A 230,686-nucleotide genomic window follows, 5' to 3' on the forward strand; every position below is an offset into this window, starting at 1 on the left:
GGGCGTGTGCTTGCGCTACTGCCCTTCTCGCACGGAAGCTGAAGATGCCTTGCAGCTCACCTTCGTGAAGATCTTCACCCGCCTTGATCAGTTTCGCGGACAAGGCCCCTTTGAGGCTTGGGCACGACGCATTGCCGTCACTACTTCCCTCAACCTCTGGCACCAACACCAGCTGCGTGGCACGCAGGTAGAAAGCGAAGAAGCGGCCGACCTGCAGCAGCCTGGCGGCACTCCCTTCGATCAGCTTTCGGCTGACGATCTGGTGCAGCTCATTAACACCTTGCCGCCCGGCTACCGGGCGGTGCTAAACCTTTACGCCATTGAGGGCTACACCCACGCAGAAATTGGCGAGCTGCTGGGCATTTCGGAAGGCACTAGTAAGTCGCAGCTATCGCGGGCCCGCCGCCTGCTAGAGGAGCGGCTGCAACTCCAGGCTACTATCTCTCCCTACCATGACTGAGAACGAATCGGAAAAACTCTACAAAGACCTCCGGCGCAAGCTCGCCGACTATGGCAGTGCCCCACCTGACGCCGTGTGGGCAGGCATCCGGCAGCAAGTACCCGCCCGCAGGGAATTTCGCTGGAAACGCAGTGCCCTGCTGCTACTCTTGCTGTGCCTGCCGGTCCTAATGCTAACTGTAGGCCCCCGCCTTTGGAGCCACCGCACTGGCCTAGGCCACCTCTCCACCACGCAAACTATTACTTCTCAGGCTGCTCCAGCTGCGAAACTTCGGCAAGCCGTCAACCAACCAGCGACAGCTTCTCAGTCCGACGACGATGCAGCAGTAGCTGCTGACGCAAGCGCTAAACCAACTGGCCTAGCAGCAGGGCAAGCTCCTACTAACCATGCCCAACCGGCTTCGTCTCCTAGCTCCGTAGTAGCTACTGCCCATACTCGTACTCGGCGTGTTCGAGCGGACGTTGTAGGCCACTTCGATGACGCTGAAACCCAGCGCCGGATCAGCCGCGGCTCCGAAACGGTAGTTGCCACGGCCAAAGCGCGCCGCAAACGTCGCGGAGCACTGGCGTTGCTGGCTCCAACCCTACAGTCAGGGCGAAACTCGGTAGAGCTCCGGCGGCGAGCCAGGACTTCCCGAGAAGCACTAGATGCTGCCTCGGCGCAGGACGAGCAATTGGGTTCCCGCCACAGCACTCACACTGCCAAACGGAGCCGTTCTAGATTTAATCGTTCAACAGGGTCCGCAACGGGCCTTGAGGTGGCTGGCGACGCTGACACAGGCCTAGCCCGACGCTTTAGCAATGAGCGAATTCCCTTGTTAGCTGTGCGCCCTACGCTGGAGGAAGCCGAGGAACCAGAAGTGCGCCGGGTTAAACGGGTGCGCCCTCATCGCTCCCGCAAAGCTCAACTGCTGAAGAACTGGAGCATACAGATAGTAGCCGGCCCCAGCCTCACTTACCGCACCCTCGGCGACAGTGCTCGGCAACTAGAGCGCCTGGAACGGCCTAGCATTGGGTATAGCGGGCAGGTTACGGCTTCATACGCCCTCACCAAGCAGCTCACTATTTCAACTGGCCTAGGTTACGCCGAATTTGCTAACAACCTGCACTATCAGTTGCAGAAAACCAGCGCTGAAACCAGCCGCATTATAGACTTCCGCGACGTGTACCGCTTTGTAAGCATTCCGTTACTGGCCCAGTATACATTCGGCGGTAACCACCGCTGGCGTTTCGGTGCCTTAGGAGGTGCCAACGTTGGGCTGCTCACTGGCACACGCACCACCGAAGGCAGCGCTTGCAACTGCAGCCAAACTACAGTACCGGCAACCGGCACTTACCACAACACTAGCCTAGTGCTCACGGCGGGTGGCTCACTGAACTACCAATTCGCTCCGGGCCAGTGGCTCACGCTGCGTCCTCAGGGGCAATACTTCCTGAATTCCCTCACCGATCCGGCTTCTGGTCGGGCGGCTCGGCACCCGTGGAGCGTGGGCGTCCAGGGCGGTATATCCTTCGATCTTGAACCCAAGAAATAAGCTTTCTATCCTTACACTTCTTCGTCTTATGTATTCGCTTAAGCAATTAATACGCTACACAGCCCTGCTAGCCCTGCCCCTGCTCGGCAGCTGCGAAAAAGGCCTCGACACCATCATCTGTGAGGAGAGCACGCCTACTCCTCCTACCCCCCCTACTCCTCCCACTCCTCCTATCACCCAGCCTGCAGCTCCCGATTCCCTAGCTGCCCTGAGTCGCCGTTTGGGGGCACCCTTCCAGCAATTCACCTACGACCCAAGCCGACAAAACCAATTTACCGGACGGAAGGGCACAGTTATCACTATTCCCGCCAATGCCTTTGTTTACTTAAATGGGGCTCCCGTTACGCAGCCTCTGCAGCTGGTAATGCGAGAGGTATTTACCAAGGCTGATATGGTCTTAACTCTCACACCTACCTCTTCGAACAATTGGCTACTAGAATCGGCTGGCGAAATTTATCTGCGCACGCAAGATACCCTCCTGCGTATGGCACCCCAGACCCAGATTCGTTTCCAGACTCAAAATCCACCTAATCTGGCCCGCCCTGATTCTATGCGCCTGTTCACAGGTACGGCTGGTGGCGGTTGTTTCAACTGGCAGCTGGACTTTAGCCCGCAAGCGAGACTAACTCCAAATGCTTCCGGTTATACCGGGACGATTACCGATATCTTATTCAATGCCGGAATAGGTTGGTTTAACTGCGACCGATTTGTTCCCTACACCAGCGCTCAGCCGGTAGTTGTTGATGTACTAGGAAGCAATATCGACCCTAAATCAAATACCATGGCTTTTGTGGTCTTTAGATCACTGAATGGTTCATTGAGGGCATGTACATTCTCAGCTCCTAATACATTCACCAGTAGCAATGCGCCGGTTGGTAGCCCTATTTCGGTAGTAGCGATACGTTACGTAGATGGCAAAATCTACTATGGTCGTCAGGATGGCACCGTTGCTGCGGGCATTCGTTTCAGCCCCATCATGCGCGAAGTTTCATCTGCTGAACTGGTGGCTGATTTGAATACGCTTTAAGCCAACATAGCTCCTATTAACAAGCCCGTGCTCAACCAAAACAACCTATAGCACGGGCTTGTTATTGCTCCGGCCGCTCCACCCGTACCCCGCCAATAATGACTTCTCGCACCGGGTTTTCGCCAAGCCAGTAAGGGATTTCCTCATACATAGGCACATCAAGCAGGAGGATGTCGGCGCGCTTGCCGGGCTCCAGGCTGCCGCACTCCTGCTCCTGCCCAATAGCCCAGGCGGCGTTAAGCGTGACGGCCGCCAACGCCTCTAGCGGCGTGAGGCCCATTTTAAGGCAGGCCACGGACAGCGCCAGCCACAGATTTTTGCTGGGGCAAGAACCGGGGTTGAAATCGGTGCTGATAGCGACGGGCAGGCCCGCGTCAATGAACTGCCGACCCGGCGCATACCTCTCCTGGCGCAGAAACAGCGGCACCAAGGGCAGTAGCACGGCCACCGTTTGTCCCTGAGTACATTGGGCAATGCGGGCGGCGGCTTCGGGCGTGAGATAGTCGCAGTGGTCGATACTGGTGGCACCTAGTTCAGCAGCCATTTCGCAGCCACCAAGGTCGTGCAGCTGCTCGGCATGTATTTTCAGCCTAAAGCCCTGCTCCTTGGCTTTTTTGAGGTAAGCACGAGCTTCTTCTACTGAGAAAGCGCCTTCTTCGCAGAAAACATCCACAAACTCGGTTACCCCACGCAGGGCAGGCAGCACTTCCGTCGCCAGAAATTCGAGGTAGTCGGCGGCACGGCCCTTAAACTCCGGCGGAACGACGTGAGCCCCCAAGAATGTACGTACCACGCGTGCCTCCTGGCAATGTCCGGCGGTACCTGCTACCCGCACCAGGCGCAGCTCCGTTTCGCGGTCAAGGCCGTAGCCGCTCTTGGCCTCTACGGTGGTTATGCCGTAGTGACGGAAGCCCGCCAACTGGTGCATAGCGTTAACGAGTAGCTCTTCTTCTGAAGCGGCCCTGGTCGCACGCACGGTACTCAGAATGCCACCGCCGCTGGCCAGAATATCGAGGTAGGCCTCTCCCTGCAGCTTGCGCTGAAATTCGTGGGCGCGGTTGCCACCAAACACCAAGTGCGTGTGGCATTCCACTAGCCCAGGCATCACTACGCGGCCGTGCCCTTCTATAATGGCCGTACCAGCCGTTACCTGCTTCACATCCAGCTCCTGCATGGGGCCTACGGCCACAATCTGGCCTTCTTCGCAGGCTACGTAGCCATCGGTGATAATGCGCCAGTTGCTCATGGCTGCGCCAGCCAGCGGCCGGTCAGTGGGGCCACCTGCCAAGGTCAGCAGTTGCCCGCAGTGCCGCACGAGTAGTGTGTAGGCCATAGCGTTTGAAAAGTAGAAATGGGAGAACCAAGGGCAAGATGAGCATATACCAGAACTTGCCACTTGGCCTTTGCACAGCGGCACCTCCGGCTGCTATACATTAACCGCTTTTGTTCAAAGAGCTTACCAAGGCCGAGACACCAAGGCTTACGCCACCAAGGGGCCTAGGCCTGCTCCGGCCTCTGCGCCACCACCGAATACACCATGGGTAGTTTATCCGGTAAGGCTGCAATTTGAAAACGGCCCGGGGCAATTTCTACCGTATTTATGAAGCAGTTGTAGGGCGAATAATCGTACTCCTGGAAATCTCGCACCTGCAGGCCCTGCCGGAGTAAGCCACCTAGCACTTCCGCCAGGCTATGATTCCAGCTCACAGAAGTAGTAGTGATAGGCGCCGCGCGGTCGGCGTAGGTGCCGGTTTCCGTTTCTTCAATCGTTTCCCGGTTGAAGTAGCTGTATTGTACCTCAGTGAACTCTGAATTGAACATCCATACCACCGGATGAAACTCCACCAGCACCAGCCGGCCACCGGGCTTCAGATACCGCGCCACCAGAGTTGCCCACTGGTCTAAGTCGGGAAGCCAGCCTAGCACGCCATACGTGGTATATACCACATCAAACGGCTGCTCAGTAGGCAGGTGCTCGGGTAGACTGTAGATATCGCAGCACACGAACTGCACGGGTAGCTGCAGCTCCGTGGCCAGTTGCCGGGCTGCCCTGATGGCCTCATCCGATAAATCCACGCCGGTTACCTCGGCGCCTAAGCGGGCCAGGGACAAGGTATCTTGCCCGAAATGGCATTGCAGGTGCAGAACCCGCTGCCCCTTCACCTGGCCTAGCAGGCCTAGCTCAATGTCATTCAAGGAGGTGTGGCCCTCCCGAAATCCGGCTGTATCATAGAACTCCGACTGGAGGTGATGCTCCGTTTTCGCGTTCCAGAGCGCACGGTTTATGTCGAGGTAATCAGGCGGCGTATGCATAGCGAAATATACACTTCTGCTATGTTTTATGGCGGAGATACGAGCCAACTCGTACAGCTGACTTTGCGGCCCCTCAACTATGCACTCTCCTGACTCCGCCCCGCTTATTCTGACACTGGCCCTAGACGCCGATTCGCAGGCGCATTTCAACGACTTGCGGCAGCTCCACTTTCCCAAGGAGCGCAACTACCTGCAGGCCCACGTGACGTTATTCCACCACCTGCCAGCCATCGAAAGGCCCGCTATTGAAGCTGAGCTGCAGGCACTGACTAGCACGTTACCCCCACTGCCTTTGCGCGTGACGGGCCTGCGCTTCCTGGGTCGCGGAGTGGCCTACGACCTCGAAAATAGCGTGCTTCAGCAGTTGCACAAGCAGCTCCAGACCACCTGGACCCCGTGGCTAACACCCCAGGATCAGCAGCGCCTTAAACCCCATATCACGGTGCAAAACAAAGTAGATCCTGCCGTAGCCCGCGCCCTTCACGAGAAACTAACGGCGCAATTTGCGCCCTTTGAGGCCACCGGCCTTGGACTACTCTTATGGGCGTACCGCGGCGGGCCGTGGGAAAAGCTGCGCGAGTTTCAATTCATGAGTGAGGTGGCCTAGGCCTCTCTACTCCTGCTCATGCGCACGGAGAAGCTGCTTGATAAACAATTCATAGTCTGCTCCCATGGGCAAATCGCAATCAGTTTTCCATCGGCGGCGCTGGGTCAGGATTGGCTGCTGCCGCTTGAGATCAAACCCCTCTTTCTCGTAGGTTTCCTGATACACCCCCAGTCCTCGCTTTTGCCACAGAGGGAGGTCATTGAAGTTGATGCCGTGCCCAAAGAGCAAGTCATGCTTGGCACTGGTGCGTAGGCCTCTTACCTGCCCGGTTGCATCTGCCACAGTGTGCCCTTGTTTGCGAAGGTGCCAGTAGCAGTGGGCATTTAGGGCATTGCGGCCAGCATCCTCCTGGCGCCAGCGAAAATAATCTACTACATCTTGCTGGCGTGGCAGTTGCGAAATCCGGCAGTCGAATACGCCAATGGACCCCAGCAGCACGGAGAACTGTGCTGAGGCCTCCCCCGCCAGAATGGAGGTGTACTTGCGCAGTTTACGTCCGTAAGTTTTCTCCGCGGGGTGAAACAGCAGGGATATTTCGTCGCTTTGCGCGTAGCCGTATATCACCCGAAAGCCGCAGCCCATCAAGTGTATCACCGTCTGGGCCATCATGTCACGCATGCGCTCATCAAACGGGGCCTCAAATGCGTGCACTTCCTTGGTCAGGCGCGTGAACCCACGTCCATCCAGGCGAGCCACAAGGTACAGGCCCGGCAGGGCGCAATGGTCGTGGGCGGTTTCAAAGACGCGCATCCGGGCGTCGAGGTCATCAAATTTCATCCTGCCAGGGGCTGATTAGGAACTGCTGGTTGGCCGCTACCCGCACAAAGTATATTTCATCAAACCCCTCCGACCATTGCGGGCGCTCCAGGCGGTTACGGGTGGCCCGGATGCCTACTTCAGGCACTTGCCGGGCCGGTGGGCGCTCCAGGTTCCGCACCAGGGCCTCCGCCGCAACAGACTGGAAGAAATAGCCAATAACCCGAAAGCCTGCTGCCCGCGCCGGCTCAATGTATACTGTCCGCTCGGCAGCCGTGGGGTTAGTGTTGTCGATGACGCAGGGCATTTGGGTTTCCAGGCACAGCGCCAGCATCCGCCGCTCCCGGTTGCGGGTGCGCAACAGGTCTTTGCTGATGCGCACGTGCGTATGAAAGAACTGCTGCTGATAGAACGTGGACTTGCCCGTGGCCTGTATTCCGCAAAAGACAATGAGCTGCATACCGTGAGTCGGCTACTTCTTGCGGGCGGTGATGGTGTGCGTCAGAGATTTAAACTGGCCTAGTGCCGTTTCGTAGTCTTGGCGGGCCAGGCCTTGCATGGCCACGGCAGTGTTGCCGATGATGGTTACCTGCTGATAGAGCAGCACGCGCTGACCTTGCATCATGCCAAACCCCTCGGTTTCGTAAGTGAGCAGGTCGTTTACCTTGGCCGAGGACATTTTGCGCGGCGTGAACCCCGTGAAGCCAAAGCGGCTGAGGGTGCCCAGCAACTCATTGCTTACATCGGCGGCGGTCAGTGACGGGTTGTAGGGCAAGGGTGTGACGGTAAGCAGAGGCTCGGTGCCGTAATCGTCCTTCTTCTGCCCACCCAGGGCATACACGTAGAGGTTGGCCGTAGTTTTGGCGAAGGCGAACGGTGACTTCTTCTCATCAAAGACAAATACGGCCTTTGCGAAGGGGTCAGAAGCTAGGTTTTTCTGGTACGTGGCAGTCAGCAGCGCTTCCCGGATGGCGGTGCCAGTGGCGGTTTCGGCCGCGGGGTATACACCTACCAGCTGCACGGCAAATGTGGAGTCGCCGAACATGAGCTGGGCCGACTCTTGGGTGGGCGAGTTTTGCACCCGAGCCATCCGGGCAGGGTAGCCCTGCACCGTCATTTCCTGAAACTCCAGCACCTTCATGCCGCGGGCCTCAAACCGGGCTTTGCCAAAAGAAGCCGCATTCTTGAAGTAGTTGCTACCCGGCAAGTCGTACACTTGGATGGCCGCACTCCCCTTCCGAACCCCAGTAAGGCCGGGTGCTGGCCCGAAGCCATCTGGTGGCACCATCACCACGTGGGTACCCGGTATGAGCCGGGGTACGGCCGCCGCTGACTGGGCCTGCCCGGGTAGGGTGGAGAAGGTAGTACATCCGGCCAACAGCGCCGGATAAAGGAAACGCATAATCTTCATGGCAATCCAAAGAAAAAAGCCCGCTGCAAGCCAGTAAGGGAGCAGCGGGGCGCAAGGTAGGCAGGAAATGACGCGGGCACTATCTCAGGCGCTGCCTAGGCCAGCACAGGGTGGAGAGCCACAAAGTTGAGCAGTAGTTGCATGAGGGCGGGGTTAGCATTATGAGCGCGCGGCAGCGGAAACAGCGGCTTGTCGGGGCTCACATACCCCGTAATGTGCTCATACTCCACCGGATCAGCCACGGTAAAGCCCATGCTCCAGTCAGGAAACTGGCGGCGTGGCACCACAATATCAGCCAATGTTACGATCTGGTAGTGGCGCGGGTCGTGCGTAATAGCCTCGAACACCTCCCGCACTTCCTGTTCCGGCCCTTCCAGCACCTGCAGCACCCGCCCCGAAGCATACAGCAGAATGCCCGTAATAAGCAACCGATGATTTTTCAGGCGCGCTTGCTGAAGTAGCTCCGTCAGCTGTTCTTCCGTAGGGTTGTTGTGAAACCTACTGATATAAATGGTTTGATGAATTGTCATAGGTGGGAAGCATAGGGAGGCACATAATCAACCTCATCCGTTTCCTATCTGTTCCAAGATAGGGAAACCGGCCCCGCTGTATGTTTGCATCTGGCTCTGCTTTTCTACTATAACTCCTAACAGCATGCGCGCTTTACTGCTCATTGATATTCAGAACGATTTTTTGCCGGGTGGCTCACTTGCTGTACCTGGTGGTGAGGAGATTCTGCCCCTCGTGAATACCCTCCAGCCGCAGTACGAGCTGGTAGTAGCTACCCAGGATTGGCACCCCGCTCAGCACCAGAGCTTTGCCAGTCAGCACCAGGGCAGCCAGCCCTTCGAGCAGATTGATTTGCACGGCCTGCCCCAAACGCTGTGGCCCGACCACTGCGTGCAAGCTACCCCCGGCGCCGAGTTTAGCGCCGACTTGGATCAGCACCGCATCGAGGCCATTTTCCGCAAAGGCACCACTCCCGAAATAGACAGCTACAGTGGCTTTTTCGATAACGGCCACCGCAAGAGTACTGGCCTAGCCGACTACCTCCGTGGCCGGGGGGTGCGCGAGGTTCATCTGTGTGGCCTAGCAGCTGATTTCTGCGTAAACTTCTCGGCGCTGGATGCGCTGAAAGAAGGATTTGACGTGGTGTTTCTGGAGGATGCTACCCGCGCTATCTCGGCAGAAGGGTACGCGCAGGCCCGGCAAGAGCTGCAGCGGCGCGGGGCTCAGTTTGCCGGCCGCTAGGCCACTGCAGCCTAACCTTTGCGGGCTGTTTGGGGTACAGAAGGGTTCTTTTTGTCTTGCGCCGACGCTTTTTCCGACGCCATTCTCATGCTTGAATCCTTCTCTGACCTTCCTGAACAGCTTCGCTTGTGGCTGCAGCCCCTGGCGGTGATAGTCGGCAGCCTGGTAACCGGTCGTCTGCTCAAATACGCCATTTTCGCCCTGCTCGATGCGTACAACCGACGGGAGCCAATCCTGCTCACCCAATCGGTAGCACGGCACTTGAGCCATCCCAGCGCCTGGTTTTTTCCGGTGCTCGTGCTCTCCTTCATGCTGCCGCTTACCTACCTGGAAGCCCGCCCGCTGGAAGTTATGCGCCGGCTAGTAGAAACCTCTCTGCTCATCACCTTTGCGTGGGGGCTGGTGAAAACCGTGGACGTAATTCAGGACCTGGTAGAGGACCACTACCGCCTCGGCGAGGCTGACAACCTGCGAGTGCGCAAGCTGTTTACCCAACTTCAGTTTGTTAAAAAGCTGGTGGTTACGCTGATCATCTTCGTGGCTACCGCCCTCATTCTGATGAGCTTTGCTACGGTGCGGAAGATTGGCACGGGCCTGCTCACCTCGGCCGGTATCGCCAGCGTTATCGTAGGTTTTGCGGCGCAGCGTTCTATTAGCAACCTGCTGGCCGGCTTCCAAATTGCCTTCACTCAGCCTCTTCGCCTCGATGACGTGCTAGTGGTGGAAGGTGAATGGGGCCGGGTAGAGGAAATAACCTTCACGTATGTGGTGCTGCGCATCTGGGACGAGCGCCGCTTGGTGCTACCCCTGAACTACTTTATCGAGAAGCCCTTTCAGAACTGGACGCGTAGTACCGCTCAGTTATTAGGCACCGTATTTCTGTATACCGATTATACCGTACCAGTAGACGCCATTCGCAAAGAACTGGAGCGCTACGTGAATGGTCATACTCTCTGGGACCGGCGCGTGTGCGTGTTGCAAGTCACCGACTCGAAGGAGCGCACGCTGGAACTCCGGTGCTTGGTAAGTGCCGCCAACTCCAGCAATGCCTTCGATCTGCGCTGTGCCGTGCGCGAGCACATGGTCACGTTCATCCAACAGCACCACCCTGAGGCACTCCCCAAAACTCGTTCTCTGGTTGAGGCCAAAGATCAACCCTTCACCCTGGTTCCAGAAGATCAAACAAGCTGAACCGTATTAGCTGATCAATTGGACTTTTTACCGTATCTTAGCGGGTTCTGAGCAATAACCAATCGGCAATTTGGCCGTTGCTTATTGCGTACTTCTGCTCGCCGCTTCATGATCCAACTAGAATATTTTACCCCCGCTGATTTCGAACAACTCATCAGCTGGATTGACTCTCCGCACCTACTTATGAACTGGGCTGGCCCCATGTTTAACTTTCCGCTCAACCACGATAAAATGGAGTGGTACTTACAGGAAAGCAACGAGCTAGGCCAGTCAGATGTGTTCATTTTCAAGGCCATTGATACCAATACTGGTAACACAGTAGGCCACATATCCTTGGGCGGCATCAGCGAAAAAAACCGCTCAGCTCGCATAAGCCGGGTGTTTATCACTCCAGAAGCTCGTGGCAATGGCTTTGCCCGTCAGATGCTGACGGAGGTACTACGGTTTGGTTTTGAACAACTCAACCTGCACCGCATCACACTGGGGGTGTACGACTTTAACACGGCCGCCATTGCCGCTTACACCAGGGCTGGTATGCAGCGCGAGGGCGTTCTGCGCGATGTACTCAAATACGATGACGAATACTGGAGCCTAGTGGAGATGAGTATGCTTCAGCCGGAGTGGCAGGCCTTGCATCAAGTAGCCTAACCGCTTACTCAGCAGTTTGCACTTTTACAACACAACCAAACAGGCCTAGGTCAGGGGGAGATTCCCGGCCTAGGCCTGTTTGGTTGTAGTAGAAAATTAATCGGGAGAAGCTATGTCCAGTACTGGATTGGCGCGTTCGGGAAGCGCTTCTGCCATTCCTCGTAGAAGAACTGACGCAGTGTGCGCATGTCTTCAGGCTGGTACACAAACTTTACGCCCCCAAACTTATTGCGCTTAACGGCCCGGGTAGCCTCATCAAAGTCTAGCGACGTGTTGGGGTACCACTGCTGCAGTACGTCGCGAGAGCCCGGCGTGAAGCGGTGCGTGATAAACTCCACGGTCAGGTCGCAGTCGAAGTCCAGAGCAGCAGCCATCCGGTCAAACAGCTCAGTGTAGTGCTGGCGCCAGTTTGGGATCTGCATAATGGGGGCCAGAACCACGCCTACGGGGTAGCCTCCCCCACCCTGCTCCCGCGGTAAGGCCAACTGCCGAAGCGCCTGCAAACGGGCATCAATGGAGGCAGTACCACCTTCTAAGCGCCGGGCCACCGGCTCAGCATTCAGGCTAATACGGGCCCGCGTGTGCCCATTGTGGGGCAATGCCAGCAAGGAATTGACCTGGTTATACTTGCTCACAAAGCGCAGCTGTGCTCCTTCGCGCGTGCCGAAGTACCGGATGCACTCTGCCAGACTGCCGGTGAGGTGCTCAATGCCTAACACATCGGTGTAGCAGCTCACCTCAAAGCTAGTGCGGCGGCCGGGCTGCTCATAGGTGGCGGTGTTATCGAGCAGCTGGGGCAGGTTGGCAAATACACGCACCACCGGTGGCCCCTGCAGGCTACCGGCCAGGTAGCAATACTGGCAGTGGGCCGGGCAGCCCTCAGCTAGGTTCATTTGCCAGTCGGCGGAAGGAGGCGTGGGCTGCAGGCGCAAGGCACCCGCCGGTGCCTTCACCACGGCCATGGTGTTTTTAGCGTTACGGTATGTTTCGCGCGCATCCTCACCACGCAGTCCCGTGATGCGGTTGCTTTTCAACACCTCAATCGGCAGACCTTGGGCTGCTACGCGCTCATAAATCTGCTGGCCGAAGGGCTCATCTAAGGCATCGGGCGTGAAGAGTACCCGCTTGGGTAACCACAACCGCGCGCTGTGCGTGAGCGGCTCGGGTGTAGGCTGCGGTGCAGCGTTTAGAACGGGTAAATCGAAGAGCTCCAAGGTCTGGTTTGTCATAGCTAGTTATAACACCGACAAGCCCGTTATAGCTCCCGCAGAACAATAATAAGCTAGGCTTTTCGCCCTGTTTTCTAGCCCCACAACACGATGGAAATTTCCTTTACAACAACACTGGCCTAGCACCGCGAAAGGGTTATTTTCGCTGGTGCTAGGCCAGTGTTGCAGCCAAGAGCCGCTTACTTATTCATCAACTTAAAGCGAGCATTCAGCTGCTCCCGTGAGGCCAGCCGGGCCTCCTCAGAAGTACCATAGCCTACCTCCTCTTCGCCCTGGGCCAACCGCTCCAGCACGGAGTCGGCGAAGGCATCAACGGGCACGCCAAAGGTGTGCAGACCTGCCCCACCTAGGTCGGTATTGACGGCGGGTGGCACAATCTCCAGCACCTTAATGGGCGTGGTTGACAGCTGATGCCGCAACGAAAGCGTGAAAGAGTGCATGGCGGCCTTAGTGGCACTGTAAATGGGCGCAAAAGCCGCTGGCGCAAACGACAGACCCGAAGTGACGTTAATAATGGCTGGGTTCTGCTGCTGGCGCAAATGCGGAATCAGAAGCAACGCCAGGTGCATGGGCGCATCTACGTTGATGGTTAGCTCATTCTGGTAATCGGCCCAGTTCGTGGAGGTATCGGGGGCAGCCAACTGCCACCGGTTCTGAATGCCGGCGTTGTTAATGAGCACGTTCAGGTTGGGAAACTCTTGCTGCACCCAGCGCGCCAGGTCCTCCCGTTGCTCAGGGCGGGCTACATCACATACGCGGGTATGGAGGCCTGGCAGCTGGCGCTGCGCTTCTTCCAGGGCTTCGGCCCGGCGGCCGCACACAATTACTTGGCTGCCTGCTTTCATCAAGCGCTCTGTTAGGGCTAGGCCTATGCCGGTGGCGCCGCCGGTAATCAGAATGGTGTTGTTTCCAAGATTCATCGATTCAGGAACAAGTTTGAGGGCAGAAATTGTACTGTACTACCGGCCCGAACCTACTTTTGTTGCCGGTCAAAAACCCCGCTAACTCTGAGGGTTGCGCGGTTGAGCTTGATATTCTTTCTAAAACAAAAGCCACCTTTTCGGACTTTCCCCGTACTTCGTAAGTCCTATTTCTGATCTACGCATGAGTACTACTGATAGCTCCGCCACCCTTTCTGCCGATGTGGTATTGATTGGGGCTGGCATTATGAGCGCTACTCTGGGCATGATGCTCAAGGAGTTGCAACCTGATCTGACCATTGCCATTTTTGAGCGCCTCGACGTGGCTGCCGCCGAAAGCTCCGATGCCTGGAACAACGCCGGCACCGGCCACTCCGCTTTCTGCGAGCTGAATTACACGCCCGAGAAGCCCGATGGCCGCATTGATATTTCCAAAGCCATTGCCATTGCCGAGCAGTTCGAGCAATCGAAGCAGTTCTGGTCGTTTTTGGTGGAGAAATACCAAGTGACGGGCGTTACGCGCTTCATCAACCATATCCCCCACCTGAGCTTCGTGTGGGGCGACAAAAACGTGGAATTCTTGCGCAAGCGCCATGCCGCGCTTACGCAGTCGCCGCTGTTCCAGGGCATGGAGTTCACCCAAGCCCCCGCTCAGATGGAGCAATGGATGCCTCTGGTGATGGACGGCCGCGACCCCCAGCAGCCCGTAGCCGCCACCCGCATGAACCTGGGCACCGACGTAAACTTTGGCGCTCTTACCCGTGGCATGTTCACGCTTCTGCAGCAGAAGCCGGGCGTTTCGTTCTACTTCCACCACGATGTAGATAAGATCAAGCGCAAGGAAGATGGCCGCTGGGGCATTCGCGCTAAGGACTTGACTACGGGCAACAGCGTGAAGATTCGGGCACCTTTCGTGTTTATTGGCGCGGGTGGTGGCTCCTTGCCCTTGCTCATCAAATCTGGCATTCCGGAAGGCCAGGGTTTCGGCGGCTTCCCCGTAAGCGGGCAGTGGCTGAAGTGTGTGAACCCCGCCGTTATTGCCAAGCACCACGCTAAAGTATACGGCAAGGCCTCGGTAGGCTCCCCACCCATGTCGGTGCCGCACTTGGATACCCGCGTTATCAACGGAAAGCAGGAGCTGCTCTTCGGCCCATATGCAGGCTTCAGCACCAAGTTCCTGAAGCAGGGCTCTTACCTCGATTTGCCGCTGTCGGTGAAGCTGAGCAATATGCGCCCCATGATTATTGCCGGCCTCAAGAACATTCCGCTCACCAAGTACCTAATCAACCAGGTGCGGCAGTCGCCGGAAGACCGCATTGCCGCTCTGCGTGAATACCTGCCCGAGGCAAACCCGAAAGATTGGGAGCTGGAAATTGCGGGTCAGCGCGTGCAGGTCATCAAGAAAGACGCCAAGCAAGGGGGCGTGCTAGAGTTTGGTACCGAAGTAGTAGCAGCTTCCGATGGCTCTATTGCGGCCCTGTTGGGTGCTTCGCCAGGCGCTTCTACGGCCGTGAGCATCATGGTAGGCTTGGTGCAGCGCTGCTTCCCGCAGTACGCCAACACCCCAGAGTGGCAGAACAAAATGCGTGAGATGATTCCGTCGTTCGGCAAGTCGCTGAACGATAACCCACAGCTAGTTGAAGAGCTGCGAGCCCACACTAGCGAGGTCTTGGGCTTGAACGCAACGGCTGCCGCTTAGCCCTACTTAGTTGCACCCTACAAACCCTGCCTGATGCTGTATCAGGCAGGGTTTATTGTGTCTGGAGTAGCCTAAGTGGCCTACGCCTTCTCGGGCAAGAACACCTCTGCCAGCATACACCGAACGCTGCCACCACCAATGGTTTCGATAGTGGGGATGGGCAGCGGCAGCAACTCACAGTAGTGGCCTAGGATGCCTCGCTGAACTGGTCCAAGTGCATCAAAGGCACTCTGCGACATAGCCAGTAGCTCCTGCCCTTCAGCGGGCTGCAGCGTGAGCATATTTCCAGCAAACTTCGCCACCTGTTCCAGTGAGATAGGAAGTACTTCGTGCCCCGTCTCCTGTAGAGAGCTTACCACGGTATTCCGCTCTTGCTCATCCCGGAGGCTCTCCAAACATACCACCGCAAACTTTGCCCCCACGCACATCATCACATTTGTATGGTAGATAGCATGGCCCTTCTGATCTACTGCGTGAAATGTAATGGGCTGGTAGGCCAGTAAGGTGCATACTTCCGTGAACAATCGGGCGTCGGTGCGGGGCGATAGAGCAGCGTAGGCCACCCGATGCTGGTGGTCGAAGATTATACTGCCGGTTCCTTCTAGAAAATGACCTGTATGCTCTGCTTCTGAAAAATCCACCACTTCTCGCATGGCAAAGGACTGGCCTAGAGCTGCCAGAATATCAGGCCGGCGCTCTAGGCGGCGGTTGGGCGCACACATCGGATAGAGCAGCACACGGCCGTCGGCATGCATGGTGAGCCAGTTGTTTGGGAAAATGGAGTCCGGAGTATGTGGTTCGAGAGTATCCTCAAACACTACCACCCGCACCCCTTTCGCGCGCAACGTAGTCACTACATTATCAAACTCAGCCTGCACTTTTTCCTGCATGGCATTCTCACCTAGCCCTTGTACTACCTGCTGAAAGTAGTTTGAAGCCGCCGTTTCAGGGTTGAAGGAAAACCGCACGGGGCGAACCAAGAATACAGTGGAAGCTGCTTGCATAGGGGGTAGAGGATGGATATTTGATTTAGTAATGGTTGCTGCTGCAAAATTGAGAATCTCTTCGTGTACTGACATTCCACGCACTAGTGTTCACGTGCCGTGAAAAGTCGGTAGATTAGACAAATATTATCCCTTTAATCATATGGCATCTATGCAACTGCGCCTGTCGCTCTTAGCAAGCCTGGTACTACCGGCCACTTTATGCTACGCTCAGCAACCTCACATTGAACAGGTTGGGGCCGCAGCTCAGGCCAATTTGCAGGCATTGGTCAATGGCTCTCCTACTGTAGTCCCTAACGGCTCTCGCAACGAAATCCTTGGTTCGCCTTACGCTGATGACCGCTGGCTACCGGCTAAGCTCATTATGAGCAACAAAGTACCTCTGGCGCCCGTGCCTCTTAAGTATGATGTACTCAACAAACGTTTACTCATGCGGTTAGTAGACCGCCCCAAGGACTCTTTACAACTCGATGACCGCCTGTTGGAGCGGTTTATACTGCAGGAGCCAGCCACAGGTCTTACCCCAGCCCGCGAGCGAGTGTTTCGCCGCTTTACAGAGGCTCCTGTTCCAAGCCAGCGCACACAATTTGTAGAAGTCCTGCAGGAAGGGAAGTACACCTTGCTTAAACAGTACATTAAGGTTGTGCACAAGGCTCCCACTGGCGCTTACACTACCGGAAACCGTTTAGATGAAGTGGAAGACAAACCCACCTACTACGTACGGCGGCCTGATGCTACAGCCGTGCCCGTGAAGCTCAACCTCAAACAAATGCAGAGTTCTGTACCAGAGCTAGCTGCCGCTTTAAAAGATGCGCCTGGTGCTAAGAATGCTAAAACGGAAGCTGAATGGACAGCGGTTTTTCAGAGTTTAAATGCCCGATAGAGCTGGTAACGCTAGTCTCGTAAAACAACAAGGGGGTAAGCCAGCTGGCTTACCCCCTTGTTGTTTTACTAAAAGCTGAAACTAAGCGCGACGAACTTTAACGGCGCTCAGGCCCTTACGGCCTTCTTCTACTTCGAACTCAACTTTGTCGTTCTCACGGATTTCGTCGATCAGGCCCGTGGCGTGAACGAATACGTCTTGGCCAGTAGCGGCATCGTTAATGAAACCAAAGCCTTTGGTTTCATTGAAAAATTTTACGGTTCCTGTTGACATGATGCTTTAGGAAAGGATTAAAAGAATAGCAACTGGCAACGGAACTCTACTATTATTCAGCACGCGAATGGATGGTAGTGACAGAAGACAATTTGCCTTAAACAGCGTAAACGTACGGCTTTTATTTTACTTGGCTCCTGCCCGTGCAAGCATCAAGCACACTACAGCGGCCTTACTGCGGGGCGCATTCCGTACTTGGGCTACTACCTACAACGGCAAATACCCTACGGGATGGAGCGTAATGCATCTCTTCTCATCCATCCTCTAGAGGTCACTTTTTCCCAGTTAGTGAACGTCACATACACGGCGTCGCCGCGCACTTCTCCAAGCCATACTTTATCGCCTTGCACGCAATGGGCCTTGCGAGGTTGAATTAGGTCGGGTGAGTCGTAGAAGTATGAGCGCGCTACTTGCACTACCGCCCGCTGAGTGCCAGTAGCGGCCGGAAGAGCAGGTTTTTCTGGCTCCACGGGAGCAATAGGTTCCTCATAGCTGTAGTCGTCATTAGGGTCAGGTGGTGTGACGGCTGAGCGTGCGGGAGCTGTCGTGTTGCGCACGGGAGTGGTGGCAGCCAACTGGCCTAGCTCTTCGCGCTTCAACCATCCTGTAACAGTAGCTCCTTTCGGCGTCTTGAAGCGAGTCCGCACAAACCCGTTGCGCTCTTCCTCGCCAATGAGCACATCACCGCGCAATAGATACTTGCCGTTGGGCTTTACCGTTGGCTCCGGAGAATCAAAGAAATAGGCTGTACCCGCCACCACTTGGTAGCGGCTTCCCGCTGCTGCATTTGAAGCGGCTTCATCAGGAGCAGTGGCGCTTGCTGCTTTTGTCTCGGTGGTTGCTTCAGAAAGTGGTGGCTCTGCTTGCTGATGTGGCGCTTTATCATCGGAGCAAGCGGCCAGTATCGCCAGCCAACAAACAACAGCACCGAGCTTTAAGCAACTGTAGCGCGGCGAGTGGCCTAGCCCTGCTACTCCCTTGCACGAGCTGCTAGCCTGTGGCAGGTAGTTTATTCCGGACCAATTATGCTTTTTCATCGACGTATTTTTACCGGGCAGCTCACGCTGCCCTTTCGATGAATACGTAAACAAGCTTGCTCTGGTGGCTCTAGCTTAGCTTGATGAGCATGCCGCGCTCATATGACGTCTATGCCAAAACCGGCGCCTAGCTCTTGCGGACATGATGCCGTATCTAGAAGCACAGAAGTGGCCTAAAAATGTGTCACTCCAAGTAAGAAGAGAAATCTAGGAGAGGTGAATAGTCCACTTCCTAGTTATCTCCTCCTACTTGGAGTGACACCTGTTCTTCAATCAGCCTATTTAACCTACCTGCACTACAATCTTGCCGAAGTGCGATCCGCTACCCATATAGCTCAGGGCTTCTTTAGCTTGGTCAAAACCAAATGTTTTGCTAATGACCGGCTTAAGCTGGTTGCGGTCAAAGGCCTGCAGCATGTCAGTGAGCATTCGTGTGCTGCCCACGTAAATACCCTGGAGACGCTGGGTGTTGATGGGCACCATAGAGAGGTTGGGCGCTTCGTCATTCGGGCCACCTACGGCTCCTATCTGGAAGATGCTGCCGCCCGGCTTTAGGGCCTTGATAGAACGCGCCATTTGCCCGGCTACTTCCAGCACATAATCTACGCCCTCGTCCTGAGTCAACTCGCGGGCCTTTTCGTCCCAGTTGGGAGCTTCTTTATAGTTGATGAGCACATCAGCCCCCATGTCTCGGGCCTGAGCCAGTTTCTCGTCGGAGCTTGACGTGATGATAGCTCGGGCGCCCATGAGCTTGGCAATTTGCAGTCCGAAGATGGATACCCCACCTGTGCCCTGCAGCAGCACAGTATCGGTGGGCTTTAGCTGAGCCTGCACTACCAAGGAATGCCACGCAGTAACGCCCGCACACGGAAAGGCAGCGGCTTCTTCGAAAGAAAACGAGTCGGGCACCTTGGCTACGGCTTGTTCCGGGAAGGATACGTATTCGGCCAATACACCGTCGGTGCTGCCGCCTAGGGAGCGGGCAGTTTTTGCGGCCGTGAAGGCCCCGTCGTGCCAATCAGGGAAGAAGTTGGCCGCTACCCGGTCGCCGACCCTGAACCTGGTAACGCTGGCTCCTACCTCAGTTATTATCCCCGCAGCATCGCTGAAGGGAATAAAAGGCAGCTTCTCGCCAGGATAGCCAAACCAGCCGTTAGCCAAAGCCCAGTCGCGAAAGTTCAGGGATACGGCTTTCACCTGAATCTTTACTTCGTGGTCACGCACGGCGGGCTCATCGTATGTGCCCAGCTTGAAATTCTCCAGGCTTTTAGGCCCGTGGAGCTTGTATGCTTTCATGAGGATGCTAGTTAACGTCAGGCCTGTTGAACCGGCAACCACTGGCATTTGTTGGTTTGGGCTTTGCATAGCCAACAAATGGCTTCTATGCGCAACTCTTCCAGCCTGATTTTCAAGGCCTGCCTCTGCTGTCAAACCTTATCCCTAGGCCTGACAGTGCTATTGAAAGGTAATTGAGGGTATACAGGCTCAGGCAGCGCGGCGGCCTAGGCCAGTCTCGCGGAGCAGCAGGCTCGCCAGGATAGCCAGACTGGTGCAGCCAATCCAGAAAAAGCCCCCGGTACGGAAGTGAGCTATGGGGTCATCGGCATTGCCCAAGCTTTGGCCATACAGATGAGCAAATAAGGGGCCTAGCAGGGCTGTTACGCTGAAAGTGAGGAAGTTCATTGCCCCAGTAGCGCTGCCTTTCACATGGTCGGGGTTGGCCTCTTTGATAATGGAATAGGGAATCATGGCGGCCCCTGATGCCACACCAAACAGGAATAGGCTCGCATACATGGGCAGCAACGCGGGCACGTACAGCTCTTGCAACCCAACCAGCACCATGCAGACAGCCCCAGCCAAGAGCACGGGCTTACGACGGCCCAACAGATCAGCGAGCCAGCCGAGCAGCGGGCAACCCAACACCCAGCCCAGTGGCACCATCGAACACGCCCAAATGGCCGCCTCATAGCTCATGTGCTGATCCTGCTGCAAAGAGGCCACGCCCCAGTTCATGGCAAAAATGGTAGTGGGGGCAAACAGCAAACCGGCAATTAGGCCACAGAGGTAAGACTGGGGGTTGCTGAACACAATTTTGTAGGGCTGCAGCAAACCGCCCGCCGCGGCGGGCTGCCGGGCCTGCTCGGCGGCATCGTTGGGGGTGATGAAGAACAAGGCTAGGCCAGTAGCCAAATTTGCCAGGCCCATCAGCACCCAGAATGTGCGGACATCAAACCCCTGATGGATAAGTGGGCCTACTGCAAACTGGCCTACGGCGCCGCCCAACATGCCGAGGCACTGCGTAGCGCCAATGGCAGTAGCCAGGGACCGGGCCTGAAACCCACGAGATGCCAAATATACCGACCCGGTAAAGGCAAAGGCAGAGCCCGCCCCTTGTAAAAGACGGCCGCTATTGCCGGCCAGTGAGCCAGGCACTGCAAACAGCAAGCACCCGAGCGCCACCACGGCTACCCCCGCGGGCAGGGCATATTTGGCGCCGGTCCGGTCGAGGGCAATGCCTGCCACTAGCCCGGCCAAAGAATAGGTGTAGTAGTAGGTACCCAGAATAGAGCCTACCTCCACCGCCGTAACCCCAAACACCCCAGCCAGCTCGGGTAGCATTACTGCTGGCCCCGACCGCACGGCATACTCCAGAAAGTAGAAGATCAGTGAGAATACCCAGGCAATGACATAGGGCCGGGTCCGATTCGGATTACTTGAAATTTCCATACGCAACAAATGCCCTCCACTCGCCAGCAACTGACAGCAGCCCCAGAACGCACGGCGCCGGGGTAGATGCAACTTTCATGAAGCTGTATCAACCTCGACTCAGCGGCATTGTTATGTTCAGCTTTCTAACCTGCCCAGTTCTAGGCCACTAGAGTTACCCTTTAGGCTTGCCCAAACAAGCTGTTCTCGCGGGCTTCATCGGTAGGCGCATCCGGGGATGCGGCGGGCTTCACGGCATCGCGCGGAAAGGTAGTAGGTGCTTGGAGCTGGTTCTGCTCATCAAACCACGTGCAGGTAACCTGCTTCAGCGTAAGCTTGACAATGGTCATAACGGGCCCGCCCGATTTCAACTGTACCGTGTCACCCAAGTTGAGAAGCGCCATAAGGAGGGAATAGTAATAGTGGTTAGGCTGTCTATACGTGTACTTGTGCAATACTTTATATAAACTTGGCAGTTATTTTTCCCACAACTACGCAGTAGGCCACTAGCATATTCCTTATGAAAACACCCGCCATCCTCAGTGCCCTATTCAGCCTTTTCCTCACCAACGCGGCCTTCTCGCAAGCCCCTGCAGCGGCAGCGGCTACAGGCGCGGCTACCAAGCCGGCGCGGTCTGGCAACCCCGTGTTCCCCGGTTGGTACGCCGACCCAGAGGCTACTATTTTCGGTAAGCAGTACTGGATTTACCCCACGTACTCCGCGCCCTTCAATCAGCAGGTGTTCATGGATGCGTTTTCGTCCACGGATCTGATACACTGGACCAAGCACTCACGCATTATCGATACCACCAGTGTTAAGTGGGCAAGGCGCGCTATGTGGGCCCCTTCCATCGTTAAGAAAGACAGCCAGTACTTTTTGTTTTTCGGGGCGAATGATGTGCACGAGGGAGAGGTTGGAGGCATTGGGGTAGCCGTAGCTTCCCGCCCCGAAGGGCCTTTCCGCGACTATCTCAACAAGCCGCTTATCGGTACTATTCATAACGGCGCCCAGCCCATCGACCAGTTTGTGTTTCAGGACACTGACAAGCAGTACTACATGATTTACGGTGGTTGGTCGCACTGCAACATCGTGCGCCTGAAACCCGATTTTACGGGCCTGCTCCCCTACCCCGATGGCACTACCTATAAGGAAATTACGCCCCAGAATTATGTGGAAGGCCCATTCATGTTCCGGCGCGGCGGCAAGTACTACTTTATGTGGTCGGAAGGAGGTTGGGGCGGGCCAAACTATTCGGTGGCCTACGCTATTGCCGACTCGCCGCTAGGCCCCTTCCAGCGGGTGGGCAAGATTTTGCAGCAAGACCCCAGCGTGGCTACGGGGGCAGGTCACCACTCTGTCATTCAGGTGCCGGGTAAAGATGAGTGGTACATCGTGTATCACCGCCGGCCCTTGGGCGAAACTGACGCTAACCACCGCGTAACCTGCATTGACAAGCTGGAATTCGACAAACAAGGCCACATCCAGCCCGTGAAGATTACGGCCGAAGGTGTAGCCGCCCAAAAGCTGTAGTGGCCTACCTCATGTCTAGGTCTAGCAGGCAAGTTGCTTAGTCAAGTTACCTACTAGGCCTAGTAGCTAGTAGCAGTGTCGGGTAGCTTACCAGCTCTGTAGTAGCAAGCTACCCGGCACGTACCTTAAGGAGTACCAGCAAAGAGCGCTTATCGGCAAGACTCTACCAAGGTAATACACCAGCGGAAGAGGAAGCCGTGCCGGTAGGGCCATCAGCTGGTAGCAGGGCCAGCCGGATGGCCTCCGCCGCCCCCTGCGCGGGCGTGTCGGTGCCCGCAAAGCCATTCAGGTCGGTGGCCGTGTAGCCGGGCGCCGCCGAATTTACCTTGATGCCCGTGTTCCGCAGCTCATAGGCTAGCTGCACGGTGAGCATGTTCAGGGCAGCCTTCGAGGCCGAGTACCCAAGTAGGGCCCAGTCATTCTGCCCAACAATGGTGAGCGAGCCCAGCGGGCTTGACACGTTGACAATGCGCCCCGCCGCGGCCTGCTTCACCAGCGATAAAAACGCTTGAGTAACGGCCAGCGTGCCTACGAAATTGGTTTGGAGAACTTGCTCTACGCTACGCACGTCGGCGGTGGCTGGCGAGCCGTCGCCAGCCACGTTAATTCCCGCATTATTCACCAGAATGTCGAGGTAGCCTTCTTCACGCTGCAGGTGCGCCGCTGCCGCGGCGAGTGTTGCTGGGTTGTTCAGATCTACTTCCAGGAATAGCACGTCGCCCTCGGCGGCCAACTCGGCTACGGCTTGCTGGCCTTTGGCGGCCTCGCGGGCCCCTAAGTACACCCGGCAGCCCGCTTGCAATAGCCCCCGTACAATTTCGAAGCCGATACCTTTGTTGCCGCCCGTGACCAGCGCAATCTTCTTATTTGCCATGTTGCTTGTGGGTTAGGCCTCCTAGGATAAGGAGGCGAGTAAGTACCCCACAAAGGTCCGGGCGACAGCTAAGCAGTAAACTTCGCCAGTCAACCCATTTGTTTTAGATTTCAAACATGCTAGACTCCAAACACGGCCAAACGACGAAAGTCGCCCGGCGTTTGGCCGGCGTGGCGCTTAAAGAAGGTGCAGAAGTGGGCGACATCGGCAAAGCCCAGACTATCGGCAATTTCCGAAATACTCCAGGCGGTTTGCTTCAGCAAGAGCTTAGCTTCCTGCGCCAGACGGTGGCTGATGAGAGCGGTGGTGGTTTGGCCCGTCGTCTCCTTCAGCACGCGGTTGAGGTGGTTGACGTGCACGGCCAGTTGGTCGGCATAGTCGGTGGCGGTGCGCAGGCGCAGCGGCGGCTGCGGGCTGAGGCGCGGAAACTGCCGCCCCAGCAGCTCCGTGAATTGGGTGGCTACCCGCTCGGCGGCGCTGTGCGTAGCTAGCGGGGCGGGGACCGGCTGTAGCTTCTGCACCAGGTGAAGCAGCTCCCAGAGGTAGGTACGCAGCAGGTCGTGCTTATAGGTGTAGCCCGACCTGAGCTCGCGCGCCATCTTCTCGAAAATAGCTTCTACCGCCGCGCAGTCGGCCTCGGCTACTTCCCACACCGGGTAGGCTCCGGGCTGAAAGATCGGCAGCTCCGCCAGCACCACCCCGGTGCGGGCGGGCAGCAGAAAGGCATCGTCGAAGAGGCAGCTGTAGCCCGTAAAATCTTCGGTGAGCGGCAGCCACCGGTAGGGCACGCTCGGCGTCACCAGAAACAACGTATTATCGCCGGCGTGCGGGGTCTGGTCGGCGCACTCCACCTGGCTGCGCCCGCGGCAGAGCGTGATTTTGTAGTAAGCTCGCTGGCTAAACGTCATGGGGGGTGCCCCGCGCAGGTCCGCCAAGGAGAATACGTTAAAATGCCCCACGCCTTGCCCCATATCCGGTGGTGGTAATACGCCCACTGCGGACTCTGGACCCGGGGCAAGCGCATCGTAAAAAGCGGCAAGGGTATTCGGTTTCATATGGGCAAGTGTACGAATCAATTGAGCAACCAGAGGTGGTAGCAGGCAGAACAGCTAGATGCTATTAGTAATAATAGCCGGCCAACTTCTCGGTAGCTATGGGCTACAGCACCACTCGCAGCTATCTGAACAGTAGCGAAACCCACCCTTCGCAGCTATTCTCTTACACGTACGAGAGCCACCAGTACGTATGGTGCCGCTTGAAATTCCGGTACCAGCGGCAGGGCCAGTAGGCCACTAGCACCACTCCCGCCCACACGGCATAGGCACGCCACAGGCTAGGGGCATATTCTTTAGGCCAGGTGGGCGGCGCCGCAAACGACAAGTTAATAGCTTGCCCAAACGACAGCCGGGTCCAGATCCAGGCGCCGACACTTATCAGTAGTAGGTGCAGCACGAAGTAGAAGAACGGTACCTGCCCAAAAGTACGCAGCCAGCGCGTCAGGCGGTTATCTGCGGTGTCTAGCTGGCTCAGTAACAGCAGAGATACCCCCAGCGTGAGGCTCACGAATAGTAAGGAAGGCGGGTACTTGCTCACGTTTAGAAAAGACAGCACGGTATAGAACCCACCGCGGGGCTGTACGCTCCAGGGGGCCGGGTCGCCGTACCAGTTGGTAGCGCGTAAAGCCACAAACAGGCCTAGTAGGCCCACCCCCGCCAGGCGCAGCCACTGAGCCCGCTCGGGTAGTGGCCTAGCAAACCACGGACCTATCACGTAGCCTGCCAGCATCACGCCCAGCCAGGGCCCAACGGAGTACGCCACCAGTAAGGCCGGCACCGATGAGCCCAGCGGCACCAGGAAAGGGGTGTTGTGCAGCAGGGCCCAGCCAACGTTAGAGCCCGTTACGGGTTGGATAATGGGCAGCGCATCGTGGCCAGGCAGGATGAGCGCGGCTAGCCCTGCCAGCACCGGCCGGGGTAGCCAGAGCAAGCCCGCCAGCAGCACCATTCCGCAGCCTATTGCCCAAATAACTTCCAGCACCAGTATAGTATAGCTCCACTGCAGCAAGAAGGTAATAACCAGCACCTCCGTTACCACCAACCACAGCCCCCGCGTAACCAGAAACCGGCTAGTGACACCCCGGCTCCCCTTTTTTTGCTGCAGCAGCCAGATACTCACCCCCGAAAGAAACACGAAAGTAGGCGCGCAGAAGTGGGTAATCCAGCGAGTAAAGAAAAGCCAGCCGGTAGCCTGAGTAAGGTCTTCGGGCCGAAATGCAGTGGGGCTCCATAACTCGCGCACGTGGTCAAGGGCCATAATCACCATCACCAGTCCGCGCATCACATCCACGGCCTGCACTCGGGAACTGGTTGCGCGGCTTGGGGCAACAACGATGGTGGGCAACTCAGCGGCTGATTGCATAGGTGGGGCGTTAGGCGAGTACACAGGAGGGAGCAGCCACAGTGAAATTTATAGCACCGCTGCCGCTCCCTCAAGCTACACACTTACTGCAATTAACCGCTAGGCCAGTTGCTCATTTCTGCACCACTGGCCAGTTGAAGCCAATGCCATTTTCCTGCTCTGGAGTTAGGGCAGGCACCGGGTACGGCGTGCGCTTGCCATCGGCCGAAACCACCATCAGGTTCTTGTAGGGCACAAACACATACACCCGGTCGCCGGGCTGGGCCAGCTTCATCATATCTGATAGGTCAACCGACGACTGGCTCACGCGCTTGGTGGGCAGCAATGGCCGCCTACCCCGAATCAGAGTTAGCTCCGCGTCTTTGAACTGGTAGCTGACTTTCTCTGCACAGGCTGGGTTTGGGCTGACCTGCAGCGTTACCTGAGGCACCAGCGCGGCTCCAGTAGCAGGCACCTCCTGCTGGTTGCGGAACACTTTCATGACGGGCTTAGGGCAACTTGTTTGGGCAGTGGCAGCGCCGCCAGTGGCCGCAATTAGGGCCACTGCTAATACGGTTCTTTTGATTTGCATACTGAGTTAACTAATTGGTACACGAACATTATAAACACGTGCCAGGCCTAATCGCCAAGCACTCATTATCAACGCACTAGATACACTCCCATTGTACAATGGAGTAGATGTAGTTGATGCCAAGTTAGGCAGGCGTGCTAGGATGCCTTCAGGTGGATACCTGCTAAAATAGCAGCTCAGCTGCGCAGCTAACTAGCTACTCCTGCACCGGCACAGAGGCTGGTATAGTCTGCCGCAGCCAGTCGCTGCTAAACATGAAACGCACGGAGTAGCCGCCGCAGTCGATGTCGGTGCTGTAGCTGGTGACCCAGAGAAACTTCTGCGCTCGTATTGGCCCAAACGCTGCCCAGGGAACAAACAGTGGTGGGTGGCCTAGGAAGAAGATTTTCCAGGTAGTAAGCCACAAGCCCTGTGAGGTTGCCCCAGCCCGCACTGAGTTTTTATAATTGGCCAAGCCAATGCGCACGTGGGCCAGTAAAGTCCGCTCAACGGTGGCCGGTACTGTTTCTACGGCGTACTGCTTGGCCAGGCGGTGCCACCCCATCCGGGACACCATAAAGCTTATCAAGCTGAACAGACCCGCAAAAAAGGGAAGAAACAACAGGGGCAACCAGGGCACAAGGGGATGCATACTCCAGCATACGCGCTTAGCGAGTGGGAGTTGAACGTAAACAGTACTGGCCTAGCTCTGCTGATTCCTAAGTAATAGCCCTAGAGTAACCCTAAGCATTTTTTATACAACTGCTTCTGGTTGACACGCAACGCGCCGCTCAAGTATTTGAGAGCGGCGTGTCATCTGGGCAGTGTTTAAAACCAGAAGCTTCTTGGTTTGGCACTTCCTGCCTGCTGCCTCAGTGCGATTGGGACTGCTGAAACCAGCGCAGGTAACTCGGGGCCACCAGCCGCTGCCACTCCGGATGCCGCTTCAGGTAGGCCGTTACGAAGGGGCACAGCGGAATCAGTTGCCGCTGCCGCTGCTCAATTTCGGCTAGTACTTTTTCCACTAGGGCCGTACCTACCCCCTGCCCTTCCAGCTGCGCCGGCACCTCCGTATGAAACAGGGCCAACGCCTCTTCCCTCTCACCATATTCCATAAAGGCGGTAGAGTGGTTCACGGTCAGCTCGAAGCGGTGGCTGCCGCTATTGTTGATGAGCGGCAGGTCTTGGAGTTCAGGTTTCATGGCAGGTAGTGTACTAGGCGTATAAGCAGCTGTGGAAGCATTAGGCCTGGCTGGCCTAGGCAGTGACCCTCGGTAGGGTTTCTACCTAGGCCGGACCGGTGCCCTAAACATAGCACCTACCGCGCTAATACAGCTTTCTTGCGTGCTAGGCCACACTACTTGGTGACGGATGATCTTTGAGCAGCCCCATCTGAAACGGTGAGGGCAAGGGCTGCAGGCCGTCCGGGGTTAGCACAGTGCAACCGCCGCCGATGTGAAAGATAATCTCCGCGTCGCCATCGGGCGTCACCTCAAATTGCTGTGGCTGCTCGAAGGAGCCCGAGTTGATGTACCAAACATCCCGCACCATATCCCGCAGCTCTTCTGGCAGTTCAATTTCTTGGTGGTGCCTAGCTACAGCAGGGTGTTTGACGAGCCAACAAACCAACGCACCGCCACCTGCCGGATTGCCTGCGCATCAGGTGCACCGTCCGTCGCCCACGCCACAAACCCATCAGGGCGAATGAGCAGGGCATTCAAGCCCAGTGGCTGCTGGGGCTTAGCGGTCACGTATTTCAACCGAGGGCCGTATTCTTCGCTCAGCATTTGTAGGGCCACATTCCCATCGAAATCCAGCAAAATTCCCCTGCCGTCGCACAGCAGTTCACCCAGCGTTGAGCCGTCTTCAAATAGAAAGTTCGGTGCGCTGTGGCCTACCAAGAAGTGAGTACCGCCGAGGTCGTAGTGCGTAGTAAGGCCCCATACCCGCCCGGCAAAATACGTGGCTCCGTCGCGGATATTGAGCAGATCCTGGATGATGCCTCGCACCGCTTGGGCTTGCGGAGTTGGCTGCATGATGGCTACCTGGGCCCGGGACCAATCCAGCACCTGAGCACCAACAGGATGCCGTTCTGAGTAATAGCTATCCAGCAAGCCGACTGGTGCCTGCCCTTGAATGGTAGCAGCGAGCTTCCAGCCCAGGTTCATGGCATCGCCTAGGCCTAGGTTGAGGCCCTGCCCACCCAGCGGGGAGTGAATATGGGCGGCATCACCAGCCAGCAGTACCCGCCCGTGATGGTAGGCGGTAGCCTGCCGGGCCCGGTCCGTCCAGGCGGTAGCAATGTGCAGGGCCGTGATGGTAACGTCGGTACCGGAGATGCGGCGGAGCAGCTCCTGTAGGTACTCCCGCGTGATGGGCTGTTGGCTCTGGTGAAAGGCCCCGCCGTCGAAGTTCTGCATGATCAGGTAGGTGGGCTGCTGCAGCCAGTACATCCCCGCGGGCGTGAGGGTGCGGCCGGGCTGGAGCTTCTCCGGGTCAGCCAGCTCTACTGTAGCCGAGTAGCCCGTAAACTCTGGCTCCGTGCCATCGAAGGCAAAACCACCCAGCTTGCGCACGGCGCTGCGGGCACCATCGCAGCCCACCAGCCACTGGCCCTGCCACACCTGGTTGCCGGCCTGCACGGTTACTAGGTCAGGGGTTTGCTCAAAATTGACAATGGCTAGTCCGCGCCTGATGGTTACTCCCAGAGATTCTGCGCGGCGGGCCAGCACCATTTCCAGCTCCTGCAACTCCGCCATCAGCAGAGTTTCGGTAGAGCTGGGCAGGCGGTACGGCCACTGCGTGGCGTCGACCTTATCGAGCTGAAACTGTAGGCCGGCAAAGTGCCCGCCGGGTTTAACTTTGGCCTTCACTCCGGCGGGCGCGGCAGTTGGGGCAAAGGTGAAGTTTTTGGGTACCTCCAGCTCCTCGAGCAGCCCCCGACGATACAGGGCCTCAATGGATAGCGCATTAAGCCCCCGCAGCCCAAAGGGCATTTGCTTTAGGGGCGAGTGTGGGTCTTCCGCCTTTTCCAGAACCATGACGGAGCAACCCGCCAGGGCCAGCTCGCAGGCAAGGAATAGGCCTACCGGTCCGGCGCCGGCCACAATAACATCATACGCCGCCTGCTGTAGCGCGGCTGGGTTGCTTTCTAGGGTCTCGTTCATAGGGCATGAGTGAGACGCAAAAGTCTGGCGGGCTCCGGCGCTAGGCTTGTACAAACGCGACAAAAGCCTCCTGCACCCCTTGCTGCCGCTGCCGGGCGTTACGGGCGAAAGCCGCGGGCGTGGTACCGCTGTAGCGCTTAAACTCCCGGCTTAGGTGAGACTGGTCGGTGTAGCCCAGCTCGTAGGCCAGGGCGGCCAGGTTGGCTTCGGGGTGCCGCCACAAATGGTTGCGGGCTTGCTCAAAGCGCAGCAGCCCCGACACGTCTTTCACGCTGAAGCCGGCGGCCTGCTTGAACTTGCGCTCTAGGGTGCGCACCGTGGCGTGGGCTGCCGCCGCTACCTGGCTTACCGGCAGCGTACCACCTGCGGCCCGCATGGCTCCGCCCGCTTTGCTCAGGGTGCTATCCGGCGACATAGGCGGGCGGGTTTCCAGAAAGTATTGCTGCACCTGCGCCAGCGCCTCCTCTACCCTCCCCACCATAATCAGCTTCGCTAACTCTGGCTGCAGCTGGACAATGGGGTGCACGAAGGTGCGTACGCCGCCCCCACCAGCAGGCAGCCCCAGCAGGTCGAACACCGTCCAGGGGAAACACCGGACACCGATGACTTCCAACTGGCTTTCACCGTGTAACCGCACTGGCTGGTTGAGCAGCCCCATCAGAAACGGCGAGGGCAAGGGTTCCAAGCCGCCATCAGTAGTAATGCTACACGAGCTTCCAAAATGGAAAATGATTTCCGCCGAGCCATCGGGCACTATCTCAAACCCGGCCGGAAACTCCGCTAAGTTGATGCGGGTGTACCAAAAGCCTTGGATGGTATCCCGCAGCTTTGCCGGAGCTACAATTCCTTGGTGGTGCATGGTGAAAGATAGCTTATTGAGCTTTAGGCCTGTATGCTGGCACGCGTCACAGAAGCGCGCTAGCATCAGGCTAGCACGGGAAAAAGAACTCTACCTCCTGCAGTCGACCGTTCTTAAACAGCAGACTCAAGGATTCATCGCTCATCTCGCCCTGGTATTCAAAAGGCAGGCTTATGGTTTGTTCGTCGCGGCTAGTACCTTGTTCTTCGGCTTGCTTGACGGATACCGGGTAGTAGCGCCGCACGTCTTCCAGCGTGGTGTTCTGGTCGAGGGTGAGCTTGCCCAGCTTCCCGGCGAATTTTCCCGTCGTTACGTCGAAGCTATGCAGCAGGGCTTGGGTGCCGTTTACTTCGTACATGGTCTTGCCATAAAACCACCAGTCGCCTTCCGGGGCGTCGATGGGTAGGTCAAGCTGACTGCCACACTCCACGGCTCCTTTTTCTATCCGGTCGGGGCGGCCCATTTGGCGTTCCAGCGCCTGCGTTGTCAGCTCCCTATGCAACTGCCCATTCACGGTTACCATAGAGTCCTGTATCCGCTCGGGGTTGGGAGCCTCTAGGCCACTCGCCGGAGCTGGTTGGGGTACGGGCGGCTTCGGCGGCGCCGCAGCCTCTTGGGCAACCGGGGGAGTTGAGTTACTCTGGCAGGCAGCCAGAGTCAGCAGCAACGCCGAAAAGAGTATGATTGATTTCATATCCAAGTGTAAGTAAGTGCATTGCCGTGACTGCCATGCAGGCCGTTAGAGGGGCTTGCTGAGTGTTTTTGGGTAGCAACATGTGTTGGCTGGCGGGCACCAGTGGCTTGCTAGCGGTGGGCTGTCGTGTCAATTCTAACCGACTGGAGGGTGGTGTAGGCCTGTTCGGTGAGGTGGCGGCAGTCGGCCTGCTTGCATTCAAAGTGCAGCACCACTTCCCAGCTACGCGGCCCCACGTGCATTACAGTAGTGGCTCTTACCTGCTCGTATGGCTCCGCTATCAGCTCGGTACCGCCCACGAACGAGACTACTGAAAAGGTCCGGCCATGAATTACGTCTATCTTTTTAGACTTGACGACTAGCGCGGCAGAGCCCTTCGACTTGCTTACTTCGTCCCAGTAACGGATTCTTCTGTCAACCGCCTCCAGGCTTTCCTCGGCGCCGCTGCTTTGCTGGGCAGAGATGGTGAGCCGGTCCAGGGTGTCGCGGCAATAGGTGCCTTCCCGCTTAAAGAAGCCCGATTCCTGCAGCAAGCACCCACGGGAGCTGACAAAGCGGTACTTTGCCTTATCTCCCATCGGCGTATCCGACTCATCGGCCCACGTTAGCAGGGTATCGTATTTCGCCGGCACATACAAGCTGATGCTTCCACTTGAAGTCTGCCTGCTAGGCCTAGTGTTGAAAGCCACGCTACGCTCCACAAAGCCAGCGGGCACTGTCGCTACTTCCTGCTTCGGCGAGGAACAGGCGACTAGAAATAACAAGGAGAGTACTGCTGGTATCCGCATTAGAGGCTAAGGGTTAGAGCCGCTACAAACTACGCGTATTTGCCCGTCTCCCCCCAAACCTCCACACTGTGCGCGCCCTACTTCTTAGCTGCACTTGCACACCTTGAGGTAAGCACATAAGCCCTACCGAAAGGCTGTCGGTATTGCCTCTAAAAGGAACAACGCCACCCAAGTTTCCTTAGGTGGCATTGTTCCTTTTACCGCTGCTGCGATGTAACTACACCTTCTACTCACTACCAAGCCCGAGCTACAAGCTCCTTTAGTTGAGCGGGTAAAAAAGTCGTCCTGCTGAGCTTGTCGAACCGAAGGTCGCCGTAGGCAAGCATCTCTACTGCTTCGTTGCAGAGGCCTAGGCCAGTTGAGTAGCCAGAAGTAGAGATGCCTCGACTGCGCTCAGCAGGACGGTTGTAATCTGCAAGGAGGCTTCAAACCAATTTATAGCCTGCTAGCAGGCGGCTACTTCAGCTGGATGCCTTGGTCTGCCATGGCCTGCTCCTGCTTGGCGTGGTTAGCCAGGAATTCTTTGTGCTGGGCTTCCGTGCGCTCCGTGCCGAGGCTGGCCAGATGCTCGCGCAGCTTGTCGGCGGGCATATCGGCGCCATAGGAAGGGGTGCCGGGCTGCTGCCGCCACGACTCGTGCAGGGTGCCATCGTCTACGGCATCGAAGCCCAGCTCTTCTACCAGGGCCATTACTTTCTGCTTGGCAGCATCATCATCGGAGGCTACGGGCAGGGCAATGCGGCCGGGCGTACCGGCGGGCTGGCCCTTGTTCTCCAGGTGGTCGGCGTAGATGTTGTTGAACACTTTCACCACCGGGCGGCCCAGGTGCTGCTGCACCCACTCGCTCTCGGTGAGGCTGCCGGTTTCCAGCTCGGGCATCTTGCCGTCGCGCAGCATCGGGTAGTAATTGCTCGTGTCGATGACGGGCACCTCGGCCGGTACGCCCTCGAACAGGTCTTTGGGCAGGTCAGGGATGTTTTTCAGCGGAATGGTTACCACAATTAGGTCGGTGCCGCGCTGGGCGGCTTCCTCGGCTGTAACGGGCGTAGCGCCGGTTTTCTGGGCCACGTCCTGTAGCGTCTCGGGGCCGCGGGAGTTAGCAATGTAAACCGAGTGGCCTAGGCTGGTGAGCCGCACGGCCAGGGCGCTGCCGATGTTGCCGGCACCAATGATTCCGATGTTCATAGCTGTGTTGTTTAGTTCGTGCACCAATGATGTATCGGCGCAGGGTGGTAAACAGGGGAAGTGGGCGTTTTGCTTTTTTGTAGCAGGGTCTGAAAAACGAACGACGCCACCTGAGTTTCCTTAAGCGGCGTTGTTCATTCTTCAGACCCTACGCTAACTGGCAGTAGGGCTACTTTGAAGCATCAAGCCAGTAAGCATTGGCAACCACTATATCATGGTCAACAATAATAATAGGGGCAGGGTCAAAATGATTGTTTGCTTCCAGCCTTGTACCTTCCTCTACCAATACGACTCGCTTCTTTAGTAGCTTGGAGAGGCTTGTTAAGTACTCCATTAGTCCTAAGTGGTCATTGGCTTGCTCAAATTGCTTTGTGTCAATGTCTCCATCAATAGCGTCCTCGGCTAAGAAGAAGCAATTGACCTGAATATTACCTACGAAAACGCTTGCGAAAGGCCAGCCATCTGTCTCATTCTTGTCCCAGCATTGTAAGACTGCTGCAAAGTCTATTTTCTCGTGTTCCTGCTCATATGCATCACGGAAAATGACTCTGTAGGTAGCATTTACAAAGTTTGTCCACGTTTCCCAATCAGCGCGAGTAGTGTCTAAAACATAGGTATCTGGCAAGGACCCATTGGGGGAGTAGATATACTTCTTCACGTCCTTCCAGTCCAACTCGGCTACATTGATTTGCATATACTCGATTTCACTACTTACTCTGGCCCGGAATTTTCACCCTGCGCTCCTCGGCTACTTGCTGGGCCAGCTCGTAGCCGGCGTCGGCGTGGCGGAAGATACCCATGCCGGGGTCGGTGGTGAGCACGCGGCGCAGGCGCTCGGCTTTTTCGGGGGTGCCGGTGGCTACTATCACCATGCCGGCGTGGGTGCTGTTGCCGATGCCCACGCCACCGCCGTTGTGTAGGCTCACCCAGTCGGCGCCGGAGGCGCAGTTGGCCAGGGCGTTGAGCAGAGGCCAGTCGGCTACGGCGTCGGAGCCGTCCTGCATGCCTTCGGTTTCGCGGTTGGGCGAGGCCACGGAGCCGCAGTCGAGGTGGTCGCGGCCGATGACGATGGGGGCCGAGACTTCGCCGCGGGCCACCAGGTCGTTGATGACCAGGCCGAACTTCTCTCGCTCGCCGTAACCCAGCCAGCACACGCGGGCCGGTAGGCCAATGAAGGGTACTTTGGCCTGGGCCTTTTCAATCCAGCGGCGCAGTAGTTGGTTGTCGGGGAAGGTTTCGAGCAGGGCGCGGTCGATGCGCAGAATGTCCTGCGGGTCGCCGGAGAGGGCGGCCCAGCGGAATGGGCCTTTGCCCTCGCAGAACAGCGGCCGGATGTAGCCGGGCACGAAGCCGGGGTACAGGAACTGCCCGTGCTCGTCGCGCACCTGTAGGCCACCTTTCTCGGCCTGTCCGCGCAGATTGTTGCCGTAGTCGAGGGCCACGCTGCCGGCGGCCTGCATGTCCAGTATGGCCTGGCAGTGCTTCACGATGGAGGCCAGCGCCCGGCGCTTGAACTCCTCGGGGTTCTCCTTGCGCAGCTGCAGCACCTCCGCAATACCGCCCTCGGGAATGTAGTCCATCAGGTCGTGAGCCGAGGTTTGGTCCGTGACGATGTCAGCCATATAGCCCCGCTGCAGCAGTTCGGACAACACGGTGGCGGCGTTACCGGTCAGGCCGATGCTCCAGCCCTGGCGCACCTGCTTGTACTGCTCCATCAGCTCCAGGGCGTGGTCCAGGTCGCGGGCCTGCTCGTCGAGGTAGCCTTCCTGCACCTTCTGCTTCACGCGGGCATCAATGGGCTCTATCACTAGGCACACGCCATCGTTCATGGTTACGGCCAGGGGCTGGGCGCCGCTCATGCCGCCCAGGCCCGCCGTGATGGTTACGGTGCCAGCCAGTGTGCCCGAGAAGTGCTTATCGGCTACGGCGGCGAAGGTTTCGTAGGTGCCCTGCAAAATGCCCTGGGTAGCAATGTAAATCCAGGAGCCGGCTGTCATTTGCCCGTACATCATCAGGCCTAGGCGGTCCAGCTCATCGAAGTACTCCTGGGTGCTCCAGGCGGGCACTAGGTTGCTGTTGGCAATGAGCACCCGCGGGGCGTGGGCCCAGGTCCGAATCACGCCCACCGCTTTGCCCGACTGCACCAGCATGGTTTCGTCGGCTTCCAGGTTCTTGAGGGTGCTTACTATGGTCTGGTACTCCTTCCAGTTGCGGGCGGCCCGGCCAGCGCCCCCGTACACAATCAGCTCATCATACACCAGGCTCACGGCCGGGTCGAGGTTGTTCTCCAGCATGCGCAGGGCCGCCTCGGCCTCCCAGGTCTTGCAGCGCAGAGTGGTGCCGTGCTGGGCGCTCACCATTTCCGTGGGCTTGTACTCGTAGTACATGGGGCGAACCGCACTCGCGCGGTCACCTTTCAAGGCGGGAGTACCAGACGATTGCTGTTCCTGGGTATTAACGTCGTCGGATTGGCTAGTGGCTTCTAAGTTTAGCTCGGGAGTAGCGGTTGGGGCGGGCACGTGCGACATGGTGGGAAGGAGTCAGGGTGGAGTGGCAAGTTATTGATTTTGCACAGGGTCCAACGCCTGTTTTTCGGGTCTGCGTAGTCCTAGCGGGTCACTAGAATAAGCGCACTTGTAGCCCAACTGCTCATTGGCTGAGGCTAGGCAACGAGTAAAGCGCCCCCTCTACGAAAGCCTACTCCTTGCTCCTGCCCGTGCATCGCCCCAGCAAACAAATCACAGCTGTAGGCCACTCCATTGACGGCACCTGTTAGTGAGTTTGCTCACTGAAATAATACTTTTCAGCGCAAGACAGGCCTACATACCTCTACGTGAAGCTCAACTAATAAACACAGAATGAAGCACAACAACTTCGTTAATAAACTTCGTTTGCAAGCTGAACAACTATTAAAATACCAAGATTTTTTTACTCAAAATATGGTTACCTATTCCCAATTCAGAGTATAAAGCCATGATTCTGGGTCGACATGTTCCCGAATCGACTCTGATCCTCTCCATTCATTTAATCCACCAACACCATGAAAAAGACATTGTTTCTCGCCCTAGCGGCGGCTTCGTTTACTTTCGCCTCCTGCGGCGGCAATCAGCAAGAAAGCGGTGCCAGCGGCTCTGGCGGCGGTTCGGGCTCCGGCTCCGGTACTGAAAGCAGCTCTGGGTCTTCTGGCTCGGGCTCCGGCTCAATGGACGCTTCCGGTAGTGGCGGCGGCAGCATGAGCAGCGATACCAGCTCCATGGGCGTAGGCTCGGGTGGTGGCGGCACTACTAGCAATGGCGACCAAAGCGCAGGCGGCACTACGGGTGGTTCAACCGGCGGCTCCACGGCTGGTGGCTCTACTGCCGGTGGTAGCACAGCGGGCGGCTCTACTGCGGGCGGCAGCACCACCGGTGGTGGCTCTACGGCTGGCGGAAGCACGGCGGGTGGCTCAACTGGCGGTGGCAGCACTGCCGGCGGTGGTAGCACTACGGGCCGCTAAGCCAAGCTCGTTTCATAACTTCATACAAAAAGCCTCTTCAGTTACTGAAGAGGCTTTTTGTATGGGGCAAACTATGAGCGGCCCAGCTCACTAGCATACTGCTCATAGTTTGCCCTCACAACGATGCTCTGCGGGTATCTCACCTAGGCCTGTTCACCGGAATACACTGATGGCTTTAAGCTGAACCGTATAAAAAAACCAAGATTTTATTAATCAAATCCGGGTTACCCTTTCCCACTTCCAGTATGAAGTGAGATTCTCAGCCAACCATCGGCGAGTATTTCCTTTAAAATCCAACCATATCCAACCTACACCATGAAAAAAGTTCTGTTTTTAGCTCTGGCTGCGGCCTCCTTCTCTTTCGCCTCTTGCGGCGGCAACAACGCTGGCGAAGGCAGCGAAGCCGGCGCAGGCTCTGAGTCGTCATCGTCGTCTACTACTGAAACCACTATGAGCACCGACACCACGATGAGCGGTGATGGCGCTGCTAGCAGCGACATGGGTGCTGGCTCTACGGCTGGCGGCGGCGCTAGCACGGGCAGCACCGGCAGCACCGGCTCTACCACGGGTGGCTCTACTTCGGGCAGCACCACGTCGGGTGGCTCTACCGCTGGTGGCTCTACGGCTAGCACCACTACGGGCGGCACCACGGGCAGCACGGCTGGCGGTACTACCGCTGGTACTACGGCCGGTGGCTCTACTGCTGGCGGCTCGACCGCAGGCGGCAGCACGGCTGGTGGCACCACGGCTCAGTAAGCTCCTTTAGCTTTCTAACCCTGTACAAAAAGCCTCTCCTTCTGGAGGGGCTTTTTGCGTTTCTGCCCTACTCCTACTTTTGGCAAGCCAATAGTTTTCCTTGGTAGCATCAGCCCTAAACGGCAAATCTGCGTACTCCTTGCTACACTTAACCGACTGACGAGTATGAACCAAGTAGCCGCTGGCGTGACCCAGCTTCAGATCCAACGCTTTGTCAACGTGTACTTCGTGGAAACCGGCACGCCCGGCGAATGGGTGCTGGTGGATACTGGCCTACCCGGCTCTGAGAAAGACATTATTGCTACCGCCGACAAGCTATTCTACCCTGGCACCCACCCCGAGGCTATTATCCTGACCCACGGCCACATGGACCATTCCGGCTCGGCGCAGGCTCTGGCTGAGCACTGGAAGGTGCCCGTGTTGGCTCATCCGCTGGAAATGCCTTACCTGACGGCCCGCGCCGTGTATCCACCCGCCGACCCTACCGTGCAGGGTGGCGGCTCGCTGGCCTTCGTAGCGCGGTTCTTCCCGCCCCAATCGTTCCAGCTCTCCGACTTTGTGCAGCCCCTGCCGGGCAACGATACCGACCCGCCCTTCCTGCCCGACTGGCAATGGATTCATGTACCAGGCCACGCGCCCGGCCAGATTGCCCTGTTCCGCGAGAAAGACCGCACGCTCATTGGCGCCGATGCCTTCGCTACGGCCAACCATGAGTCGGTGCCCCAGCTGCTGCTGCAGGTGCCCAAAATTAGCGTGGCAGGCGCGCCATTTAACTACAACTGGCAGCAGGTGAAAGAATCGGTGCAGAAGCTGGCGGCTCTCCAGCCTCAGGCAGTTGGCTGCGGCCACGGACCGGTCATTCAGGGTGCCGAAGCAGCGGCTGGCCTACAGCGCCTAGCCGATGAGTTTCCCATGCCCACTTCGGGCCGCTACGTACAAGACCCCGCCTGCCTCGATGAGAATGGTGTGGTCTACCTGCCGCCCGCTCCCTCCGACCCCATCCGGACCAAGCTGGCTATTGCGGGCGTAAGCTTGGGTGCCTTGGTAGGCGCTGCCTTGCTGATCAAAAAGCAGCAGAAGAAGAAGCAAAACGAGTACCCCAAGAAGTATCCCGATCCAGAGCGCATTTACCGCACCGGCGAAAAGCCGTTTGTGCACGGCCGCGAAGTAGTAGTTCCCGGCAACTACGGCCGGTAACGTAACAAGGCCCGTGCTTGCGCACGGGCCTTATTGCTTTTATGCAGGTAGGTTTCTTGTGCTGATGAGCAGCTTTACCGCGGGTGTTTGGGGGCTTGCTTCTACTGGCCTAGGCCTGTTTGCGGGCCGCTAGCCCCGTGAGGTAGGCTGTGATAATGGTAGCCGCCAAGCGGGCGGTCTGGTTGTCGCGGTCGAAGATGGGATTGAACTCCACTACCTCAAACAGCTGCACCCGCTCGCTGCGCCCAGCCAGGAAAGCAGCCTCAGTAGCTTGACGCGGCGTGAAGCCGTCTGCACTCGGTGCCGACACGGCCGGCGCATACGCTTCGGCGCAACCATCCATATCAAAACTAACAAAGGCGGGGCCTTCTAAGCGGCGTAGAGCCCGGTTCATGTATTCGGGCATACCATCGGCCTGCACGTGGGCCAAGGGTACAATATGGGCGCCTTGCTGGTGCAGGAAGTCAATATCTTCCCAGGTGTTGAGGTTAGAATGCAGCCCGATTTCGGTGAACCGCTCCCCGGTTAGGAAGCCTTCGCGCAGCAGCTTACCGAAGGGGGTGCCGCTACTGATTATGTCTGGCTTGTCTTTCACATCGGCGTGAGCATCGAGGTTGATACCACTAACGGCCTGGCCAGTATGCGCATCAAACAGGCCGCGCACGGTGCTGTAGGTGCCATCGTGGGAGCCACCCAGCACTATTACTCTCGGGTACTGGCCTAGGAGCCGGGCTAGCTCCTGCCGAATGGTTTGGTGATTGTGCGGATGTTCAGGGTGGCCTAGCGAGAGGTTGCCGGCATCGGCAATGCGCAGGCCATCGAGGCGCACATTGTGCTCTAGGTTGTAGGTTTTGTGGTAGCGGCGCAACTCCCGCCGAATGGCATCGGGGGCACCGGCCGCGCCCGCCCGGCCGCCCTCCAGCACCGTTCCGAAGTCGAGGGGCAGGCCTACCAGACACACGTCTGCTTCTGGTAGCTCAGTCGCCGGCAGAATCAGTTCTCTTAGAAAAGTAGCCATTGCTGTGGTTGGGTTGCTAGGCCCGAAATGTAGCAGATTCTGGCACCAAGCTTACTGTTTGTAGTAGATAGCGTGTAGAGTACCCTGGCAGGTCACCCATTCTAGCCGCTTCAGGCTATAGCTCGTCATGCTGCACTTGCCGAAGCATCTCTACCACCAGCCAACTGGCCTACCAATGAAGCGGTGCAGGCTCTTTGACTTCGCTCAGCGTAACGCCCACTTTGCCATTGCGGGCGGCTGCATTCGGAGTGGCCTACTGCGGCAAGTTGTACCTTGCAGCATGATACTTCGCGTTTTTTTACTAGCCCTTACTCTAAGTATTGCAACGCCGGCAGCGTGGGCGCAACGGCCAACAAAGTCGGTACCTAAGCTGGCTACTTCCTTCTTTACCACCTACAGCTACCTCTCCTACTCCATCCTCGACAAAGGTACTAGCCCTGAGCCAATGGCTGCCCAGGGCGTGGGCGGCACCCTTACCCTCCGCCCCAATGGCACCTACCAGAAGCGCCTGACGCTGTCTGCCAACGGTGGCGTTATGAACTTCGATCAGGATGGCCGCTTCACCTTCACCGGCGACCGTATCTCCTTCTCCTACACCGATAAGAAAGGGCAGCCGCGCACTGATCAGGGCCGCTTTCAACTGCGCAATGGCCTCCTGACGCTCACTATTGATGGCTACCCTGCCGGCAACAAAAGCATTTACACTTTGCGGCAGCAGTAACCCTGCCGCGCGAATACCCGGGTGCTGTATCAGGTGCTAGGCTCGCCTGTTGCTAGGCTTCGTTTGGGGAGATGCAGGGGGGCTAGCTGGGGCCGGCCCGCGTGTGCCGGGGCTCCGGCAAAAGGAAGTGTTACTCATTTCCTTGAGTTGATTAGCCCGTATAGCTGTGACAAAAAGCTGGTCACTGGCACCTTGCTGGCGGGCACATAATTAGAGGCCATCGGCCAATTTATATGCTTTACCCTACCTTCACCCGCCCGTAATGGCCTAACTACCGCCCTCAGCCCCATTCCCTGCCGCCCATGTTATCCAACATTATCTTCTATTCCCTGGATAAAGCTATCCGCCAATACCGCCGGTTTGCTCAAGCTAACATAGATAAGGCCGGGGTTGACATCACTGTTGACCAGTGGCTGGTGCTGCGCGTGCTGGAAGAGCACGATGATTTAACCCAGACTGAGATTGCCGAACGGGTATTTAAGGATCAGGCCTCCGTGGCCCGTATTCTCGCCTTGCTACTTCGGCGGGGCCTACTCGACTCAGAGCCCCAACCCAACGATGGGCGGCGCAGCCGCTTGCGGGTATCGCAGGCTGGGGAAGCTGCCTTGGCGGCCGTGCACCCCGTTGTGCTTAATAACCGTGCTATTGCCCTAGATGGTCTCAGCGAAACCGACCTCGACCACTTGCGTCAGGCTCTGGAACGCATCTACCGCAATTGCTCATCGGGCCCAGCCGAGGATTTCCCTACTGAAACCGAGGCTTAACCCACCTCTGTCCTCTCTAGGCCACTACCTACAGTAGTAACTGGCCGCTAACCAGATGGACTGGCAACTGGAACGGCTGCTATACTCTGTGGTGCGGGCACTCTGGTTGCGGTTCACACGTGAAGGGGGGCTATCCTTCTTTGCGGGAGTGCGAAATATTGCTGCTGTAGTACTCTGGTGGCCTAGGCGTAACGTAACAATACAGTTTCTTTCTTGGGGAGCAGCGCACAATGGTGCAGCTCTGAAAGTACTTATGGCTTTGCTGCTTTCACAAAGATCATAGTGCCGAGGTAAGGCCCCTTCTCACCTACTGCCATCGAACTTTGTAACGTATACCCCTGGGCATACAGGTCGGCTATGACCTTTCGATACGTCACTAAGTAGTCCTCGTATTTCACTCTCATGACTTCTGGGGCACCCGTATCTCGCACAATGACGATTTGCGGCTTGCCAATCCCATTTTCATAGGTACGGACTAGTACTACACTAGGCTCTTCGGCCACGGCCAGCACGGGGGAGCTGCCCAATACCAGCAAGCACCCCACGATGCACAATATTTTTTTCATAGCGCTTAGTTACGGGCAGGGGCCTTCACGAAAATCAGGGTATGCAAGTTTGAATTCTCTCCTTGTATTCCTTCCAAGCCTTGCTGCAGTATGTATCCCTGCGCGTATAGCTTCGCGATAAGCTCTTGATAGCCAATGGCTGCTGCAGTCAGGTCTTTCTGCCTAATACCGCTGTCAAACTTGTAGAACTCAGGTTGGCCCGTGCCACGCACCACGGTGACCTCCACTGTAGCTCTGCTCTCATAGATGCGCACTACCACCACGCTGGGGTCTTCGGACACGGCCAATACGGGTGAGCTGCTCAGCACCAGCAGGCAGCCTAACATATAGAATAGCTTCTTCATAGGCTGTGAATATAGCTGCCCAACCTTACCAAGCTGCATTTTTCATAGTATGCCTTGGCCTAGCAGGCTTGGGATTCGGCCTAGGCCAGTAGATTGCGCCCCGCCGGGCTTTCTGCTAACTTGCAGCCCCTTTCGGCCCCACCCGCGCCGGACGAACATTCACAATTTCACAACTTCACAAATTCACCATAGATGGGACGCGCATTTGAATTCCGCAAAGGCCGCAAAATGAAGCGCTGGGACCGGATGTCCAAAGACTTTACCCGCATCGGCCGCGAAATCGTGATGGCCGTGAAGGAATCGGGCTCCAACCCCGATACTAACTCCCGCCTGCGCACTGCCATTCAGAACGCCAAGGGTGTAAACATGCCCAAAGACCGCGTGGAAGCGGCCATTAAGCGCGCCAGCTCCCGCGAGGAGAAAGACTACCAAGAAGTAGTATATGAGGGCTACGCCCCTCATGGTGTGGCCGTAGTTATCGAAACCGCCACCGACAACCCCACCCGCACTGTGGCCAACGTGCGCATGTACTTCAACCGTGGCAACGGCGCCCTGGGCACCGCTGGCTCCTCTGACTACACCTTCACCCGCAAAGGCGTGTTCAAGCTAGCCGCCGAAGGCCTCGACCTCGACGAGCTGGAGCTAGAACTAATTGACGCTGGCGCCGAAGACGTGTACGCCGACCAGGAGGAAGACGAGCACGGCAACGTGAAGGAGTACATTGTGGTGGAAACTGCCTTCACCGACTTCGGCCAGATGCAGAAAGCCCTGGAAGAAAAGCAGCTGAACGTAGTATCGGCCCAGCTCCAGCGCGTGCCCAACACCACCGTGCACCTCGAAGGCGACCAGCTGGAAGAAGTAATGAACCTAATCGAGAAGTTCGAGGACGACGACGACGTACAGGCCGTGTATCATACGCTCGGCTAGGCCTCGGCCACATAAAGCCTTAACGCAACGGGCCGCTCCACTATGGGGCGGCCCGTTTTGTTGCAGGACAAGCCGGGAGACCATTAGCTTTACCCTCCAGTATCTCTTGTATATCTACGGCTTCATACTTCTAGGCTCTCCATGAGAAAACTTCTTACGCTAGCGCTACTCCTGTACGCTTTTGTTGCCACCGCCCAGCAGGCTGAATTAGCGGCTTTGCTACAAAGGGAGAAGGTGACGGGCATCCAACTCGTGTATAGCCGCAAAGGCGAAACAACCCAGTACAGCCTAGGAACGCGACAAGCCGGCACTACACAAGCCGTAGATGCCAACACCATTTTCCAGGCCGCTTCTTTGGGCAAGGTGGTACTGGCCTACACTGCCCTACGCCTCCACGACCAGGGCCTTCTCGATCTGGACAAGCCGCTGCTGAACTACTACCCCTACCCTCGGCTGCAAAGCGAGCCGAGGGCCAACCAAATCACGGCCCGAATGGTGCTAGGCCACACCGCAGGCCTGCCCAACTGGACCGGTTATCCCCTAGCCGAAAGCTGGAAAACCTCTCCGCTGACGCTGAAATTCACTCCCGACAGTTGCTGGAGCTACTCAGGGGAAGGGTATGTGTTTCTGCAGAAAACTCTAGAGCATCTCACCAGCAAATCACTGGATCAACTGGCCCAGCAAGAGGTTTTTGGCCCCTTAAAGATGAAATATAGCAGCTTTACCTGGCAGGCACGCTTTGACCAAAATGCGGCTTTTGGCCACGATAAAGCCGGAAAACCCACTGATGTCAAGCGTTTCAAAGAGGCCAATAGTGGCTTTAGTCTGCTTACTACCGCTACCGACTACCACCGGTTTCTGCAGGCGCTCCTGACAGGCAAAGGCCTGCGCCCGGCCACCGCCAAGCTACTCACTACGCCCGCCAACGCGGCCACCCGCTGCACCACTCCCCTCACCCCCACCGATGCCAACATTGCCTGGGCCTGCGGCGTGGGCCTAGCCACCACCAGCCATGGCCCCGCCCTGTGGCACTGGGGCGACAACGGCGACTTCCGCGGTTTCTTCATGCTTTTCCCCGAAACCCAGGAGACGCTGCTGTTTCTCACCAACAGCGCCAACGGCCTCCGGCTTACGGATGATGTCCTAGGCCTGTTTGTGGGGAGCGGTCAGTACCAAGCGATGCACTGGCTGGAGGAGGAAAAATAGCTAGTATCACAACTGCCAGTACCGCCCCAACTGTGCCATGAGCAGTAGGCCTAGCCACGCAGCAATAGGCCATATATTGGAGATAAGCACATGGTTCTATTATACAGCAGGCTGCTCTAATATGGGCGGCCTGCGGTGTTATAGTCCTATTCCAAGCCTTTCAACAAGCATGCAACCTCTCGCCTTACGGGCTGCTCCTGATCATAGCATACAGCAAACCCTACTGTGCTCTCTATTCCCCGCCTCCTTGTTGCTACTATACCTATGAAAAATCTACTACTCCTTGCCGTTGGGTTACTAGCTACCCTAAGTAGCTGTAAGAAGGATGCCGATTTACATCAATCACCTGAGTTGGCATCGGGCTCACTGCCATTTGAAAGTGCTCGGTTAAAAATTACTGTAGCAGGCACTAGCCTCCCATCCAATACGCTCGATATCTTTTTCGTCAACGAAACGACTGGCCTAGCTACTACCTACGACGGCAAAATCTACCGTACCACTGATCAGGGAGCGAATTGGTCGGCGCAATACACCCCAGCACTAGCCGATCAGCCGCTGTATCAGCTTCTGTTTACGGATCAGCAGCTCGGATATGCTGTAGGAGGCAAGAGCAGTTGCGGCGGTACCGGGTGCGTGCCGCCCGGCGGCATAGTTCTGAAAACCGATGACGGTGGCTCTACCTGGCGGAAGGTATACACAGGCAGCCAAAACGAAATAGTCTCGATTGCGGCGAACAAGAACGGGAGCTTATTTATCGCGGCGAATGGTTTCCCGGCGGGGCTCTTCCGTAGTACCGATGCTGGCGCCAGCTGGCAACTGGTTACAACCGCTGGCAATTCCTTTTCTAAAATTGTATTTACTGATAACGCAGGCTTCTATACGGGAGGCGGTGCCCAGATTGTGAAGAGCACCGATGCTGGCGCAACGTGGCCCTCGAAAACTGTGGTCAGCTACAACTATGTCAATGACCTGGCCTTTTCCAATGAAAGGGGCTATTACGTACTGGGCTACAGTCAGGCGTTTACCACTAGTAACGCCGGAACATCTTGGCAGCAAGTGCAGAGCCCCCTCACGTCTATTTCCAAAGTCAGCGCCCTAACCCCTTCCTCTGCTTTGCTATGGGGTGGCGGACACTCTACCGGCGGCGAATACCCTATTCAATACGCGGCAGTTGGGCAAACCACCGATGGTGGTAAAACCTGGACCGGCACGGAGTTCCCAGGGACTACGCGTGTATCAACGGCGTATTTCTACACCCCTAAGCAAGGCTACGCTGTGGCCGGCAACACGCTGCTAAAAGTCACGGTGAAGTAAGAAGTGCTTAGCTTCTAGCCCACTTTCAGCCCTTAATGCCTGCTCGTACCACTCAAGGTTATCTTTGTGCGCCTATGCTGCGTATCTGAGACGCTACTTTTTGGCGTCAACCAACTGTTTTTGTCCCATGCCCATCTCTTATAGAACTCTCTTTCTCCTAGAAGCTGATGCTTTTTCCCTTGTAGAAATTAAGCTGCTGGATGTGCAGAGCGATGACCCCGCTGAGGTATACTTCTGGCTGCAGTTTGAGAAGGCGAATCACACGCTACATAAGCTAGACTTTTTGTCGATGAACAAAGACGGCGAAGAGCAGCAACGGGAGTTCCGGCAGGGCAAGCTACAGTTCAACCAAACCAGCGGCACCTATACTCCTGCTGAGGCGGCCGAGCCTGTAGCGCTTGAGCCCCAGGGCACTGCCCAACTGCCCGCCGAGCTGGATGACGCTATTCAGCGGTATTTTATCTCGGGTTAATTGCTAGAGGCTGACAGCAGTTCTTGTACATAGCTACTGGTCTCCACTTACTTCTGGCGTATCTTTGCGGCCCGCCGGCACCTTCTGGGCCGGCGGGCTGTTGTTTTCTTCGCTTAGCATACTCACCTCATGGCAACCCGTCTCAATAAATACATCAGTGAAAGTGGCGTCTGCTCCCGCCGGGAGGCCGACCGCCACATCGAGCAGGGCAACGTGTTCGTGAATGGCAAGCGCGCCGGCATCGGCGACCAGGTAACCAGCAAAGACCGCGTGGTGGTAAACGGCAACCTCATCGAGCCCCGCGCCGAGGAAGATGCCGTGTACATTGCCTACAACAAGCCCCCGGGCATTATCACTACCACCGATACTGGCATCAAGGACAATATCATCCGGGCCATTAAGCACTCGGTGCGCATCTTCCCCATCGGCCGCCTCGATAAGGACTCGCAGGGTCTGATTCTGCTGACCAGCAACGGCGACATCGTCAATAAAATCCTGCGGGCCGGCAACAACCACGAGAAGGAGTACATCGTGATGGTGGACAAACCCATCAACGAGCAGTTCATTGAGGCCATGGCCAACGGCGTGCCCCTGGGTGGTGTAATGACCAAGCCCTGCAAGGTGACCAAGGAAACGCCCTACATCTTCCGGATTATTCTGGTGCAGGGCCTCAACCGCCAGATCCGCCGGATGTGCGAATACTTTGGCTACGAGGTAGTGCAGCTAGAGCGCATTCGCGTGATGAACATCAACGTGAAGGGCCTAGGCGTGGGCGAATGGCGCGAGCTGAAGGAGAAGGAGCTGAAAGTCCTGTTCGAGATGATCAAGGACTCGGCCGGCACTGATGATGGCTCGGGTTCACGCCGCCGCAAGCGCCCTTCCACCGCCGAGTTCTGGGCCGAGCGCCCCACCCGCAAATCCTCCGCGCCGCTGGCGGGCGTGGCTCCTGGCCAGCCTAAACCCGCTGGTGCCTGGGTAGAGAAGCCCACCAGCAAGCGTGCTGTGGGCCGCGCCGCTAAGAAACCCGCTGCCCCCGCACCTTCCGAAACGCCCGAGTGGCCTACGGGACCCGGACGCCCACCCGGCCCCGCCACGGGCATCCGGCCCGATGGCCCTGGCTTTGGCAAGTCTAGCCGGCCGGCCGGGGCCCGCCCCGCTGCCGCTAGCACTCGCCCGCGCGGTGCAGCCGCTGGCAAAGGCCCCAAAGGACCAGCTGGTCCACCCAAGGGCAAAACCAGCACCCGCGGTACCCGCGGTGCAAGTCGGCCCGGCAAACGCTCCTAGATCACTACCCTGCTACGTAGCGGGCCGCTCCAACTGGAGCGGCCCGTTTTTTTGTGCTTAACGCCCTAGTATAAAGTCTAATTTTTGCACTAACCACGTTTTAAATATTCTTAATGTTTGGCACACCGCGAGAAGCAATAAATGCTTTTATAGTCTATTTACGCATATTTTCAATCCTGTTCAGCATTGCATTTTGTTCAACTAGTAGAGCATCAGTAGTAGAAGTAAAAAGTCTGACATTTACAGTTTCTGACTTTCGCTTGCCATCAAAACCCGGCATCCTTGCATCATCCAAACCGGGACACACTTTCCTAGGCCAGTAACATGTGGGGCTGGGGGCAACAGAGAGGTACTCTGCCGCCATAGTGCACTTCCCCGCGTTTGGAACACCTGATGCGGAAAACATCCAATGCCTTCGTTGCAGCTTCTTGGTTTGCTTTGCTGACCGGTATGGTGGCCTACATCGTAGGCCTGTGGAATGCCTCTATGCTTCTCAATGAGAAGGGGTACTACTTTGCCATATTGCTCTATGGCCTGTTTAGCGCGGTTTCGTTGCAAAAGAGCGTGCGCGACCAACTGGAAGGCGTACCCGTAACGGGCATTTATTACGGCTTGTGCTGGTTTGCCACGCTGTCGGCAGTGCTGCTGCTGGCGGTAGGCCTCTGGAATGCGAATCTGTTGCTGAGCGAGAAAGGCTTCTACGCCATGTCGTTTATGCTAGGCCTGTTTGGGGCCATTGCCGTGCAGAAAAACACGCGCGACAACCGTAGCACCGAGCCCAGCAATCCAGCAGTTACGCAGGACGTGCGGGTCTCCAGCATGGCTGATTAAGCCTGCTCAGCACCACCCACCACGACTCCTAATGCTATCTTGCCGCCACGGGTACACTAAAGGTCCTGTTTGCTGCTGATGAACTTAAGCGAGAAGGAGAAAATGCTGGCGGGTGAGCTGTATCAAGCCAACGACGCTCAGTTGGTAGCCGAACGCCTACGTGCCAAGGAGTTGTGCCACCGCTATAACCAGGAGCCGGTGCACCTGAATAAGCAGGTACTAGCCGAATTGCTGGGCTATGAAACGGATGCCCACTTAGAAGCCCCGTTGCGCTGCGACTACGGCTACAACATTCGCCTAGGCCGCAATGTGTACGCTAACTATAACTTCACCATCCTCGACTGCGCCCCCATCTCCATTGGCGACAACGTGTTCATTGCTCCCAACGTGCTGCTTACCACGGCCGGGCACCCCGTAGAGGTTGGCCCCCGCGTTGCCGGTTGGGAATTTGCCAAGCCCATTACGATTGGCGATAATGTGTGGCTGGGCGCGGGTGTGCTGGTAATGCCTGGCGTGAGCATTGGGGCGGGCACCACCATTGGGGCCGGCAGCGTAGTTACGCGCGATATTCCGGCGGGCGTGGTAGCCGTGGGTAACCCGTGCCGCGTGATTCGGCAGGTAGAGGCTTAGCGAAAACCCGCTTCTCATGTATCTTGCAGCCCGCGGCGGAGCTTTGGCTACCAGCGGACGGTTGTTTTCAGCCGCCACCCTAACCAAAAACCCAGAAACGACTTCCTCCCCACCCCATGATTCGCACCGACTGGACCCTCGACGAAGTAAAAGCTATCTATAACCTGCCCGTACTGGAGCTGGTGACCAAAGCGGCAGCCATTCATGCCGAAACCCAGGCTACCGGCGAAGTACAAGTGTGCACCCTGCTGAGCGTAAAAACCGGTGGTTGCCCTGAGGACTGCGCCTATTGCCCCCAAGCCGCCCGCTACCACACCGGCGTGCAAGCCCACAAGCTTCTCCCCGATGCCGAAGTACTGGCCTCAGCTCAGCGCGCCAAAGACTCGGGTAGCACCCGCTTCTGCATGGGCGCTGCCTGGCGCGAAATCCGCGACAACAAAGACTTCGACCGCGTGCTCGGCATGGTAGAGCAAGTGAACGGGCTAGGCCTTGAAGTGTGCTGCACCCTGGGCATGCTGAATGAGTACCAGGCTGAGCGCCTCAAGCAGGCCGGCCTCTACGCCTACAACCACAACCTCGACACCAGCGCCGAGCACTACTCCGAAATCATCACTACCCGCACCTACGACGACCGCCTGAACACGCTGGAGCACGTGCGCAAAGCCGGCATCTCGGTGTGCTCGGGTGGCATTATTGGCCTGGGCGAAACCGATGAGGACCGCATTGCCATGCTGCACACCCTGGCTACCCTGCCCGCCCACCCCGAGAGCGTGCCTGTAAACGCCCTGGTACCCGTAGAAGGCACCCCCCTGGCCGACCAGCCTCGCGTGAGCGTATGGGAGATGCTGCGCATGATTGGTACCGCCCGCATTCTCATGCCCCACACGATGGTACGCCTCTCGGCCGGCCGCCAAGAAATGCCCGTAACGGAGCAGGCCCTGTGCTTCCTGGCCGGCGCCAACTCCATCTTCTCCGGCGAGAAGCTCCTGACCACCCCGAACCCCGATTTCGACGCGGACAAGCAGATGTTTGCTCTACTCGGCCTCACCCCCCGCAAGTCGTTTAAAGACGTGCCGGAAGGTGCTATGGTGTTGGGTAAGGAAGCCGCAACAGTAGTAGCTTAGTGTATTGTTAAAACCAGTTCCCCTCCTCGGATGAAGAGGGGCTAGAGGTGGTTGAAAAACTAGAGGTAGAAACTAACACTAGTTGTCGCTCTAGGCCAGTCTACCACCCCTAGCCCTTCTCATGCGAGGAGGGGAACTGGTTTTAGCCTAGTTCCTTCTCTATGCCCTCTTCCTCCCTACTTCATCAGCGCTTGGCCCAACAGCTAGCCAAACGTGCTGCTGACGGTACCCGGCGCAAACTCACCCTTCCGGCGGTTGGCCTAGTCGATTTCAGCTCCAACGATTACCTGGGCTTAAGTCGGCACCCCGCCGTGCAAGAGGCCTTGCAACAAGCTACTGCCGAAGCGGCCGGCAGCACTGGCTCCCGCTTGCTCACCGGAAACTCAGCAGCGGCCGAAGCACTGGAAGCTCACCTGGCTTCTTTTCATCTCGCTGAGGCGGCCTTGCTGTTTAATTCGGGCTACGCCGCCAATCTGGGCTTCTTCAGCGCCGTGCCGCGCCGCGGCGACACCATTCTGTACGATGAGGCCTCGCACGCTTCCGTGAAAGATGGCATCCGTGGCTCCTTTGCCACCGCCTGGAGCTTCCGGCATAACGATGTGCTGGACTTGGAACGCAAACTGGACCGAGCTACGGGCGCCGTATTTGTGGCAGTAGAAAGCCTGTATTCCATGGACGGCGACATGGCTCCACTGCAGAAGCTAGCGGCAGTGTGCCAAGCTCGTGAGGCCTATTTGGTAGTGGATGAAGCCCATACCAACGGCCTCTATGGCCCCCAGGGAGAGGGCTTAGTTGTTAGTCTAGGCCTAGCAGAATCCGTTTTTGCCCGCATCCTGACGTTTGGCAAAGCCCTCGGCAGCCAGGGGGCCGCCATTGCCGGCTCCGCACTTTTGCGCGACTACCTGCTGAACTTCAGTCGGCCATTTATTTATACTACGGCCTTGCCCCCTCTCACCGTGACTGGCCTAGCAGCCGCCTATGCGTTGCTGCCTGACCTTACGGCAGAACGACAGCAGCTTTTCGCCCTCTCCGATTACTTGAAGGCTCGGCTCAATGCCGTACCTGGCCTACGGGTGCCGCCGGAAAGCCACGTTATTCATCCGGTGTTCTTCACCCAAAACTCCGGCCCCGGCCAGGTGCGCCAGGTAGCCGCCGCTGCCCAAGCCGCCGGCTTCGACGTGCGCGCCATCGTGTCGCCGACGGTGCCGGTGGGTACGGAGCGTCTGCGGCTGATAGTGCACAGCTACAATACCGAGGAGCAGATTGATGCATTGGAAAATATCTTGCGGCTAGCCACTGTAGTATCAAGCTGAGCATCTGTCGTGCTACTCTATCTCCGGCAATTACCTCATTGAGCCTATGACCTTATCAGCCTCAATTGCACAACACCTTCGGGCAGTTTTCTTTGGTGGCAACTGGACGTCAGTGAACCTGAAGGATAGTGTGGCGGACCTGGACTGGCAGCAGGCCACCACTCAATTGTATTCTTTGAATACAATTGCGGGCCTAGTCTACCACATTGGCTACTACGTTGATGCCATAGCGGGCGTGTTGCGCGGAGGTACTCTAGCGGCCAAAGACAAGTACAGCTTCGATGCACCAGCTATTACTTCACAGGCAGACTGGCATCATTTGCTGGAAAAGGTCTGGCATGACGCTGAACACTTAGCAGCTCTGGTAGAGCAACTACCGGATAGCCAGCTCCAACAACTCTTTGTGCAGCCGAAGTATGGCACATACCACCGGAATTTGCACGGCCTTATTGAACACACGCACTATCACTTGGGCCAGATCGTCCTGCTCAGAAAGCTCCTAAACCTTCCATCTGCCGACAACTCAAGGGCGACGATCTAACCTGCTGCACCCCGCCTGTTCTAGGCCCTGAATGAAATGTTTAAGTTAGCGTGAGTAGAAAGTTTGTCCGTTCATCGACGCTTAGACCTGTTTTACCAGCTAACCCTCTGCCCTAGTCTAACCGTTTTACAACGGCTCCTACTGCTTCTTTACCATTCCCCCTTTTGGAACGACTTTTCATTACCGGCATCGGCACCGACGTAGGCAAAACCTTCGTATCGGCCATTCTTACTGAAGCCTTACAAGCCGATTACTGGAAACCCGTGCAAGCTGGACTAGAGCCCAGCACTGATGCCGGCACCGTGCGCAGTTTAGTGCAGAACCCAATCAGCCACTTTTTTCCGGAACGCTACCGGCTGCTGATGCCGGCCTCTCCCCACGCGGCGGCAGCGGCAGAAGGTATTACCATTCAGCTCCAGGATTTTGCGCTTCCTGCTACGCAAAACCACTTGCTGGTAGAAGGTGCGGGTGGCCTACTGGTGCCACTGGCACCCGGCTTGTTGATAGCCGATTTGGTCAAGCACCTTGAGCTAGCGGTTGTGGTAGTATCACGCAACTACCTGGGCAGCATCAACCATACCTTGCTCACCCTCGAAGCCCTGCAAGCTCGGGGCATACGGGTGCGCGGCCTAGTATTTAATGGAGAGCCCAACCCAGCTACTGAGGAGTTTATCAGCCAGCATACCGGCGTGCCGCTCATGCCGCGGGTGCGGCAGGAAGCGGCCATAACGGCGGAAGTGGTAGGCCAGTACGCGCAGGAGTTTCGGGAGTGGTTCGGGCAAGCACCGCTGACGTAACTCGCAATATTTTAGCAGCGGTATTCTTACTATAACCAGAGATATTTGTGGAGAATTACTCCTCAATTATCTCTGGTTTCTTTATGAAATTACTATTTACACTATTATTAACGCTCTGCGCTACTATAGCTCTAGCTCAGCAAGAAAGCGCAATATGGTACCTGGGTAATGGCGTTAAGCTTGATTTCACAGCTTCGCCCCCAGCTGTTTCTGGCACTGGGGGATTAGGCAATAGCCCTCAGGCCACCTATGCTACCGCCCAAGGCAAGCTTGTACTTTATGCTAACACCCAAGGCATATTCAATGGCAGCGGACAATTACTGCGAGATGGCGCTTGGAATTCGTTTCCGGCTTATGCTTGGCATGATATAATAATTGTTCCCAAACCAGGTAGCTCAAGCATATATTACATTTTTTATGTAGGCTATCCGCCTAATGCTGCTCTTTCCCTGTGTCTGGCTACAGTAGATATGGCCGCCGACCAGGGCAAAGGTGCTGTACTGGAGAAAGACCGCATTTTACGCGCAGGGGGCGAAAATATTCTGGCTTCTTCTCAGTGTGCTGACGGATCGTACTGGGTGGTAGGCCAAGTAGATAATTACGAGGATGACCTCTTATCCTACCGAATTACAGCAGCGGGTATTTCTGAACCAGTTGTTTCTAAGCCTGTATCTAGTCGTGGAAGTTGGGCTTATAAATTTTCGCCACGAGGAGATAAAATGGCCTTTAGCTACGATGAATTCCATATTGGTAATAACGTCATACTTAAAACCTGTATAGTCGACTTTGATCAAACTACCGGGCGAATTTCAAACCCCATCCATTTAAATGAGGTGGACGTAGTAGATACGGAGTTCTCAGCCGATGGCAAGAAGCTATATATAGCCCATCCCAACTCCCTAATTCAGTATGACTTAAACAGTTATAACCTGTCGTCAATCCTAAACTCACGACAAGTAATACCTACCGCCTCAACTCGATTTTTAGCTTTGCAACTAGCTTTAAATGAGCAGATCTATGTATTGCAGCGTAATACAGATCCGCTTCCGATAAATTCACCCATAGGGCAACCAATTGGTAGTGCTATAATGGGTACTATACGGTTTCCGGAAAGAGCGGGGCTAGCCTGTGAATTTGAGCAAAACGCCCTTTTTTTAACGGCAAATCCTTTTCCTAAACTGCCTATTTTCCCTACTAATTTGCTGTACAGCCCTCCTGTGAGGCCTGATGCGGGACCCGACCAGCGCGTATGTGGTAGCCAAACAGTGCAACTTGGAGGTAAAAGCCAGCCTGCCTACACGTACACCTGGTCGCCCGCTACCTTCCTAGATAATCCGAATTCACCAAATCCCACGTTCCGCTATACCGGAAGCACCTTAACTGGCCCTACGGAATTTACCTATACGGTCGCGCTGAATGATGGCACCTGCACGCGCAAGGATAACGTAACTATTACAGTGGCACCCGGAATAGAGGCTCCAACCATCCGGGGTAGCCGTTCGGTTTGCCCGGGTGTGACAGCAGTAGACTACCAAGTGCCCCCCGTACCAAACGCAACGTACCGCTGGACGGTAGTAGGGGGCCAAGTGGTGAGCGGACAGGGGACTGCAGCTATCAAAATAAATTGGGGAGCTTCCCGGCCCGATGCCACGGTAACCCTGACAGCGCAAAACCAATTCGGTTGCAGCAGTACTGCTAGTACGTTTTCAGTGCGTATCAATCCAGTTCTGAAGACCGAAACGCCCAACGGGCCTCCTACTGTTTGTTTGAATCAGAAGGACGGAGTAGCCTACGAAGTAATTAACACCAATGGCTCCATCTACACGTGGGCAGCGCAGGGTGGCACAATCAAGCAGGGCCAAGGCACCAATCGAGTAATTGTAGATTGGAGTGGCCTAGGCCAGCACAGTATCTGGATTCGGGAGAAGAGCACTACCGTTGACACCGTGTGCTACGGCGCTTCTGACACGCTCCGCGTGAACGTGTTCCGTGACCCAACCACCATTAGCCTCACTGCCGTTAGTGTTGGTCCCTCCTCTGATAATGAGGCTACTGTAAGCTGGTCGCTGAGCCAGCCGCTAGCCAGTACCCAGCGCATAACAGTCTTGCGCCGCACTGCTGGCGCCAGCGCTTGGCAGGAAGTGGCGCAGGTGCCGGCCACCCCTGCCTCGTACACCGACAAAGGTGTTGCGGCCGATGACTACAATTACGAATACCAGCTCCGCACCCGTAACAACTGCGACGAACCGCTGGAGACTACCCTGCACCGCACCATTCGCTTGGCTGGCGTAGCGCGCCCCATTGATGACAAGCTTGACTTAGCCTGGAACGCCTACACAGGTTGGCCTGCTGCAGATACACGCTATGAACTCTGGCGCAAAGTAGACAAAGAAGAGGCCTACACTTTGCTTCGGCCGCTCGGGTCTGGCAACTTTTCGCTAACTGATCTGGATGCATTGGTGGGCTTCGAGCACCACTATAAAATCAAGGCGTCCTCCACCACTAGCGGGCTAGTGGTGTGGTCGAATGAGCTAGACCTAACGTTCGAGCACCCACTGGTTATCTCTAACATTTTCACGCCTAACGGCGACCATCACAATGACACATTTCGGATACCGAAGCTTGAGCTTTACCCTGAAAACGAGCTCACCGTCTTCAATCGATATGGCAAACAGGTGTTCCACCAGAAAAACTACACTGGCAACTGGTCCGGCTCCGATTTGACGAATGGCGTTTACTATTACCAGCTGTTTTTGAAGCGGTTGAACACCTACCACAAGGGGTGGGTGCAGATAGCTAAGTAAGCAGGAAGAGGCCTGGAGCAGCACGCGCGCACGGGTGCTAGGCCACCTGCCGCCGCTTCGTGCGTTACCTTTGCGGCCCTAGCCTGTTTACCACCCATGCCTACCTCTTCCCTCGCCCGACGGGACCACGCCGTACTGTGGCACCCCTACACCCAAATGCAAACCGCCCCGCTGCCCGTGCCCATTGTGCGCGGCGAAGGCAGCTGGCTCATCGCCGAAGATGGCACCCGCTACCTCGACGGCATTTCCTCGTGGTGGGTAAACCTGCACGGCCACGCCAACGCCCACATTGCGAAGCGCGTGAGCGAGCAGCTGCATACCCTGGAGCACGTACTGTTTGCCGGTTTCACCCACCCAGCCGCTATAGAGCTAGCCGAGCAGCTGCTGGAAATTCTACCTGCTAACCAGGCCCGCGTTTTCTACTCCGATAACGGCTCTACGGCCGTGGAAGTGGCCCTGAAAATGGTGCTGCAGTACTTCCACAACCTGAGCCAGCCGGAGCGCCGCACGTTCATCTGCTTCCGCAACTCCTACCACGGCGACACCTTCGGGGCCATGGCCGTGAGCAGCCGCGGAGCCTTCACCCAGCCGTTTTGGCCCCTGTTGTTTCAGGTAGAGTTCATTGACGTGCCCATACCCGGCCGCGAGGCGGAAGTGCTAGGCCAGCTAGACGTGCTCCTCACTCGCCCCGACGTGGCCGGCTTTATCTTCGAGCCCCTGATGCTGGGCACGGCGGGCATGGTCACCTATTCGCCCGAGGTGCTGGACGAGATGATCCGGCGCTGCCACCAACATGGCGTGCTCTGCATTGCTGATGAGGTAATGACTGGTTTTGGGCGCCTAGGCCACCTGTTTGCCTGCGACTACCTCACGGAACAGCCCGACATCATGTGCTTCTCCAAGGGCCTGACCGGCGGCACTATGGCTATGGGACTCACTACCTGCGCGGCCCCTATTTATGACGCGTTCCTGAGCAGTGAGCTGATGAAGGCCCTCTTCCACGGCCACTCCTACACCGCCAACCCCGTGGCTTGCGCCGCTGCCCTGGCCAGCTTGGAGCTTACCCGCGCCCCCGAGTGCACCGAACAGCGCGCCCGCATAGCAGCGGCCCACACCGCTTTCCGGCAGGAGATTGAAGGTCAGCCGGGCATCCGGGAGGTGCGCCACCTGGGCACGGTGCTGGCCGTAGAGTACGACCCTGGCGAGGATACCAGCTATTTCAGCCGCCTCCGCGACGGGTTTTACCAACTCTCTCTGGAGCACCATGTGGTACTGCGCCCCCTAGGCAACGTGGTATACCTGCTCCCGCCCTACTGCACCACCGATGAGGAGTTGGGCCTGCTCTATACCGTGCTGCGCGCCATGCGCGAGTTGGTGCTCAACTTCGCCCCTGCCTCTTCTCTGCCCGAATACCTGCATGACTAATTCAATTTCGCCCCAGGAGCTTATCGTCATCCGGGGGCGCGGGCGAGTGTCGGCGCTAGGCCAGTCACTGGCTGCTATTGGCACCGCTTCTCCCTTCACCACCCGCCAGCTAGGCCAGTACAGCCTGCCGGTTGCTGCCTTACCCGCCGTAGCCGAAGAAGCGCTGCAGGAGCTCCGCCGCAGCTCGCCGTCGTATCGTCAGCTCGACCGCACCGTGCTGCTAGGTTTGCTCGCCGCCCGGCAGGCTACTGCTGCCGCTGGCTGGACTTCTCCTGGCGAAACTTCACCAACTAACAATCAACTAGCTGTCAGCATGGGCAGTAGCCGGGGCGCTACGGGCCGGCTGGAGGAGTTTCACACTGAGTTCCTACGGGAAGGCTCGGTGCCAGTGGCTGCCTCGCCCCTTACCACTCTGGGCAATGTGGCTAGCTGGGTGGCCTACGATGCGGGCAGCACCGGCGGCGCGAACCTGAGCCACTCCAGCACCTGCAGCAGCGCCTTTCAAGCCCTGGGTAATGCCACGGCGTGGCTGCGGGCAGGCATGGCTACACGGTTTTTAGCCGGTGGCACCGAGGCTCCCCTCACTGATTTTACACTGGCCCAGATGCAGGCTATCGGCATCTACTCCCCCTTTGCCGCCGCAGACTTTCCCTGTCGGCCGGGGGCGGGTAAGCCGTCTACGTTCGTGTTGGGCGAGGGTGCCGCAGTGTTTGCCCTCGAGAAGGTATCGGCTGCCAGCCTAACCAAGCCGGATCATGAGCCAGTAGCAGTGCTGGAAGGCGTAGGATTTGGATTCGAAGCCATTGGCAGCAAAACTGGGCTTTCTGCTGATGGTCAGCATTTTCAGCTAGCCATGCGCAATGCTCTAGGCCAGTCGGGCCGTGAGCTGGTAGACATAGACGCGGTAGTGCTGCACAGCCCCGGCACCCCAGCCGGCGACGCGGCAGAGCGGGCGGCTTTACGGGTGGTGTTTGGGGATGAGTTGCCGCTACTGCTCTCCAACAAGTGGCTGATTGGTCACACGCTGGGAGCTTCCGCCGCGCTCAGCCTCGACTTTGCGCTGCATGTGTTGGAAACCCAGCACTGGCCTACGCCCCCGTTCCCCACCGACTTAGCCCCGGCGCAGAGTGCTAGGCCACTCCGCCGCATCTTGGTGAATGCTGCCGGGTTTGGCGGCAACGCGGCCAGCGCAATCGTTTCGTTGCAGTAGCGGCATTGCCATTTTGCACAGTTGTGGTGCAGTTATTTAGCAGATTATTGAAAGAAATACGATAAAACAGTGCGTATTTACATCGTTAACTGTTTTCACACCTGTGGTGTCCGCAACGGTTATCGCTTGTCTGCGTCTGTACACCGTTTCAACTTCCTTCGTTTCTGCATGCGTCGTTTTACTCCGCTCCTGTTCACGCTAGGCCTCTCGGCTTCGGCTTTCGCCCAAAACCAACCAAGCACTACCCCTGATCCTCTCATCACCAAAATGGTGCAGGATGTGTCGGAGAAGAACCTGCGCGCCGATATTGATAAGCTGGTGAGCTTCGGCACGCGCCACACCTTGTCCGATACCAAGAGCAAAAAGCGTGGCATTGGCGCCTCCCGCAACTGGGTGGAAGACGAGTTTAAAAAGTACAGCAAAGCCAGCGGGGGCCGCCTAAAAGTGGCGCAAGATACCTTCACCATTAAGCCCGACGGCCGCCGCATCAACCGGCCCGTGGTGATGGCCAACGTAATGGCCACCCTCCCCGGCACCGACCCCTCCGATAAGCGCGTGTTCATCGTGAGCGGCCACATCGACTCGCGGGTGTCCGACGTAATGAATGCCACCGCCGATGCCCCCGGCGCCAACGATGACGGCTCCGGCACGGTGGCCGTAATGGAGCTGGCCCGCGTGATGTCGCAGCAGCAGTACCCCGCCACCATCATCTTCGTGGCCGTGCAGGGCGAAGAGCAGGGTCTCTATGGCTCTACCCACCTAGCCAAGCGTGCCAAGGCGGAAGGCTGGAACCTAGTAGCCATGCTCAACAACGACATCATGGGCAACTCCTCGGGCCACGACCCCGAGATGAAGGACGACACCCACCTGCGCGTGTTCAGTGAGGGCGTACCGGCCACCGAAACCGCCGACGAAGCCCGCATACGTCGCACACTTTCCTCCGAAAACGACTCCCCTTCTCGCCAGTTGGCCCGCTACACCCGCTTGGCCTGCAAACAGTACGTGCCCAACCACGAGGTAGTGCTGGAATACCGCCCCGACCGCTTCCTGCGCGGCGGCGACCATACACCCTTCAACCAGCAGGGCTTTTCCGCAGTGCGCTTCTCCGAAATGAACGAGGACTTCCGCCACCAGCACCAGGATTTGCGCACCGAAAATGGCACCGAGTACGGCGACTATGCCAAGTTCATGGACTTTGCCTACCTGCGTAAAAACACCGGTGTAAACCTGGCTACCTTGGCCAGCCTAGCCCTGGCCCCCGCCGCCCCTGAGAATGTAGGCGTACTCACCGCCGAGCTCACGAACCGCACCCAGCTTAAGTGGGAGGCTCCTAAAGCCGGTGAGAAGCCTGCGGGCTACTACGTGCTCATGCGCGAAACCAGCGCCCCTGAGTGGCAGCAGAAGTTCTACGTGACCGATACCAAAGCCGACCTGCCTCATAGCAAGGACAACTTCATCTTCGGAGTGGTATCGGTAGATGCAGAAGGCCATGAGAGCCTACCCGTGATACCAAAGCCGGTACGCTAGCCAGTTATATTATCGAAGCCATCCTGAGCAACACGTTGATAATAAGACGAGTTATTTAGGATGGTTTTTTTTGCCCTATTTCATGATGGAATACCGTTCTACTATTGCCTCTGAACCTTATGAACTCGCTTACCCCTAACGCCATTATAAATTATACTGTACAGCAGCAGCTTTCTACCACTTGGGCCCACCAATGGTTTATAGGTCTATCAGTTGAAGAGCAGAAAAGCACTCTAGTGCTGTTGGATCTCTTTGTGCAGCAAAGCCATCCTACTCCCACTATGGTGCACATGGCCCTAGCAGCTCAACCATCCACACCATTTACCACTCCACTAGCCCTGCTAAAAGCACATCCTCTTAAGGTAGCCCTTACTAAAATACTTACTTTACCCACTCCTGAATACCCAAATGCTTTCAAAGCGCTGCTAGCTGTATTCAGTATTGCAGACACTTACCGTCGTACTTATTTGTGCCAAGGTCAATGCACGCATGATTGGCACAATCTTCCTCCTTTGCTGCCTCAGACGGTTCAGTAGAATACTATTAGCAGAAACTGTACTTTTTCGGTACTATTGGTGAGTTCCTACTCTCCTCCTGCTCGCGTCCTACATGAAGAAGTCTACTCTAGTATTAGCTTTTGCTTTATTCGCAAGCGCTCCGGCTGTCTTAGCCCAATCGGCTTATAAAGTACCCGTAGGCTACACGCTGCAGCGGCCAGAAGATTACGCTGACTATAACAAAGAGGTAGTAGCCACCGTCGACTGGTTGGAGAAAACACCTAGCAACAAGGAAACCGAGAAGCGTAGGGAGGCGACTCGCTTTCTGTTTCAGTGGGTTAGTGGTACGCCCGATGCCTCGGTGCAGCTACAGAAATACGTGGCCGACCTCACGGCCCAGGAGCCGGACTTACTGCTCCTGTTTATGGGTGGCTGGGCCCGGTATCAAATTCAACACCCCGAAGTAAAAGACCCAGTGATATTGAATACCGAAGGCATAAAAACAGTGCTTAAGGGCTACCAGACCGGCGGCACTAAACGCAACAAGCAGCTTGACTCTCTACTGGAGCTGAACGCCAAAGGCACTCTGGCCGACTGGGTTAAAAAGCAGCTGGCAAGCTAGACCATTCGCCACTGAATAGAAATTTTCTGATAGAGGCGCTGGAATTTTTAACATTATCTCCTTACTTGCGGCCGCAAAACCACAGACTGTGTCTGTGGCCACCTTACACTTTTCTTGCTGATGTCAGCTGCTACCTTTTCATCTTGTACCTCACTGCCGCGGGTTGTTGCTCGTGTGGCAGGAGTACGTATGATGATGGGGAAAAAGTGTAAGCAGGTAGCTGGCCTAAACGCCGGCCTGCTGATGGTCAAGAAATCGAAGAAACGCAACCCGATCTGACCGTCGCACCTGTTCGTCGTACCCGAATAAGAATGCAAGCGCCGGTCCTCCCAGGATCGGCGCTTTTTTTCGCCCCACACTACAACTGCCGCAACCTGCGGCTTCCATTTACGCCTCTTCATCTCCAGTTTTTCACCGTTTATGAAAGTTCTAAAGTTTGGCGGCACGTCCGTCGGGTCAGCGCAGCGGATGCGCGAGGTAGCCGAGCTGATTCACGCGCCCCATTTGCAGCGCCGTATTGTGGTACTGTCGGCCATGTCGGGCACTACTAACGCCCTAGTGGAAATAGCTGGTCTGCTGCACACTGGTAACGTGGCGGGCGCCACCGCCAACGTGGAGGCCTTACGTCAGCGCTACCACGCCGTAGCGGAGGAGCTGCTGCCCGATGCCGCCGTTGCCGCCGAAGCCATTGAGCACCTCGACCAGCGCTTCCAGGCTATTCTTGACCTGACGTCTGCGCCCTTCTCGGCGAATGGAGAGCGGGTGATTCTGGCTCAGGGCGAGCTACTGAGCACCCTGCTCGTGCATCGGTACGTTACGCGCATCCTGGGCCGTCCCGCTGTGCTACTGCCAGCTCTGGACTTTATGCGCCTCGATGCCGATGATGAGCCGGATGCTGCTTACATCCGGGAGCACTTAGCCGCTACCCTGGCCCCGTACGCCGCTGAGCAGTTGTTTATTACGCAGGGCTATATCTGCCGCAGTGCTCAGGGCCAAATTGATAACCTCAAGCGCGGTGGCTCCGACTACTCCGCTTCCCTGATTGGGGCCGCTGCCGATGCGGAGGAAATTCAGATCTGGACCGACATTGACGGCCTGCACAACAACGACCCCCGCGTGGTGCAGGGCACGTATCCCATCCGGGAGCTGTCGTTTGATGAAGCGGCGGAGCTGGCCTACTTCGGCGCGAAGATTCTGCACCCCAGCTCGGTGCTGCCCGCCCGTCAGCACGGCATTCCGGTGCGGCTGCTGAACACCATGCAGCCCGATGCGCCCGGCACGCTGATTTCGGCTAAAACTGGAGCCGAAGCCATCAAGGCCGTAGCCGCGAAGGATGGCATTACGGCCATCAACGTGAAGTCGAGCCGGATGCTGCTGGCCCACGGCTTCCTGCGCACCATCTTCGAGGTATTTGAGCGGTACCGCACCTCCATCGACATGATTACGACCTCGGAGGTAGCCGTGTCGCTGACTATTGACGATGCCTCACGCCTGCCCATGATCTTGGATGAGCTACAGCGCTTTGCCAATGTGGAGGTAGATGAGAACCAGACCATCATTTGTTTGGTTGGCAACCTGGAGCAGGATGCCCACGGCGCCGCTAATCAGGCGTTTGCAGCCCTCAAGGACATTGCCGTGCGCATGATCAGCTATGGCGGTTCGCCCAATAACATCAGCATTCTGGTCCACAACAACGACAAAACCCGCGCCCTGCAGGCGCTAAATGCCGGTCTTTTCCAGCGGTAATCTTTCATTCCGATGTCTTTTCAACTTCCGGCGGATTTCCGCTCCCAGCCGACGCCTTTTTACTACTACGACCTCGCCCTGCTAGACCAAACGCTGGCTGCACTGACGGCGGCAGCACGGCCGGGCAACTTCCAGGTGCATTATGCGCTTAAGGCCAACTCTAACCTGCCCATTTTGCAGCGCATTCAGCAGGCCGGGCTAGGCGCCGACTGCGTGAGCGGCGGCGAAGTGCAGCGCGCCTTGGAGGCCGGCTTTGCCCCCGACCACGTGGTATTTGCGGGGGTGGGTAAGTCTGATGCCGAAATCAACCGGGCACTGGCCGCCGATATCTTCTGCTTCAATGCCGAATCGGTGCCGGAGCTGCAGGTGCTGAACGAACTGGCGGGAGCCCAGGGACGGAAGGCGCGGGTGGCGCTGCGCATCAACCCTAACGTAGATGCCCACACCCACGCTTACATCACCACTGGCCTAGAAGCCAACAAGTTCGGCATCAGCCTGTCTGACCTGGCGGGCGTGGTGGAAGGGCTGGACAGCCTTCCGAACGTGGAGCTGATTGGCCTGCACGCGCACATTGGTTCTCAGATTACGGAGCTGCACGTGTTTGCCAACCTCAGCCGTAAGCTCAATGAGTTGCAAACCTGGCTCGAAGACCGCGGCCATCAACTGCCCCACCTCAACGTGGGCGGTGGCCTAGGCATCGACTACCAGCACCCCGACACCAACCCAATTCCGGACTTCGGGGCGTATTTCGGTATGTTTGAGCAGCACTTGGTGCGCCGCCCGGGCCAGCAGGTACACGTGGAGCTGGGCCGCGCCGTAGTGGCGCAAGCTGGCACACTCGTCAGCCGCGTGCTCTACGTGAAGGAAAGCCAGCAGACGCGCTTTGCCATTCTGGACGCGGGCATGACCGAGCTAATTCGGCCGGCTCTCTACGGCAGCCACCACCACATCGAAAATATCAGCAGCCAGCTCCCGGCCCTGGCCTACGACGTAGTTGGTCCCATCTGCGAGTCGTCGGACACATTCGCCAAAGCTGTGCAGCTCGCTGAGACCCGCCGCGGCGACCTAGTAGCTATTCGCTCCGCTGGGGCGTACGGCGAGGTTATGTCTTCTAGCTATAACCTCCGGGAAAAAGCCGAAGCGTTGTACCGCTAATGCGGTGACTGAGTGGTGTGGCCTAGGCCTATCATGGCGAGAATGTAGGAGGCAACCACTGACTGATCTTCTCTCTACTCAAAAGCCCTTACATCCTGCGTGGAAGTAAGGGCTTTTCGCATCCATAAAGTTTAGCGAATCGAAGCGGTAAAATGCTTGGCTCAATTCAGTGTGCAAGTAGCCCTAGGCCACTTCACTCCTTTATCGCATCACCGCTACCACATTACGGTCCACTTGCCGAGCTTTTCCTGCTGCTTGAAATAGCGCAACATCCACTGGCGCTCGGGCTTTATTTCGCCTTTAACGAGCATGACCGGCTGCTGCAGAAGCATACTGCCTAGCAAAGGCTCCTGCTTAGGGTCGTCGAGGTAGAGCAGATAGCGGTGCCACGTATCGTTGGGCTCAAACTGGGTTTCTCGGTTAAGGGCAGAGTTACCATCATTGAGCGAAACGGGCAACTGGCCTAGCTCGAATGCCAAAGACGGTAGCAGTTCATTATAAACCAGCACGCGCCGGTTCTCAAGGTGCTTGTCGCGGATAAACTGGGCCAGGGGGCGGCTACCATTAAAGGCTAACTCGTTTTGCTGCATAATGGGCTTAGCAGTGAGCAGCAGCGTAGCTGTAAACAACACAGTGGCCACCAGCAAGCGCGGCGCAATGCGCACCTGATTCCAGAGCGTGAGCAGCAGCACCATCACCACTACCCCTGCCGCCGGGTACGCGGCCGTATAGGGCCGCACTTCTATACCTAGTGGGAAGACCGCACTGAAAACGGGTAACATGCAGAGCAGGCCTAGCAATAAGCCATAGAAAGCCAAGATGCTGACGTACCAGCGGTGCAGGGCAGCCTCGGTACAACGGCCCAAGTAGTACACCGTAAGCAGCACCACCCCAGGGAAAACGGGCAACACGTAGAGCAGCAGCTTCGATTTAGAGAGCGAGAAGAACACCAGCGGCACTAGCACCCAGAAGATGAGCACATTGCGCCATTGCCGCGGCACCGAGTTCCAGGGCGTTTGGATGGCCCGCACGATGAGCGCCACCGCCCAAGGCAAACTGGTAGCCGGGGCCAGCACTAGGTAGAACCACCACGGCTTGGCCCGGTTGAACGTGGCCGCATTGGCAAAGCGCTCCACGGTGTGCTCATACAGGAAGTAGCGTATGAAGGCCGGATCTTCAGCAATCAGGTACAAATACCAGCTCAACCCCACCAATAAGAACAGCAAAAAGCCCAACCAGTGGTGCACCGTAAGTGGCCGTTTGGGTTGTCCCTGCTTCACGTAGAAGCCAAGCATCGCCATCAGGGGCAGCACAAACCCAACAGGACCTTTGGTAAGAAAGGCCAGGCCTAGGCCTATCCAGAAGAGGTATAGCCACCGCACGCCCCCATCGTGGTAGTAGCGCAAAATACCGTACGCGGCGGCCAGCTCTAAGGTAGCCAAGTAAGCGTCGGTGGTGACGTTGAGCGCCGAAATCAGCACCACGGGTAGGGTGCCGTAGATGATTGCCGCGGCCAGAGCCCGTGCCCGGTCCTGCTGAAACAGCAAGAGGCCTAGGCCATACATGAGCACCACCTGCAGCAGCACAGCCAGCACCGGCAGCAGACGTACGCCCAGCGTGTTCTCGCCAAACAGGCCTAGCCCAGCCGCCGTGAGCCAGTAGGTGAGCGGAGGCTTATGAAAATGCTGAATACCCAGCAGGCGCGGGTGCAGCCAGTCTTGCCCGGTGAGCATCTCGCGGCCAATTTCCGAGTAGCGGGCTTCACTACTCTCCAGCGGCCCCCACGCACCTAGCTGAAGCAAAAAGGCGGCTCCCAGCACCAGCAGAAATAGCCAGAGCCAGCGGCGGGAGGTCATCGGAAAGGGCATACTGAAAGTCGTTGGCAGGTAAATAGAAACGGCGGCGAAGTTAGCCAGAAAGCGCTAGGCCACTAGATAGCGAATACAGTTGCTGATCGAAGCGTTAGGCGTGCTGACGCCAACACGATGTAGAGACAAATAGTTGGAGCCTCCTCGTTGAACCGAAGGTCGGCGGAGCCAACAATAACGCTTGAATAACTGGCCTAGGGCCGACGTGTTGTAAACAACCTCAGTAACAATTGAAACGCGAAGGGTTGCATATCTACATCGAACAATGTCAGCAAACAGGATGCGTCTACTTCGCTCAGCATGACAGGCTGCTGTCTGGTACTTGTACTCAGATTCCCTGCGTTGCTCGGAATGACAGTTCTTTTTCTTCAGCATAACTAACCCGCCGTATAGCAGTTACACAACTACACCAATCTCATCCGTTGCCATGAAGATTCTGCTTACTGGGGCCAACGGCTACATTGGCCAGCGCCTATTGCCTTTGCTGGTAGAAGTTGGTCACGAGGTGGTGTGCTTAGTGCGCGACCCGCGCCGCTTTGAGCTACCAGAGCGCCTACTTGCTCGAATTACCATTGCGAAAGGCGATTTGCTCCAACCCGAGAGCCTACAGGGCTTGCCCTTAGACATTGAGGTGGCCTACTACCTGGTGCACTCCATGAGCGGGCACGACAAAAACTTCTTTGAGTCAGAGCAGCGTTCGGCCCAGAACTTCACCGACTATATCAACCGCACCACGGCCCGCCAGGTTATCTACCTCTCGGGTATTGCCAACGATGCTTCCCTGAGCACCCACCTCCGCTCCCGTCGCTCCGTGGAGCGGGTGCTGGATGAGGCCGAGCACGCAGCGCTTACGGTGTTGCGGGCTAGTATCATCATCGGGTCAGGGTCGGCATCGTTTGAGATTATCCGGGATTTGGTGGAGAAACTGCCGGTGATGGTGACGCCCCGCTGGCTAAACTCCCGCTGCCAGCCCATTGGCATCCGCGACGTGATGTTCTACCTCACCAGCGTGCTCGACAACCCTGCCTGCCTTGGCCGCTCCTTCGACATCGGCGGGCTCGACGTGCTCACGTACCGCGAAATGCTGCTGCAACTAGCCAAGGCGCGCGGCTATCGGCGCTACATCGTTACGGTGCCGGTGCTCACGCCGCGGCTGTCCTCTTGGTGGTTGTACCTGGTTACGAGCACCACATTTTCGCTGGCGCAAAGCCTCGTAGAAAGCTTGCGGAATGATACCGTAGTGGAGCCTAAGCGCAGTATTGAAGAGGTACTGCCGCACGAGTGCATGGGCTACCAGGATGCCGTGAAGCTAGCTTTTCAGCGCATTGACCAGAATGAAGTAGTCAGTAGCTGGAGCGACGCCCTAAGTAGCGGCGTGATGCCTCGCAACTACATGGACCACATTCAGATTCCGCAGCATGGCCTGCTCCAAGACCGCCAGACCCTCCGCTTCACCCGCGACCCGAAGGAAGTGCTCCAAAACGTCTGGAGCATTGGCGGCGACCGGGGTTGGTACAAGGTTGACTGGCTATGGCGGGTGCGCGGCTTCCTCGATAAGCTGGTGGGCGGCGTAGGCCTGCGCCGGGGCCGCCGCTCCCCCACCAAACTACGCGCCGGCGACCCACTTGACTTCTGGCGCGTGCTGGTAGCCGACAAGGCCGCCCGCCGCTTGCTCCTCTACGCCGAAATGAAACTCCCCGGCGAAGCCTGGCTGCAGTTCCGTATTCTCGACAATGAAGACGGCTCCCACACCTTAGAACAGCTCGCCGCTTTCCGCCCCGAGGGCTTGGCGGGCCGCATGTACTGGTACTCATTAGTGCCCTTTCACTTCGTCATCTTCAAGGGCATGATTGAGAACATTGTGCAGTATGAGGCTGAGCAAGCTGAGACGGGAGGGCTGCATCAACTCGAAACTCAGCCGCACACTCGGCCAGCATCTTCGTAAGGCAATCCTGTATTAGCAGGCACCAGCCAACCGAAAGTCCTTTATCACAGATATTAATAGACTACTAAACAAACACTTGCCATAAATAATCACTCATAACAAAGTCTAATATTGAAGAGTATTAGTTGGCGCTGCTCCATAGACCACTCCTATCTTCAGGTCGTTATTCATCTCCTTCCACTCCTTATCATAGGGCTTCTTAGCCCTAGCTTATCCTTCCTATTTTTACCAGACTTATATGGCCGCCTTTCGTTACCTCCAGAGGTGCGGGAGCGGCCATTTTTACTGCAGTTCTGGTGCGTTTACTTATTTGCAGAGACTGAAGACTTTACTTATAAATTATTAAGCCTGCGGTTTTATGCGCTCAGAATACGACTATGCGGACTACAGTCAAAAGAAGCAAACGTCCAAATGGTTGTGGCTTCTGGTAGTAGTGGTAGGTCTGTATTTTATGTACTGGGCGGTGAAGTCCTGTTACGAGGAATCGGTAATTTGTCGGGGCCAAGGCTGCTTGATTGTGTGGATTGAAACAGCCTTTGTTTTTGGACTGGCCTACTTGCTGCTGATGCCCACTTACGCTTGGATAGCCGCTGGTCGACCGGGCTGGGTGGGGATATTGGCAGCGGGCGGGGTTGCGCTCAGCTTTGGCCTGCTGTATTTCCATACCAGCCATTTTGAGGAGGGCACTTCGACGTGGAGCAACCTCAGTTTCTGGCATCAGCGAGAATCAGCCGCTATTCCTTCTCACTTACTGCTCAGCATTGGCATTACTGGTCTGCTGCTCTTTTTTCGCGCCGCCTTTTATTGGTTTCGCCGCCGGTAAATAAAAACAGCGCGAACCTTTTGGCTCGCGCTGTCTTATAAGTGTTGCTTTGGCTTTACTGGCCTACGGATTCTCCGGCAGCAGCGTGGCGTCTTCGAAGTTGCCGAGGATAGGCTTGGTGCCTTCTGTTACGGCTTCCACTAGCAACGCACCGCCCACGAAAGCACCTTTCCAGGACTCGCCTAGGCCACCAAACACTTCTTCCCGGTCGCCGCGGGAGCGCAGCTTGTTGAGGCCTACTTTGAAGGCACGCACTTCCTTGGCCGTGCGGGCGGCCCATTTCTGGTCATCAGAAGCTACTGCTGCTACTAGGGCACCGTTGGAGATGTTCATCTCCCCTACCAGTTCCTCCACTCGGTCAACGAGCACGATGGAGTCGATGGGGCCGAAAGGCTCTTTGAAGTACAGCTCGCTCTGGCGGGGCAGGTTTACCAGGGCACGGGGGGCGCGGTAGGCACTCATGTCCTGGCCGGGCAAGAACAGGCTCTCGTCCAGCTTGCCCTCGAAAATGGGCGTGGCACCGGTTTTCAGCGCGTTGTCGTAGAGGCGGTCCAGGTCCTCGGCTTGGTTCTTATTGATAACGGGACCAAAGGCCAGGTCGGGCAGCTTATCATCGGCATTATCGACAAGCGTGGGGTTGCCCACTTTCAGGCCTTTGATGGTGTTCCAGTAGGTTTCTACAAACTGCGGGAACAGGCGGCGCTCCACGACAAAGCGCACGTAGGCGGTGCAGCGCTGCTTGCCGTAGTCGTAGCCTTTCTTGAGTTGCTCGGCGAGGCCGTCCCAGTCGGAGTAGTTCCAGATGCCGTAGGTGTTCACGCCTTCCATTTCCAGCATGTAGCGCTTGTGCTCCTGGCTCAGAGCGTCGGCAATGTTGCGGCCGTTGTAGCGCCCGCCCACAAACGAAAGGCAGTCGACGGCTTCATGCTTCACCAGCACGTCGCTGAGCTCTCCGCCCGAGCCACTGACCAGAGTCACGGGCAGACCGCAGCGGCGGGCAATGGCGAAGGCCAGGCTCAGGGAAATGAAGCCTCCATCGGTAGGCGTTTTGGCGATAACCGAGTTGCCGGCCAGCGCCTGCACCAGCACGGCGTGCAGCAGCACCGACATGGGGTAGTTCCAGGAGGCAATGTTGCTCACCAGGCCCAGGGGCTTGCGCGAGTCCAGCATGCCTTCAATGTTGTCCATGTACCACTGCACGCCATCAATGGCGCGGTCGATGTCGGTGAAACCCAACTTGTAGGTCTTGCCAATTTCCCAGATCAGCAGCTTACCAATCAGGTCTACCTGGTCGCGGAGTTGGTTGAGGCAGTCCTGCACGCGGCGCTTGCGCTCATCGAGGTCGGTAGCAGCCCAGGCAGCGGCTTCCTGCTTGGCTGAAAGTACGGCGCGCAGAGCGGTAGCATGATCGAGCATGGGCAGGGAGCCAAGCTCCGAGCCATCAACGGGGGAGGTAAATTGCCGAGGCTTGCCGGGCTCCTGCCAGCGCCCCTCGAGCAGATTCAGAAACTGCCCATCAGCAGTAAACACTTCCGGGGTAACGGACTTCATCTGGTTCAGCAACCCGCCGAACTCTACTTGGGGCGATATGATCTTTGGCATGACGAGGAGAGGAGCAGCCGCGAAAGAGCTGATTGGTTTAGCGTGCTCCCTAAAGCAGATTAGAAAGGATTTGTTTGCGAAACAGGACTGGCCTAGCGCGTGGCGCTACTTTCCGGAACTTCGAGTTCTGGGGCAGCTTGCGCTTTATCGGCGCAGGCTAACAACCTGTTAACCAGCTCCGGCGAGCCAATATACAAGGGAGCGCGCTGATGATATTCAATTGGCACTATATCCAGTATTTTTTCTTGGCCGGCCATGGCCTCACCCCCGGCTTGCTCAATTAAGAAAGCCAGTGGATAGCCCTCATACAGCAGCCGGAGCTTGCCGTTTGGCGTTTTACGCGTGGGCGGATACAAGTAGATGCCCCCCGTAAACAGATTGCGGTGATAGTCGGCCACCAGCGAACCTACGTAGCGCCCGCTCATAGTTTGCTCCTTACACTGCATCAGGAAGTCGCGCACGTACTGGGGGTAATCGAACCAGTAGCCCTCGTTGCAGGAAAACACGTTACCCGTAGCCGGAATAGTAATGCTAGGGTGCGAGAGGAAGAATTCACCCAAGGAGTTTTCGTAGGTGAAGCCTACTACGCCGTGCCCGGTAGTGTACACAAGCATGGTGCTGGAACCGTACAAAATGTAGCCCGCCGCCACCTGCTGGCGGCCGCCCTGCAGAAAGTCTTCGCGGGTGGCCTCCTGCCCTACCGGCGTTACGCGGCGGTAGATGCTGAAGATGGTCCCGATGCTGATGTTTACGTCGATGTTAGAGGAGCCATCCAGGGGGTCGATAGCCACCACATACTTGCCCTGGCAGTTACCGGTGTGGATCATGTCGTCCTCTTCCTCCGACAGCACCGCGCAGGCTTCACCGCCATTGGTAAGGGCCCGAATGAAGCGGATATTGGCTTCAACATCGAGCTTCTGTTGGGTTTCGCCCTGCACGTTCTGCTGGCCCATGGCCCCGATAATGCTGGTCAGGCCCGCCCGGTTTACTTCCCGGTTTACAATTTTGCCAGCCAGCGCAATGTCGCGTAGCAGCTGCGAGAGCTCCCCCGTAGCATAAGCAAACTCGGCCTGATTGCGCATGATGTAGCGCTCCAGCGTAGTGCCAACGGGTTGGGCCAACGCATTCTCGCGGTTGATACTCATAACTAATTGGAAGAAATGAAAGGAAATAGCCGAGGTGCGACGGCGTTCCGGATGATTGATGGCCCCTAACCTCCACGCACATCCGTTAGCCGCCGCATTTTTGCTCGGTCTTGAGTAACTATTACAGATTGGAGTGGCCTAGGCGCAATGTATCTGCTAAAGAACGCCTTGGCGATTTGACAACTGTCCTGCTCCGTCAGGTTTTCAGCCTTAGGACCTGAAGCAAGGCTGGCTTTTTACTTCATTAAAGGCACTATCAGTCCAGCCTCACTCTACCAAATGGCACAGGAGGTGTTGTATCGGCCTATTGCTATCGCTAGGCCACTAGTAGGTTACTGGAAATTAGCTCTTGGCCTCGGGCTGTTTCTGCGACTGCCACAACACCACTTGCCAACCCTTCTTGGGGTCTTTCACCTGCACCACCACGTACTTAAGGTGAGCCAGATTAGCGGAGCCATCAGGCTTATTGGGCAGCGTAATGGTGATAGTGCCATTCACCACGGCAGCTTTACCATCGTTGTAGGCGCGCACGTTCAGGGCTTCCACGTCAATCTTTTCGTACTGGCTTTTGCCGTCGCGGATTGATTGAATGTACTCCTGCTTGTTGTTCTGGTGGCCGTTGGAGTGGGTATACACCAGGTCATCGGCAAACACTTTCTCCAGGAAGGCATAATCCTTCTTCACCTGGGCCTCAAAGCGCTGACGCTCTAACGCTTCTACTTCACCTACGGCAATTACGTCTTTCTTCGTTTTGGTTTGGGCGAAGATATAGGCGGGCATGGCTAGCAGAGCCAGCAGCAACAGCAGGGCTGATTTTTTCATAACAGGAAGAGGGAAAGGAGTTAGCGCGTAGGAGCTGCCGAGGGTTCGTCGAGGTTGATTTGCTTCATGGTGGGCGCTAGGAAGTGTATGAGCACCCAGGCCAACAGGTAAGCCCCGCCGCAAATCCAGAACATGATGAAGTACGCCTTGTCGAGCTGACCGATGCTCTCGTAGTACACAAACATGCGCTTCTGCACCAGGGCCGAGAGCAGAATACCGCCCATGCCGCCCGCCATACCGCCAATGCCAGTTACGGAGGCCACGGCCCGCTTCGGGAACATGTCGGAAACCGTAGTGAAGATGTTGGCGCTCCAGGCCTGGTGAGCAGCGGCGGCAATACCAATTACCAGTACCGCCAGCCACATATTTATCTGGCCTAGCTGCTGGGCAAACACAATCGGGAACACGCACAAAGCAATCAGCAGCATGGAGGTTTTGCGGGCTTTGAAGGCCGGCATGCCACGCTTGATGAAGTTCAGCGGAATCCAGCCGCCCCCAATGCTGCCCACGCTGGAAAGCATATACACCATGGCCACGGGCAGGGCAATATCGGTGCCTTTGAGACCGTACTGCTTGGTCAGGAAGTCGGGCAACCAGAATAGGTAGAACCACCACACCGGGTCGGTTAGGAACTTGCCTAGCACGAAGCCCCAGGTCTGGCGGAAAGTCAGAAGCTTAAACCAGGAAACTTTGGGTTGGGTCTCAATAGAGGCCGCAGCCAGATCATCTACGTCGCTGTGGATGTACTCAAATTCGGCTTTGGTGAGCTTAGCGTGCCGGGCGGGCACCTCGTAGAGCATAAACCACAGCACCAGCCACACAAACCCCAGAGCTCCCGTGATAATGAAAGCCCATTTCCAGCCCCAGGTTTCGGCAATCCACGGCACAGTAAGTGGGGCAATGATAGCACCCACGTTGGAGCCCGAGTTGAAGATACCTGTAGCCAGCGCCCGCTCTTTCTGCGGAAACCACTCGGCGGTGGTTTTGATGGCCGCCGGGAAGTTGCCGGCTTCCGTCACGCCCAAAAATCCCCGCGCAATGCTGAAGCCCAATGTGCTGCTCACCAGAGCGTGCCCAATGGCAGCCAGGCTCCACAGGAACGTGGACAGGGCATAGCCCATTTTGGTGCCCAGCTTGTCGATGATGCGTCCCACACCCAGCATACCCAGCGAGTAGGCCAGTTTAAACGCAATTTCAATGTTGGCGTAGTCGCCGGCGTTCCAGTGAAACTCGGTTTCCAGGTACGGCTTCAGCAGGGAGATAACCGCCCGGTCGAGGTAGTTAACGGTGGTGGCGAAGAATACCAGGGAACAGATCGTCCAGCGGTATTTACCGATGGAGGTGGAAGTCGCCGTCGCAGCGGGTGGGGTTTGTATCATAGAGGTCGGGCTGAAATCGGTGGGAGATACGCTAGGTGCGGAAGGACTGGCCTAGGAAGCCAAGGCACCAACCCAAATCGTGAGGCTATTTCTTTAAGGTACCAACAAACTCCAGCAGATGCGAAATCTGTTGGCTGAAGGCCTGGGTATCATCGACGTTTTTGAAAAGTTGGGAGCCCATACCTACCACATTCACGCCCGCCGCGAACCACTCGCGCAAGCTGTCTTCGGTAGGCTCCACGCCGCCCGTCACCATCAGCGGTACCGTGGGCATGGGGCCGCGCAGGCTCTTGATGAAACCAGGGCCTACCACGTTGCCGGGGAAAATCTTGACGATGGCGGCGCCTAGCTTGGTGGCTTGATACACCTCCCCCACCGTCATGGTGCCGGGCAGCCAGGGCGTGCCGTGGGTCCGGCACACCTCGGCCACTTCAGCAGTCAGGCAGGGCTGCACTACAAAGTCGGCACCGGCCTGAATAAAGCGCTCCGCATCCTCGGCAGTGTAAATGGTACCGATACCCAGCAGCATCCCGGGGCAATTTTCCTGCACGAAGGGCATCAGAGCCGAGAATACCTCAAACGCATTGGCACCGCGGTTCGTGAATTCAAATACGCGTAGGCCACCCTCGTAGCACGCCTGCAGAATGCGCTGGGCGTAGGCCACATCGGCGTGAAAAAACACCGGTACGATGGGCGTATCCAGTACGATCTGTTGAATATCAGCGGCGGAGTAACGAGGCATGAGTCAGGATTATCGGTTGCTAGGCCAGTAGAGAGTGGCCTAGGACGAAGTTCAAATTGAGTTACCGCAATAGGCGGCCTGAAGTATTGCCGGCCATAATGTGCTCCACCTCGGCGGCTGTCACTAGGTTGATGTCGCCGTGAATGGTGTGTTTCAGAGCCGAAGCGGCGGTGGCAAACGTCAGCGCCTCGGCTACGGTGGCGTACTTTTGGCTGCCGTAGATGAAGCCGGAAATAAAGGAGTCGCCGCCGCCGATGCGGTCCACTACGGGGTTGATGTCGAAGTCTTCCGTCTCGTGGAAGGTACCATCGATGTAGGCAATACCGCGAATACGCTCGTGGGAAGCACTCTGGGTGTTGCGGCGTGTAGCAATAATGCGCTTGATCTGGGGGAAACGCTGAATCAGCTGCTCGCTCATGGAAACGAAGCTGTTCTCGGCACCGGCCTCAGCCTTAATGCCAAACAAGTCTTCGGCGTCACCTTCGGTGCACACAACCATGTCGCAGCCTGCCACTAGCGGAGGCATCACGTCCTGGGCGCGCTGCCCATACTGCCACAAATTGCGGCGGTAGTTTACGTCGGCCGAAACCGTGATGCCTAGGCGGCGGGCCGCTTGAATGGCATCGGCGGTAGCTTGGGCAGCCGTGGCGGAAATGGCTGGCGTGATACCGGTCCAGTGCAGGCAGCTGGCGTCTTTCAGGATTTCATCCCAGTTAAACCATTCTGGCTGCAGGTTGGCGAAGGCCGAGTTGTAACGATCATACACAATGCGGCTGGCCCGCAACGAGGCCCCTACTTCCAGGAAATACAGGCCTAGCCGCTCACCTTTGAATACGCAGTGGCTCATATCCACTCCCAACCGCTGGAACGATTGGGCGGCGGCCTGACCTAGCTCGTTGTCGGGGAAGCAGCCGGCGTGTGCGGCCGGCATTCCCAAACGCACCAGCGAAGCCGCCACGTTAGCATCACCGCCGCCGTAGGTTATTTCCAGCGAGCTGGCCTGCGTGAGGCGGTAATTCAACGGCGGCGAGAGCCGCATCATAATCTCACCAAAGGTGACAACTTTCTTCATCTTAGGGGCTTGAAGACGCTATTAAAGCTCAATAAGGAACGTCATGTCGAGCTTGTCGAGACATCTCGCTCGTTACTAATCAGTTTACTCTGACAAAGTCAGCATGCGAGATGTCTCAACAAGCTCGACATGACGGACTTGGTAATGCTAGGCCACTTCTGCGGTTTCCGACACGCCGGCTTTCACGAAGCCGAAGTATTCCTTGGCATTGCCGTAGCAGATGTTCTGGATGATCTGGCCCAGGCCTTCGATGTCTTCGGGCAGCTCGCCGTTTTCCACATCGTTGCCGAACAGGTTGCAGAGCACGCGGCGGAAGTACTCGTGGCGTGGGTACGAGAGGAAGCTACGCGAGTCGGTGAGCATGCCCACGAAACGGCTCAGCAGGCCCATGTTGGAAAGGGCGTTGATTTGCTTCTCCATGCCGTCCTTCTGATCGAGGAACCACCAGCCGGAACCAAACTGCACCTTACCGGCCACTGAGCCGTCGTTGAAGTTGCCAATCATGGTGGCAATCAGCTCGTTGTCGGCGGGGTTCAGGTTGTAGATGATAGTCTTGGCAAGCTTATCCTGACCATCGAGGCGGTCCATGAACTTCGAGAGGGCGCGGCCCTGGGGGAAGTCACCAATGGAATCCCAGCCGGTATCGGGGCCCAGCTCGCGCAGCATGCGGGAGTTGTTGTTGCGCAGAGCGCCTAGGTGGAACTGCTGAGTCCAGCCTTTCTCCCAGTCCATCTCGGCCAGCAGTACCAGCATGGCCGACTTAAACTTCAGCACTTCTTCCTGGCTCAGATCCTCCCCGCCCCTGATTTTGGTGAAGATATCCTGCACCTCAGAGGCCGTATAATCGGCAGCGTAGATCTGCTCCAGACCGTGGTCAGAGAGGCGGCAGCCCAGAGCCGCGAAGTAGTCGTGGCGCAGGCGCAAGGCGGTTTCCAGGTCGCGGAAGGTGTTGATTTCCACGGCTGCCGACTGGCCTAGCTTATCGAGGTACTCGTTGTAAGCCACGGCGCTGTCAACGGCCATGGCTTTATCGGGCCGGAAGGTGGGCAGCACCTGCACCTCAAAGCCGCTGGCGGCCAAGGCGCGGTGGTGCTCCAGCGAGTCGGCGGGGTCGTCGGTGGTGCAGAGCGTTTCCACGTTCATCATGCGCAGCAGGTTGCGCACCGAGTACTCGGCGGTACGCAGCTTCTCGTTGCACTGGTCGTAGATGCGGCGGGCGCTATCTTTGTTCAGCAGCTCCGTGATGCCGAAGTAGCGCTTCAGCTCCAGGTGCGTCCAGTGGTACAGGGGGTTGCGCACCGTTTGGGGCACGGTTTCGGCCCATTTCTCAAACTTCTCCCAGTCAGACGCATCACCCGTAATGTAGCGCTCGGGCACACCGTTGGCTCGCATGGCGCGCCACTTGTAATGGTCACCGTAGAGCCAGATTTGGGTGATATTATCGAACTGCTTGTCCTCCGCAATTTGGTCGGGCAGCAGGTGGTTGTGGTAGTCGATGATGGGCATCTGCTTGGCATACTCGTGGTAAAGCGTGCTGGCCGTGGCCGTTTGCAGCAGAAAGTCGTCGTTGAGAAATGGCTTCATAACCAACAAAAATTAGGGGCGGAACCCGCCAGATTCGCGGGTGGGTAGAGGGTAAAGGTATCAGCTTCCAACTGGCCTAGGGTGGGTTTAGGCGGCTTTTTTAACGGAAACGATTACGGTAGGTGGGTACTTACTGGCCTAGCGATGGTAGTGTGCCGAACGGGTGTAGAGACGCGTATTCGCGTCTCTACACCAGAACAACTGGCCTAGGATGTCTCTCAGTAAACAACTTCAGCAACGGGGAGACGCAAATACGCGTCTCTACACAGTTCATTTACAGCGACACCCCACGTTTCCACGGGATAAAGTCGGTTTGGCCGTGGCGCACGGCGGCAACTTCTTCGCCGCTGGCTACCCGAATGATATAATCCAGAATCCGCTCACCAGCCTGCTCAATGGTTTCTTCCCCATCAATTACAGTTCCGGTGTTCACGTCGATGATATCGGGCATGCGCTTGGCCAGGGCCGTGTTGCTCGAAATCTTCACCACGGGCGCAATGGGGTTGCCAGTGGGTGTGCCTAGGCCAGTAGTAAAGAGAACCACCGTGGCGCCAGAGCCAACTTCTGCCGTCGTAGACTCCACGTCGTTGCCGGGGGTGCACAGCAAGTTCAGGCCGGGCTGCGTCACGGGCTCTGGATAATCAAGCACGGCTACTACTGGCGACGAGCCACCCTTACGCGCTGCTCCCGCCGATTTCATAGCGTCGGTAATTAAGCCGTCGCGGATATTACCTGGTGAAGGGTTCATGTCGAAGCCCGAACCTACGGCTACGGCGGAGTCGCCGTAGGCTTTCATTAGGGAGCTGAAACGCTCGGCCGTGGCAGTGTTTACGCTCCGGTCAACGAGTTCCTGCTCTACGCCGCACAGCTCGGGGAATTCGGCCAGTATTACGGAGCCTCCAAGGGCTACCATTAAGTCGGAAACGTGGCCTACGGCGGGGTTAGCCGAGATGCCCGAGAACCCATCGGAGCCGCCGCACTCTAGGCCTATGCACAGCTTGCTCAAGGGGGCGGGCTGGCGCTGGAGCTGGTTGGCTTGCATCAGGCCTGCGAAGGTCTGGCGCAGGGCCGTGCTCACCAGCGTTTCCTCAGTGCCCAGCTTTTGCTGCTCCAGAATAAACAAGGGCTTATTGAAGTTGGGGCTGCGCTTGTTGATTTCGTCCTGCAGCATGCTCACCTGGGCATTTTGGCAGCCCAGGCTCAGCACTGTAGCACCCGCCACGTTAGGGTGCGTGATGTAGCCAGCTAGTAGGCCACACAGCGTTTGAGCATCCTGACGGATGCCGCCGCATCCGCCCTCGTGGCTTAGGAACCGAATACCATCCACGTTCGGGAAGGGCTTTACCTTTTGCTGGTTGATTTCGGCTGAGTGTAAGTCAGTGGCCAGAATTTCTTCCACGGATTTACCGGCCTGCATCAACTCCAACAGCGCCTGCGTTTGAGGCTGGTACGACTTACGGCGGGCGTAGCCCAGGTCATTTACCAAGGCTTCTTCCAGCACCTGAATGTTGCGGTTCTCGCAGAATACCAGCGGGATAACCAGCCAGTAGTTGGAGGTACCCACGCTGCCATCGGCTCGGTGGTAGCCCATAAAGGTGCGGTCTTGCCACTTGCTCACGTCGGGAGCTTGCCACTCAGCACGGCGCTGGTGGTGCTCGTCGTAGCTGTCGGTGGCATGTTTCATGTTGGCCGTGGTCAGGAGGCCACCCACGCCAATTGCTTCGCGCGCCTTGCCTACCAGCACGCCGTACATGTGCACGGGGTCGCCGGGAGCCAGAAACTCCAGGGCTAGTTTATGCTTGGCCGGAATGCGTTCCGTAGTCGTAACGGTAACACCATCCCAGGTTACCGGAGTGCCAATAGGCAGGTCGGTGAGAGCGACCAGCACGTTATCCTGCGGATGTATTTTGGCTACCAGATGTTTCATTTCTTCAGAGTATTTTCAGTCTGTAGCAGACCGTGTTCAGGACGCAGATGTGTTGTGGGTGATAGGCCTAGCGCGTGCTTCAGTTGATTGGCTAGGCCTATTTGCCTACTCCGCCGTAGCCTTTTGCCCAACAGTTTTGTTGAGCGTTTCGGCTACGGTGGCGTGTGCTCCTTGCGTCAACAATTTTTCGAGGTAACGAGTTACCGCTGCCGCGAAACCAGGCAGTGCCGACAGGTCGTGGCCCCACAACGCTTGGTTGTGCAGCACAGTGCGCGTTAGCTCGGCAGGCTGCAAGCGGTTCCACAGGTCAGCGAAGTAATCGGCCTTCTCATCCTGGATGGGGTAGGCCTGTCCGTTGGCTTCACCATACCATACTTGCTCCTCCTGGTGGGTGCCGCGCATAAAGAGTAAGTACGCTGCAAACCCGAGGGCCATATAGTGCGGCACGGCCCCAAGCTGCTTGTAGTAGTGCAGCAAGGTAGGCACGTTGCGCATGTGCATCTTGGCCGTGTAGTTCATGGTGATGGCTAACCACCGGTGCTCAATAGCGGGGTTACGGAAGCGGTCCAGCACCTGCATCCCGAAGCGCTGCCCGGCCTTTTCATCCACGGCGTACGGAATACCCGGCAGCAGGTCAGCCAGCATGAGGTTATGAATGAACCCCGCCACGCAGTCGTCTTCCATAGCCTCGCGCACAGTGCCAAAACCCGCCAAGAAGGCTAGGCCACAACTGAGCGTGTGGGTGCCGTTCAACAGGCGCAGCTTCATCTCCCGAAACAGGTTAATGCTGGGCTGCACAATTACGCCGGCATCTACCTGCTCAAACGACAGAATCTGCTTTACCCGCTCGTCGCCCTCAATGGCCCACAGCGTGTATACTTCCGACATGGTCAGCAGCTCATCCTCGTAGCCCAGTTCTTCCGCCATTTCGGCTTGTACGCTGGCGGCTGGGCGGCCCGGCACAATGCGGTCAACCAGTGAGTTGCACACCTTATTAGCTGTTTCCAGCCAGTCGATAAACTCAGCATCGAGGTTGTTGCGGTGGGCTTGCTCCAGCAAAATAGCTTCGAGCTTGGTGCCATTGTCCGGAATCAGCTCGGCTGGCACAATCACCAGGCCCTTTTCCTTGTCGCCGCCAAACGCTTGGAAGCGGGCATGCAGGAAAGCTAGCAACTTGCCGGGGAAGGAGGTCGGCGGGCTCTGGGTCACGTCGTCGGCTACCAGCTGAATACCTACTTCGGTGGTGTTGGAAATGACCACCTGCAGATCGGGGTTGGCAGCGCAGGCCAGAATTTCGGCCCACTGGCTTTTGGCCGACAGCACCCGGCTGATAGCCGAGCACACCACGTTTTCCTCAATCTCGCGGCCATCTTCAATGCCCCGGATACCGAGCGTGTAAAGCCCATCCTGGCGAGTGAAGGCGTCGATGTCGCCGCCATCCGTGCTTTTCACCACCACAATACGGCCATTGAAAACGCCTTGGCGGTTGGCCTTGTCGATGAGGTAATCGGGCAGGCCGCGCAGCAGCACGCCCGTACCAAATTGCAGGACTTTCTCGGGCAGCTCAAACAGCTCCGGAGTTGGCAATGCGGCGGCCGAAGTGGCCTGCAGTACGAATTCTTTTGATAAGTGTGGCATAGCCAAAATCCTAGAGTTTGCTTCCCTCTTGTTTCGTTGCGTTGGCGGCCCATTTCTGCTGCCACTTGGGGTATTCCCGCTGCAGTAGTTTCTCGGGCCAAGTGCCGGCGTACAGGTAGCCCGCGCGGCGCTCATTTTCTATTTCGCTTAGTGCATAGTGCACTTTGCTGTCGCGCCCCACGTAAATGGGGCGGTTAGTTTCCAGCTCGTAGAACCGTGCCCACAACGTGGCACCCGGCTCCGCTACTATTACCCGGTCGCGGCCAGTGGGCTGGTTGGGGTCTTTGATTTCCTTCATGGCCTGATTCGGTAGTTTCACCTTTTCAAACCAGGCTATTGCACTGGTAATAGCCTTTCTCACCTCTGGCGAAGGGTTCTCAATGCCCATCAAAAACTCTACGATGGCTGCCGACTCATCTCCGCTTAGCGAAGCCAGCTCGAAGGCGCGAGCTTTGGCCGGCTGCAGCGTTTTTTCATCGTACTGTGCGCACCAGGCGGTCAGCTGGCCTTTCTGCACATATTGCGTTTTGAGGATGCAGGAAATTCCTCGCTCCACCGCCTCTTTCGCCAGGGGAACTAGAGCTGGGTCTACCGCCGCAAAATCACCCTGCTGCCCGGCCACGGCCCGTAATACTAGCAACGCCCGAATCATGGCGTTGTCGTTGTAAGTAATCTGGTGCCGGTAGTTGCTGAAGTCGGGGTAGAACTGCGGGAAGCCGCCGTTGGCGTACTGCATTTTCAGCAGGTACAGGATGCCTCGCTCGGCCGCCTCTTTGTAGGCCACTTTGTTGCTGGCTTTATAGGCCTTCAACAGGTAGGTAATTTCCCGAGTGGTTGCGTTGTTGTCGATGGTAGCATCGGTGCGACCAGCATCAGCCAGGGAAGCGGCGCGCAGTGCTGCCGAAAGCGGCTTGCTGTAGTCTACCTTAGCCTCCTTCACGGCTTTAGGCCACCCGCCCACGCTACGCTGGTAAACCAGCATTTTCTCGGCCACGCTATCCACCTGGTCGGTGCGTAAGTTTACCGCCGTAGGCAGCACTGAGTTGGTATTCTGCGGGTTGGATGGCGGCAGCGCTACCGTAGCCTTCTTACCAGACACAGGGTACCACCGGCCGCCGTAGGTCCAGTCAGCAGTTATCTTCTTGGCTTTGGGCGCTCCTTCGGCGGTTTTCAGATTGTCCTGGTGCCAGGTGTAGTCGCCGCCCTGGCGGTGGCAATTCTGGTAGTACACACGGCGGCCCCACTGCTTTGCGCCGGGGCCGGAGGTGGCCCAATAGATATCTGCATCGGCCATGTTCTGGGCAAACTTGCAGTCGATAAGGTAGAACTGTGCTTCGCGGTGAAAGCGACCCAGCTTGAAGTTGTCGTCACCCTCGAAGGTGCAGTTCTTCAGCACCGTTTTCTCGTCCTTATTGCCGGAGCCATCGTGCCAGATGGCGGCATTGGGGTTGTGGCAAATGAAGCGGCAGTTTTCGGCGTAAGCCCAGCCCCGGGGGCAGTAGAAATCTACCCCGCCTTCCATGGTGCAATCCTTGAAATAGTAGAGGCCCGCATCCACATCCCAGGGGCTCACGGTGTCGCCACCCAGGGCCCGGAATGTGCAGTGCTTCACCGTTAGGCGAGTAGTACCGGGCATCGTGCGCAGGGCCATTTGGTGCCCATTTTTACCGATGGTTCGTTTGCCGCTGGGGTCGGTGGCGCAGTCTACCGTCACGTCGCCTTTGGCATCGAAGCCGTAGCTGTTAATAACGGTGAGGTTCTCCAGGGTGATGTCGGGCGAGTTGCGCATGTTGAGTGTAGCCACTCCCCAGTCATCCTGGCCGGCTACGGGGTCACAACGCCACTCGTCGCGGGCTTGCGGGTAGGTTAGCACCACGCCCTTTTCGCTCTGCCCTCTAAGGATGATATTCTGCTTGCCATCCACGAATACCTTCTCGCGGTAGGTGCCATTCTTGATGTACACCGTGCGCGACTTAGCGGCTTCGTTGGGAAGGCTGTTCAGGGCGGCCTGGATGGTCCGGAACTGCCCCGAACCATCCGCCGCCACCGTCACCTGTTGGGCACGGGCCGATTCTATTCCCATTTCCCCAACCCCCACCAACAGGAGCAGTAGTTTCAATATGTGTTTCATAGCGCACTGCACAGGCCTACACAAAGTCTTCCCGCATCGGGCTAAAAGAATCAAGCAATACCCCGGCTTCCTCGCACACCACGCCGTGCCACACGTTGGATGGGGCCTGAAAGCCCTCTCCCGCCCTGAGCACGCGCTCCTCCTCCCCTACTAGGCAGCGGAATACACCGCTCTCCACGTAAGTAATTTGGGCGTGCACGTGGCGGTGCGGCGCGCCTACGGCACCAGCTTCAAACGCCACTTTAACCAGCATCAGATCGGGCCCGTAGGCCAGTATGGTGCGGCGCACTCCTTCTCCTACTGTCTCCCACTGCTGGGTTTCGTTTGTGAGGAAATGCTGATCAGCGAAAGCGGCCATTTTGCGGGGAAAGAAGGTGTAGTGCTGAGTGAAGTGAAGTACCAGGATTTTCTCCTGGCACCCCTCATGTAGTCTCCTGTTAGTACCCTGAGTTTTGCACCAAAGCAGGGTCAGAAGCTAGTGTGCTCTGCGGAATTGGCAGTAGCTCTTTGCCTAGGCCAGGCACGTATTCAGCGGCTAAGCCCGCGCCAGTGCTGGCGGCAGTGGTTGTACCTAAAGTGTAGGAAGTACCAGCCGGCCGAAGGTTCGCGAGATAAGCGGCATCAATTGCCTGACGCCAGTTTACACGTACAGTACCCGCAGGAGCAGTAGTGTTGCTGGGTGACGGACGATAGAACGAACGCGTCCATTGTACTTCACCAGCAGCTGGCGTTTTGTAATACATGTACTGAGGTACATTCTGATAAGGAGCCTGATTTTTGGCCAGCTTCTCAATATCAGCCTTCACCTCGGCAATTTTGGTAGCAAACAGGTTCCAGCGAATCAGGTCATACTTGCGGATGCCTTCACCACCAAACTCCAGGTAACGCTCATTCACGATGGCGTTGAACATGGTTTCCTTAGAGGTCAGATTCAAACCCGCCGCCGCTTTGGTTGCATTGCGAAAAGCACGAGTGCGTACTTGCAGCAAAGCGTCTTTTGCGGCTTGCGTAGGACCATTCAACTCATTTTCAGCTTCTGCAAACATGAGAACTACGTCAGCGAAGCGGATGATAGGCCAGTTGTAGCCTAGGTAGTTAGTAGAACCCGTTACCAATGGCACGTGCCAGTCGCGGCGGAATTTGCCATCCGTTACCACGTTCAGCGCTACCCCCGAAAAGAAGGTGCTGGTGCTGGCCATACCATAGGGCGTCAGGGTCACATCACGGCGAGTATCGGTTGAGTCGAACGCGTAGAAGTACGTGGGGGCAGCAACCATGGCCCCTTGGGTTAAGCCGTAAGCACTAGCGGCGTTTTGCAAACGCGGACCATTGTAATAGCCTTGCTTGCTGTCAGAAGCCGCCGTGGACCCGCCCGCGCCTACCTGAAACAAAATTTCATTGGCAGCATCGGGGCGCTGCTGGTTAATGCTCTGGAATACTTCTAGGAACGTGGTGTTTAGCTTGTGCTCGTTAGGACGCGCCATCAGTTCAGCGCACTCCTGGCGGGCAATACGGTAATAGTCAAGATAATCAGCAGGGCGTACCATCTGCGTTCCTTTCAGGGAGTAGCCACCCCGATAGAGTGCCAACCGGGCACGCAACGCTTTCACGGCGCCTTTAGTAATCCGCTCATTGGCAGTACCGGCTGCCGAGCGCCAAGGCACTAATTTTTGAGCCTCACCTAAATCACTGATGAGACGCTTAAGCGTTTCATTTCGGTCGGCATTAGGCAAATTGAAATTCTGCCCCGAAACAGATGGTGTGAATTGAGCCGGCACATCGCCCCAATTGCGAATCAGCTCGAACAGGTACTGAGCGCGCAGAGTTAAGGCTTCGCCGTGCAACCGGTGCAGTGCGGCTGTATCAGCGGCACTGCCACTAGTGTAAAGCGTCATCTGCGGAATTTGCTGAATGCAAATGTTGGCCCGCTCTACGCCCTGGTACAACTGGTTCCAGGGGTTAGTGATTTCCGTGTTAGTGGCCAGTGCTTTATAACGAGCAATGCTGCGACGCTGTCCGTCTGGGGCACCCGGCGAGCCAATCATCTCGTCTGTATCCACAGAGTAGTACAGGCTAACGCGCTGACCATAGCCATTATCGCCTGAAAGAGGGTCGTAGGCCCCGATAACAGCGGTTGTTGCACCAGCTACGGTACTGAAAACATAGGAAGTAGTGTTGAGGGCAACTGGCTCTACTTCCAGAAAGTCTTTGCAGGAAGATACCAATCCGGCAGTTCCGGTTAACGCTACAGCGGCAGCTATGGCCCGGAAGGGGAATAAGGATTTCATATTGCTGAAGTGGGAAAGCAGTGGGTGGGAATTACAGGGCCAAGTTCACTCCGAACAAGAAGGCGCGGCTACGTGGGTAGGCGGCATAATCAACACCAGGCGTAAGTGGCGATGAGCGGCGGGTGTTTACCTCTGGGTCGTAGCCGGTGTACTTGGTGAAGGTGTACAGATTGTTCAGAGTCACGTAGAAGCGAACCTGGTTCATCTTCACGTGCTGAATCAGCGTTTTGGGCAGTGAGTAGCCTACCGTAATGTTGTTAACGCGGAGGAAAGAGCCATTTTCCACGGCCCATGAGTGTAGGAAGTAGCGTTGGGTAGGCGTCCAGATCTTGGCATTCTGGTTTACTTCCCGTAGCGTGTTGAGGTCGGTTATCCGGGTACCATCGGAGTTAATAGTGCGGTACCGGTCTTCCATTACACCAAGCAGATTGCTGAACACCGTGTTGGGCGTGTTCGTGGTAAACTCAATCTTGTTGGCGTTGTACACATCGTTGCCCAACACAAAGTTGAGGAAGATGCTGGCGTCGAAGTTTTTGTAGGTGAATTGCTGGTTTAAGCCGCCCGTCACTTTGGGGTTGGCGTTGCCGATTACCGTTTGGTCCAGGTCGTTTACGGTACCATCACCATTTAAATCCTTTAGCTTAATCACACCCGGCTGAGCCACTTGGCCTACCGCAGTACCAGAGGGTAGCAACCCAGCTTTTGGAATCCATAGGTTTGTGGCCGTATTGAACCCCTCGAAGTCGTCAGCGGTGTAGAAACCATCGGTCACGTAACCGTACATCTCCCCTACTGGCCGGCCTACAACGGCTTTGTAATCAGCTGCAGAAGCGAAGTTAGAACCTGCCCAGCCAGAGTTGATACCAGAAATTTCTTTCAAGTCTCCTCCCAAACTTTCAATGCGCCCACGGTTCATAGAAGCGTTGGCAGTGGCGGTCCAGGTAAAGTCAGGCTTGTTGAAAATGGTGCCTGTCAATTGCAGTTCAATACCTTTATTAGAGGTCTTACCTACGTTCTGGAGCTGACTGGTATATCCCAAGAAGGGCGGAATGGGGACGTTGATCAGCAGATCTGAGGTAGTGTTATAGTACACATCACCCGTGAACTGCACCCGGTTGTCCCATAAAGCTAAATCGATACCGATGTCTCGGGAGGTAGTTACTTCCCACTTCAGTTTATCATTAGACAATGTAGTGGCCGAAGCACCTAGCACAGGGCTGTGGTTGAGGTAATACGGCGCATTACCAGCTTCAAATAGTTGGTCATACTGGAAGTCGCCGATGCGGTTGTTTCCGGCTTGACCGTAGCTCAGACGCAGTTTTAGGTCTGATACAGCAGGCACTCCTGTAAAGAAGTTTTCTTTAGAAATACGCCACGCAACGGAAGCGCCAGGGAAGTAAGCCCATTTGTTACCAGCTTTAAACTTCGACGATCCGTCAGCGCGGAAAGTACCGGTAAAGAGATACCGGTCGTCGTATGAATATGTTAGACGGCTGAAGCCAGAGAGCAAGGTATAGTCTTGCGGAATACCAGTACGGGGCAACACTGGCTGGGCCGTGACTCCGGTTGGTAGTACCCCCTGGTTGATGTTAGCCCAAGCCCGCTCAGCGGTGATGTCTAGGGGCAGGAAGTTTGTCTGGATATACTGCAGTCTGTTACGCTGCTGGTAGGTCTCTTCCCCCACCAACAATCCAATCATATGCTTATCCTTCGTGAGGCTGTAATCCAACACGTTGGAGTTATTAAGCGTAACCTGATTGCCCGTGGTAATGGTAGCAAACGGCAGCTCATTATACCCACCTGCAGGCTGGCGGATGGTTGGTGAGAACCGCCCGTTAAACGTGTTTACCTCCGTGTTGGTGATATCGAAGCCAGCAGTAGAACGGAACACTAGGCCTTTCGCCAAATCCAGCGCTAAGTTGGCACCAACGTTAAAGGTGCGGCGCTTATCGTCCCGGAATTCGTTGTCAATGGCAACGAGGGGATTGATGAGCGAAGAGGTAGTGAAAAATTCTGGGTCGAAGATGTTAGGATCAATCAGCACACCAGTGCTTCTCGGTACCGATAAGGGCAAATACTGTACTGCGTTCCGTAAGCGGGAAGTAGTATTGGAACCGGAGCTTGAAGTACCTGCTCCTTTGGCCGTCTGGTCGTTGAAACGCACGTTTAAGCCAATGCGGAGCTTCTCTAACGGCTTGGTGTCAAACCGGAAGTTGACCAAGTTGCGGCTGTAGCCAGATGCACGCTGAATGCCATCTTCGTCATTACGAGTCAGACTTAGGGAATAGGTTGTTCCCTTCACGCCTCCTGATACCGACAAGTTGTGGGTTTGCTGGAAAGCATCGCGGCCAAAAGCTTCATCCTGCCAATCCAGGAAGGGGGAATTACGTGCCCGATTGAGCGTATCACTCAGGTAGTTAGAGCTACCAAACAGCTTCCTGTAGGCATCTAGGCCAGTAGTTCCTACCTGCTGGGAGCGCTCAAACTGGTAATCCAGGTATTCGGCGGGGCCTAGCACGTCAAGCTTCTTGCTGATGCGACGGAAGCCCGCAAAGCCGTTGTAGCTGATAACCGTTTTACCCTCAATACCTTTTTTGGTAGTTATAATAACTACCCCGTTGGCACCACGAGCACCATAAATAGCTGTAGCCGAGGCATCCTTCAGCACATCGACGGAAGCAATATCCTGCGGCGCAATTACGGCCAGCGCATTATCTATTTGTATGCCGTCAACTACGTAAAGCGGAGAGTTGTCTTGAGTAATCGACCCTCCACCCCGCACCCTAACACGTACGTCTTGGTTACCAGGAGTTCCTTCAGAAGAGGTTAGCTGCACGCCAGCCAAGCGCCCAGTAAGGGCTTCGGCAGCGGAGTTAACGGGAATGTCTTTGATCTGCTGGGCGCCTACCGACGATACTGAACCCGTTACGTCGCGGCGTTGTACGGCCTGGTAGCCGATAACGACTACGTCGTCCAGGGTTTTAGTATCCTCTTTTAGCGTAACGTTGATGTCGGTTTTGGTGCCCACGGCCACCTCAAAGGGCAGAAAGCCAATGTAGCTAAACCGCAGGGTGGCATTGGCGGGTACGGCCAAGTTAAAGCGGCCATCGGCGTCGGTGGAGGCGCCGGCGGTGGTACCCTGCACAACCACGGTCACGCCGGGCAGAGGCTCGCCCTTTTCCGACTTAACGATACCCTGAACGCGCTGTTGTTGTTGCTGTGCCCAGGCTGGTGCTACAGCACATGCCAACAGGGGCGTTAGCAACAGTAATTTTCTTTTCATGACAGTGGTGTGGGAATTGGTATGGGATGAGAGCTTCAGCAGGCTTACCAGATTAAGCACCGTCCGCTGAGCGGGTGAGCGCCTCCTCACTTACTATCCCACTGCCGAGTGAACAGTTCTGCGTTGGGATATTTCAAGAAGCCACCTAGCATCGTTACTGAGGCCAACTGATTGCTACTAGCTTTTTGGATTGTGGGCTAGAGTATCAGTTCATTAAGTTTAGCCCTACCCTAAGAGAATGGGAAGAAGAACCCCAGATTTATTTCTGCAATCGATGTCGGGAACGTTCCCATTACCTGGTTTTCTTGGTTTACAGCTTATTTTACTACTTCAATAGGAAGAAGCCACTATTTTCTTGACTTCGGCAACTCAGCAGCCTGCCACTATTATAGAATTGCATTTTTCCCACCTAACAGCTGTTAGCGACAGGTGTATAAGTGTTACTGAACTTGCTGACATTCTAATCTTGCCCTTCCACTCAACTAATACTATCATCCCACGAGTACAGTACATTGCAGAAGGCGAGTTAACTTCTAAACACGAAAAAGAGCCTTACTACCATGGGTAATAAGGCTCGCTTAGTAAATAAGCACTTACATTCCGGCTGTTACTCTACCCTGAACCAGTCAAAGTCAGCTGCACCGGCATCATTAGTTTGCCCCAGACGGGTACAGAACAGGCCTAGCTTCGCGCCAATCCACTTTCCTTCGCGGGCGGTGAATACTGGGCCTACAGGGCGGAACTGTTGCCCGTCGAGGCTGTAACTGAACTGGCACTTGGCTTCTGGCTGAACGTTCACGCGCAGATAAATGGGTTGCTTGGCTGGTATCTCTACCTGCGCTGAGCTGACTTCCGGACTTAGCTTGTCGGCATTCTGGCACGTCGTCTGGCCTAGGAGCAGCTTCCCACCCTGATTGGTTACGGAGAGGTAGGCATAATCCAGGCCCATCATGATTAGACCAGCTTTTTCACCTTCGAAACGCGGAGTAAAGGTAAACTTTGTAGTTGCGGTGAACTTGTCGGCGGGAAGCTTCTGCAGCAGCAGGTTTGACACTTGCCAGAAGTTCTTGAAGCCCTCTGGCAGCGGCACTGAGTATAACCGCAAAAAGCCCTCATTGCCGTTCAGGAAGGCCCAACCAACTCCAGGGTTGGCATGCCACTGCCACTGCAGGCCTAGAGTGTTCGTGTTGAACTCGTCGGAAGTGGGGGGCGTGGCAATGGGCTGGGCTTTGCCGGCGGGCTTGCGGTAGGTGAGCACCGGCTGCCCTTTGCCGTCCCCGTCGGGGTCTTCGCCAATGATAGGCCAGTCGTTTTTCCAGGCCATGGGCTGCAGGTGTACCACGCGGCCATAAGCGCCCTGGTCCTGAAAGTGCAGAAACCAATCTTCCTTACCGCCGGGCGTGTCTATCCAGGCGCCTTGGTGAGGGCCGTTCACGGGCGTTTTGCCCTGATCCATCACAATGCGGTCTTCGTAGGGGCCGAATACGTTTTTGGAGCGCATCACCACCTGCCAGCCGGTGGGTACGCCGCCGCCGGGCGCGAAGATGTAGTAGTAGCCGTGGCGCTTGTAGAACTTAGGTCCTTCAATGGTGGGGTGCTTGTCATGGCCATCAAACACCAGCACTTCATCACCCAGCAGGCCTAGGCCGTCGGGGCGCATGCGACTCACAGCTAGCACACTCTTGAAACCCGCCCGGGAGCCCGCGAAGCCGTGCACGAGGTAGGCCTTGCCGTCCTCATCCCAAAGCGGGCAGGGGTCAATCCAGCCCTTGGCCTCCTTAATGCACACGGGCGCCGACCACGGCCCGGCCGGGTTCTTGGCCGTGGTTACGAAAATGCCCAGGTCGGGGTCGGGGTAAAAGATGTGGAACAGCTTGTTGTGGTACCGAATGGCAGGTGCCCATACGCCGTTGCCGTGCTGCACCGTAGCATAGCGCGCTGCCGGAGGCTGCTGGGTAAATACTGCGCCAATCAGCGACCAGTTCACTAAATCCTTGGAATGCAGTATCTGGAGGCCCGGCACCGCATTGAAACTCGATGAGGTGAGGTAGTAATCGTCGCCCACGCGTACCACATCAGGGTCAGAGTAATCGGCGTAGAGCACTGGGTTCTTGTACATCCCATTGCCCAGATCCGGCACCCACACTTTGGAAATGGCGGAAGTTTGCGCAGCTACCTTTAGCGGCTGTAGGCCAGTTAGAGCGAGAAGTAACAGCAGTGAAAAACGCATCATAGGCAATTGAGCAAGCAACTGTATTAGTGATAGATAGAACTCTCATTCCGAACATGTGGCGCATTAAGCCAGAAAAAGGAATATGATGAGTGGCCTAGAGGCTACCCCAGATTCTTCACTGCTTTCGGAATGACAACAGACGTTGGCATTGTGCTGAATGCCGCTACTCTTTAGTGGGATTCCAGTTGCGGAACACTTTGTCGAGGGTGTATTCCTGAGCTTGCTGATCGGTTAGTTGCTTGGACCAGGATACCCGGCGCGGGGGCTGGAAACCTTTGCCGCGGTTCTTATACTCGGCGTAGGAGGCGGTTTGCTTGTTGCTTTCCTTTTCCCAATGGTCCCACCCTTCCGGGCGAATTTGCTCGCCTAGCTCGCACTGCATGAACACGGTTTTGGCATATGGCCGCCAGGGGCGGCCTAGCACGAAGCTACCCGCGGGCGCATCACCCGTGATTTTGCAGTTGCGGAACACGTAACCATAGCGCGTGCTATCGGGCGTGGAGGCCGCCGTAACGTAGCCCCCACCCTTTTTGCAGAAGATGGTGCAGCCCTCAAACCACGCCGTGCTTGAGCCAAAGATAAAATCAACAGTACCCTCAATGTAGCAGTCTTGGTAGTACTGGCGGCTACCGTAGCCGTAGGTATAGAGCGTGTCCTGAAAGCCTAGGAAGCGGCAGTTTTTGAAACGGGCTTTGTCGCCGGCCACCCACACTGCCACGGCCTGGCCTACCGGGCCTGAGGAGTTCTGGAAGGTGATATTCTCAGCTGAAAAATCGGAGCCGTAGATGTAGATGCTGGAGGAGCCAGAGGTGCCTTTGTCTTCCCCAAAGATGTTCTTCTTCTGGTTGTAGTCGTCGTAGGTGAGGATGGTATTCTTGAGGTCCTCCCCTATCAGCTTCACTAAGTTCTTGGAGCCGGCCAGAATCAGCTTCTCCTTATAGGTGCCTCTCTTGATGAAAATGGTGGTGACTTTCTTGCGAAAATCGGGCACCGCATTGAAAGCTTCCTGCACGGTTTTATAGTTGCCGCTGCCATCTTGGGCCACTACAAAATCGTAGGCCACTGCCCGGCCAATTAGCAGCCAGCTTAGGCATAGGAACGCAATCAGTTGTTTCATGCTCTTGAGTGGGATGAATAGAACGGAGGTTGCAACTGGCCTAGCGAGCCTGCGGATCAACGGTGGTCTTGACCTCGCGCTTTACAACGCGGTCTGCCAACTCCAGCTTCAGGCTGCAGATGTCAGCCAGCACGAGCTGCGCCATTTTGCGGGCACCCAGCTCATTGAAATGGGTGTTGTCATCGCGGCCATCGGGGTAATTGGGGTGCTCGCCGGGGGCCAGCTGGTTGAACAGCAACCGCGAATTCTCCACGCCAAACTGCTGCAGCACGGCCTGGCTTTCGGCATCAAGATCGATCAGTGGGACTTGCTGTTGCTTTGCTACCTCGCGCACGATGCCGGAATACACGGTGTGGGTGCCTTCTACCTTACCAGCCGCGTCGAATTTGCGGCGGGCCACGGGCGTAATCAGTACTGGCGTAGCCTTCTTGGCGCGCGTTTCGGTTATAAACCGCACCAGGTTAGCCCGGAAATCGGCTTCAGGAGTGTAGCTCAGTTTGGTGGGCACTTCATCATTATGCCCAAACTGAATGAACACATAGTCGCCGGGGCGGAGGGCTGCCGCTACGGGTTGCCAGCGGTTTTCGGTTAGGAACGTTTTGGTGCTGCGTCCGTTCTGGGCGCGGTTATCCACCGTCACCGTCTCGTCGAAGAAGTACTTAAATGGCGTGCCCCACCCTGTTTCCGGAAAGGCCTTTTCCTGTTTATCCGCCATGGTAGAATCACCTACCAAATACACTTTTATGGAAGTGGGCTGACTAATGGTAAATGCCATCAGAGCCATTATGGCCACTAGGCCTAGCCCCCAAATTTTCTTCGACAAGAAGCGAACAGCCATAGCGTACGTAGCAATACAGATGTGAGGAATGCGAGCGGCAGAACGCCCTATCAAGTTGGACGAGACAGCCCGAGCTAGCGGAATAAATAACGGCCGACTGCCATTTGAAAAGCAGCCGGCCGTTACAGAAGATTAGCTTAGGTCGTGGATGCTCACGGCGTCCATGTCGGTGTATTCCAGGTTTTCGCCGGCCATACCCCAGATGAAGGTGTAGTTGCTGGTGCCGCAGCCCGTATGGATAGACCAAGGTGGCGAGAGGATAGCCTGCTCATTGCTCACCCACAGTGGCCGGGTTTCCTGGGGCTCACCCATCATGTGCAGCACGCGCTGATTTTCGGGCAGGTTGAAGTACAGGTAGGCCTCCATGCGACGGTCATGCACGTGCGAGGGCATGGTATTCCATACGCTGCCGGGCTTTAGCTTGGTCAGGCCCATTACCAGCTGGCAGCTCTGAATGCCCTGCAGGTAAATGTACTTGTAGATGGTGCGCTCATTGGCCGTTTCCATGGCGCCCATTTCTACGGGCGTCGATTCGGCTTGCGTCATGCGTGTAGTAGGGTACACGGCGTGGGCAGGGGCCGAAAGCAGGTAAAACTTGGCGGGCCGCACCGCATCGGCGCTAGCAAATATTACTTCCTGCGCGCCTTTGCCCACGTAAAGGCAATCCTGCTCGCCCAACTCAAACACCTGACCATCCACGGTAACGGTGCCAGCCTGGCCGATATTGAGAATACCTAGCTCCCGGCGCTCCAGAAAGAACTGAGCCTTTAGGTTCTCGGGGCAAGGCAAGGGCAGCGCCGACGTAGTAGGCGTAGCGCCGCCTACAATCATCCGGTCGTAGTGCGTATACACAAGCTCCACGCTGCCCGCTACAAACAGGCTTTCAATCAGGAAATTATTGCGTAGCTCCTTGGTGTTCAGGCCGGCCGTTTCGCGCGGGCTGATGGCATATCGTTGGGTCATGGGAAATGGTGATTAAGTGATTGAGTGAATGGTGAGTCAGTGAAGTAGCAAGTCAGTGAATTTGATGGGTTAGTGGCCTAGCTAGCGCCACGGGCACTATATGCGTAAGCCGAACATCAAACTCACTCAATCACCATTTCACTACTTCACCGTCAGCGTCCCATCCAGCCCCCGTCGACGGTCAGGATGGTGCCGTGTACATAGTCGGCGGCAGAGGAAGCCAGGAACACGGTGGGGCCTTTGAAGTCTTCGGGCGTACCCCAGCGGCCGGCCGGAATGCGGCCCAGGATGCTGGCGGAGCGGTCGGGGTCGTTGCGCAGGGCCTCGGTGTTGTCGGTAGCAATGTAGCCGGGCGCAATAGCATTCACGTTCACGCCACGGCCAGCCCACTCGTTGGCCAATGCTTTCACTACGCTGCCAATGGCGCCTTTGCTGGCCGCATAGCCCGGCACGTTGATGCCGCCCTGGAACGTGAGCAAAGAAGCTGTGAAGATGATTTTGCCGGAGCCCTGCTGGAGCATCTGCCCGCCAATAGCGCGGGCAATGCGGAAGGGAGCATCCAGATTAATGGCTAACACCTCATCCCACAGGTCGTCGCCGTGTTCAGCGGCAGGAGCACGTTTGATGGTGCCGGCGTTGTTGATCAGGATGTCGATGCGAGGAAAATCCTGCTGCACCTGGCCTAGAAAGGCGTCAACGGCGGGGCGCTGACTGAAATCGGCCTGGTAGGCGTAGAACTGACGGCCCAGGGCGCGTACCTGCTGCTCGGTTTCAGAGCCGCTGAGGGCCAGTGTAGCGGAAACCCCAATGATATCAGCACCGGCTTCCGCGAGGCCCAACGCCATAGCTTGCCCAATGCCACGGTTGCAGCCCGTTACCAGAGCTATTTTTCCTGTCAGATCGAACCCTGAACTATTTGCCATACAAGAGAGAGGTGTTTGTAAACTTTTCGGAGAAGACCAGTGTACGTTTAGAACGCGACTTTGCTTCTAGGCCTGTTAAGGTTAAAGGAAGTGACTGCCGAATGGAAGTCACGCCCCTATTTTATTCCTGCAATCGTTATCGGGAACGTTGCCAGTCCCTTCTTTGGGTTGCACCTCGTGAGTATTTGAGCCAAAAGTGCCCGGGTCTTTCTATTTTGAGGCCCCGTTCAGTGTACTTGCTGCTTTTGCAGTTCTTGGATTTACCTAAGTAGCCGCTCCCCTCCTTCCTTCCCCACCTTACCCCGTCTCCATCGTGGAAACTTTCACCATCAAAGACATTGCCCGCGAACTAAACCTTTCTACTTCCACGGTATCGCGCGCATTGCGGGGCAGCTATGAAATCAACCCCGAAACCAAGCGGCTAGTAATGGAGTGCGCTGAGCGCCTCAACTACCGGCCCAATCCTATTGCGCTGAGCCTAAAAGGCAGTGCTAGCCGCGCTATTGGGGTTATCGTTCCGCAGATTGCCAATTACTTCTTTTCGCAAGCCATTAACGGTATTGAGGCCATTGCCTACAACCGGGGATACCACGTTATCATCTTCCAAAGCCAAGAGTCGTACGAGCGCGAAATGGCTAACGTGCAGCAGTCTATGTCGCGGAAGGTAGATGGGCTGCTGATTTCGCTTTCCAGCGAAACTTCCGACGTGGCCCACCTGCAAGATGTGCAAGATAAAGGCGTGCCCATCGTGCTCTTCGACCGGGTATCATCGCAACTGAACGTGACCAAAGTAGTAGCCGATAACTTTGGGGGCGCGTTTGCGGCCACTGAACACCTGATTCAATCGGGCCGCCGCCGCATTGCGCACCTCACTATTCAGCCCTGGCTGAGCATTACGCAGGAGCGCCTGGCTGGCTACCGTGCCGCCCTGGAGAAGTACGGCCTGGAGTTCGATGAGAACCTGATTCGCTACGGTACGTTTGGCCCCGATGAAGTAGGCCCCATGGTACAGGAGCTGATGCACCTGGAGTCGCCGCCCGATGCGTTCTTCACGGCCTCAGACCGGCTTGCCGTTGGCTGCCTCACGGCCCTGCGCCAGCAGCAGCTTACCATCCCCGACGACGTATCCATCATCGGGTTCACCAACCTGAACGTGGCCGATCTGATGGCTCCTTCCCTGAGCACCGTGGTGCAGCCGGCCCAGGAAATTGGCCAGGTAGCCGCCGAGCGCCTCATCGACCAGATTGAGCGCAAGCACCGAGCGCTGCCCATTGAAACCGTTAAGATTCCGACGGAGCTCATTGCCCGGGATTCTACACGCTTGGCCTCAGGTTCCACGGGCCTCAGCGGCACCTATGCTACGAAAAAGCCTGCGTCGGTATAAGCTGCTAGTTATTAGCAAAAGCAAAACGGTCAGCCCACTTGGGCTGACCGTTTTGCTTTTGGGTTTTCACATAAGCCGCCCGCGCGGCTGTACAACTACTTGCGGCCGGACTGTTGCAGCAGCCAGGTAGCGAGGTCCTTCCCTGCCAGGAAGTTTTCGTACTCGGCCGGGATTTTCCGACCATCGGTGTACTCGTTGTACAGCCACGGGTCACCCACCGCGAAAACGGTGCCTTTGCCCACTTTGGCGGTAGCCATAATCACGTTGCCGCCCTGGCTAATGAGCGGCGTGGCGGGCGCTTTTACTTCGATGGGCGCCAGCTCCTTAATGTAGGCCTTGCGGGCATGCTTGAACACGGCATTGCCGGCGGGTAGCGCCACTTGGCCCTGCTCAAACTGGCTGCCTTTCACCATGTTCAGGTTCACGTCGCGGAACTTCATCCCGAAAGCCTGGGCCAGCGTGTTGAAACGCGGAATTTCGGCGTTACTGGTGTCGTTAGCCATGAGCACCAGCGTGCCGCCGGCTTTCACCCAGGCGGTGAGGGCTTGCACGTCGGCGGGCTTCACGAAGTTGGGGTTGGCCGTTTCCTTCTTAGTGTCGGGGTCAACGATAATGTACACGTCAACTCCCTTGAGTGAGGCGGCCGTGGGTGCCGTGGGGATGGATACCGTGTTGGCCCCCAGCTCCCGGAATTGGTTGCCCCAGAGGTAGAACCCGCCGTGCGAGCGGTCTTCCCAGGTGTAGTGGAAGGGCTCGGGCTGGCCCGTGATGTTGCTCTTGCGGCTCTCATGGTTGAAGTAGGTATCCACGCCAACTGTTTTGCCCTTGCCTAGGCCACTCTCGGCGGCAATTTCCATCTCCACGCTGGCCAGAATGAAGGGGCCTACGCCTTTCAGGTCGTTCTTGCGCAGCGGCTCCGAGAGGTAGTACTCAAAGCTACCGTCGCGGTAGGGGTTGCCGCCTAGGCCACCTACACTCACCGTGCCGTTGAAAGCCAGCGCGTCGCCCGACTCCGTTGCCACGAATTGCTTCAGCAGGCCATCGTACCCTTTCTTGGCTGCTTGCGCATACTTCTGCTCGAGGTAGCCCATGCGCACGCCCTTCTGCAGGAAGTATACAAACATGCTGCTGCCCGAAGCCTCCGCATAGTTGCCCTTGCGCGAAGCTTGGTCTACTACCAACGACCACGTGCCGGTTTTGGCATCTTGGTACTTGGTGAGCACCGGAGCGAGGCGTTGCACGTCCTTAATGAGCTGGGCGCGCTGCGGATGATCTTTGGGGAAGTAATCCAGCACATCTACCAAAGCCATGGCGTACCACCCCATGCCCCGGTCCCAGAAGTTCGGCGACTGGCCCGTGGTTTTGTTGGCCCACTTCTGCTCCTTGCTCTCATCGTAGCCGTGGTACAGGAGGCCAGTCTTGGGGTCCACGAGGTTCTTCTCGATGAGAGCAAACTGCTTAGCCACATCATCGAAGCCTGCGGGCTGCTGGAATACTTTGCTGTACTCGGCATAGAAGGGCTCAGCCATGTAGAGGCCATCGAGCCACATCTGGTTGGGGTAAACCTTCTTGTGCCAGAAGCCCCCGGCTTTCGTGCGAGGCTGCCCCTCTAGCTGCTTGCGCAATAGCTGCGCGGCCTTCTGGTATCTCTCCGGGTTCGGCACCGACATTTGGCTGAGCAGCAGCAAGGCATGACCAGTAGTCAGGTTGTCGAGGTTGTAGTCTTCCAGCTTGTAGGTCCGGATGGAGCCATCGGGCTGCACAAACTGGTCGAGGTCTTTCTGGATGTAGGTAAAATAACGGGCATCACCGGTCCGCTGCCACACGCGCTCCAGCGCTTTCAGCATCAGGCCTTGCTCATAATCCCAGCGGGCAGTTTTGCGGTTACCGATGACAATAGAATCAGGATGCCACTTGATGAAGGCATCCGTCATGCGCTGCGACATAGGCCTAGCAGCCGGCGCAGTTTGTGCCTGCGCGGCCAAGCCCGAAATCAACAGCCCAGAAAGGAAGAAACGACGAAGAGACATGGAAGAATTAAGCTAGTACTAGAAATCTAGTTCCCCTCCTCAGTTGAGGAGGGAGTAGGAGTGGTTGAGTGGCCTAGAACGGCGCTATCGTGCTGAAATTTGATCTTACCAACTGTAAAGACTGCGACGATTGGTATTCGGCGAAGCTCCGGTTTGACAGGTAAAGTGATGGAAGGCTATTTCAACGACTTCTTTACTTGGAGCTGCTTATCGAACTCTTTTGCGTCTTCAATACAGCAGGAAACTAGCTCCTCTAAGTCTGCTCCGCCGTTCATCTCTACCTCAGGTCCATACTCAGAGGTAAGGCGCACATGGTAAAAATTATTAGACGGCTCATCATACGTCAACGTCCAGCCAGTTGGAATGCCTGGAAAGTCTTTCGCAGTTAGAGTATAAGGCAGCTTGCTCATAAGGCAGACTAAGCGTTCTATAGCAGCCTAACGCTTCGAAACCGTTACCACTTTTTTCGACACCTTCTGACCATATTCCACGTCTTTCTTCGCGGCTTTGGTATCGGTGTTGCGCAAGGTTACGGCTTTGCTTCGGTCGCCGGTTACACGCAGGAGCAGCTCAGAGCCGGGAGCGTAGCGTAGGTTGTCGAAGCTGATGTTGCGGCTGTTCTGCACTTCCAGCACAGGCTTGGTTTCTTTGGAGAGCAAGGTTACGTTTTTGAGGCGGATACCGTCGGCTTCCTGGCACACGAGGCCTTTGTTGCACTCCAGCACCGTGTTTTCGATATCCACGTCCTTGATGCTCATCTCGGGCAAGCCGCGTACTAGGATTCCGGTGTTGGCGCCTTTGCAGGTTACGTTCTTGATGCGGAAGCCCTTGAACTGAGGCGTACCTTCACCAAGAGGCTCCGCTTTGATTTCAGGAATGCCGTAGGCCTCTCCGTTTACTTGCACGGGGTCTTTGGCGGCGTAGTACATGTCAAACAAGATGGCTTCGCCGGCAATGTCGGTCATGTCGACACCATCCACGAAGATGTTCTCCACTACCCCACCACGGCCGCGGGCCGTCTTGAAGCGGAGGCCTACATCGGTGCCCATAAAGGTGCAGTTGCTCACGTAGAGGTTACGCGCGCCACCCGACATCTCCGAGCCAATCACGAAGCCGCCGTGGGCGTGGTACACTTTCGTATCGCGGATGATGAAGTTCTCGGTGGGTACGCCGCGCTTGCGGCCTTCCTCATCGCGGCCCGACTTAATGCAGATGCCATCGTCGCCCACGTCAAACGTGCAACCTTCTACTAGGCCATTACGGCAAGATTCTAGGTCCAGCGCATCGGTGTTCTGGCCGTACCAGGGGTTACGGGCCGTTACGTTGCGCAGCGTGATGTTGTCGCAGAGCAGCGGGTGGATAGTCCAGGCCGGAGAGTTTTGGATGGTAAAGCCTTCGAGCAGGATTTGCTTGCAGCGCTGTAGGCTGAGCATGTTGGGGCGCAGGAAATCCTTGAACTCGGTGTACTTGCTGTAATCGGGCTGCTGACCAGCAGGAATAGTCCAGGGCTTGTTTAGCGTAGAGCCTTTCAGGGAGCCCGCCGAGGGGTACCAGGTGGTGCCTTTTTCATCCACGACCCCACCCGACTTCACGAGGCGCTGCCACTGGCCGGCATTGAGCTTCTCCTTCTTCACCATGCGCCAGGCGTCGCCAGCTCCATCAAAAGTACCTTCGCCGGTAATGGCAATGTTCTCCAGGTCGTAGCCGTAAATCGGCGACTGGTTACGCACAGCATCCTCCCCTTCCCAGTTGGTTTTGATCAGCTGATAATCAGAGAGCTTGTTGCTGAACTGCACCAAGGCACCTTTAGCCACGTGCAAGTTCACGTTGCTTTTCAACTGAATGGGGCCCGTCAGCCACAAGCCGCGCGGCACCAATACCACGCCGCCCTGCTGGCTGCAGGCCTCAATGGCCTTGCGGAAGGCCTCGGTGTTGAGCGTCTGCCCATCGGCCACGGCGCCGTACTTCGTGATGTTGAAGGTGTCCTTCCGGAAGTAGGGCTGCAGCACCACGGGCAGGTCGTAGGTGTACTTGCCGTTGAAAGCCAAGGGCTGCAGGTGCGAGGCAATGCCCAGGTTAAGCTTCTTTACATCCTGCGCCACGAGCTGAGCTACGCGCTCAGCACCGTAGGCAGAGAAGTGGGTGTTATCGAGCTTGGTGTTGTTGGCGCCGTTCTGGTAGCTCCAGAACAAGGGCTTTGTGCCGGCGTCGCCGAGCTGGCTGTACATCGCCCAACTGGTTTCGTGCAGGTCAATCAGGGGCACTTTCTGGGCTTTGGCCACTTCCTTCACCACGCCGGGGTATTCGCCGTGGTCGTCTTTGCGCTTGCCTTGGTCGTCGAAGTAGCGGCGGCCGACGGGCGTAATCAGCACGGGATTGGCGCCTTTGGCGCGGGCCTCCTGCACGTAGCGCGTCAGGTTTTGGCGGTAGGCAGTTTTGGGTGCGGCGTAGCGGGCGGTGTCTTCCAGCTTCGAGTCGTTGTGGCCGAACTGAATGAACACCCAGTCGCCGGGCTTCACTTGCTCCAGCACTTTAGCCCAGCGGCCTTCATGGCGGAAGTTGCGGGTGCTGCGGCCGTTCATGGCGTGGTTCTGCACCTTCACGTTCGCATCAAAATACTGCTGGAAATACATACCCCAACCACGCTCGGCTTTATCCAGGGGTTTGTCGGACATAGTGGAGTCGCCGACCAGGAAAATCTGAACTTTCTTGTCCTCGGCGGGCCGGAAGGCCCACAGAAGCACAGCAAAAAACAGGAATGCAAATTGTTTCATAGGAAAGAGAAAAGCCTCCCTAGGCCACTACTGTAGTGGCCTAGGGAGGGTAAGAGAAGGCTATCTGTAACCCTGGTTTTGGGTGAACTCGCTCTTGTTGCTCACCGCATCCAGCTGACGCTGAGGAATGGGCCGCACCAAGTGGTAGTCCTGAATGCTGACGGCGGCGTCGGGGTTGTACTTCTTCACGCGCTCAATCAGCTTGCCGGTGCGCTTCAGGTCAAACCACCGAAGCTGCTCGCCACCTAGCTCCCGGCCCCGCTCATCCAGAATAAAGTCCAAGGTTACGTCGGCGGGCTTGATGAGCATGTCGGCTTCCTTGCCCGGAATAGCGGCCCGGCGGCGTACTACGTTAATCAGGTCGGCGGCCTTGGTAGAGTTACCGGCCTTGAACTCGGCTTCAGCGGCCATCAGGTACACATCGGCCAGGCGAATCACATAGGCGTCGCGAGCACTCTGCTCTTCGGCAATGGTAGGCCTAGTGGGGTCCAGGAATTTCTTCATGGTGATGTAGTGAATCCGGTCGCCGCTGATGGTGCCGTTGGGCCGGTACACGGCGCTCTGGTCCCAGATCCGGTACTTCTTCTGAGCTTTCACGGTAGCCGGAATGATGTACTTGCTGGCTACAATGGCCGTATCGCCCACGGCAATACCGGTTACCGCCCGGTTGGCCAGCCATACTGTCTGGAAAGTGGCGGCGTAGCGGGCGTCAATCTTCTCATTGAACAGGTTCAGGTAGAAGAGTGACGGCATGAAGCGGTTGAAGGGCCGGCCGTACGGAATGTCGCGGATTACGCCGGGCTGGTCGTCGTACTTCATCGTGAACAGCAGGTGGCCGTTGTTGCCGCCGCGGGGGTGGCCGTCGGGGTACAGCGTAGCGTCTACCCTATCGTTCAGGCTCAGATCCTTGGAGTAGTTCACGGCCCACAAAATCTCCTTGTTCTCCAGGTTTGTCATCGACCACAAGTCGGCAAACCGGGGCTGCAGGGAGTAGCCATAACTGCTGATTACCTTCTGGGCCAAATCGGCGGCCTGGCGGTTTTGGCCGCGGGTCAGGTACATTTTCGCCAAGAAGGCTTCGGCGGCGGGCTTAGTTACGCGGCCGTAGTCGGTAGTGGTGGTGGGCAGGTTGGCCACGGCCACAGTCAGGTCCTCGAAGATCTGCTTGTAGAAAGTTTCAACGGGGGTTTTGTTGGCCGTGTTCTGCACGGCCGTAGCCTCCTCGGTAGTGAAGTGCACGCCGCCCCAGGTTTCCACAATCTCCCAGTAGTAGAAGGCGCGCAGGAAGCGCAGCTCGCCTTCGCGGGTCTTCTTCAGAGCATCGCTCATACCCGACTGGCCTACGCGGCCAATACCAGCGTTGCAGACGTTCACGCCAGCATAGAGGCGGTTCCAAAGGTCGGTTAGGGCCGCGGAGCTGCCTTGGAGGGTAGTGTACTCCGTTAGGTCGGGGTTTACGTCGCCGGCGCCGCGCTGCCAGAGGTCGGTACCCATTTCTGAGATGCTGTAGCCATTTTCCTTGCCATACCACCAGCGGTTGTAAGAGTAGGCGGCGTTTACTAGGGTTTCAAAGCCGGCGGGCGTGCTATACACGGCTTCAGCGGTGAGGCCCGAGGGATTGTATTCTTCTAGCTGCTTGTCGCAGGCCGGTAGCGTGAGGGAAAGCGCGCCAGCGGTGAGCAGCAGTTTGAGCGTATGTTGAGTGGAGATTTTCATCTTTCTATGCAGCGTTAAACGAGCTCTATCCTCTTAAAAACCCAGGTTGATACCAGCAGTCACCACTCGCGGAATGGGCGTGGTGATGGCGCCGCCGCGCTCGGGGTCGTAGTTGTCGATGTGGCTCCAGGTGTAGAGGTTCTTGCCCTGCACGTACACCCGCAGCGACGACATATGCAGGCGCGAAGCTAGGCCGGCCGGGAAGGTGTATCCCAGCGTGGCGGCCCGCAACTTAGCATAAGAGCCGTTTTCATAATCTAGAGTAGAACCGTACAATCCGTTCCGAAGTGTGGACTTCGAAAGGCTAGCGTCAGGACGCGGGAAGTCATTAGACGGATTTTCAGGAGTCCAGTAGTTTTGGCGCGAACTGTTCTCAGTGCCTTGCGGATCGAAGAAGCCGTTGTACTCGTAGTTGAGCATCTGCCCGATGCGAGCGAAGAATTGCAGCGACAAATCGAAGCCCTTGTAGCTGACGTCGGTGTTGAGGGAGCCGCTCCACTTGGGTACTCTGGAGCCTAGCACTTTGCGGTCGTCGGTAGCCGTGATGCGACCATCGCCGTTCAAATCGCGCACCTTGATCTGACCAGGTTTCTGGCCGAAAGTTTTCGCTTCGTCGGCCTCACTGGTTTGCCAGATACCAATCTTCTCGTAATCGTAGAAAACGCTAACCGGCGAGCCCACAAACCACAGATTGCTCACATCGTTACCGGAAATGGTAAGGGCTGTGATTTCCTCCTTGTTTTTGAACCAAGTGGCACCCACATTCCAGCGGAAGTTTTCGGTTTCAACCACCCGGGCATTCAAGCCTACTTCAATACCGCGGTTGCGGGTTTTACCGGCGTTTTCCGTTACAACAGAGTAACCCGAAGTTGCTGGCAATACGCGGTTTAGGAGTAGGTCGCTGGTGCGGGTGTCGTACACATCCACCGAGCCGGCCAGACGGTTCTGCAGGAAGGCGAAATCCAACCCGAAGTTGAGCGTATTCGAGAGTTCCCAGCCTAGCGCTTTGTTACCGATGCGGTTAGCAAAGGTGTAAGCCGGGGCCGATGACTCGCCGAAAGCAAACGGAATGCGCACCAGCAACGACTGCGTAGAGTACGCTGGAATATCGTAGTTGCCGGCGCGGCCGTAGCTGGCCCGCAGCTTCAGGTCGGTGATGGGCGTTAGGCCCTTCATGAAGTCCTCTTCAATAATACGCCAGGCCACGGCGGCTGAGGGGAAGAAGGCCCATTTGTTGCCGGGCGCCAACACCGAGGAACCGTCGGAGCGGCCGGTCAGCGTGAGCAGGTAGCGGCTCTTAAAGTTATACTGCACGCGGCCCGTGAAGGAAATCAGCTTGCTATCGACGTAGCCACTGTTGATGCCCACCTGCTGGTTGGCATTGGCTAGTGCGTAGTACCCCTGGTAATCCAAGAGCTGATTCCGGCCCTGGGCGTTGGAGTTCTCCGTGTTAAACGTGAGCAGCGACGTTACACCGGTAGCACTGATAGTGTGGTCACCGAAAGTCTTATTGTAGTTCAGGATGTTCTCCCAACTCCAGTTGGTCAGGAAGTCTGTGCCGTAGGCTGACTGTGCTACCGAGCCGTTGCGGTCTAGAGTGTTTGACCCCTGATAAATGCCAGTGCGAGTGTTGGAAAGAGTCAGGCCCAGGTTAGAGCGCAGGTTCAGGCTAGGCAGAATCTGGTAGCTGACGTAGCCCGTAGTGAACGTGCGGGTAGTGCGCACGTTGTTCTGATAGTTGCCCGGCTGCTCGTCAATGAGGGGGTTAATGAAGTTACCCGCGTTGGGGAAAACAGCGAGGTTGCCGTTCTCATCATAGGGCGTCAGCAAGGGGTTGATCTTGTTGGCCTGGTTGGTGGGGTCGCGGCGGCGGTTTTGGTTGAAGTAAGTGAGCTGGCTCTGTAGGCCTACGCGTACTTTGGCGTTAATCTCCTGATCGAGGTTGAAGCGGATGGAATACCGATTCAGGTCATCCATTCGGAACAAGCCCTGCTCGTTGAAGTAGTCGAAGGAAGCGTAGATCTTGGTTTTGTCGGAACCGCCCGAAAGGCCAATCTGGTGCTCCTGCTGCACGCCCTGACGCAGCAGCTTGTTCATCCAGTTGGTGCTCACGCCATCGGCAATGTTCTGTATTTCCAGGGGCGTGAAGATCTTGGAGTCGTCGGCGGGGCTGTTCCAGTTGCCCGTGGTGCGGTTGGCCTCCCGCTTCTGCGCTACATATTCCTGGGCGCTGCTAACGCGGGGGTAGTACACGGCATCGGTGATGCCGTAGTAAGAGTTGATCGTCACGCGGGGCTGTCCAGAAGCACCCTTCTTAGTAGTCACGATAATAACGCCGTTGGCGCCGCGAGACCCATAGATAGCAGTGGAGGCAGCATCCTTGAGCACTTCCATGCTCTGAATATCATTGGGGTTGATATCCTGAATAGAATTGTACTGTACCCCATCCACAATAAACAGTGGACCGTTCTGGGCCGTGATGGAGCGGTTACCGCGCACAGCAATATTAACGCCCGAGCCCGCCGAACCACTGCTCCGGGTGATGTCTACACCAGGCAGCCGGCCCTGCAGGGTTTCCATCACGTTGGCCGAGGGCACCTTCTTCAGGTCCTCCTCCTTCACCGACACGATGGCGCCCGTAACGTCGCTCTTCTTGACCTGTCCGTAGCCAATTACTACTACTTCATCCAAGGCTTTTTGGTCAGACTTGAGCGCAATCTTGAGTTTGGTTTGTGAGCCTACACTCACCGTCTGGGGCACGTAGCCAATGTAGCTGAACGTCAGGGCCACATCGCCGCCTTCTGGCACGGCCAACGTGAAATTTCCGTCGCCGTCGGTGGTGGCTCCTAGTGTGGAATTCTTTACAATGACGGTTACGCCTGGTAGTCCTTCACTAGTCGTTCCATCAATTACCCGTCCCTGTACCTGGCGAGTTTGCTGCGCCATTGCCGACACGGCTGTGCTAAGCGCTATGGCACTTAGTAGTAAACCTTTTCTCATGGTGTGGGAATTTGATTAGTCGCAGAAAGAGCTGCTAGGCCACCCGAAGTAAGCCCTTACTAATGTTAGAGGAATGGCGCCGGAAAGCACTTAATCGCGCTCTGAATATTTGTGCAATCGTTATCGGGAACGTTGCCAGAAGCCCAACTCTATCACTCGTTAGGGTTTTTCTTAGCCCTTTTAGTCCTTTTCCAGCTTCACTCACTCCTTCCCTCAACTACCAACTCTCTAGCTATTTATAGGACTTAAACCAGACGTCGCCTACATACCCAGCCCTCCTTCTTTGGTTAGGAGACGTTATCTCACCTCAAAGATGATAGCTATTAGCCCAGTCGCCGCACCACCCACAATACGGCACTCAACAGCAGGCTTACTAGCAACATGGAGACAATAGGCGCATAGAATCGGAAGCCCGGCCGCTCAATACGAATATCGCCGGGCAGGCGACCAAACCAGCTAAACAGATTGCCGCCCCCTGACCACACAAAGGCCCCTACCGCTACGAAGAGCAGGCCTAGCAAGACGAGCGTTTTCCCGAGCTGCGGGTTCATGTTGGCAGGCGCTTTTTTACTTAGAGAGGCTTTAGTATTAATAGGCTTAGGGCTGCAACAGTCACTATAAAAACGCCAAAGGCAGCCCACTCTTCGCGAAGTTTGAAATCTTGGGGGTAGGATTTACGGATTTTGGCTTGGCCCCAAATGGCAGCGAATATTGCTCCGATAAGCAGCGGCATGCCAATGGTAGTAGGTAAAATGCTACGCGTGAACAGGTACAGTACCAGTAGTACGGGCAAGCCCACGCAGTAAGCGGCTAACCGAGGCAAAAAGCTGGATTGTTTCACGGAGGCACCAATTTGTAAGAAGTTTAAAAGTAGGCGTTAGCAACTGATTCTTACTAAAAAGGAAAAACAGTGACATGCCTGGGAGCCGAACAACCGAAACGACACGGGTACACCGCTTTTTTCTAATGCCTAAACAAGAAAACACAACCTATTAATAATCAATAGTCTATTAACACAAACCACCTTTTACAAAGTCTAACCTTGTAAGGTTTAGCGTGGGCCGTTTGACGTGGTTCCTCCATCTAGCAGTGCGTTTCGCACAAACCATTTTTCAGACTGCTAGCTCCATTATGCATTCGATAGTATTACCCTCGTCCCCTGATTATTATCTCACCTTTTACGTTGCTGGCTTTGCAGTAGCAGGAGCCTTATTAACGTGGGAAGCGTACGTGCGACAATACGTGTGGCGCCGATGGCTTCCTCTACTGGCTGGCACGCTTCTGTGCCTGATTCTTGGTACACGCTTGGTAGCAGGCTCCAGCACCGAATGGCAGCACCTGCTTACCCACGGCGAGTGGACGGGCCCCGACAGCCGCTCTATCTTGGGCGGAATTATAGGAGCCACCTTGGCCTTGGCCGTGTTGCGGCGGGTTTTGGGCTTTAGCCGCAACGTGTATGATGCTTTTGCTCTTCCCTTGTTTGTAGGCCTAGCGGTTCAAGGAGTGGGGTGCTTGCTTACGGGCTGCTGCTTCGGCACTTCCACAACCAGCCTGGTGGGGGTTTGCTACGCGCCCCATACCCTGCCCTTCCTGACGCAGGTTGCGCGGGGGGTACTACCGGCTACAGCGGCTCATTCCTTGCCAGTGCATCCGGCGCAGTTGTACCAGATTGTAACATGCTTGCTGATAGCCGGGCTGCTTAGTCTGCCCCGCACCCGCCAGCAAGTGCCGGGTCAGCAGTTTATTCTGGCCATTCTACTGTACGCGGCGGGTCGTTTTGGGCTGGAATTTGTGCGTGACAGCGCCGGTGATGTAGTAGCCACTGCTCTTTGCGGTGGCCTGAAACAGGTACAATGGCTGTTGCTGTTAGCGGTAGCTGCACTGGCGGGTTTATGGATCTACCGGGGCCGTGCAGCCTTCCCCGTTTCCTCTTTCAGCTCGCTAGGCCACTGGCAGCCGCGGCTGGTCTTGGGGAGCCTTTTGGTAGTTACCGCATTGCTCAGCATTAACTGGCTGACGCTGCCGGAACAGTTGGTTGTGAAAAGTCTGCTGCTGGCTAGCCTGGTGCTGGAAGTCGGCCTGTGGCTGCGCCGACAGACGAGCCGGCCACCGCACGCCCTCATGCTGCCGGTGCTGTTGGGCGGGGCAGTTATGGTGCTGACCAGCCAGGCCCCGGCCTCCGATCCGCGGCGCTATACTACCGTCAGTGCAGGTGGCCTAGCGGGCACTTCTGAGCAATACTTTGGCTACCCCTACGGCTGCTCTGGCACGCAGCTTTCCACCTCCACTTACAAACAACGGTTTGCTATGGGGGCAGTTGGAGTAGCACGTACGTGGCCTCTGATGCGGACCAGCACCATCACTTTAGGAGGAACCCTTGGGGTGGGCCGCAGCAACTTCCGGCCCCAGCAAGACACTATTTACGCGGGCAGCTCTTACACCAATATCAACCCCAAACCCTTTGAGCGGGGCCACGCCTCGCTGCTGAGCTTTAGCCCCTACATGGAGGTTGCTAACCCCAAATACCTGCGGTTTGGCTTGGGCTTTCACTTAGGCGATGTGGCCTACGACTACGCATATAAGCCCGGCCGGGTCAGCAACGTTAGAGTACAGAGCCTGCTGGAGGTAGGATTGATGAGGGTTGCCTTCCTCCACGCTAGCGTGAACTATGGTTTACAGGGCCTCGGCAATGGCTTTAGCACTGTCGGGGTGGGCACAGGAGCAGGCCAAGAGCGGTTTCGACTGGTTGGGGGCATAGCTATAGCCAACAGCGAAATGAATGCTGGTTTTTTTGACCAAACCGATGAGCAATCCTTCCCCTTCCTACAAGCCCAGATTCCTCTGGGCGAAAGTTGGACGTTGGAACCCTTTGCCGCTACCAATTTCAGTAACATTCAGAGTTTTCAATTAAAGGCCAATTTTCGGTTGCCTAGCCGTCCTGCGGCCGATAAGTAATCAGTGGCATAGCCTGCCAATTGGTTCTAATAATGCCAGAACGCTATTGCCCATCTGCTCCATCTATACAGGTGAGCGTGGCATAAACTTCAGTGCTACACACGGCAAGGCTGGTGTCACTGACTATGCGCAATACGTAAGATTCACACCGAAACTCGCTCTTTGGTCAGGACTGCAAAAGCCCACTCCCAAGTAAATTACTTAGGAGTGGGCTTTGCGCAAGTGTGCTGCTACAGTTGCTAGGCCTGTATAACGGCCGCTTTAGTGCTATGCACCTGGCTGGCCGCTTCCATAATCACGGCTGCTACCTGTTCAGGCTGCGAGAGCATAACCACGTGGCTGGATGGCAGCGTGGTAGTGGTAGCATTCATTTTCTTGGCCAACGTGCGCTCCAAATCAGGGTTAATCATGCGGTCATTGGCCGCTACGATGTACCAGGAAGGCTTGGTTTTCCAGGCGGCTTGGGTGATTTTTTCCTGGAGAGCCGAGAAAGCCTGGGGCCCTTGGGTGGAAATCAGCACCTGCTGCTCGGTTTGAGGTAAGTCTTGGGCAAAATCCTCCATGATGCCCTTGGGCGTCATGCTTACAAAGCCGGAAGCATCAGGCCGAATTTCATCATTCCCGGGTGTAGCGGGGGCAGTTTGCACCAACTCCAGGAATGACTGCCCTTCTTCGGGGGCAGCGGCGGCCACGTACACCAGCCCGGCCACTTTCGCATCGTTGCCGGCTTCGGTGATAACCACGCCACCCCAGGAGTGGCCTACCAGCAGCACGGGGCCATCTTGCAGGGCCAGTGCCCGCTTGGTGGCAGCTACGTCGTCGGTGAGTGAGGTAAGCGGGTTTTGCACGGCCGTCACGTGGTAGCCTTTCGCCTGCAGCAGCGGAATTACCTTCGCCCAGCTAGAGCCATCGGCCCAGGTGCCGTGCACGAGTACTATGTTTTTGATGCCCGTCCGGGGTTGAGCTTCGCCGTTGCTATTTGAAGTATTGGAAACCATAAGAAAGTCAGGAAGTGCGCTAAGCGCAATGACAGATAGAATTCTCTTGGCGTGACTGGTTAAGCCTGCTTCAGCTTGCCCCCACGAGCCAGCTTGCGCCGAATGCTCTAGGCCTGTTTAGTATTGCCTAAGACTACTGCCTGGCCTAGGAGGAGCCAAGTATTCTGTGGGCCGGCGGCTTGGCTCTTGTTTCAGGGCCTGCTGCTCTAGCCATTGCCGAATGAAGTCCGCTACATCGCGCCAAGTGGGCAGCCCCAGTACGAGATGGTTATTCCCGGTAAATTCCTTAAAGTCGGTGACCGAACCAGAGCCCTGAGCATAGCGCTTAAAGTTGGCACGATTCAGCGCGGCCGGCATGATGTGGTCGTCGGAACCAGCTACGAGCAACAAGGGCACGTGCGGACGCCGAAAGTCTACCCGCGCGGCCGCAGTCAACCCGTCGCGGGAGACGCGCTTAGACTCGGGCACAACCAGTGCCTCGTAAGTGGCGCGCTGCTCGGCTGGTAGCATGCCATTGGTGAAGGCATACTGCCACTGCCGCATCGACATCAGAAAGGTCTTGTTGACATTAGTGAGAAACCCCAATGGCCCCCAGGTAGCCCGCAAAAACGACCAGCTAAACGCGAATACCCCTTGCGGCGGAACCGAATGAATAGCCACGCCCGCGGCGGCCACATCGCGCTGCAGGAGCAGTTGGGTGACCAGCCCGCCCATGGAGTGCCCAATGAGAATGGGCTTCTCTGGCAGTTGCTTGATGACATCGGCAAAGGAATCAACCAACTGTTTCAGCCGTAACGACGCTAGGCGGGCATCGGGGTGGCGCCGACGCAGCTCCTCCACTGAGGCATTCTTGTAGGGCCACGGCGGTACCAGGCAGGTATAGCCATGGCCCTCAAAATAAGTCTTCCACTCGTTCCAGCAGCTGTGGTGCACAAAGGCGCCGGTCACGAACACAATGGTTTGAGGCCCGTGTTTCATTTCTGGTCGCTGGTAAGGTTAATCAACAGACCACGAATTGCTGCTAGCCGAGGTACTTCTTTAGCTCGGCGGCGGCCTGCACGAACAGGGACTTCACCTGGGGCAACTCAGCCAGCCCGTTAAGCAGCCCAAAATCATGGATCATGCCGTTGTAGCGCACTGTAGTTACGGGCACGCCGGCCTCGTCTAGTTTGCGACCGTAGGCCTCTCCCTCATCACGGAGCACGTCGGCTTGTGCTACCTGAATAAGGGCGGGCGGCAGGCCTTGCAGCTGCTCTTTGGTGGCGTTGAGCGGAGAAGCGTATATCTCAGCCCGTTCGGCGGGGTCGGTGGTATAGTTGTCGTAGAGCCACTTCATCAGCGACGTAGTCAGGAACCGATCTTCGCCATATAGTTGGTACGATTCAGTAGTGAAGTCGGCGGCTACGATGGGCCAGAACATCACTTGCAATTTGATGTGCGGGCCACCTTTCTCTTTCGCCATCAGGCAGGTTACAGTGGTCATGTTGCCCCCCACGCTGTTGCCCACTACCGCTAGGTTTTTTCCGTCCACGTTGATTTCCGCGCCATTTTCCGCAACCCACTTGGTGGCGGCGTAGATTTCGTTGATGGCCTGCGGGTATTGCGCATCGGGGCTGGGGGTATAGTTCACGAACACGGCCACGAAGCCCGATTCTACTACTAGGTCGCGTACCATGCGCTGGTGGGTGGGGAAGTCGCCCAGCACCCAACCGCCGCCGTGAATGAAGATGAACACGGGCAGCACCGTATCAGTGGTACCGGTGGGGCGCACAATATGCAGCGGCACGGTGTAGCCGTCTTGCTCAATGGTGCGTTGCGTGACTTCAATACCCGATATATCTACTTGCACGGAGGCTTGGGCCCCTACTAGGCCTAGGCGGGCTTCGGCGGGCGACAGCGTTTCCAGGGGCGGGCCACCGGCACCGTTCAGGGCCGCTAGAAAGGTTTTGACTCCGCTCGCAACAGCGGGGTCTTGCGCTACGGGCAGCGGGAGTTCCATGGTGAGGTTGCTCATCGTGGTAAGGAATGGAAGGGAGTAGCTTTCTAAAGCCCACTTTTGGATGGCGGTGAGCACAGCGCCGTGGTGATGTTGCAAACGTAGCGTCCGGCTGAGCCTTGGGAGCGGTATAAAGCCCGGATTAAGCAGTACTTTATGCTCAGTCTACTCGCTGGCGCGTAGCATTCTTGCGAAAAGCGCGCTACTTCGCACCATGTCTCTCCCCCGCCCTTTTGGCAAGCTGCTCCTGCTGCTCCTCACGGTCAGTCTCTCTGCCTGGGGTGAGCCGCTGTATCCGCTACTTAGCCCGGCGCAGGTCAGTCAGTTGCAGACGCGCCTGCGCCAAGCCCAGCCCGACACTGGCCGCTTGCAGGTGTTGCTGCAGCTCAGCGGCGACCTGATTGCCAAACACGATGAACTGGGCGCTCCGTTGGGTAATGCAGAGGCCTACTGCCGTCAGGCGCAAGCACTAAGCCAGGCCCAGCACGATACGGTGCACCTCATTGAAAGCCTGTATTACCTGGGGCAAATCAGGGCCATGGCGGGAAACAATGAGGCCGGGCAGCGTCTGATCCGGCGGGCTCTGCAGCTGAGCCGGCAGATTAATGCTAAGCAGCAGGAAGCCATAGGATGGTACTATTTAGGCAATACTTATCCGCGCGTTGAACAGGAGTTTCCGGCTAAAATCAGGTGCTACCAGCAAGCTAGGGAGCGCTTTCAACAGCTAGGCGGCAAGGCTGAAGAGGCCTATTTGCTTAAAACAATTGCCGATATGCACTTGCTGCAAGGCAATTCTGCCCAGGCTATAAGTGAGCTTCTGCAGGTAGCTAGCCTCTACCAAAAGGCGGGGCAGCGCAAGCTGCATTATACCTATGACTTATTGCGCGGAGCCCACCGCCAGATGGGTAACTACAAGGAAGCCCTGCGTTATGGCCTAGCCTCCATAGAAAGCGCCCAGACCACGCACGACACGAGCGCAATTGGGGGCTTTTACGCCCGCACTGCCAGTCTGTACGTAGAGCTCCAACAGTACCCAGAGGCCCTGCGCTATTATGAAAAGTCCCTAACTAACTTCCGGCAAACCGGAGTACACATGGAGTCAGTGGCGGGTGAAATGGCCCGCGTCCTGATTGCCCAGCACAAGCCCGAGCAGGCCCTCAAGTCGTTTCTCGCCTACAGCCGGCAGGATACTTCCAGTGACCCAAAAACAGCCATGTACCGGGCGCTTTATCTAGCGGAGTGCTACCTGGCGCTGAAGCGCTACGCCCGGGCTGAGCAGCACTACCTCCAGCTGATACAGCTCACCAAATCAGGCATCGACGACGATATAAACAAGCTGGTAATCTACCAGGCCATTGGGAAGTTTTATCTCCAAACCAATCAGTACGATAAAGCCCGCTCGTACTTGGCGCAGGCGCTATACGTGAGCAAACGGAGCGGTTACTTGTTACGCGTGGCAGAAATACACCTGCTGCTGTTCAAAACCGACTCTGCTCAGGCCCACTACCCGGCGGCTATTGCGCACTACCAGGCCTACAAAGCCCTAAACGACTCTATCTTCAGTGCCGCCAAGAACAAGCAGCTAGCTAGCCTGCAAATTCAGTACGACACCCACAAGAAAGAACAGAACATTGCGCTGCTTACCAAGCAAACCCAGGCTCAGCAGGCTCGCCTGAAGCAGCAGGAATTTCAGCGCAACGCCGTGGCAGTGGGTGCTTTGCTGTTGGTACTTGTGCTAGGCCTAGGCTACAACCGATACCGCCTCAAGCAGCATAGCAACCTTCTCTTAGAAGCCAAGCAGGCCGAAATCAACCAGCAAAACCAAGCCCTTCAAGCGCTGCTGCTAGAAAAGGACTGGATGCTGAAGGAGATTCATCACCGCGTCAAGAACAACCTGGAGGTGATTAATAGTCTCCTAGAAACCCAGGCAGATTATTTGCGTGATCCGGCGGCCATGGCGGCTCTGCGGGAGGGCCAAAACCGGGTGCACGCCATGGCGCTCATTCATCAGAAGCTCTACCAAAGCAACAACCTGGCGGTAGTTGACATGCAGAGCTACATCCGTGGCATTGTTGAGCATTTGCTTGAGTCGTTTGATTGCCAGGAGTCGGTGCAGGTACAACTTGGGGTTGAGGCTGTGGAGTTGGAAGTTCAGCTGGCTACCCCTCTGGGCCTGATCATCAATGAAGCCTTGACCAACGCCCTCAAATACGCCTTTCCCAATCAGCAGGGTGGCACGGTTACTATTGGGTTAGCCTCCCTAGGCCACAGGCACTATCAGCTACTCATTGAGGACGACGGTGTGGGCTTCCCACCGGAGTTTGACCCAGAGGATGACCAGACCATGGGGCTCACTATTATGCGCGGACTCAGCGGCCAGATGGATGGCACAATGCGCATTACCCAGAGCCGCGGCGTCCGCATTAGCCTTGCGTTTGAAGACGTACTGAACGTTAAGCGGTCAGTGCCATTGCTAGGCTAAGCGGCTGGCTGCATAGTAGCTTCTACCGGTGCGAAGTGATTTGCAGCTTCTTCATGCGCGACTCCAGAGTAGTTGGTTTTAGGTTTAGGAGTTCGGCAGCTCCACCCTGCCCTCGAATTCGGTTGTTTGACTTGGCCAGGGCGGCTAGAATGGTTTCGCGCATCGCATCCTGCATAGATTTGACTACACCGCCCGCCACCGGAGCCGGAGCCACTGCACCAGCTACCAGGGGTTCCGGCAGCTCTAGCGTAGTGGAGCGGGACATGATGGCGGCCCGCTCCAGCACGTGCTCCAGCTCCCGAATGTTGCCAGGCCAGGTGTAGTGCTCTAACTGCTGGCGCATGGCCTGGGAAATGCCAGTTAGGGGTTTGCCCAGCTTTTTGCTGATGCGCTGCAGGAAATGCGCCGTTAGGGGCAGGATGTCTTCGGGCCGCTCGCGCAGGGGTGGTACGAGTATGGGAAATACGTTGAGCCGGTAGTACAAGTCGGCGCGGAAGCGGCCGGCGGCTACTTCTTCCTGCAGGTGGCGGTTGGTAGCCGCAATTACCCGCACATCAACCACAATGGGGCCCTTCCCGCCAATGCGCTCAATTTCCTTTTCCTGTAGCACGCGCAGCAGCTTGGCCTGCAATTCGGGCGGCAACTCCCCTATCTCATCTAGAAAGATGGTGCTGCCGTGGGCCAGCTCAAACTTACCAATGCGCTGATCCGTGGCCCCCGTATAACTGCCACGCTCGTGGCCGAATAGCTCCGATTCAATCAGCTGAGGCGGCAGGGCGGCGCAGTTTACTTTTACCATGGTGCGCCCCGTACGCCCCGATAAGTTGTGCACGGCGCGGGCAACCAACTCCTTCCCCGTCCCGGTTTCGCCGGTTATCAGCACGGTATAATCGGTGGGAGCTACTTGGGCAATGCTATCGAATACGGCTAGCAGGGCCGGGCTGGTCCCTATTATCTCTTCAAAGTTGTGGCTGGTCTTGATTTCCTCGCTCAGGTAGGTTCGTTCCTGCTCCAGTTGCTCACTCAGGTGCTTTATTCGCTCAAAGGCCAGCAGGTTTTCCAACGCCAGCGCCAGCTCATTACTCAGGCTTTGCAAGGTCTGCAGGTCTTTATGAGTGAAAGCGTACAATGCTTTGCTGGCAACTATCAGAGAGGCCACGGGCTGCCCCTTTATCACAATGGGCACGTACATTGACGAGCGCAGCTCCAGCCGCTCCCCGTAAAGTTTAGCTACCGGGCTTTGATCCTGCAATTCGGCAGGCTGGCGCCCCACATTGAGCGTGGGCTGCAGTAGCCAGGGCTCCATGTCAGCCACTAGCTGCGCCCAATTCAGGGGCGCAATGGTGGCGGGTGGGGCTAGTTCGGCCGCCGTCAGGGTCATAAACCGACCGTCCTTTTTTTGCACCGTGGCATTTAAGGCCCCAGCGTCTACCACCTGCCCTACCCGGTAAATGCTTAACAAGTCAACGCCCGGTAGCAACTCACTGACCGCTGCCGCTACCTGGGGTGTGATTTCGGCCATGGTTCGGCCATTCTGGAAAGCGCTAGCTACGGCTAGCTCGGCCGTTTTGAGGCGGCGGCGGGCGTCAATTTCTTCGCAGGCCAGTAGGTTATCAAGCGCTAAGGCAATCTGGGAGATAACCAGGTTCACGGCCTCGTAATCGGCGGGAGCAAAGGCGGCGGTATCGGTGCGGGCCAGTTGCAGGTTAGTGAAGGAACGCCGCTTCAGCACCACCGGCAGCACCAGCAAAGAGCGCACCCCAAACGTGTCGTGAATGGCGCGGGCCGTGAGGTATTCCTTGCACAGCGCTTCAAAGTCGGGGCCCGTAAAGATGCCTGGCTGCGCCCCCAGTCGGTCGGGGGTTTCCTGGTGCAGCTTCTCTAGTAACTCGTCGGAGGCGTTGGGGCCTAGCAGCGTGGGCAGGTGAATGCGCTCAAACGTACCCAAAGCGGTTTTGCGCAGCATTACCCAATAAAAAGATTGGTCTTCGGGCAGGGCAATGCGCAGGTTCAGGAAGGAAAATGGTACCAGCTTGTCAATTTGGGCTGCAATAGCCAGGCTGAGTTGGTCACGGTCGTGGAGGGTGATAATGGCGTTGTTGACGGCTACCTGAATTTGCTGTTGCTGCCGCAGCCGGGCTTCGGCGCTGTGGGCGTGGCGGTAGCGGGCAATTTCCAGCGTGGTAAGGACATCTTTGGCGCGGAAAGGCTTGTTGAGAAAGCCAAACGGCTGGGTCACTTTGGCCGCTTCCAACACACTGTCGGAGAGGTTAGCCGACAAAAACACGAACGGAATGTGTTGCTCATTCAGCCAATTAACCAAGTCTAGGCCTGTTTGCTCGCCCTTCAGGAAAATATCCAGCAGCACAATATCTGGGGGCGTTTGGGCTATGGCTCGTTGGGCTTCTGCCACTGTTTTGGCCAGTCCGATAACCTGATAACCTGCTTTGCTCAGGATACGCTGCAAGTTATTGGCAATCAGGAACTCATCCTCTACAATGAGAATACTAGCGGCCAGAGCAAGTTCGGAGCGAGATGGGACCATACTGGGCAAGGCGACGACTACAAAAACGAGGGTATGAGGAATGAGGCGCAAGGTAGAAACCTCCGAACAGCCTCCGAAACCACCTCCGATATTTCGGAGCCTACGCTTTTTCGGAGGACTATAATCCATCATACTCAATACAATTTCACAATAATTATTTGACAATCAGTTGAATAATACAAATCATATATTCCTAAGCTGGTGTGGCACTCCAATAGCATAAGGTTGAGCTCCGGGTATGCAGCCTCGGAATCCATTTCTAACTGCTACACCATGAAATGCTACATTCAGAAGGAGCCGCTGGAAGCCGAAGAGTTTACCTCGCACACGTGGAGCGGTCCGCGGCAGCTGCGCAACCACTTTGAGCTAATCAGTATACGCCAGGGCAGCGGCATCTACTGCGTCAACGGGCAGCAGCGGTCGTATCGGCCGGGTCATTTGTTTTTGTTGGGCCCCGCCGACTGCTACTCTTTTCACATGGAGGAGCCCACGAGTTTGGGAGTACTCCGTTTCACGGAGGCATACCTGACCGAGCTCACTGCCACTGGCATTCATGCAACTGCCTGGCAGCAGCTCCGTGACTATACCTTGCACGCCTCGCTAGGCCTAGTTGGTAGCCTCGAGCTTAGCCCAACAGCCCAACAGCAATTCAACGCCCTGCTTTCCTTGGTGGTAGCAGAATACGGCAACCGGGGTCAGCCCTTCAACGATACGCTGGTGGAGTCGCTGATGGGGGCGGTGCTTAGCTTTCTTGGGCGTGAGCTTACGGCCCAGCCGGCCCAGGTCCGGCCCGTGCCATCGTACGCCAGCGGTTTTGTGCAGCGGGTACTGGCCTACATCCGGCGGCGCATTACCGAGCCCGACTACCTGCGCGTAGAACGGCTGGCGGCGGAGTTTTCCTACTCGCCCAAGCACCTGAGTGCCCTGTTTAAGCAGGAAACCGGCGAGTCGGTGGGGCACTACATTGTGCGCTATAAGCTGAAGCTGGTGGAAGCCCGGCTGCAGCTGAGCACACTCACGGTTTCCCAAATTGCCGATGAGCTTGCCTTCACGGATGTGTGCCACCTGAATAAGCTGTTTAAAAAGCACTACGACACCACGCCCACCGACTACCGTCGCCAGCTGGCTGGTTTAACCGCCGCCAGCCTATGAAAACCCACCGGCAAATTCACCTTCCCGCCGTGTCATCCTGTAGTGTTGTCTCGCTGGCGCAAGCTCGTCAAACGCAGCTAACGGCGGGTACTCAGGCAGCTTCTGGTTCTCAGAACCAGTGCTATGCCGTATTGCTGGTAGATAGCCTGGCTGAGAGTGAGCCAAAAACAGGCCTAGCAAAACCGGAGGAGCGCCTGCTTTACTTTGGCCGCCCTGACCACAATTTTTTGGAGATGGTGCCCGATGGGGCGCAGGGAGAAGTGCTGCTCTTTACCGACGAATTTGCGTGCTTATCGGGGCACGAACGGGAGCTGCTGTTGTTTCACCTGTTTAATCAGGCGGAGCACGACCAGCCACTACGCGTGCCTGCTGAGCAGGCAGCCGAACTAGCGTTTCTGTTGACTAGCCTGAAGCACCAAGCCGCTAGCATCGGCACACTGCGAGACGAAATTCTGCGCTCTTACCTCCGGACGTTGCTCTTGTGCTGCACACGTCTGCAGCAGGAATCAGGTAAAATCAGTGTTGGTGTCCAGCCGGGCTTGTTAGGCCGGTTTCAGCAATTGCTGGAAGTAAACTATACCCGGTGGAAGTCGGTAGCCGAGTATGCAAATCGACTTCACGTTACGCCAAACCATCTGAGCGTGAGCATCCGGAAGGAAACGGGCCGGCCCGCCAGCGAGCATATCCGCCACCGTATTATGCTGGAGGCCCGCCGCCTGATTGCCCGGCGCGATGCGCCGCTCAAAGAAGTGGCCTACGAGCTCGGGTTTGAAGACGTGGCTCACTTCAGTAAGCTCTTCAAGCGCTGCACTGGCACTACTTTCTCGGCATTCAAACAACAAACCCAGGCCCAGTACACCCTCCCCGCTCCTACTCTTATGGTGGCCTAGGATAGATGAACCGCCAACAACCTCAACCTCCTAGCCCCGCCATGCTGAATAGCATCCCTACACCGGACTAGCTACTGGCCTAGCGAGGGGTAGCATACCTTGCCCAAGGTAACCTCCGGTTCGGCTGCGCTTAGCATGGCCAGTTAGAATCCCGTGCCCACTAAGTGCAGGTAACTGTCTGTTTCGTAGCGGCACTTCATGATCGAAAACTGGCCGACTTTCCTTATCAGCCTTCTTATCAAGCCATAGTAAATTGCTGACCTCTTGTTGTTTGTGTACGGCTATTTAGCCGGGGCAGCCCTGCGCGAAGACGGCGGCATGTATCGTAACGCTGTGTAGGTTGGTGAGGGGTAAGCGCCTACATTAGCTTCCATATCCAACACGCTATTGGGTAAGTGCCCCGTAGCGTGTTGGCAACTGTTCCACCATGCTACCTAGCCCCTGCTCATGAATCATTCCTTTGATGCGTTGATAATTGGGGCGGGCCAGGCGGGGCCTTCGTTGGCGGGGCGGCTCACGGCGGCAGGCTGGACGGTAGGCTTTGTGGAGCGCAAAAACTTTGGCGGCACCTGCGTCAATACCGGCTGCACCCCCACCAAAGCCATGATTGCCAGCGCCAAGGCTGCGCACACGCTACGGCAAGCCACGAACTATGGCCTACCGCCAGCCGGCGACTTTACGGTGGACCTAGCCCAGGTAGTAGCCCGCAAAGATGCTATTGTGGCTGCCTCCCGAGCTAGCCTGGAAAAGTGGCTGACGCAAATGCCCGGCTGCACCGTCTTCCGGGGTACCGCAAGATTTTTGTCGCCCACCACTATGCAAGTAGATGATGCAGTGCTGGAAGCCAAGCACATTTTCTTAAACGTTGGTGGCCGCCCGGCTATTCCGGCGCTGCCGGGCATAGACCAACTTCCCTTCCTGACCAGCAGCACCATCCTCGCCCTTGAAGAGCTACCCACGCACCTTATAATTGTGGGTGCGGGTGCCGTGGGACTTGAATTTGCGCAATTGTTTCGACGGCTGGGTTCCCAGGTAACCATCGTAGAGCGCAGCCCGCGCCTACTTCCCCACGACGATGAGGATGTGGCCGCAGCCGTGGCAGATATTTTGACCAGCGAAGGTATTACGCTTCGGCTTGGGGCGGAGTGCATCAGTATGGCCCTTGAAGACGGTCAGCCCGTGGTGCACGTCAGCTGCGAGGAAGACCCCTCCTCAAGTCGTGGTTCGCACTTACTCCTGGCCATGGGCCGCCAGCCGAATACGGATGACTTAGACCTGGCAAAAGCAGGCCTCCAAGCCGATGCCCGCGGTTATCTACCCGTAGATGAGGAGTTGCGCACGACGGTACCGGGCATTTGGGCCCTAGGCGACTGCAACGGCCGGGGCGCCTTCACCCACACGGCTTACAACGACTTCGAGATTGTGGCCGCCAACCTGCTCAACCACGAGCAGCGCCGCGTCAGCGACCGGCTTCCCGTATCTGCCATTTACGTAGACCCGCCCTTTGCCAAAGTTGGCCTGACGGAAGCCGAAGTACGGGCAGCCGGCACGCCAGCCCTCATCGGTAAGCGGCCCATGACAAAAGTTGGCCGGGCCGTGGAGAAAGGCGAAACGAAAGGCTTCATCAAGGTGCTGGTCCACGCCGAAACCGACCAGATTCTGGGGGCCAGCATTGTGGGGGTAGGCGGCGATGAGGCCATTCACTGCATCATTACAGCCAAGTACGCCCAGCAAACGGCCGCCTTCATGCGCCGCAACGTCTTCATCCATCCCACAGTTTCAGAATTGATTCCGACCGTGTTTGGGGAGTTGAAGCCGCTTGAAACCGCGGTGCAGTAGATTTACTTGAAGGAAGCATTTATGCTCTAGCCTACTAGGTTAGCTCTGCGCCGTAGGCCGGATAACTATCTCGCCCACATCCACATCAGCGGGCTGTTCAATGGTATAGGCAATAGCGCGAGCAATGGCCTCTGGTGATATACCCAGCTGATTTCTCATGGTGAGGATTTGCGCCTTTACTTCTGGGTTCGTCATGGAATCGGCGAAATCGGTATGGACCACGCCCGGTGAAACGATGGTCACTCGCAGCTTTTCACCCGCCTCCTGGCGCAACCCTTCAGAGATGGCGCGCACGGCGAATTTCGTCCCGGCATATACTGCCATAGTCGGGGAGATGCGGTGCCCGGCTGTTGAGGCGACGTTGACGAAATGCCCGAAGCCCTGCTTCCGGAAGACGGGTAGCGCGGCCGCAATACCGTAGAGCAGCCCTTTGATGTTAACGTCAATCATGTCGTCCCAATCTTCCACCCGCAGCTCATCAAGCAGAGAAATAGGCCCAATGCCCGCGTTACTGACAAGGACATCCAGTTTCCCGTACCGCTCTATAGCCAATTTGATAAGGGCAGCCACGTCGGTACGCCGTTTCACATCGGTGCGAGCGTACACAGCCTGTCCACCGGCGGCGGTAATGCGTTCTGCCAGCGCTGCCAGTCGTTCGGTGCGGCGGGCCCCGAGGACAACCGTGGCCCCCTGCGAGGCCAGCAATACGGCCGTTGCCTCCCCAATTCCGCTACTGGCTCCCGTAATGGCGACGACCTTGCCCGCTAAGTTTTGCTGCTGTGTGCTGTTTTTCATGGTGCTCTGCTGTTAAAATGAGTACCACAAAGGTCGAGGCCGCAGTCAGGGACGAAGTATGCGAATCAATCCAAAAGCTATGAAATCAACACCGGCTGTTTCCGGTAGGCATGGGGTGGCTGCCCAGTTTGCTTTTTGAAGAATGCATTGAAATTGGAGGTGTGCTCGAAGCCCAGGCAGTAGCTGATTTCGGCCAGGCTCCAGTTGCTATGCCGCAGCAGAGACTTGGATTCCGTCACCAGCTTTTCGGCGATGTGTGCGCTCGTGGTTTTGCCGGTTTGTTCTTTCAGCGCCTTATTCAAGTGGTTGGTATGAACAGCCAATTGCCGGGCAAACTCATTGGCATTTTTGAGCGCCACCGGATGCTGGGGTGAGGCCAAGGGAAATTGCCGCTCCAGCAGGTCTAAGAACAGCGCGCAGAGGCGGGCGGCCGAAGTACCCGGTTGGTAAAGCTGAACCTCGGGTGCCAGCTTAAGCGCTTCATGGAGGATCAGTTGCACATAGTTGCGCAGCAAGTCGTGTTTATGCACGTACGACGACTGCATTTCCAGTAGCAGTTCTTCAAATAGGCCATTCAGCCGGCCAACTATCTCCGGGGGCGGAAACAGCACCGGCGTACCTCCAACCCGGAACAACGGCGAATTGGCTACACTGGCCGTTTTTAGTTGCTGGGTGATAAACTCCTCCGTGAATAAACAAGCGTAGCCGGTTTCGCGGCCGGCAGTACGCTCCCAGGAATAAGGAATCAGCGGATTGACAAACACCAGAGCCGCTGCCTGCACCTCAACCCGCCGGTCGGCATACGACAGGATGCCTTGCGCATTATCCAGCAGCTTTATCTTGTAGAAATCCCGCCGGATGTGGGGAAACGAAACGGGGGTAGCAACGTCTTCAATCCGGTAAGCCGTAACCTGCCCGGCAGCGGGTCGCCCCCGCCCGTAGCGCTGATAATATTCCGTGATAGTTTCGCGTGGTGCCATTCACCGAAGTTATGCTATTCAAGTAACCTCTCCAGCAGCCGCTTAAAAATACCCGTGGCAAGAAACCCCACACCGGCCACCAACGGCTGCAGCTCGACCTATGCATATAGTTCAGGCCATGTCCTCTATAGTTTTTATGAATCAAAAGAGATGGAAGCAATAAGTAACCACGGCTACTCCCTGTAGTGCCCTAAACACGCCCGAGCACCACGTTAAAACATCTTCATGGGAGGAAAAAGCTAGTGACCAGCGGCCGGAAAGGCCCGCAGGTATTGCACCGGCGCAGGAGTTTCGAGGTGCAGTGCCCGAGCCGCGTGCAACGGAAAATATGGGTCACGCAGCAGTTCGCGGGCCAGCACCACCAAGTCTGCCTGCCCGGTAGTGATAAGCGCATTTGCTTGCTCAGGCGTTGTAATGAGGCCTACGGCTCCGGTTAGCACACCCGTTTCAGCCCTGATTTTTTCAGCGTAAGGAACTTGGTAAAGCGGTACCACACTAGCCTTATCGGGCGCGCTAAAGCCCCCGGCCGAAGCCGTAACCACATCTACGCCGTGCTGCTGCAACAGAGCTGTTAGCCGCACCGAATCGGTAAGACCCCAAGCGTGCGTCTGATCGGAAAAGTCGACGGCAGAAAGGCGCACCAGCAGGGGCATACTAACCGGAATAACTGCCCGAATAGCCGCCACAGTTTCTATGAGTAATTGGATGCGGTTTTCGAAGCTGCCGCCGTACTCATCGGTGCGTTGGTTGGCGAGGGCCGAGTAGAATTGATGAAACAAGTAACCGTGGCCCGCGTGCAGCTCAATGGCATCGAAGCCCGCCGCTACGGCTCGTTGCGCGCCGGCCGCGAAATCGGCAATCAGGGCCTGAATCTCCGGGATGGTAAGCGCCTCGGCGGTGTGCTGCTTATCCAATGACACCGAGGAGGCGCTTTTGGTGACCCAGCCCCCCTGGGCTGGAGAAATGTAGTGAAACCCAGCGGCCGGGTGAGCGTGGCTGCCCTTGCCGCCCGCGTGCCAGAGCTGCACGGCTATCTTGGTCCCTTGCGCTTGTACAAACTCCACAACTGGTCGCCAGGCTGCCACCTGGGCCTCATTCCACAATCCCGTGTCGAACAAGGTATTCCGGCCCTCCGGTGTCACGGCCGTGGCCTCCGTAATAACTAGGCCTACGCCTCCTACCGCACGGCTGCCCAAGTGCACCAGGTGCCAGGGGCCCACTAGGCCATCGGGGCTGCTGTATTGCTGCATGGGCGACATGACCAACCGGTTTTTTAGGTGCAGGTCCCGGATTTGCAGGGGCGAGAACAAGTGAGGTTCCATTGAGGCAAGAAGTAGCTGAAAGGGTGTGGCGGCTTCAGACTCAATTTACTGGGTTAGGAAGCCGTACTAGGTAGTCGCGCAAAGGTCTTGGCCGGCGTGCGGCAGTACCATAGCTGAATGCTGCAATCGGAGGTATATATCCTTGCTGATGGAGCTACCGGCTAAGGGCGGGCCTCTTTCTCGCATACTCCGATTTTGCTGAGCGGAAGCCGGAACCAGAACCCGTACCTCTGAATCCAGAATTTAACCATGGCCTGCCGCGGGCCTAAGTGCGTCCTTTGTCAAGGTATCCGGGGGCTTCCCCATGGGTGCTTATTCTTCGTAGGGTACTTTATGCATCAAGAACCACTTCGCACAGCCGGACAGCCATTACCTACCGCGGCCAAGGCCCTCATCATGCTTCACGGCCGGGGTGCCAGCGCCCAAGATATTCTCTCACTGGCGGCACATCTGCGCGTCCCTGACTTTGCTCTGCTGGCTCCACAGGCCACGCAAAGCACATGGTACCCGTATTCTTTTCTCGCGCCCCCACCGCAGAATGAGCCCTGGCTAACGGATGCCCTAGCCGCCGTGGGCCGTACCGTAGCTGCCGCGCAGGCAGCTGGCATCTCCCCTGAAAACACCTACTTTCTGGGTTTTTCGCAAGGAGCTTGCCTTACGCTGGAGTACGTAGCCCGCCACGCCACGCGGTACGGGGGAGTAGTGGCCTTTACGGGCGGCCTCATCGGCGACCAGCTTTACCCCGAGCAATACAGCGGCGACTTTGCCGGCACGCCCATCTTCATCGGGACCAGCGACCCAGATATGCACGTACCGGCAGAGCGGGTGCGCGCCTCCACCACGCTACTGACTAACCTGGGAGCACACGTGACCGAGAAAATCTACCCAAACATGGGTCACACCATCACCCAGGAGGAGATAACGCTGGCCAATAGCCTGGTTTTCGGTTAAATAAATGCACTCCCACCTACCTTCTCTGTAACTCCATGGAACCTCGTATCCTAGGCCTGCACCACGTGACGGCTATTGCCGGCAATGCCCAACGCAACTTCGACTTCTACACTAAAGTCTTGGACCTGCGCTTTCTCAAGAAAACCGTCAACTTCGACGACCCTGGCACCTACCACTTCTATTTCGGCGATGAAACCGGTTCGGCTGGCACCATCCTCACATTTTTCCCGTGGGAGCACATCACGCCGGGGCGGCGCGGCATTGGGCAGGCTACTGAAATAGGGTACTCAGTGCCCGCTGGCAGCTTCGATTTCTGGATGAAGCGCTTCGATGAGCACGGCGTAACTTATAATAAGCCCAGCGAGAAGTTTGGGGAGCAATACCTCACCTTCCTCGACCCCGACGGGCTGAAACTGGAACTCATCGTATCGAAAACTGACGACCCGCGCACACCCTGGACTACTCCTGAAGTGGGCGCCGCAGTGGCTACCAAGGGGTTTCACACAGTTACCTTGACCCTCGCCAACATCAAGGCCACGGCTGAAATCCTGACCGACGTATTTGGCTATACGCTGCAAGAGCAGCACGTAAACCGCTACCGTTACATGACCGATACGGTACAGGGAGCGGCCTACATTGACTTGGTGGAAGTACCCGGTGAGGCACGAAGCGTAACGGCCGGCGGCTCGGTGCACCATATTGCTTTCCGGGTGAAAGACGATGCGGCGGAGCTGTTCATCCGGCAGAAATTGATTGAAAAGGGTCTGCAGCCCACTCCCCAGATTGACCGCGACTATTTTCACTCGGTGTACTTCCGTGAGCCGGGCGGCGTGCTATTTGAAATTGCCACTGAAAACCCCGGCTTTACCGTAGATGAGCCGCTAGCCGAGTTAGGTACAGGCCTAAAGCTGCCTAAGCAGCACGAACACCGCCGCAAACAACTGGAGGCTTCACTCCCGCCCATCAACTAAACAAGTAGCAGCAAAACTGCGTGCACTACTTGCGAGCCCACAAACTCGCTTACCCTTCTGAAAGCACGTCCTTCTGAGCGGAGCGAAGGATCTTATCATGTGTGAGCGACAGGCCTAGCGCCTCGTGCTATCGTGACAAGATCCTTCGTCCCGCTCAGGATGACGTGCTTTTTGCCTCTATGTACAGCTTTTAGCTAGGCAAGCCTGCATTTAGCCTTTCGCAGTTACCCTTTGTCAAATACCGGCTCAATGCGGCCCTCAGCCCCCACTTGCAGGGCAGCCTCGTAGCGGTTGCCGGTTTTGGAGGAGATGAAGCCGCGAATGACTCCAGTCTTGCCTTTGCGCAGGAGCTGGTTCATTTGGGCATCGGTGAGAGTTTTGCCGCCCCACTCAAATGGCGCCCGGAACTGGCAATCCTCGCGGAAGCGTGAGCAGCCCCAGGCGCTTTTGCCTTTCAGCATCTGACCGAGGCGGCACACGGGGCACGGAATCTGGCCGGGGTCCGCGGCAGTGGTAGGCTTGCTTTCGGCGGCGCGCACCAGTTCCAGCGTGTGCTGGGGCGTGAGCTTGATGGCCGCGCCAAACTTGTTGCCGGCATCATCCAAAAAGCCCTGCATTACCTGCGTACGTCCTTTCTTCAGTAAATCGCCGATTTGCTTATCAGTAAACTTCTTGCCTTCGAACTCAATGGGTAGGCGCAGGCTGCAGCCCTCACGCCAGCGTGAGCAGCCAAACGCCGACTTACCGCGGAGTACGTGCCCGCTGCCACAGGCCGGGCACTGGCCTAGCGCCCCTGGTACGGCTGGCGTTGCCGCCGCCTTTGGGGTAGCGGGGCGCGGAGCTGCGGTTTTTCCTGCTGCGGCAGCTTCGGGGTTGGCCACTGTAACGGCGCGGCCCGAGCCATCTTGCTTTACTTCCTGCACCATCTCGCGCACCAACTGTTTCAGCTCGCCCAAGAACTGGTCTGACTGCAGCTCACCGCCTTCAATCTGGCGCAGCTTACGCTCCCACTGCCCCGTCAGCTCCGCTGATTTGAGCGTGGGGTTGCGGATTAAGCCAATGAGCTCAACCCCAGTGGGCGTGGGCACAATCTTCTTCTTGTCGCGCCGGATGTAGCCGCGCTTGAACAGCGTTTCGATGATAGCAGCGCGCGTACTAGGCCTACCGATGCCGTTTTCCTTCATGGCTTGGCGCAGTTCCTCATCGTCGACGTTGCGGCCAGCGGTTTCCATACCACGCAGTAGCATGGCCTCGGAGTACTCACGGGGCGGCTGGGTGACTTTCTGGTCGAGGCGGGGCTTATGGGGGCCGCTTTCGCCTTTCTCGAAGTTGGGCAGCACAGTATTTACCACGTCGTCTTCACCCTCAGTGCCGGGGGCTTTGGGTGCGGAAGGAGCCTGCTGCTTTTCCGGGTCGCCGTACACCACGCGCCAGCCGGGGTTCAGAATCTGACGGCCGCGCACCCGGAACGGGTAACCGCCAGCCTCCGCGGTAACGGAGGTGTTCGAGACTTCGCAATCGGGATAAAAGGCGGCCAGAAAGCGCCGCACAATAATATCGTACACGCTCTGCTCATAGCCGCCTAGGCCACCCGCACTCGCTCCCGTCGGGATGATGGCGTGGTGGTCGGTTACCTTGTTGTTGTTGAAGACCTTGCCCGACTTCTTGATTTTACCGGCCAGCAACGGTGCCGTGAGGGCACTGTAGGCCCCTAGCCCGCGCAGAATACCAGGAATTTTGGCGTATTGGTCATCGGGCAGGAAGGTGGTGTCTACGCGCGGGTAGCTCACCACCTTTTTCTCGTAGAGTGCCTGCACCGTCTTGAGCGTATCCTCGGCGGAGAGGCCCAGCTGGTTGTTGCACTGCACCTGCAGGGAGGTTAGGTCGAACAAGGAAGGAGGCGTTTCGAGGCCTTTCTTGATTTCGACGTTGGTCACCGTCAGAGGCACGTCTTTCACGGCGGCCAAGGCCACGTCAGCCTCTTCCTGGCTCACGAAGTAGCCGCGGGCCTTCAGGCGCGCCTTCTCGTCGGGCTCGTCGTCTTCGCCCTTCCCCTTCTTGGGCGGCGCCACGTGGCTGAACATGGTGCCCCGATACTCCGTGCGCAGCACCCAGTAGGGCTCGGGCTTGAAGTTTTGGATTTCGTGGTAGCGGTCTACCAGCAAGGCCAGCGTGGGCGTTTGCACCCGCCCGATGCTGAGCACCTGCCGTTGGCCAGGCGCGTATTTGAGCGTGAACAAGCGCGTAGCGTTCAGGCCCAGCAACCAGTCGCCGGCCGCGCGGCTCTTGCCGGCCTGGTAGAGGTTATCGAACTCAGACCCCTCGCGCAGATTGGAGAAGCCCTGCCGAATGGCCTCTTCGGTGAGCGAAGAAATCCAAAGGCGCTTGAAGGGCTTGCGGTATTTGGCTTCCATCAGCACCCAGCGCTGAATCACCTCGCCCTCCTGCCCGGCGTCGCCGCAGTTAATTACTTCCTCGGCATTGGCCAGCAGGTTCTTGATAACGTTAAACTGGCGCACCACGCCGTCGTCGCGGCGCATGAGCTTGATGCCGAATTGCTCGGGCATCATGGGCAAGTCGTGAATGCTCCAGCGCTTCCACTCGGGGCGGTAGTCTTCGGGCTCCCGGAGCTGGCAGAAGTGGCCGAACGTCCAGGTAACCTGGTAGCCATTGCCCTCAAAGTAGCCATCCATTTTGCGGTTGGCACCCAGCACCTGGGCAATTTCGCGGGCTACGCTGGGCTTTTCGGCAATGCAAACTTTCAAAATCGCTGATTCTCGCTGAGTGTACTGATTCTGCCGACCGCAAGGTCAGCCAGGAATCAACAAAGATAACAGGAGAAAAAGTCGGTGCCGCGTGCCAGATTATTCTGCAGTGCCCACCACTCAGGCTACAGGCCTAGCGCTACTTTCAGGAAGCTGAGGCCATGCGCATATGGTTGCTGACAGCCAGAAAGCGGTAGCGCACTTCGTAGAAACCCATGTCGGAAACACGGTCTAGCAGCATTACACTCTCAATCTCAAAGGGCACCCCACGCGAAACCACCCGCACGGGGTTCAGGCTGCGCTGCAGCGTAATTTCTTCCTTGGCCATGTTCAGGGCCGCGTCCTCAGTAGAGGCCTTTACTCGCACATAGAATAGGTTGGCCATCGGGAACTGCATATGCTCCTGAATTTCTCCGTCCCAGTTATCGAAGTTGTCGAGCTCCTCAGGGAATACTCCTTCATAGCGCTCATTCAGCACCCGCTGCTTCACTTGGTGGTAGGCCACCGTAGTGTTCATGTGGTGGGTCAGGAGCTTAATCAGGTGCTCTATGTTAAGCTTCGGTGCCTGGCCTACGAGCTTGCTGCGGTAGTACAAGCCATAGCTATCCGAAGCCTCATTGTGGGCGATAACCACGCCGGTTTCTGCGGCTACTTGCTGCAGCTTCTGGTTGTAAGAAGTTTGGTTGGTGAGTAGCTGGCCCCACACATGGTTGGGCTGCATGATTACGCCAAACTCATCGGGAGGCGTTAGCAACATAGTAGAGGCATTATCCCCGTCGAACACGCGCGGATAATACTTCTTTAACTGACTCAGGCTCAGGCTGGCTACCCATAGCGCCAGAGTAGTCCGGAGCAGGCAGAACGTGCCCGTGCCGTTGCTCACTTGGTAGCCGAGGCAGCTGCTAGCGCTACCTTGATGCAATGGTAGGCTGATTACCTGCCCTTCGTCGTCTCTATTAATCCCGTAAAACTTAGGGTGCCCCTGGTCTTCTAGCTCCAGCATATACAAGCCGAACGGAATGTATTCCTGCGACTCATTTTGGGGCACGGGCTTGGGCTTGGAGTTCTGCTCACGCAGTTCATTGGCGAGCTGCATCAGCGCGTCGTAAGAAAACAACCGTTCGAACTTCCTTAACCCAGGCATACCTGCGGGATCTAATATTGTATTTTTCTGCAATATATTACGTTGTTTCTAATCTACCACAATTAATAATGCAATATTGAGAAGATATAATTATATTGGATAAATACTATATTCATAAGTGCATCAACCTCGCCTACTTAGCGCTTTCAATCCTACTTTTACTTATCCCAAAAAGGGAAATACAACGAGGGTACTAGCCTTCTCGCTTTGCCAAAACGTAGCACAATATTCTAACAGCTAACAACTTACCAACAACCTGCTCACCCGCTACCCTGGCCTCTCGGAAGTAGTAGGAGTAAAGGCAACCAGAGTAAGCTCCAAGTTAAGTTACTCTCGAAGCTTGAAGCCCCTCTTTTTATTAAGCCATTATCACTGCTAAGGCTACGCTGCGTTTCTATCCAAGGCCTCCTATTCGCTGAATTGCTTTCTTTTTGGAAGCTCACCTCCCAAAGACGAGTGTCAGCAAGCATTAATTAGACATTAGTCCCTGATTCAGGAGCACTTACATGTACGTACTTCTATTACAGGGGCTTTGGAGGCCTTACAGCTAGCTGCTTGCTCGCAACCCAGAGCTTGGCAGCCAGCGTAAAATAATGCGCTTAGCTCTCACTCCCTCCCCATGGAAGCCCCATCTGCTCTTGCTGACATAGAGCTCCCCTCTCCTGCTGCCGGGCTCAAGGCCTGGGCCCGCGTTGGCTTTGCCTCCATAGGCTTTGTGCATCTCGTGCTGGGTGGTTTGGCCACCATGGCGGCTCTTGGGGTGCGCGGCAGTGATACGCCCAACCAACAGGAGGTATTCCAGACTATTCAGCACATGCCCCTAGGCCAGTTACTCTTGTGGCTGGTGGCGGGCGGGCTGCTCGGCTACGTGGCCTGGCGGTTGGCTCAGGCTTTCTTCGATACCGAAAGCAAGGGTGCCAGCATGCAAGGGCTGGCTGTGCGTGGCTTTTACTGCTTCAGCGGCATGATCTATGGGTTACTGGCCTACTATGCCGGTAAAATGGCCTGGTACGGCCACCTGCCCAAGAGCGGTGAAGCGAGCAGATCAGCCATGCAAAATCTCTTGCACCATCCGCACGGACAAACGATTGTAGGCCTGATTGGCCTCGTGCTGCTGAGTGCCAGTGGAATTCAGCTGTATCGGGCATGGTCGGGCAAGTTTGATACAGACGTCAATTCTCGGCCATTTACCAACGTGCAACGCCGGCTGGTGTATCACATGGGCCAAATTGGGTATAGTGCCCGCGGGATAGTGCTTGGCATTATGGGCTACTTCTGCTTCCTGGCGGCTCAGCACGCCAACGGTAACGAGATAAGGGATACGGAGGGATGCTTCAACGCTCTTCAAGCCATGGGCCCCCAGGTGCTGGGCATTGTGGCCGTGGGGCTAGTGATTTATGGTCTGTATATGCTCGTGCAGGCTCGGTTTCCTATTCTGCGGGGTATTTAGCGGCTGCTTCCTCGCGTCTATTTACTTGAGTAACTATTCTTAGAAGGCACCTACAGTGCTAGCCGTTGAGCTCCCTGTAGCACCGCTCGTTAATTGCCGGCTGCTGACTGGGCTAGGCCACCTTTGCCTAGGCAATGAAAATGATGGAGCACTAATTATCACATAGTAAACCATTCGAAACGAAATCTCCGTACCTACACTTGTTTTGGTTTTCTTCCTCCAATTCAAGTGTATATGTGGATTATATTTTCGTTGCTAGCTGCCTTATCGGCCGCCGTGGTTGTAACTCTGTCTAAGGTCGGGGTCAAAAACATTGAGTCGAGCCTGGCTTTCGCTATCCAATCGGTTCTTATTCTTACCGTGGCCTGGAGTGTAGTAGCCTGGCAGGGCCACCTGCCGCAACTTGCTCAAGTTGACCGGCGCACGTGGGTTTTCCTGATTGCGGCGGGTATTGTTACGTGCTTATCTTCCTTGTTTTCCTTTCAGGCGCTGAAGCTAGGCCAGGCCTCCCGAACTTCTTCCTTTGATAAAATATCGCTGGTGTTTTCCATACTTCTGGCTAGCGTTTTTCTGAAAGAAAAGCTCACCTGGCAAGTACTGGTAGGTGCTGCCCTCATGGCTGGCGGCGCCATTCTTATTGCTTTCTCAAAGCCATCGGCAAGCTAGGCAAAGTGCAATAATTAACTCAATTTTATTATGATTTTGCGCTACCTCCACATCCAAAACTCCGTACTCTAGTATCATATAATAGCACAGCTCACCTCTTGGGCTTACTTGCCTCTGACTCCCCTGCGAAGATTTCCTCTGGTTAACACTTCACCCGATTTGTTGATAGTGTCTTGGCATGATTCAATATGCAGGTTTAGCTCGGTATCGAGCAGTCTTGCCGCTTATTAGTACCTCCGTCCGCTCCTCCCACCTCCTATTGCCGTATGCTGCCCGTTGCCGTCACCTCCCGAACTATATCCCATCATCCCGATTTAAACACGCTGATACCCTGGTCCCAAAACGTGCTACTAAGCCGTTTGCTGCCCAGTTATCAGATGACAATACCCCCTGCCCTGCAACCTAGCTGTGCCCACTGGCAACTGGATGTGCGCCGCCTCAACAACTACGCTTGGCAGCTAGGCCAGTGGACTACCGCTACCTATTATCTTATAGCGCTGCCTTTACTGCTGGCCTTTCTGGCTTTCTGCTCCATTTACGAGCGGCTTCTGGCCAACATCCAGTGGCAAGAGTACGTGCAGCACTCATTGGCTACAGCGCAGCCCGTAACTACCGGCAACTTTATTGACGAGGCGCTGGCCACTCAACGGCTATAAAGCCAGTAGCCTTACGCTGCCCGTCGGCCTGCTGTGGTCTAGCAGGCGTTTTCCTGCTTTTTATCCGTCACGTATCTATTAGCCTACCTGTGTTATGATGCCCTTGCTGTATTTTGAAAATGCCATGGGGCGTATTTTGGAGCATCCTAACGGCTACGCTCTTATCCGCTATCATTCGGGCAAACGCACCTTGGCTGATGTGCAAGATCTTCTCACAAATCTTGGCCGGCTCCTGCAGAAGCGCGGCTGGTTTAAAATGCTCAGCGACCAACGCCTACTCAGCCCTTTGTCGGAGGAAGAGCAAGCGCTGGCGCTGGATTATTGGCAGAACCGGCACTTCCTGTTTGGGGCCACAGTAGGCGCCGTTATTATGGCTAACAACCAGAGTACGCGCTTATCATTTGCCCGCATTCGAGAGCAAGCGAACGGCTCGCTGCGGTATCGTCAGTTTGAAAACGAGCTAGCCGCTGATTTCTGGCTTACCCAGCTAGAGCGTTAGGTTCCGCCCTTCAGCTGTCAGTTGCTGCTTGCTCTGAGCTTTGGCTCAACCGGCACTGGCCTCCATCTTGCCGAGGCATCTGCACAAACGTTCCGGAGGCTGTAGAGGGCCACATGAGCCGGGGAAATTTGCTAAAATTTTACTTCGGCCCTAAAGAGCGCCTACCCTGAATCTTAGGCCACCTTGCCTTTCGGGCTCAAGACGCAGCCCACCCCTAGCCGAGCGATTAAGACGAGGATATGCAGCCACACTAACTTAATATTGGGGCTGGCGTACTTTCCCTTTCTCCACCCTTCTGTCGTTTTGCTATGCCTTTAACCTCCGTACGGGCTGCCTTTGAGCAGCAGTTTCAGCATCAACCCCTCTTGGTGCGCGCCCCAGGCCGCGTTAACCTGATTGGCGAACACACGGATTATAATGGCGGCTTTGTGCTGCCCGCCGCCATCGACCGCGAGATTTTTTTTGCGGTAGGCCTGAATGGCACTTCTCAAATCCGCCTCTATTCTTACGATCAGCAGGAGTCTTTCCAGACTGAGGTAACGACCGTGCAGCGCGGCGAGGTACAGTGGGCCAACTACCTGCTGGGCGTGGTGGCGCAGTTTCAAGGGCAAGGAATCAATGTACCTGGCTTCGACTGCGTGTTTGGTGGCAACGTACCCATTGGCGCGGGCCTATCGTCTTCGGCGGCCGTGGAGTGTGGCCTAGCCTTCGCCCTCAATACCTTGCTCAACACCAACCTCGAGCGCATGCAGCTGGCCCGCATGAGTCAGCTAGCCGAGCACACGTACGCTGGCGTGCAGTGCGGCATCATGGACCAGTTCGCTAGCCTCTTTGGGCAGGCCGGCCATGTGGTGCGGCTCGATTGCCGTTCGTTGGAATATGCCTACTTCCCCTTTGATACCGAGCATTACCAGCTAGTGCTGTGCAACTCCGGTGTGAAACACTCCCTTGCTAGCTCGGAGTACAATACCCGCCGCTTGGAGTGTGAGCAGGGCGTGGCTGTTTTGCAGAAGTATTACCCTGAGGTGCAAACCCTGCGCGATGCTACGCTGGCCCAGTTAGAAGAGCACCGTGAAGAGCTAGGCGACGTAGTGTACCGCCGCTGCAGCTACGTAGTAGAAGAAAACCTACGCGTGGAAGCGGCCTGCCAAAGCTTAGTAGCCGGCGACCTACGTGCGTTTGGTCAGCAGATGTACGGCTCGCATGCCGGCTTGCGCGACAAGTACGAAGTAAGCTGCCCTGAGCTGGATGTATTGGTAGAGCTAGCGCAGGAGTTTCCTGGCGTGCTGGGCTCGCGCATGATGGGTGGCGGCTTCGGCGGCTGCACGATTAATCTGGTAGAAACCAGCCAGGTAGAGGCCTTCGTGCAACATGCTACGCGAGGCTATCAACAGCGCCTGAACCTGCCCCTGGAAACCTACCAAACCACCATTACGGCCGGAGTAGGCGTTTTGGAGCCTACCGTAGCGTAAGCTGCTGGCTAAGCACTTAGTGGCCTAGCACCTCGTTCATCTATCAACCTGCCGCAGGCGGGTACCAGCTTTTTAGATTATGAGTGATTTCAATCCGACGGAACAAGCGCACCGGCGCTTCAACCCGCTCAATGGGGAGTGGATTCTGGTGTCGCCGCACCGCTCTAAGCGGCCGTGGCAGGGCCAGCAGGAAGCTCCCGACCGCAGCCAGCGCCCCCCCTACGACCCCACCTGCTACCTCTGCCCCGGCAACACCCGCGCCAATGGGGAGGTGAACCCCAACTATGAGGGCACCTTTGTATTTGACAACGATTTTGCCGCCCTCACGCCCGAGGTACCCACCGGCGCCACGGACATTGGTGGCCTACTGCGCGCCGAAGCTGAGTCGGGTGTGGGGCGCGTTATCTGCTTCTCCCCGCGCCACGATCTGACCCTGCCCGAAATGAGCGTGCAGGACATCCGGCGCGTGGTGGATGTGTGGACTGACGAGTACCGCACGCTGGGTGCCCGGCCCGATATCAATTACGTGCAGATTTTCGAGAACAAGGGCCAGGTAATGGGCTGCTCGAACCCGCACCCGCACGGGCAGATTTGGGCGCAACGCACCGTACCTGGTGAGCCCGCCAAAGAAACCACTCAGCAGCTGGCTTACTTCGAGAAGAACGGCCGTAGCCTGCTGGCTGACTACCTGGTCATTGAGGAGCGCGAGCAGGAGCGTATTGTATTTGCCAATGCTCACTGGGTTGTACTGGTGCCATATTGGGCTATCTGGCCGTTTGAAACGCTGGTGGTGCCGCGCCGTCATGTGCAAGACCTCACGCAGCTCACCGATGCGGAAAAAGATGCCCTGGCCGAAGCGGTGCAGCAGATCACCATCCGTTACGACAACCTGTTTCAGACGTCCTTCCCCTACTCTGCCGGCCTGCACCAGCGCCCCACCGACGGCCAAGCCCACGAAAGCTGGCACCTGCACCTGCACTTCTACCCGCCCCTGCTGCGCTCTGCTACGGTGCGCAAGTTTATGGTGGGGTACGAGCTGCTAGCCAACGCCCAGCGCGACATTACGCCGGAGTACGCCGCCCAGCGCCTGCGCGAGCAGTCCAACGTGCACTACAAGCAACACCTGGATACTGCGCCAATAGCCGAACAGGCCTAGAGCGAACTACTTCTACCTCAAAGCTCGTCATCCTGAGTGCAACGAAGGATCTTCTCACGCATGAACAACAGGCCTAGCGCTTCGTGCTAACGTAAGAAGTTCCTTCGCTGCACTCAGGATGACGTGCTATTGTGATGCCTCTAGACAGAGAAAGTAAACAGAATAGCGAAACGTTGCTTCGCTGTTTACTGATTCAATAGCCTCCTATCCACCTCCTGCTAGGCCACTATGGATTGGCTGCTCGCACGTAGCGTATTTGTTGGAAGACCTTTTGCTCTGGCCTCCAGATGGGAAATTCTACCTGCAGCACGTTGCGCGTCAGCTTCACAATTAGTTGTGTATCGAGGCTGGGTGTGCTGTGGTCGGTAGCGGTGCTATAGCTGGTGAGCACGCCATCTTTCACCTCGTAGCGCCCTTGTTCAGTGTAAAAGGGCTGCTTGTCTCGGATCATTTCGTAGGTGTACGTTCCATTGGCCCGGAACTCCACTTGTACCGTGAGCGTGCCTTCCTTCACGGCGGCATTGGTTTCACCGGCGGGGCTGTAGAATAGCTTCTGCTGCAGCGAATCGGGCAGTGGCCTACGGGCCTCAAAGGTTATCTGCCTTAGGGCCCACCGGCCTATCAGCGCCGGGGGCACTTGAGCCCAAGCACCTTGCACAAGCAGGAGCAACAGTAGTACAAGAGAAAAGCGCGAACCGTAAGGTTGGCGCTTTTCCAGTTTAAAAGAAGGTGAAGTAAGCCGCATGGGCCCCAAGTTGCGAATTACGCTGGTATTCCTCCATTCGCTAGGTTCAGGAGCTGCAGTACTGGCCTAGCTACGCCCAACGAAAACCCCTGGGTTATTCTTGACATTCCCGACAAACGCCGGCCAGCAGATAGTCGCGGGTTTTGGCTTCAAACTTAGCGGGCAGCGTCACGGCCGGAATGGCTACCTGGTTGAGACAATAAATGTGCTGGCAGTTGGTGCACTTGAAATGCACGTGGTTATCGAAGTGCTCATGGGCGCTGCACTCAATAGAGCACGCGGCGTAGCGCACCGTGTCGCTGGTGTCGATGACGCGGTGAATCAGGCCGCTTTCCTCGAAGGTTTTCAGGGTGCGGTAAAGCGTAATACGGTCGGTTTCGCCCCCAATTTGCTGCTCAATCTCATGGCCTGAGAGGGCAAAAGAAGAGTCAAGCAGTGTTTGCAGCACCGCCCGACGCATAGGCGTCTGGCGCAGCTCGTGGCGGATAAGCGTTTGGGAAATACGGTCTGGACTTGCCATAGTAATACAAAGGTACGGCGAATATGCGGGGCCTTCCCTTCGGAGAGAACAGGATTTTCATTGGTAAAGTTGACCTGCGCAGAGCCAGGGTTTCGCAGTGCCGCCTGGGCTAATTGCGAAGAAATGCCAAACTTGGGTATCTGTTTCTCCCTTTCCCATGCCTTCTTCCCTCCTACCTGCATTTTTAAGAAGCTGCAGCCTGCTTTGCGGCCTCTTGCTGTGGCTGGTAGGCTGCTCCCCTTCCACCCCCACGCCCAAGTACACCATTGGTTTCTCGCAGTGCACCAACGGCGACGCCTGGCGGCAGGCCATGCTGGCGGGCATGCAGAAGGAGCTAAGCTTTTACCCCGAAGTGAGGTTCCGCATCAAGGATGCCCACGATGACAGTCGGCTGCAGGAGAAACAAATCCGGGAGTTTCTGAATGAGAAAGTAGATCTGCTGATCGTATCGGCCAACGAGGCCGAGCCCGTGACGCCTATTGTGGAGGAAGCGTTCAACCGCGGCATTCCGGTGATAATTCTGGATCGGCGCACCACTTCCAAGCTGTATACGGCCTACGTGGGCGGCAATAACCTGGAAGTAGGCAAGGCGGCTGGCAACTACGTGGGTAACCTGCTGGAGGGCCGCGGTAACGTGCTGGAAGTGCTAGGAGCGCCCGGCGCCTCTCCCGCCGTAGACCGGCACCGGGGCTTTGCGCAAGCCCTGGCCTCCTACCCTGGCCTACACCTCGTGGCCCAGGTGCACGGCGACTGGAAGCGCCCCTCCGTGATGCAGCGCCTGCCCGCCGTCCTGCGCCAGCACCCCGATATCAACCTCATCTTCGCGCACAACGACCGCATGGCCCTGGGGGCCTATCAAGTGTGCAAGCAGCTGGGGCTCGATGGGCGGGTTAAGGTGATTGGGGTGGATGGCTTGCCGGGCCCACACGGGGGCATTCAGTTTGTGCAGGATGGCGTGCTCAGTGCCACCATGCTCTACCCGCCTGGCGGTGAGGAGGCCATCCGGACGGCCATAAAAATCCTCCGCCACGAGGCCTACGACAAAGAAAACACGCTCAGCACTATGGTCATTGACTCGACCAACGTGCTGACTATGAAGCTTCAAACCGAGAAGCTCACCAGCCAGCTGCAGGACATTCAGCGCCAGCAACGGCTCCTACAGCAGCAGCGCGACACCTACGCCAGCCAGCAAACGGTGCTGTACGTGCTAGCGGCGGCACTACTGGGGGCAGCGGTGCTAGGCCTGTTGGTGTGGCGGGCGTTCCGGGCCAACCGACGTTTTAACCGGCAGCTGGGCGAGCAGAACCAAGAAATCCTTTCCCAGCGCAACCAGATTCAGGAGTTTGCCGAGCGCGCCCGCGTAGAAACGGAAGCCAAGCTGCGCTTCTTCACCAACTTCTCCCACGAGCTGCGCACCCCGCTTACCTTAATCCTAGGCCCGGTGGAGGAAATGCTGACCAGCGGCCCCGAGCTGCCCAGCGCCCAGCGCCACGACCTAGGCCTGATCCGGCGCAATGCCCAGCGCTTGTTGCAGCTGGTGAACCAGCTCATGGATTTCCGCAAGATTGATGTGGGTAAGATGCCGGTGCGCGCCACGGAGGGCAACCTCGTAGCGTTTGTACGGGAAATTATGGACGTGTTTGAGCGACCCGCCCGGCAGCGCGGCATCAGCCTGCGGTTCTTGCCCGCGGAGCCGGTTATACCGCTCTGGTTTGATGTAAACATCCTCGACAAGGTGTTCTTCAACTTGCTCAGCAACGCCCTCAAGTTCACGCCCGACCGCGGCCACATCACCGTGAGCATTCAGCCGGTGCCCGCTGAGCGCTTAGTGCGGGTAAGTGTGGAAGATGATGGCCGCGGCATTTCTGACGAGGACAAAGCCCACATTTTTGAGTGGTTCTACCAGGGTCAGCAGTCGGTGGCGAAGGGCTCGGGCATGGGCTTGGCGTTGGCGCTAGGCCTCACCCGTTTGCACCAGGGCCAGCTAAGCTTCACCAGCCAGCCCGGCAAGGGTAGCACCTTTGTGGTCACGCTGCCCCTGGAGCTGCCCGCCGAACTGCGCTCCGCTAATGCCCCCGTGGTAGCCTCGCCAGCATTTGCGCTGGATGAAGGCATTATGCCGCAGCTGCCCGCCCATGAGGCTATGGCCAGCCTCGCTTCCGGCGGCACGAGTGAAGCGCTGGTGCTGGTTATCGAGGACAATCCAGAAGTTAACGCCTTCCTGACCCAGAAGCTGCAGCCCCACTTTCAGGTGAGTGCGGCGTTTGATGGAGCTACTGGCCTACGGCTGGCCGCTGAGTCTATTCCTGACCTGATTATTTGTGACGTAATGCTGCCCGAGCTGAGTGGCCTAGAAGTGGTGGCTCAGCTCAAGGGCGACTGGCGGACCTCACATATTCCGGTGGTGCTGCTCACGGCCCGCAACGCGCCCGAGCAGCAAGTAGAGGGCGTGCAGGCCGGCGCTGACCTCTATCTCACCAAGCCTTTTAACCCTACCTTCCTGCTGGAAAGCCTGCGCACCCTGCTGGCCAACCGCGAGAAGCAGCGCGAGCATTTCCGGCGGGAGCTTTCCGTGGATACCGCCACCGTGGCCCCGCAGCGCGTAGACCAGAAGTTCCTGGCCGACCTCACTGCCATTGTGGAAGCCAACCTCAACCGCTCCGATTTGAGCGTGGAAGACGTGGCGCGCAGCCTGGGCATTTCACGGGTACAGCTCTACCGCAAAGTGAAAGCGGTGCTGGGTACCGGCGTCACCGACTTTATCCAAGGCATCCGGCTCACCAAAGCCCGCCAGCTCCTGCTCGACGACGAGCTGACCATTGCCGAAGTGGCCTACCAGCTGGGCTTCTCCTCGCCCTCCTACTTCTCCACCAGCTTCAAAGCCCGGTATCAGGTGTCGCCCTCCGAGTTTCGGGCAATGCACACCACGGCCGGTTAAGCAACCCAACCGGAGAAGCTAAGCCAGCTATTTAGCGCAGACAGTCCACTTGCTAGGCCAGTATTACTGCTGAATACTGGCCTAGCAAGTGGACTGTCTGGCGTATTGGCCTATCATGCTGATCAGGTACCGCCTCAAGCCAAGGCCCCCTCTCAAACTCAAGTGCCCGATGGTGCCATACTAATTGTCATGCCGCCAAGCATGATGGTCCTAACGTCATCCTCCTCGCACAGTCCTGGTTCATCTACAACTATCGACGAACCTCTCTAAGCCGCAGCCTCATCAGGTGAGCGTCTCCTTTCTCCAACCTATCCATCTTGATATAGTGCTGCTACAATCCAGCAAAATGGATGTATCATTTTTAAAAACGGGTATCAAAACCGAAAGCCAACAGCCAGACACAATAGAATATTCAGACATCAATTAATTGATTTACAGTAGTTTATATAACAAATTATTATTGATACAATTTCGAAAGACTTTGGGTGAATAGAGCAAGCCGCTGCTCTGGTAGTCTCGGATATTTGGGACAGTTCTTCGGCTCAGCTACCGAGGTGAAACACTCTCCCGCCGCCTTCCAAGAGCGGGCACAAGCAACTACTCAGCGGGCGGCACAGGCCGCAACAGCACCAGAGTTACCCATGCCTGAGTGCTGTCAGATTGTCCTACACTTCTTTCCAATTCCCACATGAAACACACTGTACCCCTGCTGCGCCGGGCTGCTGGCCTGACGCTGCTCTCCGCCCTGCCGCTGGCCGTGGCCGCGCCTACGCAAGCCACCGCGCTAGGCCACTCCGGAGCCTCCGTTGCTACCCTCGCTGATGTGCCCGTAAAGGGCCGCGTGCTAGATGAGAAAGGTGCTGGTATGCCTGGCGTTACTATCGTAGCTAAAGGCACCGCCATCGGCACCTCCACCGACAACGACGGCAGCTTCACGCTCTCAGTGCCGGATAACGTTACGACCCTCTTCATTTCCTTCGTGGGGTATAGGTCGCAGGAAGTAGCGGTGGCAGGCGGCAACCTGAGCATCACGCTGGCCCCCGACGCGGCGGCTCTCGATGAGGTGGTAGTAACCGGCTACCAAACCCAGCGTAAGGCCGACCTTACCGGCGCCGTGGCGGTAGTAAAAACGGAGGAGATTAAGGATATGGCCTCCAACGACGTGACGCGCAACCTGCAGGGCCGCGTACCGGGCGTGCAAATCAACACCGATGGGGCACCCGGCAGCGCGGCCACCGTGCGCATCCGCGGCATTGGCACGCTCGGCAACAACGACCCGCTTTACGTTATCGACGGCATCCCGACCAAGGAAGGGATCAACCAGATCAACCAGAACGATATTGAGTCGATTCAGGTGCTGAAAGACGCTTCGGCGGCCAGCATCTACGGCTCCCGCGCGGGCAACGGCGTTATCATCATCACGACGAAGAAGGCTAAGAAAGGCGCCACGCGGGTTGACTTCTCCACCTTCTTTAGCGTGCAGCAGCCGGGCCCACATATCAAGCTGCTTAACACCCAGGAATATGGCCGCGTGTACGGCCAGGCCGCCATCAACGACGGCACCGTGCCCAGCCTCCCCTACTACAACTTCCAGACCCACCGCGACGCTGGGGGCCAGTTGGTGCTGGATGGCGTGACGGTGCCAGAGTTCATCGACGCCGATAAAACCCAGCGTGCTTCTGACACTGACTGGTTCAAGGAAACCCAGCAAAACGCCCTCATTCAGAGCTACAACCTGAGCCTGAGCAGCGGCAGCGAGCGGGGCGGCGCCCTGTTTTCTCTGAACTACTACGACAACAGCGGCACCCTGAAGCACACCAGCTTCGACCGCATGACGGCCCGCCTCAACTCCGACTACAACTTCCTGGAAGGCAAGCTGAAAGTGGGCGAAAACCTGACCATCGTGAAGTCGCAGCGCGCTGAGTTTGACCTGAACCTGGTGCGCGACCGTACCACGCAGCTGCCCTCCATTGTGCCCGTGCACACTGTGGATGGCGTGGGCTGGGGCGGCCCCGTAGCGGGCATGAGCGACCGGGACAACCCGCTGCGCTTACTCAGCGACAACAAGCAGAACCGCTCCAACACAGGCCGGGTGTTCGGCAATCTGTTCGCCGATGCCGAGATTTTGAAGGGCCTACACCTGCGCACCAGCTTCGGCATCGACTACAGCCTGTTTAAGTACCGTCAGATCTATAAGACCTATAAGGCAGGCTTCCTATCCGAGCAGAACAACCGCGTAACTGACAACAACCGTTTCTGGGGTAACTGGGTGTGGCAGAACACGCTGAACTACGACATGACCCTGGCTGGCAAGCACCAACTAGGCTTCGTGGCCGGTACTGAGCGCATTGGCTACTACGATGAGAGCAGCTACGCTTCCCGCACCAACTTCGCCAGCGAAGACCCCAACTACGCCTACCTCGATGCCGGGGCCGCCAACAAGGACAACGGCGGCGGCGCCACGGCCTACCGCCTGGCCTCCTACTTCGGCAAAATCAACTACTCCTTCGCCGACCGCTACCTGCTCTCGGCTACCATCCGCCGCGACGGTTCCTCGCGCTTCGGTGAAAACGAGCGGTTTGGCGTGTTCCCGGCCCTCTCGGCGGGCTGGCGCCTGAGTGAGGAAACGTTTGTAAAAGATGCGGTGACTTTCCTGTCGGATTTGAAGCTGCGCGCGGGCTGGGGCCAGACCGGCAACCAGGACATTGCCAACTTCGCCTCGCGGGGCTTGTACCAGTCGTTGTTGGGCACCATTGACCCCAACTTTGAGTACGACCGCGGCACGGCCTACGACATCTACGGCAACGATACTAACCTACCCTCTGGCTACCGCCGTGTGCAGCGCCCCAACCCCGGCCTGAAGTGGGAAACCACCACCCAAACCAACGTAGGCGTAGACTTCGGCTTCTTCCAGAACAAGCTCTCAGGCTCGGTTGACTACTTCGTTAAGAATAGCAAGGATATTCTGGTGAACCTACCCTTCTTGGCCGTGGTGGGCGAAGGCGGCGACCAGTTTGTGAATGGCGCCTCCATCCAGAACAAGGGCTGGGAATTCCTGCTCAGCTACCAGAGTGAGCTAGCCAACGGCCTGACTTACGGTATCACGGGTAACCTTTCTACCTACCGCAATAAGCTTACATACCTGCCCGATGAGGTAATCAACGCCTACGGTGGCAACGGCCAAGATGTAACCCGCCTAGGCCACTCCATCAATGCGGTATACGGCTACGTAGCTGATGGCCTGTACCAGAATGCCACGGAAGTTGGGGAAGGCCCAACGCAGGTGGGTGCCGCGCCCGGCCGCATCCGCTACAAAGACCTGAACGGCGACGGCAAGGTGGATAACTTCGACCAAACCTGGATTACGGAGGGCGTGCCTGACTTCAACTATGGCCTCAACCTGAACGCGGGCTACAAGGGCTTCGATGTGCAGGTGTTCTTCCAGGGCGTGCAGGGCCTGTACGCCTTCAACAACGCCAAATTCCGGACCGACTTCTCGTCGCTTGCGTCGGGCGAAAACTGGGGCCAGCGCCTGCTCGATGCCTGGACGCCGACCAACACCGGCTCTACCATTCCGGCCGCCACGCTCATCAACACCAATAACGAGGGTCGCGCTTCTACCTACTTCATTGAAAACGCTTCTTACATGAAGCTGCGCAACGTGCAGGTAGGGTACTCGCTGCCGAGTGGCCTAGTGAGCCGAATTAAGCTGCAGGGCGTGCGCTTGTACGTGCAGGGCCAGAACATCTTCACCGTCAAGAGCAAAGAGTACACCGGCGCCGACCCTGAGGTGACCAACTACCAGTACCCGCTGCCGCGCATTTTCACCACCGGCCTCAACATTTCCTTCTAACCACCCGCCCGCGCTATTCCCATGAAAATCATCAAAACCAGCGTGTTGGCCCTGTCGCTACTCGCGTTTGCTTCTGGCTGCAACGATAATAAGTTCTTGGACGTGGCCCCCACCGGCGCCCTCAGCGACGACCAGCTAAACACGCCCGCCAACATTGAGAAGCAGGTAATTGCTGCCTACTCCCAGCTCGGTAACGATGTGTACCGTGCCCCCTACACCTCCATGTGGCCCTACGGCAACGTGCGCGCCGGCGACGCCTACAAGGGTGGTAACGGCACCGCCGACGTAGACGCCTTCCACTTCTACGAAACCTTCACCTTCAACCGCGTGGACGTCGGCAACACCGACGAGCTGTGGTTCCTCATCTACATCGGTGTGTCGCGCTGCAACGATGCCCTGCGCCGCCTCGACGCGGTAGATGCCGCTGCCATGCCCACCAAGGCCGTGCGCCAAGGCGAGGTGCGCTTCCTGCGCGGCCACTACTACTTCCTGCTGAAGGAGCTGTTTAACCGGGTGCCCTACATCGACCAAACCGTACCCACCGACAAGTACGGCGAGGTATCGAACGTGGAGCTGAGCAGTGATGCCCTCTGGACCAAGATTGCCGACGACTTCCGGTTTGCGGTAGCCAACCTACCCGACACCCAACCTGAAATTGGGCGGGCTACGAAGTCGGCGGCCCAGGCCTACTTGGCCAAAACGCTGCTCTACCAGGCCTACGTGCAGAATGATAACCACGCCGTGACGAGCATAGACCAGGCCAAGCTGCAGGAAGTGGTGACCCTAACCAACCAAGTCATTGCCTCGGGCAAGTACTCTTTGCACCCCGACTACGCCACTAACTTCCTGACCGCCGGCGACAACGGCGTGGAATCGGTGTTTGCCATCCAGTTCTCGCGCAACGACGGCACGCCCAAGGGCCGCACCGACCGCGGCAACCAGCTCAACTATCCCATGAACCCGGACTACGGCTGCTGCGGATTCCATCAGCCCAGCCAGAACTTGGTGAATGCTTACAAAACGGATGCTCAGGGCCTGCCGCTGTTCACCACGTTCAATAACTCTGACCTCAGCACCCCCGCTGACTTCCAGACGAACACCGTTGACCCGCGCCTCGACCACACGGTGGGCATTCCGTCGCACCCCTACAAGTACGCGCCTACGTTCGTGTTTGAAACCTCCTGGCTGCGCGACCAGAACACCTACGGCGTGTACATGTCGATGAAGGAGAATGTGTTGCCTTCTGACCCCAGCTTCCAGAAGACGCCGCCCTTCATGAGCTCCTCGAAGAACTGGGCCATCATCCGCTTCGCTGATGTGTTGCTGTGGAAGGCGGAGGCCCTGATTGAGCTGAACCGTGCTTCGGAAGCCCTACCCATCGTCAACCAGATTCGGCAGCGGGCTCAGAACAGCACGGCTCGCCTGAAAACTGCCACGGGCGCCAACATCTCCAATTACAAGATCGGGCTGTACTCGGCCGGGCAGTGGAACCAGCAGTATGCCCGCGAGGCCCTGCGCTTCGAGCGCCGCCTGGAGTTTGCCATGGAAGGCCAGCGCTTCTTTGACCTGGTGCGCTGGGGCATTGCTGGCGACTACCTGAACACCTACTTCGACAAAGAGAAGACCAAGCGCCTGTACCTGAAGGAAGCCCGCTTCACGAAGGGCCGCGACGAGTACCTGCCCATTCCGCTCAACCAAATCAACTTCAGTAAGGGCTTGTACAAACAGAACCCAGGCTGGTAGAGGCGAAATTGTGAAGTGGTGAAGTGATGAGTTTGCTGTTCTGCTTGCCTGCCTTGTGCCTGTAGCGCCCCTAGGCCAGCAACACGTTACACTCACCATTTCACTACTTTACAACTTCACCATCTCACCATCTCACCCTTGAATTTCCCGCCGTGAAAAATAGCAACGTATTCTTTTGGTCCCTGGTGGTTGCGCTAGGCGGCTTCCTGTTCGGCTTCGATACCGCCGTGATTTCGGGAGCAGAAAAAGCCATCCAGCAGGTCTGGAGCCTGAGCCCCGTAGAGCATGGTTTCACCATCTCCATCGCCCTTATCGGTACCGTCTTTGGGGCCATCTTCGGCGGCATTCCTTCCGACAAGCTGGGCCGCCGCCAAACGCTCATCTGGATTGCGGTGCTCTACTTTGTGTCGGCGCTGGGTGCGGCCCTCACCCACAGCTGGCTGGCGTTTGTGGTATTCCGCTTTTTGGGTGGCCTAGGTGTGGGCGCTTCCTCCGTTACGGCCCCGCTCTACATCTCGGAGGTGTCGCCGCGCGAGTCGCGGGGGCGCATGGTGAGCATGTTCCAGTTCAATATTGTGCTGGGCATTCTGGTGGCCTACCTCTCCAACTACCTCCTGACGGGCGTGGGTGAGCAGGATTGGCGCTGGATGCTGGGCGTGCAGGTGGTGCCCGCGGCGCTGTTTTTCGTGCTGCTGTTCCGGGTGCCCGAAAGCCCTCGCTGGCTCATTGGGCGAGGCCGAGTGGAGGAAGGCCGCCGGATTCTGCACCTCATCAACCCCACCTCCGCCGACGAAGACGTAACCAGCATCCTGACCACCAACGCCACCGACGAAGCCATGGTAGGCGGCCGGTCATTGTTCGCCAAGCAGTACCGCACCCCGGTGATGCTGGCCGTGCTATTCGCCGTGTTCAACCAAGTGTCGGGCATTAATGCCATCATCTACTTTGCCCCGCGCATTTTTGAAATGACTGGCCTAGGCAAGGGTTCGGCCCTGCTGTCGTCGGCGGGGTTGGGGTTGGTCAATTTTATCTTTACGCTGCTGGCCCGTCAGTTTATCGACCGCGTAGGCCGTCGCCAGCTCATGCTCATTGGCTCCTACGGGGTTATTGCCACGCTGGGCCTGGTGTCATGGGCGTTTTACACCGAGAACTTTGGGGCGCTGGGTGGCATGTTGGTGCCGGTGCTGCTGTTCGTGTACATCGCCTTTTTCGCCTTCTCGCAGGGCGCTGTTATCTGGGTATTCATCTCCGAAATCTTCCCTAATACCGTACGGGCCAAAGGGCAGGCGCTGGGCTCTTCCACGCACTGGGTAATGGCCGCCATCATTGCTTTCACGTTTCCCTACCTGGCCGAAAAGCTGGGCGGCGGCCACACCTTCGCCTTTTTCTGCGCCATGATGGTGCTGCAGCTACTGTACGTGTGGCGCCTGATGCCCGAAACCAAAGGCACCTCCCTGGAACAGCTCGAAAAGACGCTAGTCATTCACTAGGCCACTCCAGCGCAACTCGTAATGTCTTGCACGCTGCTTACTTCGCATGAATAAACCGGCATGCTAAGCGGTGTGGCGCTGGTATAGTGCTAGGCCAGTAGGAAGCCAAAGCTAGAGCTGCTTCAGCAAGCGAGCTGCTTTGCCGCCACACGGCATGACCTTCTAAAATCTATCTATCGAAATCCATGTCTGACAAGAAAATAGTCTGCTTTGGCGAAGTGCTGTGGGACGTACTTCCCTCAGGCAAGCAGCCTGGCGGCGCGCCCTTCAACGTAGCCGTGCACCTGCACCAGCTAGGCCTGTCTGCCGACCTCATCAGCCGCGTCGGCGATGATGATTTAGGAACGGAACTCCTTGAATTTATTGAATCGAAAGGCCTGCGCACCGACTTTGTGCAGCATGGCAAAACCCACCTCACGGGCGTTGTAAAAGCCAACGTTGATGACGCTAACGAAGTGACCTACAAGATTGTGCAACCTGTGGCCTGGGACTACATCCAGTATGATGTCGCCTTGGAAAAGCTAGTGGCTGAAGCGGACATGTTTGTTTTCGGCAGCCTGGCCGCCCGCCAGACCGCTACCCGCGAAACGCTGTATCGCCTGCTGGCCCATGCCAAGTTCAAGGTCTTCGACGTGAACATGCGCCCGCCGCACTACTCCAAAGAAGTAGTGAAGTACCTACTCGAAAAGGCCGATTTGGTGAAGATGAATCACCACGAGCTGGCCGAAATTATGGCCTGGTTTGGCGAGGAAACGGATAAGCCAGCCGCCATGCAGTGGCTGGCCACTCGCTTCGACCTGCAAACCGTGTGCGTGACCTGCGGAGCCGATGGCGCCCTCCTCTGGACCAGTGGCCAGCTCTACCGCGCGCCCGGCGTTTCGGTGGAAGTGAAGGACACCATCGGCAGCGGCGACGCCTTTTTGGCGGCCCTGCTTAAAGGCTGGCAAGCCGGCCAAGAGCCCGCTGAGGCCCTGCGCTTCGCCTGCGCTACCGGCGCCCTAGTTGCTACTCATTTGGGCGCAACGCCTGCTTTCTCAGAGGCTGATGTAGCGGAGCTTCTGGCCGCGCAAGTGGCCTAGGCCAGCTTTCATCCATTAGGTTTACCAGCTCCTATTTCTCTTTCCACCCGCATGAAAAACGCTTTTGTTCTGGCCCTTTCTTTGGTCAGCCTAACGGCTCTAGGCCAGTCGCAGCCCAAACCCGTGCCGCCAGCTACGCCGCAATACCGCCCAGCTTACCACTTTACGCCGGCCGCTCATTGGATGAACGACCCCAACGGCATGGTGTATTACAAGGGCACCTACCACCTGTTTTTCCAGCATTACCCTGAGGGAATGGAGTGGGGACCCATGCACTGGGGCCATGCCACCAGCCAGGATTTGGTAAGCTGGAAAGAACAGTCGATTGCCCTCTTCCCCGACAAGTTGGGGATGATTTTCTCGGGTAGTGCCGTGGTAGATGAGAACAATACCTCCGGCTTTGGCAAGAATGGGCAGGTGCCGATGGTGGCCATCTTCACCCACCACAACCCCGACGAGGAAAAGAAAGGTACCCAGAAGCACCAATATCAAAGCCTGGCCTACAGCCTGGATGAAGGCAAAACCTGGACGAAGTACGAGGGCAACCCCGTGCTGCCCAACCCCGGCATTCAGGATTTCCGTGACCCCAAAGTGAGCTGGAATACGGTAGCTAAAAAGTGGGTGATGACGCTAGCCACCAAAGACCGTATCACGTTTTACTCTTCCCCCAACCTAAAGGAGTGGACCAAGCTCAGCGAGTTTGGCGAAAAGCTGGGCGCCCATGGCGGCGTGTGGGAGTGCCCCGATCTTTTTCCGCTCACGCTGAATGGCAAAACCTACTGGGTTCTGCTGGTGAGCATCAACCCCGGCGGCCCCAACGGTGGCTCAGCCACCCAGTATTTCGTAGGCCAGTTTGATGGCAAGACCTTCACGCCCCAAACCATCACGCAAAAGTGGATTGACTGGGGCAAGGACGACTACGCCGGCGTAACTTGGAGCAACACCGGTGCCCGCAAGATTTTTCTCGGCTGGATGAGCAACTGGGAATACGCCAACCAGGCACCCACTTCACCCTGGCGCAGCGCCATGACTACCCCGCGCGATTTAGCCCTCAAGCAGGTGGGTCAAGAGATATATCTTACCTCCTCCCCTGCCCCAGAAGTAGCTAAGCTGGCGCAGTCCGCCCAAACCCTGAAGAACTTGACGGCGAAGTCTGAGCTAGGCCTATCGGACAAAATCAAACTAACCAGCCCGCAGTTTCAACTCAAACTCACCTCCAAGCAACTACAGGAGTTTGCCCTGGTACTATCAAACGCTGGCGGCGAGGAGCTGGTCATTGGCTACGATAAGCAGGCCAATCAATACTACATCGACCGCAGCAAAGCGGGCCTCACCAGTTTCAGTGACAAGTTCTCCGGCCGCCACACCGGCCCGCGCTTGGCCACTAGCCCTGCCGCCGACCTTACGCTCCTCTTCGATGCAACTTCCGTGGAGCTCTTTGCCGATGGGGGCCTGACCACGATGACGGAAATCTTCTTCCCGAAGCAGCCTTTCACGCAACTCAAGCTTCGTTCCGGAACAGGTATCACGTTTGATGCGCTTTCCTATTCTAAGCTCGCGGTGGCAGTGAAATAGTCTCTCCCGTATGGCAAACAAAAGGCCCCCGTTCTCTGGAGAACGGGGGCCATTCGTTTGCGAGATGTTCGTTAGTGCTTACCCTAGGCCACTCATAACTGGTTACTCCATTTGCACACAGGGATAAACGCAAAAAACCGCCGCACCCAAAGGGTTGCGGCGGTTCCACACATCGAAGGCGCACTCCCCTCAGACTACGCCCGATGATATCGTTTAAGCGAGAAACTAGTCAACTTTGCTTAGCTGCTTGCTTTCGCTCTTTTCGGCTTTTCTATCTTCCTTGGCCTGCTCACTGCTTGCCTTCAGCGACGGACGGTTTTCCGTAACTTCCTGGCCAACTTGCTCTTCCAACACTTCCTCTGCATGAGCCGCCATTTCGGTGCTGTAGATATGATCGAGCTCACTTAGTCGAGCACCTTCTACTTCCAAATCCTTCAGCAGGCCTTCCTTAATGTCGTACACCAAGCCGTGCAGACGGGGCGGGTTCGGCGTTTTCCAGGCATTCTGGATGATATTGGTTTTGGCCAGATTACGCACTTGCTCAATCACGTTCAGCTCAACAAGGCGGCGCAGGCGCTGGCTTTCATCCTTAATGCGCAAGAACTCCGTTTCGTGCACCCGAATTACGTCGCGGATGTTGGTGAGCCAGCCGTCGATGAGACCGTATTGCTTGTTAGTAGCCGCGGCAGCTACGCCACCGCAACCGTAGTGCCCTACCACCATAATATCTTGTACGCCTAACACTTCAACCGCATATTGCAGTACCGATAGCAGGTTGAAGTCGGTGTGCACCACCATATTAGCAATGTTGCGGTGCACGAACATTTCGCCGGGGCCGGTACCCGTGATGGCGCTGGCAGGCACGCGCGAGTCGGAGCAGCCGATGAACAGATAACGGGGCTTTTGGCCGTCGGCTAGGCGCTCAAAAAACTGAGGGTCGGCAGCACGCTGCTTTTCTACCCATTTGCGATTATTCTCCAGAATTGGCTCAATGCCTTCCATATGCAATGTGGTTGAGGGGTGGGTGATGGTGAGTGGACGCTACGAACAGTGCGGGTTTGGAACTACTACCTAAACAGTTTTGGCTGCCCAGCTTAGTGGCCTAGCACCTGCACCTGAGGAATGGCGCGCAACTCCAGGTCAATGCCCCGCTCATGAGCGGAGAGGCGGAAATTTTCAATGGCTTCCAGCACATCGTAGTCGATAGAAGCCGACCCAGTACCGTCTAGCACCACGTGGGAGCCATTAGGGAGAGAGTTCAGGACTTTCACGATGCTGGCTTTATTCAGAAACGAAACCTGCTCTGCTAGTTTCAAATGCACAAGTCCGCCTTGGCGTGGCGTTTCCTCATGCACGAAGAATGCTGACTCGTAATTCGCCTTCAGAATGTAGAAGATGCCTACTGCTAGGCCTATTGTTACGCCCTTAAGCAGATCGGTAAACAGGATGGCCACGATGGTGACGATGAAAGGCAGAAACTGCTGCCAGCCCAGTTGCCATTGGGTGCGGTAAAGCGTTGGTTTGGTCAAACGGAAGCCTACTACCAGTAACACCGCTGCCAGCGCCGACAATGGTATCCAATTTAGCATGGGCGCCAGGAACAACAGGCTCAGTAGCAGCAGCATGCCATGAATAAAGGCCGACATCTTGCTCTGGCCGCCGGCGTTGATGTTGGCCGAGCTCCGAACGATTACCGCCGTTAGCGGTAGGCCACCCAAAAAGCCTGCTACAATGTTGCCAGTGCCCTGTGCCATCAACTCTCGGTTAGGTGGGGTAGTGCGCTTATGAGGGTCGAGTTTATCTACGGCTTCTACGCTCAAAAGGCTCTCTAGCGAAGCCACAATGGCAATAGTGAAGGCCAGCACATAAGTAGACGTTCTGGTCAGGGCACTCCAATCGGGGCGCGGCAGCTCCGCCACCAAGCTATCGAAGGAGGTAATAATGGGCAGCTTCACCAGGTGCTCAGGACGCACTTGCAGAGACGGCGCTAGTTTACCCAGCAACAAGTTGAGGCCGATGGATAGCACTACTACAATAAGGGCCCCGGGCACCTGCCGCAGTGCTTTCACGCTCTTTACGGCCTTACTATCCCACATCAGCAGCACTGCCAGCGAAATCAGGCCAATGAGCGCTGAGCCCCAACTGATGGCATTAGCCGCGGCGGCAATTGCTGTAAACGTATTCTGCCCATTGAATTGCAGAAAGTCCATGTCCTCGAAGTAGTCCGTATCGGCTCCGAGGAAGTGAGGAATTTGCTTGAGAATTAGAATAAGGCCAATGGCAGCCAACATCCCCCGGATGACGGAGGTAGGGAAATACAATCCAATGATGCCAGCACGGGCTAGGCCTAGGCCTATCTGCAGCACACCGGCTATCATGGTAGCCACTAGTACTGCCTCAAACGAGCCGAGCGTATGAATGGCTCCCACCATAATGGCCGTGAGGCCGGCAGCGGGGCCGCTTACGCTCAGTTGCGACCCACTAGCCCAAGAAACCAGTAGCCCACCTACAATACCGGTAATGATGCCGGCCAGTAAAGGAGCTCCCGAAGCCAGCGAAATGCCCAGGCATAAGGGTAGCGCCACCAAAAACACCACCAATCCCGACGGAGCATCCTGGCCAAGGGTGCTAAAATAGCCAGCGACTCCAGCGGGAGTTGTGGCAGCGGAATTAGCCGACGAAGCCTGACGGGATTTTAACATGCGGGGAGGGGAGTAATAGGGCCGGCACCTAGCATCTATAGCAAGGTTTAATGCAAGTGTAGCCCCTCTTCGTTAAGCCCGTGTTAAAAGAGAATTAAAAGGAAATTAAAACAATAAATACAATGCTGTCAGCCATTTAAACCCACTTTTGAGAGTTGCTTTCTCAGCAGGTATTACAGAAGCCACTTCTTATTTCTACAAATAATTTAGCCTCATGGGATTATAACCATATTGGCTAGGCCAGTGCCCACTTAGAAAGGTTAGCTGCGGGCTGCGGGCAGGTCTAGCAGTACCGTGGTACCGTGGCCTAGCTCACTCTCCACGCGCACCTCTCCCCCATGTAGCTCCATAATTTTAGCAGTGAGCGGCAGCCCAATGCCGTGGCCCGGCACATTCCGGACGGCATCGGCCCGGAAGAAAGGCACGAACACCTGGCGGCGGTCTGAGTCCGTCATGCCCACGCCTTGGTCGCGCACCTCTAGCTGCACCCGTCCGGCTGGCCCTCTGAGGGCGGCTACTACCGGAGCGCTACGGCCGACCGAGAATTTACAGGCATTCTCAAGGATGTTTAGAAAAGCCGACAGCAACAACGCCTCGTTCCCCTGCACGGCATAAGGCGCCACCCGCGCGGGCCCCACAGGCTCGCTAAAGTCTAGGTCAACGCGGCAGGTTGGATGGCGACGTAATACCTCCTCATGCGCCTGCAGCAACAGCTCATCAAGGCGCACCAACGTGAGCGGTACCTGGGAAGGATCATCCGAAGCCCGGGCAATCTGGAGTAACCCGTTGGTGAGGTCCTTGAGCAGGCGGGCGGCATCTAGCGTACTTTGCAGCACTTGGCGGTACTCCTGCGGCGTGCGTTCCTGCTGCATCAGGGCCACTTCCAACTGCCCAATCAGTACGGTAAGAGGAGTGCGCAATTCATGCGAGGCATCTCGCACAAAAGTCCGCTGGCCGGCAAAGGCCGTTTCCAGCCGATCAAGCAAGCTGTTAAAGCGCCCCGCCAGCAACGATACTTCATCCTGCCCATCAGCCTGCGACAAGCGCCGGTGTAAGTCGGAGGCTGTAATGCTGTCTACCTCTTGCACGATGCGCTGCATAGGCCGCAGAGCCTGGCCGGCAAAAAACCAGCCCCCAATCCCTACGATAACAAACGACGCGAGTAGGCCACTCGTCAGCACTGTCCGCAGGTCGTTGAGCTTCTGGCGGCTGTCGGCATCCACTGAAGATGCCACTACCACAAAGTCACCGCGGTGTGCATCGCGGTAGAGCAGGCCTACGGTTTGGCGGTAATCGGGCTCCAGCACCACCTCTCGTCCATCGGCCCGCACCAGTTCCAGGAAATTCATCAGGTCGGTCTGCTGACCAGTTCGTCCTTCCTGAAACACCACGTGATTTTGTGCATCAAACACCCGCACCTCCTCCTCGGGCAAAGTGCGGTAAAACTGCCGCAAATAGCGCCGATAAGAAGCCTGGCTATCCTGGTCGCCGCGGTTAGTGCCATCGAGATACACGTGGGCAACAATTCGGGCCCGAGCGAAGAGACTTTCGGAGAAGAACTCCCGCCTTGAGTGGTAGGTAAAGAAATATATCACCACCGAAAACACCAGTAAGGTAACGGCCAAAATAGCCGCAAACTGCAGCGCCAGACGGGTGCGGATGGTCATAGATTCGATTGCCAGTTAGGCGAAGCCGGTTCTTAAGTATTGATTGTCAATTATCGTTATTGAGTTACCAGTTCATAGGCGCTTGCCCGCAGAACGATAGTAGTACCCAACAACTCATTACATCAATCTTCCTTCATCACGTAGCCCATGCCTACCAGCGTATGGATAAGCTTAGGGGTAAAATCCTTATCAATTTTCTTCCGCAGGAAGTTGATGTAAACGTCGATGACATTGGAGCCCGTGTCGAAGTTGGTTTCCCAAACGTGCTCCAGAATATCTACCCGTGATACTACCCGGCCCTGCTGACGCAACAGATACTCCAGCAAGGCAAACTCCCGCGCAGTAAGCTGAATGGGCTGCCCAGCCCTCTGCACCACCTTGCTGGCGGGGTCAAGAGTAAGATCGGCGAGCCGTAGCAGCGCCTGAGCTGCCGGAGCCTCGTGGCGGCGGCGCGCCAGAGCCCGAATGCGGGCAAGCAACTCCTGGAATGCAAATGGCTTGACAAGATAATCGTCGGCCCCAGCATCCAGCCCGCGAATTTTATCATCAGTCTCCCCAAGGGCCGTCAGCATTAGAATGGGCACACCTGCATCGTGAGCCCGCACTTGGCGGCACACTTCTAGGCCACTCAGGCCCGGAAGTAAAGTATCCAGAATTATCAGATCGTAGCCTCCGGCCAGAGCCAGCCGTAGGCCAAGCAGCCCTTCCAGAGCTAAATCCACGGTGTGCTGTTGCTCAGTGAGGCCCTGATGTAGGAAGGAGGCAACCTTCGGTTCGTCTTCAACGAGCAGAATTTTCATAGATCAGCTAAACACGTTTTCGCGGGCCAAGGTAGCTACTCCAAGTCATACGCTCGCTAGCGTCCTGGCCTTGTGGCCTAGCGAATTGGTAGCGAAACGTAGGTTTCGCAGAGGCGCCCTGTACAGTTGCTACAGTTGCCCCAACATGTCTTCTTGCGCAAGTTGCAGTGGGTGGCTGAGCTGTTTATCATGTTGCCATCACTTGGTAGCAGTAGGTTGCGCTACACTTTACCCGTTTGCTTTCTGCATCTCATGCCTGACCCAATAGCTCATATCAAATCCGCCGCGCTAATTGTGAGTTTACTAGTAGGCTCAGCAGTAGCACTGCTGGTATCTGGATTCTTTATTGGCTAGATAAAAGCTAGATAAAAGCAAGATAACAACCCACACTACAACTATTTAATCCTACACAACAAGTCATACAATGCCCTGACTGCCTTTGCAGTCGGGGCTTGTAGCTTCTATAGCTTGCTGTTATGCGGGCTGGGCTCTACTCACGCCTCTCGCCCAAGGCAAAGCAACCAAGCTCCCGTACTAAACCAACGCACCCCACTGTGCTTGCAAGGCCTAGCCACGAAAAGCTAGCCCCAAGTTAAGTAGACGAGGCCTAGTACCAGTGGCGTTATGCACGCACAAACGTATAGCGCCCCTTTCTCATGAGCAGCTAGACTTTTTTGAGTGAGAATAACTCCATATAGCGAGGAAAACGTTTTTAGACAAAAACAAACCTAAACTCCCCTTCTTCTTGACGCCGGCTTTGCCGACCAAACAGACTATTTTCTCGACGGAAGCTCAACTACTATCGGTTGCCCTGTAGTCTGTCCTAATAAAGTGACAGAATAATGGAATTATACCCTAACGAGTACGCTAAGTTTAACTAGGCCTATTATTCATAGTAATGGCGTCAACCTTTGCGTAAGAACAACGTAATGCCCCATTAAATTTAAACTATATATTAAATACATACAAAACAAACTTGCGACATGCTTACTCTGAAGCGTAAAAGAAGGCACTATTACCAACCCTCAGTTGAATCATCAAATAAATGGGTATGGTGGGTGTGCTCTGTCTTATTCACTCTATTATGTAGTCTAATTATGGCTTTTGGCTGGTAAAAGCAGTCCTTATATGACAGCAGATAAAATTGACTAGTATAGAACGTAACGTGTAATTATTAATTGCTATAGCTCTCTATTCTGGAGAACTTATTTTTTAGAGCTAGAAAGGGTCTTTCTACAAATGCATACGAGAACCAAGCGGCCATAATGGTCAGTGGCAAAGCCCCCCCATAAATTAGCAAATTAATACCTCCTACACTAGAAATAATGCCACCTTTAATTAAACAAACTAGCAGACCAATTATTATCAAATGCCACATATAAATTCCGTAAGACAGTTGACCTAGCCGGTCCCATTTAGAACTTTTTAGCCTTAAAACAGATTTATTCTTAGTAGAGCTACTCAAAATAACATAGCAGAATAGTACACTAAAAACCTCATGCGTTGCATACGGAATAGTAGCTTCAATAGCTTTAGTAGATACTAGCCATATAATGATTATTATCACTATCACATCCACTAAGGCTGATGAAACTAAGGTACGAAGTGTAGATGGATGAAAAAAAAGCATATAAGCTCCAATTCCACCAATAGCCATGCAACTAATGCGTGTAGCTATTAAAAAAGATCTTAAGTATAGGATTATTGTTTTAAAATTTGGAAAATATAAAAGCATTAACGGTATACTACTTTGGACAACTATAAAAAACACAATTAACATTACCATAATTATTAATTGCCATTTTCTATTTAAGTACTTGATCACAAAAGGCCAAAATAAATAAAACTGCTCCTCAGCACCAATTGACCACAACTGATTTGCATAGTTTATTTGCAGGTCTAAAATCAATGCAACGTTTGGCAATAAGAGTAAGTGTAATAATAAATTAGTAGGAGCTCCCTGATATGTAGCGACAGTAGCAATAGCAGGAAAAATGTCCGGATTACTGAGCAACCCAAACGATAAAAGTATAATTAGGTAGTATAGGGGCCAGATACGTAAAGCGCGTCTCCAATAGAACTTTTTAATGACTACTGTGCCTAATTCCTGCTTTTCCTTTAGAAGCAAATAGGTAATTAAAAAGCCACTTAGCACAAAGAAGAAGGTAACAGCTAGCCCTCCCATATCATTGGTCAGAGGTAAGCTGAATGAGGTGAGGTTAAGGCCTCTTCGTATATCTTCTACGTGCACAAAGGCTACAAGTACAGCAGCTAAAAAGCGATAAGCATTTAGCCCTGGGAAGTGAATAGCACCACCCCCATTATCAGCGAACGTAGTTGGAAGACGCTTGTTGGGCATTGCGGCCGCTAAACAGACAATTCAATATAGAATAAAAAATCCCGCTCTACGATACCGTAAAGCGGGAATAAGTGGGCCCAACTGGAATCGAACCAGTGACCTGCTGATTATGAGTCAGCTGCTCTAACCGATTGAGCTATAGGCCCGGCGTGAATGGCAACCAGCAGACAGGAGCAATTCAGCTGCGCAAACTTCCCATTTTGTTAGCGGAATTGCAATTCCAACATCAAGATTTCAGACATTGACCTAACAAAACGGTTATGATTTTCTGGTTTCTCTAAGTCGTTTTGGGTTTATTTTTCACTGCTCTTTATGCCTAAGCCTCATCTACTCTTCGATTTTGGAGGAGTTATCATCAACATTAATTATCAGCTTACTCTGGAGGCTATGCGGCGCCTGCATCGGCACGGTGGCACCATTGAGTTCACCCAGGCAGCTCAGGCAGAGCTGTTTGATGCGTTGGAAACGGGCCGCCTCAACCCAACTGAATTTCGGGAGGCTCTGCGCACACACTATGAGCTAGACGCTACAGATGAAGAGTTAGATGCTGCCTGGAATGCCATGCTCTTGGATGTGCCTGCTGAGCGGCTGGCTTTGATTGCGGAGTTACGGGCGCAAGGCTACCAAACGGCGCTTCTTTCCAATACTAACCACATTCACATCGCAGCTATTAATGCCGTATTGAAGAATGAATACAATTTAGAGCATGGCATTGCTGATTGCCTGGACCGGGTGTTTTATTCTCAGGAAGTAGGTCTACGCAAGCCAGGAGAAGAAATTTTCCGGCATGCGCTACGGGAGATGAACTGGAAGCCGGAGGAAACGCTTTTTATTGAAGACAGCCCCCAGCATATTGAAACGGCGCGCCGTCTGGGGCTGCACACGCTCTACCTCGCCCCGCCCCTTACCCTCACCGACGCTCTGCCCGACGCCCTCCGTGCCTTCAACTGACAATTCTCCGCTCCTGCCTTTTCCGGATGCGCCGGCCCCCACAAGCCTCTCCCCCGCCGATGATGCTGCCGCTGCCTTCACGCGCTACGAACGGCCCGATCCGCCCCGTTGGCGCACGTACTTGCTGCACCTAGGCCTGTTTCTGTTGACTTTGCTCACCACGACCCTGGTAGGGGTGGTGCTACGCGCCGGCAGTATAGTGGAGTTGCCGCCCTACGAGGTGCTGCTACAATCGTGGCCGGTGGTGTGGCGCACATTGCAGCCCGGCTTGTGGTACTCCCTGCCGTTTTTGGGTGTGCTGACGGTGCATGAGTTTGGACATTACTTCACCTCACGCTACTATCACATTCGAGCTACGCTACCGTATTTCATTCCTTTTCCCTTCGGTATTGGTACGTTTGGGGCTGTTATCCGCATTAAAGACCGGATCTTTTCGCGAAAAGAGTTTTTTGATGTAGGCCTAGCAGGTCCGCTCGCAGGATTTATAGCCGCCCTAGCGGTGCTGATCTATGGCCTGACGCACTTACCACCGCTGGAGTACTTATATAGCATTCATCCGGAGTATCGCCTCTACGGTGCCGACTATGCTCGCTATGTATATCCTAATAATCAAGCAGGCAGTTCGCTACTGAGTCAGCCCTTACTCTTCAAGCTGCTAGTACTAGTATTCGCTGACCCCAGCCGAATGCCTCATGCCAATGAGCTGATGCATTACCCGGTGCTGGTCGCGGGGGTACTGTCGTTATTTTTTACGGCACTTAACCTGCTGCCAATTGGGCAACTCGATGGAGGCCATATTCTCTATGGCCTGTTGGGTCAGCGGCGGGCCGGCCGGCTGTCTGCGCTGTTCTTCATTGGGTTCATCTTCTACGCAGGCCTAGGCCTGTTTTCCTTGCAGACCAGTGGCAAAGACTGGCTGTACTGGGGCGGCCCATATCTAGTGTATCTCCTGCTGGCCTTTTGGAAAGCGCTGCCTACTAAACGCCGCGTGGTGATGTTGGCGCTGGCAGTGTGGGCCGCACAAATAGTAGTAGCGACTGCCTGGCCCGAAGTAGAAGGCAACCCCGGCTGGCTAGTGTTTGGGCTCCTGCTGGGCCGTGTGACGGGCATTTACCACCCTGGTGCGCCCGATGAACGCCCCCTATCGTTTGGCCGACGAGTGCTGGGCTGGGTAATGCTAGTTATTTTTGTGCTTTGCTTTACTCCCGCACCATTCAGTATTCAATAGCTGCCTAGGCAGGGCAGCCTGGTGCATTTCTTCCCTCATGAATATTACGTATCAGCACCCTTTTCTGTACCAAACTCACTTGTCGTTGCGAGGGCAGAGCATGTATGTGCGCCGCAGCAACTCACAGTGGCAGCCCGCTTTGGAGCTAGCCGTTCCTTTCGAAGAAATTCTGCCACTTCGCACCGAGAAAGTACGCCACGTGCCAAAGCAACGCCTGCTAGGCCTGTTATTCATGCTGGCTTGGATTGGGCAGGATGTGGCGCGCCACGCCACGCCCGACTTTCAACTAACCACCGAGCTTCAGCTCTACGGCGGCATGATCCTGTTTATAGTGGCCTACTGCGTGTACGGCTGGTTTAACTGGTGGAATGTGTGGCACCTGCGCACTCCGCACCTCTCGCTCACCCTCCCCGACTGGCCTAGCCGACGCAAGCCGTTCCAGCAGTTTGCCTTCAGCGTAGAGCAGCGGGCCCACGACTACCTACGCCAGGAATACGCCCAGATCAATCCGCTTGGGCCCATAGAGTTGCAGCTGCACCGCTTGCATTGGTTGCACCGCCTCGGCGTGCTTTCCTCCAAAGAGCTCAAAACTCTCAGCACTCGCCTTACCGGCCGCCTTTCACTCGACCCGCTCAATCTCATGGGCCAAGAGCTGGAAACGCCTTATGTGAACTAGCAAGGAGGTAACGAGGATGTAATACAAAAACACGTCATCCTGAGTTTGCGAAGGATCTTATCACGTTAGCACGAACTGTTATAGGCCAGTCGTTCCCATGTGAAAAGCTCCTTCGCAAACTCAGGATGATGTGCTTTATAGTGCAGTCACCTGCTAGAGTGGCCTAGCGGCCTTCCAGCGCCGCTACGCCGGGCAGTTCTTTGCCCTCCATATACTCCAGCAGGGCACCGCCACCGGTGCTGATGTAGGAAACCTGATCGGCGAAGCCGAGTTGGTTCACGGCCGCCGCGGAGTCGCCGCCGCCGATGAGGCTGAAGGCGCCGCCTTTAGTGGCTTCGGCAATGGCCTGAGCTACGGTTTCGGTGCCCTTGGCGAAGCTGCTCATCTCGAATACGCCCATGGGGCCATTCCAGAGGATGGTCTTCGACTGGCGTACGATGTCAGAAAACGCTTTGATGGACTCGGGGCCGAGGTCTAGGCCGAGCCAGCCGTCCGGAATCTGGTCGTTAGGGGCTACTTTGGTCTGGGCGTCGTTGGCGAATTTGTCAGCAATTACGCTGTCGGTGGGCAGCACCAGGTTTACGCCTTTGGCTTTGGCCTTCTCGATGAGCTCCAGAGCCAAGTCCATCTTATCGGCTTCCAGCAGGGAGCTACCGATCTGGCCACCTTGCGCTTTGGCGAAGGTGTAGGCCATGCCGCCTCCGATGAGCAAGTTGTCAACTTTATCCAGCAGCTTCTCGATGATGAGAATCTTGTCGGAGATTTTGGCGCCGCCCATGATGGCCGTGAAGGGGCGCTCCGCCTCTTCCAGCACTTTTTTGGCGTTGTCCAGCTCGCCCTGCAGCAGGTAACCGGCTACCCGGTCTTCGGGTGCGAAGCTGCTGGCGATAACGGCCGTAGAGGCGTGCTTGCGGTGCGCTGCCCCGAAGGCATCATTCACGTACACAGTGCCGAGCTTCGCGAGCTTCTCGGCGAAGGCGGCATCACCTTTTTCTTCCTCGCCATAGAAGCGCACGTTTTCTACCAGCAGCACTTGGCCAGGCTGGAGAGCAGCGGCTTTCTCTTCTGCCTGCAGAGCGTCATCGGCGAATTGCACTTCCTGTCCGTACTCCTGGCCTAGGCGGGCTACCAGGTGCTGGAGCGAGTATTTATTCTCAGGTCCGCCTTTGGGGCGGCCCAGGTGCGAGAGCAGCACCACCGCGCCGCCGTCGGCTAGAATTTTCTTGATAGTAGGCGTAGCGGCCCGAATGCGCGTGTCGTCGGTGATGCGGAAATCCTTGTCGAGCGGCACGTTAAAGTCCACACGTACCACGGCACGCTTGCCGGCGAAGTTGTACTGATCGAGGGTTTTCATGGAATAGAAATGGGGTTGGATACGGCGAAGGTAAGATTCCTCGCGGCTCGTTGCGTACTTCTAGGCCAGTCTGCCACAACTGGCCTAGCAAATCGGCGTATTAGCTGCCTTGCCCTCAGTACGCAGTAAGCAACATGACACGTTATTTTTCGATTGATTGTTCTGGCCTATCAGTCGCTGACTACTCTACCTCACCTCTCGAAATACTACCTTTGCGCCACGTATGAAAATAGGCATCTTCTTCGGCGGCCCGTCGCGTGAGCGGGAAATCTCCTTCGCGGGCGGCCGCACCGTGTACGATAACTTGGATAAGTCCTTGTTTGAGGCTGTTCCCGTATTTGTGGACAGCCGCGGCAACTTCATCCTGCTAGATTGGCACTACATCTACAAGGGCACCATTCGCGACTTCTACCCGCCAGTATCGGCGCTGCCGCGCACGGAGCTGCCGGTGCAGATGTACCTGGAAAGCCTGGGTGAGCTGAGCATCGAGGAGCAAGACCGCATCATCGCGGAAGTGGGCCGGCGCGTGCTGCCCCACGAGCTGCCCCAGCTCATCGACTTCGCCTTCCTGGCCCTGCACGGCCCCGGTGGTGAAGACGGCGCTATTCAAGGTCTGTTTGAGTGGTATGGCATCCCCTACTCCGGCTCCGGCATTTTGCCCTCGGCCTTCGGTATCGATAAAATTGCCCAGAAGAAGCTCCTGACGGCCCTAAACCGCCCTACGCCCACTTTCCGCCAGATTACGGCCGAAGAATGGGACACGGCCGACCACGCCGCTACGTTAGACTATCTGGTGCGCGAGCTAAGCCTGCCGCTGGTGTTTAAAGCGCCCCGCCAAGGCTCCAGCATCGGCATCAGCATTCTGCGCGAAGCTGATCTGGCGAAGTTTGAAGCCGCCATGGAGCGCAGCCTTTTCCGCAAAACGGTAACCCAGCAAGAGTGGCTAGGCCTCTCGGAGCAGAAGCGCATTATGTGGCTGCAGCAGCTGGTAGATATCCGCGAGGGTATTGGCCTACCAGTGGTACTCAATGACGAGCCAGAGCTGATTTACCAGCCGGAGCAGCTGCTTAAGGCACTGAATGACCGCCTCAAAACTGCTGAAACTGTGCGCCTGACCAGCGTAGAAGGCGAAACGCAAGTGCTGGTAGAAAGCTTCGTGCAGGGCCGGGAATTCTCGTGCATTGTGGTGGAAGACCCCACCGGCAAGCCGTTGGCGCTGCCTCCTACTGAGATTGTGAAGGGCGAGGAGATGTTTGACTACCGCTCGAAGTACCTCCCTGGCCTAGCGCGTAAAGTCACGCCCATCGACCTGCCCGAGGCGGAGATTCAGCGCATTCGGGAAGCCTGCGAGGAAATGTTCAACACCTTTGGCTTCCAAGTATATGCCCGCCTCGATGGCTTCATCGGGCCCGATGGCAACCTGTTCCTGAACGACCCGAATACCACGTCGGGCATGCTGCCGGCTTCTTTCTTCTTCCACCAGGCGGCGGAAATCGGCCTGAACCCGTCGCAGTTCCTGACCTATCTGATTCGTACTTCTCTGGCGGCGCGCCGCCGGGGTGGCCTACGGCCGGTGAAACTGGCGGGCCTGCTGGCCCAGCTAGATGCCGCCGTGGCAGCCCGTGCCAGTGAGGAGCGCACCCGCACCAAGGTAGCCGTGATTATGGGCGGCTACTCCTCAGAGCGCCACATTTCGGTGGAAAGCGGCCGCAACATCTACGAGAAGCTCAGCTCCTCGGTGAAGTATGAGCCGGTGCCCGTGTTCCTGACCGGCAACAGCCAGGAGTTCCGCCTCTACGTGCTGCCCATCAACGTGATGCTGAAGGACAACGCCGATGATATTCGTGAGAAAGTGGAGCACATGGAAGCCGGCCACGGCCTGCACCCCGTGCTGGCCCGTATTCGGCAGGAAGCTCACGAAATCACGAATACCTACGCTGGTCAGCCCACGGCTCAGCCCCAGCGCGTGTCGTTTAAAGAACTGGCCGGCATGGTGGATGAGGTGTTCATTGCCCTGCACGGCCGCCCCGGTGAGGATGGCGCCCTGCAGCGCGAGTTGGAAATGCTAGGCCTGCCCTACAATGGCTCGGGCGTAGCCAGCAGCTCTATCACCATCAATAAGTTTGAAACGAACCGCCGCCTGCGCGAAGCTGGCCTACGCGTAGCCGAGCACCGCATGGCCAACCGCCTGGAGTGGGATGCCGACGCGGAAGGTTTCTACCGTAGCCTCGAAACGCAGTTCCCCTACCCCTTCATCGCCAAGCCTGCCGATGATGGTTGCTCTTCTGCGGTGAAGAAAATCAAGAACCGTGCAGAGCTGGAAGCCTTTACCAAACTCATCTTCCGCAACCAGGAAGACTTGATGATCGAGGATGCCAAAACGCTGCACCTGGGCTTTAAGGAGGAATTCCCGCAGAAGGATGCCTTCTTGGTAGAAACCCTCATCGACCGTGATGGTGCCGCACACTTCCTGGAAGTGACGGGTGGCCTACTGACCCACTGGAGCGAAAACGGCGAGCTAGAAATTGAAGTGTTCGAGGCCTCAGAAGCTTTGGCAACCGGTGAGGTACTGAGCCTGGAAGAGAAGTTTCTGGCCGGTGAAGGCCAGAACATCACGCCGGCCCGCTACGCCGTGGAGCCCGCCGAGCGCCAGCGCATTTCCGATGAAGTGAAGCAGGAGCTACGCCGCGTGGCCGAGGTGCTGAATATTCAGGGTTACGCCCGCATCGATGCCTTTGTGCGAGTGCGGCAGAATGGGGCCGTGGAGGTGCTCATCATCGAGGTGAACTCCCTGCCCGGCATGACGCCCGCTACCTGCATCTTCCACCAGACTGCCCTAGCTGGCTACACCCCCTACGACTTCATCGACCAGATTCTGGAATTCGGTAAAGCACGGCAGGAAAAGGCCGTAGTCCAAAACTAAAAGCTAGTTCCCCTCCTCAGATGAGGAGGGGTTAGGGGTGGTTGACTGGCCTGGAACAATAATTAGAACTAGTGCTAGTAGTCGTTCAACGATTAGTCAACCACCCCTAACCCCTCCTCATCTGAGGAGGGGAACTAGCTTCTAGCTTTCTAATTCCTAGCTTTGTTGGCAGGCTTTCCGCTCCTGACTACTAACTTCTAGCTCCTCCCATAAGAATGTCTTTTTTCAAATCTGATACACCCGCCGACGTACTAAAGCACTTGCTGGTGATTTTAGTAGCCGCAGGAATGCTCATTTTCGGCTTCTTCTACGTGTATCTGCCCCTTACCACCAACCACGGTGAGGTTATTGAGGTGCCTAAAATCACGGGTATGCAACAGGCCGATCTGGAAGACTATCTTGATGAGCGGGACTTGGCTTACTTCGTGGATGACAGCACTTACCGCCCGGAAATTAAGCCCGGTACGGTGCTTAACCAGGAACCTAAGCCCGGTGAGAAGGTGAAAGAGGGCCGTAAGCTCTATATCACGGTGGCCATGAAAAACCCGCCGGTTATCAAGATGCCCAAGCTCACGGATGGCTCCCTGAAAAATGCCCAGATGATTCTGAAGAGCTACGATTTGGTAATTGGCCAAATCAAGCTAGTGCCTAACATTCAGCAGAATGCGGTGCTGAAGCAGTTTGTGAACGGGAAGGAAATTGTCCCCGGCGCTCCTATTGCTAAAAATACCCGCGTAGACCTAGAAGTTGGCGACGGCCTTGGCAACCAGGAGTTCCCCGTGCCCAACTTAGTAAATATGCCCGCCGATGAAGCCGTAACGCTGCTCGCTGGTCTAGGGCTGCAAGTGGGCGAGCGGTTCTACCAAGAGCCTGCTGAGGGCGAAACGGAAGGTAACGTGGTGAAGCAACGCCCCGTAGCCACCCCCGGCGCTACCATTCGGATGGGACAACTCGTTGACCTCTGGATTGCGGGCCGTGAGCCCGTGCGCGACGTGCAGTAACGCGCTCATTTACGTGGTCGGAACTCTCCCGACCATCTATAAAAGAAACCAGAAGAAGGTTCGTTGTATGCACAGCGGACCTTTTTTCATTTCCGTATGGTAGCTGGTGCGTGGTAGTTGCCACCGCTTTCCGACCTTCGCTGCCGGCCTTCCTTTCATTGATTGGTATTATCTGCTATGCTTCGTCCTTTACGTTCTCTATTTCTGCTGACTTCCGCCATGCTGGGCCTGTTGCCACTGCTAGGCCACGCGCAGATGGTGCGGCCATTGTCTTCGGCGCCTCCTCAGCCCCCAGCCCCAACTACCGCCCGCCGCGGGCAGGCCCTGACGCTTCCTTTTTTCGATGATTTCGCGGGGCAAACGGAAGGCCGGCCCAATGGACAACGGTGGCTGACCACGGGCGGCACTTTAATTAACAACCGCTTTGCCCGCCGCCCACCCTCCAAGGGCGTGGCTACTTTTGATGGATTTAACGCCAATGGTCGCTCCTATGGCGGTGTTTCGTCCGTCGGCGCTACCGATTCCCTGACCTCGCAGCCCATAGACCTGAGTGGCCTACGAGCCACGGACAATGTATTTCTAAGCTTTTTCTGGCAGGCCGGTACGCTGGTTGGGCCGCCGGTGGCAGCTACCAGTGCCCGCCCAGTAGGGCTGTATGTCGACTTCCTGGATGATGCCGGCAACTGGCGCGAAGTAAGTCAGATTCGGAGCGGCGGCGACACCACCAACTTTCGGTTCCGGGCGGTACCTATCAATCAGGCCAGCTACCTGCACAGTGCTTTTCAATTCCGTATTCGGGTATTTGGTTACCAGTACAGCAACCGCGATGCCTGGAGCGTCGATTACGTGCGACTTGACCGCAACCGCACCGCCGCCGACTCCAGCTTCCGCGATATTGCCCTGAGTCAGCTTTTGCCCAGCGCCTTACAACGGTACGCCGCCATGCCGGTATCTCAGTTCAATGCTAACCCCACGCAGGAGCTGAACACGCGCACGCGCACTACCATGAACAACCTGGACCCCGGCCCGGCCCCTACTCCCATTAGCTGGACTGGCACGCTGGAGGTGTTGCCCAGTGGCCCTACCACGCAATTCCTCACCGGCAACCGTTCCCTCGATGCAGGTCGCGGCGGCCAGCAGCAACCAATTACAGGTAGTCTGCAGACTGCTACCGTGCCCGTATCAGCTGCGCCCAAGTTGTTACGCCAGCGCATCACGCTGCTTTCCAACGAAACCAACCAACTCACGCTGCCCAACGACACCATTTCGCGCGTGACGGAGCTGGCCGACTACTACGCCTACGACGATGGCAGCGCCGAGGCAACGCTTAGTCTGCCAATTGCCAACACCGGGCCGGCCACTTTTTACGCCACTCGCTACGACCTGAATACGCCGGATGTAGTTAGAGCAATTCGACTTTACCCCATGGCTACTGCGCTGGGCCGAACGGTAACTGTGGCCATTTGGGAAGACAGCAATAACCAGCCCTCAGCTACGCCCAAAGCAACAAAAAGCTTTCTGATTCCGGCCTCGTTGCCTGCCGGACAGGCCTACGTAGATGTATCCTTCGATGCTCCTGTAGCGGTAACCGGCCGCTTTTATGCCGGCTATGGTCAAGCTTCTAGCTCACAGTTTGTAGAAATAGGAGTAGACCTGAACAACGCCCCACCGGCAAACTACTTTTTCATTAACATTTTTAACGCTTGGAACAGCATATCGCTGGCCACTGCCAAAAGCCCAAATGGTGCCCTGATGCTTCGCCCATTGATGGGGGCTAGCCCTATTACGGCAACGGCCTCCGCTACCCTAGCTGCCAGCTACAGTGTTTACCCTAACCCAACCACCGACGGCTTGGTGCGCGTGGAAGGTCGTTACGCTCGAGCCACCGTGCTTGATGCCCTAGGCCGTACGGTGTGGGAGCAGCCTACCGCCCAAGCAGGGCAGGCACTACTCTCTCTGCCACATTTGTTGCCGGGTGTATATTTTGTGCAGCTCACCCTTGCCACTGGTGTAACAGTGACGAAACGGCTAGTTCGGGAGCAGTAGAGATTGGCCCAAGGTTTGCCGGTAGCTAAATAGATTTTGCAGCGTAGAATAGCTGCGAATTGTTAGGTTTACACTTGCATTCAAATCAACGTCCACCCATTCATGAACGACATCACCTCTACTGAGCTAAAAGAACGCCAGGCCAATGGCACCGCGCCGGTTATCATTGACGTGCGCGAAATTTGGGAAAACGAGGAATCTCGTATTGAGGGCAGCCAGAATATTCCGTTGGGCATGCTTCCGCAAAAGCTTGATGACTTAGAGGATTTGAAGGAACAAGAAGTGGTAGTGCATTGCAAAGGTGGTGGCCGCTCTGCTTCCGCTAAGGCCTACCTTTCTCAGCAAGGCTTCCAGAAAGTACGCAATTTGATTGGGGGCATACAGGCCTACCAGCAAGGTTAAGTTGCTACACATTCTTAAAACAACAACGCCCTGCCCCGCAGGGCGTTGTTGTTTTAAGACCGTGCCTATAATCTGGCTGTGCTTACAGTCTAACGCTAACCCGCCTAAGAAACCTTAAAACTATACAGCTAGTAATCAGAATATTAAATGTCAATTCTTAATTTAGTTGCACACAATTAAACATTACACAACCATTCTCCGTTTATTTGTCAGACGAGCATGAGCAACCAACCTTCTTCCGACGTTAGCAACCCTCTCCTGCAACTGGAGAATCAGTTGTGCTTTCCGCTCTACGCCCTCTCGCGGATGATTACGAAGGCCTACCAGCCGCTGCTGCAGGAGCTAGACCTCACGTATCCGCAGTACCTCGTGTTTCTGCTCCTGTGGGAGCATCAGGAGCTCACAGTTAAGGAGCTAGGGGAAAAACTTCTCCTCGACTCTGGCACGCTCACTCCCCTGCTCAAGCGCTTAGAGCAAAAGCAATGGATAAGTCGCCGCCGCGACCCGCGTGATGAGCGTTCTGTGATTATTGGCCTGTTGCCGGCGGGCCGTGAGCTACAGGCGCGTGCTTGCCAAATACCCGAGGAAATTTTTGCCAAGCTTAACATGCCGCAAGCTGATTTTGAGGCTTTACGGCGGCAACTCAACGCATTACTTACCCAACTGGCCTAGGCCAGTGTTCTTTCACTTTCTCACTTCTTTCCGATGAAAATCGTCGAAAAATTCTTCACCGCTCAAGCCAAAGCCAAAGGTGGCCGCGATGGTCACGTTACCACCAACAACAACGTGCTGGACATTGACCTGAGCACCCCGAAAGAAATGGGCGGCCCTGGCAAAGCTGGCGCCACCAACCCCGAGCAGCTGTTTGCTGCTGGCTATGCTGCCTGCTTTGAGGGTGCGCTGGGCGTAGCCGCTCGTCAGGCTAGCGTGAAGCTGGAAGGTGTAACGGTAGAGGCCTTCATTGGCTTCGGCAAGGCGGAAGACGGCGGCTACGGCATCTCGGCTGATTTGCACGTGAATATTCCTGGTGTAGCACAGTCTCAGGCAGAGCAACTGGTGGAAGCCGCCCACGGCATCTGCCCCTACTCACGCGCTACCAAAGGCAACATTGAGGTGACTCTCAACACCACGACTAACGCCGCCTAGGCCTACTAGCCTAGCTCAAAAGCTGTCATCCGGAGCAGATTTAAAGGCTCTTCTTGGGAAAACGAACTGCCACTTAGCGCGTTCATCTTCTCGAAGAAGGCACTTTTAGTCACTCCGGATGACAGCTTTCTTTTTTCTTTTCCCTTTGTCCCACTTCACGCTATGCAAAACCAAACCATTCTGCTCGCCAGCCGCCCCCAGGGCGAACCTACCGCGGCTCAATTCCAATTCGAAACCAGCGAGGCTCCTTCTCCCGCCGAAGGTCAGGTGCTACTCAAGGCCCTGTATGTCTCCGTTGACCCTTATATGCGGGGCCGCATGAACGCGGGCAAGTCGTACGTGCCGCCTTTTGAGGTGGGCCAGCCAATCTCTGGCGGCGTAGTGGCCGAGGTGATAGAAAGTCAGCTAGACAAGCTGCCCGTTGGTAGTGTGGTAGTAGGCAACCTACCCTGGCAGCAATACTCGGTATCGGATGGCCGTGGCCTGCAGCAAATCCCTACTGATCAGGCGCCCATCAGCTATTTCCTAGGCCTGTTGGGTATGCCGGGCCTCACGGCGTATTTCGGACTGCTGGACATCTGCCAGCCCAAAGCCGGCGAAACCGTGGTGGTATCCGGCGCGGCTGGGGCCGTGGGTATGGTGGTAGGCCAGTTGGCCAAAATCAAAGGGTGCCGCGTGATTGGCACCGCCGGCTCCGATGAGAAAGTGGCCTACCTTAAGCAGTTGGGCTTCGACGAAGCCATCAACTACAAAACCGCTAATATTCCGGAAGCACTGACGGCCGCCGCGCCCAACGGCGTAGACTGCTACTTCGACAATGTGGGCGGCGCCATTACTGACGCGGTGTACGACCTGCTCAACAAGCACGCCCGCATTGCTCTTTGCGGCCAGATTGCCAACTATAACGCCACCGAAGCTCCCATAGGTCCGCGCCCCGAAGGCAAGCTCCTCACTACCAGCTCCAAGCTACAAGGCTTCATTGTGAGCGATTACCTGCCCCAGTGGCCCGAGGGCGTAAAGCAGCTCACCGAGTGGTACGGCCAAGGCAAGCTCCAGTTTGAGGAAACTATTACAGAAGGCTTCGACCAGATACCTACCGCTTTCCTAGGACTGTTCCGGGGCGAAAATACCGGTAAAGCCATTGTGAAGGTGGCCTAGCAGCCGCTCGGATGGCTGATTCGATTCTGCTTCTGATAACATTCACTCTTTCCCTTTCCTTCTTTCCCATGTCCGAGCAAGCTAACATCATCTGCGTAGCAGCAGAATGGCGCACCACCCCTCAACAAGCTGATAATGTGCGCCAACTGATGGCACAAGCGGCGGCGGCAGTACGCGCCAATGAACCTGGCAATCTGCTGTACATAGCGCACCAAGACCCGAAGGACCCCACTCATTTTCTGTTCTATGAGCAATATGCCGACCAAGCTGCCCTTGATGCTCATGTGGCATCAGCTCATTACCAGGACGTGGTAGTAGCGCAAATCGTACCCCTGCTCACCGAGCGTAAGGTGAACCTATATAAGCTACTTGGCTAGCCTAGCTTAAAGTTTTGTGGTCTGATAACATGCCCATCAGCTAGTTGCTGATGGGCATGTTTTATTTCCCCGTTTATCCATTTAGCCGCCCGTCGGCAGCATAACTCAGTTGCCCTTGGTCTACCAGCTCCCGCAGCAGTTCCGTTACGGAGGTAGCCTGGCCTGGCGCAAAATGCGTTAGCACTTCACGCGGGGTTTTGGGGCTGGCTTTAACCAAGGTCACCACCTGTTCTCGTAGGCCACTAGGTGCCTTGGCTTCTTGTCGGGCTTTCTTCTTAGCCAGGCAAAAGTCGCAGACGTTGCAGGCGGCGGCATCCAGTTCCCCGAAGTACTCCAGTAGAAGTTGCTGACGGCACCGGCCACCGGCGGCATACTGAACCACCGACTCTGTTTTGTGGCGGGCCAGCTCGCGGGCTTGGTTGAGGCGTTTTTGGTCTAGCGGGAGCTTGTCGGCGTCGTAGCGGGGGGTGGTAAACAGGGCCTGCGGGGCCTCATGCTTGGGCTGGTACTGAATGATACCGGAGCGATGCAGGAATACCAGCATCTTGCGTACATCCACCACGCTTATGCGCAGATGCTGGGCTAAGCTGTTCTCCGAAATTCGCTGGAAGCCCGCAAACAGCTCGCCCCCGTTAAAGCGCAGCAAGCTTTTGATAAGCTGGTCGTGCTGCTGGTTGGCCACCTGGAAGCGGTAGAGGTCGGTGTGGTCGATGGGGATATGGACTCGGGCGGGATTGTTTACGGCTTCGTTTACCTGCACAAAGCCCTCCCGCTCCAGCGTGCGCAGGCTGTTGTGGGCATCCAGGGCCTTAATGCGGTAGGTTTCCGCGAACTGCTGCAAGTCGAAACCAAACGCTACTAGCTCGCCCCCGCCCACGGCCGTGCGCGAGAAATTCGCCAGAGCCTGGTACACGCGCCGCACGGTATCCAAGGGTGGGTAGGCCTGCTGAGTCCGGCGGCGCAGTTCATCGGCATCATTAGGGCCCTGGAGCAGCACCGCAAAGGCATACTTCTCGTCGCGGCCTGCGCGCCCGGCTTCTTGGTAGTAGGCCTCCAGATTGTCGGGCGCATCGAGGTGCACTACCAAGCGCACATCGGGCTTGTCAATGCCCATACCGAAGGCGTTGGTGGCTACGATACAGCGCGTTTTGTTTTGCATCCAGTCTTGCTGGGTGCGGGTGCGCTGTTCACTGGGCAGACCGGCATGATAGGGGGCGGCCGCTACCCCCTGTTGGCGCAAGTAGTTGGCGGCTTCCTCTGTCTGACGGCGCGTGCGGGCATACACAATGCTCGTTTTATCAGCCCCCACCCCGCGCACCACTTCCAACAGCCGCTTGAGCTTGTCTTCGGTGCTGAGCACGGAATACGACAGGTTAGGCCTAGCGAAGCTCTGCTGAAATACTTGGTGTGAAGCGCCAAAGTGTAGCTTCTCCACAATATCCTGGCGCACCTGCTCAGTGGCGGTAGCGGTAAGGGCAATGCAGGGCACGCCCGGCAGCAGCTCCCGCAACTCCTGAATGCGCAGGTAGGGCGGCCGGAAATCGTAGCCCCACTGCGAGAGGCAGTGCGCCTCGTCAATGGCCAGCAGGCTCACCTTCATCTTACCCACCCGGGCCCGGAACATATCCGTCAACAGCCGCTCAGGCGACACATACAGGAACTTCACCGGCCCGTAAACGCAGTTATCCAGCGTCTGGTCTATTTCCTGGTGGCTCATGCCGGCGTACACCGCCTCGGCTTTGATGCCGCGCTTGCGCAGGTTTTCCACCTGGTCCTTCATCAAGGCAATCAGCGGCGACACCACCACGCACAGCCCTGGCCTAGCCAGCGCTGGCACCTGAAAGCAGATGCTCTTACCGCCACCTGTGGGCAGGAGGGCCAGGGTATCGTGCCCCGCCAGCACCGACCGGATGATATCTTCCTGCATCGGCCGAAACCGGGTGTGCCCCCAGGTCTGGCGCAGTACGTGCAGGATATCGTCGGTGGGGTGAAGCAAGGCAGTCTGGATTTAAGGACTACGAAGGTAACGCCGCCTACCGGGAAACGAAAAGGTATTCAGCTCATGTCGCAGGGGTAAGCGCCACAATGCTGTATAGATGCCTACTGGCGTCGCGACGCTAGAACAACTGGCCTAGAACTACACAAACAACGTCAGCACTCAAAGGTCAACGAAGCCAGTAAGGCATGACATAAAAAAAGCCCGGCTCCTAACGGAACCGGGCTTTCTGTATATGAAGTTGGGAGAGGTTTAGGCAGCGGCCGACTGTCCGTTCTCCCGATCATCAATTGCCTTCTTGAGCTTGGCAATGGCCTGGGTAGCACGCTCCTCGTCCAGACGGTTGATGTTCAACAGCATCTTGGTCTTCTCAGGGCGAGTAATCACTGGGTGGTTCAACAGACGGATGATTTCTTCCTTCTGCGAAGCCGAGGCGTACGTAGGTGCCGGAGCTTCAGCCACTGCTGGGGCAGCAGGCTCGGCGGGTACAGCCTTCATGGCTGCTGGTGCTTCAGCCGCTACCGGAGCGGGTGCAGCCGCCGGAGTTACTACCATGGCTGGCTGGGCAGTGGGCGTGTTACCGCCATACTCCATTTCTTCAGCGGGCGTAGGCTCGTAACCTGCGGCGCGGATGATCCAGGCCAAGATGTTGCGGTACGCCTTACCGATGGCACGCGTCTGCGCCATGCTCATGATGGCAAACTCCTGGTAAAACTTCTTGCCCTGCTCTTTATTAGAGCAGATGGCAAAACCAGCACCTACTGTGTGGCCCGACTTCATGTCGAACAGCGTCACCTTAGCCTGGTATTTGATTTCTTGCTCGGTCGAGACGTTGATAACGTGGTCGACGATAGGCACGATGCCCAAGCGCGAACCGGCATACTGCCAGCCTTCCACGTTCACGAACTCTTTACCCTGCACCGTAGTGCTGAGCTTGTTGTCCTTGATGAATTTAGCAAGGTCCGTCGCCAGATGCAGCGTTTCGTCGGAGCGTGAGATATCAAAGCTCTCAACTTTAGTCTTACGAACCGGCTCTTTGATGTTCTTGATTGCTTCGCTCATGGCGTCTTTCCTTTTAGTCCTGTAGTACCGTATTGTTGTTCGGGTATATAACTGAATAGCCGCCGGAAAGGTGCAAAAAGCGACATTTTTATATGTATTTTTTACTATTGATTATCAATCACTTACAAAGTATTTTTCCAACCACGTTAGGCAACTAACATTTTTGGTCGCCGAGCCGTCTAAACAGGCCTTACTGTAGCCTCTGCATAGTTATCTAGGCCACCCCTGTAGGGCCTGAAAAAACCCATCAACACGCTTCCGGAAAACGAGTTGATGGGTTACACTGAATGGTACGGGTCAAACCGAACGCATTACCAGGAAGCAAAAACACACATCCGGATCTAGCTCCGAATGTGTGTTCAACATGTGCGCCAGTGAGCTGGTTCCCAAAAGGTTATTGAGAGTAACTAAGATATTCTAGAGATATCCAAAAGCACGTCATCCTGAGCCTGCGAAAGACCTTGTCAGATGTGAACGACTGGCCTAGTGCCTCGTTCTAACGTGAGTAGATCCTTCGCAAGCTCAGGATGACGTGCTTTAAAGGTGAGCAACGTCAGCACGCGAAATTCTTCGACAAGCGCGGCATGACGTGCACTCTTTACATATACCTTAGTGGCCTAGCCTTCCCAGATGTGGCCGTCTTTCATCGTGATTTTACGGTCGGCCATTTCGGCCAGCTGGTCGTTGTGGGTGATGATGACGAAGGTCTGGCCTAGCTCCTTGCGCAGCAGAAAGAATATCTGGTGCAACTCTTGAGCATTCTGCGAGTCGAGGTTGCCGCTGGGCTCATCGGCGAAGATAATTTCGGGAGAGTTGATGAGAGCCCGGGCTACGGCTGTACGCTGCTGCTCGCCGCCGCTCATTTCGGAGGGCTTATGATCGGCGCGGCGCTCTAGGTTCAGCATCCCGAGCAACTCGCGGGCCCGCACGCGGGTTTCCTTCTCCGAGCGGCCCGCCAGATAGGCTGGCAGGCACACATTTTCGAGGGCCGTAAACTCGGGCAGCAAATTGTGAAACTGGAAGATGAAGCCGATGTGGCGGTTACGAAACCGCGCTAAGTCGGAGCGGCCAAGCGAGCTTACTGACTCGCCATCGAACAACACTTCCCCAGAGTCGGGGTTGTCGAGGGTGCCCAAAATGTGCAGCAGCGTGCTTTTGCCCGCTCCCGAAGAACCCACAATGGATACGATTTCTGACTTTTCAATCGTCAGATCAATGCCCTTGAGAACTTCCAGCGTGTTGTAGCTTTTGCGGACGTTGATAGCTTGCAGCAAAACGAAGCGGTATTAGTAGTGAGCCGTAGGTACGGGAAACAAATCTACGGAATGTAAAGAGTTGCCGCGCAGATTGTGCAGATTAGCCTCGGCGACTGGCCTAGAAGTACTTTAACTGCTATCTGGCTCGTCAGGATGCCCCGCTCCTATGCTGTTCGTTTCTATGCCCTCTTTCCGCACCTTAGCCCGCTTTGGCTTGCTACTCCTAGGCCTGTTGCTGCTGTGTGTAAGCGTGTGGTGGCACTGGCCCCGCCGCCCGGCAACAAGTGCTACCGATTCTTTGTCTGCTACCGCGGGCCCTGTGCTGCCCCCGCCCGCCGACAACCGCATGCGCGGCGTTAACTGGGTGGCTGCCGACTCTGCTTCCTCCACCGACATGGAGCCGCTGGTACGTGCGCACATCACCTGGATTGCCCAAACCCCTTTTGGATGGCAGGCGGCCGCCGCCCAACCCGAAATCAGGTTGCACACGGGCAGCGCCAAAGGCGGGCGTGGCGGTTACTGGGGTGAGAGCGACGCCGGGCTCATTTTTACGGCTCAGCAAGCACGGCAACGCGGTATTAAGACCCTACTCAAACCCCACCTGTGGCTGCGCAACGGCGGCACTTGGCCCGGCGACATCAACATGACTACCTCCGCCGACTGGCAGGCCTGGTTTACTAGCTACTCTACCTTTATCCTGCACTACGCCGAGCTTGCCGAAGCCAATGGCCTAGAGGCGCTATGCATCGGAACGGAGCTAGAGCACGCCAGCGTAGCCCACGAGAAAGAGTGGCGCGCCCTCATCAGGCAAATTCGCAAGGTGTACCACGGCCCGCTTACCTACGCGGCCAACTGGAGCGGCGAGTTCGAGCAGATCAAGTTCTGGGATGCGCTGGACTACATCGGTATTCAAGCCTATTTCCCCCTCAGTAAAACCACGGCCCCTGAGAAAGCGGCGCTGCTGGCGGCCTGGCAAGAACCGTTGCGCCGCATTGAAGCTGTGCACAAGCGCTTCAAAAAGCCAGTACTATTCACAGAAGTCGGCTACAAAACAACCCCTGATGCCGCCATTGAGCCCTGGGCCTGGCCCGACCGGATGGCCGTGGTAACCAGCGTTGATGAAACCACCCAGCGTGTGTGCTACGAAGCCCTCTTTGAAACCTTCTGGACGCGGCCGTGGCTGCGCGGCATGTTCATCTGGAAGTGGTACCCTGGCCTACAGCCCGACGGCCCCGTCCGCCGTCACCTCGACTTCACACCCCAGCACAAGCCCGCCGAGCGGGTACTGGCGGAGTGGTACGGTCGGTAAGAAAGCCCATTTCATAGTTGACTAAGCTACTAGAAGCTAGGAACTAGTTCCCCTCCTCAGATGAGGAGAGGTTAGGGGTGGTTGATAATCATTGTTTACCAACCACATCATACTGAGTATGTGGTGCAGCAAGCCAGGGACCGAAGCATCTTTACCGCTGGCTACTCAACTGGCCTACAAACCGGTAGACTTGTTTGTACTTCACTCAGCGCGACACTCCGTTGCTCATTGTTAGTATACTCTAGTGAAGCACGGTTATCCGAAGGTTGACTTAAATCCTGCCTGAAGCTCGCATTAACGACCTGATTGCATGATCAACCTTGCCCCTAAGTGGATTTACAATACAACTGAATGACGCTGCACAACCGATTATTACCTACTTTCGCGCCTAGTAAACCACCCCGTAACCCCTCTTAACTGACCTCTATGAACATTCACGAGTATCAGGGCAAAGACATTCTGAAGCGCTACGGCGTACGCGTGCAGGAAGGCATCGTGGCCGATACGGCTGAGGAAGCCGTAGAAGCTGCCAAGAAGCTGAACGCCGAAACCGGTACTAGCTGGTACGTTATCAAAGCCCAGATTCATGCCGGCGGACGCGGCAAAGGGGGCGGGGTGAAACTCGCCAAAAACCTGGAGCAGGTACAGGAAATTGCTGGCCAGATCATTGGCATGCAGCTCGTTACCAAGCAGACCGGCGCCGAAGGCCGTAAAGTGCACAAAGTACTGGTAGCCCAGGACGTGTACTACCCCGGCGAGTCGGAAACCAAGGAATTCTACATGAGCGTGCTGCTGGACCGTACCACCGGCCAGAACGTTATCATCTACACCACCGAGGGCGGCATGGACATCGAAGAGGTGGCCGAGTCGCACCCCGACAAGATCCTGAAGGAGCACGTTGATCCTCGCGTAGGCCTCCGCCCCTTCCAGGCAGCTAAAATCGCTTTCAACCTGGGCCTGACCGGCGCAGCGCAGAAAGAGATGGTGAAGTTCGTAATGGCTCTGTACAAAGCCTACGACGAAACCGACTCCAGCATGTTCGAAATCAACCCCGTGTTGAAGACCTCGGACAACAAGATCCTGGCCGTTGACGCCAAAGTAACCCTCGACGAAAACGCTCTCTACCGTCACAAAGACTTCGTAGAGCTGCGCGACACCAACGAGGAAGATCCCTTGGAAGTAGAAGCTTCAGCCTCGAACCTGAACTATGTAAAGCTCGACGGCAACGTGGGCTGCATGGTGAACGGTGCTGGTCTGGCTATGGCTACCATGGACATCATCAAGCTGTCGGGTGGCGAGCCTGCCAACTTCCTCGACGTAGGGGGTGGAGCTAACGCCCAGACCGTAGAAGCTGGCTTCCGCATCATCCTGAAGGACCCGAACGTGAAAGCCATCCTCATCAACATCTTCGGCGGCATCGTGCGGTGCGACCGGGTTGCTAACGGTGTGGTAGAGGCCTACAAAAACATCGGCGACATTCGTGTGCCAATCATCGTTCGTCTGCAGGGCACCAACGCGGAGGAAGGTGCTCGTATCATCGACGAGAGCGGCCTGAAAGTGTACTCGGCGGTTCTGCTGAAAGACGCTGCTGAGAAAGTAAAAGAAGTGCTGGCTGCTCAAGGCATCTAAGCATTTCGCGCAAATGCAACGGCCCATCTGGTTCTCACCAGATGGGCCGTTGCATTTACTATCATGCCTAACGGGCTAATACGCTAAGTGCCTACTGCACGCCACCATTGGCAGCAACGCCAGCATTTTCTTCAGCCTCTACGGGGATAGCCTCGCCTTGCACGCGCAGTTCTACCTCCATGTTGCCGCGGGTACCCACTGAGTAAGGGCAGATTTTGTGCGCCTGCTTCACCATATCGATGGTTTTGTCGCGGTCGAAGGCTTTCAAATCAACATCTAGAATTGCTGATAAGCCGTAGGCCTCCCCTTCCTGGAACAACGATACCGAACATTTCACTTCGGTTTGCGGGTCGAGCTTGTCACCAGCGCGTTGCGCAATTACAAGCAGAGCTTGCTGAAAGCAAGAAGAATAGCCGGCCGCAAAAAGCTCCTCAGGGTTAGTAGCGCCTTTTTTACCGCCCAGTCCTTCGGGAACCGACATATCTAGGTCGATGATACCAGTTGCGGAACGTACGTGGCCGCTGCGGCCGCCAATAGCCGTAGCATCAGCTGTATATAGGGTCTTTTTTTCGGTGCTTGCCATAGAAGAGTAAGTTCAGAGTGTGATGGTATCTTCCGTTAACTGTGCTGAGGCGCCGAAGGTTACTCCTCAACAGTATAGGATTTTGCTGAAAATGCGGTTTACGGTTTGGCTGCGCAGTATTTTCTATCTAGTTTTGCCACCCACTAACCGGGTCGCGTAGTACAACGGATAGTATGGGAGTCTCCGAAGCTCTTGATCTAGGTTCGATTCCTAGCGCGACCACTAAAGCCCTCATTGTTAACTACAATGAGGGCTTTTAACTTTTCATTGGGATACTGTTCGGGGCGTGCAGTATGCTGCCTAGGCCACTTGTTTATCGCTAAGATGAATCATCATCTTTTAGACAACCCCATTTGGAATGCCCTGTGCACCGGCAATCTCTCCTTATCCATTGGCGATAAATTGGCGCGGGTTATGCCGCGCGATATGGGAGCTTTTGCGGGGCTAGCCGAGTACTCCCCAGAAGCCTTCAGCCGCTTACACGCGCTTTCGCCAAGTGGTGCCCCAACGGTGCTGTTCACGCCAGAGCCACTTGTTATACCAGTTGGCTGGAAGCTGCACTTGCACAAAGAACTATTGCAACTGGTATATCCGTTAGCAGAGGCCCCGCCTGTTGACAATACTGGCCTAGTGGCCTTGCAGGAGACGGACGTACCCGCCATGCAGGCACTTACAGCCCTCACCAACCCTGGGCCTTTTCTAGCCCGCACCATCGCCTTTGGCGGATACTTCGGCATTTTTCAGCATAGGCAGCTGGTGGCTATGGCTGGGCAGCGGCTGCAGCCCTCACCCTACACTGAAATCAGTGCGGTATGCACTCACCCCGAATACCTCGGCCGCGGATATGCCCGGCAGCTGGTGCAACACCAGGTGAGGTATATTCTAGCGGCGGGCAACACGCCTTTCCTGCATGTGTTCGAGGATAACAGCCGGGCCTACGCCCTATACCAGCAGCTCGGCTTCCGCCTCCGTAAGCAGTTGCACGTGTACGTGCTCGAAAAGCAAGAGCACTAGCGGCTTCTTCCCTATTTCTCAACGTGAAGCCTGTTACCAGTATCAAAGCTGGCTTGGCAAGCTTCTGACTGCCGTCTAGGCGCTGCACTAAATAAGGGCCAAAACGCCGCCGAGTAAATGGAGCCGGTTGGCTGGGACACTTGAACTGGCATAGAGGGCTGCTCAGCAGGCACAACTACTTCACTCTCCATACTCAGTAGTGGCCTAGCGGCCTGGCCACTAACTTTTGTGAGCCACTTAAGCATTGCCCTAACGAACAGACCCAACTCTCAATCTTCCTTCAAGGTATGGTCTAATGGTATGCCTTTAAAAGTACGCGGGCGGCAAGCCACAAGTGCGACACTCAGAAAGGCGCAGTTCTCAATTTAGGTCTGGCAATATGCCGTCTGAGTTGGTTTTTTTGATACCCCTAGCTAATTACTTAGGGGCTTTGGCAGTATATACAGCCAATCACTTTATCTATATTATTATATTTAAAATAAAATACTTACTATTATACTATTGTCTTGATGGTTCTCCGCAAGCGGCTTATTAGCATTCAGCTTATTAAGTCTAAGTCTTTTCTCTCACTTATTGATTGCCTTGGTATGAAACATCAACTACTTCTGGTAGCAGTTGCCATTTCGGGAGCAGTAGTAGGTCGCCTGACAAGTCTGCCACCGAACATTGTTGGAACAGCTCAAGCAGCAACCCCTCAGCAGACCCCGCCAAGAGGGCCGAGGTATCCGGGTGGAACAGGGCATGATAAGCCAGCAGCCAAGGAGAAAGCAAAGGGTGAGGCCAAGCGATACCAAACCAAAAACCCTCCCTCAGAAAATAGCCCTAAAGCGTATCTTATCAGCCGCAAAGTCATTGATTCAGTTCTACACCAGCCTGGGTGCATTGGGTTAAGAATTTACCCTGCCTATGTAAATTCACAACAGCCGTATGAGCCCAGTTTGATTGTGGTTGGCGTGGCCAGAAAGGGTAAAACAGGTTACCAAGACCAAGTAGGCACGTATCAGGATAATAAAACAGCAGTTTTGCGTGAGTATATTGTTGGGCAAACGGACGACCGGTGCCCTTCAAGCTGCGACGGTACAGAATACTAACTGTTAGTAATGTATGTCTTCGGACCCACTTGAGGTATGAGCCACTGGTCTGACGACTTAAACAGCTTCAATCGTGCGCTAGAGGCGGCGCCACTGCTACCCTTTGCCTGCGCCTGGGTACGGCGGAAGCATATCCCCTACGCGTTCCAACCCGTCTACTACTTTGTTGGCTTCAAGGTCCTGCTTTACTTTCTTAATGCACTGAGTCGGTTTGCGTTTCACAACGACGTATACCTGTATCATCTGGCCACGGTGGTGCTGGTAGTGACGCTGGCCCAAGCGTACCGCCGCCTGCTCTCTGAGCGCTACCATACGCTTATTCTGGTTGGGGTTTCCCTATTTGGCATTGTGGCCGTGCTTGACGCCGTTTGGCTAGATGGGCTATTCACGGATGTAAATTCCTACTCACAAGCCGCAGGATGTGCTTTACTGGTGCTGCTTGCCATTCTACAGGTTACCCGACTAACAAGCATCATCCATGAGCAACCTTTAGAAAAGCGGCCCGAGTTTTTTCTGAGCCTCGCCGTTCTGGCCTATTGTTCATGTTCCGTTGTCAGCTACTTAGCTATCAATATCGTGTATAACATGGATTATAGCATTGATACGATGGTCAGGTTCGATAGAATAATTACCAGCCCCGATATGGTGCTGGTAGCTATACAAATGGGACTGTTGGCCCGGATGTTCTGCTTTTTCCCTTTAGATGCCCCGCCCATGCGCGCGTTGCCCGCGTGGCTTCACTACAGCCGCTGGCAGCCCCGGCCTTTCCATTTGCTAGGCCAGTCGTTAGGTACGCCGAGTAGCCCCAAACGCCACACGTTGCCCGAGGCAGTACCGCAGCCGTTGAGCCTTCCCGCTGAAGATTAGTAGCCAGGAGCAAGACGTTCGGCAAACCTCTTTTTACTCGCCAAGCCAGTAGCCAGCTATGCCTGTTCTATTGAAGATGCTTCTGCTGATTGGGCCACTCCTACTGCTGCTGGCGTTGGCTATTGTCGTTATTCTGGTGCGAGGCCAGCACCGGCAACTTAAGCAGGAGCGTGAAAAGCAACAGCTATTGGCCCAGCAAAACGAGGTGCTGGAGCAACAGGTAGCGGCTCGCACGGCCGAGATTGTGGCCCAGCGCAACAACCTGGAGCAAGCGCTGGTGGAGCTTCGGAATACCCAAACGCAGTTGGTACAGCGAGAAAAGATGGCCTCGTTGGGAGAGCTCACGGCTGGCATTGCCCACGAGATTCAAAACCCACTCAACTTCGTCAACAACTTCGCGGAAGTATCCGGCGAGCTAATTAGTGAGCTAGAAGCCGAGCAGCAGTTGGCCAGCCGCTCAGCAGCGGAAACCGAGCTGGTGACTGATTTAAAGCAGAACCTGTTGAAAATTACCCAGCATGGGCACCGGGCCGCCGCCATCGTACGGGGCATGCTGGAGCATAGCCGCGCTAGTACCGGCCAGCGCCAACCCACCGACCTGAACCTGCTCGCCGAAGAGTACCTCCAACTGGCCTACCAAAGCCTCCGGGCCAAAAACAAAACCTTTAACCTAACCCTCACTACTCACCTCGACCCCACTCTGGAGCCGGTGGAAGCCGTGCCTCAGGAAATTGGGCGAGTACTACTCAACCTGATTACCAACGCTTTTTACGCCGTGCAACAGCGTCAGAAGCACGAACTCAGCGAGTACCAGCCAGAGGTAACCATCACAACGCTGGCAAGTCTGGGCAAAGCGGTGCTGAAGATTTACGACAATGGCATAGGCATATCGGAGACTATTCAGCAGAAAATCTTTCAGCCCTTCTTCACCACTAAACCCACCGGCGAAGGCACAGGCCTAGGCCTCTCCTTGAGCTACGATATCATCACCAAAGGGCACGGCGGTACGCTCACGGTACGCTCAGAAGAGGGCCACTTCACGGAGTTTGTCATCAGCCTGCCTTACGCGGTGCCGACACCCTAATGATGTTCTAACCATAGCTAGTTATTCACGGCCAGAATTTTATTGCGATTAAAACTAGTGCTTATCTGGATATAAAAATTTTTATCTTTATTTTTACTTTACACATATAATAAGCCAGCACAAGCCCATTGTTGCACCCCAATGCGCCCTCACTTTGGCGTTGCAAATGCGGCTTACGGATGGCGGTGAACGGAGGCCGGTAGGAAGTGCTCTACCGGAGGCGAGTTGCGGAGTTAATGGCTTAGCAACGGAGGAAGAATGAGCAACTAGCTCGCGAGCAGGTGTATTGTATTACTAGACAGTTGGTGGGTTGCCTCTCGGAAACCTACCTGTAGGCTTCCGGGGCGTTGAGCCGTGGGGCTGCCGTTCTGCTTGGCGGGGGTGTATTACCCTTATTTGACTGATTACGATGCTGATCGAGCAGCTAATTCCGCCGCGACTCCGGAGCCGGAAGTTCGCTCGCCCTGTACTTACTCCGCCCCCGGATACTGCGCCCACGGAAGATCCTACCAACTATCCGCTGCTGTATCGGCTGTCGTTTCAGTGGGCGCGCAACTCATTGGTGCAGGGGGCGCTTATGCTGGCTGGGGTCTGTTCGGCGGCTTTTGGCCTGAAGGCATTTCTGCTGCCCAACGAGTTTATTGATGGCGGTGTAACGGGCATTTCCATGCTTGTTAGCCACGTCACGGGCATCTCGTTGTCTATTTTGATCGTGGTGATTAACATCCCGTTCATTGTGCTTGGCTACTTTCAGATGAGCCGGGAATTTGCCGTGAAGACGCTGCTGACCATTCTGCTGCTAGCCGTGGCACTGCTGGTAGTGTCGTTTCCGCCTCTCACCCAGGATAAGCTGCTGATTGCTGTGTTTGGCGGGTTCTTTTTAGGCGCGGGCATTGGCCTAGCAATGCGAGGCGGAGCCGTACTCGATGGCACAGAAATCCTGGCAGTCTATATCAGCCGGAAGCTGCCGGGCTCCATCGGCGACATCATTCTGGTTATCAATATTATCATCTTCGGGGTAGCGGCCTGGGTACTCTCCGTCGAAACGGCCCTGTACTCGATACTGGCGTACTTGTCGGCGGCCAAAACCGTCGATTTTGTGGTGTCGGGCATTGAAGAATACACCGGGCTAACCATCATTTCGGCGCACAGCGAAGCCATCCGGCAGCTGATTACTGACAAGCTCCGGCGTGGGGCCACGGTGTATGAGTGCACGCGCGGGTTTGGCTCGCACGGGCACCAGCACATGCGCATGGAAACGATTTACACCGTAGTGACGCGGCTGGAGGTGCTGGCCATCACCGGCGAAGTGCACAAGATTGACCCCCACGCCTTTATCGTCATGCAAAGCGTGAGCGACATTCGAGGAGGCCTGATCAAAAAACGACCGCTCCATTAGGCCTACTGCTCGGCAAGGCGGCCACCGTTCTGCTGTTACACACCTATCCCTTCTTCTCTATCATGGAAACCTGGCAGCACTTTCTGGGCATTCGCTCGCGCGAGGTAAAATCCGTGTGGCTGTTTTTCCTGCACAACTTCCTTCTGGGCATTGGCACCGTGCTGGTGTACGTGGCCGCTACTGTGCTTTTGCTTGAGCACGAGCCCGCCCGAAATCTACCCCTGGCCTACGGCCTAAGCGCCCTGGCCATGATTGGGGCCGGGAAGCTGTACGCGTATTTCGAGCACCGGCTGGCCCTCACTTCTCTGGCCGTGCGCACTCTGCTGGTAGTCGTGGGCTTTGCTGGGCTGATGGGCGTGCTGCTGATGGGCGGGCGCACCGTGGGCACTGCCATTGCCCTAATGGTGGTGTACCGCCTGATTTACCTGCTCACGCACCTGGAATTTTGGGGCGTGTCGGCGGTGGTGTTTAACGTACGCCAGGGCCGGCGGCTCTTCAGCGTCATCAGCTCCGGCGACTTACCCGCTAAGGCTCTGGGTGCCCTGCTGGCCATCTTCGTGCACGCCCAGACCGATTTACGAATGCTGGTGCTCCTAGCTTTAGTTGCCTACCTGGGTGCCTTACTGGTGCAGTACCTCACGTTTAGCACGCATGTGGTGGAGGCTAGGCCAGTACCCCCGCGCCCCCACCAGAAGGTGCACTCCCCCCTATTGCGCCGACTATTGGGCAGCAACCCGCTCCTCCTGACCATGGGCCTGAGTGCACTAGCCATAACGGCCGTAGCCACGGGAGTAGAGTACCTGTTTTTCATTCAGGTAAAGGCGAAGCTCCTAGACCAGAGCAGCCTGCTGACCTACCTTGGCAGCGTGTTGGCCTGCTCGTATCTGCTGGCTACGCTGGGCAAGCTGCTGCTCACTCGCCACGGCCTCGATGCGCTAGGCCTGCCCCGCACTCTTCTGCTATTGCCGGTACTTACGCTGGGTGGCCTAGCCCTGCTGGGCGGGCTCCAGCTCACCCAGTTTGGTCCTGGCAGCTATCTGGTGTACTTGTGCGGGCTGTATCTGGGGCTAGAAGTGATGCGGAGGGCCGTGTTTGAGCCAGTGTTCCTGGTACTGTTTCAGCCCCTTGCGCCTCAACAGCGGCTACGCGGACACACCTTGGTAAAGAGCTTCTATGAGCCGCTGGGCATGGGCCTCACAGGCCTGCTGCTCAGTGCCCTGCCCGAGTCGCCAGCCTTAGGCAAGGGCCTGCTCTTCCTCTGGATGGCGCTGCTGCTGCTGGGGGCTATAGTAATGCTCCGGCGCACGCACGGGCACTATTTGGCGGTACTGCAAACGGTGCTCGCGCGCCGCTTCCCGGCCACCGTAGATGCGGGCGCCGCCCCAGCCACGAGTTGGCTGACTACAGACTTGCTCCGAGTTAGGGAAGAACTAGACAGCCGCGAGGCGCAACTGGCCTCGGAGCCTGGCTTTGAGGAGGCCGCTACCTCAGCCGGCCTTGGCACGGAGGCTAGGCCACTCACCAGCCAGTCTGAGTTGCATCACCCCGATCTGGTAGTGCGGCAAACGGCCATCTGGAATCGACTGTCGGTGGACCCTGGGCACGCGCCAGCCCTGGCTAGTTTGCTGGACCTGGCAACTGCCGACGAGCCCCAGGCCCGGCGCGCAGCTCTTATGCTCATTCAGTTTCTGCCGGCCGCGCAACAGGTCACCCTTATCCATACGTGCCTGCGCAGCACCGATCCAGCCCTGATGAAAGCGGCCATTGAGGCCGTACCCCAAGCTCCCACGCCGGAAGTAATCAAGCTGCTTATTGCCCTGGTGAAGGAAAAGGCCCTGCGGAAGTCGGCGGCGGAGGGCCTAATGCGGCTGGGTGCAGCCGCCCTTCCCACTCTGGAGAAAACCCTGCATCACGAAAAGGACTACGCCATGCTGCGGCGCCTTGCGGCTATTTGTGCCCACCTGGCCACGCCCGCCAGCCGGCGCGTGCTGGTTACGCTGGCCCAGCAGGCCCACCTCCGGCGTCGGTCGGCGGCGTTGCAGGCCCTGAGCAGCTTCCCAGCAGTGCAAGCAGAAGCCCCGCTGTTTCAGAACCTGATGCAGAAGGAAATGCGCCTGGCGCAGCAACTCCTGCACGGCATGCTGGGAGCCAACGTAGAGTTGCGTACCTGCCTCAGGTATGAGCTTATCAAAGTGCAGCAGCGCCTGTTTAGCCTCCTGCTCCAGCTCTACGACCGGCAACCCATTCTCGACGCCCAGCGCAGCATTGCCCGCACTAGCCACGAGCGCCAAGCCAACGCCCTCGAAATGCTCGAGAATCTGGTTCCTAGGCCACTCTACCAGGGCCTGCAGGCTCTCGTTGACGTGGGCCGGCTAACCAAGAAAGTGCAGGTGTTTGATGGGCTGCTGGGCCCTATTCCTCCTGAGTCGATTGTTGCCACTATTCTGGAGCGTGGCGACGAGGTGTTTTCGCCCTGGACGATAAGTGTGGCGCTGCGCCAGTGGCAGCCCACGCCCGCTACCGTGTCGTGGCTGCAAACCTACCTGAACGCCCCCAACTCTTTGGTGCGCGAGAGTGCCGAGGATGTGCTGCAGCTCCTGCCCGCCCGCTACCCCGCCGTGTATGAACACTGGACGGTGCTGTACCCATCCTCAGAAGCGCTAAACAGCCCTCCCCTGCCCCTCACCCACGTTTCCACCATCGACCGGCTGCTGCTGCTCAAGAACACGGCCTTGTTTGCCGAAACCGTGGAGAACGTGCTCAGCAACATTGTGCCCATCATGCAGGAAATGAAGTTTCAGGACGGAGACTGCATTTTTAGCAAGGGCGACATTGGCACCTCCCTCTACATCATTTACGATGGGGAAGTGTCCATTATGAACGAGGAGCACCACCTGGCCACCTTCCGCACCGGTGACTTCTTTGGCGAACTGGCGCTGCTGGATGCCGAGCCCCGCTCTGCCGCGGCCGTGGCCCGCGGCGAGGTAACGGCCTTCCGCCTCGACCAAGAAGATTTCTATGATGTGATGGAAGAATGCTCAGAAGTGCTCCACAACGTGCTGCGGGTGCTGTGCCAGCGCCTACGCCTGCAGAATGAACACCTAAAGCAGCTCTCCGAACCTCACCCTGCTTAGCAGGCAGCTAGGCCACCTGATGCCAGTAAACAGCCAACTAAAGTCCCTCATGTCTTGCCCAGCTCGCCATGAGGGGCTAGATAGTTGCGCTAGGCCAGTACTTCGTAGGTTACCACGGGCTGGGCCTTGTTCTTGAGCGTAATTTCTTTGAGCAACCGGCATTGGAATGATTCTTTCACCCGCTGATAGGTAGCCTCGGTGATGAGAATTTGGCCGGGCTGAGCGGCGGCTTGCAGGCGCTGTCCCAGGTTCACGGCGTCGCCGATGACGGTGTAGTCGAGGCGCTTGAGGGAGGCCGAGCCAATGTTGCCCGACACCATTTCGCCGGTGCTGATGCCAATAGCCACATCCGGCAAGTACTCTAGGCCATTAAGCGACACGTTGCAGGTAGTTTGCAGCAAACTACGCACTGAAAGCGCGGCGTCAATGGCACGGTCGAGGTGGTAGTCGCCCCGGAATACGGCCATTACGGCGTCGCCCATGAATTTGTCTACGTAGCCGCCCTGCGTGATTATCTCCTTCACCATCTGGTCGAAGTAAGAGTTCAGCAGGCTTACCAGTTCCTCAGCGGGGAGCTTTTCGGCCAGGGCCGTGAAGCCGCAGATGTCGATGAAAACGACGGTAGCCTCCACAGTTTCGCTGGCCATGAGCTTGTTCTCAAAGCCGGGCCGGCCCATGAAGTTGAGCACCGTCTCGTCCACGTACATCTTCAGAATGTTGTTTTCCTGAATGGCCCGCAAGGTTTCGCGCACTTGCAGCACGTGCGCGGCCGTCTTCTCAATAGTTACCTCCAGATCTTGAAAATCTACGGGCTTGCACACGAAGTCAAAGGCTCCGCGGTTCATGGCCGTCCGGATGTTTACCATATCAGTGTAGGCCGATACCATTACCACCTTGAGCACGGGGTTCAGGTCGCGGATCTGCGTGAGCAAGGTCAGGCCATCCATCACCGGCATCTTGATGTCGCTCAGCACAATGTCGGTGTCGGGGTACTGGGCCAGGCACTCCAGCGCCTCCTGCCCGTTGTGCGCGAACTTGAACTCGTAGGCCCCCTCCCGAATTTTACGGCGGAATTTCTGCTTGATCAGCAGCTGCAGGTCGGCCTCATCATCCACTACCAAGATCTTGGTTTTCATACTGGTGGCGTTAGTGTTCGTGTTGGTTGAGGGGCAGCAGCATTTGCCGCAGGGCCGCAAAGTCAAGGGGCTTGGTCAGGAAATCGTTGGCCCCAAGCTGCCTGGCTTTCTGCTGGCTGTTGTCGTCACCGTAGGCGGTTATCATCATCACCTGAGGCGGCGGCTCAGGGTGCTCCTGCTTGATGCACCGCAGCAGCTCTAGGCCACTCATGCCGGGCATGTTGATGTCGGACAAGATCAGCACCACCTCCGGGCTGTGCCCGCGCAAATAAGTCAGAGCCTCCTCTCCCGAGAAGGCGAAGGAAAACGAGAACAGCCCCTCGCGGATTTCGCGGCGGAAGCGCTGCTCGAACAGCAGCTGCACGTCGGCCTCATCATCAACTACTAGAATTTTCATCGGAAGAAAGTTGTGCCGGTACCTCGCCCTCCTGGCCTACCGGCAGGCTTACAATGAATTTGGTGTACTGCCCCTCCTGGGTGTCAACGCGCAAGGTGCCGCGGTGAATTTTCGTGATGATATCGTAGCTCAACGACAGGCCTAGGCCAGTGCCCTCGCCGGCAGGTTTGGTAGTGAAAAAGGGCTGGTAGATTTTATCCACCACGCTGGCCGGAATGCCCGTGCCGTTGTCGCGCACGGTTACCTGCACGGTGTCGTCGGTGCGCTGCGTCCGGACCCGCACCTCGGGCAGGTAGCCTTGCTCCCCTTGCTGCTGACGCTTGTGCACGGCATAGAAAGCATTGTTAAACAGGTTCAGGAGCACGCGCCCAATATCCTGCGGCACCACCTCAATGAGCCCCAAGCCAGGTTCAAAATCCGTAAGGAGCGCGGCGCTAAAGCGAGGGTCCTTGGCCCGGAGGCCGTGGTAGGCCAGGTGCAGGTATTCGTCGCAGAGGGCGTTGAGGTTGGTGGGTTGCCGCTGGCCGGTGCTGGCGCGGGAGTGCTCCAGCATGCCCCGCACAATGGCATCGGCCCGGTGCCCATGAGTATGAATCTTATCGAGGGTTAGGGCAAGCTCCCCCAGCAGCTCGTGGGCGTAATCATGGTCGGGGGCAGGCAGCCCCTGCAAGGGGCCTTCCCGGAGCTCGGCCAGCAGTTCAATGGCCACATCGGCGAAGTTGTTGACGAAGTTGAGCGGGTTCTGGATTTCGTGGGCAATGCCGGCCGTGAGTTCTCCCAACGAGGCCATTTTCTCGCTCTGCACCAGCTGGTCTTGGGTGGTTTGCAGGTGGTAGAGGGTGCGCTGCAAAGCTGCGGTGCGCTGTTGCACCTGCCGTTCAAGGGTTTCGTTTTGCTGCGCCAGCAGCACTTGCTTCTCCCGCTGCTGGGTCAGGGTTTGCTCCGACAGCAGCCGCACCTGGTTGAGCTTTATCTTCAGCAGCCGGCTATCGAGGGCAAACTGCCGGGCCAGAAACAGCGAGATAGCCAGCACTGGGCTCAGGAAGGCCGGAAACGTGAGCAGCGTATGCACCGGCACCGATAGCACTTGAGCCTGCAGCACCGGCTGGTTGAAGCGAGCCAGAAACGCGAATACAACCAGCAGTACCAGGGCAATGGCGAAGCCCGCAGCAATAATGCCCACGCCCCGGCGGGTTTGGCGCATGGCCCCCACCGTAAGGCGCAGCTGCTCCGCCGAAACCAGCACCATAAACGCCACGGTGGGGTACCAGCTCAGCTCATGGCCATACAGCAATAGGCCTAGACTAACCCCATTTACCGCCCACAGGCCATAATACACGGCGGTGCGGCGCACACCAAACAAACAGTACAAGGCGTGCACCGCCAGCACTCCACCTGTCTGCAGAGCCACATACGACAAGACATCGAGCCCCAGACGAACCTTCAAGCGGTGGACTTCGTCGAGGAAGCCCGTGCAGCAGAAGCTGATGGCCACGGCCAGCGTGTAGAGCGTGAAGTACAGGTTGGCCCGCTGGGCGGGGTTGTAAAGAAAAAAGGCCAGATGCAGCATGCTCAGCAGCAGAAACAGGCCAAACAACAGCATGTCGGAGGTTTTATAGGTGGCCTCACGCTGGTCCTGCTCCACTACCTGGCTCAGCCCATCTAAGTGCGCCTGAAAGAACATGGGCACGAAAAAGTCGCTAAACTGCTGGAAGCCCGGCCACAGCGCGTAGCGCACGGCCAGCACTTGCTCAGGCTGCTCGTTCAGGGTTAGTTCAATGGGCTCCCCATTGGGCCAGAACGGCTGCACGTTTGCGGGCTGCGCACTAAGAGAGCCATAGCGCTGCAGCAGCTGCCCATTAAAGTACACCTCCGAGGCCGCGTATTGATACACCCGTAGCGCCAGGGCCTGGCGGCGCAACTGAGGAGCCACCCGAAAGCGCAGGCGTAACCAGCCCGTGGGCGCCAGCTGCGGCAACTGGCGCAGGCATAACGTGGGGTTGATGGCTTGCCAGCCTTGGTCGTTAACCTGCGGTGTGGCCCAGGCGCGGTTGTCGCCAGGGTGGTACTTCCAGCCACTGCTGAGTAGGAGGCCATCGGGCGGCATTTGCTCGAACGTCACAACAGCCTCGGGCCCAGCCTGAGCCAACGCCACCCGCACTAACAGGGCCAACAACAGCAAAGTATAGGCTTTCATCGGCAGGTAGTGACTGAAGTTCAGTCAGAAAGCGGCGCGGTTGGGGAAGGATAGCAGCTACCACCACATGGCATAGCCGCTACAAGCCTGACCTCAGAAGGAACCAGGTACACCAATGCATTTGATGTATAAATATACTATTATTATATATGATTTTACTCTCCTAGATACATCAGCACCTTATCTTTCTCCCGCCTATTTTTTGCCCGTATCAGGTAGTAGATATTCACCGCCACCGTGGTAGTAGCTGCGGTTGTAAGCGTCAGGATATGCCCGCAATAGCTTCTTCCCGCCCAAAACGTGTTTCACAGCCTATGCTAGGCCACTTCACGCGGCTGGTGGCGATGCTGTGGCGCAAAGCCATTAACTTAGGAGCACTGCCAACCCTCACGGTATGGCAGCTTAAGCGCGTGCACCTGCTCAACGGCATCTGCTGGATTACCCTGGGCATTTATGCTGGCTATGTGCTGGTCTTTTTCAACTCTCCCGATTGGCTCACGTTCCGGATTTGCCTGGGCGGACTTCTGCTACACTTGCCGCCCCTGGTCCTCAACTACTACCACCGGTACGATGCCTCGGCGTACTACAACATCCTGAGCGTTACGCTGCTGTGCTCTTTAATTGCTATAGCCCGCCGCTACGATGGGGTAGAGTATTTCCTGATTACCAACAGCATTGTGGGTATGCTCTTCTTCCGCACGTTCTGGAAGTTGGCGTTGCTGTTTCTCCTGAATTTGGGCGCCTACTTTGGGGTGCGCCACGCCATGCAGACCGTTAACCTGCACCTGTACGTGCCCGATGGGCTCTACTTCTACAATGTAAATGTGGTGCTGTTTTTCTTGACGCTGTTTCTGGTGGTGTACTACTTCCGCATAGAGAACTTCCGGCAAGAAATGCTGCTGACCCACCAGAATGAAACGCTGGCGCAGTCATTAGAACACCTGCAGGCTACGCAGGCTCAGTTGGTGCAGCAAGAGAAGCTGGCCTCGCTGGGGGCACTCACGGCGGGCATCGCGCACGAAATTCAAAACCCGCTCAACTTCGTCAACAACTTTTCGGAGGTAGGGCTGGAGTTGGTAGCAGAGCTGCGCGAAACACTAGCCCAGGAAAACCTATCGGCAGACGACCGCGCGGCGGCTTTGCTAGTGCTGCAAGATCTGGCGCAAAGTCAGCAGAAAGTACATGAGCATGCCCACCGCGCCGGTAACATTGTGCAGGCTATGCTCCAACACTCCCGCGCCAGCACCGGCCAGCGGCAACCTACCAACCTCAACGCCCTCTGCGACGAATACCTGCGCCTGGCCTACCACGGCCTCCGGGCCAAAGACCCCAGCTTCAACGCCACCCTCACCACTGATTTTGCCCTGCAGCTGGGAGAGGTAAACATTGTGCCGCAGGATATTGGGCGGGTGCTTCTGAATCTGTTTAACAATGCCTTCTATGCCGTGCAGCAGAAAGCGGCACTCCTGCCGGCGGGCACCTACCGCCCCACCCTTGCGGTGAGTACCCGCCGCGCAGGCTCCGAGGTATTGGTGCAGGTGCGCGACAATGGCACGGGCATTCCGGCCGCCGTGCTCGACCAGATTTTCCATCCTTTCTTCACCACCAAGCCCCCCGGCGAAGGCACAGGCCTAGGCCTCTCCTTAAGCTACGATATCATCACCAAAGGGCATGGCGGCAGGCTCACGGTGCAGTCAGAGGCGGGCCAATACTGTGAGTTCACGGTGCATTTGCCGGGCTAGTGGCCGGTGCCGGGAACTTCATGCGGCATTCATGGAGAGCGTGGAATTTAGGTATGCCTTATGGGTGGCCCAGCAACGGGCTCCGGCCAGGCATTCCGTCATTTCCACTTTACCTTTCTACATCATGAAAAAGTTTCTGTTTTCGGCAGCTCTGGCTGCCTGTGTGTTAGGCACCATTGGCACAGCCGCCGCTCAGACTGAAATGCCGGCCAAAGTGAAAGCTAAAGACAACAAAGTGAAGACCCACGACCTGGATGGGCAGAAAACGAAAGTAGCGGCCAAAAAAGATGGCTTGAAAGCCAAAAGCCACGGCGCAGAGGGCAAAATGAAGGCGAAAGGCACCGCCACTGATACCCAGTAACCTCCTCGCCTACTTAGTAAAAGCTCTAGCCCACCAGCTAGAGCTTTTTTGTGCCAGGTAAAATGATTTTGCAAGGGTTTTGAAGCAGCCCGCTTTCGATGTGCCTACTGCCTATATAGCCGTAAGCTCATCTTTTGCGTATAGGCTCGGCAACGGCGTAACATAGTGAAACGCCCACCCCTACCCTCTCTTACTCATGAAAAAGCACTTGCTCTCTACCCTGGCCCTGGCGGCCATTCTTACGGCCGGCACTGCCACCTCTGCGCTGGCCCAAACCAAGTCGAAGTCTGACAGCGACAAAACAAAAGTCAAAGAAGACGGCGCAACGGTAAAAACCAAAGTAGCCGACGACGGCAAAGTGAAAGTAAAAGGTAAGTCGGATGACGGCGCCAAGCTGAAAGCCACTACCAAGCCCCGTGAGGGCGCCGATATGAAGAACATGAAAATGTCTTCGGCCTCAGCTAGCAACGGTGTAATGGTGGGCGGCGCCATGATGACGCCCGATAAGGACATTGTAGATAATGCCGTTAACTCCACTGAGCATACCACGCTGGTAGGTGCCGTAAAGGCTGCTGGCTTGGTAGAAACCTTGAAAGGTGCTGGTCCTTTCACCGTATTTGCGCCCACCAACGCCGCTTTCAGCAAGCTGCCCGCCGGAACGGCAGAAGCACTGATGATGCCCGAAAACAAGCAGAAGCTTACCACCATCCTCACCTACCACGTAGTACCCGGCCGTCTGCTGGCCTCTGACCTGAAGGATGGCCAAACACTGACCACCGTAGAAGGCGAAACCCTGATGGTGCACCGCAGCGGCGACACGGTAATGCTGCACGATGCCAAAGGCGGTATGGCCAACGTAACTATCCCCAACGTAGTGTCGAAAAACGGCGTGACGCACGTAATTGACACAGTGCTGATGCCCACCAAGTAACCTCTTGGTGCGAGGCCTGGCCTAGGCCACCCTGCCCAACAAAACAGCCCCGGTTTCCTTTACGGAAGCCGGGGCTGTTGCTGTTACTGCCTCACCAAGCAATGGGCGGGCTAGGGAAGTGCTGGCCCTAGGCCAGGATGTCGTCGTACTCGTGGTGCTGCTTCACGTAGCCGGCCATGAACTCGCAGCTGGTGCGCACCTTCAGGCCTTGCTCGCGGGCGTAGGTCAGGCCCGCTTTGGCTAGTGTTTCGGCGAGGCCTTTGCCCCGCAACTCCTCATCAACGTAGGTGTGGGTAAAGTCGATGGTATCGTCGAACTGGCTGTAGGCCAGCTCAGCACCGAAGCCGTTTTCGTCAATGGTAAATTCTTGGTCCTCGGGGTGATGCTGTACGTGCGCGGCCATGTAAGTAAACGTCTGGAGAGTAAAGTACTGGCACCTACCCGGCGTTACGAAGCACAAGTGGTAGCCTTTTTCAGGGCAGTTTACGTATAGGACCTCAGACCGGCCACGGCGCCGGCACTTTTCTCCCGTTTCCCACCTCACTACTCTTACTTTCCTTTCGTTATGCAACCTACTCCTGAACATAACCAGCCCACTCCTGAACATACTTCTGCTACTGATACCCGGAGCAGCTCCGACGACCAGCAGCAAGAGAACCTTTACAGCGGGCAGGGTGCTGCTCCGGCGCCTACGGTAGGCCACGGCCACAAATCGCCAAACTACGGCGACTTCGGTCATGCCCCAGCCACTGGCACAACCGCCAGCAGCGAGCAAAGCCAGACTCAGGGCGGCCAGGCGGCCCCCTCTATTGCCTATCCTGAGCAGCGCGGCAGCGCTCCGCAAAACCTCGACCCCTCGCTAGCCGAGGAAGTATCAGACTCTGAATATCAGGAGCAGCGCGAAGGCTGGGCTCAAGATGACCCACGCTACGGCGGCGGCACCCGCAACTGGGCCACGGCGGAGCCAGCCAACCGCAGCACCGGCCCGGCTGCCGAAGACGACGAAAAGCCAATGAACCCCAACGTAGGTAAAAACGACAACCCCGACGAGTTCAGTGCTCTACGCCCCGATGGCGGCGCCGGCATCCCCGGTAAGTAGGCTTCTTGAACCGCTATTTCTCTCTCGATACCATGGCAGATAAGCAAAACGACCAGCAAGATCCGGCGGCAGCTCTCGACCCAAAATCAGGGGCTAACCTGACCGAAGAGCAGCGCAAGCACCGCGAGGAGCTGTACAGCTATAAGCGCGACGAAGAAGGCACCCTCGATACGTCTGCGCAGTTGGAGCAGGAAACGCTTGGCGTACCTACCGACAGCAAAACCACCGGCCCCGACGGCGACATTTCCGACCGGCCCGACAACCTGCTGATTCCGGGCTTCAACAACCCCATCGACGACAACAACCGCTAAGGCTATTGTGCCTAGGCCTAGCAAATGGGCTCTCTGCTACGGCAGAGAGCCCATTTGCTTTTTAGAGGGGTGGCGCTCTGGGCATTGAGCACTACTAGCGGCTACCTGCGCCCAGACGAAGCTGATCGGTTGCTGGCCGCAGGCGCTGTACCACAAGCTGGCCAAAGTCTCGTATACTGTAGCAGTAACTCCTTTCCTTCTTCCTGCTCTGTCTGCCCATGCTTGCACCTTTTCTAGTACTCACCGACTTCACCGCCGCCGCCGACAATGCACTGCGCTACGCCGCAGCGCTGGCCCAGCCGCTGGGAGCCTCACTGGTTCTGCTGCACATCCGCCGCGAGTCATTGCTCGACCGGGATGCTTTCACGGGGAAAATCCAACACCTGACTGAGGGCGAGGTAGCTACCGCTCTGGAGGAGCGCACGCGCAACTTGCCCATGCCCGTGGTAGTAGAATCCACGGCTGATGGCATTGCGTCGGCCGTGGAGGATGCCGTGCGCCGCCATCAGCCCAGCATGCTGTTTCTGGGTAAGCCCGACACGGGAAACACGCCCGACGAACTGGTAAGCACCACTTCCCTAACCCTGCTACGGGCTACTCGCACCCCCTTGCTGGTGGTGCCGTCTGAAAGCTCGGCGGTGGTGCCACCGCAGCGCATCACTATTGCCGCCGACCATATGGCCTTCACCCTGAAGCCCCAGACTGAGCCCATCCGGGACTTGCTAGGCCAGTTGAAGCCCACCGTAACGGTAGTGCACGTGGTAGAGCCCGAAGACCGCGACGACTGCACTGCCGCCCGCGAAGCGGTGGCTCAAAGCGGCCTCACCGCACAAGTAGCTCAGGTAGGTACGCACGGCGTCCGGAGCCTGCGCGTTTTTCAAGGCATCTTGCAAGGTGCTGCTGAAACCCACGCCGACCTGCTGGTAGTAGTGGCGCGGCGCCGCAGCTTCCTAGGCCAGTTGTTCAACCGTAGTGTTACCTCGCAAGTAGTTCTGCATGGCCACTTACCCGTTTTATTACTCCCAGCCATGGGCTAAGTGTACTGAGCGAAAGATCAAGTGTGTACTTATACAAAAAGGCCAGCAACACTCATTGCTGGCCTTTTTGTATAGGTCATACCTTAAGCGCTGACAAACATATCGTGGGTTTACACTGCTTTGCTAGTTGTTAAGTGCATTAGTAGTGAAACACTGTATAAACAACTGGCTACCACCGCCAACCTGCCTGTAGGCCACTATACCAATTGCGGCCTGGTGCTGGTTGGAAATACCGACCGCCGAAAGCATTTAAGTCGTTGCCGAGGCTGTAGCTTCGGTCCGTTAGGTTTTCTACACCGCCAAAAACATCCACGGCGAGGTGGCCTAGCAGCGTCCGGCGCCAGCCCGCCCGCGTGCCGAAGGTCCAGTAGCCAGCCGCGTACACGCTGTTGGCATCAGTGAGGGGAATGCGGGCTTGGTGGTTGAGGGTGGGGTTAACATAAAAGCCCAGCGCTTCGCTGAAATCGAGGCCGGCGCTGAGGGTATGGGGGGCAGTGCCGGTGAGGCGATTACCGCTGAAGTTGTTACCGCCCGACTCATAGCTCCCGAAGCGGTAGTGGTTGTAAGCATAGCTAGCCCAGGCCCGTAGGCCACGCTGCACCTGGCCTAGGGCCGTTGCCGAGGCTGCCGGTACACCTGCCTGCTGCCATAGCCAGCCACTCACGGCAGCTTCTAGGCCACGCTGGCGGGTGTTGCCGGAGTTGGCGAATAGCTGCGTGCCCTGCTCGTCACTGCGCGTCACAATGGTTTGGCGCAGGCGAAAATCGTACAGTGCCACATCAAACAGAACGCGTTGATGCAAGAACTTACCCCGGGCACCTAGTTCGTAGCTGGTGCCGCGCTCAGCTTGCAGCCCCCGGTTCAGGCTGCCATCGGAGGGGCGGATTTCTTCTTCAGTGGGCGGCGAGAAACCACTGCTCACGTTGGCATAGGCAGATATCTGCTCCGTCAGTTCCTTCAGCAGTGCCACCCGCGGCGACACCTGGGGCCGGAAGTCGCGCTGGAAGCGGTAGTTGTTTGGTTGAGTAGCCGCATCCGATACGCGCGTGATGCGGTAGCGCAGGCGGTTGTAGCTGGCGCCGGCCGTGAGCAGAAACCCGGCGGGCAGCTCATAATCGGCCTGGGCAAACACAAAGCCCGTCACCGTCCTGATTTCATCATCGTAGCGCAGGGCGCCAGGCGTGCCAGCGCGGTTCTGGTAGTTGCGGGAATTCTCGAAGCCATTTTGCACCTCACCCCCACCCTGCAGCCGGAGGGTGTGGCCAGCCAGCTCAGTACGGTAGCGCACCACAGCCCGGCCACCCAGCCCCAGCAAGGTATTGCGCTCATAATCTACCAGGTAGGGCGTGCGGATGGCGCTACCTGTGCCGTAGAGAGTGGCCGTGGTGCTGAGCCGGTCAGTAAACTGCATTTCGTGAGTGGCACCTAGCAGCACGGAGCGTGAGGCGTAGAACGTGCGCTGGGCCACGGTGCCGGGGCTAGTGGCCGTGCCGGGGCGAGCCTGCCGCGGATTCTGCTCGAACTGTGCGCGGGTGAGGCCGCCGGGCAGCTGGTAATTGAGGTCGGTGTAGAGGGCGTGCAGGCCTAGCGTGCCTTTGTCGGAGGTGCGCATTTCGCCATCCAGGGCTACGGTTTCGCGGCGCAGGGCGCTTTGCTCGCGGTACCCATCGAGGGTCTGGCGCGAGTATTGGGCACGCACGTAACCGGTGGTCGTGCCGGTTTCGGCGGCTACGGTGTACCGGCGCAACCCAAAGCTGCCCGCCGTGAAGCCCGCCTGCACCTGCGAGGTGCCGGGCAGTGGCCTACGGTTGGTGAGCAACACGGCTCCGCCGGTGCCGGCCCCGTACACACTGGCCGTAGGGCCTTTTATCACTTCAATGCCTCCCAGCTGGCTGGGGTCAAGGAGGTTGAGGGAGGTGCTACCGCTGGCTTCGGTGAACGGGATGCCTTGGTAATACACCTTCACGTTGCGCACCCCAAACGGCGAGCGGAGCGTGCTGCCCCGCACGCTGAGCCGGTAGCTGCCCGTGGCCCGCTCCTCTAGCCGCACGCCGGGCAGCGTGTTTACGGCTTGGGTGAGGGCCGTTTGCGGAAAGCGCTCTAGCACCGCCGCATCTAGCACCCCCACGGCAGCCGCAGTACGGCGCAGCGGCAGCCGCTGGCCGTAACCGGTTACGGTAGCTTCGGGTAAGACCTGTGCAGTGGCCGTATCGGGCAAGGCGGCAGGCTGGGTTTGGGCAACGGAGGCAACAGGCAGCAGCAACAGCGCCGCGGCGTAACGGTGAGTCATTCGGGTAAGTCTAAAAGCAAAAAGAGCCAACTGGTTGCCGGTGGCCTAGGCCACTCTACATCTGCACAACCAGAGGCTATACCGCGTTCAGCCAATTTCGTTTGCAGAAATCTGCTAATTAGGCGCTGAAAAACGAGCAGCTAAGGGGCGGAGCTAGCTAGCTCACCCTCTTCTCTACCCTCGAAAGAGCCTGTTGCACTTCCCGCTCAAGGCGCTTTTCCCCGAAGCTACAGGCTTTCCTTCGAAATCGTTTACGCAAATAAACCAGTGGGTTAGAGGTGGAGCGCCCGCAAAAAAGTGGGACTTTTTCCTGCTTCTTAGTCAGAAGCGCAGCACTGTTCTCATCCAACTAACCCACCAAAACCCATGTCTACCACAACCCTTCTGGCTGGGCTCTCCCAGCTTGGCCTCGCTTTGGTTTTTACCGCTGTTTCTGGCTGCCAAAAGCCCGAGGTAGCCGCTCCGGCCGCTAGCACTACTGATAGTGCCAGCTCCACCATCACCACGTTCCGGCACCCAGGAGTGCTCAACAGCAAGGCCAGCCTTGACCTGATTGCCGCCCAGGCTAATGCCGGCGACGCTACCCGCATGGCCGGCTACAATAAGGTAGTTGACTACATGAACCAGTACCCGGTGCCTACCTCCTTTCCGGCAGTGGTATATGTGGTGGGCAGCGGCGGCAGCCCCACCGAAGACCAGATTCGGCGGGACGCGGTACTGGCCTACGCCTGCGCCTTACGGTGGGTGAAAACCGGCAACGCCACCTACGCCGGCCAGGCCAAACAAATCCTCAATGGCTACGCCTACAACTTTCAGCGCTACTCCACCTCTCCCAAGCCCGATGGCAGCCCCACGGAGTTCCGGCAAACCTACCTCGAGGCCTCTTGGGTGGCGCCTAATTTCGTGGCGGCCGCTGAAATCATTCGCTATTACCAGGTGAATGGCACCACGGGTGCGGGGTGGTCAGCTACGGATGTTGCTAAGTTCAGTGAGTTCCTCAACAACCTCAAGAACAACTACGTCAATAACGTACCGGGCTCTATCAGTGACATCAACAATTGGCAGGTGTCGTGCGCCTACGCCAAAATGGCCTTGGGTGTGTGGTTCAATAGCACTACGGTGTACGATAATGGCTACAATTACTTGCTGGAGGTGATGCCCCAGGTGTTATACTCTGATGGGGCCGTGAAAGAGCAGCGCGACCGGGACTGTGTGCACCCCCAGTACACGTTAACGGGCCTGACCTACGCCGCCGAGATTGCGCGTATCCAGGGTAATACTGCCATTTATGAGTACAACGGCCAGCAGATTAAGAATGGCTGGAACCGGTTTGAGGACGCTGTAGCTGGCAATTATACGCGCAACTGCAGCGGCAGCCAGATCTTCCCCGGCATCGAAACGGCCTACAACTACTACGGCACGGCCAAGCTTGCCTCCTTGCGCGACCGGCAAGACCCCTACGGCACCCCCGGCGACAAAACCTTCGTGGGCTTCACCTCCTTCACTCACCGTAGCATCGGCCGCTAAGCTCGTTTTTCGCTTTAAACACGTTAGCCGCCACAAAAAACGTCACATACCCCTATAGTCAGTCCGCTACGGCAGACCGAGAGGCCTACAGCGCTACGCGAGGCTTCTCGGTCTGCCGTAGTGCTTTTGTGCCGCGCAACAAGGCTCCGGCTCCAGGCACAAGGCTACTTAGCAACGTGTACTGCTTACGGCGTTAGTGGCGTTATAATCAGACCACACTATTTCTGCCGTACGGCATTAGCCCTATCCCACGTAACCGCTATGCTATCCCAACTTTTTCGTCGGCCGCCGCGCCTGCTCTTTGCGCCGGCCCTATTGCTAGACTTGTCTGTTTTGCTGCTGATTAGCGGCATTTTACTTGGCAGCCTACCCACCAAACGGCAAACGGTGATGCAGATTACAATGCCTCTCAAACGCCAAAAACCCCACCGAGACGACTATGCTGTTCGGTTTGAGTTACCCTCTCCTGCCGAGTTACGCCGGCTACGTCAATGGCAAACCGTGGTGCTCACGGGTGAGCAACAAGCGGATAGCATAAGCCTCGAGCGTTTCAGGCGCAAGGCGGAACACCTGCTACAGTTCCCCAATAATACCACGGGCGTAGCACTACGCTTCGGTTCCCAAGCACGTTATGAACGCGTTGTGGACGCGCTGGATTGCCTAAATCAGTTAGATGTCTCGAAGTATTACCTCGATCTGCAATCACCAGTTCCAGCATTATACACCTTCACGAGTGCTCGCCAACGGCCCAGGCCACTCACCGCCGTTGCTGACTATGCTACAACGCCCGCTCCTGATTCTGCTGTTTCCACCTCCGCTACAAGCCGCTGGGTGCACCAAGTGGGCGCGCCACTACACCACCCAGCCTGGGGTACGGCTTTGCTCGCTTGCCTAGGCTTGGCGGTAGTTGGGGCAGGCGCGTATCTTATCCGCGAGCTAATTTGAGCCTATGGTTACTAGGCCGCTCCATGTTCGCCGGCATGTCAAAGCGCAACCCCAACCGCAGGAATACAGTTGAACCAAGCACGACAATTCACCCGTGCTATGCTTTCGAAACTGACCCTACCTCTGGCCGCCGCCCTGCTGGCCGGCTTCACTACTACGGCTCAAAACGTACCGCCCGAAGCCACGCCCTTCCAGATGACGGGCAACATCTACTTGCCCAAAAAGCTGCCTGCTACCCCGGAGCGCGTGGCCAGCCTCAAAGCTCCCGCCGGCTTCACAATTACTACATATGCGGAGGGGCTTGATATGCCGCGTATGCTGGCGGTAGCGCCCACTGGCGACCTGTACGTTTCGAACCGAGTAAAAGGCACCATTACATTGCTTCGCGATGCCAACCATGACGGCAAGGCCGAAGTAAAGCAGCAAGTGGCTCAGAAAGACCATTTACATGGCCTAGCCATGCAAGATGGCAAGCTGTACATTGCCGCCATTCGGGAGGTGTACGTGGCCGATATAAAAGCCAATGGCACCCTCGGTGAGCTGAAAACGCTCTACAAAGACTTGCCCGATGCAGGCCAGCACGCCAACCGCACCCTGCAGTTTGGGCCCGACAAAAAGCTCTACCTATCGGTGGGTAGCACCTGCAACGCCTGCGACGAAGATAACCCCGAAAACGCCACGCTCATCCAGCTCAACCTCGATGGCTTGGGCCGTAAGATATACGCCCACGGCCTGCGCAACACCATCGGCTTCGATTGGCACCCGACTACGCGCCAGCTCTTTGGCCTGGACCACGGCATTGACTGGCTTGGCGACGAGGATCAGCAGGAAGAGTTCAACCAGATTAAGGAGGGCGCTAACTACGGCTGGCCATCCATTATTGCCGATGGTAAGCCCTACCCCGCCAACAAACCCAAGAGCGGGGAGTCGTATGAGCAGTTTGATGCCAAGGCGGTGCGTCCCCTGCTGCTCTATAAAGCGCATTCAGCCCCGCTAGGCCTGGTTTTCAACCGCGGTACTCAGTTTCCGGCAGAATATAAGAACGATGCCTTCGTGACCATGCACGGCTCCTGGAACCGTGCCCAGCCCTCGGGCTACAAGATTGTGCGGGTGCGCTTCAACGAGCAGGGCCAGCCCCAGCAGTTCGAGGATTTTATCACGGGCTGGCTCGTTGAAAACAACAAGTCGGAGTTTGGGCGCCCCTGCGGCATTACACAGCACCCCGATGGCTCCCTGCTGGTTTCTGATGACGACAACGGCGTAATTTACCGAGTGGCCTACGCTGCTGCCAAAGGCACCCCCAAGGCCAAGAAGCGCAGCTAGGCCACTAGATGAATTTATTGCTGCGAGCCGCGCCAAGAATCTGAAGCCCTTGCATGTATCAGGCCCAGATTTCTAGTGCGGCTCAGAATGCCGCTTTTTAAGCGTACATCACGGAATCCGACGCTCCGAAATTGCGTTTCCTTTTCTATGCCTGCTCTCTCCCCCGACCTGCGTAAAGCGCTTCTCAACCTCCCCCAGAAAGAAAAGGACCAACTCCTCACCCGCCTTGTGAGCCAAGATGCCGTGCTCACGGAGCAGCTCAGCTACCGCCTCCTCGAAGGCGACGACGCCCTGGAAGAGCGCCGCCAGCGCCTGCGCACCCAGGTAGATGACCCCGTACGCGGCTACCACCAAACCCCCAACGACCTGCTTCACATTGTGCGGCAGCTGCAAGCCCGCTTGGCCTACCACACCCGCATTACCGGCGACTTGTTTGGGGAAGTGGAGTTAACCCTGCGGCTGCTCACTAATGTGTTGCGCCACCAGCCCGAGGCTGTGGCCCGCTTGCACGGCCCCAACCAGCCCTTGCTGCAACACTTAGCCCGCCGCACCCATGAGACGCTAAAGCAGGCCTCTAAGCTTCACGAAGACTACCTTGTTGAGCTGGAACCCGCAACTAATGAGCTGCTCACCCTGCTCTACGCCTCCGCCGCCGCCCCCCTGGCCCGCGAGCTAGGCGTGCCCATAGTAACGCGGTAATTGAGCGAAGTGGTGAATGATGTAAGTGGCCTAGATGGGCTACCATGGTAAGGGCGAAGGACGACGTACCTGCAGAGACACTTCACTAATTCACTCATTCAGCCATCACAGTAGCCCCGCACTGTATCTTTTCTAGCCTGAAAACAGTACGCTAAGTGTTGACTGCCTCATTACGCGGTTGCTATTCACTAACTACTTTCCGCTATGTCTGCCACGCCTTCCCCCGAGCATGTGCGCGTCCCCACGCACCTGTCTGCCGCCGAGCTTCACCAAGCCCTTGATGAATTGGATGCGAAGATCCGTACGCTGCAAAACCGCGCGCACGCCACCACGGCCCACTCCCAGCATACCTATCACGAGCACATTGCTGCCCTGGAAACCAAGCGCGCCGGACTGGCGGCTCAACTAAAAAACGCTCCTGACGCTCAAACGCCTCCCTCCGACACTGACCGCAGCACCTGGGACGAAATCTGGCACGGCATTGAGAACTTGCGTAACGACCTGCGCAACATCATCTAGCGCACCAATACATGCTAGGCCAGCAGCCGATACAGAAGCTGGTCGGTTAATGACCTAGCCTCTTCCCGCACAAACGTAAGCCCTGCCTTTTGGCGGGGCTTTTTGTTTGCTAGTCTACTTGCTGTTGTAGGCCAGTAGCCGGTGGCAGGCGTCGCAGGTCGGCTAGGTATTCCGACGGTTCGGCCGGCAGATTTACCGTTCGCTGAAATTTGATTCTCCAGGGGAAAAAGACCGGCTAGGTTTGAATCATCAATCAACCGCTAACCGCCTTCTCTTATGAACCTGAATGCTTCCCTCCGCTCCTGCCTTGCCGCTTTCCTGCTCCTGACTGCCAGCACTCCGGCTGCTCTGGCTACAGCCGCAGCGCCCACCGCGGCCGTAGCTGATACTCCGGCCTCGCACCCTGCCTTCACGGTGCAAGTAGTTGGTAAGGGCCAGCCCATGCTGTTAATTCCGGGCCTGACCTGCCCCGGCGCCGTGTGGGAAGCCACCGTGGCACACTACCAGAAGCAGTACCAGTGCCATGTAGTATCGCTGGCTGGTTTTGGCGGCACGCCGGCCCTGCCTAACACCCAGCAATTCCTGCAACAAGTTCGCGACCAGCTGCTGGCCTACATCAAAACCCAGAAGCTCACCCGGCCCGTGGTAGTAGGCCACAGCTTGGGCGGTTTCATGGCCCTTTGGCTCAGCGCCACCCAACCCGAAGCTGTAGGCCCCTTGGTTATCGTGGACTCGCTGCCCTTCTTGGCTGCTATCCAAAACCCGGCGCTGACGGTGGAGCAAGCCAAACCTATGGCCGAGAACATGCGCCAGCAGATGAGCCAGGGTAAAATGTCGGCGGCCGTTGCTCGCCAAACCTCGGCCTCCATGATGTCCGACACTGCTCGCATCTCTCAGGCTACCCGCTGGTCGCTGGCTTCCGACCCCGCCACGGTGGCCCAGGCCTACTACGACCTCATGACCACCGACCTGCGCCAAGACGTGGCCCGCATTCAGCAGCCCACGCTGGTGCTGGGCGCCTGGGCCGCCTACAAGGCCTACGGCTCCACGAAAGAAGGAACCAAGGCCGTATTTGAGCAGCAATATGCCAAGCTGCCTCAGCACCGCATCGAGATGTCGGAAGCAGGCAAGCACTTCCTTATGTGGGACGACACGCAGTGGTTCTTCGCCCAAACCGACGCATTTTTGAAGCAAAACAGCGTGGCTAAAAAGTAACAGGCTCTTGTCGGCACGCTTAACCGGCAGGGCTGCCAAACGCAGCTCTGCCGTTCTTCCTCTATCCATCTTACACTTACTGGCGCATATGCCTCTGCAAGAAGAATTCATGGCCCTACGGCTTGAGCTGTCGGTGAAGGCAAAGAATGGGATTGATTTCCTGGCGGCGGCCAGCGTGGTGTGGGCTGCCATTGCCTTCGTCTGGTTGCTGCCTTACCCACTGGCGCATAAGGCCTTCATCACCTTCTTTGTGGGAGCCGCTACCTTTCCATTGGCCTGGCTTTTCTCGAAGGTGTTCCGCACCACATGGAGCCTCCCGCACAATCCGCTCCAGCCCCTAGGCCTGTGGCTGAATGTTGCGCAGCTGTTTTATTTCCCCTTTCTTATGTTCGTTTATAGCAAGTACCCCTTCTATTTTATCATGACCTACGGCATTATTACGGGGGCACATTTCTTTCCGTATGCCTGGTTTTACCGCGCTCAGCCTTTCGCCATCATGGCGGGCATTATTCCGGTAGGCTGCTTACTGCTGGGCCTGCGCTTGGCCGTAGGCCAGTTGTATCTGATTCCGGCGTTTATGGTTTGCTCACTGCTGGCACTGTGTGGCTTGCTGCTTGTTTCCTATCGTCAGAATAGCAAGGCCTACGCAAGCTTAGCGGTGCCTGCTCACTAACCCGGTTATCCTGCTGCTTCCTCCATTTACTATGTTCTCTTACGCTGCTGTTCCTGCTCCCACCCGCTTGTACTGGCACTGCCAACTCTTTGGCTGGAGCCTCTACTTCGTGGTTTGCCTGTGTGCGTTTGGTTTTATGGGCGCAGCCTCCGCCGACATGGTGAAGATTAACCTGGCCATTGCGGCTACCATGCTAGTCATTACGCATTGGCTGCGCTACCACCTGCGGGCTAATAAGTGGGAGCAGTTGCCGCCTCTGCCGCTGTTGGGGCGCCTGCTGGTTGCCCACGCCCTGCTGTCGGTGATTAGTCAGGTAATTATTGGGGCGCTGATTATTCTACTGATTAAACCTGCCAGCGACGGTAATCCGCACGGCTGGGCGCAGTTTTTTGGCTATGCCGCCAACGTCAACATCTTGCTGTGGCTATGGGCGGGGTTTTACTTTGGCTGGCACTACCTCACTCGCTACAAACAGGCAGAGGTAGATAAGTGGAAGCTGGCAACGGCGGTGCAAGAAGCCGAAATGCGCACCCTGAAGTCCCAGATCAACCCGCACTTCATGTTCAATGGGCTCAATAACATCCGGGCCTTGGTGATGGAAGACCCACTGCGGGCTCGCGACATGATTACCCATCTCTCTGACCTGCTGCGCTATTCCATTCAGCTAAACAGCGCCGAGCAGGTGCCCCTAGGCCGGGAGCTGGAAATAGTGGAGCACTACCTGCAGCTTGAGGCGTTGCAGCTCGAAGAACGCCTCACGTATTCCCTGGACGTAGACCCGGCGGCCCTGCCGGTGCAGGTCCCGCCCATGACGCTGCAATTGCTGGTTGAAAACGCCATTAAGCACGGTATTGCCCCGCGGCCTGAGGGAGGCTTCATTCGGCTGCGGGCTCAACTGGCAACCACTACCAACTCCTTGCACATTGAGGTCCGTAGCACAGGACAATACCAGCCCCAGCCCGGCCGCGAGGGCGTAGGCCTCCGCAATGCCCGCGAGCGAATGGCCCTGTTGTATGGCTCCTCCGCGGGCCTCCGCATTGCTAACGACCCTGCCCAGCGTGAGGTAGTGTTAGCCGAGTTGCAACTCCCTATTACTCCCGCTCAGGTTGCCGCTCCTGCCCTGGTATCCCGCTTTTAATTCGCCCTTACGCTTCCCATGAACGCCCTGTTAGTTGACGACTCTCGCCTGGCCCGCGCCGAACTCCGCCACCTGTTACACGCTTTTCCTGACGTTCAGATTGTCGGCGAGGCCCGCCACGCCGCCGAAGCCCGTACTCAACTCCAACAGCTGCAACCCGATCTGCTGTTTCTCGACATTCATATGCCCGGCGAAACAGGGTTTGAACTGCTGGCTACTCTCGATCAGGCTCCGCACGTCATCTTCACCACCGCCTACGATGAGTACGCGTTGCGGGCTTTCGAGGTAAATGCGCTAGACTATCTGCTGAAGCCGGTGCAAGAAGGCCGTTTGGCTGCCGCGTTGGAGAAGGCCCGCGCGAAGCTTACCGTGCCCGTTTTGGCTACCACGGCCGGGCCCAGTACTGCCGATGAGCCGGCACCTTCCCCCCTTACTGCTCAAGACCAAGTATTTGTGAAAGATGGTGAGCGGTGCTGGTTTGTGCGGCTCGCTGATATTAAGCTGTTTGAAATCAATGGGAGCTACACCCAGATTTACTTTGAGCAGCACCGCCCGCTTATTCCGCGCACTTTGCAGCACCTGGAAGCCCGCCTCGACCCAAAAGTATTTTTCCGGGCTAACCGACAGCAGATCATCAATCTGAAGTGGATTGCCAGTATTGAACCCTGGTTTAGCAATACATTAAAAATTCAGCTTCAAGACGGCCCCGAGGTAGAAGTATCGCGGCAGCAGTCAGTGCGGTTTAAAGAGCTTATGAGCCTGTAAACTTGCAGAATATCAATTCAATTGCATCTTTTTCCCGCTCACGTTAGTACAATAGGAAGAGCCAGTTGCTCACTGCCCGCCGGCAGACTCCCTCACCGAGACTCTCTTCCCATGAAAACGATACTATACATTTCTGTTCTTGGCCTACTGATAACCGGCACCTCGTGCTCCCAGGAAAAAGTCTTGCACAACCCTCGCAATGGCTACGGCTCAGTGAAAGTGAAAGGCGAAAAGCGTGGCAACAACAAAGCCCAGTTCAAGAAGAACCATAATACCATCGGTTTTGGTCTGGATATGAATGGCAACAACCCGTACAAGTTTCGCATGGTCGACTCAGGTAAGCCCTACAAATACACCAACAAGCCCAAATAGGCTATCGTACTGATTTCGAACAAACACAAAAAACCACTCTACTCCGGGGTGGCTTTTTTGTGTCTATTTGAGATACATGATAACTCTACCTAACTGAGCAGTAAATTAATACTAAGCATCATAAGCTAATTTACATTAGCCACTTGACCATAAAATAAGGTTTGCTTCCGGGGCCGTATGTAGGATCCGGAAATGTTACTTTTACGTACTGTTAGTTTCGTCTCTTGTGGCTTCTGTTGGATGGTTAGACTGTTACTCCGTTCCCTATTTTGTGGGTTATTCCTAGGCCTGCTGGTTTTGCCAGTAATGGCCCAAGTGTCTGGTCAGCCTATCTTGGTGGCTCCTGGCACCACCATAGAGCCAGGACGCCTAGTATTCCGGCTTAAACCAGCTTATGCCGCCCAAGCCAAGGCTAATGGCGTGGCAGTAACGGCTTTGCAAACGGCTTTAAGTAGCGTGGGTGCCACGGCCGTGCACCAGAAGTTTCCGCAAGCACAGGGGGTAGCACTCAAGCGCTCAGGCGGGGTTGATTTGAGCCTGTTATACCAAGTAGAGTTTGACCGTAGCTTGGCTCCTGAGAAAGCCTGCCAGCAGCTCCTGCTCAGTGGCGCCGTAGAATATGCGGAGCCCCGCTATAGCCGCCAACCCCTCTACCAGCCCAACGACCCTTTGGCCGACTCTACCAGTGCTAATGGTCAATATCACCTGAAGAATATCCGGGCTTACCGCGCCTGGGACATCACCAATGGTGATACCAGCATGGTGATTGGTATTGTTGATGGCGGCACCCGCTACACGCACGAAGACCTAGCCAGCCAAATTCAGCTCAACCGCCTCGACCCCATTGATGGCATTGACAACGACCATGACGGGTACATCGACAACTACCGTGGCTGGGATTTCGCCGACAACGACAACGACGCTTCTCAGGATCCTACAAGCTTACATGGTATTTTAGTAGCTGGCTGTGCCGCCGCCGCCGCCGATAATAGTAAGGGTATTGCGGGTGTAGGTTACAAGTGCCGCTTCATGCCACTAAAAATATACCCTAGTACCCCCGCGGGTAGCTTTGGAGGGTATGAGGCCATTGTATACGCCGCTGAACATGGGTGTAAAGTCATTAATCTTTCGTGGGGAGGCGAGGGGGGCCGCTCGCAGTTTGAGCAAGATATTATCAACTACGCCGCTATCAACCACGACGTGGTAATAGTAGCTGCAGCAGGTAATACCAACGCCGAGCTGGACTTCTACCCGGCCAGCTACCAAAACGTACTTTCGGTAGCTTCCCTCCTACCTTCAGATGAAAAGGTAACCGCTGCCACCTACAGCCGTCGTGTCGACCTGTCGGCCCCAGGCTTGCAAATATTAACTACGTTAGGCCTTAGCGACACTGATTACCTTGCCGTAGGAGGCTCCTCCTTTGCGGCTCCGCTGGTATCTGGGGCAGCGGCATTAGTACGAGTGAAGTTTCCGCAATACAATGCGGCCCAAGTGGCCGCTCAGCTGCGCCAGACTACCGATAACATCTATGGGCTGCCGGGCAACGCGGCCTATATTGGCAAGCTAGGCACAGGCCGCCTGAACGTATTGCGCGCCGTAGCCCTTACCGACCGCCGGTCGGCCCGGGTGACCAGCAGTGTCCTGACTCCCGCACGGGCTGCCTTCAAACCAGGTGAGGCGCTTCAGCTGACGGTGAATGTGCAAAACCTGCTTCAGCCGGTAACTGCCCTTACCATCACGGTTACATCCCTTTCCTCTTATCTCACGGTACGGCAGGGCACCTTTGTGGCCGGTGCGCTAACCACGCTGCAGCGTATCAGCAATTCCACTACGCCTTATCAGTTGGCAGTAGCAGGCTCTGTGCCGCTCAATACAACGGCGGTGTTGCGCTACCATCTGGAAGACGCTACTACCGGATATCAGGAAGATCAATACGAAACCTTGCTGCTGAATCCGGACTATGTGGTGCTGGATGCGAACGACCTGCGCCTCACGATGACTAGCCGGGGTAAACTGGGCTACGTGAACCTCAATAACAGCATTGGGGAAGGCATCAGCTACAAAAGTGGCTCTCCGCTCTTGTATGAGGGTGGCCTACTGGTTGCTACTTCTCCCACTCGCGTATCCAACAACCTGCGCACCAACTTTCCTAAGAGCGACCAAAACTTCTACTCGCAGGTTCGCGCCACCCTGCGCGACCAAGCCGTACGGGCCGATCAAGAGGCCTATGGTACCTTCCGCGACTCCTTACCCAGCGACACCCGCGGCCGGACCGTTGGAGTGCGGGTACGGCAGGTGGCCTACGCCTGGGCAACTGCCCCGCACCGCGACTACATAATACTGGAATACCACCTGACCAACCTCACGGCTGATACGCTGCGCCCGTTGCACGCAGGCTTGTTCATGGACTGGGACTTGGCACCTAATGCCGCTCGCAATGCAGCCGGCTGGGATTCTACGCGTGCCCTGGCCTACGTGTACGCTCCTGCTTCCCCCAATCAATACGCCGGAGTCAAACACCTTACGGGTGGTAAGCCGAGCGTATATTCCATGGCTGATGATCGGACGGCTCCGGTGTACCTGGGCAATGGTTTCAGTAGCGCCGAGAAGTTCCTGACCCTGAGCAGCGGTACCCGCAATGCTACGGCAGGCCTGCCTTCGGGTACGGATGTAGCTCAGGTGACCGGGGCGGCCTTATCGCGGTTGGCGCCCGGCGACTCCGTGGTTGTGGCGTTTGCCGTGCTGGCGGCTCCTTCCTTGGCTCAGCTACAAGCCGCTGCTGAAGCAGCGCAGTCGCGCTACTCGCAGGTGCTGCCAGTGCGGGCGGCCGCAGCCCCGGCGGGCTTACAGCTCTACCCCAATCCCACCACGGGGCAGGTGCAGCTTGTGCTTCCCACTGGCCTAGGGCCCGCTACCGTGCAGGTGCTTTCTGCGCTAGGCCAGGCGGTGCTGCGTCAGAGCGTGGCGCCCGGCACCACCCAGCTCGACCTGAGCCACCAAGCGGCGGGCATGTACCTGGTGCGGATTTCTACGGCGGCCGGGGTAATCAGTCAGCGGATAGTGGTTCAGCCTTAAACCTATAGGCAAACACTCCGGCACAAGTAGAGCACCAATACCACAGATTTAGTGCGGGTTAGTCCACGGTTTCAGGTGGGCAGCATTCACTTAAGCCAATACGGGAGTACAGGGCTACAAGCAAGCAATGTGGTTGAGCTAAAAGGCCGGTATCTTTGCGGTGCTTTCCTTCCACCCTTGAGCTTTCTTCTCGTAGAAGAAGCTTCCCACCTGAACAATTCCCCATGGAAACTACCCAGCTTGCACAAGCTCCCCGGCTCGAACACGACTTTCTTGGTGAGCGTCTTATCCCCGAGAACGTTTACTATGGCATTCAGACGCTGCGGGCGCTGGAAAACTTCGATATCACGGGTATCCCGCTGAAGGCCGAGCCGCTGTTTGTGCAGTCCCTGGCCTACGTGAAGAAAGCCGCCGCCCTGGCCAACCGCGAGCTGGGTGTACTCGATGCTACTATTGCCGAGTATATCAGTCGGGCCTGCGACCGGGTTATTTCGGGTGAGCTAGATGACCAATTCCTGACCGACATGATTCAGGGCGGCGCCGGCACCTCGGTGAACATGAACGCCAACGAGGTTATTGCCAATGTAGCCCTGGAGATGATGGGCCATCAGAAGGGCGAGTACGAGTTCTGCCACCCCAACAACCACGTCAACTGCTCGCAGTCTACCAACGACGCATACCCCACGGCCTTCCGCATTGCCCTCAACAACAAGCTGGTGGGCTACCGCCGCGCGCTGGAGCAGCTAGCTGATGCCTTTGCCCAAAAAGGCGATGAATTTCAGAACGTCCTGAAAATGGGCCGCACCCAGCTTCAGGATGCCGTACCCATGAGCATGGGCGATGAATTTCGGGCCTTCGCTACCAACCTGCGCGAGGAGCTGCTTCGCATTGATGATAGCCGCCACCTAATTCGGGAAATTAACATGGGGGCCACCGCAATCGGCACCCGGGTAAATGCGCCGACGGGCTACGCGGAACTGGTAACCGAATACCTGCGCGACCTGACTGGCCTAGACCTGGTGCTGGCCGGCGACCTAATTGAGGCTACCTACGATACGGGCGCGTACGTGCAGCTTTCGGGGGTACTCAAGCGCACCGCCGTGAAGCTATCTAAGATCTGTAATGACTTGCGCCTACTTTCCTCGGGGCCGCGCGCGGGTCTGAATGAAATCAATCTACCGCCCCTGCAGCCGGGCTCCAGCATTATGCCCGGCAAGGTAAACCCCGTGGTACCGGAGGTAGTGAACCAAACGGCCTTCTACGTAATTGGCGCCGACCTTACCGTGACCATGGCCGCAGAGGCGGGCCAGTTGCAGCTGAACGTGATGGAGCCCGTTATTTCCTTCGCACTGTTCACCTCTATCTCCTACATGACCCGCGCCTGCCACACCTTGCGTGAGAAGTGCGTGGTGGGCATTACGGCCAATGCGCAGCACACGGAGCAGCAAGTGCGCAACAGCGTGGGCATTGTAACGCAGCTCAACCCTGTGTTGGGCTACGAGACTTCCGCCGAAATTGCCAAAGAAGCCCTGCGCACCGGCAAGTCGGTGTACGACGTGGCCGTGACGGAGCGTCAGCTGCTGACACAGGCCAAGTGGGACGAGATTTTCACCTTTGAAAACCTGATTCGGCCGCACTTCATCCAGTAGCATCTTGCTCAGGCGCACTGCCTGCATAGACACCTTTCAGGCCGCCCCGTTTGCAGAACTTGCTTCGTCAGCAGAGCCGTTGCAAACGGGGCGGCTTTTTCATCTCACTTTCCGCGAGAAAGGTTCCTGCTGGCGTGCAGCCACTATCTTTATAAAACGAGGATTAGTAAGCAGATTACAGGCTTCTTATGAAAGCAGACACGCAGCGATTCGAAACTGCCATTCACCGGTTTGATGAGACCAACAGTGACGATCCGACCATGGAGGTAATTGACGGGCGCTCTTACCCCAAAGAAGTGTTGTATGCCCAACGCATGAGCGCCTGCCTCGACCAGGTGGCTCCCACCGCCAGCGAGCCGCTGCGCTTAGCGGTGCGATGCCAGCACATCCGCCGGTGGGCCATTCCACGCCAAGACTTTCCCATGACCCGCGCCGGTTACCATCAGTGGCGTAACACACTCAAGAAATATCACGCCGAGGTAGCGGGCCGCCTGCTGCAGGAGGTGGGATATGAGCCCGAAACCATCCTTCGCGTACAGGCGCTGCTGCAAAAGCAGCAGCTACAGCATGATCCGGAAGTGCAGTTGCTGGAAGACGTCATCTGCCTGGTGTTTCTGGAATACTACTTTCAGGATTTTGCCGCTCAACACCCTGAGGAGAAGGTGATTGACATTGTGCAGAAAACCTGGCGCAAAATGACACCCCAAGGGCATGAGCTAGCCCTGCAGCTACCCCTCGCTCCCACTGCACAAGCACTTGTAGCGAAGGCATTAGCAAGTGCTGAGTAAGTAGCCTGGTGCCATAGTGGCCTAGAAAGCTGACTTACAACTTCATTCTATTTTAGCACGTCAGCCTGACGAAGAAGGATCTTCTCAGGTAAGAACGACAGGCCTAGATGGTCCTTCTCACCGCTCAGGATGATGTTACCCTCCCTGCCCTCATTATACAAGGCGAGGCAGTGGCCTTGCGGGAAGAGCTCTGCCAGGGCTAGCTACATGCCAGATGGTTAGGTAGTGGAGGCAGGTAGCATGAAATTATTCTGTGGGTGCGGATGAGTGGCCTAGGACAGGCTGAAACAGGCTTTTCACCATCTACTTTGTAAACTCAACTTAACTAACCACTTACGCAAGTCGTATGCAGTAGCACTTTCCACTACTAATACTCTTGCTGTATGGACCAGAATTCATCCAATACCTCCTCCGCTACTTCTTCAACTGGCAACCCCTTAGTTAATCAGGCGTTGCAGTGGCTCAACCAAGATAATCTCGGCGACCTGCTCTCGAAACTGTCTCCGTCGCTGAAAAATGCCGGTACTCAGTTAACCGCGCGCTACAACAAACTGAGCACTACTCAGAAGATAGTAGGCGGCGCCCTGCTAGTAGCAGGCGTTACATACCTGAGCCGCCGTGGCGCTGCTAGCAAAACCGGTAGCTCTAGCCAGGCTGATACGCTTAATGAACTGCTCTACTTCGTTAACGACCGGATTGAGGGCTATCAGCGTGCAGTAGATGAAAGCACCGACCCCGAACTGAGCGGTTACTACAAGCAACTTGTTAGTCAGAGCCAACTGTTCGCTAACGAGCTAAACAAGGCTCTGCGCGAACAAGGCGGTGAGCAACAAACCAGCACAACTATGAAGGGCAAGCTATACCGTAGCTGGATGGACGTGAAAGCGGCTGTTACGGGCAGCGATGAGAAAGCTATTCTTGGCTCTAATGTATACGGCGAAGAGTGGGCTATCAAGGCCTACGAAGATGCGTTGAGCGACAATACTCTATCGGGCTCCTTACGTCAGGCTGTGCAGCGCCAATACGCTACTTCTAAAAAGACGTATGATCGTCTGAAGAAGCTGGAAGCGAAGCACTAGGCGTCTCTCCTGTTTTGCCCCATAATAACGCCCCCGATAGTAGCTCAAGAGCTACTATCGGGGGCGTTATTATTTTGCTCAGATTGAAGCTAGATAGGCAAATACTCTTGCACTACGTTGCACTAAGCTTATAACGTTTACTCGAACTATTGCCTCGAATATGCACTATGATCAGACCCAAAATTAGCTAGCCCATGGGAACTTTTTCTACTAATCACATTAGCCAATTATCCACTCAATCTAACACCCGTTAGTTAAAAACAGTATCTCCTAAATCAGGAATTAGATGGGTCTAATCTTTATTAAAACCAGATTAAATAACTCATCAGGGCAGTATCTGCTTAATATCTGTACCCACCTATTTTCTTCTAATTATTTTAGTTATTCAGACGCGATATTCGTATCTTTGGATATGTCGAAAGTCAAGCTTCCTGTTCCGATTCCCGTCCAGCAGTATGCCCGATGCGTGGACGCTAGCCGCCGCCCCGCCGACCACGTCGGCGACTGGCCTGAGGCGGGGCGCGTGTATCCTGTGCAGGTGCGTCGCAACGCCCGCACTGGCGAACCGCAGATCCATGTGCTCGGCTTTTATGCCGAGCGGCCGTATGGCGCGTTTGCCCGCCATCGTTTTGAAACGGTGGCCAACGTGTGGCTCAATTAGCCTCCGGCCTTTCTCTTCCCGCCACTCTCCTACCCCGGCTGCTTCTGCTATGCTACGCGGAAGTAACCGGGTTTCTTTTTACCTAATTTCTACACTCTACATATACTCCTGCATCCCTCGACCCAACTTGCAGCTGGCGAGGCGCCCGGAGTGTTTTTCAATGGCTGTTTCGGCTGATATCTTTGCGGCATCTTTCTGCCCCATGCAACACGCCACCGAAGAGACATACACCATTCCCGCGCCCTACCGCCGGATGGAAAACATGCACATCCTGTTCTGGCTGCTCAAGGACATTGGGTGGTGCATGATCTGGAAGCCCCTAGGCCTATCCATGATTATTCCCACACTGAGCATAGCTGTGCTCATCACCTGGCGCACCCGTAGTATCAAGGCAGAACTGGCCCACAACCTGGCCATTGTATTCTGGATTACCGCTAACTCCTATTGGATGATCAGCGAGTTTTTTGGATTTGATACAGCACACGTTTGGGGCAGCATCACGGGCAAGCACATGGCCCTACTGCCCTTCCTGACTGGCCTAACCATTCTGCTGTATTACTACTTAGTGCAGAAACCACAGGAAGCGCGGGCGGCGCAAGTAGCTATCCTCTAACCGACAAAACGCTAACAGCCGCCTCCCTGTCTTTTCAGGAAAGGCGGCTGCCCTAGGCCTGCTGGTTACAAGCGGTTCTATTCTACATTTCCACGTCAACCTGCACAGTTTCCTGTGGGGCCAGCTTGGGCACCAGCGCATGATAAGTCAGAATGGGCGCGTCGTTGGTCATGCCTCGGGTAAACTTCACCTGCAGTTTCAGCTGCCCAGTTTCACACTCCCGCGCGTAGGTGTACGCAATAGAGGAGCCGCCACTGGCCGAGCCTTTGTTGCCAATCACCAAATCGAATTTCGTGAAGTCGATTTGTGGGTGGCAACTACCGGTTACCAGCTTGTCGAAATCTGCCTGGTTCCGGATGATAGTATAAGTTTGGTCAAGGCTAATACTGAGCTGTCTGCGCGAATCCGTACAGCCGTACTCTTTTTCCAAACTGGTAGTGGGCAGAGTAGTATTCACGCAGGGTTCCGTGTCGCCTCCGCAAGTGCTACAACCGGTGAATAGTAAAGCCAGCAGGCCGCTAGCAACAAGTGTAGTTGTACGTTTCATAACAGCTTTCTGCATTGTGAATAGGTGATATATAATGCGGAGGCGCGTCCCACTGGAATAGTTGCAAATCTCCTATAAAACAAAACGGCTGCCCTCCTTACCCAGAAAGACCACCATTGTCAGTCAACAGATCAGGAAGTATTTCTGCCATAGTTGAACACCGCTGCACTAATCTTAGCCCACGCCGGCCTTCGCGTCTTGCGCGGTATTCTGGGGCTGCGGGGCTACGATTGCAGCCGTTTTCTCTTGTTTCCAGCCAATCAGCAGCACGCCCACTATTACCAACGCCGTACCCACTATTTGCTCCGTGAAGATCTTCTCACCCAACACGTAATGCGCCTGCACAATAGTAGACACCGGCCCAATACCGCTGATAATGGCCACGTTGTTGGAGCCGATCTTCTTCATGCCCTGCGAAATCAGAAAGGAGGGCAACACGGTAGCCAGAATGGCCAACAGCAGGCCATACATCCACATGCCCTGGCCTAGCTTTACCTGCCGGACGTCATGCGTCAGCAAAAAATGCATGAACACCCCGGCCGTTGCCGCCAACATGGCGTAGGCCGTGAACTTGTTGGCCCCTACCCGCGGGATTATCTTGCCACTTCCTACAATATAAATGGAGTAAGTAATGGCGCACATAAACACGAGGCCACTGCCCAAGTAAAAGTTGGGGTTCTTCGAATCAATGGATAGCTCTCCGAAATACGCTAGGGCAATGCCCACGTAAGTAAGCAACAAGGCTATTCGCTGCGTTTTGGATATGTGCTGCTCGAAGAAATACGCGTTAATAAACACTGCAAAACTCGGGTACAGAAACAGAATCAAACGCTCTAATCCCGCCGAGATATACTGCAGGCCTAGAAAATCGAAAAGGCTGCTCACATAGTACCCTAGCAACCCAATACCACTGACTAGCAACCACTCCCGGCTCGTCATGCGCACGTTGCCTTTTTGGGTGCTCACCAAGAAAGCTGCTGCCAGGTAAAACGGCAGCGAGAATACCATCCGCAGAGCCAGCAGCGTCACGGCATCGGTATGCGTGTGCCCGAAAGCCAGCTTTACAAGTATTGCCTTAGTTGAGAATAGTATTGCTCCCAGCAGGGTAATCAGAAAGCCGACGATGGAAACGGCTTGTTTGGTAGAGGCCATGTAGCCTTGAAAAGAGGTGGTGATAGAGTGAGTACTGGCCTAGCAACAAGGTACGGGCCCGTCTTGTCTGGTAATACAGAAAACGGCCGCCTCCTTTGCAGGAAACGGCCGTTTTGCGTGGCGCTAGGCCAGGTTTACTTCTGCGACAGCTGGGCGCCGCCCGACTCCTGCAGACGGATCAGGTTCAGGGCCGAACCGGCTTTGAACCACTCAATCTGACCCTGGTTATAGGTGTGGTTCACCGTGATGAGGTCAGTGTCGCCGTCGGCGTGGTGCAGACGCACCTGCAGAGGCTGACCTGGGGCGAACGACGTGAGGCCGAGGATGTCGATGGTATCGTCTTCCTCGATCAGGTCGTAGTCAGCCTTGTTAGCGAAGGTCAAGGCGAGCATGCCTTGCTTCTTCAGGTTGGTTTCGTGGATACGAGCGAAGCTCTTCACCAGGATGGCGCGCACGCCCAGGTGGCGGGGCTCCATGGCGGCGTGCTCCCGCGACGAACCTTCTCCGTAGTTCTCGTCACCTACTACGATAGATCCAATGCCCTGCGCTTTGTAGTTACGAGCTACCTGCGGTACTGCCGAGTATGGCGTACCTTGGGTCATGCCATCTTTCACAGAGTTAGCCTCGCCGTTGAATGCGTTGGTAGCTCCGATGAGCATGTTGTTGGAGATGTTGTCTAGGTGACCACGGTATTTCAACCACGGGCCAGCCATCGAGATATGGTCGGTGGTGCACTTACCTTGGGCCTTGATGAGCAGACGCAGACCCGTCAGGTCGGTGCCTTCCCATGGCTTGAAGGGGTCAAGCAGCTGCAGACGGTCGGAACCTGGGTCTACAATTACCTGTACGGCCGAGCTGTCAACGGCGGGGGCCTGGTAGCCAGCATCCTCAACGGCGTAGCCCTGAGGAGGCATTTCGAGGCCGTGCGGCTCATCGAGGCGTACCTGCTGACCGTCTTTAGTAGTCAGCGTATCAACCAGCGGGTTGAAGGTCAAGTCGCCGGCAATAGCGAATGCCGTCACGATTTCGGGCGAGGCCACGAAAGCGTGCGTGTTCGGGTTACCGTCGTTACGCTTAGCGAAGTTCCGGTTGAACGAGGTGATGATGGAGTTACGACGCTTGGGGTCGTCGGTGTGACGGGCCCACTGTCCGATGCACGGACCGCACGCATTAGCTAGTACCACGCCGCCCATCTGAGCGAAGGTATCCAGCAAGCCATCACGCTCTACCGTGTAGCGCACCAGCTCCGAGCCAGGCGTTACGGTGAATTCGGCGTTTACGGTTAGGCCTTTAGCCACGGCCTGCTCTGCAATAGAAGCAGCCCGGGTGATGTCTTCGTACGAAGAGTTGGTGCAGGAACCGATCAGGCCTACTTCCAGCTTCTCGGGCCAGCCGTGCTCTTTTACAGCTGCCGCGAACTGCGAAATTGGCCAAGCAGCGTCTGGCGTGAACGGGCCGTTCACGTGGGGCTCCAGCTCGGAGAGGTTGATTTCGATCAGCTGATCGTAGAAGTTGGCTGGGTTAGCATACACTTCGTCGTCGGCGCGCAGGTGCTGGCGCACGCCATCAGCCAGAGCAGCCACTTCAGCACGCTCCGTACCGCGCAGGTACTCCGACATTTTATCGTCGTAGCTGAATACCGAAGTAGTGGCACCGATTTCAGCACCCATGTTGCAGATGGTAGCCTTACCAGTGCACGACATGCTTTCGGCACCCTCCCCAAAGTACTCTACGATAGCGCCAGTACCACCTTTTACGGTCAGGATACCAGCCACTTTCAGAATTACGTCTTTAGGAGCCGTCCAGCCGTTGAGCTTACCGGTCAGCTTCACGCCAATTACTTTCGGGAACTTCAGCTCCCAGGCCATGCCGGCCATTACGTCAACAGCGTCAGCACCACCTACCCCAATAGCAATCATGCCTAGGCCACCGGCGTTGGGAGTGTGCGAGTCAGTACCGATCATCATGCCGCCGGGGAAGGCGTAGTTCTCGAGTACTACTTGGTGAATGATACCAGCACCGGGCTTCCAGAAGCCGATGCCATATTTATTAGATACCGAAGCCAGGAAGTCATATACTTCCTTGTTCTCGGAGTTTGCAATGGCCAAATCCTCGTCGGCTCCTTCTTTAGCCTGAATCAGGTGGTCGCAGTGTACAGTGCTGGGCACCGCCACTTTGGCTTTACCAGCCTGCATGAACTGCAACAGCGCCATTTGGGCCGTAGCGTCCTGCATAGCAACACGGTCTGGGGCAAAGTCGACGTAGGAAACGCCCCGCTCATACGCCTGCGAAACAGAGCCGCCGTACAGGTGAGCGTACAGGATTTTTTCAGTCAGGGTAAGCGGGCGGCCAACGGCGGTACGGGCGGCTTCAATGCGGGAGCCCATGCCATCGTACACGGCCTTGATCATTTCTAAGTCAAACGCCATAATGCGAAAGTGAAAAATAGTGGAGAGAACGAACCTGCTAGCGGCAGGTCCGCAAATATACGTATCGGTCGGCCCGCGGGCCAACTTTTAGGGGCTTTGCCACTACCCTAAATCCTCATTTAGAATCATTCTAACGAATAATCAAGGAATAGAGGCAGCTTACGTGGCCTTTGATTATAAACTAATAACCATCGGCAGTAGTTTAGCCTCGAATTCACTTAACATTTTCATCATGCCCGTAGCCATTGCAATACGCAAGGCCATAACCGGGGCCGGACTCGCGCTGGCCGCGGTGGCCTGTCAGTCCAATTCGACATCCTCTGAAAACCAAGCCGCCACTGGCGCAGCCACCCCGCTCAGCGCCGGCACTTGGCGCGGCGTGCTCAGCACCCAAGGCCAGGAAATTCCTTTCCTGTTTGACGTAGCTACTGATGGCGGCAAGCCCACCGTTACGCTGCGCAACGGTGAGGAGCGCTTGAAGCTCGACGAAATCAATACCGCCGGCGACTCCACCACCATCCGCCTCGGGGTATTTGATGCCGCTCTGGTAGTGCGCCCCGATGGTGCCGATAAGCTTAAGGGAGCCTGGGTAAAGTATGATGCTAAGGAGCCCTACCGCGTGGCCTTTACTGCCGCAAAAACCACCGCCTCACAAGACCTGTTTACTGGCGGCACCAAGAAAGCCGAGGTGTACGGTGACTTAAAGCAGGGCGCTACGTTCCGTACCGAGTTTAAGGACGAGGACGGCAAAACCTATCCGGCCGTTGGTATCATTCAGCAAGACTCAACCGGTGGCTCCGGAATTACCGGCACGTTCCTGACCACCACCGGCGACTATCGCTACCTGGCTGGCAACCTAGTAACGAAGGCTGATGGGGAGCACGTGCTGCTCTCTACATTTGATGGCAGCCACGGCTTCCTGTTCGATGGCAAGCTCGACAAGCCCGGCAACATCAATAGCATTAAGGGCGACTTTTACAGTGGTAAAGGCGGCCACGAAACCTGGACGGCCGTGCTGGATGCCAATGCAAAGCTTCCCGATGCCAACGCTCTTACCGGCATGAAGCCCGGCCAGAAAAAGCTCAGCTTCAAGTTCCCGAATATCTTCGAAGGCGGCAGCATCTCCCCTTCTGACCCCAAGTATGCCGGCAAAGTAGTAGTTCTGCAGATTCTGGGCTCTTGGTGCCCCAACTGCATGGATGAAACTAACTTCCTGGCGCCCTGGTACGAGAAGAACAAAAGCCGCGGCGTAGAAATTATAGGCCTAGGCTACGAGCGCACCGAAGACCAGAAGCTGGCCTCGCAGAAACTCCTGAAAATGAAGCAGCGCATGAACGTCGGCTACGACCTAGCGGTAGCCGGTGTAGCCGACAAAGATGCCGCCAGCAAATCGTTGCCGCAGCTTGCTAAGGTGCTGGCCTTCCCCACCACCATTTTCCTGGATAAGAAAGGTGAGGTGCGCAAGATCCATACGGGCTTCTCCGGCCCCGGCACCGGCAAGTACTACCAGCAGGAAATCGACGAGTTCAACAAAACGATTGATCAGCTGCTGGCCGAATAGCTAGGCCAGTAAGTCCTTCTCTATTCTAATCAAAAGGCCTGCTACCATGTGGAAGCAGGCCTTTTGCATTATCACCAACTAGGGTTACTGACTTGTTCGGGGCCGTTCCAGTAGCAGAATGGGTTCGTTGTAGTAGGTAGCGCGGGCAAATTCTTGGAAACCGAACTTGTAGGCCACTTTAAGTGAAGCTGCATTGTCAGGATCGATGATGCAGGTCATGCGGGCAGTGGGGAAGTGCTCGTCGGCCCACTGCAGCGCGGCGCGCACAGCTTGGCTGGCGTAACCCCGGCCATGAATGCGCGGCGCCAGCGCCCACCCAGCTTCGAGGGTACCTTTGATGGAAGGCGTTAGGTCGCGCTGAAAGTCAAAGAACCCAACGGTACCAATGAAGCGTCCGGTAGCTTTTTCCTCCACCGACCACGCACCGTAGCCTAGCAACGTCCAGTGGCCTTGCTGCGCCAAGAGGCGGCGCCAGGCGTCTTCCTCGGTTTGCGGCTTGCCTCCTACGTAACGGTAAAAATCGGGGTCGGCAGCCATGGCGGCAAACTCCGGCAGATCAGTGATGCGCGGGCCACGCAGAAGTAGATCCTGAGTTTCGAGTTGAGGCACGGCCGCTGGGGGCGTGGCAGGCAGGCGTAGCGGTTGGGTCATGTGGCCAAAGTAATAAAATAGCGCTATTGCACCCTAAAGCTGCTTTTCAGAACTGGGCGATTAATTGGGGAGATTAGTCGGATTTATTGAGTGCTTGATGGATAACAAGGAAGGTGGCCTAGAATCGGGCATCTGGTTTGAAAGAGGGCTAGGCAGAACGCAGCGTCTCACTTCAATCATACCAACCTTCCCATTCCATACAACCATGAAAAAGCAACTGTTTAGCCTCGCCCTTCTCCTCAGCCTCGGTACTTCCTTCGTAGCCAGCGCGGCCCCTGTGCTGCTTGGCCAAGACCACGATAAAATCAGCCGCAGCGACCATGGCCGCCGGGGCGGCAAAGACAACGCCCAGGACCGTCAGCGCCGCCAAGATGAACTAGCCCGCGACCTAGACCTGAACGCCAAGCAAAAGGGCAAGCTGGAGAAAATCTTCCAGGATCAGCACCAGCAAATGCAGGCTCTGCGCAACCGCAAAGGCCTCGACCGCAGCAAGATGATGAGCGAGGCCCAGGACATCCGCAAGAGCACTGATAAAAAGCTCAAGAGCGCCCTCACCAAAGCGCAGTACGCAAAGCTGGAAGCCAAGCGCCAAGAGCGGCACCGCGACATGGGCCAACGCAATGGCTGGCAGCAAAACGGCCGCCGCGACTTTGGAGGCCAGCGCCGCAGCTAAGCATAGCAGGCCAGCTGCTCAGCCGCTAATCCTCAGCTCATTTACCAACAGCGCCCCGCGTTTAATTACGCGGGGCGCTGTTGCGTTTTAACTTCTCTAGGCCACTGCTACTGACCTAAGGCTTCCAAACAGCCTACCCTTTTAGCGCCGCCTGCGTACTTCCCTATGCGGCTGCGCTTAGCAGTTGCATTACCCGCTCTGATTTCCTTTCCGTAACCAAACTCTCTTCCCTATGTGGATCCAACAAAAAAGCACCCCCGCGCCACTCGATGAACTGCAAGGCCATACCGTAGGCCTCAAATTCGAGTGTAACCAGTGCCACACCGAAGTATTCACCGACTCGCTGGGCGTGCCCGCCGCCGACCACTTGGCTAACTCCACCGAGGACGATGGTCAGTTTGAAACCGAAGAAATAAAGTGCCCCGGCTGTGACATGACGCACGCCATCACCGTCAAGAGTACCTTCGACGGAGTGCATTTCGATGTTTCCGACGTGCAGCCCGAGAAAGTATCTTACCAGATCAACCACTAAGTTATTCTGCGTAATAAACAAGAAAGACGAAAAGGCCTAGGCCTTTTCGTCTTTCTTGTTTATCCAAAGACCCACACTTGAGTAGAGAACTCTAATAAGCCTCAAATTCAAACAGTAATGTTTATGGCTCAATTGTATAAGGCAGATTAAACCTGCCATTTTCTACTTTTATCATAGGTTGGCTACCATTGCACAAGTTACCATTAAATGAACCGATCATGGTGTGAGCGGCAGTATTGACTGACTCAATCTTTATTGTAAAATTTTTATTATTAACATCACAGTAATCGTTCCTAAAAGTATACCCAGCACTTCCATTATTAGTTAGATAATCAGCGTATATACGCATATTTGATTTACTATCACCAAATTCTCCTGGGGCTTCAATGGATACATTATCATCCAATTGAAAGGCATACAAGGTTATTTCCTCAGATGTGGAAGCGGAAGAAGTGAAGAGAGTAACCCTGCCAATATACCCATTACTCGGCTTACGAATTTTTAAAGTAGTATGATTTGGGTCAACTGGAAATGTTTTGCCGTTTACCATTAGCCGGAGAGTATTGGTAGGCAGCGAATCTGAAGGGGCATTTGTGTCTTTAGAGCAACCAAGCAAGAACACAGAAGCAAGACAGGTAACAAAAAGATTTTTTTTCACTACAGTTTATAATTACATTATACTAGGAATTATATTAAGAAAGCAAAATCCCACACCTACTTCTCCCGCTCAATAGTATAGTTGATCAACTGCTCGAGGGAGTTGCGCGAGGCCGACTCCGGGAAGGTCCGTAGGATGGTCAGGGCCTCGTCGCGGTAGCTTTCCATTACTTTAATAGCGTACTCTAGGCCACCCGATTTCTTCACGAAATCGATAACGGCCTGCACGCGGTCTTTGCGGCCATCGTTGTTTTTCACGTTGAAGATGACGCGGCGCTTAGTAAGCCAGTCGGCTTGCTGCAGGGCGTAGATGAGCGGCAGGGTCATCTTCTTCTCCTTAATATCGATACCGACGGGCTTGCCCACCTCCGCGGTGCCAAAGTCGAACAGGTCGTCTTTGATCTGAAAAGCCATGCCGACCTTCTCCCCGAAAAGGCGGGCCCGCTCCACGGTTTCTTTGTCGGCCCCAGCCGACGCGGCACCCACGGCGCAGCAGGAAGCAATGAGAGAGGCCGTTTTCTGCCGGATGATATCGAAGTACACGTCCTCCGTAATATCAAGGCGGCGGGCTTTTTCAATCTGGAGCAGCTCGCCTTCGCTGAGCTCACGCACGGCGTTATTTACAATTTTGAGCAGGTCAAAATCGTCGTTTTCGAGGGCCAGTTGCAAGCCGCGCGCCAACAGATAGTCGCCTACCAATACGGCAATCTTGTTCTTCCAAAGAGCATTGATGGAAAAGAATCCTCGCCGGTAATTGCTCTCATCCACCACATCATCGTGCACGAGGGTAGCCGTGTGCAGCAACTCAATGAGTGCCGCGCCGCGGAACGAAGCTTCCGGTAACGGGTCGCCGCCGCTGATTTTGGCCGTGAAGAACACGAACATGGGCCGGATCTGCTTGCCCTTGCGCTTCACAATGTACCCCATGATTTTATCCAGAAGCAGCTGCCGCGTTTTCATGGAGGCCCTGAACTTAAGTTCAAACTCCTCCATTTCGGCGGCAATAGGCGCTTGTATCTGGTCCAGCGTTACGTTCATGCGGGTATTTTGGGCGGTGCAATGATACGCTGAAAAGGTGAGTAGTGAGATAGTAAACTCACGAGTTAAGCGTTCTATTCAGCGCAGCGCGGCAAATACCGCCGCAACTAGCTGTTTCGCGTTCATCATCTCCCCACTTTCTGCACTTACCTTAGTGCTATGCCAATTCAGCCCGTTCGCCTCGACTTCCTGCTCTCCTCTCCCCATCATACGAGGCCATTTGAGGCCGATGCCCGCTACATTCCCGATGGGCAGCCTAAGCCCGTGGTAGTGTTTGTGCATGGTTTTAAGGGCTTTAAAGACTGGGGCCACTTCAACCTGCTCGCCGACTATTTTGCTCAGCAGGGCTTTGTGTTCGTGAAGCTGAACCTCTCGCACAACGGCCTAGTAGTAGGTGGCTCCGGCGACTTGGAGGACTTAGAAGCATTTGGCCACAACAACTTCAGCCTGGAGCTCGACGATATTGGGAGTCTACTAACTACACTGCTCGACCCGAAGGCTACTCCCCTACCCGCCCCCGAAACCGACTTGACCCGTCTCGCGCTCCTTGGCCATAGCCGCGGGGGTGGCCTAGTGCTGCTCAAGGCCGCCGAAGACGCCCGCGTCAAAGCCGTAGTTACGTGGGCGGCCATTAATAATGTGAACCCCGGCTGGACGGAGGAGCTTATGCAGCACTGGGAGAAAGAGGGAGTATTTCACGTAGAAAACAGCCGCACCAAACAGCAGCTTCCGCTTTACTTTCAGATAGTAGAAGACTACCACCAAAACCGCCTACGCCTAGACATTCCGCACAACGTCCGCCGCAAACTCCGTAACAGGCCTACTCTCATTGTACACGGCGACCAAGACGAAACTGTAGCCGTGCAAAAGGCCCATGAGTTGAAGAGCTGGCACCCGGAGGCGGAGCTTGCCATCTTGCCCGGCGTAACGCACAATCTTGGCGGCGGGCACCCCTGGCTGCAAGCGTCATTGCCCACAGAAGCCCATCAGACCGCTGATGTGACTATTGAATTTCTTCGCCGCGTGCTCTAGGCCTATGCCCACCGCCTACCTCCTGCTTGGCTCCAACCTCGGCGACCGAGCCACCATTCTTCGGGAAGCCATACAGCACCTCGCAACCTCAGCGGGAACATTGGCGGCTACTTCCGGGCTCTACGAAACGGCCGCCTGGGGCCTGCAGGACCAGCCACCGTTTCTAAACCAAGCCATTCGGCTGCATACTTCACTTCAGGCCGAAGAACTACTTGATGTGTGCCTGGCAACTGAGCAGCTAGCAGGCCGGGAGCGGCTGGTACGCTGGGGAGCCCGCACGCTGGATGTGGATGTGTTACTCTACGACGATTTGATCTTAGACACGCCTCGCCTACAAGTGCCGCACCCGCGCTTGCCAGAGCGGCGTTTTGCGTTGATTCCGCTTGCTGACATTGCCGCCGAAGTGGTGCACCCAGCTCTAGGCCAGTCAGTGGCACAGTTGCTAGCGCAGTGCCCCGACCCATTGGAAGTGCAAAGGCTACCCGATGACCAATAAAGCGGAAGTGGCCTAGCACAGAGAAGCCCGTCAGACAATAACTGACGGGCTTCTCTGTGCTAGGCCTAGGCCACTGCTTATACCGTAGCTGAGCTAACGGTTGCTTCTGCGGCAATTTTCTTTACCAAGCCTTGCAGCACCTTGCCGGGGCCGCACTCCACAAACTCGGTAGCGCCATCTTGCACCATGCGCTGCACACTCTGCGTCCAGCGTACGGGAGCCGTGAGCTGGCGCACGAGGTTCTCCCGAATCTCGTTGGGGTCGGTGTGAGGAGCAGCGTCTACGTTCTGATACACAGGGCAGATGCCGGCCGAGAACGTGGTAGCGGCAATAGCCTGTGCCAAGGCAGCCTCCGCCGACTGCATCAGGGGCGAGTGGAAAGCACCTCCCACCGGCAGGGGCAGCGCGCGTTTGGCGCCAGCGGCCTTCAGCTGCTCGCATGCCAGCTCAATGCCACGCTGCGAGCCCGACACTACCAGTTGGCCGGGGCAATTGTAGTTAGCGGCTACTACCACATTGCCAGCTTCTGTAATCTCTTGACAGATGCGAGCCGTGGTATCATCATCTAGGCCTAGAATGGCGGCCATAGTACCGGGTTGCTCCTGGCAGGCGGCCTGCATGGCTTGAGCGCGCTGCGCTACAAGGCGCAACGCATCTTCAAACTTGAGCACCTTGGCAGCTACCAGCGCTGAGAACTCGCCGAGGGAGTGACCTGCTACCATATCGGGACGCAGATCGGGTAACACCGCAGCTAGGGCTACGGAGTGAAGAAAAATCGCGGGTTGAGTTACATCGGTACGGCGCAGGTCTTCCTCCGAGCCTGAAAACATAACCTCGGTCAGGGAGAAGCCCAAAATCTCATTGGCTTGGTCCATCAGGCTCTTTGCCTCAGGATGCTGCTCGTATAGGTCGCGGCCCATGCCGCTGAACTGGCTGCCCTGGCCAGGAAAAATTACTGCTTTCACTAAGGTGGATTTAGGTGGAAAAACAAAAGAAGTAGCCAACGCTCCAGGTGGCCTAGAGTAGCTACTTGCGGCTAAACTAAGTAGCTCAGCTTACTTTACTTTCAGAGTACTTACGGTGCCGGTTTGCTTATCGACTTCAAATGCGGCAGCGTTAGGCATCCGCCCCACCCAATCGATGCGGGGCACTAGCACTTGCCACTTCGTATCTACGTCAACTATCCGCGCCGAATCGGCTTGGTAGAGGGCTGCATTGGGCTGGGTTTTGATGTAATCAGCTACTGCCGCGCGAGCCGCATCGGCGCTGGCAACCGGTTGGGTAGACGCCGTTGGCGTAGCTTGTGGCTGGCAACTAACCACACCTCCCAGCAACAGCAGAAATACAAGACAGAGCTTTATCATGCCACAAAGAAAAGGAGCGAACAGCAACTGTTCGCTCCTTTTCTTTTATCCAGCTAGGCCAGTGGTCTGCTTAGCGGTTTACCTGCACCCACCCTTTAAAGGTGCGCTTGGTTCTGTTGGTATCTCCAAACTCTACTTCAGCTTGGTAGAAGTACATGCCCTCCGAAACCTTCGTTCCTGAGCTAGACTCACCACTGCCTCCCCCATTCCAGTTAATGAGAGGGTCTTTGTCGCTCTCATAGATCTTCACACCCCAGCGGTTGAAGATCTGCACTTTAGTGCGCCGGATTGGGCTAAACACTTTTGGTCGGAACGTGTCATTCTTGCCATCACCGTTCGGAGTAAAGATGTTCGGCAGCAGGAAAAGCAAGCAGTTATCCTTGCATTCCTTATTGCTTAGCAAGCTGCGCGTCCCTGCCAAGTCCACTGCTCGCACTGCGTAGCAACCCTGCGCTGTAGTTAGGCCCTGGTGGGCGTAAGTTGTTTGCGTGCCGGGCACAGTTGTCAGAACTGTCAGGGAGTCATTGGGCGTAGGCGCGTAGTAAATTATATACGTTGCTACGTCACGGCTACAGTCAGCGGTAGGCTGAGCACTCAGCGTCCAGCTGAGGTAGTTGGTATATACCTGCCCATTTACAGGGGTTGCGGGCAGATCAAAAAGCCGACTGGCTAGACTGTCGCAGTTCGTGGGTTTGAGCGTAAGCACGGGCGTACACAGCACGGGCGTCAGAGCTACACACCGCTCTTGGCTCAAATTGATGAGCGAATCATTGGGAGCAATGGCGTAAGCTCCTTTAGTCTTGATGTAGTAGCAATACGTGTTACCCTTCACCAGTGGCCTAGCCGTAGTGCCCCTATCCAGATACGTTCCGCCAGTAGTGCTGCCCGTAACCTTGGCAATTGGCACATAAGCTCCCGTGAGTCCATCGCGCCGATAAATAGTTGATGGATAACGGGAGTTATCCCACGGCACGTTATATGTCCAGTTCAGCGCAATAGTATTGGCTAATGGATCAGCAGTAGTACTTACCCGCACACTAGAAGCCGGCCCAGCTGTCTCAATTGCCACTGGCGAGTTAGCGGTGGGCAACGTGTTGCTAAAAAACTCCAGCTTGTATGTGTAAGCATTATCGGTGGTGTTGAGGTTGGTATCCACGAACACCGTATCACTAAGGTTAGTAATGGTCCGCAGGGGAGTAGCAGTGGTCGGGAACGTTGCGTTCTGACCCACGGCCCGATACAGACGATAGCCTACAGGTGGATTGAAGCTGTTAAGAGGCGCTGGCCGCGTCCACCGAACCGTGATTTGACCGTTAGTGGCATCTGTGCGGTCTACCGTAACATTTGTAAAGCGCGGAGAGCGACCTGCTAATGTGATACAGGCTTCATTGGAAGCAATGCTAGCCCCACCAGCCGGACGAGCAAACTGGACATAAATACGGTAGCAGTAATTCTTACCCCGCTCTAGGCCTAGGCCATTACGATCATCCACAAAGGTGCGGCTTCCTACTGCTACTGAGCCAATTTGAGTATACCCAGCAGAAGCTGGAATGCCCGTTTCGCAAACACCAGGTGTAAAATTGGAGGGATTTTCCTTACGGAAAATCAGAATCTGAGCACCCGGGTTCTGACAGCTATAGCTGTCCCAACTCAGTTGGGCTGTATTTCCCGAGGGAGCTACGCGCAGGTTTTGCGGCGGCGGCCCTACAACTGTGATACGCCATACGCGCTCATCAATGAGGGCTGCCCCGCAGTTATTAGCTGGTCTATCTTCAGCTTTGAATAGAATTTGATGCGGGTCCGACTGGATGTTAGAGCAGTTCGGCGTCCAAGTAAAGGTGCCACGAGCTGGAGGACCAAGCGTATTTTGCACAAAATTGGCCGGACGGGGCAGTAGCCCCCCAAAGGCACTAAGCGTGACTTGTTGGTTTTCTGGGTCGGTAGCGGTAATCAGACCTGTAACTGGGGTACCAGCAATAACACAAAGATCGGTAGGCACCGTAATGGTTGGCCGTTGGTTGGCATTGTTGCCAACCGTCACCTGCATGTCTCGGATGTATTCACCTATTAGCCTTGCTCTCGCTCCCGGAACACGGCGCCATTCTCGTACTCTAAAAGCGAAGTTATAATCACCCACTTCCAGAGGAGCATTCCATACCACTTGCCCTGTTTTAGGATCCTGATCAAATAGGGCAGCGGCCCCAGGTATGCCAGCGGGCGGACCGACATAGGGTACCTGTACTGCACTTCCTATTTCATTAGGATAAACGAAGTTTGTACTCCGTACTGGAAGAGGCGTGTTTCGATTGTTTCCGGTTTGAGCTAATACAGCAGCTACTCCACCAGGTACATATTGGCTAGGAGTTAGTTCATACGATAGAGAATCACCATCGGCATCAGAGGCAGCAGGGTTATGAAGAAACACTTGGTTTCTACTAGCTCTATCGTAGGCCGGAGCATTGAGTATTGGAGATTGATTTATCCCTAATGCGGGATCAATGGTAATTCGCGAAGAAATGTAGAAACTCTGGCCTTGCGAATTGGCCATATTCTTCACCCCAATGCTACGGTTTTCAGCTAGGAAGTGTACTGTATATTGGTTAATGGCTGGATAAGTATGTTCAAAATAAAATACTAATCGAAAGGTCGTACCATCACAACCAACGGGCGTCCTACTTGCTCTCGGGATATTCTGCGCAACAGTACCATCTCCAAAAAAAATGTCGGCATCCGTTTGCGACACATTAGTGCCGGCGCTGCTTTCATACAGCACCATCTTAAAGAAGATGCGGCGAGGGTTGCGCGCTGCAGTCGTATCTGTTTTGGCTTGAATGTCGCCAGCGCGCAAGTGTGTAGCGTGGGCCGCAGGCGTCAGTCCAAAGTAAGCCAGCACCAATACTAGTAGCACCAACCCTAGTTGGGCGGTGCGGTTAAGTAAGGGAAGCTTCATAGAATCAGAGTATTGAAAGTCAGTAGAACTTAGGAAGAGAAGGTCAGTAAAAAAGCGTCAGGAACCTAACAAAGAACCAGGCAGTTGGGTTAATATGTCGGTACTACAGATCTAACGGAGCTGGCAGTAGATAGATTCAAGATTGTTTCTTACTAACGTGAAAGGTAAGCGCAGATTGTTTCCTACCGGGTTGGACCCTACCTTTGACCAGTACAACCGACCTACCCAAACCTTTCAGTAGCTCTTATGAGTTGGATAACAAAAACCTTCTCCAGCAGCATCGGCCGCAAACTTATCATGGCTGTCACGGGCCTGTTTCTGTGCTCGTTTCTGGTGGTTCACCTGCTTATTAACCTCCAGATGCTTCGTCATGATGGCGGGGCTTCTTTTAACTTTTGGGCCGAGTTTATGGGTACCAACCCCGTAATCCGGTTCATGGAAATAGTGCTGATGCTGGGCTTGCTGGCTCACATCTACCAGGGTCTTGCCTTGGCTGTGAAGAACAAGAAAGCTCGCGGTGGTCAAGCTTATGTGGTTAACCATTCTGAGCAGAACTCACAGTGGGCTTCCCGCAATATGGCTCTACTGGGCACCCTGTTGCTCATCTTCCTGATTGTGCACCTGATGAACTTCTGGATCCGCTCCCGCTTTGATGCAATGGGTGGCCTAGCCGAAGTGCGAGTGCCTAACCTCGACCATCCCGTGGGCGACCTGTATTCTGTAGCTGCCGCCTCCTTCAAGATTCCGTGGTACGTGGCGCTGTACGCATTATCCCAGATTGCTTTGGGCTACCACCTCTGGCACGGCTTCCGCAGCGGGTTCCAAACTCTGGGTCTTAACCACCGCAAGTACACTCCTGCCATCTATCTGACGGGATATGGCTTTTCGGTAATCGTTTCTGCCTTGTTTGCTGTGATTCCCCTGGTGATGTTCTTCAGCGAGGCCTATCAGCCTCGCCCTGCTACGGGCAACACCGTAGAGCAGTCCCTTACCACGGAGCCGGCCCTTCGCTAGCCCCCCACCATTTTCATTTTAGCGCATGATACTGGATTCCAAAATTCCCGAAGGGCCCTTGGCCGAAAAGTGGGACAAGCATAAGTTCAATGTCAAGCTGGTTAACCCAGCTAACAAGCGTAAATACGACGTTATCATTGTTGGTACTGGCCTAGCTGGTGCTTCTGCGGCGGCTTCCCTAGCTGAGCTGGGCTACAACGTGAAGGCGTTCACCTACCACGATTCTCCCCGCCGGGCACACTCCATTGCTGCCCAAGGAGGTATTAATGCCGCCAAAAATTACCAGAACGACGGCGACTCAGTTTATCGTCTGTTCTACGACACCATCAAAGGCGGTGACTACCGCGCCCGCGAAGCCAACGTGTACCGTTTGGCGCAGGTATCGGTAAACATCATCGACCAATGCGTGGCTCAGGGCGTTCCTTTTGCCCGTGAGTATGGCGGACTGCTGGCTAACCGCTCATTTGGTGGTGCCCAGGTAAGCCGTACGTTCTACGCCCGCGGCCAGACCGGACAGCAGCTGTTGCTGGGAGCTTACTCGGCTCTCTCGCGTCAGGTGGCCTACGGAAAGGTGAAGCTGTACACTCGCAGTGAAATGCTGGATCTGGTAGTGGTTGACGGTCAGGCCCGTGGTATCATCACGCGTAACCTCATCACCGGTGAGATTGAGCAGCACGC

195 protein-coding genes and 2 tRNA genes (2 of these 197 cut by a window edge) are annotated in these 230,686 nt (G+C 56.3%); 105 read left to right on the top strand and 92 right to left on the bottom strand.

Annotation, left to right across the window (positions count from 1 at the left end):
* The 3 genes in view from EU557_RS01340 to EU557_RS01350 are tightly spaced (at most 28 nt apart) and all read left to right on the top strand, a layout consistent with a single transcriptional unit that may run on beyond the window.
* On the top strand, positions 1-460 hold the 3' portion of the coding sequence (locus EU557_RS01340; RefSeq protein ID WP_135528620.1) for an RNA polymerase sigma factor. The gene continues 95 nt to the left of window position 1, outside the view; only the last 460 of its 555 coding nucleotides appear in the window; its start codon lies beyond the left edge, outside the window; its stop codon occupies positions 458-460.
* A complete protein-coding gene (locus EU557_RS01345) occupies positions 453-1,994 on the top strand; it encodes a porin family protein (protein WP_135528621.1) in 1,542 nt (513 codons plus the stop codon). Before EU557_RS01340 ends, EU557_RS01345 begins: the two co-directional genes overlap by 8 nt.
* A gap of 28 nt (positions 1,995-2,022) precedes the next feature.
* Positions 2,023-3,021: a hypothetical protein gene (locus tag EU557_RS01350; protein WP_135528622.1), complete on the top strand. Its 999-nt coding sequence runs from the start codon at positions 2,023-2,025 to the stop codon at positions 3,019-3,021.
* 61 nt (positions 3,022-3,082) lie between these two features.
* On the opposite strand, the gene hutI is transcribed toward EU557_RS01350, so the two are convergent.
* Positions 3,083-4,354, bottom strand: coding sequence for an imidazolonepropionase (gene hutI, locus EU557_RS01355; RefSeq protein ID WP_135528623.1), 1,272 nt, complete (start codon positions 4,352-4,354; stop codon positions 3,083-3,085).
* Between the two features lie 164 nt (positions 4,355-4,518).
* A complete protein-coding gene (locus EU557_RS01360; RefSeq protein WP_135528624.1) occupies positions 4,519-5,334 on the bottom strand; it encodes a class I SAM-dependent methyltransferase in 816 nt (271 codons plus the stop codon).
* 79 nt (positions 5,335-5,413) lie between these two features.
* Here EU557_RS01360 and EU557_RS01365 point away from each other — a divergent pair, with 79 nt between their 5' ends.
* A complete protein-coding gene (locus EU557_RS01365) occupies positions 5,414-5,941 on the top strand; it encodes a 2'-5' RNA ligase family protein (protein ID WP_135528625.1) in 528 nt (175 codons plus the stop codon).
* 6 nt (positions 5,942-5,947) lie between these two features.
* Here the strand turns inward: EU557_RS01365 and EU557_RS01370 are convergent, their stop codons facing one another.
* From EU557_RS01370 to EU557_RS01385, 4 genes are all read right to left on the bottom strand, one after another.
* On the bottom strand, positions 5,948-6,718 hold the full coding sequence (locus tag EU557_RS01370) for a tRNA(His) guanylyltransferase Thg1 family protein (protein WP_135528626.1): 771 nt from the start codon (positions 6,716-6,718) through the stop codon (positions 5,948-5,950).
* Positions 6,708-7,157: an AAA family ATPase gene (locus EU557_RS01375; RefSeq protein WP_135528627.1), complete on the bottom strand. Its 450-nt coding sequence runs from the start codon at positions 7,155-7,157 to the stop codon at positions 6,708-6,710. Before EU557_RS01375 ends, EU557_RS01370 begins: the two co-directional genes overlap by 11 nt.
* Positions 7,158-7,169: 12 nt before the next feature.
* Positions 7,170-8,108, bottom strand: a complete 939-nt coding sequence (locus EU557_RS01380) for a hypothetical protein (RefSeq protein ID WP_135528628.1) — start codon at positions 8,106-8,108, stop codon at positions 7,170-7,172.
* A gap of 95 nt (positions 8,109-8,203) precedes the next feature.
* Positions 8,204-8,638 (bottom strand): BLUF domain-containing protein, encoded by a 435-nt coding sequence (locus EU557_RS01385; RefSeq protein WP_135528629.1) that lies wholly within the window; start codon positions 8,636-8,638, stop codon positions 8,204-8,206.
* Positions 8,639-8,762: 124 nt separating this feature from the next.
* On the opposite strand from EU557_RS01385, the gene pncA reads away from it, so the two are divergent.
* From pncA to EU557_RS01400, 3 genes are all read left to right on the top strand, one after another.
* The gene (pncA, locus tag EU557_RS01390; RefSeq protein WP_135528630.1) at positions 8,763-9,359 is read left to right on the top strand and encodes a bifunctional nicotinamidase/pyrazinamidase; all 597 of its coding nucleotides are present in this window, start codon (positions 8,763-8,765) and stop codon (positions 9,357-9,359) included.
* A gap of 87 nt (positions 9,360-9,446) precedes the next feature.
* Entirely contained in the window at positions 9,447-10,550 is a 1,104-nt protein-coding gene (locus tag EU557_RS01395) for a mechanosensitive ion channel family protein (protein ID WP_135528631.1), read from the top strand.
* Positions 10,551-10,658: 108 nt separating this feature from the next.
* Positions 10,659-11,198, top strand: a complete 540-nt coding sequence (locus tag EU557_RS01400) for a GNAT family N-acetyltransferase (RefSeq protein WP_135528632.1) — start codon at positions 10,659-10,661, stop codon at positions 11,196-11,198.
* 110 nt (positions 11,199-11,308) lie between these two features.
* On the opposite strand, the gene EU557_RS01405 is transcribed toward EU557_RS01400, so the two are convergent.
* Together EU557_RS01405 and EU557_RS01410 are read right to left on the bottom strand one after the other, a co-directional pair.
* Complete coding sequence (locus EU557_RS01405; RefSeq protein WP_210115960.1) at positions 11,309-12,427, bottom strand: SPL family radical SAM protein; 1,119 nt, start codon at positions 12,425-12,427, stop codon at positions 11,309-11,311.
* 179 nt (positions 12,428-12,606) lie between these two features.
* Complete coding sequence (locus tag EU557_RS01410) at positions 12,607-13,347, bottom strand: SDR family oxidoreductase (protein ID WP_135528633.1); 741 nt, start codon at positions 13,345-13,347, stop codon at positions 12,607-12,609.
* Positions 13,348-13,531: 184 nt separating this feature from the next.
* Between EU557_RS01410 and EU557_RS01415 the strand changes: the two genes are divergently transcribed.
* On the top strand, positions 13,532-15,046 hold the full coding sequence (locus tag EU557_RS01415; protein WP_135528634.1) for a malate:quinone oxidoreductase: 1,515 nt from the start codon (positions 13,532-13,534) through the stop codon (positions 15,044-15,046).
* Between the two features lie 80 nt (positions 15,047-15,126).
* On the opposite strand, the gene ctlX is transcribed toward EU557_RS01415, so the two are convergent.
* A complete protein-coding gene (ctlX, locus tag EU557_RS01420) occupies positions 15,127-16,050 on the bottom strand; it encodes a citrulline utilization hydrolase CtlX (protein WP_135528635.1) in 924 nt (307 codons plus the stop codon).
* Between the two features lie 142 nt (positions 16,051-16,192).
* On the opposite strand from ctlX, the gene EU557_RS01425 reads away from it, so the two are divergent.
* On the top strand, positions 16,193-16,933 hold the full coding sequence (locus tag EU557_RS01425; protein ID WP_135528636.1) for a hypothetical protein: 741 nt from the start codon (positions 16,193-16,195) through the stop codon (positions 16,931-16,933).
* 81 nt (positions 16,934-17,014) lie between these two features.
* Here the strand turns inward: EU557_RS01425 and EU557_RS01430 are convergent, their stop codons facing one another.
* The 5 genes from EU557_RS01430 to EU557_RS01450 form a co-directional block, all read right to left on the bottom strand.
* Positions 17,015-17,206 carry a cold-shock protein gene (locus tag EU557_RS01430; protein ID WP_135528637.1) on the bottom strand — a complete coding sequence of 64 codons (192 nt, stop codon included), beginning with the start codon at positions 17,204-17,206 and terminating at the stop codon, positions 17,015-17,017.
* Between the two features lie 224 nt (positions 17,207-17,430).
* Positions 17,431-18,243 (bottom strand): hypothetical protein, encoded by an 813-nt coding sequence (locus EU557_RS01435; RefSeq protein ID WP_135528638.1) that lies wholly within the window; start codon positions 18,241-18,243, stop codon positions 17,431-17,433.
* Positions 18,244-18,525: 282 nt separating this feature from the next.
* Positions 18,526-19,539, bottom strand: coding sequence for a zinc-dependent alcohol dehydrogenase family protein (locus EU557_RS01440; RefSeq protein WP_167855048.1), 1,014 nt, complete (start codon positions 19,537-19,539; stop codon positions 18,526-18,528).
* A 189-nt stretch (positions 19,540-19,728) separates the two neighbouring features.
* Positions 19,729-20,970 carry an MFS transporter gene (locus tag EU557_RS01445; RefSeq protein ID WP_135528640.1) on the bottom strand — a complete coding sequence of 414 codons (1,242 nt, stop codon included), beginning with the start codon at positions 20,968-20,970 and terminating at the stop codon, positions 19,729-19,731.
* Positions 20,971-21,131: 161 nt separating this feature from the next.
* Positions 21,132-21,353, bottom strand: a complete 222-nt coding sequence (locus tag EU557_RS01450; protein WP_135528641.1) for a YodC family protein — start codon at positions 21,351-21,353, stop codon at positions 21,132-21,134.
* Between the two features lie 116 nt (positions 21,354-21,469).
* Here EU557_RS01450 and EU557_RS01455 point away from each other — a divergent pair, with 116 nt between their 5' ends.
* On the top strand, positions 21,470-22,480 hold the full coding sequence (locus tag EU557_RS01455; RefSeq protein ID WP_135528642.1) for a glycoside hydrolase family 43 protein: 1,011 nt from the start codon (positions 21,470-21,472) through the stop codon (positions 22,478-22,480).
* A 163-nt stretch (positions 22,481-22,643) separates the two neighbouring features.
* Here the strand turns inward: EU557_RS01455 and EU557_RS01460 are convergent, their stop codons facing one another.
* The 14 genes from EU557_RS01460 to hutU all read right to left on the bottom strand — a co-directional run bounded on the left by EU557_RS01460 (position 22,644) and on the right by hutU (position 35,543).
* Positions 22,644-23,354, bottom strand: coding sequence for an SDR family oxidoreductase (locus tag EU557_RS01460; RefSeq protein ID WP_135528643.1), 711 nt, complete (start codon positions 23,352-23,354; stop codon positions 22,644-22,646).
* Positions 23,355-23,473: 119 nt separating this feature from the next.
* Positions 23,474-24,409 (bottom strand): helix-turn-helix domain-containing protein, encoded by a 936-nt coding sequence (locus EU557_RS01465; RefSeq protein WP_135528644.1) that lies wholly within the window; start codon positions 24,407-24,409, stop codon positions 23,474-23,476.
* A 163-nt stretch (positions 24,410-24,572) separates the two neighbouring features.
* On the bottom strand, positions 24,573-25,772 hold the full coding sequence (locus EU557_RS01470) for an acetyltransferase domain-containing protein (protein WP_135528645.1): 1,200 nt from the start codon (positions 25,770-25,772) through the stop codon (positions 24,573-24,575).
* Positions 25,773-25,884: 112 nt separating this feature from the next.
* The gene (locus EU557_RS01475; RefSeq protein WP_135528646.1) at positions 25,885-26,343 is read right to left on the bottom strand and encodes a hypothetical protein; all 459 of its coding nucleotides are present in this window, start codon (positions 26,341-26,343) and stop codon (positions 25,885-25,887) included.
* 196 nt (positions 26,344-26,539) lie between these two features.
* The gene (locus EU557_RS01480) at positions 26,540-26,974 is read right to left on the bottom strand and encodes a hypothetical protein (protein WP_135528647.1); all 435 of its coding nucleotides are present in this window, start codon (positions 26,972-26,974) and stop codon (positions 26,540-26,542) included.
* A 220-nt stretch (positions 26,975-27,194) separates the two neighbouring features.
* Positions 27,195-27,524, bottom strand: a complete 330-nt coding sequence (locus tag EU557_RS01485) for a GNAT family N-acetyltransferase (protein ID WP_135528648.1) — start codon at positions 27,522-27,524, stop codon at positions 27,195-27,197.
* 145 nt (positions 27,525-27,669) lie between these two features.
* The gene (locus EU557_RS01490) at positions 27,670-27,873 is read right to left on the bottom strand and encodes a hypothetical protein (protein ID WP_135528649.1); all 204 of its coding nucleotides are present in this window, start codon (positions 27,871-27,873) and stop codon (positions 27,670-27,672) included.
* Between the two features lie 44 nt (positions 27,874-27,917).
* Positions 27,918-29,489: an FAD-dependent monooxygenase gene (locus tag EU557_RS01495; RefSeq protein ID WP_135528650.1), complete on the bottom strand. Its 1,572-nt coding sequence runs from the start codon at positions 29,487-29,489 to the stop codon at positions 27,918-27,920.
* A gap of 40 nt (positions 29,490-29,529) precedes the next feature.
* On the bottom strand, positions 29,530-30,348 hold the full coding sequence (locus EU557_RS01500) for a helix-turn-helix domain-containing protein (protein ID WP_135528651.1): 819 nt from the start codon (positions 30,346-30,348) through the stop codon (positions 29,530-29,532).
* A gap of 70 nt (positions 30,349-30,418) precedes the next feature.
* Positions 30,419-31,042, bottom strand: a complete 624-nt coding sequence (locus EU557_RS01505; RefSeq protein ID WP_135528652.1) for a hypothetical protein — start codon at positions 31,040-31,042, stop codon at positions 30,419-30,421.
* Positions 31,043-31,152: 110 nt separating this feature from the next.
* Positions 31,153-31,806 carry a hypothetical protein gene (locus EU557_RS01510; RefSeq protein ID WP_135528653.1) on the bottom strand — a complete coding sequence of 218 codons (654 nt, stop codon included), beginning with the start codon at positions 31,804-31,806 and terminating at the stop codon, positions 31,153-31,155.
* 480 nt (positions 31,807-32,286) lie between these two features.
* Entirely contained in the window at positions 32,287-33,039 is a 753-nt protein-coding gene (locus EU557_RS01515) for an NADPH-dependent F420 reductase (RefSeq protein ID WP_425351915.1), read from the bottom strand.
* A gap of 145 nt (positions 33,040-33,184) precedes the next feature.
* The gene (locus EU557_RS01520) at positions 33,185-33,709 is read right to left on the bottom strand and encodes a hypothetical protein (RefSeq protein WP_135528655.1); all 525 of its coding nucleotides are present in this window, start codon (positions 33,707-33,709) and stop codon (positions 33,185-33,187) included.
* A 13-nt stretch (positions 33,710-33,722) separates the two neighbouring features.
* A complete protein-coding gene (gene hutU / locus EU557_RS01525; protein WP_210115962.1) occupies positions 33,723-35,543 on the bottom strand; it encodes a urocanate hydratase in 1,821 nt (606 codons plus the stop codon).
* A gap of 512 nt (positions 35,544-36,055) precedes the next feature.
* Between hutU and EU557_RS01530 the strand changes: the two genes are divergently transcribed.
* From EU557_RS01530 to EU557_RS01540, 3 genes are all read left to right on the top strand, one after another.
* Entirely contained in the window at positions 36,056-36,511 is a 456-nt protein-coding gene (locus tag EU557_RS01530) for a hypothetical protein (protein WP_135528656.1), read from the top strand.
* Positions 36,512-36,826: 315 nt separating this feature from the next.
* Positions 36,827-37,267, top strand: coding sequence for a hypothetical protein (locus EU557_RS01535; RefSeq protein ID WP_135528657.1), 441 nt, complete (start codon positions 36,827-36,829; stop codon positions 37,265-37,267).
* Between the two features lie 165 nt (positions 37,268-37,432).
* Positions 37,433-38,464 (top strand): MBL fold metallo-hydrolase, encoded by a 1,032-nt coding sequence (locus EU557_RS01540; RefSeq protein WP_135528658.1) that lies wholly within the window; start codon positions 37,433-37,435, stop codon positions 38,462-38,464.
* A gap of 109 nt (positions 38,465-38,573) precedes the next feature.
* On the opposite strand, the gene EU557_RS01545 is transcribed toward EU557_RS01540, so the two are convergent.
* Positions 38,574-39,482, bottom strand: a complete 909-nt coding sequence (locus tag EU557_RS01545) for an arginase family protein (RefSeq protein ID WP_135528659.1) — start codon at positions 39,480-39,482, stop codon at positions 38,574-38,576.
* 280 nt (positions 39,483-39,762) lie between these two features.
* On the opposite strand from EU557_RS01545, the gene EU557_RS01550 reads away from it, so the two are divergent.
* Together EU557_RS01550 and EU557_RS01555 are read left to right on the top strand one after the other, a co-directional pair.
* The gene (locus EU557_RS01550; protein ID WP_135528660.1) at positions 39,763-40,203 is read left to right on the top strand and encodes a hypothetical protein; all 441 of its coding nucleotides are present in this window, start codon (positions 39,763-39,765) and stop codon (positions 40,201-40,203) included.
* Positions 40,204-40,505: 302 nt separating this feature from the next.
* Positions 40,506-40,967: a MarR family winged helix-turn-helix transcriptional regulator gene (locus EU557_RS01555; protein WP_135528661.1), complete on the top strand. Its 462-nt coding sequence runs from the start codon at positions 40,506-40,508 to the stop codon at positions 40,965-40,967.
* A gap of 251 nt (positions 40,968-41,218) precedes the next feature.
* Here EU557_RS01555 and EU557_RS01560 read toward each other — a convergent pair whose 3' ends face one another.
* Positions 41,219-41,533, bottom strand: a complete 315-nt coding sequence (locus EU557_RS01560; protein ID WP_135528662.1) for a hypothetical protein — start codon at positions 41,531-41,533, stop codon at positions 41,219-41,221.
* Positions 41,534-41,538: 5 nt separating this feature from the next.
* Complete coding sequence (locus EU557_RS01565; RefSeq protein ID WP_135528663.1) at positions 41,539-41,877, bottom strand: hypothetical protein; 339 nt, start codon at positions 41,875-41,877, stop codon at positions 41,539-41,541.
* 192 nt (positions 41,878-42,069) lie between these two features.
* Between EU557_RS01565 and EU557_RS01570 the strand changes: the two genes are divergently transcribed.
* The 19 genes from EU557_RS01570 to lysA all read left to right on the top strand — a co-directional run bounded on the left by EU557_RS01570 (position 42,070) and on the right by lysA (position 63,302).
* Complete coding sequence (locus tag EU557_RS01570) at positions 42,070-42,804, top strand: YebC/PmpR family DNA-binding transcriptional regulator (RefSeq protein WP_135528664.1); 735 nt, start codon at positions 42,070-42,072, stop codon at positions 42,802-42,804.
* Positions 42,805-42,945: 141 nt separating this feature from the next.
* Positions 42,946-44,010 carry a serine hydrolase domain-containing protein gene (locus EU557_RS01575; RefSeq protein ID WP_135528665.1) on the top strand — a complete coding sequence of 355 codons (1,065 nt, stop codon included), beginning with the start codon at positions 42,946-42,948 and terminating at the stop codon, positions 44,008-44,010.
* A gap of 264 nt (positions 44,011-44,274) precedes the next feature.
* Positions 44,275-45,324 carry a WD40/YVTN/BNR-like repeat-containing protein gene (locus tag EU557_RS01580; RefSeq protein ID WP_135528666.1) on the top strand — a complete coding sequence of 350 codons (1,050 nt, stop codon included), beginning with the start codon at positions 44,275-44,277 and terminating at the stop codon, positions 45,322-45,324.
* 127 nt (positions 45,325-45,451) lie between these two features.
* Positions 45,452-45,796 carry a hypothetical protein gene (locus EU557_RS01585; RefSeq protein ID WP_135528667.1) on the top strand — a complete coding sequence of 115 codons (345 nt, stop codon included), beginning with the start codon at positions 45,452-45,454 and terminating at the stop codon, positions 45,794-45,796.
* 129 nt (positions 45,797-45,925) lie between these two features.
* On the top strand, positions 45,926-47,080 hold the full coding sequence (rluF, locus tag EU557_RS01590) for a 23S rRNA pseudouridine(2604) synthase RluF (protein ID WP_135528668.1): 1,155 nt from the start codon (positions 45,926-45,928) through the stop codon (positions 47,078-47,080).
* 393 nt (positions 47,081-47,473) lie between these two features.
* Positions 47,474-47,911 (top strand): inner membrane protein YiaA, encoded by a 438-nt coding sequence (gene yiaA, locus EU557_RS01595; protein ID WP_135528669.1) that lies wholly within the window; start codon positions 47,474-47,476, stop codon positions 47,909-47,911.
* Positions 47,912-47,989: 78 nt separating this feature from the next.
* On the top strand, positions 47,990-48,541 hold the full coding sequence (locus EU557_RS01600; protein WP_135528670.1) for a sugar O-acetyltransferase: 552 nt from the start codon (positions 47,990-47,992) through the stop codon (positions 48,539-48,541).
* A gap of 116 nt (positions 48,542-48,657) precedes the next feature.
* Positions 48,658-49,665: a biotin synthase BioB gene (bioB, locus tag EU557_RS01605; protein ID WP_135528671.1), complete on the top strand. Its 1,008-nt coding sequence runs from the start codon at positions 48,658-48,660 to the stop codon at positions 49,663-49,665.
* A 161-nt stretch (positions 49,666-49,826) separates the two neighbouring features.
* The gene (locus EU557_RS01610; RefSeq protein ID WP_135528672.1) at positions 49,827-50,978 is read left to right on the top strand and encodes an aminotransferase class I/II-fold pyridoxal phosphate-dependent enzyme; all 1,152 of its coding nucleotides are present in this window, start codon (positions 49,827-49,829) and stop codon (positions 50,976-50,978) included.
* 46 nt (positions 50,979-51,024) lie between these two features.
* Positions 51,025-51,519: a DinB family protein gene (locus tag EU557_RS01615; RefSeq protein ID WP_135528673.1), complete on the top strand. Its 495-nt coding sequence runs from the start codon at positions 51,025-51,027 to the stop codon at positions 51,517-51,519.
* A 164-nt stretch (positions 51,520-51,683) separates the two neighbouring features.
* Positions 51,684-52,316, top strand: coding sequence for a dethiobiotin synthase (gene bioD, locus EU557_RS01620; RefSeq protein WP_135528674.1), 633 nt, complete (start codon positions 51,684-51,686; stop codon positions 52,314-52,316).
* A gap of 1,199 nt (positions 52,317-53,515) precedes the next feature.
* On the top strand, positions 53,516-55,120 hold the full coding sequence (locus EU557_RS25370) for a T9SS type B sorting domain-containing protein (protein ID WP_167855050.1): 1,605 nt from the start codon (positions 53,516-53,518) through the stop codon (positions 55,118-55,120).
* Positions 55,121-55,216: 96 nt separating this feature from the next.
* Positions 55,217-56,545: an adenosylmethionine--8-amino-7-oxononanoate transaminase gene (bioA, locus tag EU557_RS01630; protein WP_135528676.1), complete on the top strand. Its 1,329-nt coding sequence runs from the start codon at positions 55,217-55,219 to the stop codon at positions 56,543-56,545.
* Complete coding sequence (locus EU557_RS01635; RefSeq protein ID WP_135528677.1) at positions 56,538-57,755, top strand: beta-ketoacyl synthase N-terminal-like domain-containing protein; 1,218 nt, start codon at positions 56,538-56,540, stop codon at positions 57,753-57,755. The genes bioA and EU557_RS01635 overlap by 8 nt, the downstream gene beginning before the upstream one ends.
* Before the next feature lie 168 nt (positions 57,756-57,923).
* Positions 57,924-59,282: a M28 family peptidase gene (locus tag EU557_RS01640; RefSeq protein ID WP_135528678.1), complete on the top strand. Its 1,359-nt coding sequence runs from the start codon at positions 57,924-57,926 to the stop codon at positions 59,280-59,282.
* A gap of 119 nt (positions 59,283-59,401) precedes the next feature.
* The gene (locus EU557_RS01645; protein ID WP_135528679.1) at positions 59,402-59,818 is read left to right on the top strand and encodes a DUF5958 family protein; all 417 of its coding nucleotides are present in this window, start codon (positions 59,402-59,404) and stop codon (positions 59,816-59,818) included.
* Between the two features lie 73 nt (positions 59,819-59,891).
* Positions 59,892-60,401, top strand: a complete 510-nt coding sequence (locus EU557_RS01650; protein ID WP_135528680.1) for a hypothetical protein — start codon at positions 59,892-59,894, stop codon at positions 60,399-60,401.
* A 420-nt stretch (positions 60,402-60,821) separates the two neighbouring features.
* Positions 60,822-62,147, top strand: a complete 1,326-nt coding sequence (locus tag EU557_RS01655) for an aspartate kinase (protein WP_135528681.1) — start codon at positions 60,822-60,824, stop codon at positions 62,145-62,147.
* Between the two features lie 12 nt (positions 62,148-62,159).
* Entirely contained in the window at positions 62,160-63,302 is a 1,143-nt protein-coding gene (gene lysA, locus EU557_RS01660) for a diaminopimelate decarboxylase (protein WP_135528682.1), read from the top strand.
* Between the two features lie 215 nt (positions 63,303-63,517).
* On the opposite strand, the gene EU557_RS01665 is transcribed toward lysA, so the two are convergent.
* Positions 63,518-65,170, bottom strand: a complete 1,653-nt coding sequence (locus EU557_RS01665; protein ID WP_135528683.1) for an ArnT family glycosyltransferase — start codon at positions 65,168-65,170, stop codon at positions 63,518-63,520.
* Between the two features lie 427 nt (positions 65,171-65,597).
* On the opposite strand from EU557_RS01665, the gene EU557_RS01670 reads away from it, so the two are divergent.
* Both EU557_RS01670 and EU557_RS01675 read left to right on the top strand, forming a co-directional pair.
* Entirely contained in the window at positions 65,598-67,115 is a 1,518-nt protein-coding gene (locus EU557_RS01670) for an SDR family oxidoreductase (protein ID WP_135528684.1), read from the top strand.
* A 358-nt stretch (positions 67,116-67,473) separates the two neighbouring features.
* Positions 67,474-67,938, top strand: a complete 465-nt coding sequence (locus EU557_RS01675; protein WP_135528685.1) for a hypothetical protein — start codon at positions 67,474-67,476, stop codon at positions 67,936-67,938.
* 63 nt (positions 67,939-68,001) lie between these two features.
* On the opposite strand, the gene EU557_RS01680 is transcribed toward EU557_RS01675, so the two are convergent.
* The 18 genes from EU557_RS01680 to kduD all read right to left on the bottom strand — a co-directional run bounded on the left by EU557_RS01680 (position 68,002) and on the right by kduD (position 93,625).
* A complete protein-coding gene (locus EU557_RS01680) occupies positions 68,002-69,540 on the bottom strand; it encodes an aldehyde dehydrogenase family protein (protein ID WP_135528686.1) in 1,539 nt (512 codons plus the stop codon).
* A 92-nt stretch (positions 69,541-69,632) separates the two neighbouring features.
* Complete coding sequence (gene fbp / locus EU557_RS01685) at positions 69,633-70,685, bottom strand: class 1 fructose-bisphosphatase (RefSeq protein WP_135528687.1); 1,053 nt, start codon at positions 70,683-70,685, stop codon at positions 69,633-69,635.
* 342 nt (positions 70,686-71,027) lie between these two features.
* Positions 71,028-71,507, bottom strand: coding sequence for a nuclear transport factor 2 family protein (locus EU557_RS01690; protein WP_135528688.1), 480 nt, complete (start codon positions 71,505-71,507; stop codon positions 71,028-71,030).
* Positions 71,508-71,527: 20 nt separating this feature from the next.
* Positions 71,528-72,886: an MFS transporter gene (locus EU557_RS01695; RefSeq protein WP_135528689.1), complete on the bottom strand. Its 1,359-nt coding sequence runs from the start codon at positions 72,884-72,886 to the stop codon at positions 71,528-71,530.
* Positions 72,887-72,971: 85 nt separating this feature from the next.
* Positions 72,972-73,628 (bottom strand): beta/alpha barrel domain-containing protein, encoded by a 657-nt coding sequence (locus tag EU557_RS01700; protein ID WP_135528690.1) that lies wholly within the window; start codon positions 73,626-73,628, stop codon positions 72,972-72,974.
* Positions 73,629-73,689: 61 nt separating this feature from the next.
* A complete protein-coding gene (locus EU557_RS01705; protein WP_135528691.1) occupies positions 73,690-74,700 on the bottom strand; it encodes a sugar kinase in 1,011 nt (336 codons plus the stop codon).
* Positions 74,701-74,847: 147 nt separating this feature from the next.
* Positions 74,848-76,284, bottom strand: a complete 1,437-nt coding sequence (uxaC, locus tag EU557_RS01710; protein WP_135528692.1) for a glucuronate isomerase — start codon at positions 76,282-76,284, stop codon at positions 74,848-74,850.
* A 274-nt stretch (positions 76,285-76,558) separates the two neighbouring features.
* Positions 76,559-78,211, bottom strand: coding sequence for a UxaA family hydrolase (locus tag EU557_RS01715; RefSeq protein ID WP_135528693.1), 1,653 nt, complete (start codon positions 78,209-78,211; stop codon positions 76,559-76,561).
* 105 nt (positions 78,212-78,316) lie between these two features.
* Positions 78,317-79,849, bottom strand: a complete 1,533-nt coding sequence (locus EU557_RS01720; protein ID WP_135528694.1) for a tagaturonate reductase — start codon at positions 79,847-79,849, stop codon at positions 78,317-78,319.
* Positions 79,850-79,859: 10 nt separating this feature from the next.
* Entirely contained in the window at positions 79,860-81,980 is a 2,121-nt protein-coding gene (pelA, locus tag EU557_RS25765; RefSeq protein ID WP_245326141.1) for a pectate lyase, read from the bottom strand.
* A gap of 16 nt (positions 81,981-81,996) precedes the next feature.
* Entirely contained in the window at positions 81,997-82,338 is a 342-nt protein-coding gene (locus tag EU557_RS01735) for a cupin domain-containing protein (protein ID WP_135528695.1), read from the bottom strand.
* Between the two features lie 79 nt (positions 82,339-82,417).
* Positions 82,418-84,268: a RagB/SusD family nutrient uptake outer membrane protein gene (locus tag EU557_RS01740; RefSeq protein ID WP_135528696.1), complete on the bottom strand. Its 1,851-nt coding sequence runs from the start codon at positions 84,266-84,268 to the stop codon at positions 82,418-82,420.
* Between the two features lie 31 nt (positions 84,269-84,299).
* Positions 84,300-87,551, bottom strand: coding sequence for a SusC/RagA family TonB-linked outer membrane protein (locus tag EU557_RS01745; RefSeq protein WP_135528697.1), 3,252 nt, complete (start codon positions 87,549-87,551; stop codon positions 84,300-84,302).
* Positions 87,552-88,158: 607 nt separating this feature from the next.
* A complete protein-coding gene (locus EU557_RS01750) occupies positions 88,159-89,784 on the bottom strand; it encodes a glycoside hydrolase family 43 protein (RefSeq protein WP_135528698.1) in 1,626 nt (541 codons plus the stop codon).
* Positions 89,785-89,947: 163 nt separating this feature from the next.
* Entirely contained in the window at positions 89,948-90,901 is a 954-nt protein-coding gene (locus EU557_RS01755; RefSeq protein ID WP_135528699.1) for a pectinesterase family protein, read from the bottom strand.
* A 40-nt stretch (positions 90,902-90,941) separates the two neighbouring features.
* Entirely contained in the window at positions 90,942-91,739 is a 798-nt protein-coding gene (locus EU557_RS01760; RefSeq protein ID WP_135528700.1) for a rhamnogalacturonan acetylesterase, read from the bottom strand.
* 132 nt (positions 91,740-91,871) lie between these two features.
* A complete protein-coding gene (gene kduI / locus EU557_RS01765; RefSeq protein WP_135528701.1) occupies positions 91,872-92,702 on the bottom strand; it encodes a 5-dehydro-4-deoxy-D-glucuronate isomerase in 831 nt (276 codons plus the stop codon).
* A gap of 152 nt (positions 92,703-92,854) precedes the next feature.
* Complete coding sequence (kduD, locus tag EU557_RS01770) at positions 92,855-93,625, bottom strand: 2-dehydro-3-deoxy-D-gluconate 5-dehydrogenase KduD (protein ID WP_135528702.1); 771 nt, start codon at positions 93,623-93,625, stop codon at positions 92,855-92,857.
* 313 nt (positions 93,626-93,938) lie between these two features.
* On the opposite strand from kduD, the gene EU557_RS01775 reads away from it, so the two are divergent.
* Positions 93,939-95,009, top strand: a complete 1,071-nt coding sequence (locus EU557_RS01775; protein ID WP_135528703.1) for a LacI family DNA-binding transcriptional regulator — start codon at positions 93,939-93,941, stop codon at positions 95,007-95,009.
* Positions 95,010-95,104: 95 nt separating this feature from the next.
* On the opposite strand, the gene EU557_RS01780 is transcribed toward EU557_RS01775, so the two are convergent.
* The 6 genes from EU557_RS01780 to EU557_RS01805 form a co-directional block, all read right to left on the bottom strand.
* On the bottom strand, positions 95,105-97,039 hold the full coding sequence (locus EU557_RS01780) for a DUF4350 domain-containing protein (RefSeq protein ID WP_425351904.1): 1,935 nt from the start codon (positions 97,037-97,039) through the stop codon (positions 95,105-95,107).
* A gap of 176 nt (positions 97,040-97,215) precedes the next feature.
* Entirely contained in the window at positions 97,216-97,449 is a 234-nt protein-coding gene (locus EU557_RS01785) for a hypothetical protein (protein WP_135528704.1), read from the bottom strand.
* Between the two features lie 27 nt (positions 97,450-97,476).
* A complete protein-coding gene (locus tag EU557_RS01790) occupies positions 97,477-99,813 on the bottom strand; it encodes a glycosyl hydrolase family 28 protein (protein ID WP_135528705.1) in 2,337 nt (778 codons plus the stop codon).
* A 60-nt stretch (positions 99,814-99,873) separates the two neighbouring features.
* Complete coding sequence (locus tag EU557_RS01795) at positions 99,874-101,529, bottom strand: RagB/SusD family nutrient uptake outer membrane protein (RefSeq protein WP_135528706.1); 1,656 nt, start codon at positions 101,527-101,529, stop codon at positions 99,874-99,876.
* 33 nt (positions 101,530-101,562) lie between these two features.
* The gene (locus tag EU557_RS01800; protein ID WP_210115963.1) at positions 101,563-104,529 is read right to left on the bottom strand and encodes a SusC/RagA family TonB-linked outer membrane protein; all 2,967 of its coding nucleotides are present in this window, start codon (positions 104,527-104,529) and stop codon (positions 101,563-101,565) included.
* 323 nt (positions 104,530-104,852) lie between these two features.
* On the bottom strand, positions 104,853-105,080 hold the full coding sequence (locus EU557_RS01805) for a DUF2905 domain-containing protein (RefSeq protein WP_135528707.1): 228 nt from the start codon (positions 105,078-105,080) through the stop codon (positions 104,853-104,855).
* 580 nt (positions 105,081-105,660) lie between these two features.
* On the opposite strand from EU557_RS01805, the gene EU557_RS01810 reads away from it, so the two are divergent.
* On the top strand, positions 105,661-107,484 hold the full coding sequence (locus EU557_RS01810) for a prolipoprotein diacylglyceryl transferase (RefSeq protein WP_135528708.1): 1,824 nt from the start codon (positions 105,661-105,663) through the stop codon (positions 107,482-107,484).
* Between the two features lie 239 nt (positions 107,485-107,723).
* Here the strand turns inward: EU557_RS01810 and EU557_RS01815 are convergent, their stop codons facing one another.
* The 3 genes from EU557_RS01815 to EU557_RS01825 form a co-directional block, all read right to left on the bottom strand.
* Positions 107,724-108,482 carry an alpha/beta fold hydrolase gene (locus tag EU557_RS01815; protein ID WP_135528709.1) on the bottom strand — a complete coding sequence of 253 codons (759 nt, stop codon included), beginning with the start codon at positions 108,480-108,482 and terminating at the stop codon, positions 107,724-107,726.
* Positions 108,483-108,599: 117 nt separating this feature from the next.
* Positions 108,600-109,460, bottom strand: coding sequence for an alpha/beta hydrolase (locus EU557_RS01820; RefSeq protein WP_135528710.1), 861 nt, complete (start codon positions 109,458-109,460; stop codon positions 108,600-108,602).
* Between the two features lie 43 nt (positions 109,461-109,503).
* Entirely contained in the window at positions 109,504-110,496 is a 993-nt protein-coding gene (locus EU557_RS01825) for an alpha/beta hydrolase (RefSeq protein ID WP_210115964.1), read from the bottom strand.
* Between the two features lie 196 nt (positions 110,497-110,692).
* Between EU557_RS01825 and EU557_RS01830 the strand changes: the two genes are divergently transcribed.
* Entirely contained in the window at positions 110,693-112,960 is a 2,268-nt protein-coding gene (locus tag EU557_RS01830; protein WP_135528711.1) for a histidine kinase dimerization/phosphoacceptor domain -containing protein, read from the top strand.
* A gap of 22 nt (positions 112,961-112,982) precedes the next feature.
* On the opposite strand, the gene EU557_RS01835 is transcribed toward EU557_RS01830, so the two are convergent.
* Complete coding sequence (locus EU557_RS01835; protein WP_135528712.1) at positions 112,983-115,505, bottom strand: sigma 54-interacting transcriptional regulator; 2,523 nt, start codon at positions 115,503-115,505, stop codon at positions 112,983-112,985.
* 273 nt (positions 115,506-115,778) lie between these two features.
* On the opposite strand from EU557_RS01835, the gene EU557_RS01840 reads away from it, so the two are divergent.
* The 3 genes from EU557_RS01840 to EU557_RS01850 all read left to right on the top strand — a co-directional run bounded on the left by EU557_RS01840 (position 115,779) and on the right by EU557_RS01850 (position 119,386).
* On the top strand, positions 115,779-116,657 hold the full coding sequence (locus tag EU557_RS01840) for an AraC family transcriptional regulator (protein WP_135528713.1): 879 nt from the start codon (positions 115,779-115,781) through the stop codon (positions 116,655-116,657).
* Positions 116,654-117,547, top strand: a complete 894-nt coding sequence (locus EU557_RS01845; protein ID WP_135528714.1) for a helix-turn-helix domain-containing protein — start codon at positions 116,654-116,656, stop codon at positions 117,545-117,547. Before EU557_RS01840 ends, EU557_RS01845 begins: the two co-directional genes overlap by 4 nt.
* A gap of 447 nt (positions 117,548-117,994) precedes the next feature.
* Positions 117,995-119,386, top strand: coding sequence for an FAD-containing oxidoreductase (locus tag EU557_RS01850; protein ID WP_135528715.1), 1,392 nt, complete (start codon positions 117,995-117,997; stop codon positions 119,384-119,386).
* A gap of 39 nt (positions 119,387-119,425) precedes the next feature.
* On the opposite strand, the gene EU557_RS01855 is transcribed toward EU557_RS01850, so the two are convergent.
* From EU557_RS01855 to EU557_RS01865, 3 genes are all read right to left on the bottom strand, one after another.
* The gene (locus EU557_RS01855; protein WP_135528716.1) at positions 119,426-120,181 is read right to left on the bottom strand and encodes an SDR family oxidoreductase; all 756 of its coding nucleotides are present in this window, start codon (positions 120,179-120,181) and stop codon (positions 119,426-119,428) included.
* 77 nt (positions 120,182-120,258) lie between these two features.
* Positions 120,259-121,161, bottom strand: a complete 903-nt coding sequence (locus EU557_RS01860) for a helix-turn-helix domain-containing protein (protein WP_135528717.1) — start codon at positions 121,159-121,161, stop codon at positions 120,259-120,261.
* Between the two features lie 239 nt (positions 121,162-121,400).
* Positions 121,401-122,483, bottom strand: a complete 1,083-nt coding sequence (locus EU557_RS01865; protein ID WP_135528718.1) for an NADH:flavin oxidoreductase/NADH oxidase — start codon at positions 122,481-122,483, stop codon at positions 121,401-121,403.
* Between the two features lie 333 nt (positions 122,484-122,816).
* On the opposite strand from EU557_RS01865, the gene EU557_RS01870 reads away from it, so the two are divergent.
* Positions 122,817-123,434, top strand: coding sequence for an alpha/beta hydrolase (locus EU557_RS01870; protein ID WP_135528719.1), 618 nt, complete (start codon positions 122,817-122,819; stop codon positions 123,432-123,434).
* Positions 123,435-123,469: 35 nt separating this feature from the next.
* Positions 123,470-124,405 carry a ring-cleaving dioxygenase gene (locus EU557_RS01875; RefSeq protein WP_135528720.1) on the top strand — a complete coding sequence of 312 codons (936 nt, stop codon included), beginning with the start codon at positions 123,470-123,472 and terminating at the stop codon, positions 124,403-124,405.
* A gap of 224 nt (positions 124,406-124,629) precedes the next feature.
* On the opposite strand, the gene EU557_RS01880 is transcribed toward EU557_RS01875, so the two are convergent.
* Positions 124,630-127,170, bottom strand: a complete 2,541-nt coding sequence (locus EU557_RS01880; protein WP_135528721.1) for a type IA DNA topoisomerase — start codon at positions 127,168-127,170, stop codon at positions 124,630-124,632.
* Between the two features lie 145 nt (positions 127,171-127,315).
* Entirely contained in the window at positions 127,316-128,266 is a 951-nt protein-coding gene (locus EU557_RS01885) for a hypothetical protein (protein WP_135528722.1), read from the bottom strand.
* Positions 128,267-128,933: 667 nt separating this feature from the next.
* On the opposite strand from EU557_RS01885, the gene EU557_RS01890 reads away from it, so the two are divergent.
* The 6 genes from EU557_RS01890 (at position 128,934) to EU557_RS01915 (ending at position 134,213) form a co-directional block, all read left to right on the top strand.
* Positions 128,934-129,764, top strand: coding sequence for a DUF1206 domain-containing protein (locus tag EU557_RS01890; RefSeq protein ID WP_135528723.1), 831 nt, complete (start codon positions 128,934-128,936; stop codon positions 129,762-129,764).
* A gap of 234 nt (positions 129,765-129,998) precedes the next feature.
* A complete protein-coding gene (locus EU557_RS01895; protein WP_135528724.1) occupies positions 129,999-130,430 on the top strand; it encodes an EamA family transporter in 432 nt (143 codons plus the stop codon).
* A gap of 266 nt (positions 130,431-130,696) precedes the next feature.
* A complete protein-coding gene (locus tag EU557_RS01900) occupies positions 130,697-131,086 on the top strand; it encodes a hypothetical protein (protein ID WP_135528725.1) in 390 nt (129 codons plus the stop codon).
* Positions 131,087-131,180: 94 nt separating this feature from the next.
* Positions 131,181-131,585, top strand: a complete 405-nt coding sequence (locus EU557_RS01905; RefSeq protein WP_135528726.1) for a hypothetical protein — start codon at positions 131,181-131,183, stop codon at positions 131,583-131,585.
* A 308-nt stretch (positions 131,586-131,893) separates the two neighbouring features.
* Positions 131,894-133,057 carry a galactokinase gene (gene galK, locus EU557_RS01910; protein ID WP_135528727.1) on the top strand — a complete coding sequence of 388 codons (1,164 nt, stop codon included), beginning with the start codon at positions 131,894-131,896 and terminating at the stop codon, positions 133,055-133,057.
* 79 nt (positions 133,058-133,136) lie between these two features.
* Complete coding sequence (locus EU557_RS01915) at positions 133,137-134,213, top strand: UDP-glucose--hexose-1-phosphate uridylyltransferase (protein ID WP_135528728.1); 1,077 nt, start codon at positions 133,137-133,139, stop codon at positions 134,211-134,213.
* A 226-nt stretch (positions 134,214-134,439) separates the two neighbouring features.
* Here EU557_RS01915 and EU557_RS01920 read toward each other — a convergent pair whose 3' ends face one another.
* Together EU557_RS01920 and EU557_RS01925 are read right to left on the bottom strand one after the other, a co-directional pair.
* Complete coding sequence (locus EU557_RS01920; protein ID WP_135528729.1) at positions 134,440-134,883, bottom strand: hypothetical protein; 444 nt, start codon at positions 134,881-134,883, stop codon at positions 134,440-134,442.
* Positions 134,884-135,052: 169 nt separating this feature from the next.
* Complete coding sequence (locus EU557_RS01925; RefSeq protein ID WP_135528730.1) at positions 135,053-135,478, bottom strand: Fur family transcriptional regulator; 426 nt, start codon at positions 135,476-135,478, stop codon at positions 135,053-135,055.
* A gap of 157 nt (positions 135,479-135,635) precedes the next feature.
* On the opposite strand from EU557_RS01925, the gene EU557_RS01930 reads away from it, so the two are divergent.
* The 6 genes from EU557_RS01930 to EU557_RS01955 all read left to right on the top strand — a co-directional run bounded on the left by EU557_RS01930 (position 135,636) and on the right by EU557_RS01955 (position 148,156).
* A complete protein-coding gene (locus tag EU557_RS01930) occupies positions 135,636-138,416 on the top strand; it encodes a substrate-binding domain-containing protein (RefSeq protein WP_135528731.1) in 2,781 nt (926 codons plus the stop codon).
* Positions 138,417-139,104: 688 nt separating this feature from the next.
* On the top strand, positions 139,105-142,269 hold the full coding sequence (locus EU557_RS01935; protein ID WP_135528732.1) for a SusC/RagA family TonB-linked outer membrane protein: 3,165 nt from the start codon (positions 139,105-139,107) through the stop codon (positions 142,267-142,269).
* A 21-nt stretch (positions 142,270-142,290) separates the two neighbouring features.
* A complete protein-coding gene (locus tag EU557_RS01940; RefSeq protein ID WP_135528733.1) occupies positions 142,291-144,012 on the top strand; it encodes a RagB/SusD family nutrient uptake outer membrane protein in 1,722 nt (573 codons plus the stop codon).
* A 152-nt stretch (positions 144,013-144,164) separates the two neighbouring features.
* Entirely contained in the window at positions 144,165-145,502 is a 1,338-nt protein-coding gene (locus tag EU557_RS01945) for a sugar porter family MFS transporter (RefSeq protein ID WP_135528734.1), read from the top strand.
* Between the two features lie 185 nt (positions 145,503-145,687).
* On the top strand, positions 145,688-146,581 hold the full coding sequence (locus tag EU557_RS01950) for a carbohydrate kinase family protein (protein WP_167855053.1): 894 nt from the start codon (positions 145,688-145,690) through the stop codon (positions 146,579-146,581).
* Positions 146,582-146,632: 51 nt separating this feature from the next.
* A complete protein-coding gene (locus EU557_RS01955) occupies positions 146,633-148,156 on the top strand; it encodes a glycoside hydrolase family 32 protein (RefSeq protein ID WP_135528735.1) in 1,524 nt (507 codons plus the stop codon).
* Between the two features lie 225 nt (positions 148,157-148,381).
* Here the strand turns inward: EU557_RS01955 and can are convergent, their stop codons facing one another.
* The 6 genes from can to EU557_RS01985 form a co-directional block, all read right to left on the bottom strand.
* Complete coding sequence (can, locus tag EU557_RS01960) at positions 148,382-149,158, bottom strand: carbonate dehydratase (protein ID WP_245326142.1); 777 nt, start codon at positions 149,156-149,158, stop codon at positions 148,382-148,384.
* Between the two features lie 92 nt (positions 149,159-149,250).
* The gene (locus EU557_RS01965; RefSeq protein ID WP_135528736.1) at positions 149,251-150,858 is read right to left on the bottom strand and encodes a SulP family inorganic anion transporter; all 1,608 of its coding nucleotides are present in this window, start codon (positions 150,856-150,858) and stop codon (positions 149,251-149,253) included.
* Positions 150,859-151,118: 260 nt separating this feature from the next.
* Positions 151,119-152,525: a sensor histidine kinase gene (locus EU557_RS01970; protein WP_135528737.1), complete on the bottom strand. Its 1,407-nt coding sequence runs from the start codon at positions 152,523-152,525 to the stop codon at positions 151,119-151,121.
* Positions 152,526-152,647: 122 nt separating this feature from the next.
* Positions 152,648-153,325 carry a response regulator gene (locus EU557_RS01975; protein WP_135528738.1) on the bottom strand — a complete coding sequence of 226 codons (678 nt, stop codon included), beginning with the start codon at positions 153,323-153,325 and terminating at the stop codon, positions 152,648-152,650.
* Between the two features lie 1,174 nt (positions 153,326-154,499).
* Positions 154,500-155,684, bottom strand: coding sequence for an acyltransferase family protein (locus EU557_RS01980; protein ID WP_135528739.1), 1,185 nt, complete (start codon positions 155,682-155,684; stop codon positions 154,500-154,502).
* A 72-nt stretch (positions 155,685-155,756) separates the two neighbouring features.
* Positions 155,757-155,830, bottom strand: a tRNA-Ile gene (locus tag EU557_RS01985).
* Between the two features lie 166 nt (positions 155,831-155,996).
* Between EU557_RS01985 and EU557_RS01990 the strand changes: the two genes are divergently transcribed.
* The 3 genes from EU557_RS01990 to EU557_RS02000 are packed head-to-tail and all read left to right on the top strand — an operon-like array spanning position 155,997 to position 158,539.
* Complete coding sequence (locus tag EU557_RS01990; RefSeq protein ID WP_135528740.1) at positions 155,997-156,635, top strand: HAD family hydrolase; 639 nt, start codon at positions 155,997-155,999, stop codon at positions 156,633-156,635.
* The gene (locus EU557_RS01995) at positions 156,622-157,863 is read left to right on the top strand and encodes a site-2 protease family protein (protein WP_245326143.1); all 1,242 of its coding nucleotides are present in this window, start codon (positions 156,622-156,624) and stop codon (positions 157,861-157,863) included. The genes EU557_RS01990 and EU557_RS01995 overlap by 14 nt, the downstream gene beginning before the upstream one ends.
* Positions 157,864-157,900: 37 nt before the next feature.
* Complete coding sequence (locus EU557_RS02000; RefSeq protein ID WP_135528741.1) at positions 157,901-158,539, top strand: hypothetical protein; 639 nt, start codon at positions 157,901-157,903, stop codon at positions 158,537-158,539.
* 163 nt (positions 158,540-158,702) lie between these two features.
* Here EU557_RS02000 and EU557_RS02005 read toward each other — a convergent pair whose 3' ends face one another.
* On the bottom strand, positions 158,703-159,893 hold the full coding sequence (locus tag EU557_RS02005; protein WP_135528742.1) for a phosphoglycerate kinase: 1,191 nt from the start codon (positions 159,891-159,893) through the stop codon (positions 158,703-158,705).
* 223 nt (positions 159,894-160,116) lie between these two features.
* Between EU557_RS02005 and EU557_RS02010 the strand changes: the two genes are divergently transcribed.
* From EU557_RS02010 to EU557_RS02045, 8 genes are all read left to right on the top strand, one after another.
* A complete protein-coding gene (locus tag EU557_RS02010; protein WP_135528743.1) occupies positions 160,117-162,816 on the top strand; it encodes a D-alanine--D-alanine ligase family protein in 2,700 nt (899 codons plus the stop codon).
* Positions 162,817-163,031: 215 nt separating this feature from the next.
* Positions 163,032-163,817 (top strand): PASTA domain-containing protein, encoded by a 786-nt coding sequence (locus tag EU557_RS02015; protein WP_135528744.1) that lies wholly within the window; start codon positions 163,032-163,034, stop codon positions 163,815-163,817.
* A 177-nt stretch (positions 163,818-163,994) separates the two neighbouring features.
* Positions 163,995-165,863 carry a T9SS type A sorting domain-containing protein gene (locus tag EU557_RS02020; protein WP_135528745.1) on the top strand — a complete coding sequence of 623 codons (1,869 nt, stop codon included), beginning with the start codon at positions 163,995-163,997 and terminating at the stop codon, positions 165,861-165,863.
* Positions 165,864-165,965: 102 nt separating this feature from the next.
* Positions 165,966-166,265 (top strand): rhodanese-like domain-containing protein, encoded by a 300-nt coding sequence (locus EU557_RS02025; RefSeq protein ID WP_135528746.1) that lies wholly within the window; start codon positions 165,966-165,968, stop codon positions 166,263-166,265.
* A 219-nt stretch (positions 166,266-166,484) separates the two neighbouring features.
* The gene (locus EU557_RS02030) at positions 166,485-166,937 is read left to right on the top strand and encodes a MarR family winged helix-turn-helix transcriptional regulator (protein ID WP_135528747.1); all 453 of its coding nucleotides are present in this window, start codon (positions 166,485-166,487) and stop codon (positions 166,935-166,937) included.
* 33 nt (positions 166,938-166,970) lie between these two features.
* On the top strand, positions 166,971-167,411 hold the full coding sequence (locus EU557_RS02035; RefSeq protein ID WP_135528748.1) for an organic hydroperoxide resistance protein: 441 nt from the start codon (positions 166,971-166,973) through the stop codon (positions 167,409-167,411).
* Between the two features lie 162 nt (positions 167,412-167,573).
* On the top strand, positions 167,574-168,569 hold the full coding sequence (locus tag EU557_RS02040) for an NADP-dependent oxidoreductase (RefSeq protein ID WP_135528749.1): 996 nt from the start codon (positions 167,574-167,576) through the stop codon (positions 168,567-168,569).
* Positions 168,570-168,637: 68 nt separating this feature from the next.
* Positions 168,638-168,946 (top strand): putative quinol monooxygenase, encoded by a 309-nt coding sequence (locus EU557_RS02045; RefSeq protein ID WP_135528750.1) that lies wholly within the window; start codon positions 168,638-168,640, stop codon positions 168,944-168,946.
* A gap of 73 nt (positions 168,947-169,019) precedes the next feature.
* Here EU557_RS02045 and EU557_RS02050 read toward each other — a convergent pair whose 3' ends face one another.
* The 3 genes from EU557_RS02050 to EU557_RS02060 all read right to left on the bottom strand — a co-directional run bounded on the left by EU557_RS02050 (position 169,020) and on the right by EU557_RS02060 (position 173,278).
* Positions 169,020-170,942, bottom strand: coding sequence for a RecQ family ATP-dependent DNA helicase (locus tag EU557_RS02050; RefSeq protein WP_135528751.1), 1,923 nt, complete (start codon positions 170,940-170,942; stop codon positions 169,020-169,022).
* 252 nt (positions 170,943-171,194) lie between these two features.
* The gene (locus tag EU557_RS25375; protein WP_167855054.1) at positions 171,195-172,004 is read right to left on the bottom strand and encodes a hypothetical protein; all 810 of its coding nucleotides are present in this window, start codon (positions 172,002-172,004) and stop codon (positions 171,195-171,197) included.
* 617 nt (positions 172,005-172,621) lie between these two features.
* Positions 172,622-173,278, bottom strand: coding sequence for an ABC transporter ATP-binding protein (locus EU557_RS02060; RefSeq protein WP_088842932.1), 657 nt, complete (start codon positions 173,276-173,278; stop codon positions 172,622-172,624).
* A gap of 163 nt (positions 173,279-173,441) precedes the next feature.
* Between EU557_RS02060 and EU557_RS02065 the strand changes: the two genes are divergently transcribed.
* Together EU557_RS02065 and sucC are read left to right on the top strand one after the other, a co-directional pair.
* On the top strand, positions 173,442-174,569 hold the full coding sequence (locus EU557_RS02065) for a glycoside hydrolase family 113 (protein ID WP_135528753.1): 1,128 nt from the start codon (positions 173,442-173,444) through the stop codon (positions 174,567-174,569).
* A 426-nt stretch (positions 174,570-174,995) separates the two neighbouring features.
* Positions 174,996-176,198, top strand: coding sequence for an ADP-forming succinate--CoA ligase subunit beta (gene sucC, locus EU557_RS02070; RefSeq protein ID WP_135528754.1), 1,203 nt, complete (start codon positions 174,996-174,998; stop codon positions 176,196-176,198).
* Between the two features lie 91 nt (positions 176,199-176,289).
* Here the strand turns inward: sucC and EU557_RS02075 are convergent, their stop codons facing one another.
* Positions 176,290-176,781 (bottom strand): Ohr family peroxiredoxin, encoded by a 492-nt coding sequence (locus EU557_RS02075; protein WP_135528755.1) that lies wholly within the window; start codon positions 176,779-176,781, stop codon positions 176,290-176,292.
* A gap of 150 nt (positions 176,782-176,931) precedes the next feature.
* On the opposite strand from EU557_RS02075, the gene EU557_RS02080 reads away from it, so the two are divergent.
* The 7 genes from EU557_RS02080 to EU557_RS02110 all read left to right on the top strand — a co-directional run bounded on the left by EU557_RS02080 (position 176,932) and on the right by EU557_RS02110 (position 185,370).
* A tRNA-Arg gene (locus tag EU557_RS02080) sits at positions 176,932-177,003 on the top strand.
* 102 nt (positions 177,004-177,105) lie between these two features.
* Entirely contained in the window at positions 177,106-177,795 is a 690-nt protein-coding gene (locus EU557_RS02085; protein ID WP_167855055.1) for a GNAT family N-acetyltransferase, read from the top strand.
* A 506-nt stretch (positions 177,796-178,301) separates the two neighbouring features.
* Positions 178,302-178,886: a hypothetical protein gene (locus tag EU557_RS02090; protein WP_167855056.1), complete on the top strand. Its 585-nt coding sequence runs from the start codon at positions 178,302-178,304 to the stop codon at positions 178,884-178,886.
* 36 nt (positions 178,887-178,922) lie between these two features.
* The gene (locus EU557_RS02095) at positions 178,923-179,753 is read left to right on the top strand and encodes a hypothetical protein (protein ID WP_135528758.1); all 831 of its coding nucleotides are present in this window, start codon (positions 178,923-178,925) and stop codon (positions 179,751-179,753) included.
* Positions 179,754-179,811: 58 nt separating this feature from the next.
* Positions 179,812-180,837, top strand: a complete 1,026-nt coding sequence (locus tag EU557_RS02100; RefSeq protein ID WP_135528759.1) for a sensor histidine kinase — start codon at positions 179,812-179,814, stop codon at positions 180,835-180,837.
* 409 nt (positions 180,838-181,246) lie between these two features.
* Positions 181,247-182,236, top strand: coding sequence for a YitT family protein (locus tag EU557_RS02105; RefSeq protein WP_135528760.1), 990 nt, complete (start codon positions 181,247-181,249; stop codon positions 182,234-182,236).
* Positions 182,237-182,298: 62 nt separating this feature from the next.
* A complete protein-coding gene (locus EU557_RS02110) occupies positions 182,299-185,370 on the top strand; it encodes a cyclic nucleotide-binding domain-containing protein (RefSeq protein WP_135528761.1) in 3,072 nt (1,023 codons plus the stop codon).
* An 89-nt stretch (positions 185,371-185,459) separates the two neighbouring features.
* On the opposite strand, the gene EU557_RS02115 is transcribed toward EU557_RS02110, so the two are convergent.
* The 3 genes from EU557_RS02115 to EU557_RS25770 are packed head-to-tail and all read right to left on the bottom strand — an operon-like array spanning position 185,460 to position 189,100.
* Positions 185,460-186,506, bottom strand: a complete 1,047-nt coding sequence (locus EU557_RS02115) for an adenylate/guanylate cyclase domain-containing protein (protein ID WP_135528762.1) — start codon at positions 186,504-186,506, stop codon at positions 185,460-185,462.
* Positions 186,507-186,516: 10 nt separating this feature from the next.
* Positions 186,517-186,903 carry a response regulator gene (locus tag EU557_RS02120; RefSeq protein ID WP_135528763.1) on the bottom strand — a complete coding sequence of 129 codons (387 nt, stop codon included), beginning with the start codon at positions 186,901-186,903 and terminating at the stop codon, positions 186,517-186,519.
* Positions 186,884-189,100 (bottom strand): sensor histidine kinase, encoded by a 2,217-nt coding sequence (locus EU557_RS25770; protein WP_135528764.1) that lies wholly within the window; start codon positions 189,098-189,100, stop codon positions 186,884-186,886. The genes EU557_RS02120 and EU557_RS25770 overlap by 20 nt, the downstream gene beginning before the upstream one ends.
* Positions 189,101-189,369: 269 nt before the next feature.
* Here EU557_RS25770 and EU557_RS02130 point away from each other — a divergent pair, with 269 nt between their 5' ends.
* The 3 genes from EU557_RS02130 (at position 189,370) to EU557_RS02140 (ending at position 192,134) form a co-directional block, all read left to right on the top strand.
* Positions 189,370-190,842, top strand: a complete 1,473-nt coding sequence (locus EU557_RS02130) for a sensor histidine kinase (RefSeq protein ID WP_135528765.1) — start codon at positions 189,370-189,372, stop codon at positions 190,840-190,842.
* 124 nt (positions 190,843-190,966) lie between these two features.
* A complete protein-coding gene (locus EU557_RS02135; protein ID WP_135528766.1) occupies positions 190,967-191,203 on the top strand; it encodes a hypothetical protein in 237 nt (78 codons plus the stop codon).
* Between the two features lie 430 nt (positions 191,204-191,633).
* Complete coding sequence (locus EU557_RS02140; RefSeq protein WP_245326173.1) at positions 191,634-192,134, top strand: fasciclin domain-containing protein; 501 nt, start codon at positions 191,634-191,636, stop codon at positions 192,132-192,134.
* Between the two features lie 127 nt (positions 192,135-192,261).
* On the opposite strand, the gene EU557_RS25380 is transcribed toward EU557_RS02140, so the two are convergent.
* Entirely contained in the window at positions 192,262-192,537 is a 276-nt protein-coding gene (locus tag EU557_RS25380) for a GNAT family N-acetyltransferase (RefSeq protein ID WP_167855057.1), read from the bottom strand.
* 162 nt (positions 192,538-192,699) lie between these two features.
* Between EU557_RS25380 and EU557_RS25385 the strand changes: the two genes are divergently transcribed.
* From EU557_RS25385 to EU557_RS02155, 3 genes are all read left to right on the top strand, one after another.
* Positions 192,700-193,233 (top strand): hypothetical protein, encoded by a 534-nt coding sequence (locus tag EU557_RS25385; protein ID WP_167855058.1) that lies wholly within the window; start codon positions 192,700-192,702, stop codon positions 193,231-193,233.
* 32 nt (positions 193,234-193,265) lie between these two features.
* The gene (locus tag EU557_RS02150; protein ID WP_135528769.1) at positions 193,266-193,544 is read left to right on the top strand and encodes a hypothetical protein; all 279 of its coding nucleotides are present in this window, start codon (positions 193,266-193,268) and stop codon (positions 193,542-193,544) included.
* A 218-nt stretch (positions 193,545-193,762) separates the two neighbouring features.
* On the top strand, positions 193,763-194,581 hold the full coding sequence (locus EU557_RS02155; RefSeq protein ID WP_135528770.1) for a universal stress protein: 819 nt from the start codon (positions 193,763-193,765) through the stop codon (positions 194,579-194,581).
* A gap of 169 nt (positions 194,582-194,750) precedes the next feature.
* Here the strand turns inward: EU557_RS02155 and EU557_RS02160 are convergent, their stop codons facing one another.
* Entirely contained in the window at positions 194,751-196,871 is a 2,121-nt protein-coding gene (locus EU557_RS02160) for a TonB-dependent receptor family protein (RefSeq protein ID WP_135528771.1), read from the bottom strand.
* Positions 196,872-197,237: 366 nt separating this feature from the next.
* Between EU557_RS02160 and EU557_RS02165 the strand changes: the two genes are divergently transcribed.
* The 16 genes from EU557_RS02165 (at position 197,238) to EU557_RS02240 (ending at position 213,912) form a co-directional block, all read left to right on the top strand.
* Positions 197,238-198,398 (top strand): alginate lyase family protein, encoded by a 1,161-nt coding sequence (locus EU557_RS02165; protein WP_135528772.1) that lies wholly within the window; start codon positions 197,238-197,240, stop codon positions 198,396-198,398.
* 261 nt (positions 198,399-198,659) lie between these two features.
* The gene (locus EU557_RS02170) at positions 198,660-199,343 is read left to right on the top strand and encodes a hypothetical protein (protein ID WP_135528773.1); all 684 of its coding nucleotides are present in this window, start codon (positions 198,660-198,662) and stop codon (positions 199,341-199,343) included.
* A 99-nt stretch (positions 199,344-199,442) separates the two neighbouring features.
* On the top strand, positions 199,443-200,666 hold the full coding sequence (locus EU557_RS02175; RefSeq protein WP_135528774.1) for a PQQ-dependent sugar dehydrogenase: 1,224 nt from the start codon (positions 199,443-199,445) through the stop codon (positions 200,664-200,666).
* Positions 200,667-200,813: 147 nt separating this feature from the next.
* Entirely contained in the window at positions 200,814-201,365 is a 552-nt protein-coding gene (locus EU557_RS02180) for a hypothetical protein (protein ID WP_135528775.1), read from the top strand.
* 204 nt (positions 201,366-201,569) lie between these two features.
* Positions 201,570-201,884, top strand: coding sequence for a sll1863 family stress response protein (locus tag EU557_RS02185; RefSeq protein ID WP_135528776.1), 315 nt, complete (start codon positions 201,570-201,572; stop codon positions 201,882-201,884).
* A gap of 276 nt (positions 201,885-202,160) precedes the next feature.
* Positions 202,161-203,099, top strand: a complete 939-nt coding sequence (locus EU557_RS02190; protein WP_135528777.1) for an alpha/beta fold hydrolase — start codon at positions 202,161-202,163, stop codon at positions 203,097-203,099.
* A gap of 88 nt (positions 203,100-203,187) precedes the next feature.
* The gene (locus EU557_RS02195; RefSeq protein WP_135528778.1) at positions 203,188-203,772 is read left to right on the top strand and encodes a DUF7010 family protein; all 585 of its coding nucleotides are present in this window, start codon (positions 203,188-203,190) and stop codon (positions 203,770-203,772) included.
* 31 nt (positions 203,773-203,803) lie between these two features.
* Positions 203,804-204,910, top strand: coding sequence for a sensor histidine kinase (locus EU557_RS02200; protein WP_135528779.1), 1,107 nt, complete (start codon positions 203,804-203,806; stop codon positions 204,908-204,910).
* Positions 204,911-204,928: 18 nt separating this feature from the next.
* Positions 204,929-205,675, top strand: coding sequence for a LytR/AlgR family response regulator transcription factor (locus tag EU557_RS02205; protein WP_135528780.1), 747 nt, complete (start codon positions 204,929-204,931; stop codon positions 205,673-205,675).
* 111 nt (positions 205,676-205,786) lie between these two features.
* Positions 205,787-206,047, top strand: coding sequence for a hypothetical protein (locus EU557_RS02210; protein WP_135528781.1), 261 nt, complete (start codon positions 205,787-205,789; stop codon positions 206,045-206,047).
* A gap of 306 nt (positions 206,048-206,353) precedes the next feature.
* Positions 206,354-209,122 (top strand): S8 family peptidase, encoded by a 2,769-nt coding sequence (locus EU557_RS02215; RefSeq protein ID WP_167855059.1) that lies wholly within the window; start codon positions 206,354-206,356, stop codon positions 209,120-209,122.
* A 224-nt stretch (positions 209,123-209,346) separates the two neighbouring features.
* The gene (aspA, locus tag EU557_RS02220) at positions 209,347-210,771 is read left to right on the top strand and encodes an aspartate ammonia-lyase (RefSeq protein WP_135528783.1); all 1,425 of its coding nucleotides are present in this window, start codon (positions 209,347-209,349) and stop codon (positions 210,769-210,771) included.
* 188 nt (positions 210,772-210,959) lie between these two features.
* Complete coding sequence (locus EU557_RS02225) at positions 210,960-211,559, top strand: DUF4202 domain-containing protein (protein WP_135528784.1); 600 nt, start codon at positions 210,960-210,962, stop codon at positions 211,557-211,559.
* A 383-nt stretch (positions 211,560-211,942) separates the two neighbouring features.
* Positions 211,943-212,638, top strand: coding sequence for a ferritin-like domain-containing protein (locus EU557_RS02230; RefSeq protein WP_135528785.1), 696 nt, complete (start codon positions 211,943-211,945; stop codon positions 212,636-212,638).
* Between the two features lie 412 nt (positions 212,639-213,050).
* The gene (locus EU557_RS02235; protein ID WP_135434180.1) at positions 213,051-213,299 is read left to right on the top strand and encodes a hypothetical protein; all 249 of its coding nucleotides are present in this window, start codon (positions 213,051-213,053) and stop codon (positions 213,297-213,299) included.
* 202 nt (positions 213,300-213,501) lie between these two features.
* The gene (locus EU557_RS02240; RefSeq protein ID WP_210115965.1) at positions 213,502-213,912 is read left to right on the top strand and encodes a hypothetical protein; all 411 of its coding nucleotides are present in this window, start codon (positions 213,502-213,504) and stop codon (positions 213,910-213,912) included.
* Positions 213,913-213,994: 82 nt separating this feature from the next.
* Here EU557_RS02240 and EU557_RS02245 read toward each other — a convergent pair whose 3' ends face one another.
* The 3 genes from EU557_RS02245 to EU557_RS02255 form a co-directional block, all read right to left on the bottom strand.
* Positions 213,995-214,369, bottom strand: a complete 375-nt coding sequence (locus EU557_RS02245; protein WP_135528786.1) for a hypothetical protein — start codon at positions 214,367-214,369, stop codon at positions 213,995-213,997.
* Between the two features lie 264 nt (positions 214,370-214,633).
* Positions 214,634-215,611 (bottom strand): DMT family transporter, encoded by a 978-nt coding sequence (locus EU557_RS02250; RefSeq protein ID WP_135528787.1) that lies wholly within the window; start codon positions 215,609-215,611, stop codon positions 214,634-214,636.
* A gap of 134 nt (positions 215,612-215,745) precedes the next feature.
* Complete coding sequence (locus EU557_RS02255; protein WP_135528788.1) at positions 215,746-218,040, bottom strand: aconitate hydratase; 2,295 nt, start codon at positions 218,038-218,040, stop codon at positions 215,746-215,748.
* A gap of 232 nt (positions 218,041-218,272) precedes the next feature.
* Here EU557_RS02255 and EU557_RS02260 point away from each other — a divergent pair, with 232 nt between their 5' ends.
* Positions 218,273-219,601 carry a peroxiredoxin family protein gene (locus EU557_RS02260; protein WP_135528789.1) on the top strand — a complete coding sequence of 443 codons (1,329 nt, stop codon included), beginning with the start codon at positions 218,273-218,275 and terminating at the stop codon, positions 219,599-219,601.
* A gap of 84 nt (positions 219,602-219,685) precedes the next feature.
* Here EU557_RS02260 and EU557_RS02265 read toward each other — a convergent pair whose 3' ends face one another.
* Positions 219,686-220,252: a GNAT family N-acetyltransferase gene (locus EU557_RS02265; RefSeq protein ID WP_135528790.1), complete on the bottom strand. Its 567-nt coding sequence runs from the start codon at positions 220,250-220,252 to the stop codon at positions 219,686-219,688.
* 205 nt (positions 220,253-220,457) lie between these two features.
* Here EU557_RS02265 and EU557_RS02270 point away from each other — a divergent pair, with 205 nt between their 5' ends.
* Positions 220,458-220,925 (top strand): hypothetical protein, encoded by a 468-nt coding sequence (locus tag EU557_RS02270; RefSeq protein WP_135528791.1) that lies wholly within the window; start codon positions 220,458-220,460, stop codon positions 220,923-220,925.
* A gap of 232 nt (positions 220,926-221,157) precedes the next feature.
* The gene (locus EU557_RS02275) at positions 221,158-221,457 is read left to right on the top strand and encodes a hypothetical protein (RefSeq protein WP_135528792.1); all 300 of its coding nucleotides are present in this window, start codon (positions 221,158-221,160) and stop codon (positions 221,455-221,457) included.
* Positions 221,458-221,578: 121 nt separating this feature from the next.
* Here EU557_RS02275 and EU557_RS02280 read toward each other — a convergent pair whose 3' ends face one another.
* Together EU557_RS02280 and EU557_RS02285 are read right to left on the bottom strand one after the other, a co-directional pair.
* Positions 221,579-222,115, bottom strand: a complete 537-nt coding sequence (locus EU557_RS02280; RefSeq protein WP_135528793.1) for a hypothetical protein — start codon at positions 222,113-222,115, stop codon at positions 221,579-221,581.
* Between the two features lie 56 nt (positions 222,116-222,171).
* Positions 222,172-223,152: a polyprenyl synthetase family protein gene (locus EU557_RS02285; RefSeq protein WP_135528794.1), complete on the bottom strand. Its 981-nt coding sequence runs from the start codon at positions 223,150-223,152 to the stop codon at positions 222,172-222,174.
* A gap of 159 nt (positions 223,153-223,311) precedes the next feature.
* Between EU557_RS02285 and EU557_RS02290 the strand changes: the two genes are divergently transcribed.
* Together EU557_RS02290 and folK are read left to right on the top strand one after the other, a co-directional pair.
* Entirely contained in the window at positions 223,312-224,184 is an 873-nt protein-coding gene (locus EU557_RS02290; protein WP_135528795.1) for an alpha/beta hydrolase family protein, read from the top strand.
* Between the two features lie 4 nt (positions 224,185-224,188).
* Positions 224,189-224,680 carry a 2-amino-4-hydroxy-6-hydroxymethyldihydropteridine diphosphokinase gene (gene folK / locus EU557_RS02295; RefSeq protein ID WP_135528796.1) on the top strand — a complete coding sequence of 164 codons (492 nt, stop codon included), beginning with the start codon at positions 224,189-224,191 and terminating at the stop codon, positions 224,678-224,680.
* Between the two features lie 77 nt (positions 224,681-224,757).
* On the opposite strand, the gene fabD is transcribed toward folK, so the two are convergent.
* From fabD to EU557_RS02310, 3 genes are all read right to left on the bottom strand, one after another.
* Complete coding sequence (gene fabD / locus EU557_RS02300; RefSeq protein ID WP_135528797.1) at positions 224,758-225,645, bottom strand: ACP S-malonyltransferase; 888 nt, start codon at positions 225,643-225,645, stop codon at positions 224,758-224,760.
* A gap of 90 nt (positions 225,646-225,735) precedes the next feature.
* A complete protein-coding gene (locus EU557_RS02305; protein ID WP_135528798.1) occupies positions 225,736-226,044 on the bottom strand; it encodes a hypothetical protein in 309 nt (102 codons plus the stop codon).
* Positions 226,045-226,114: 70 nt separating this feature from the next.
* Positions 226,115-228,091 carry a T9SS type B sorting domain-containing protein gene (locus EU557_RS02310; RefSeq protein ID WP_167855060.1) on the bottom strand — a complete coding sequence of 659 codons (1,977 nt, stop codon included), beginning with the start codon at positions 228,089-228,091 and terminating at the stop codon, positions 226,115-226,117.
* Between the two features lie 1,149 nt (positions 228,092-229,240).
* On the opposite strand from EU557_RS02310, the gene EU557_RS02315 reads away from it, so the two are divergent.
* Positions 229,241-230,008, top strand: coding sequence for a succinate dehydrogenase cytochrome b subunit (locus EU557_RS02315; protein ID WP_135528800.1), 768 nt, complete (start codon positions 229,241-229,243; stop codon positions 230,006-230,008).
* A 25-nt stretch (positions 230,009-230,033) separates the two neighbouring features.
* A protein-coding gene (locus tag EU557_RS02320) for a fumarate reductase/succinate dehydrogenase flavoprotein subunit (RefSeq protein ID WP_135528801.1) crosses the window boundary here: on the top strand, positions 230,034-230,686 show its start. 1,282 nt of this gene lie beyond the right edge of the window; 653 of the gene's 1,935 nt are visible here — the first part of the coding sequence; its start codon is at positions 230,034-230,036; its stop codon lies beyond the right edge, outside the window.

This window comes from Hymenobacter wooponensis (genome assembly GCF_004745865.1).
Lineage (GTDB): Bacteria > Bacteroidota > Bacteroidia > Cytophagales > Hymenobacteraceae > Hymenobacter > Hymenobacter wooponensis.

Coding starts and splice junctions, on each gene's coding strand:
- EU557_RS01345 (WP_135528621.1), top strand. CDS start 453: ATGACTGAGAACGAATCGGAAAAACTCTACAAAGACCTCCGGCGCAAG.
- EU557_RS01350 (WP_135528622.1), top strand. CDS start 2,023: ATGTATTCGCTTAAGCAATTAATACGCTACACAGCCCTGCTAGCCCTG.
- hutI (WP_135528623.1), bottom strand. CDS start 4,354: ATGGCCTACACACTACTCGTGCGGCACTGCGGGCAACTGCTGACCTTG.
- EU557_RS01360 (WP_135528624.1), bottom strand. CDS start 5,334: ATGCATACGCCGCCTGATTACCTCGACATAAACCGTGCGCTCTGGAAC.
- EU557_RS01365 (WP_135528625.1), top strand. CDS start 5,414: ATGCACTCTCCTGACTCCGCCCCGCTTATTCTGACACTGGCCCTAGAC.
- EU557_RS01370 (WP_135528626.1), bottom strand. CDS start 6,718: ATGAAATTTGATGACCTCGACGCCCGGATGCGCGTCTTTGAAACCGCC.
- EU557_RS01375 (WP_135528627.1), bottom strand. CDS start 7,157: ATGCAGCTCATTGTCTTTTGCGGAATACAGGCCACGGGCAAGTCCACG.
- EU557_RS01380 (WP_135528628.1), bottom strand. CDS start 8,108: ATGAAGATTATGCGTTTCCTTTATCCGGCGCTGTTGGCCGGATGTACT.
- EU557_RS01385 (WP_135528629.1), bottom strand. CDS start 8,638: ATGACAATTCATCAAACCATTTATATCAGTAGGTTTCACAACAACCCT.
- pncA (WP_135528630.1), top strand. CDS start 8,763: ATGCGCGCTTTACTGCTCATTGATATTCAGAACGATTTTTTGCCGGGT.
- EU557_RS01395 (WP_135528631.1), top strand. CDS start 9,447: ATGCTTGAATCCTTCTCTGACCTTCCTGAACAGCTTCGCTTGTGGCTG.
- EU557_RS01400 (WP_135528632.1), top strand. CDS start 10,659: ATGATCCAACTAGAATATTTTACCCCCGCTGATTTCGAACAACTCATC.
- EU557_RS01405 (WP_210115960.1), bottom strand. CDS start 12,427: ATGACAAACCAGACCTTGGAGCTCTTCGATTTACCCGTTCTAAACGCT.
- EU557_RS01410 (WP_135528633.1), bottom strand. CDS start 13,347: ATGAATCTTGGAAACAACACCATTCTGATTACCGGCGGCGCCACCGGC.
- EU557_RS01415 (WP_135528634.1), top strand. CDS start 13,532: ATGAGTACTACTGATAGCTCCGCCACCCTTTCTGCCGATGTGGTATTG.
- ctlX (WP_135528635.1), bottom strand. CDS start 16,050: ATGCAAGCAGCTTCCACTGTATTCTTGGTTCGCCCCGTGCGGTTTTCC.
- EU557_RS01425 (WP_135528636.1), top strand. CDS start 16,193: ATGGCATCTATGCAACTGCGCCTGTCGCTCTTAGCAAGCCTGGTACTA.
- EU557_RS01430 (WP_135528637.1), bottom strand. CDS start 17,206: ATGTCAACAGGAACCGTAAAATTTTTCAATGAAACCAAAGGCTTTGGT.
- EU557_RS01435 (WP_135528638.1), bottom strand. CDS start 18,243: ATGAAAAAGCATAATTGGTCCGGAATAAACTACCTGCCACAGGCTAGC.
- EU557_RS01440 (WP_167855048.1), bottom strand. CDS start 19,539: ATGAAAGCATACAAGCTCCACGGGCCTAAAAGCCTGGAGAATTTCAAG.
- EU557_RS01445 (WP_135528640.1), bottom strand. CDS start 20,970: ATGGAAATTTCAAGTAATCCGAATCGGACCCGGCCCTATGTCATTGCC.
- EU557_RS01450 (WP_135528641.1), bottom strand. CDS start 21,353: ATGGCGCTTCTCAACTTGGGTGACACGGTACAGTTGAAATCGGGCGGG.
- EU557_RS01455 (WP_135528642.1), top strand. CDS start 21,470: ATGAAAACACCCGCCATCCTCAGTGCCCTATTCAGCCTTTTCCTCACC.
- EU557_RS01460 (WP_135528643.1), bottom strand. CDS start 23,354: ATGGCAAATAAGAAGATTGCGCTGGTCACGGGCGGCAACAAAGGTATC.
- EU557_RS01465 (WP_135528644.1), bottom strand. CDS start 24,409: ATGAAACCGAATACCCTTGCCGCTTTTTACGATGCGCTTGCCCCGGGT.
- EU557_RS01470 (WP_135528645.1), bottom strand. CDS start 25,772: ATGCAATCAGCCGCTGAGTTGCCCACCATCGTTGTTGCCCCAAGCCGC.
- EU557_RS01475 (WP_135528646.1), bottom strand. CDS start 26,343: ATGCAAATCAAAAGAACCGTATTAGCAGTGGCCCTAATTGCGGCCACT.
- EU557_RS01480 (WP_135528647.1), bottom strand. CDS start 26,974: ATGCATCCCCTTGTGCCCTGGTTGCCCCTGTTGTTTCTTCCCTTTTTT.
- EU557_RS01485 (WP_135528648.1), bottom strand. CDS start 27,524: ATGAAACCTGAACTCCAAGACCTGCCGCTCATCAACAATAGCGGCAGC.
- EU557_RS01490 (WP_135528649.1), bottom strand. CDS start 27,873: ATGGTGCGGGATGTTTGGTACATCAACTCGGGCTCCTTCGAGCAGCCA.
- EU557_RS01495 (WP_135528650.1), bottom strand. CDS start 29,489: ATGAACGAGACCCTAGAAAGCAACCCAGCCGCGCTACAGCAGGCGGCG.
- EU557_RS01500 (WP_135528651.1), bottom strand. CDS start 30,348: ATGCACCACCAAGGAATTGTAGCTCCGGCAAAGCTGCGGGATACCATC.
- EU557_RS01505 (WP_135528652.1), bottom strand. CDS start 31,042: ATGAAATCAATCATACTCTTTTCGGCGTTGCTGCTGACTCTGGCTGCC.
- EU557_RS01520 (WP_135528655.1), bottom strand. CDS start 33,709: ATGCAAATCAATGTAGCCGAGTTGGACTGGAAGGACGTGAAGAAGTAT.
- hutU (WP_210115962.1), bottom strand. CDS start 35,543: ATGTCGCACGTGCCCGCCCCAACCGCTACTCCCGAGCTAAACTTAGAA.
- EU557_RS01530 (WP_135528656.1), top strand. CDS start 36,056: ATGAAAAAGACATTGTTTCTCGCCCTAGCGGCGGCTTCGTTTACTTTC.
- EU557_RS01535 (WP_135528657.1), top strand. CDS start 36,827: ATGAAAAAAGTTCTGTTTTTAGCTCTGGCTGCGGCCTCCTTCTCTTTC.
- EU557_RS01540 (WP_135528658.1), top strand. CDS start 37,433: ATGAACCAAGTAGCCGCTGGCGTGACCCAGCTTCAGATCCAACGCTTT.
- EU557_RS01545 (WP_135528659.1), bottom strand. CDS start 39,482: ATGGCTACTTTTCTAAGAGAACTGATTCTGCCGGCGACTGAGCTACCA.
- EU557_RS01550 (WP_135528660.1), top strand. CDS start 39,763: ATGATACTTCGCGTTTTTTTACTAGCCCTTACTCTAAGTATTGCAACG.
- EU557_RS01555 (WP_135528661.1), top strand. CDS start 40,506: ATGTTATCCAACATTATCTTCTATTCCCTGGATAAAGCTATCCGCCAA.
- EU557_RS01560 (WP_135528662.1), bottom strand. CDS start 41,533: ATGAAAAAAATATTGTGCATCGTGGGGTGCTTGCTGGTATTGGGCAGC.
- EU557_RS01565 (WP_135528663.1), bottom strand. CDS start 41,877: ATGAAGAAGCTATTCTATATGTTAGGCTGCCTGCTGGTGCTGAGCAGC.
- EU557_RS01570 (WP_135528664.1), top strand. CDS start 42,070: ATGGGACGCGCATTTGAATTCCGCAAAGGCCGCAAAATGAAGCGCTGG.
- EU557_RS01575 (WP_135528665.1), top strand. CDS start 42,946: ATGAGAAAACTTCTTACGCTAGCGCTACTCCTGTACGCTTTTGTTGCC.
- EU557_RS01580 (WP_135528666.1), top strand. CDS start 44,275: ATGAAAAATCTACTACTCCTTGCCGTTGGGTTACTAGCTACCCTAAGT.
- EU557_RS01585 (WP_135528667.1), top strand. CDS start 45,452: ATGCCCATCTCTTATAGAACTCTCTTTCTCCTAGAAGCTGATGCTTTT.
- rluF (WP_135528668.1), top strand. CDS start 45,926: ATGGCAACCCGTCTCAATAAATACATCAGTGAAAGTGGCGTCTGCTCC.
- yiaA (WP_135528669.1), top strand. CDS start 47,474: ATGCGGAAAACATCCAATGCCTTCGTTGCAGCTTCTTGGTTTGCTTTG.
- EU557_RS01600 (WP_135528670.1), top strand. CDS start 47,990: ATGAACTTAAGCGAGAAGGAGAAAATGCTGGCGGGTGAGCTGTATCAA.
- bioB (WP_135528671.1), top strand. CDS start 48,658: ATGATTCGCACCGACTGGACCCTCGACGAAGTAAAAGCTATCTATAAC.
- EU557_RS01610 (WP_135528672.1), top strand. CDS start 49,827: ATGCCCTCTTCCTCCCTACTTCATCAGCGCTTGGCCCAACAGCTAGCC.
- EU557_RS01615 (WP_135528673.1), top strand. CDS start 51,025: ATGACCTTATCAGCCTCAATTGCACAACACCTTCGGGCAGTTTTCTTT.
- bioA (WP_135528676.1), top strand. CDS start 55,217: ATGCCTACCTCTTCCCTCGCCCGACGGGACCACGCCGTACTGTGGCAC.
- EU557_RS01635 (WP_135528677.1), top strand. CDS start 56,538: ATGACTAATTCAATTTCGCCCCAGGAGCTTATCGTCATCCGGGGGCGC.
- EU557_RS01640 (WP_135528678.1), top strand. CDS start 57,924: ATGCGTCGTTTTACTCCGCTCCTGTTCACGCTAGGCCTCTCGGCTTCG.
- EU557_RS01645 (WP_135528679.1), top strand. CDS start 59,402: ATGAACTCGCTTACCCCTAACGCCATTATAAATTATACTGTACAGCAG.
- EU557_RS01650 (WP_135528680.1), top strand. CDS start 59,892: ATGAAGAAGTCTACTCTAGTATTAGCTTTTGCTTTATTCGCAAGCGCT.
- EU557_RS01655 (WP_135528681.1), top strand. CDS start 60,822: ATGAAAGTTCTAAAGTTTGGCGGCACGTCCGTCGGGTCAGCGCAGCGG.
- lysA (WP_135528682.1), top strand. CDS start 62,160: ATGTCTTTTCAACTTCCGGCGGATTTCCGCTCCCAGCCGACGCCTTTT.
- EU557_RS01665 (WP_135528683.1), bottom strand. CDS start 65,170: ATGCCCTTTCCGATGACCTCCCGCCGCTGGCTCTGGCTATTTCTGCTG.
- EU557_RS01670 (WP_135528684.1), top strand. CDS start 65,598: ATGAAGATTCTGCTTACTGGGGCCAACGGCTACATTGGCCAGCGCCTA.
- EU557_RS01675 (WP_135528685.1), top strand. CDS start 67,474: ATGCGCTCAGAATACGACTATGCGGACTACAGTCAAAAGAAGCAAACG.
- EU557_RS01680 (WP_135528686.1), bottom strand. CDS start 69,540: ATGCCAAAGATCATATCGCCCCAAGTAGAGTTCGGCGGGTTGCTGAAC.
- fbp (WP_135528687.1), bottom strand. CDS start 70,685: ATGAGTATCAACCGCGAGAATGCGTTGGCCCAACCCGTTGGCACTACG.
- EU557_RS01690 (WP_135528688.1), bottom strand. CDS start 71,507: ATGAAAAAATCAGCCCTGCTGTTGCTGCTGGCTCTGCTAGCCATGCCC.
- EU557_RS01695 (WP_135528689.1), bottom strand. CDS start 72,886: ATGATACAAACCCCACCCGCTGCGACGGCGACTTCCACCTCCATCGGT.
- EU557_RS01700 (WP_135528690.1), bottom strand. CDS start 73,628: ATGCCTCGTTACTCCGCCGCTGATATTCAACAGATCGTACTGGATACG.
- EU557_RS01705 (WP_135528691.1), bottom strand. CDS start 74,700: ATGAAGAAAGTTGTCACCTTTGGTGAGATTATGATGCGGCTCTCGCCG.
- uxaC (WP_135528692.1), bottom strand. CDS start 76,284: ATGAAGCCATTTCTCAACGACGACTTTCTGCTGCAAACGGCCACGGCC.
- EU557_RS01715 (WP_135528693.1), bottom strand. CDS start 78,211: ATGAAACATCTGGTAGCCAAAATACATCCGCAGGATAACGTGCTGGTC.
- EU557_RS01720 (WP_135528694.1), bottom strand. CDS start 79,849: ATGCCACACTTATCAAAAGAATTCGTACTGCAGGCCACTTCGGCCGCC.
- pelA (WP_245326141.1), bottom strand. CDS start 81,980: ATGAAACACATATTGAAACTACTGCTCCTGTTGGTGGGGGTTGGGGAA.
- EU557_RS01735 (WP_135528695.1), bottom strand. CDS start 82,338: ATGGCCGCTTTCGCTGATCAGCATTTCCTCACAAACGAAACCCAGCAG.
- EU557_RS01740 (WP_135528696.1), bottom strand. CDS start 84,268: ATGAAATCCTTATTCCCCTTCCGGGCCATAGCTGCCGCTGTAGCGTTA.
- EU557_RS01745 (WP_135528697.1), bottom strand. CDS start 87,551: ATGAAAAGAAAATTACTGTTGCTAACGCCCCTGTTGGCATGTGCTGTA.
- EU557_RS01750 (WP_135528698.1), bottom strand. CDS start 89,784: ATGATGCGTTTTTCACTGCTGTTACTTCTCGCTCTAACTGGCCTACAG.
- EU557_RS01755 (WP_135528699.1), bottom strand. CDS start 90,901: ATGAAACAACTGATTGCGTTCCTATGCCTAAGCTGGCTGCTAATTGGC.
- EU557_RS01760 (WP_135528700.1), bottom strand. CDS start 91,739: ATGGCTGTTCGCTTCTTGTCGAAGAAAATTTGGGGGCTAGGCCTAGTG.
- kduI (WP_135528701.1), bottom strand. CDS start 92,702: ATGACCCAACGATATGCCATCAGCCCGCGCGAAACGGCCGGCCTGAAC.
- kduD (WP_135528702.1), bottom strand. CDS start 93,625: ATGGCAAATAGTTCAGGGTTCGATCTGACAGGAAAAATAGCTCTGGTA.
- EU557_RS01780 (WP_425351904.1), bottom strand. CDS start 97,039: ATGTCTCTTCGTCGTTTCTTCCTTTCTGGGCTGTTGATTTCGGGCTTG.
- EU557_RS01785 (WP_135528704.1), bottom strand. CDS start 97,449: ATGAGCAAGCTGCCTTATACTCTAACTGCGAAAGACTTTCCAGGCATT.
- EU557_RS01790 (WP_135528705.1), bottom strand. CDS start 99,813: ATGAAACAATTTGCATTCCTGTTTTTTGCTGTGCTTCTGTGGGCCTTC.
- EU557_RS01795 (WP_135528706.1), bottom strand. CDS start 101,529: ATGAAAATCTCCACTCAACATACGCTCAAACTGCTGCTCACCGCTGGC.
- EU557_RS01800 (WP_210115963.1), bottom strand. CDS start 104,529: ATGAGAAAAGGTTTACTACTAAGTGCCATAGCGCTTAGCACAGCCGTG.
- EU557_RS01805 (WP_135528707.1), bottom strand. CDS start 105,080: ATGAACCCGCAGCTCGGGAAAACGCTCGTCTTGCTAGGCCTGCTCTTC.
- EU557_RS01810 (WP_135528708.1), top strand. CDS start 105,661: ATGCATTCGATAGTATTACCCTCGTCCCCTGATTATTATCTCACCTTT.
- EU557_RS01815 (WP_135528709.1), bottom strand. CDS start 108,482: ATGGTTTCCAATACTTCAAATAGCAACGGCGAAGCTCAACCCCGGACG.
- EU557_RS01820 (WP_135528710.1), bottom strand. CDS start 109,460: ATGAAACACGGGCCTCAAACCATTGTGTTCGTGACCGGCGCCTTTGTG.
- EU557_RS01825 (WP_210115964.1), bottom strand. CDS start 110,496: ATGAGCAACCTCACCATGGAACTCCCGCTGCCCGTAGCGCAAGACCCC.
- EU557_RS01830 (WP_135528711.1), top strand. CDS start 110,693: ATGTCTCTCCCCCGCCCTTTTGGCAAGCTGCTCCTGCTGCTCCTCACG.
- EU557_RS01835 (WP_135528712.1), bottom strand. CDS start 115,505: ATGGTCCCATCTCGCTCCGAACTTGCTCTGGCCGCTAGTATTCTCATT.
- EU557_RS01840 (WP_135528713.1), top strand. CDS start 115,779: ATGAAATGCTACATTCAGAAGGAGCCGCTGGAAGCCGAAGAGTTTACC.
- EU557_RS01845 (WP_135528714.1), top strand. CDS start 116,654: ATGAAAACCCACCGGCAAATTCACCTTCCCGCCGTGTCATCCTGTAGT.
- EU557_RS01850 (WP_135528715.1), top strand. CDS start 117,995: ATGAATCATTCCTTTGATGCGTTGATAATTGGGGCGGGCCAGGCGGGG.
- EU557_RS01855 (WP_135528716.1), bottom strand. CDS start 120,181: ATGAAAAACAGCACACAGCAGCAAAACTTAGCGGGCAAGGTCGTCGCC.
- EU557_RS01860 (WP_135528717.1), bottom strand. CDS start 121,161: ATGGCACCACGCGAAACTATCACGGAATATTATCAGCGCTACGGGCGG.
- EU557_RS01865 (WP_135528718.1), bottom strand. CDS start 122,483: ATGGAACCTCACTTGTTCTCGCCCCTGCAAATCCGGGACCTGCACCTA.
- EU557_RS01870 (WP_135528719.1), top strand. CDS start 122,817: ATGCATCAAGAACCACTTCGCACAGCCGGACAGCCATTACCTACCGCG.
- EU557_RS01875 (WP_135528720.1), top strand. CDS start 123,470: ATGGAACCTCGTATCCTAGGCCTGCACCACGTGACGGCTATTGCCGGC.
- EU557_RS01885 (WP_135528722.1), bottom strand. CDS start 128,266: ATGCAGCTCGCCAATGAACTGCGTGAGCAGAACTCCAAGCCCAAGCCC.
- EU557_RS01890 (WP_135528723.1), top strand. CDS start 128,934: ATGGAAGCCCCATCTGCTCTTGCTGACATAGAGCTCCCCTCTCCTGCT.
- EU557_RS01895 (WP_135528724.1), top strand. CDS start 129,999: ATGTGGATTATATTTTCGTTGCTAGCTGCCTTATCGGCCGCCGTGGTT.
- EU557_RS01900 (WP_135528725.1), top strand. CDS start 130,697: ATGCTGCCCGTTGCCGTCACCTCCCGAACTATATCCCATCATCCCGAT.
- EU557_RS01905 (WP_135528726.1), top strand. CDS start 131,181: ATGATGCCCTTGCTGTATTTTGAAAATGCCATGGGGCGTATTTTGGAG.
- galK (WP_135528727.1), top strand. CDS start 131,894: ATGCCTTTAACCTCCGTACGGGCTGCCTTTGAGCAGCAGTTTCAGCAT.
- EU557_RS01915 (WP_135528728.1), top strand. CDS start 133,137: ATGAGTGATTTCAATCCGACGGAACAAGCGCACCGGCGCTTCAACCCG.
- EU557_RS01925 (WP_135528730.1), bottom strand. CDS start 135,478: ATGGCAAGTCCAGACCGTATTTCCCAAACGCTTATCCGCCACGAGCTG.
- EU557_RS01930 (WP_135528731.1), top strand. CDS start 135,636: ATGCCTTCTTCCCTCCTACCTGCATTTTTAAGAAGCTGCAGCCTGCTT.
- EU557_RS01935 (WP_135528732.1), top strand. CDS start 139,105: ATGAAACACACTGTACCCCTGCTGCGCCGGGCTGCTGGCCTGACGCTG.
- EU557_RS01940 (WP_135528733.1), top strand. CDS start 142,291: ATGAAAATCATCAAAACCAGCGTGTTGGCCCTGTCGCTACTCGCGTTT.
- EU557_RS01950 (WP_167855053.1), top strand. CDS start 145,688: ATGTCTGACAAGAAAATAGTCTGCTTTGGCGAAGTGCTGTGGGACGTA.
- EU557_RS01955 (WP_135528735.1), top strand. CDS start 146,633: ATGAAAAACGCTTTTGTTCTGGCCCTTTCTTTGGTCAGCCTAACGGCT.
- can (WP_245326142.1), bottom strand. CDS start 149,158: ATGGAAGGCATTGAGCCAATTCTGGAGAATAATCGCAAATGGGTAGAA.
- EU557_RS01965 (WP_135528736.1), bottom strand. CDS start 150,858: ATGTTAAAATCCCGTCAGGCTTCGTCGGCTAATTCCGCTGCCACAACT.
- EU557_RS01970 (WP_135528737.1), bottom strand. CDS start 152,525: ATGACCATCCGCACCCGTCTGGCGCTGCAGTTTGCGGCTATTTTGGCC.
- EU557_RS01975 (WP_135528738.1), bottom strand. CDS start 153,325: ATGAAAATTCTGCTCGTTGAAGACGAACCGAAGGTTGCCTCCTTCCTA.
- EU557_RS01980 (WP_135528739.1), bottom strand. CDS start 155,684: ATGCCCAACAAGCGTCTTCCAACTACGTTCGCTGATAATGGGGGTGGT.
- EU557_RS01990 (WP_135528740.1), top strand. CDS start 155,997: ATGCCTAAGCCTCATCTACTCTTCGATTTTGGAGGAGTTATCATCAAC.
- EU557_RS02000 (WP_135528741.1), top strand. CDS start 157,901: ATGAATATTACGTATCAGCACCCTTTTCTGTACCAAACTCACTTGTCG.
- EU557_RS02005 (WP_135528742.1), bottom strand. CDS start 159,893: ATGAAAACCCTCGATCAGTACAACTTCGCCGGCAAGCGTGCCGTGGTA.
- EU557_RS02010 (WP_135528743.1), top strand. CDS start 160,117: ATGAAAATAGGCATCTTCTTCGGCGGCCCGTCGCGTGAGCGGGAAATC.
- EU557_RS02015 (WP_135528744.1), top strand. CDS start 163,032: ATGTCTTTTTTCAAATCTGATACACCCGCCGACGTACTAAAGCACTTG.
- EU557_RS02020 (WP_135528745.1), top strand. CDS start 163,995: ATGCTTCGTCCTTTACGTTCTCTATTTCTGCTGACTTCCGCCATGCTG.
- EU557_RS02025 (WP_135528746.1), top strand. CDS start 165,966: ATGAACGACATCACCTCTACTGAGCTAAAAGAACGCCAGGCCAATGGC.
- EU557_RS02030 (WP_135528747.1), top strand. CDS start 166,485: ATGAGCAACCAACCTTCTTCCGACGTTAGCAACCCTCTCCTGCAACTG.
- EU557_RS02035 (WP_135528748.1), top strand. CDS start 166,971: ATGAAAATCGTCGAAAAATTCTTCACCGCTCAAGCCAAAGCCAAAGGT.
- EU557_RS02040 (WP_135528749.1), top strand. CDS start 167,574: ATGCAAAACCAAACCATTCTGCTCGCCAGCCGCCCCCAGGGCGAACCT.
- EU557_RS02045 (WP_135528750.1), top strand. CDS start 168,638: ATGTCCGAGCAAGCTAACATCATCTGCGTAGCAGCAGAATGGCGCACC.
- EU557_RS25375 (WP_167855054.1), bottom strand. CDS start 172,004: ATGAGCGAAGCAATCAAGAACATCAAAGAGCCGGTTCGTAAGACTAAA.
- EU557_RS02065 (WP_135528753.1), top strand. CDS start 173,442: ATGCCCTCTTTCCGCACCTTAGCCCGCTTTGGCTTGCTACTCCTAGGC.
- sucC (WP_135528754.1), top strand. CDS start 174,996: ATGAACATTCACGAGTATCAGGGCAAAGACATTCTGAAGCGCTACGGC.
- EU557_RS02075 (WP_135528755.1), bottom strand. CDS start 176,781: ATGGCAAGCACCGAAAAAAAGACCCTATATACAGCTGATGCTACGGCT.
- EU557_RS02085 (WP_167855055.1), top strand. CDS start 177,106: ATGAATCATCATCTTTTAGACAACCCCATTTGGAATGCCCTGTGCACC.
- EU557_RS02095 (WP_135528758.1), top strand. CDS start 178,923: ATGAGCCACTGGTCTGACGACTTAAACAGCTTCAATCGTGCGCTAGAG.
- EU557_RS02100 (WP_135528759.1), top strand. CDS start 179,812: ATGCCTGTTCTATTGAAGATGCTTCTGCTGATTGGGCCACTCCTACTG.
- EU557_RS02105 (WP_135528760.1), top strand. CDS start 181,247: ATGCTGATCGAGCAGCTAATTCCGCCGCGACTCCGGAGCCGGAAGTTC.
- EU557_RS02110 (WP_135528761.1), top strand. CDS start 182,299: ATGGAAACCTGGCAGCACTTTCTGGGCATTCGCTCGCGCGAGGTAAAA.
- EU557_RS02115 (WP_135528762.1), bottom strand. CDS start 186,506: ATGAAAACCAAGATCTTGGTAGTGGATGATGAGGCCGACCTGCAGCTG.
- EU557_RS02120 (WP_135528763.1), bottom strand. CDS start 186,903: ATGAAAATTCTAGTAGTTGATGATGAGGCCGACGTGCAGCTGCTGTTC.
- EU557_RS25770 (WP_135528764.1), bottom strand. CDS start 189,100: ATGAAAGCCTATACTTTGCTGTTGTTGGCCCTGTTAGTGCGGGTGGCG.
- EU557_RS02130 (WP_135528765.1), top strand. CDS start 189,370: ATGCCCGCAATAGCTTCTTCCCGCCCAAAACGTGTTTCACAGCCTATG.
- EU557_RS02135 (WP_135528766.1), top strand. CDS start 190,967: ATGAAAAAGTTTCTGTTTTCGGCAGCTCTGGCTGCCTGTGTGTTAGGC.
- EU557_RS02140 (WP_245326173.1), top strand. CDS start 191,634: ATGAAGAACATGAAAATGTCTTCGGCCTCAGCTAGCAACGGTGTAATG.
- EU557_RS25380 (WP_167855057.1), bottom strand. CDS start 192,537: ATGGCCGCGCACGTACAGCATCACCCCGAGGACCAAGAATTTACCATT.
- EU557_RS25385 (WP_167855058.1), top strand. CDS start 192,700: ATGCAACCTACTCCTGAACATAACCAGCCCACTCCTGAACATACTTCT.
- EU557_RS02150 (WP_135528769.1), top strand. CDS start 193,266: ATGGCAGATAAGCAAAACGACCAGCAAGATCCGGCGGCAGCTCTCGAC.
- EU557_RS02155 (WP_135528770.1), top strand. CDS start 193,763: ATGCTTGCACCTTTTCTAGTACTCACCGACTTCACCGCCGCCGCCGAC.
- EU557_RS02160 (WP_135528771.1), bottom strand. CDS start 196,871: ATGACTCACCGTTACGCCGCGGCGCTGTTGCTGCTGCCTGTTGCCTCC.
- EU557_RS02165 (WP_135528772.1), top strand. CDS start 197,238: ATGTCTACCACAACCCTTCTGGCTGGGCTCTCCCAGCTTGGCCTCGCT.
- EU557_RS02170 (WP_135528773.1), top strand. CDS start 198,660: ATGCTATCCCAACTTTTTCGTCGGCCGCCGCGCCTGCTCTTTGCGCCG.
- EU557_RS02175 (WP_135528774.1), top strand. CDS start 199,443: ATGCTTTCGAAACTGACCCTACCTCTGGCCGCCGCCCTGCTGGCCGGC.
- EU557_RS02180 (WP_135528775.1), top strand. CDS start 200,814: ATGCCTGCTCTCTCCCCCGACCTGCGTAAAGCGCTTCTCAACCTCCCC.
- EU557_RS02185 (WP_135528776.1), top strand. CDS start 201,570: ATGTCTGCCACGCCTTCCCCCGAGCATGTGCGCGTCCCCACGCACCTG.
- EU557_RS02190 (WP_135528777.1), top strand. CDS start 202,161: ATGAACCTGAATGCTTCCCTCCGCTCCTGCCTTGCCGCTTTCCTGCTC.
- EU557_RS02195 (WP_135528778.1), top strand. CDS start 203,188: ATGCCTCTGCAAGAAGAATTCATGGCCCTACGGCTTGAGCTGTCGGTG.
- EU557_RS02200 (WP_135528779.1), top strand. CDS start 203,804: ATGTTCTCTTACGCTGCTGTTCCTGCTCCCACCCGCTTGTACTGGCAC.
- EU557_RS02205 (WP_135528780.1), top strand. CDS start 204,929: ATGAACGCCCTGTTAGTTGACGACTCTCGCCTGGCCCGCGCCGAACTC.
- EU557_RS02210 (WP_135528781.1), top strand. CDS start 205,787: ATGAAAACGATACTATACATTTCTGTTCTTGGCCTACTGATAACCGGC.
- EU557_RS02215 (WP_167855059.1), top strand. CDS start 206,354: ATGGCCCAAGTGTCTGGTCAGCCTATCTTGGTGGCTCCTGGCACCACC.
- aspA (WP_135528783.1), top strand. CDS start 209,347: ATGGAAACTACCCAGCTTGCACAAGCTCCCCGGCTCGAACACGACTTT.
- EU557_RS02225 (WP_135528784.1), top strand. CDS start 210,960: ATGAAAGCAGACACGCAGCGATTCGAAACTGCCATTCACCGGTTTGAT.
- EU557_RS02230 (WP_135528785.1), top strand. CDS start 211,943: ATGGACCAGAATTCATCCAATACCTCCTCCGCTACTTCTTCAACTGGC.
- EU557_RS02235 (WP_135434180.1), top strand. CDS start 213,051: ATGTCGAAAGTCAAGCTTCCTGTTCCGATTCCCGTCCAGCAGTATGCC.
- EU557_RS02240 (WP_210115965.1), top strand. CDS start 213,502: ATGCAACACGCCACCGAAGAGACATACACCATTCCCGCGCCCTACCGC.
- EU557_RS02250 (WP_135528787.1), bottom strand. CDS start 215,611: ATGGCCTCTACCAAACAAGCCGTTTCCATCGTCGGCTTTCTGATTACC.
- EU557_RS02255 (WP_135528788.1), bottom strand. CDS start 218,040: ATGGCGTTTGACTTAGAAATGATCAAGGCCGTGTACGATGGCATGGGC.
- EU557_RS02260 (WP_135528789.1), top strand. CDS start 218,273: ATGCCCGTAGCCATTGCAATACGCAAGGCCATAACCGGGGCCGGACTC.
- EU557_RS02265 (WP_135528790.1), bottom strand. CDS start 220,252: ATGACCCAACCGCTACGCCTGCCTGCCACGCCCCCAGCGGCCGTGCCT.
- EU557_RS02270 (WP_135528791.1), top strand. CDS start 220,458: ATGAAAAAGCAACTGTTTAGCCTCGCCCTTCTCCTCAGCCTCGGTACT.
- EU557_RS02275 (WP_135528792.1), top strand. CDS start 221,158: ATGTGGATCCAACAAAAAAGCACCCCCGCGCCACTCGATGAACTGCAA.
- EU557_RS02285 (WP_135528794.1), bottom strand. CDS start 223,152: ATGAACGTAACGCTGGACCAGATACAAGCGCCTATTGCCGCCGAAATG.
- EU557_RS02290 (WP_135528795.1), top strand. CDS start 223,312: ATGCCAATTCAGCCCGTTCGCCTCGACTTCCTGCTCTCCTCTCCCCAT.
- folK (WP_135528796.1), top strand. CDS start 224,189: ATGCCCACCGCCTACCTCCTGCTTGGCTCCAACCTCGGCGACCGAGCC.
- EU557_RS02305 (WP_135528798.1), bottom strand. CDS start 226,044: ATGATAAAGCTCTGTCTTGTATTTCTGCTGTTGCTGGGAGGTGTGGTT.
- EU557_RS02310 (WP_167855060.1), bottom strand. CDS start 228,091: ATGCAGGTGACGGTTGGCAACAATGCCAACCAACGGCCAACCATTACG.
- EU557_RS02315 (WP_135528800.1), top strand. CDS start 229,241: ATGAGTTGGATAACAAAAACCTTCTCCAGCAGCATCGGCCGCAAACTT.